General features: G+C 55.1%; 224 protein-coding genes, 2 tRNA genes, 1 other RNA gene, 5 pseudogenes and 1 other annotated feature (1 of these 233 running past the window's edge). Of the genes and pseudogenes, 109 read left to right on the top strand and 123 right to left on the bottom strand.

The genetic code is table 11. The features are described from left to right. Positions 1-308 carry the 3' end of a CDP-alcohol phosphatidyltransferase family protein gene (locus ACOTX4_RS10510; RefSeq protein ID WP_045330570.1) on the top strand. The gene continues 310 nt to the left of window position 1, outside the view, so only the last 308 of its 618 coding nucleotides appear in the window; the start codon falls outside the window, past its left edge; the stop codon is at positions 306-308. Here the strand turns inward: ACOTX4_RS10510 and ACOTX4_RS10505 are convergent. From ACOTX4_RS10505 to xthA, 6 genes are all read right to left on the bottom strand, one after another. Further along, on the bottom strand, positions 305-1,612 hold the full coding sequence (locus ACOTX4_RS10505) for a sulfurtransferase (RefSeq protein ID WP_045330593.1): 1,308 nt from the start codon (positions 1,610-1,612) through the stop codon (positions 305-307). The genes ACOTX4_RS10510 and ACOTX4_RS10505 overlap by 4 nt on opposite strands. A 73-nt stretch (positions 1,613-1,685) precedes the next feature. Then, on the bottom strand, positions 1,686-2,306 hold the full coding sequence (locus ACOTX4_RS10500) for an ATP-binding cassette domain-containing protein (RefSeq protein ID WP_022650881.1): 621 nt from the start codon (positions 2,304-2,306) through the stop codon (positions 1,686-1,688). After that, positions 2,306-3,835, bottom strand: coding sequence for an ABC transporter permease subunit (locus tag ACOTX4_RS10495; protein WP_063937808.1), 1,530 nt, complete (start codon positions 3,833-3,835; stop codon positions 2,306-2,308). Before ACOTX4_RS10495 ends, ACOTX4_RS10500 begins: the two co-directional genes overlap by 1 nt. Next, positions 3,808-4,977, bottom strand: a complete 1,170-nt coding sequence (locus ACOTX4_RS10490) for an ABC transporter substrate-binding protein (protein ID WP_074167769.1) — start codon at positions 4,975-4,977, stop codon at positions 3,808-3,810. Before ACOTX4_RS10490 ends, ACOTX4_RS10495 begins: the two co-directional genes overlap by 28 nt. 6 nt (positions 4,978-4,983) lie before the next feature. Beyond that, positions 4,984-5,667 (bottom strand): TVP38/TMEM64 family protein, encoded by a 684-nt coding sequence (locus ACOTX4_RS10485; protein ID WP_032645828.1) that lies wholly within the window; start codon positions 5,665-5,667, stop codon positions 4,984-4,986. A gap of 6 nt (positions 5,668-5,673) precedes the next feature. Then, positions 5,674-6,480, bottom strand: coding sequence for an exodeoxyribonuclease III (xthA, locus tag ACOTX4_RS10480; protein ID WP_022650885.1), 807 nt, complete (start codon positions 6,478-6,480; stop codon positions 5,674-5,676). Between the two features lie 432 nt (positions 6,481-6,912). Here xthA and astC point away from each other — a divergent pair, with 432 nt between their 5' ends. The 7 genes from astC (at position 6,913) to ves (ending at position 14,492) form a co-directional block, all read left to right on the top strand. Beyond that, positions 6,913-8,133: a succinylornithine/acetylornithine transaminase gene (gene astC / locus ACOTX4_RS10475; protein WP_023324489.1), complete on the top strand. Its 1,221-nt coding sequence runs from the start codon at positions 6,913-6,915 to the stop codon at positions 8,131-8,133. After that, complete coding sequence (gene astA / locus ACOTX4_RS10470; protein WP_022650887.1) at positions 8,130-9,164, top strand: arginine N-succinyltransferase; 1,035 nt, start codon at positions 8,130-8,132, stop codon at positions 9,162-9,164. Before astC ends, astA begins: the two co-directional genes overlap by 4 nt. Next, positions 9,161-10,648 carry a succinylglutamate-semialdehyde dehydrogenase gene (gene astD / locus ACOTX4_RS10465; RefSeq protein ID WP_023324490.1) on the top strand — a complete coding sequence of 496 codons (1,488 nt, stop codon included), beginning with the start codon at positions 9,161-9,163 and terminating at the stop codon, positions 10,646-10,648. The genes astA and astD overlap by 4 nt, the downstream gene beginning before the upstream one ends. Beyond that, entirely contained in the window at positions 10,635-11,960 is a 1,326-nt protein-coding gene (astB, locus tag ACOTX4_RS10460; RefSeq protein WP_022650889.1) for an N-succinylarginine dihydrolase, read from the top strand. The genes astD and astB overlap by 14 nt, the downstream gene beginning before the upstream one ends. Positions 11,961-11,969: 9 nt before the next feature. Further along, positions 11,970-12,935 carry a succinylglutamate desuccinylase gene (gene astE, locus ACOTX4_RS10455; RefSeq protein ID WP_022650890.1) on the top strand — a complete coding sequence of 322 codons (966 nt, stop codon included), beginning with the start codon at positions 11,970-11,972 and terminating at the stop codon, positions 12,933-12,935. Between the two features lie 337 nt (positions 12,936-13,272). Next, a complete protein-coding gene (gene spy / locus ACOTX4_RS10450; RefSeq protein ID WP_063937806.1) occupies positions 13,273-13,767 on the top strand; it encodes an ATP-independent periplasmic protein-refolding chaperone Spy in 495 nt (164 codons plus the stop codon). Positions 13,768-13,934: 167 nt separating this feature from the next. Further along, positions 13,935-14,492: an environmental stress-induced protein Ves gene (gene ves / locus ACOTX4_RS10445; RefSeq protein ID WP_022650891.1), complete on the top strand. Its 558-nt coding sequence runs from the start codon at positions 13,935-13,937 to the stop codon at positions 14,490-14,492. On the opposite strand, the gene cho is transcribed toward ves, so the two are convergent. Next, positions 14,470-15,360, bottom strand: coding sequence for an excinuclease Cho (cho, locus tag ACOTX4_RS10440; protein ID WP_196238871.1), 891 nt, complete (start codon positions 15,358-15,360; stop codon positions 14,470-14,472). The genes ves and cho overlap by 23 nt on opposite strands. 103 nt (positions 15,361-15,463) lie before the next feature. Then, the gene (nadE, locus tag ACOTX4_RS10435) at positions 15,464-16,291 is read right to left on the bottom strand and encodes an ammonia-dependent NAD(+) synthetase (RefSeq protein ID WP_003857837.1); all 828 of its coding nucleotides are present in this window, start codon (positions 16,289-16,291) and stop codon (positions 15,464-15,466) included. A 231-nt stretch (positions 16,292-16,522) separates the two neighbouring features. Here nadE and osmE point away from each other — a divergent pair, with 231 nt between their 5' ends. From osmE to chbG, 7 genes are all read left to right on the top strand, one after another. After that, positions 16,523-16,867, top strand: a complete 345-nt coding sequence (gene osmE / locus ACOTX4_RS10430; RefSeq protein WP_003857836.1) for an osmotically-inducible lipoprotein OsmE — start codon at positions 16,523-16,525, stop codon at positions 16,865-16,867. Positions 16,868-17,148: 281 nt separating this feature from the next. Beyond that, the gene (chbB, locus tag ACOTX4_RS10425; protein WP_015570750.1) at positions 17,149-17,466 is read left to right on the top strand and encodes a PTS N,N'-diacetylchitobiose transporter subunit IIB; all 318 of its coding nucleotides are present in this window, start codon (positions 17,149-17,151) and stop codon (positions 17,464-17,466) included. Positions 17,467-17,546: 80 nt separating this feature from the next. Then, positions 17,547-18,905 carry a PTS N,N'-diacetylchitobiose transporter subunit IIC gene (gene chbC, locus ACOTX4_RS10420; RefSeq protein ID WP_045330573.1) on the top strand — a complete coding sequence of 453 codons (1,359 nt, stop codon included), beginning with the start codon at positions 17,547-17,549 and terminating at the stop codon, positions 18,903-18,905. Between the two features lie 48 nt (positions 18,906-18,953). Then, positions 18,954-19,301 carry a PTS N,N'-diacetylchitobiose transporter subunit IIA gene (chbA, locus tag ACOTX4_RS10415; RefSeq protein ID WP_003857835.1) on the top strand — a complete coding sequence of 116 codons (348 nt, stop codon included), beginning with the start codon at positions 18,954-18,956 and terminating at the stop codon, positions 19,299-19,301. A gap of 30 nt (positions 19,302-19,331) precedes the next feature. Beyond that, on the top strand, positions 19,332-20,150 hold the full coding sequence (chbR, locus tag ACOTX4_RS10410) for a transcriptional regulator ChbR (protein WP_045330574.1): 819 nt from the start codon (positions 19,332-19,334) through the stop codon (positions 20,148-20,150). A gap of 109 nt (positions 20,151-20,259) precedes the next feature. After that, positions 20,260-21,615 carry a 6-phospho-beta-glucosidase gene (locus ACOTX4_RS10405; RefSeq protein ID WP_022650894.1) on the top strand — a complete coding sequence of 452 codons (1,356 nt, stop codon included), beginning with the start codon at positions 20,260-20,262 and terminating at the stop codon, positions 21,613-21,615. Between the two features lie 11 nt (positions 21,616-21,626). Continuing rightward, positions 21,627-22,376 (top strand): chitin disaccharide deacetylase, encoded by a 750-nt coding sequence (gene chbG / locus ACOTX4_RS10400; protein ID WP_022650895.1) that lies wholly within the window; start codon positions 21,627-21,629, stop codon positions 22,374-22,376. A 109-nt stretch (positions 22,377-22,485) separates the two neighbouring features. On the opposite strand, the gene katE is transcribed toward chbG, so the two are convergent. After that, a complete protein-coding gene (gene katE / locus ACOTX4_RS10395; protein ID WP_045330576.1) occupies positions 22,486-24,735 on the bottom strand; it encodes a catalase HPII in 2,250 nt (749 codons plus the stop codon). 188 nt (positions 24,736-24,923) lie between these two features. On the opposite strand from katE, the gene cedA reads away from it, so the two are divergent. Further along, on the top strand, positions 24,924-25,178 hold the full coding sequence (cedA, locus tag ACOTX4_RS10390; protein ID WP_071785203.1) for a cell division activator CedA: 255 nt from the start codon (positions 24,924-24,926) through the stop codon (positions 25,176-25,178). Between the two features lie 48 nt (positions 25,179-25,226). Here cedA and tcyP read toward each other — a convergent pair whose 3' ends face one another. From tcyP to hxpB, 4 genes are all read right to left on the bottom strand, one after another. Further along, positions 25,227-26,618, bottom strand: a complete 1,392-nt coding sequence (tcyP, locus tag ACOTX4_RS10385) for a cystine/sulfocysteine:cation symporter (protein WP_022647826.1) — start codon at positions 26,616-26,618, stop codon at positions 25,227-25,229. A gap of 127 nt (positions 26,619-26,745) precedes the next feature. Next, on the bottom strand, positions 26,746-27,336 hold the full coding sequence (locus ACOTX4_RS10380) for a metal-dependent hydrolase (RefSeq protein ID WP_015570742.1): 591 nt from the start codon (positions 27,334-27,336) through the stop codon (positions 26,746-26,748). 95 nt (positions 27,337-27,431) lie between these two features. Then, the gene (gene kduD / locus ACOTX4_RS10375) at positions 27,432-28,193 is read right to left on the bottom strand and encodes a 2-dehydro-3-deoxy-D-gluconate 5-dehydrogenase KduD (protein ID WP_032658160.1); all 762 of its coding nucleotides are present in this window, start codon (positions 28,191-28,193) and stop codon (positions 27,432-27,434) included. Between the two features lie 128 nt (positions 28,194-28,321). Next, positions 28,322-28,993 carry a hexitol phosphatase HxpB gene (hxpB, locus tag ACOTX4_RS10370; RefSeq protein ID WP_032658162.1) on the bottom strand — a complete coding sequence of 224 codons (672 nt, stop codon included), beginning with the start codon at positions 28,991-28,993 and terminating at the stop codon, positions 28,322-28,324. A gap of 140 nt (positions 28,994-29,133) precedes the next feature. Between hxpB and ACOTX4_RS10365 the strand changes: the two genes are divergently transcribed. Then, on the top strand, positions 29,134-29,670 hold the full coding sequence (locus tag ACOTX4_RS10365) for a YniB family protein (protein ID WP_003857823.1): 537 nt from the start codon (positions 29,134-29,136) through the stop codon (positions 29,668-29,670). Positions 29,671-29,706: 36 nt separating this feature from the next. Here the strand turns inward: ACOTX4_RS10365 and ACOTX4_RS10360 are convergent, their stop codons facing one another. From ACOTX4_RS10360 to pfkB, 3 genes are all read right to left on the bottom strand, one after another. Continuing rightward, positions 29,707-30,567, bottom strand: coding sequence for a fructosamine kinase family protein (locus tag ACOTX4_RS10360; RefSeq protein ID WP_022650899.1), 861 nt, complete (start codon positions 30,565-30,567; stop codon positions 29,707-29,709). Positions 30,568-30,672: 105 nt separating this feature from the next. Beyond that, positions 30,673-30,963, bottom strand: coding sequence for a type V toxin-antitoxin system endoribonuclease antitoxin GhoS (gene ghoS / locus ACOTX4_RS10355; RefSeq protein WP_003857822.1), 291 nt, complete (start codon positions 30,961-30,963; stop codon positions 30,673-30,675). Positions 30,964-31,054: 91 nt separating this feature from the next. Continuing rightward, positions 31,055-31,987, bottom strand: a complete 933-nt coding sequence (pfkB, locus tag ACOTX4_RS10350) for a 6-phosphofructokinase II (protein ID WP_063937804.1) — start codon at positions 31,985-31,987, stop codon at positions 31,055-31,057. A 296-nt stretch (positions 31,988-32,283) separates the two neighbouring features. Here pfkB and ACOTX4_RS10345 point away from each other — a divergent pair, with 296 nt between their 5' ends. Both ACOTX4_RS10345 and ACOTX4_RS10340 read left to right on the top strand, forming a co-directional pair. Continuing rightward, positions 32,284-33,042, top strand: coding sequence for a DUF481 domain-containing protein (locus tag ACOTX4_RS10345; protein ID WP_026080717.1), 759 nt, complete (start codon positions 32,284-32,286; stop codon positions 33,040-33,042). A 263-nt stretch (positions 33,043-33,305) separates the two neighbouring features. Further along, positions 33,306-33,536 (top strand): hypothetical protein, encoded by a 231-nt coding sequence (locus ACOTX4_RS10340; protein WP_022650901.1) that lies wholly within the window; start codon positions 33,306-33,308, stop codon positions 33,534-33,536. Positions 33,537-33,685: 149 nt separating this feature from the next. Here ACOTX4_RS10340 and yniD read toward each other — a convergent pair whose 3' ends face one another. Continuing rightward, positions 33,686-33,793 carry a small membrane protein YniD gene (gene yniD / locus ACOTX4_RS10335; RefSeq protein ID WP_003857815.1) on the bottom strand — a complete coding sequence of 36 codons (108 nt, stop codon included), beginning with the start codon at positions 33,791-33,793 and terminating at the stop codon, positions 33,686-33,688. A gap of 98 nt (positions 33,794-33,891) precedes the next feature. Beyond that, on the bottom strand, positions 33,892-33,984 hold the full coding sequence (yncL, locus tag ACOTX4_RS10330) for a stress response membrane protein YncL (RefSeq protein WP_071785204.1): 93 nt from the start codon (positions 33,982-33,984) through the stop codon (positions 33,892-33,894). A 324-nt stretch (positions 33,985-34,308) separates the two neighbouring features. On the opposite strand from yncL, the gene thrS reads away from it, so the two are divergent. The 14 genes from thrS to selO all read left to right on the top strand — a co-directional run bounded on the left by thrS (position 34,309) and on the right by selO (position 46,952). Next, complete coding sequence (thrS, locus tag ACOTX4_RS10325) at positions 34,309-36,237, top strand: threonine--tRNA ligase (protein ID WP_003857814.1); 1,929 nt, start codon at positions 34,309-34,311, stop codon at positions 36,235-36,237. Between the two features lie 3 nt (positions 36,238-36,240). After that, positions 36,241-36,783, top strand: a complete 543-nt coding sequence (gene infC / locus ACOTX4_RS10320; protein WP_023616141.1) for a translation initiation factor IF-3 — start codon at positions 36,241-36,243, stop codon at positions 36,781-36,783. A gap of 97 nt (positions 36,784-36,880) precedes the next feature. Then, positions 36,881-37,078, top strand: a complete 198-nt coding sequence (rpmI, locus tag ACOTX4_RS10315; protein WP_001124225.1) for a 50S ribosomal protein L35 — start codon at positions 36,881-36,883, stop codon at positions 37,076-37,078. Positions 37,079-37,128: 50 nt separating this feature from the next. Beyond that, on the top strand, positions 37,129-37,485 hold the full coding sequence (rplT, locus tag ACOTX4_RS10310; protein ID WP_000124850.1) for a 50S ribosomal protein L20: 357 nt from the start codon (positions 37,129-37,131) through the stop codon (positions 37,483-37,485). A gap of 117 nt (positions 37,486-37,602) precedes the next feature. Further along, positions 37,603-37,727, top strand: a sequence feature (Phe leader region). Continuing rightward, positions 37,608-37,652 (top strand): pheST operon leader peptide PheM, encoded by a 45-nt coding sequence (pheM, locus tag ACOTX4_RS10305; RefSeq protein ID WP_001386830.1) that lies wholly within the window; start codon positions 37,608-37,610, stop codon positions 37,650-37,652. Its footprint overlaps the feature before it by 45 nt. A 62-nt stretch (positions 37,728-37,789) precedes the next feature. Continuing rightward, positions 37,790-38,773 carry a phenylalanine--tRNA ligase subunit alpha gene (gene pheS / locus ACOTX4_RS10300; RefSeq protein WP_063937802.1) on the top strand — a complete coding sequence of 328 codons (984 nt, stop codon included), beginning with the start codon at positions 37,790-37,792 and terminating at the stop codon, positions 38,771-38,773. Between the two features lie 15 nt (positions 38,774-38,788). Then, positions 38,789-41,176, top strand: a complete 2,388-nt coding sequence (gene pheT, locus ACOTX4_RS10295) for a phenylalanine--tRNA ligase subunit beta (protein ID WP_063937800.1) — start codon at positions 38,789-38,791, stop codon at positions 41,174-41,176. Positions 41,177-41,180: 4 nt separating this feature from the next. After that, positions 41,181-41,480: an integration host factor subunit alpha gene (ihfA, locus tag ACOTX4_RS10290; RefSeq protein ID WP_003857805.1), complete on the top strand. Its 300-nt coding sequence runs from the start codon at positions 41,181-41,183 to the stop codon at positions 41,478-41,480. 103 nt (positions 41,481-41,583) lie between these two features. Further along, positions 41,584-42,564: a vitamin B12 ABC transporter permease BtuC gene (gene btuC, locus ACOTX4_RS10285; RefSeq protein WP_003857801.1), complete on the top strand. Its 981-nt coding sequence runs from the start codon at positions 41,584-41,586 to the stop codon at positions 42,562-42,564. A gap of 33 nt (positions 42,565-42,597) precedes the next feature. Beyond that, on the top strand, positions 42,598-43,149 hold the full coding sequence (locus tag ACOTX4_RS10280; RefSeq protein ID WP_003857800.1) for a glutathione peroxidase: 552 nt from the start codon (positions 42,598-42,600) through the stop codon (positions 43,147-43,149). Beyond that, complete coding sequence (gene btuD, locus ACOTX4_RS10275; protein ID WP_421635372.1) at positions 43,149-43,904, top strand: vitamin B12 ABC transporter ATP-binding protein BtuD; 756 nt, start codon at positions 43,149-43,151, stop codon at positions 43,902-43,904. Before ACOTX4_RS10280 ends, btuD begins: the two co-directional genes overlap by 1 nt. Before the next feature lie 72 nt (positions 43,905-43,976). Next, a complete protein-coding gene (locus ACOTX4_RS10270; protein WP_015570730.1) occupies positions 43,977-44,441 on the top strand; it encodes an NlpC/P60 family protein in 465 nt (154 codons plus the stop codon). 293 nt (positions 44,442-44,734) lie between these two features. Continuing rightward, positions 44,735-45,448, top strand: coding sequence for an EAL domain-containing protein (locus ACOTX4_RS10265; RefSeq protein WP_003857794.1), 714 nt, complete (start codon positions 44,735-44,737; stop codon positions 45,446-45,448). Between the two features lie 61 nt (positions 45,449-45,509). Beyond that, positions 45,510-46,952, top strand: a complete 1,443-nt coding sequence (gene selO, locus ACOTX4_RS10260) for a protein adenylyltransferase SelO (protein ID WP_045332104.1) — start codon at positions 45,510-45,512, stop codon at positions 46,950-46,952. Here the strand turns inward: selO and ACOTX4_RS10255 are convergent. From ACOTX4_RS10255 to ppsR, 8 genes are all read right to left on the bottom strand, one after another. After that, a complete protein-coding gene (locus tag ACOTX4_RS10255) occupies positions 46,949-47,728 on the bottom strand; it encodes a heme ABC transporter ATP-binding protein (protein ID WP_023324502.1) in 780 nt (259 codons plus the stop codon). The two genes, selO and ACOTX4_RS10255, sit on opposite strands and share 4 nt — an antisense overlap. Further along, positions 47,721-48,713, bottom strand: coding sequence for a FecCD family ABC transporter permease (locus tag ACOTX4_RS10250; protein WP_045332103.1), 993 nt, complete (start codon positions 48,711-48,713; stop codon positions 47,721-47,723). The genes ACOTX4_RS10255 and ACOTX4_RS10250 overlap by 8 nt, the downstream gene beginning before the upstream one ends. Next, positions 48,713-49,531 carry a heme/hemin ABC transporter substrate-binding protein gene (locus ACOTX4_RS10245; RefSeq protein ID WP_045332102.1) on the bottom strand — a complete coding sequence of 273 codons (819 nt, stop codon included), beginning with the start codon at positions 49,529-49,531 and terminating at the stop codon, positions 48,713-48,715. The genes ACOTX4_RS10250 and ACOTX4_RS10245 overlap by 1 nt, the downstream gene beginning before the upstream one ends. Continuing rightward, on the bottom strand, positions 49,528-50,556 hold the full coding sequence (gene chuS, locus ACOTX4_RS10240; protein ID WP_032661763.1) for a hematinate-forming heme oxygenase ChuS: 1,029 nt from the start codon (positions 50,554-50,556) through the stop codon (positions 49,528-49,530). Before chuS ends, ACOTX4_RS10245 begins: the two co-directional genes overlap by 4 nt. A gap of 35 nt (positions 50,557-50,591) precedes the next feature. Further along, positions 50,592-52,574, bottom strand: a complete 1,983-nt coding sequence (locus ACOTX4_RS10235) for a TonB-dependent hemoglobin/transferrin/lactoferrin family receptor (RefSeq protein ID WP_032609038.1) — start codon at positions 52,572-52,574, stop codon at positions 50,592-50,594. Positions 52,575-52,650: 76 nt separating this feature from the next. Beyond that, positions 52,651-52,839, bottom strand: coding sequence for a hemin uptake protein HemP (gene hemP, locus ACOTX4_RS10230; RefSeq protein WP_045332101.1), 189 nt, complete (start codon positions 52,837-52,839; stop codon positions 52,651-52,653). Positions 52,840-53,050: 211 nt separating this feature from the next. Further along, entirely contained in the window at positions 53,051-54,097 is a 1,047-nt protein-coding gene (gene aroH, locus ACOTX4_RS10225; protein WP_023315935.1) for a 3-deoxy-7-phosphoheptulonate synthase AroH, read from the bottom strand. A 150-nt stretch (positions 54,098-54,247) separates the two neighbouring features. Further along, the gene (gene ppsR / locus ACOTX4_RS10220) at positions 54,248-55,081 is read right to left on the bottom strand and encodes a posphoenolpyruvate synthetase regulatory kinase/phosphorylase PpsR (protein ID WP_017384644.1); all 834 of its coding nucleotides are present in this window, start codon (positions 55,079-55,081) and stop codon (positions 54,248-54,250) included. Between the two features lie 335 nt (positions 55,082-55,416). On the opposite strand from ppsR, the gene ppsA reads away from it, so the two are divergent. The 3 genes from ppsA to ACOTX4_RS10205 all read left to right on the top strand — a co-directional run bounded on the left by ppsA (position 55,417) and on the right by ACOTX4_RS10205 (position 61,809). Then, the gene (ppsA, locus tag ACOTX4_RS10215; RefSeq protein ID WP_023305974.1) at positions 55,417-57,795 is read left to right on the top strand and encodes a phosphoenolpyruvate synthase; all 2,379 of its coding nucleotides are present in this window, start codon (positions 55,417-55,419) and stop codon (positions 57,793-57,795) included. A 234-nt stretch (positions 57,796-58,029) separates the two neighbouring features. Beyond that, positions 58,030-59,430, top strand: coding sequence for an MFS transporter (locus ACOTX4_RS10210; RefSeq protein WP_045332096.1), 1,401 nt, complete (start codon positions 58,030-58,032; stop codon positions 59,428-59,430). 3 nt (positions 59,431-59,433) lie between these two features. Continuing rightward, positions 59,434-61,809, top strand: a complete 2,376-nt coding sequence (locus tag ACOTX4_RS10205) for a glycoside hydrolase family 3 N-terminal domain-containing protein (protein ID WP_045332095.1) — start codon at positions 59,434-59,436, stop codon at positions 61,807-61,809. Between the two features lie 5 nt (positions 61,810-61,814). On the opposite strand, the gene rprA is transcribed toward ACOTX4_RS10205, so the two are convergent. Further along, positions 61,815-61,922, bottom strand: an RNA gene (rprA, locus tag ACOTX4_RS10200) — antisense sRNA RprA. A 209-nt stretch (positions 61,923-62,131) separates the two neighbouring features. Then, positions 62,132-63,247 carry an AI-2E family transporter YdiK gene (ydiK, locus tag ACOTX4_RS10195; protein WP_015570721.1) on the bottom strand — a complete coding sequence of 372 codons (1,116 nt, stop codon included), beginning with the start codon at positions 63,245-63,247 and terminating at the stop codon, positions 62,132-62,134. A gap of 199 nt (positions 63,248-63,446) precedes the next feature. Here ydiK and ydiJ point away from each other — a divergent pair, with 199 nt between their 5' ends. The 3 genes from ydiJ to ACOTX4_RS10180 all read left to right on the top strand — a co-directional run bounded on the left by ydiJ (position 63,447) and on the right by ACOTX4_RS10180 (position 67,190). Further along, positions 63,447-66,503 carry a D-2-hydroxyglutarate dehydrogenase YdiJ gene (ydiJ, locus tag ACOTX4_RS10190; RefSeq protein ID WP_045332094.1) on the top strand — a complete coding sequence of 1,019 codons (3,057 nt, stop codon included), beginning with the start codon at positions 63,447-63,449 and terminating at the stop codon, positions 66,501-66,503. Further along, positions 66,500-66,910: a 1,4-dihydroxy-2-naphthoyl-CoA hydrolase gene (gene menI / locus ACOTX4_RS10185; protein ID WP_003857767.1), complete on the top strand. Its 411-nt coding sequence runs from the start codon at positions 66,500-66,502 to the stop codon at positions 66,908-66,910. Before ydiJ ends, menI begins: the two co-directional genes overlap by 4 nt. 85 nt (positions 66,911-66,995) lie before the next feature. Beyond that, positions 66,996-67,190 carry a YdiH family protein gene (locus tag ACOTX4_RS10180; RefSeq protein WP_045332092.1) on the top strand — a complete coding sequence of 65 codons (195 nt, stop codon included), beginning with the start codon at positions 66,996-66,998 and terminating at the stop codon, positions 67,188-67,190. A gap of 46 nt (positions 67,191-67,236) precedes the next feature. On the opposite strand, the gene ACOTX4_RS10175 is transcribed toward ACOTX4_RS10180, so the two are convergent. Together ACOTX4_RS10175 and ACOTX4_RS10170 are read right to left on the bottom strand one after the other, a co-directional pair. Beyond that, positions 67,237-67,866, bottom strand: coding sequence for a helix-turn-helix domain-containing protein (locus ACOTX4_RS10175; protein WP_023324519.1), 630 nt, complete (start codon positions 67,864-67,866; stop codon positions 67,237-67,239). 77 nt (positions 67,867-67,943) lie between these two features. Continuing rightward, entirely contained in the window at positions 67,944-68,603 is a 660-nt protein-coding gene (locus ACOTX4_RS10170; protein WP_003857763.1) for a winged helix-turn-helix transcriptional regulator, read from the bottom strand. Positions 68,604-68,957: 354 nt separating this feature from the next. Between ACOTX4_RS10170 and ACOTX4_RS10165 the strand changes: the two genes are divergently transcribed. Genes ACOTX4_RS10165 through ACOTX4_RS10140 form a run of 6 tightly spaced genes read left to right on the top strand, consistent with a single transcriptional unit; the run spans position 68,958 to position 74,960 of the window. Continuing rightward, positions 68,958-69,488: a fimbrial protein gene (locus tag ACOTX4_RS10165; RefSeq protein ID WP_022650915.1), complete on the top strand. Its 531-nt coding sequence runs from the start codon at positions 68,958-68,960 to the stop codon at positions 69,486-69,488. 57 nt (positions 69,489-69,545) lie between these two features. Continuing rightward, positions 69,546-70,223 (top strand): fimbrial biogenesis chaperone, encoded by a 678-nt coding sequence (locus tag ACOTX4_RS10160; protein ID WP_045332088.1) that lies wholly within the window; start codon positions 69,546-69,548, stop codon positions 70,221-70,223. Positions 70,224-70,250: 27 nt separating this feature from the next. Then, on the top strand, positions 70,251-72,794 hold the full coding sequence (locus tag ACOTX4_RS10155) for a fimbria/pilus outer membrane usher protein (RefSeq protein WP_063937793.1): 2,544 nt from the start codon (positions 70,251-70,253) through the stop codon (positions 72,792-72,794). Position 72,795: 1 nt separating this feature from the next. Beyond that, the gene (locus tag ACOTX4_RS10150; protein WP_045332084.1) at positions 72,796-73,743 is read left to right on the top strand and encodes a fimbrial protein; all 948 of its coding nucleotides are present in this window, start codon (positions 72,796-72,798) and stop codon (positions 73,741-73,743) included. A gap of 11 nt (positions 73,744-73,754) precedes the next feature. Next, on the top strand, positions 73,755-74,267 hold the full coding sequence (locus ACOTX4_RS10145) for a fimbrial protein (RefSeq protein WP_023315942.1): 513 nt from the start codon (positions 73,755-73,757) through the stop codon (positions 74,265-74,267). A 39-nt stretch (positions 74,268-74,306) separates the two neighbouring features. Beyond that, positions 74,307-74,960, top strand: coding sequence for a helix-turn-helix transcriptional regulator (locus tag ACOTX4_RS10140; protein ID WP_023324523.1), 654 nt, complete (start codon positions 74,307-74,309; stop codon positions 74,958-74,960). 51 nt (positions 74,961-75,011) lie between these two features. Here the strand turns inward: ACOTX4_RS10140 and fdhF are convergent, their stop codons facing one another. The 4 genes from fdhF to ycgZ form a co-directional block, all read right to left on the bottom strand. After that, positions 75,012-77,162 carry a formate dehydrogenase subunit alpha gene (fdhF, locus tag ACOTX4_RS10135; protein ID WP_023315944.1) on the bottom strand — a complete coding sequence of 717 codons (2,151 nt, stop codon included), beginning with the start codon at positions 77,160-77,162 and terminating at the stop codon, positions 75,012-75,014. 193 nt (positions 77,163-77,355) lie between these two features. Further along, positions 77,356-77,634 (bottom strand): biofilm/acid-resistance regulator YmgB/AriR, encoded by a 279-nt coding sequence (locus ACOTX4_RS10130; protein WP_003857748.1) that lies wholly within the window; start codon positions 77,632-77,634, stop codon positions 77,356-77,358. A 29-nt stretch (positions 77,635-77,663) separates the two neighbouring features. Further along, positions 77,664-77,984 carry a hypothetical protein gene (locus ACOTX4_RS10125; protein ID WP_032658210.1) on the bottom strand — a complete coding sequence of 107 codons (321 nt, stop codon included), beginning with the start codon at positions 77,982-77,984 and terminating at the stop codon, positions 77,664-77,666. 4 nt (positions 77,985-77,988) lie between these two features. Next, the gene (gene ycgZ / locus ACOTX4_RS10120) at positions 77,989-78,228 is read right to left on the bottom strand and encodes a regulatory protein YcgZ (RefSeq protein WP_003857747.1); all 240 of its coding nucleotides are present in this window, start codon (positions 78,226-78,228) and stop codon (positions 77,989-77,991) included. Between the two features lie 339 nt (positions 78,229-78,567). Between ycgZ and ACOTX4_RS10115 the strand changes: the two genes are divergently transcribed. Beyond that, complete coding sequence (locus ACOTX4_RS10115) at positions 78,568-79,788, top strand: diguanylate phosphodiesterase (RefSeq protein ID WP_003857746.1); 1,221 nt, start codon at positions 78,568-78,570, stop codon at positions 79,786-79,788. A gap of 189 nt (positions 79,789-79,977) precedes the next feature. Continuing rightward, positions 79,978-80,706 carry a MerR family transcriptional regulator gene (locus ACOTX4_RS10110; RefSeq protein WP_003857744.1) on the top strand — a complete coding sequence of 243 codons (729 nt, stop codon included), beginning with the start codon at positions 79,978-79,980 and terminating at the stop codon, positions 80,704-80,706. A gap of 109 nt (positions 80,707-80,815) precedes the next feature. On the opposite strand, the gene ACOTX4_RS10105 is transcribed toward ACOTX4_RS10110, so the two are convergent. Continuing rightward, positions 80,816-81,268, bottom strand: a complete 453-nt coding sequence (locus ACOTX4_RS10105) for a DUF3828 domain-containing protein (protein WP_017384630.1) — start codon at positions 81,266-81,268, stop codon at positions 80,816-80,818. Position 81,269: 1 nt separating this feature from the next. After that, positions 81,270-81,629, bottom strand: coding sequence for a hypothetical protein (locus ACOTX4_RS10100; RefSeq protein WP_032653321.1), 360 nt, complete (start codon positions 81,627-81,629; stop codon positions 81,270-81,272). 496 nt (positions 81,630-82,125) lie between these two features. Between ACOTX4_RS10100 and sufA the strand changes: the two genes are divergently transcribed. From sufA to ldtE, 7 genes are all read left to right on the top strand, one after another. After that, positions 82,126-82,494 carry a Fe-S cluster assembly scaffold SufA gene (sufA, locus tag ACOTX4_RS10095; protein WP_003857741.1) on the top strand — a complete coding sequence of 123 codons (369 nt, stop codon included), beginning with the start codon at positions 82,126-82,128 and terminating at the stop codon, positions 82,492-82,494. A gap of 8 nt (positions 82,495-82,502) precedes the next feature. Next, positions 82,503-83,993 carry a Fe-S cluster assembly protein SufB gene (gene sufB / locus ACOTX4_RS10090; protein ID WP_003857739.1) on the top strand — a complete coding sequence of 497 codons (1,491 nt, stop codon included), beginning with the start codon at positions 82,503-82,505 and terminating at the stop codon, positions 83,991-83,993. Between the two features lie 9 nt (positions 83,994-84,002). Next, positions 84,003-84,749, top strand: a complete 747-nt coding sequence (sufC, locus tag ACOTX4_RS10085) for a Fe-S cluster assembly ATPase SufC (protein WP_003857736.1) — start codon at positions 84,003-84,005, stop codon at positions 84,747-84,749. After that, a complete protein-coding gene (gene sufD, locus ACOTX4_RS10080) occupies positions 84,724-85,995 on the top strand; it encodes a Fe-S cluster assembly protein SufD (protein ID WP_022650922.1) in 1,272 nt (423 codons plus the stop codon). The genes sufC and sufD overlap by 26 nt, the downstream gene beginning before the upstream one ends. Further along, the gene (sufS, locus tag ACOTX4_RS10075) at positions 85,992-87,212 is read left to right on the top strand and encodes a cysteine desulfurase SufS (RefSeq protein ID WP_003857731.1); all 1,221 of its coding nucleotides are present in this window, start codon (positions 85,992-85,994) and stop codon (positions 87,210-87,212) included. The genes sufD and sufS overlap by 4 nt, the downstream gene beginning before the upstream one ends. A gap of 14 nt (positions 87,213-87,226) precedes the next feature. Continuing rightward, positions 87,227-87,643 carry a cysteine desulfuration protein SufE gene (gene sufE, locus ACOTX4_RS10070; RefSeq protein ID WP_003857730.1) on the top strand — a complete coding sequence of 139 codons (417 nt, stop codon included), beginning with the start codon at positions 87,227-87,229 and terminating at the stop codon, positions 87,641-87,643. A 97-nt stretch (positions 87,644-87,740) separates the two neighbouring features. Further along, on the top strand, positions 87,741-88,754 hold the full coding sequence (gene ldtE / locus ACOTX4_RS10065; RefSeq protein WP_022650923.1) for a L,D-transpeptidase LdtE: 1,014 nt from the start codon (positions 87,741-87,743) through the stop codon (positions 88,752-88,754). A 60-nt stretch (positions 88,755-88,814) separates the two neighbouring features. On the opposite strand, the gene lpp is transcribed toward ldtE, so the two are convergent. From lpp to ACOTX4_RS10040, 5 genes are all read right to left on the bottom strand, one after another. Next, positions 88,815-89,051, bottom strand: a complete 237-nt coding sequence (gene lpp / locus ACOTX4_RS10060; RefSeq protein ID WP_001082307.1) for a murein lipoprotein Lpp — start codon at positions 89,049-89,051, stop codon at positions 88,815-88,817. A 312-nt stretch (positions 89,052-89,363) separates the two neighbouring features. Beyond that, positions 89,364-90,785, bottom strand: coding sequence for a pyruvate kinase PykF (gene pykF, locus ACOTX4_RS10055; RefSeq protein WP_003857687.1), 1,422 nt, complete (start codon positions 90,783-90,785; stop codon positions 89,364-89,366). Between the two features lie 7 nt (positions 90,786-90,792). Further along, positions 90,793-91,089 (bottom strand): hypothetical protein, encoded by a 297-nt coding sequence (locus tag ACOTX4_RS10050; RefSeq protein ID WP_418249985.1) that lies wholly within the window; start codon positions 91,087-91,089, stop codon positions 90,793-90,795. A gap of 73 nt (positions 91,090-91,162) precedes the next feature. Beyond that, positions 91,163-92,308, bottom strand: coding sequence for a trans-sulfuration enzyme family protein (locus ACOTX4_RS10045; protein ID WP_045332079.1), 1,146 nt, complete (start codon positions 92,306-92,308; stop codon positions 91,163-91,165). Between the two features lie 12 nt (positions 92,309-92,320). Continuing rightward, on the bottom strand, positions 92,321-93,691 hold the full coding sequence (locus tag ACOTX4_RS10040) for a pyridoxal-phosphate dependent enzyme (protein WP_045332077.1): 1,371 nt from the start codon (positions 93,689-93,691) through the stop codon (positions 92,321-92,323). A 399-nt stretch (positions 93,692-94,090) separates the two neighbouring features. Here ACOTX4_RS10040 and ACOTX4_RS10035 point away from each other — a divergent pair, with 399 nt between their 5' ends. The 4 genes from ACOTX4_RS10035 (at position 94,091) to fumD (ending at position 96,928) form a co-directional block, all read left to right on the top strand. Then, a complete protein-coding gene (locus ACOTX4_RS10035) occupies positions 94,091-95,113 on the top strand; it encodes a methionine ABC transporter ATP-binding protein (protein WP_022650926.1) in 1,023 nt (340 codons plus the stop codon). After that, positions 95,106-95,774, top strand: a complete 669-nt coding sequence (locus tag ACOTX4_RS10030; protein ID WP_045332075.1) for a methionine ABC transporter permease — start codon at positions 95,106-95,108, stop codon at positions 95,772-95,774. The genes ACOTX4_RS10035 and ACOTX4_RS10030 overlap by 8 nt, the downstream gene beginning before the upstream one ends. A gap of 23 nt (positions 95,775-95,797) precedes the next feature. Continuing rightward, entirely contained in the window at positions 95,798-96,610 is an 813-nt protein-coding gene (locus ACOTX4_RS10025) for a MetQ/NlpA family ABC transporter substrate-binding protein (protein ID WP_003857677.1), read from the top strand. 108 nt (positions 96,611-96,718) lie between these two features. Then, complete coding sequence (gene fumD / locus ACOTX4_RS10020) at positions 96,719-96,928, top strand: fumarate hydratase FumD (RefSeq protein ID WP_003857676.1); 210 nt, start codon at positions 96,719-96,721, stop codon at positions 96,926-96,928. Here the strand turns inward: fumD and ACOTX4_RS10015 are convergent. From ACOTX4_RS10015 to ACOTX4_RS10000, 4 genes are read right to left on the bottom strand one after another with little or no spacing between them, the layout of a single operon-like run. Beyond that, the gene (locus ACOTX4_RS10015) at positions 96,909-97,595 is read right to left on the bottom strand and encodes an amino acid ABC transporter permease (protein ID WP_045332073.1); all 687 of its coding nucleotides are present in this window, start codon (positions 97,593-97,595) and stop codon (positions 96,909-96,911) included. The genes fumD and ACOTX4_RS10015 overlap by 20 nt on opposite strands. Beyond that, on the bottom strand, positions 97,579-98,325 hold the full coding sequence (locus ACOTX4_RS10010) for an amino acid ABC transporter permease (protein WP_023315951.1): 747 nt from the start codon (positions 98,323-98,325) through the stop codon (positions 97,579-97,581). The genes ACOTX4_RS10015 and ACOTX4_RS10010 overlap by 17 nt, the downstream gene beginning before the upstream one ends. Beyond that, entirely contained in the window at positions 98,325-99,140 is an 816-nt protein-coding gene (locus ACOTX4_RS10005) for an amino acid ABC transporter ATP-binding protein (protein ID WP_023324533.1), read from the bottom strand. The genes ACOTX4_RS10010 and ACOTX4_RS10005 overlap by 1 nt, the downstream gene beginning before the upstream one ends. 1 nt (position 99,141) lies before the next feature. Beyond that, positions 99,142-99,969, bottom strand: coding sequence for an ABC transporter substrate-binding protein (locus ACOTX4_RS10000; protein WP_063937788.1), 828 nt, complete (start codon positions 99,967-99,969; stop codon positions 99,142-99,144). 245 nt (positions 99,970-100,214) lie between these two features. On the opposite strand from ACOTX4_RS10000, the gene ACOTX4_RS09995 reads away from it, so the two are divergent. Together ACOTX4_RS09995 and ACOTX4_RS09990 are read left to right on the top strand one after the other, a co-directional pair. Next, positions 100,215-100,382 carry a hypothetical protein gene (locus ACOTX4_RS09995; protein WP_032609053.1) on the top strand — a complete coding sequence of 56 codons (168 nt, stop codon included), beginning with the start codon at positions 100,215-100,217 and terminating at the stop codon, positions 100,380-100,382. A gap of 144 nt (positions 100,383-100,526) precedes the next feature. After that, positions 100,527-101,933: a DUF1996 domain-containing protein gene (locus ACOTX4_RS09990; RefSeq protein WP_045332068.1), complete on the top strand. Its 1,407-nt coding sequence runs from the start codon at positions 100,527-100,529 to the stop codon at positions 101,931-101,933. 57 nt (positions 101,934-101,990) lie between these two features. Here the strand turns inward: ACOTX4_RS09990 and ACOTX4_RS09985 are convergent, their stop codons facing one another. Further along, positions 101,991-102,131: a hypothetical protein gene (locus ACOTX4_RS09985; protein WP_003857665.1), complete on the bottom strand. Its 141-nt coding sequence runs from the start codon at positions 102,129-102,131 to the stop codon at positions 101,991-101,993. Between the two features lie 125 nt (positions 102,132-102,256). On the opposite strand from ACOTX4_RS09985, the gene ACOTX4_RS09980 reads away from it, so the two are divergent. Beyond that, positions 102,257-103,039, top strand: a complete 783-nt coding sequence (locus ACOTX4_RS09980) for an MBL fold metallo-hydrolase (RefSeq protein ID WP_421635371.1) — start codon at positions 102,257-102,259, stop codon at positions 103,037-103,039. A 72-nt stretch (positions 103,040-103,111) separates the two neighbouring features. Beyond that, entirely contained in the window at positions 103,112-103,747 is a 636-nt protein-coding gene (locus tag ACOTX4_RS09975; protein ID WP_045332064.1) for a carbonic anhydrase, read from the top strand. Between the two features lie 28 nt (positions 103,748-103,775). Here the strand turns inward: ACOTX4_RS09975 and ACOTX4_RS09970 are convergent, their stop codons facing one another. Continuing rightward, positions 103,776-105,371: an FAD-NAD(P)-binding protein gene (locus ACOTX4_RS09970; protein WP_023324536.1), complete on the bottom strand. Its 1,596-nt coding sequence runs from the start codon at positions 105,369-105,371 to the stop codon at positions 103,776-103,778. 509 nt (positions 105,372-105,880) lie between these two features. On the opposite strand from ACOTX4_RS09970, the pseudogene ACOTX4_RS09965 reads away from it, so the two are divergent. The 6 genes and pseudogenes from ACOTX4_RS09965 to ACOTX4_RS09940 form a co-directional block, all read left to right on the top strand. After that, positions 105,881-106,282, top strand: a pseudogene (locus ACOTX4_RS09965) (type VI secretion system baseplate subunit TssG); the annotation flags it as partial. Then, the gene (gene tssJ, locus ACOTX4_RS09960) at positions 106,263-106,787 is read left to right on the top strand and encodes a type VI secretion system lipoprotein TssJ (protein WP_003857655.1); all 525 of its coding nucleotides are present in this window, start codon (positions 106,263-106,265) and stop codon (positions 106,785-106,787) included. The pseudogene ACOTX4_RS09965 and the gene tssJ, both read left to right, overlap by 20 nt. Then, complete coding sequence (tssE, locus tag ACOTX4_RS09955; protein WP_003857652.1) at positions 106,787-107,230, top strand: type VI secretion system baseplate subunit TssE; 444 nt, start codon at positions 106,787-106,789, stop codon at positions 107,228-107,230. Before tssJ ends, tssE begins: the two co-directional genes overlap by 1 nt. 331 nt (positions 107,231-107,561) lie before the next feature. Further along, the gene (locus ACOTX4_RS09950) at positions 107,562-107,957 is read left to right on the top strand and encodes a hypothetical protein (RefSeq protein ID WP_072034766.1); all 396 of its coding nucleotides are present in this window, start codon (positions 107,562-107,564) and stop codon (positions 107,955-107,957) included. Positions 107,958-108,313: 356 nt separating this feature from the next. Further along, entirely contained in the window at positions 108,314-108,514 is a 201-nt protein-coding gene (gene glgS, locus ACOTX4_RS09945) for a cell surface composition regulator GlgS (RefSeq protein ID WP_045332105.1), read from the top strand. A gap of 172 nt (positions 108,515-108,686) precedes the next feature. Beyond that, a pseudogene (locus ACOTX4_RS09940) lies at positions 108,687-109,156 on the top strand (Hsp20 family protein). A gap of 178 nt (positions 109,157-109,334) precedes the next feature. On the opposite strand, the gene ACOTX4_RS09935 reads toward ACOTX4_RS09940, so the two are convergent. The 3 genes from ACOTX4_RS09935 to mdtK all read right to left on the bottom strand — a co-directional run bounded on the left by ACOTX4_RS09935 (position 109,335) and on the right by mdtK (position 111,019). After that, positions 109,335-109,411 (bottom strand) — tRNA-Val (locus ACOTX4_RS09935). 4 nt (positions 109,412-109,415) lie between these two features. Next, positions 109,416-109,492 (bottom strand) — tRNA-Val (locus ACOTX4_RS09930). A gap of 153 nt (positions 109,493-109,645) precedes the next feature. Beyond that, positions 109,646-111,019: an MdtK family multidrug efflux MATE transporter gene (gene mdtK / locus ACOTX4_RS09925; RefSeq protein ID WP_032609058.1), complete on the bottom strand. Its 1,374-nt coding sequence runs from the start codon at positions 111,017-111,019 to the stop codon at positions 109,646-109,648. Positions 111,020-111,244: 225 nt separating this feature from the next. Here mdtK and ACOTX4_RS09920 point away from each other — a divergent pair, with 225 nt between their 5' ends. Then, on the top strand, positions 111,245-111,886 hold the full coding sequence (locus ACOTX4_RS09920; RefSeq protein WP_003857643.1) for a riboflavin synthase: 642 nt from the start codon (positions 111,245-111,247) through the stop codon (positions 111,884-111,886). 31 nt (positions 111,887-111,917) lie between these two features. Here the strand turns inward: ACOTX4_RS09920 and cfa are convergent, their stop codons facing one another. Together cfa and punC are read right to left on the bottom strand one after the other, a co-directional pair. Continuing rightward, entirely contained in the window at positions 111,918-113,066 is a 1,149-nt protein-coding gene (cfa, locus tag ACOTX4_RS09915) for a cyclopropane fatty acyl phospholipid synthase (protein ID WP_045332192.1), read from the bottom strand. Between the two features lie 298 nt (positions 113,067-113,364). Further along, the gene (punC, locus tag ACOTX4_RS09910) at positions 113,365-114,564 is read right to left on the bottom strand and encodes a purine nucleoside transporter PunC (RefSeq protein WP_003857639.1); all 1,200 of its coding nucleotides are present in this window, start codon (positions 114,562-114,564) and stop codon (positions 113,365-113,367) included. Between the two features lie 111 nt (positions 114,565-114,675). On the opposite strand from punC, the gene punR reads away from it, so the two are divergent. Next, the gene (punR, locus tag ACOTX4_RS09905; protein WP_003857638.1) at positions 114,676-115,587 is read left to right on the top strand and encodes a DNA-binding transcriptional activator PunR; all 912 of its coding nucleotides are present in this window, start codon (positions 114,676-114,678) and stop codon (positions 115,585-115,587) included. 17 nt (positions 115,588-115,604) lie between these two features. Here the strand turns inward: punR and purR are convergent, their stop codons facing one another. Continuing rightward, positions 115,605-116,630, bottom strand: coding sequence for an HTH-type transcriptional repressor PurR (purR, locus tag ACOTX4_RS09900; protein ID WP_003857634.1), 1,026 nt, complete (start codon positions 116,628-116,630; stop codon positions 115,605-115,607). 297 nt (positions 116,631-116,927) lie between these two features. On the opposite strand from purR, the gene ACOTX4_RS09895 reads away from it, so the two are divergent. Further along, on the top strand, positions 116,928-117,017 hold the full coding sequence (locus ACOTX4_RS09895) for a YnhF family membrane protein (protein ID WP_003857632.1): 90 nt from the start codon (positions 116,928-116,930) through the stop codon (positions 117,015-117,017). 161 nt (positions 117,018-117,178) lie between these two features. Then, a complete protein-coding gene (locus ACOTX4_RS09890; protein ID WP_003857631.1) occupies positions 117,179-118,345 on the top strand; it encodes an MFS transporter in 1,167 nt (388 codons plus the stop codon). A gap of 37 nt (positions 118,346-118,382) precedes the next feature. Here the strand turns inward: ACOTX4_RS09890 and sodB are convergent, their stop codons facing one another. Together sodB and ACOTX4_RS09880 are read right to left on the bottom strand one after the other, a co-directional pair. Then, a complete protein-coding gene (gene sodB / locus ACOTX4_RS09885; protein ID WP_003857629.1) occupies positions 118,383-118,964 on the bottom strand; it encodes a superoxide dismutase [Fe] in 582 nt (193 codons plus the stop codon). Between the two features lie 122 nt (positions 118,965-119,086). After that, the gene (locus ACOTX4_RS09880; protein ID WP_023313959.1) at positions 119,087-119,845 is read right to left on the bottom strand and encodes a C40 family peptidase; all 759 of its coding nucleotides are present in this window, start codon (positions 119,843-119,845) and stop codon (positions 119,087-119,089) included. 338 nt (positions 119,846-120,183) lie between these two features. On the opposite strand from ACOTX4_RS09880, the gene grxD reads away from it, so the two are divergent. Then, positions 120,184-120,531: a monothiol glutaredoxin 4 gene (gene grxD / locus ACOTX4_RS09875; protein ID WP_003832760.1), complete on the top strand. Its 348-nt coding sequence runs from the start codon at positions 120,184-120,186 to the stop codon at positions 120,529-120,531. 78 nt (positions 120,532-120,609) lie between these two features. On the opposite strand, the gene rnt is transcribed toward grxD, so the two are convergent. The 5 genes from rnt to eptA all read right to left on the bottom strand — a co-directional run bounded on the left by rnt (position 120,610) and on the right by eptA (position 125,289). After that, positions 120,610-121,269, bottom strand: coding sequence for a ribonuclease T (gene rnt / locus ACOTX4_RS09870; protein ID WP_003857625.1), 660 nt, complete (start codon positions 121,267-121,269; stop codon positions 120,610-120,612). A gap of 95 nt (positions 121,270-121,364) precedes the next feature. Continuing rightward, positions 121,365-121,772: a lactoylglutathione lyase gene (gene gloA / locus ACOTX4_RS09865; RefSeq protein WP_003857623.1), complete on the bottom strand. Its 408-nt coding sequence runs from the start codon at positions 121,770-121,772 to the stop codon at positions 121,365-121,367. Positions 121,773-121,871: 99 nt separating this feature from the next. Next, on the bottom strand, positions 121,872-122,969 hold the full coding sequence (locus tag ACOTX4_RS09860) for an alkene reductase (protein WP_015570682.1): 1,098 nt from the start codon (positions 122,967-122,969) through the stop codon (positions 121,872-121,874). Between the two features lie 53 nt (positions 122,970-123,022). Continuing rightward, positions 123,023-123,622: a TetR/AcrR family transcriptional regulator gene (locus tag ACOTX4_RS09855; RefSeq protein WP_045332188.1), complete on the bottom strand. Its 600-nt coding sequence runs from the start codon at positions 123,620-123,622 to the stop codon at positions 123,023-123,025. Between the two features lie 41 nt (positions 123,623-123,663). After that, positions 123,664-125,289, bottom strand: a complete 1,626-nt coding sequence (gene eptA / locus ACOTX4_RS09850) for a phosphoethanolamine transferase EptA (protein WP_045332185.1) — start codon at positions 125,287-125,289, stop codon at positions 123,664-123,666. A gap of 147 nt (positions 125,290-125,436) precedes the next feature. Between eptA and ACOTX4_RS09845 the strand changes: the two genes are divergently transcribed. The 3 genes from ACOTX4_RS09845 (at position 125,437) to sodC (ending at position 127,221) form a co-directional block, all read left to right on the top strand. Further along, entirely contained in the window at positions 125,437-125,676 is a 240-nt protein-coding gene (locus ACOTX4_RS09845) for a DUF1289 domain-containing protein (RefSeq protein WP_003857614.1), read from the top strand. A 48-nt stretch (positions 125,677-125,724) separates the two neighbouring features. Further along, positions 125,725-126,621 (top strand): aldo/keto reductase, encoded by an 897-nt coding sequence (locus ACOTX4_RS09840; protein ID WP_023313962.1) that lies wholly within the window; start codon positions 125,725-125,727, stop codon positions 126,619-126,621. Positions 126,622-126,702: 81 nt separating this feature from the next. Then, entirely contained in the window at positions 126,703-127,221 is a 519-nt protein-coding gene (gene sodC, locus ACOTX4_RS09835; RefSeq protein WP_045332183.1) for a superoxide dismutase [Cu-Zn] SodC, read from the top strand. On the opposite strand, the gene ACOTX4_RS09830 is transcribed toward sodC, so the two are convergent. Genes ACOTX4_RS09830 through ACOTX4_RS09820 form a run of 3 tightly spaced genes read right to left on the bottom strand, consistent with a single transcriptional unit; the run spans position 127,200 to position 130,332 of the window. Continuing rightward, entirely contained in the window at positions 127,200-129,233 is a 2,034-nt protein-coding gene (locus ACOTX4_RS09830) for an FUSC family protein (RefSeq protein WP_421635381.1), read from the bottom strand. The genes sodC and ACOTX4_RS09830 overlap by 22 nt on opposite strands. Then, positions 129,233-130,093: an HlyD family secretion protein gene (locus ACOTX4_RS09825; RefSeq protein WP_032610212.1), complete on the bottom strand. Its 861-nt coding sequence runs from the start codon at positions 130,091-130,093 to the stop codon at positions 129,233-129,235. Before ACOTX4_RS09825 ends, ACOTX4_RS09830 begins: the two co-directional genes overlap by 1 nt. A 2-nt stretch (positions 130,094-130,095) precedes the next feature. Then, a complete protein-coding gene (locus tag ACOTX4_RS09820) occupies positions 130,096-130,332 on the bottom strand; it encodes a DUF1656 domain-containing protein (RefSeq protein WP_003857607.1) in 237 nt (78 codons plus the stop codon). 187 nt (positions 130,333-130,519) lie between these two features. Here ACOTX4_RS09820 and slyA point away from each other — a divergent pair, with 187 nt between their 5' ends. Further along, positions 130,520-130,960, top strand: a complete 441-nt coding sequence (gene slyA / locus ACOTX4_RS09815; protein ID WP_006808997.1) for a transcriptional regulator SlyA — start codon at positions 130,520-130,522, stop codon at positions 130,958-130,960. A 35-nt stretch (positions 130,961-130,995) separates the two neighbouring features. On the opposite strand, the gene ACOTX4_RS09810 is transcribed toward slyA, so the two are convergent. Together ACOTX4_RS09810 and slyB are read right to left on the bottom strand one after the other, a co-directional pair. After that, the gene (locus ACOTX4_RS09810; RefSeq protein WP_023313968.1) at positions 130,996-132,360 is read right to left on the bottom strand and encodes a GGDEF domain-containing protein; all 1,365 of its coding nucleotides are present in this window, start codon (positions 132,358-132,360) and stop codon (positions 130,996-130,998) included. A 193-nt stretch (positions 132,361-132,553) separates the two neighbouring features. Then, positions 132,554-133,021 carry an outer membrane lipoprotein SlyB gene (gene slyB, locus ACOTX4_RS09805; RefSeq protein ID WP_003857604.1) on the bottom strand — a complete coding sequence of 156 codons (468 nt, stop codon included), beginning with the start codon at positions 133,019-133,021 and terminating at the stop codon, positions 132,554-132,556. Positions 133,022-133,276: 255 nt separating this feature from the next. On the opposite strand from slyB, the gene anmK reads away from it, so the two are divergent. From anmK to pdxY, 5 genes are all read left to right on the top strand, one after another. Beyond that, positions 133,277-134,401 (top strand): anhydro-N-acetylmuramic acid kinase, encoded by a 1,125-nt coding sequence (gene anmK / locus ACOTX4_RS09800; RefSeq protein WP_022650944.1) that lies wholly within the window; start codon positions 133,277-133,279, stop codon positions 134,399-134,401. Between the two features lie 93 nt (positions 134,402-134,494). Further along, the gene (gene mliC / locus ACOTX4_RS09795) at positions 134,495-134,818 is read left to right on the top strand and encodes a C-type lysozyme inhibitor (RefSeq protein ID WP_003857602.1); all 324 of its coding nucleotides are present in this window, start codon (positions 134,495-134,497) and stop codon (positions 134,816-134,818) included. A gap of 57 nt (positions 134,819-134,875) precedes the next feature. Next, positions 134,876-135,532 (top strand): pyridoxamine 5'-phosphate oxidase, encoded by a 657-nt coding sequence (pdxH, locus tag ACOTX4_RS09790; protein ID WP_003857601.1) that lies wholly within the window; start codon positions 134,876-134,878, stop codon positions 135,530-135,532. 125 nt (positions 135,533-135,657) lie between these two features. Beyond that, entirely contained in the window at positions 135,658-136,932 is a 1,275-nt protein-coding gene (gene tyrS / locus ACOTX4_RS09785; RefSeq protein WP_022650945.1) for a tyrosine--tRNA ligase, read from the top strand. A gap of 66 nt (positions 136,933-136,998) precedes the next feature. Continuing rightward, positions 136,999-137,859 carry a pyridoxal kinase PdxY gene (gene pdxY, locus ACOTX4_RS09780; protein WP_023313972.1) on the top strand — a complete coding sequence of 287 codons (861 nt, stop codon included), beginning with the start codon at positions 136,999-137,001 and terminating at the stop codon, positions 137,857-137,859. Between the two features lie 90 nt (positions 137,860-137,949). Here pdxY and gstA read toward each other — a convergent pair whose 3' ends face one another. The 12 genes from gstA to blr form a co-directional block, all read right to left on the bottom strand. Beyond that, a complete protein-coding gene (gene gstA / locus ACOTX4_RS09775) occupies positions 137,950-138,555 on the bottom strand; it encodes a glutathione transferase GstA (RefSeq protein ID WP_003857598.1) in 606 nt (201 codons plus the stop codon). 105 nt (positions 138,556-138,660) lie between these two features. Continuing rightward, positions 138,661-140,169, bottom strand: coding sequence for a dipeptide/tripeptide permease DtpA (dtpA, locus tag ACOTX4_RS09770; protein ID WP_003857596.1), 1,509 nt, complete (start codon positions 140,167-140,169; stop codon positions 138,661-138,663). A gap of 613 nt (positions 140,170-140,782) precedes the next feature. Next, positions 140,783-141,418, bottom strand: coding sequence for an endonuclease III (nth, locus tag ACOTX4_RS09765; RefSeq protein ID WP_003857594.1), 636 nt, complete (start codon positions 141,416-141,418; stop codon positions 140,783-140,785). Beyond that, a complete protein-coding gene (locus tag ACOTX4_RS09760; protein ID WP_003857592.1) occupies positions 141,415-142,101 on the bottom strand; it encodes an electron transport complex subunit E in 687 nt (228 codons plus the stop codon). The genes nth and ACOTX4_RS09760 overlap by 4 nt, the downstream gene beginning before the upstream one ends. Before the next feature lie 2 nt (positions 142,102-142,103). Then, positions 142,104-142,724, bottom strand: coding sequence for an electron transport complex subunit RsxG (rsxG, locus tag ACOTX4_RS09755; RefSeq protein WP_048229493.1), 621 nt, complete (start codon positions 142,722-142,724; stop codon positions 142,104-142,106). A gap of 10 nt (positions 142,725-142,734) precedes the next feature. Beyond that, complete coding sequence (gene rsxD, locus ACOTX4_RS09750) at positions 142,735-143,787, bottom strand: electron transport complex subunit RsxD (protein ID WP_063937786.1); 1,053 nt, start codon at positions 143,785-143,787, stop codon at positions 142,735-142,737. Beyond that, complete coding sequence (gene rsxC, locus ACOTX4_RS09745; RefSeq protein WP_063937784.1) at positions 143,788-145,809, bottom strand: electron transport complex subunit RsxC; 2,022 nt, start codon at positions 145,807-145,809, stop codon at positions 143,788-143,790. Further along, positions 145,802-146,380, bottom strand: a complete 579-nt coding sequence (rsxB, locus tag ACOTX4_RS09740; RefSeq protein ID WP_003857583.1) for an electron transport complex subunit RsxB — start codon at positions 146,378-146,380, stop codon at positions 145,802-145,804. Before rsxB ends, rsxC begins: the two co-directional genes overlap by 8 nt. Next, positions 146,380-146,961 carry an electron transport complex subunit RsxA gene (gene rsxA, locus ACOTX4_RS09735; protein ID WP_003857582.1) on the bottom strand — a complete coding sequence of 194 codons (582 nt, stop codon included), beginning with the start codon at positions 146,959-146,961 and terminating at the stop codon, positions 146,380-146,382. Before rsxA ends, rsxB begins: the two co-directional genes overlap by 1 nt. Positions 146,962-147,037: 76 nt before the next feature. Further along, a complete protein-coding gene (locus ACOTX4_RS09730; RefSeq protein WP_015570663.1) occupies positions 147,038-147,478 on the bottom strand; it encodes a DUF2569 domain-containing protein in 441 nt (146 codons plus the stop codon). Positions 147,479-147,563: 85 nt separating this feature from the next. Continuing rightward, positions 147,564-147,779 carry a transcription modulator YdgT gene (gene ydgT, locus ACOTX4_RS09725; protein ID WP_000217941.1) on the bottom strand — a complete coding sequence of 72 codons (216 nt, stop codon included), beginning with the start codon at positions 147,777-147,779 and terminating at the stop codon, positions 147,564-147,566. Positions 147,780-148,008: 229 nt separating this feature from the next. Next, positions 148,009-148,134 carry a division septum protein Blr gene (gene blr, locus ACOTX4_RS09720; RefSeq protein ID WP_151884424.1) on the bottom strand — a complete coding sequence of 42 codons (126 nt, stop codon included), beginning with the start codon at positions 148,132-148,134 and terminating at the stop codon, positions 148,009-148,011. A 239-nt stretch (positions 148,135-148,373) separates the two neighbouring features. Here blr and ACOTX4_RS09715 point away from each other — a divergent pair, with 239 nt between their 5' ends. Beyond that, positions 148,374-149,414: an oxidoreductase gene (locus ACOTX4_RS09715; protein WP_003857576.1), complete on the top strand. Its 1,041-nt coding sequence runs from the start codon at positions 148,374-148,376 to the stop codon at positions 149,412-149,414. Positions 149,415-149,470: 56 nt separating this feature from the next. On the opposite strand, the gene add is transcribed toward ACOTX4_RS09715, so the two are convergent. From add to malX, 3 genes are all read right to left on the bottom strand, one after another. Next, a complete protein-coding gene (add, locus tag ACOTX4_RS09710) occupies positions 149,471-150,469 on the bottom strand; it encodes an adenosine deaminase (protein WP_015570661.1) in 999 nt (332 codons plus the stop codon). A 96-nt stretch (positions 150,470-150,565) separates the two neighbouring features. Further along, complete coding sequence (locus ACOTX4_RS09705) at positions 150,566-151,738, bottom strand: MalY/PatB family protein (protein ID WP_063937782.1); 1,173 nt, start codon at positions 151,736-151,738, stop codon at positions 150,566-150,568. A 51-nt stretch (positions 151,739-151,789) separates the two neighbouring features. Beyond that, entirely contained in the window at positions 151,790-153,382 is a 1,593-nt protein-coding gene (malX, locus tag ACOTX4_RS09700; protein ID WP_003857569.1) for a maltose/glucose-specific PTS transporter subunit IIBC, read from the bottom strand. A gap of 179 nt (positions 153,383-153,561) precedes the next feature. Here malX and ACOTX4_RS09695 point away from each other — a divergent pair, with 179 nt between their 5' ends. Next, positions 153,562-154,590: a Mal regulon transcriptional regulator MalI gene (locus ACOTX4_RS09695; protein ID WP_003857568.1), complete on the top strand. Its 1,029-nt coding sequence runs from the start codon at positions 153,562-153,564 to the stop codon at positions 154,588-154,590. 101 nt (positions 154,591-154,691) lie between these two features. Here ACOTX4_RS09695 and ACOTX4_RS09690 read toward each other — a convergent pair whose 3' ends face one another. Beyond that, a complete protein-coding gene (locus tag ACOTX4_RS09690) occupies positions 154,692-156,218 on the bottom strand; it encodes a YdgA family protein (RefSeq protein ID WP_045336538.1) in 1,527 nt (508 codons plus the stop codon). 99 nt (positions 156,219-156,317) lie between these two features. After that, positions 156,318-157,493, bottom strand: a complete 1,176-nt coding sequence (gene manA, locus ACOTX4_RS09685) for a mannose-6-phosphate isomerase (protein ID WP_003857564.1) — start codon at positions 157,491-157,493, stop codon at positions 156,318-156,320. Positions 157,494-157,692: 199 nt separating this feature from the next. On the opposite strand from manA, the gene fumA reads away from it, so the two are divergent. Both fumA and fumC read left to right on the top strand, forming a co-directional pair. Then, complete coding sequence (gene fumA / locus ACOTX4_RS09680) at positions 157,693-159,339, top strand: class I fumarate hydratase FumA (protein ID WP_032609072.1); 1,647 nt, start codon at positions 157,693-157,695, stop codon at positions 159,337-159,339. 182 nt (positions 159,340-159,521) lie between these two features. Next, entirely contained in the window at positions 159,522-160,916 is a 1,395-nt protein-coding gene (gene fumC / locus ACOTX4_RS09675) for a class II fumarate hydratase (protein ID WP_045332164.1), read from the top strand. Here fumC and tus read toward each other — a convergent pair whose 3' ends face one another. The 4 genes from tus to rstA all read right to left on the bottom strand — a co-directional run bounded on the left by tus (position 160,917) and on the right by rstA (position 165,075). After that, a complete protein-coding gene (gene tus, locus ACOTX4_RS09670; RefSeq protein WP_023314048.1) occupies positions 160,917-161,846 on the bottom strand; it encodes a DNA replication terminus site-binding protein in 930 nt (309 codons plus the stop codon). It abuts the gene before it with no gap. A gap of 74 nt (positions 161,847-161,920) precedes the next feature. Beyond that, positions 161,921-163,219, bottom strand: coding sequence for a two-component system sensor histidine kinase RstB (rstB, locus tag ACOTX4_RS09665; protein WP_045332162.1), 1,299 nt, complete (start codon positions 163,217-163,219; stop codon positions 161,921-161,923). A 324-nt stretch (positions 163,220-163,543) separates the two neighbouring features. Then, the gene (gene iraM / locus ACOTX4_RS09660) at positions 163,544-163,915 is read right to left on the bottom strand and encodes an anti-adapter protein IraM (RefSeq protein WP_071957450.1); all 372 of its coding nucleotides are present in this window, start codon (positions 163,913-163,915) and stop codon (positions 163,544-163,546) included. A 440-nt stretch (positions 163,916-164,355) separates the two neighbouring features. After that, positions 164,356-165,075: a two-component system response regulator RstA gene (rstA, locus tag ACOTX4_RS09655; RefSeq protein ID WP_003857553.1), complete on the bottom strand. Its 720-nt coding sequence runs from the start codon at positions 165,073-165,075 to the stop codon at positions 164,356-164,358. Between the two features lie 127 nt (positions 165,076-165,202). On the opposite strand from rstA, the gene ACOTX4_RS09650 reads away from it, so the two are divergent. Further along, entirely contained in the window at positions 165,203-165,538 is a 336-nt protein-coding gene (locus ACOTX4_RS09650; RefSeq protein ID WP_003857551.1) for a GlpM family protein, read from the top strand. Here ACOTX4_RS09650 and folM read toward each other — a convergent pair. The 3 genes from folM to ydgH all read right to left on the bottom strand — a co-directional run bounded on the left by folM (position 165,535) and on the right by ydgH (position 168,809). Beyond that, on the bottom strand, positions 165,535-166,257 hold the full coding sequence (gene folM / locus ACOTX4_RS09645) for a dihydromonapterin reductase (protein WP_003857550.1): 723 nt from the start codon (positions 166,255-166,257) through the stop codon (positions 165,535-165,537). The genes ACOTX4_RS09650 and folM overlap by 4 nt on opposite strands. 39 nt (positions 166,258-166,296) lie before the next feature. Further along, on the bottom strand, positions 166,297-167,679 hold the full coding sequence (locus tag ACOTX4_RS09640) for an amino acid permease (RefSeq protein ID WP_003857548.1): 1,383 nt from the start codon (positions 167,677-167,679) through the stop codon (positions 166,297-166,299). Positions 167,680-167,864: 185 nt separating this feature from the next. Continuing rightward, the gene (ydgH, locus tag ACOTX4_RS09635) at positions 167,865-168,809 is read right to left on the bottom strand and encodes a DUF1471 family protein YdgH (protein WP_045332161.1); all 945 of its coding nucleotides are present in this window, start codon (positions 168,807-168,809) and stop codon (positions 167,865-167,867) included. 535 nt (positions 168,810-169,344) lie between these two features. On the opposite strand from ydgH, the gene pntA reads away from it, so the two are divergent. The 3 genes from pntA (at position 169,345) to ACOTX4_RS09620 (ending at position 173,493) form a co-directional block, all read left to right on the top strand. Further along, positions 169,345-170,874 (top strand): Re/Si-specific NAD(P)(+) transhydrogenase subunit alpha, encoded by a 1,530-nt coding sequence (gene pntA / locus ACOTX4_RS09630; protein WP_045332160.1) that lies wholly within the window; start codon positions 169,345-169,347, stop codon positions 170,872-170,874. A gap of 10 nt (positions 170,875-170,884) precedes the next feature. Beyond that, positions 170,885-172,273 (top strand): Re/Si-specific NAD(P)(+) transhydrogenase subunit beta, encoded by a 1,389-nt coding sequence (gene pntB, locus ACOTX4_RS09625; RefSeq protein ID WP_003857541.1) that lies wholly within the window; start codon positions 170,885-170,887, stop codon positions 172,271-172,273. Between the two features lie 107 nt (positions 172,274-172,380). Then, complete coding sequence (locus tag ACOTX4_RS09620; protein ID WP_003857538.1) at positions 172,381-173,493, top strand: mechanosensitive ion channel family protein; 1,113 nt, start codon at positions 172,381-172,383, stop codon at positions 173,491-173,493. A gap of 38 nt (positions 173,494-173,531) precedes the next feature. On the opposite strand, the gene uspE is transcribed toward ACOTX4_RS09620, so the two are convergent. The 6 genes from uspE to ACOTX4_RS09590 form a co-directional block, all read right to left on the bottom strand. After that, entirely contained in the window at positions 173,532-174,482 is a 951-nt protein-coding gene (gene uspE, locus ACOTX4_RS09615; RefSeq protein ID WP_003857535.1) for a universal stress protein UspE, read from the bottom strand. A gap of 137 nt (positions 174,483-174,619) precedes the next feature. Continuing rightward, positions 174,620-175,372 carry a fumarate/nitrate reduction transcriptional regulator Fnr gene (fnr, locus tag ACOTX4_RS09610; protein WP_000611906.1) on the bottom strand — a complete coding sequence of 251 codons (753 nt, stop codon included), beginning with the start codon at positions 175,370-175,372 and terminating at the stop codon, positions 174,620-174,622. A 183-nt stretch (positions 175,373-175,555) separates the two neighbouring features. Next, positions 175,556-176,071 carry a methylated-DNA--[protein]-cysteine S-methyltransferase gene (gene ogt / locus ACOTX4_RS09605; RefSeq protein ID WP_003857532.1) on the bottom strand — a complete coding sequence of 172 codons (516 nt, stop codon included), beginning with the start codon at positions 176,069-176,071 and terminating at the stop codon, positions 175,556-175,558. Positions 176,072-176,080: 9 nt separating this feature from the next. Continuing rightward, positions 176,081-177,607: a p-aminobenzoyl-glutamate transporter gene (gene abgT, locus ACOTX4_RS09600; RefSeq protein ID WP_022651040.1), complete on the bottom strand. Its 1,527-nt coding sequence runs from the start codon at positions 177,605-177,607 to the stop codon at positions 176,081-176,083. A 44-nt stretch (positions 177,608-177,651) separates the two neighbouring features. Continuing rightward, positions 177,652-179,097 (bottom strand): M20 family metallopeptidase, encoded by a 1,446-nt coding sequence (locus ACOTX4_RS09595; RefSeq protein WP_003857528.1) that lies wholly within the window; start codon positions 179,095-179,097, stop codon positions 177,652-177,654. Then, entirely contained in the window at positions 179,097-180,407 is a 1,311-nt protein-coding gene (locus ACOTX4_RS09590) for a M20 family metallo-hydrolase (protein ID WP_032658257.1), read from the bottom strand. Before ACOTX4_RS09590 ends, ACOTX4_RS09595 begins: the two co-directional genes overlap by 1 nt. Positions 180,408-180,582: 175 nt before the next feature. Here ACOTX4_RS09590 and ACOTX4_RS09585 point away from each other — a divergent pair, with 175 nt between their 5' ends. Beyond that, positions 180,583-181,488: a LysR family transcriptional regulator gene (locus tag ACOTX4_RS09585; protein ID WP_003857524.1), complete on the top strand. Its 906-nt coding sequence runs from the start codon at positions 180,583-180,585 to the stop codon at positions 181,486-181,488. A 348-nt stretch (positions 181,489-181,836) separates the two neighbouring features. Further along, positions 181,837-182,400, top strand: coding sequence for a DNA endonuclease SmrA (gene smrA / locus ACOTX4_RS09580; RefSeq protein WP_045332204.1), 564 nt, complete (start codon positions 181,837-181,839; stop codon positions 182,398-182,400). Positions 182,401-182,432: 32 nt separating this feature from the next. Here the strand turns inward: smrA and tcp are convergent, their stop codons facing one another. After that, positions 182,433-184,094 carry a methyl-accepting chemotaxis citrate transducer gene (gene tcp, locus ACOTX4_RS09575; RefSeq protein ID WP_003857520.1) on the bottom strand — a complete coding sequence of 554 codons (1,662 nt, stop codon included), beginning with the start codon at positions 184,092-184,094 and terminating at the stop codon, positions 182,433-182,435. A 145-nt stretch (positions 184,095-184,239) separates the two neighbouring features. Between tcp and ACOTX4_RS09570 the strand changes: the two genes are divergently transcribed. Beyond that, complete coding sequence (locus ACOTX4_RS09570; protein ID WP_003857518.1) at positions 184,240-185,106, top strand: aldo/keto reductase family oxidoreductase; 867 nt, start codon at positions 184,240-184,242, stop codon at positions 185,104-185,106. Between the two features lie 46 nt (positions 185,107-185,152). Here the strand turns inward: ACOTX4_RS09570 and ACOTX4_RS09565 are convergent, their stop codons facing one another. After that, positions 185,153-185,353 carry a hypothetical protein gene (locus tag ACOTX4_RS09565; RefSeq protein ID WP_063938296.1) on the bottom strand — a complete coding sequence of 67 codons (201 nt, stop codon included), beginning with the start codon at positions 185,351-185,353 and terminating at the stop codon, positions 185,153-185,155. Positions 185,354-185,673: 320 nt separating this feature from the next. On the opposite strand from ACOTX4_RS09565, the gene ACOTX4_RS09560 reads away from it, so the two are divergent. Further along, positions 185,674-186,093, top strand: coding sequence for a translesion error-prone DNA polymerase V autoproteolytic subunit (locus tag ACOTX4_RS09560; RefSeq protein WP_003857514.1), 420 nt, complete (start codon positions 185,674-185,676; stop codon positions 186,091-186,093). A gap of 347 nt (positions 186,094-186,440) precedes the next feature. After that, positions 186,441-188,870 carry a glucose/quinate/shikimate family membrane-bound PQQ-dependent dehydrogenase gene (locus ACOTX4_RS09555; protein WP_003857512.1) on the top strand — a complete coding sequence of 810 codons (2,430 nt, stop codon included), beginning with the start codon at positions 186,441-186,443 and terminating at the stop codon, positions 188,868-188,870. Positions 188,871-188,956: 86 nt separating this feature from the next. Here ACOTX4_RS09555 and pqqF read toward each other — a convergent pair whose 3' ends face one another. From pqqF to yajD, 9 genes are all read right to left on the bottom strand, one after another. Then, entirely contained in the window at positions 188,957-191,233 is a 2,277-nt protein-coding gene (gene pqqF, locus ACOTX4_RS09550; protein WP_063938298.1) for a pyrroloquinoline quinone biosynthesis protein PqqF, read from the bottom strand. 5 nt (positions 191,234-191,238) lie between these two features. Continuing rightward, positions 191,239-192,381: a pyrroloquinoline quinone biosynthesis protein PqqE gene (gene pqqE / locus ACOTX4_RS09545; RefSeq protein ID WP_023324563.1), complete on the bottom strand. Its 1,143-nt coding sequence runs from the start codon at positions 192,379-192,381 to the stop codon at positions 191,239-191,241. Next, on the bottom strand, positions 192,368-192,646 hold the full coding sequence (gene pqqD / locus ACOTX4_RS09540; RefSeq protein WP_022651047.1) for a pyrroloquinoline quinone biosynthesis peptide chaperone PqqD: 279 nt from the start codon (positions 192,644-192,646) through the stop codon (positions 192,368-192,370). The genes pqqE and pqqD overlap by 14 nt, the downstream gene beginning before the upstream one ends. Before the next feature lie 2 nt (positions 192,647-192,648). Next, positions 192,649-193,404: a pyrroloquinoline-quinone synthase PqqC gene (gene pqqC, locus ACOTX4_RS09535; RefSeq protein WP_063938300.1), complete on the bottom strand. Its 756-nt coding sequence runs from the start codon at positions 193,402-193,404 to the stop codon at positions 192,649-192,651. Between the two features lie 2 nt (positions 193,405-193,406). Further along, a complete protein-coding gene (gene pqqB, locus ACOTX4_RS09530) occupies positions 193,407-194,324 on the bottom strand; it encodes a pyrroloquinoline quinone biosynthesis protein PqqB (RefSeq protein ID WP_003857504.1) in 918 nt (305 codons plus the stop codon). 55 nt (positions 194,325-194,379) lie between these two features. Then, on the bottom strand, positions 194,380-194,451 hold the full coding sequence (gene pqqA / locus ACOTX4_RS09525) for a pyrroloquinoline quinone precursor peptide PqqA (protein WP_002905689.1): 72 nt from the start codon (positions 194,449-194,451) through the stop codon (positions 194,380-194,382). A gap of 138 nt (positions 194,452-194,589) precedes the next feature. Further along, positions 194,590-195,609, bottom strand: coding sequence for a dipeptidase (locus ACOTX4_RS09520; RefSeq protein ID WP_045332214.1), 1,020 nt, complete (start codon positions 195,607-195,609; stop codon positions 194,590-194,592). A gap of 104 nt (positions 195,610-195,713) precedes the next feature. Beyond that, complete coding sequence (locus ACOTX4_RS09515; RefSeq protein WP_023314054.1) at positions 195,714-196,979, bottom strand: Y-family DNA polymerase; 1,266 nt, start codon at positions 196,977-196,979, stop codon at positions 195,714-195,716. A gap of 259 nt (positions 196,980-197,238) precedes the next feature. Then, complete coding sequence (gene yajD, locus ACOTX4_RS09510) at positions 197,239-197,586, bottom strand: HNH nuclease YajD (protein WP_003857471.1); 348 nt, start codon at positions 197,584-197,586, stop codon at positions 197,239-197,241. A gap of 207 nt (positions 197,587-197,793) precedes the next feature. Between yajD and ACOTX4_RS09505 the strand changes: the two genes are divergently transcribed. After that, positions 197,794-198,828 (top strand): LLM class flavin-dependent oxidoreductase, encoded by a 1,035-nt coding sequence (locus ACOTX4_RS09505; protein ID WP_003857470.1) that lies wholly within the window; start codon positions 197,794-197,796, stop codon positions 198,826-198,828. After that, entirely contained in the window at positions 198,821-199,768 is a 948-nt protein-coding gene (locus ACOTX4_RS09500; protein ID WP_023314055.1) for a zinc-dependent alcohol dehydrogenase family protein, read from the top strand. The genes ACOTX4_RS09505 and ACOTX4_RS09500 overlap by 8 nt, the downstream gene beginning before the upstream one ends. Here ACOTX4_RS09500 and ACOTX4_RS09495 read toward each other — a convergent pair. Beyond that, a complete protein-coding gene (locus ACOTX4_RS09495) occupies positions 199,765-200,805 on the bottom strand; it encodes an AI-2E family transporter (RefSeq protein ID WP_003857467.1) in 1,041 nt (346 codons plus the stop codon). The genes ACOTX4_RS09500 and ACOTX4_RS09495 overlap by 4 nt on opposite strands. 132 nt (positions 200,806-200,937) lie before the next feature. Here ACOTX4_RS09495 and ACOTX4_RS09490 point away from each other — a divergent pair, with 132 nt between their 5' ends. From ACOTX4_RS09490 to mdtI, 3 genes are all read left to right on the top strand, one after another. After that, positions 200,938-201,108, top strand: a complete 171-nt coding sequence (locus tag ACOTX4_RS09490; RefSeq protein WP_006808891.1) for a hypothetical protein — start codon at positions 200,938-200,940, stop codon at positions 201,106-201,108. Between the two features lie 118 nt (positions 201,109-201,226). Continuing rightward, positions 201,227-201,589 carry a multidrug/spermidine efflux SMR transporter subunit MdtJ gene (mdtJ, locus tag ACOTX4_RS09485; RefSeq protein ID WP_003857465.1) on the top strand — a complete coding sequence of 121 codons (363 nt, stop codon included), beginning with the start codon at positions 201,227-201,229 and terminating at the stop codon, positions 201,587-201,589. Then, positions 201,576-201,905 (top strand): multidrug/spermidine efflux SMR transporter subunit MdtI, encoded by a 330-nt coding sequence (gene mdtI, locus ACOTX4_RS09480; protein ID WP_003857463.1) that lies wholly within the window; start codon positions 201,576-201,578, stop codon positions 201,903-201,905. Before mdtJ ends, mdtI begins: the two co-directional genes overlap by 14 nt. A 5-nt stretch (positions 201,906-201,910) precedes the next feature. Here the strand turns inward: mdtI and ACOTX4_RS09475 are convergent, their stop codons facing one another. The 4 genes from ACOTX4_RS09475 to ACOTX4_RS09460 form a co-directional block, all read right to left on the bottom strand. Continuing rightward, positions 201,911-202,732, bottom strand: a complete 822-nt coding sequence (locus ACOTX4_RS09475; protein ID WP_003857461.1) for a trypsin-like serine peptidase — start codon at positions 202,730-202,732, stop codon at positions 201,911-201,913. 103 nt (positions 202,733-202,835) lie between these two features. Beyond that, on the bottom strand, positions 202,836-202,919 hold the full coding sequence (locus ACOTX4_RS09470; protein WP_057979992.1) for a hypothetical protein: 84 nt from the start codon (positions 202,917-202,919) through the stop codon (positions 202,836-202,838). A gap of 92 nt (positions 202,920-203,011) precedes the next feature. Continuing rightward, positions 203,012-203,317 carry an acid resistance repetitive basic protein Asr gene (gene asr / locus ACOTX4_RS09465; protein ID WP_003857459.1) on the bottom strand — a complete coding sequence of 102 codons (306 nt, stop codon included), beginning with the start codon at positions 203,315-203,317 and terminating at the stop codon, positions 203,012-203,014. 149 nt (positions 203,318-203,466) lie between these two features. Then, a complete protein-coding gene (locus tag ACOTX4_RS09460) occupies positions 203,467-204,954 on the bottom strand; it encodes a carboxypeptidase M32 (RefSeq protein WP_032609092.1) in 1,488 nt (495 codons plus the stop codon). A gap of 264 nt (positions 204,955-205,218) precedes the next feature. On the opposite strand from ACOTX4_RS09460, the gene ACOTX4_RS09455 reads away from it, so the two are divergent. Continuing rightward, positions 205,219-205,809 (top strand): hypothetical protein, encoded by a 591-nt coding sequence (locus ACOTX4_RS09455; protein ID WP_123922060.1) that lies wholly within the window; start codon positions 205,219-205,221, stop codon positions 205,807-205,809. A 73-nt stretch (positions 205,810-205,882) separates the two neighbouring features. Here the strand turns inward: ACOTX4_RS09455 and ACOTX4_RS09450 are convergent, their stop codons facing one another. Continuing rightward, entirely contained in the window at positions 205,883-207,136 is a 1,254-nt protein-coding gene (locus ACOTX4_RS09450; protein WP_045332223.1) for an MFS transporter, read from the bottom strand. 121 nt (positions 207,137-207,257) lie between these two features. Here ACOTX4_RS09450 and ACOTX4_RS09445 point away from each other — a divergent pair, with 121 nt between their 5' ends. The 3 genes from ACOTX4_RS09445 (at position 207,258) to bioD (ending at position 210,330) form a co-directional block, all read left to right on the top strand. Further along, entirely contained in the window at positions 207,258-208,163 is a 906-nt protein-coding gene (locus ACOTX4_RS09445; protein WP_017694088.1) for a LysR family transcriptional regulator, read from the top strand. 121 nt (positions 208,164-208,284) lie between these two features. Beyond that, entirely contained in the window at positions 208,285-209,505 is a 1,221-nt protein-coding gene (gene mlc / locus ACOTX4_RS09440; protein ID WP_003857451.1) for a sugar metabolism global transcriptional regulator Mlc, read from the top strand. A gap of 129 nt (positions 209,506-209,634) precedes the next feature. Further along, complete coding sequence (gene bioD, locus ACOTX4_RS09435; protein WP_022651051.1) at positions 209,635-210,330, top strand: dethiobiotin synthase; 696 nt, start codon at positions 209,635-209,637, stop codon at positions 210,328-210,330. Here the strand turns inward: bioD and clcB are convergent. Further along, a complete protein-coding gene (clcB, locus tag ACOTX4_RS09430; protein ID WP_022651052.1) occupies positions 210,265-211,575 on the bottom strand; it encodes a voltage-gated ClC-type chloride channel ClcB in 1,311 nt (436 codons plus the stop codon). The two genes, bioD and clcB, sit on opposite strands and share 66 nt — an antisense overlap. Before the next feature lie 231 nt (positions 211,576-211,806). Between clcB and ACOTX4_RS09425 the strand changes: the two genes are divergently transcribed. The 3 genes from ACOTX4_RS09425 to ACOTX4_RS09415 all read left to right on the top strand — a co-directional run bounded on the left by ACOTX4_RS09425 (position 211,807) and on the right by ACOTX4_RS09415 (position 214,266). Further along, entirely contained in the window at positions 211,807-213,483 is a 1,677-nt protein-coding gene (locus tag ACOTX4_RS09425; RefSeq protein WP_074167807.1) for an S-type pyocin domain-containing protein, read from the top strand. Then, positions 213,480-213,947 (top strand): DUF6392 family protein, encoded by a 468-nt coding sequence (locus tag ACOTX4_RS09420; protein WP_045332231.1) that lies wholly within the window; start codon positions 213,480-213,482, stop codon positions 213,945-213,947. Before ACOTX4_RS09425 ends, ACOTX4_RS09420 begins: the two co-directional genes overlap by 4 nt. Before the next feature lie 64 nt (positions 213,948-214,011). Continuing rightward, positions 214,012-214,266 carry a DUF7683 domain-containing protein gene (locus tag ACOTX4_RS09415; protein ID WP_045332233.1) on the top strand — a complete coding sequence of 85 codons (255 nt, stop codon included), beginning with the start codon at positions 214,012-214,014 and terminating at the stop codon, positions 214,264-214,266. Positions 214,267-214,350: 84 nt separating this feature from the next. Here ACOTX4_RS09415 and osmV read toward each other — a convergent pair whose 3' ends face one another. The 6 genes and pseudogenes from osmV to ACOTX4_RS09385 all read right to left on the bottom strand — a co-directional run. After that, positions 214,351-215,499 carry an osmoprotectant ABC transporter ATP-binding protein OsmV gene (gene osmV, locus ACOTX4_RS09410; protein ID WP_062932622.1) on the bottom strand — a complete coding sequence of 383 codons (1,149 nt, stop codon included), beginning with the start codon at positions 215,497-215,499 and terminating at the stop codon, positions 214,351-214,353. Further along, on the bottom strand, positions 215,499-216,146 hold the full coding sequence (gene osmW, locus ACOTX4_RS09405) for an osmoprotectant ABC transporter permease OsmW (RefSeq protein WP_006808875.1): 648 nt from the start codon (positions 216,144-216,146) through the stop codon (positions 215,499-215,501). Before osmW ends, osmV begins: the two co-directional genes overlap by 1 nt. Positions 216,147-216,154: 8 nt before the next feature. Then, positions 216,155-217,054, bottom strand: a complete 900-nt coding sequence (gene osmX / locus ACOTX4_RS09400; protein WP_003857443.1) for an osmoprotectant ABC transporter substrate-binding protein OsmX — start codon at positions 217,052-217,054, stop codon at positions 216,155-216,157. 18 nt (positions 217,055-217,072) lie between these two features. Beyond that, positions 217,073-217,783, bottom strand: a complete 711-nt coding sequence (osmY, locus tag ACOTX4_RS09395) for an osmoprotectant ABC transporter permease OsmY (RefSeq protein ID WP_003857442.1) — start codon at positions 217,781-217,783, stop codon at positions 217,073-217,075. A gap of 250 nt (positions 217,784-218,033) precedes the next feature. Next, complete coding sequence (locus ACOTX4_RS09390) at positions 218,034-218,783, bottom strand: YoaK family protein (protein WP_063938305.1); 750 nt, start codon at positions 218,781-218,783, stop codon at positions 218,034-218,036. Positions 218,784-219,075: 292 nt separating this feature from the next. Next, positions 219,076-219,190, bottom strand: a pseudogene (locus tag ACOTX4_RS09385) (alpha/beta hydrolase); the annotation flags it as partial. A 105-nt stretch (positions 219,191-219,295) separates the two neighbouring features. Here ACOTX4_RS09385 and ACOTX4_RS09380 point away from each other — a divergent pair. Further along, a pseudogene (locus ACOTX4_RS09380) lies at positions 219,296-219,742 on the top strand (LysR substrate-binding domain-containing protein); the annotation flags it as partial. Between the two features lie 85 nt (positions 219,743-219,827). After that, entirely contained in the window at positions 219,828-220,505 is a 678-nt protein-coding gene (catA, locus tag ACOTX4_RS09375) for a type A chloramphenicol O-acetyltransferase (RefSeq protein WP_063938307.1), read from the top strand. 175 nt (positions 220,506-220,680) lie between these two features. Here the strand turns inward: catA and ACOTX4_RS09370 are convergent, their stop codons facing one another. From ACOTX4_RS09370 to ACOTX4_RS09355, 4 genes and pseudogenes are all read right to left on the bottom strand, one after another. Continuing rightward, positions 220,681-220,992 carry a YebG family protein gene (locus ACOTX4_RS09370; protein WP_063938309.1) on the bottom strand — a complete coding sequence of 104 codons (312 nt, stop codon included), beginning with the start codon at positions 220,990-220,992 and terminating at the stop codon, positions 220,681-220,683. A gap of 109 nt (positions 220,993-221,101) precedes the next feature. After that, positions 221,102-221,716 carry a Tat proofreading chaperone DmsD gene (dmsD, locus tag ACOTX4_RS09365; RefSeq protein WP_063938311.1) on the bottom strand — a complete coding sequence of 205 codons (615 nt, stop codon included), beginning with the start codon at positions 221,714-221,716 and terminating at the stop codon, positions 221,102-221,104. 44 nt (positions 221,717-221,760) lie between these two features. Then, entirely contained in the window at positions 221,761-222,615 is an 855-nt protein-coding gene (locus ACOTX4_RS09360; RefSeq protein ID WP_063938313.1) for a dimethyl sulfoxide reductase anchor subunit family protein, read from the bottom strand. Between the two features lies 1 nt (position 222,616). Continuing rightward, positions 222,617-222,680 (bottom strand): annotated as a pseudogene (locus ACOTX4_RS09355) (dimethyl sulfoxide reductase subunit B); the annotation flags it as partial.

The following is a 222,680-nucleotide window of genomic DNA, read 5'->3' as shown; positions in this document are numbered from 1 at the left end:
CTCCGGCTGACAATGCGATTGCCGCCGCCTGGCTGCTGTTCGCGTTTATGGGGACGGGCAGCAGCTTCCTGGCCTTTGCCGCGCTGGCGGGGAAGCATGATATCGACAACCCCGGCTACGCGCACAAGTCGCTTTTTTACATTGGAGGATTAACGGAAGGAACGGAGACCATCGCGCTGTTTGCGCTGTGCTGCCTGTTTCCGGCGCATTTCGCGCTCTTTGCCTGGGCGTTTGGCGCGTTGTGCTGGCTGACCACCACAACGCGCATCTGGAGCGGTTATATCACGCTGAAGTCACTTACCCGCTAGCGAGCGCTCTCCGGTCCGCGCTCGCCGGTGGAGACCGGGTTCTGCGGATGGCTGCTCCATTCGTACCAGCCGCCGTCGTAGACGGCAACGTTCTGCCAGCCCATGGCGCGGGCGTACATAAAGGCTTCAGACGCGCGCCAGCCGGTACCACAGTAAAACGCAACGTGCTGCTCCGGCAGGATATTCCACGTTTTCCACATGGTGGCAATATCATCGGCGCTGCGCATGGTGCCATCCGGATTGTGGAAATCTTCCATGTGGGTCGCGTCGCTGCCCGCATGGCCCCAACGCGCACCGGCAATTTCACCTTTTGGCTTGATATAGCTGTAGCCGCTGGTTTCACCGATAAACTCTGGCCAGGAACGAATGCTCACCAGCGACGCGTCCTGACGGTGCAGCATTCCCCGGGCCTGCTCCATATCCACCATCAGCTGCGGCTGGCCCGGGATCGGCGCGCCAAAATCAGGGGCTGGCTTCACGTTTGCAGGCGTTCCGCGCTCAACGGGCAGGCTGGCGTCGGACCACGCCTTCCAGCCGCCATCCAGAATCCGTACATCCTTCACGCCCGCGTAGAGCATGATCTGCGCCACGCGCGCGGCGGCATACACGTCGCGACCGTACAGAATGACGGTGGTATCGTGACGGATCCCGTGCTTCGCCAGCATCGCTTTCAGCTTTTCGTCAGAGACCTTATTCCACAGCGGTTCGCTTTCCACTTCATTGGTGTCGATATAGCCCGCGTCGGGAATGTGGCTCAGGAGATAAAGCTTCGGCGCACCCCAGCCAGCCTCGATCACCTTCCACTCTCCGGCTGGTGCGGCGATAACGGGTTTGCCCTGCTGCAACTGGTGGATCCACTGCGGATAAACCAGCTGTTCGAAATGCGCCAGACGTTGCAGACGGTCGGATTGTTGCAGGGCATCGCTCAGGGTGGAGACGTGGGTAAAGCCCGCTTTCTCCAGCCGTGTTTTGACGGTCTGGTTGTCATTATCGTTGCCATAGAGCGCAACCGGCATGTCTGGCGTAAGCCGATGCTGTTTTGCCCAGCCGCTGAGCTGTTCATCGCTCATTGCCCCAAGCCAGCTGGCAGAGAGATTAAGTGCGGCGGGCTCGTGCCCGGACGTTCCGCTCAGGGTCTGCGGCCAGCCGTTATAGAACGCACTGATGCGCGTATCAATTACCGCGCCGTTTTGCGTCTGAAGCTGAGCCAGCGTGAGGGAGTGGGGCATATCAGCCGCCGTGGAGGAGAGTGAGGCGAGGCCGCAGATCAGGGCCAGCGCGGTCAGTTGAGAAACACGTTTCATCGAAAAACCTGACGTCATTAAAAGAGGGGGGCATTGTCGTCTCTCCTGAAGCCAAAAACATTGCGTTAGCACATTATTGCCAGCGAGAAATCTCAATCACCTCGCCGCCGGGCGGAATATCGTCCTCATCATGCGTGACCAGCACCACCGGGATCCTGCGCTGGCGAGTGACCTCGAATACCCACGCCCGGAATGAGGCGCGCAGCGTTTTATCCAGTCGACTGAACGGCTCGTCGAGCAGCAATGCTTGCGGCTGGGCGAGAAGGGCGCGCAACAGGCTGACCCTGGCGCGCTCGCCGCCGGAAAGGGTCGCCGGATCGCTGGTGTAGTGGTTTGCCAGCCCGGCAGTCTCCAGGGCCTGCTCGACCGCGTTGCGGCGGGCGCGCCCGACGATGTGCGCCGGCAGCGCCAGCATCAGGTTTTGCCCCACGCTGAAGGCGTCAAACAGCAGGGCATCCTGAAACAGAATGCCGATCCCGCGCGTTTCCACGGGGAGCATATCGCAGCGACGATCGTTCAGCCACAGCTCGCCGTGCGCCTTAAAATCAGCGGATAACGCCCCCACCATCCAGGCGAAAAGGGTCGATTTCCCACTCCCGGAGGGCCCCATCAGCGTGACGATCTCCCCTGCCGGGACGCGGAAGTTGACCTCATGTAAGAGCGGCGCAATGGTGAGATTTTTCACGGTCAGCATTAACGTAATCCTTGTCTGTGACGGCCCACGAGCCGGGAGAGCAGCGCGGCAAGGGCAAATACGCTGCTGGTCAACAACAACAGACCCAGCGCCCGGCTGGCGAGGATCGGAATGCTGCCGCCGCTGCTGAGGGCGACCGCCTCCGTCGTCAGGGTGGTGAAACGTCCCGCCCCCAGCCAGAGGGTAGGCATGTACTGGGCCATGCTCACGGAAAAGCCGGTGGCAAAGGCCAGCAGGGCCGGACGAACCATCAATGGGCATTTCACTAGCCAGAAAATTTTCGCCCGCCGCCAGCCCAGCGTTCTGGCGGTGAGGATAAGCCGGGGATCGAGCCGGCGCCAGGCCGGTTGCAGCACCAGGAGCATCCACGGGAGGACCCAGAGCATATGGCTCCAGAGCACCGCAGCGTACTGGCCGTCGATGCCCAGCCACAGCGCCACGGCATACTGCCCGGACACGAGGGGCAGCGCCGGGAGGGCAAGCGGCAGCCAGATCCACACCGCGCCGCGCTGGGGTCCCCACTCAAGCCAGATCATGAGGATGGCCAGCGCTGTCAGGCTGGACAGCAGTCCCAGTGAAAGGCTGTCGCTGACGGGGCCGATGTCGTCCCGGCGTGCCAGCATCAGCAGAACCAGCGCACAGAGCACGCCGCACAGCGGCAGTAACCCGCCCAGCGTCCGTGCGGGCAGCGCGCTATGCGAAGCGCGACGTACCCCGGAGGGGGCAGGCTGGGCGCGCCGCCATGCCGTCCAGAAGCCGTATCCCACCGCGGCAAGCGCCGCCAGCAGCAGGAGCAACACCAGACACAGCAGCGTTCCCTTGGTTTGCTGCTGCGCATCGCCCTGGGTGAGCCACTGCCAGGCCAGCACCGCCAGCGTAGGCGGGTTGCCCGGCCCGAGCACGATCGCCACATCCACCACGGAAAGGGACCAGGCGAGCACCGCCAGCATCACGGCGCCCAGCGCGGGGGCGATTGCCGGGAGGACGAGCCAGTAGAGCGCCTGCATTCGTCCGTAGCCGAAGGTATGCAGGACAATTTTCTGCTGTGCGAGGCGCTTTTCAGGCAGCGCGGCGTAGATTGCCCACAGAACGAACGCGCTCTCTTTGACCGCAAGCGTCAGGCCAAGCCCGATACCGTAGCGGTCAAGCTGCGGCGAACAGACTGTACAGATCCGGTAAAACTGCCCCCCTTCCGCAAACAGCAGCAGCGCGCTGGTGGCGAAGGCGACGTGCGGCACGGCTAACAGCCACGGCAAACGGGTGCTCAGGCGCTGCCAGCCTTCACCCGGCCAGAGAAGCGCAAGCAGGGTCAGGGCGATAAACAGTGAGCCCAGCGTCGCGATAAGCGCTGACACCAGCGTGGCGGCCAGCGCCTGCGGCAGCTGCGGGTCGGCAAACAGCGTCGCCCAGTTGCCGGGAGAAAACGCCGGGGCCAGCAGCATGCCGCTGGCGGGAAGCAGGGGCAGATAGATGACCGCCATTGCCGCCCAGACCAGCCCGCTTAGCGGGTTCCGTAGCGGCGAAGCCATTCCTGCTCCAGGGCGTTAACCCAGGCGGCGTGCGGTTCGGGAAGCACATCAGGCGTGCTTGATGGGGTAAAGGCGCGAAGCTGTTTTGCCGCTTTCGCAGGCAGTTTTTCGCCATCCAGCACGCTCGGGTCACCCCAGACGGCAGGATTAGCTTTGCGGATCTGCGCCTGTGGTGACAGCAGGAAATTCGCCACCACTTTCGCACCTGCGCTCGCGCTGGCGTTTGCCGGGATGGCGACAAAATGGACGTTGCCGATCATGCCTTTGAGAAAGCCGAAACTGTAGCTGTCGGCAGGCAGTTCACCGCTCGCCACCTTTTGCATCGCATGGGCGGGGTTAAAGGTGAGCGACAGGTTCAGACTGCCGCTGGCCAGCAGCGTATCCATGCGCGCAGGCGACGGAGGAAAATCGTTTCCTTCGCGCCACAGCAGGGGGTGCAGCGTATCAAGGTAATCCCACAGCGGCGCGGTGACCTGCGCAAAGGTACTGTCTGGCGCGTTTTTTAACGCCTCCGGATGGGCGGTCAGCGCCAGCAGTAGCTGCTCAAGAAACGCCGTGCCGGTAAAATCCGGCGGTCGCGGATAGCTCACCTTGCCAGGGTGCTGTCGGGCGTATACCAGCAGCGCGTGGGGATCTGCCGGTGGTGTCGGCGTACTCGCTTTACGGGCGATAAAGGTTAATTGCGCGCCGCCCCACGGGGATTCTGCCCCATCGGTCGGGATGGCAAAATCTTCCGTTACCGGTTTACGGGTATCGACGTAGCGCCAGTTGGGCAGGGTTTGCGCCCAGCCGGTGAGCAGCAGGTTTGCCGCTTTCAGGTTGCGGAAGTTTTCCCCGTTTACCCAGAGCAGATCCACCGACCCGTTACTGCTACGTCCTGCGGCATGTTCCGTCTGGATCCGCTTCACCGCGTCGGCGGCATAGGCCAGATGAACGATCTTCAGGTTGATGGCGTAGTGCGTTTTCATCTCGCCGCTCACCCAGTCGAGGTAGCGGTTAACGGCCTCATCACCGCCCCAGGCGTTAAACCAGACGGTCTGCCCGGTGGCCTGTTGCTGAATGGATTGCCAGCTCTCTGCGGCGAAGGCAGAGGTTGCCAGCAGCAGACTCGTCAGAAACGCGCAAAAACGCACCCGGCGCATAATGCCTCACTTTTTAATCGAAGGGATGTAACGGGAAAACAGCCAGCGAGTGACCAGCGGTAATAACCCTAACAGTGTAAAGGCGAACAGCAGTCCCGGCGACAGAATATCGCGCAGCGAGGTAAGTTTTCCCAGCTCGCGTCCGGCGTTCAGATAAATGACGGTGGCAGGTAGCATCGCAAGCTGGCTGACCCACCAGTAGTGACGCACCCTGAGACGGGTTAGCCCCATCAGCAAATTGACCAGAAAGAACGGGAACAACGGCATCAGGCGCAGGGCAAAAAGGTAGCGTGCGCCGTCGCGATCCATCCCCGCATCGATCGTATTCATCTGTGCGGCAAAGCGCCGCTGCACCCAGTCTCGAAGCAGATAACGGCTGACGAGCATGGCAAGCGTGGCGCCGAGCGTCGAGGCAAATGACACCAACAGCGTCGCCTCCCACAGGCTGAAAAGCGCCCCGCCGAGCAGCGTCAGAAGCGCGGCTCCGGGGATCGATAGCGCGGAGAGCAGAACGTAAACCGCAAAATAGAACAGCGCGCTCTGAAGGGGCGCTTGCTCCACACGAGCGAGCAACGTTTGCTGGTGTATTTTTAGCGTGTCGAGGGAGAGCATGCCCGGTGGAAGCAAAACAACAATTAAAACAAATGCGCCCAGAAGGGCGCACAGGAGACTGATTTTTTTAATATTCACTGAAGTTTACAGCTTGAACGTTGCCCATACCGGCGCATGGTCGGACGGCTTTTCCATGCTGCGGATGTCATAGTCGATACCGGTTTCGATGCAGCGTTCGGCCAGGGGGGCGCTCGCCAGCAGCAGATCAATACGCAGGCCCCGGTTGTCATCGAAGCCTTTAGAGCGGTAGTCAAACCACGAGAAACGGTCCTGCGTTTCCGGGTTAGCCGTGCGGAAAGTATCCACCAGCCCCCAACCCAGCAGGCGCTCCATCCACTCGCGCTCCTCCGGCAGGAAAGAGCATTTGCCGGTGCGCAGCCAGCGCTTACGGTTCTCTTCGCCAATACCGATATCCAGATCCGTCGGGCTGATATTCATGTCGCCCATGATAAGCACCGGGTTTTCTTTTTTGAGTTCGGTTGTCAGGTAGTTTTGCAGATCCTGATAAAACTTCGCTTTGGCCGGGAATTTGGTTTCATGATCGCGGCTTTCACCCTGCGGGAAATAGCCGTTGATGACGGTCACATTGCCGAGTGCGGAAGGAATTTCCGCCATGATGATGCGGCGCTGCGCCTCTTCACCGTCACCCGGGAAGCCACGGCGCACCGACACCGGCGTATCTTTGGTCAGCAGCGCAACGCCGTAGTGGCCTTTCTGACCGTGGTAAAAAACGTTATAGCCCAGCTTCGCTACCTCTTCGAGCGGGAACATATCGTCGTGAACTTTTGTCTCCTGCAAGCCGATCACATCTGGCTGATGTTGCTCAACAATCGCTTCAAGCTGGTGAGGGCGGGCACGCAGGCCGTTGATATTAAAAGAGACAAATTTCATAGTCGCTGCCAATGCAAGGTGAATAGTGCAAGGATGGTAGCAGAATTTACGTCGTCTGTTATCCGCTTCGCCCAATTACTGCGACAGATAATGCCAACGGTGCAATATTTGCACCATTTCGGCGCGTTTTGCCCTCGAACAGGGCGTAAACGACCGATAAATTTCGCGAGCGATCACAATTCCAGAATTATATTTGGCCTCTGCATACTCTTTCTTGTTTTCATGCGGCAAAGCGCCGCTTGTCGTAAAAATATTCACTATTTATGCATTATAAGTGAATATCTCCATATTGTAACTCATTGATATTCTGTTACCCAAACCCATTTATGCATTTTATCGCTGGCTGGCACGAACGCTGCAATCTACATTCACAGTGCAAACACTCAATTATTTAACATTTAAACAACCTTTTATTTACCGGATGAGGTCGCTATGTCTCTGTCAGTTACGCGTGAAAATTTCGATGAATGGATGATGCCGGTATACGCTCCGGCGGCTTTTATTCCGGTACGTGGGGAAGGCTCTCGCCTGTGGGATCAGCAGGGCAAAGAGTATATCGACTTTGCAGGTGGGATTGCGGTGAATGCGCTGGGGCATGCAAACCCGGCGTTGCGGCAGGCGCTGAATGACCAGGCGGCGAAATTCTGGCATACCGGCAACGGTTATACCAACGAACCGGCATTGCGTCTGGCGAAGAAGCTGATCGACGCCACCTTCGCAGAAAAAGTCTTTTTCTGTAACTCCGGCGCGGAAGCGAACGAAGCGGCGCTGAAGCTGGCGCGCAAATATGCGCACGATAAATTCGGCGCGCATAAGAGCGGCATCGTAGCCTTTAAAAATGCTTTCCATGGCCGCACGCTGTTTACCGTCAGTGCGGGCGGTCAGCCCTCATATTCTCAGGATTTTGCGCCGCTGCCGCCGGATATCCGTCATGCGGCGTATAACGATTTACACTCTGCCAGCGAGCTGATTGACGACACCACCTGTGCGGTGATTGTCGAGCCCATGCAGGGGGAAGGCGGCGTCATGCCCGCCCAGAAAGCGTTCCTGCAAGGGCTGCGCGAGCTGTGCGATCGGCATAACGCGGTCCTGATTTTTGACGAAGTCCAGACCGGCGTGGGCCGCACGGGTGAGCTGTATGCCTACATGCACTATGGCGTGACCCCGGATGTGCTCTCAACAGCCAAAGCGCTCGGCGGCGGTTTCCCGGTGGGGGCGATGCTGACCACCGATAAATTCGCCAGCGTGATGACCGTGGGCACTCATGGCACCACATACGGCGGCAACCCGCTGGCAACCGCTGTCGCCGGACAGGTGCTGGATATCATCAACACCCCTGAGGTGCTGAACGGCGTGAAGCAGCGTCACCAGTGGTTTGTTGAGCGACTCACGGCCATTAACAGCAAAACTGGCCTGTTCAAAGAGATCCGCGGTCTGGGGCTGTTAATAGGCTGTGAGCTTGCCCCTGAGTTTGCCGGCAAAGCGAAGCTGATTTCACAGGAAGCGGCAAAGCAGGGCGTAATGGTGCTGATTGCCGGTGCTAACGTGGTGCGCTTTGCCCCTGCGCTGATCGTCAGCGAGGAAGAGGTCAGAACTGGCTTAGATCGTTTTGCGCTGGCCTGCGAACAGGTGAAGTCCGGGGTGTCATCATGATGGTCATCCGTCCCGTTGCGCACGGCGATCTCGCCGGGCTTATGCAGCTTGCCGGTAAGACAGGGGGCGGGCTGACCTCGCTGCCTGCCGATGAAAAAACGCTGTCGGCGCGCATTGAGCGCGCCCTGCAAACCTGGCAGGGGACGTTGCCAAAAAGCGAACAGGGCTATGTGTTCGTGCTGGAAGACACCGACACGGGGACCGTGGCCGGGATTTGCGCTATCGAGGTGGCCGTCGGGCTTAATGATCCGTGGTACAACTACCGCGTCGGCACGATGGTCCACGCCTCGAAAGAGCTGAACGTTTACAACGCGCTGCCGACGCTCTTTCTCTGTAATGACCATACCGGCGCCAGCGAACTCTGCACCCTGTTTCTCGATCCGGACTGGCGCAAAGAGGGCAACGGTTATCTGCTCTCCAAATCGCGCTTTATGTTTATGGCCGCCTTTCGCGACCGCTTCAACGAAAAAGTGGTCGCGGAGATGCGGGGCGTGATTGATGAGACGGGCTACTCGCCGTTCTGGGAGAGTCTGGGCGAACGCTTCTTCTCCATGGAATTTAGCCGGGCGGATTACCTGTGCGGCACCGGTCAGAAGGCGTTTATCGCCGAGTTGATGCCGAAGCATCCTATTTATACCCATTTCCTAACGCCAGAAGCGCAGGCGGTGATCGGCGAAGTTCACCCGCAAACCGCCCCGGCCCGCGCGGTGCTGGAGAAAGAGGGATTTCGCTACCGTAACTACGTCGACATCTTCGACGGCGGCCCGACGCTGGAATGCGACATTGACCGCGTTCGCGCCATCCGTAAAAGCCGCCTGGTTGAGGTTTCAGAAGGCCAGCCCGCGCCGGGCGAGTGGCCAGCCTGCCTGGTCTCGAACGAGAATTACACCAACTTCCGCGCCATGCTGGTGCGAACCAACCCATCATGCGAGCGTCTGGTACTGACGGCTGCGCAACTGGATGCCCTGAAATGTAACGCTGGCGACACGGTTCGCCTGGTGCGGCTCTGCCCTGAGGAGAAAACAGCATGACTCTATGGATTAACGGTGACTGGGTTACGGGCGAAGGTGACGCGCGGACAAAAACTAACCCGGTCGGCCAGGAGGTGCTCTGGTCTGGGAACGACGCAAGCGCCGGGCAGGTTGAGCAGGCCTGTCAGGCTGCACGCCGCGCGTTTCCGGCGTGGGCGAAACGGCCATTCTCCGAGCGCCAGGCGCTGGTTGAGAAATTTGCTGCGCTGCTGGAGGCCAATAAAGCCGAGCTGACCCGCATCATTGCCTGCGAAACCAGTAAGCCGCGCTGGGAGGCAACAACCGAAGTCACGGCGATGATCAACAAAATTGCGATATCGGTGAAGGCGTACCATACCCGCACCGGCGAGCAGCATACCGAGATGCCAGACGGCGCGGCCACGCTGCGCCACCGTCCGCACGGGGTACTGGCGGTGTTTGGCCCGTATAACTTCCCCGGGCATCTGCCGAACGGGCACATTGTGCCTGCGCTGCTGGCGGGGAATACCGTCATCTTCAAGCCGAGTGAGTTAACCCCCTTAACCGGAGAAGCAGTGGTAAAACTCTGGGAGCAGGCGGGGCTGCCGCCGGGGGTGCTGAATCTGGTGCAGGGCGGGCGTGAAACCGGTCAGGCGCTGAGTGCGCTGAGTGACATTGACGGTCTGCTGTTTACCGGCAGTGCCGGAACGGGCTATCAGCTGCATCGTCAGCTGGCGGGGCAACCGGAAAAAATTCTGGCGCTGGAGATGGGCGGCAACAACCCACTGATTGTGGAAGATCCGGAGGATATCGATGCCGCGGTCCACTTGACCATTCAGTCGGCGTTCATTACCGCCGGACAGCGCTGCACATGCGCCCGCCGCCTGCTGGTTAAGCGCGGCGCGCAGGGGGATGCGTTCCTGAAGCGTCTGGTGGAGGTGAGCGCGCGTCTGGTTCCCGCGAAATGGGATGCCGACCCGCAGCCGTTTATCGGCGGGCTGATCTCCGGGCAGGCGGCGCTGAACGTACTGAAAGCGTGGCAGGAGCACGTGGCGCGCGGGGCGAAAACCCTGCTGGAGCCGAAGCTGGTTCAGCCCGGCACGTCGCTGCTGACGCCGGGGATTATTGACATGAGTGCGACAAGCAACGTGCCGGATGAAGAGGTCTTTGGCCCGCTGCTGTGCGTCTGGCGCTATGACGATTTTGAGTCGGCGATCGAGATGGCCAACAATACCCGCTACGGCCTGTCGAGCGGCCTGATATCGCCGCATCGCGAGAAATTCGACCAGCTGCTGCTGGAAGCGCGCGCCGGGATCGTGAACTGGAACAAACCGCTGACCGGTGCGGCGAGCACTGCGCCGTTTGGTGGCGTAGGGGCGTCGGGCAACCATCGCGCCAGCGCCTGGTATGCCGCCGATTACTGCGCGTGGCCGATGGCAAGCCTCGAAACCCCGGCGCTGACGCTGCCGGAGACGTTGAATCCGGGGCTGGATTTTACAGAGGGTGACGCCCATGAAAGCGCGTGAGGTTAACTTTGACGGCCTCGTGGGGCTGACGCACCACTATGCCGGGCTGTCGTTCGGTAATGAAGCCTCGACGAAGCACCGTTTCCAGGTCTCGAACCCGAAGCTGGCGGCGAAGCAGGGGCTATTGAAAATGAAGGCGCTGTCCGATGCCGGTTTCCCGCAGGCGGTGATCCCACCGCAGGAGCGCCCAAACGTGGCCGTGCTGCGCCAGCTGGGGTTCAGCGGTACGGATGAACAGGTGGTGGAAAAAGCAGGCACGCAGACGCCACACCTGCTTTCCGCAGCCAGTTCAGCCTCCTCGATGTGGGTGGCGAATGCCGCCACCGTTGCGCCGTCGGCGGATACGCTGGACGGCAAAGTGCATCTGACCGTTGCTAACCTGAACAACAAATTCCACCGCGCCAGCGAAGCGGAGACCACCGGGCGCGTGCTGCGCGCCATTTTTAATCATGATGCGCATTTCGAGGTACATTCGGCGCTGCCGCAGGTCGCGATGTTTGGCGATGAAGGGGCGGCAAACCACAACCGTCTGGGCGGCGACTATGGCGAGCCGGGTTTGCAGCTGTTTATCTATGGACGGGAAGAGGGCGGCCACGCCGCGCCGGTTCGTTATCCGGCGAGACAAACCTTAGCCGCAAGCCAGGCGGTTGCGCGGCTGAACCAGGTTAATCCTTCTCAGGTGATTTTTGCCCAGCAAAATCCGCAGGTGATCGACCAGGGCGTGTTTCATAACGACGTCATTGCCGTTTCCAACCGTCAGGTACTGTTCTGCCACGAGCAGGCGTTTGCCCATCAGGAAAAGTTGCTGGCCACGCTGCGCGAACGCGTGCCGGGATTTATGCCGATTCAGGTGCCCACGCAGGCGGTAAGCGTGCAGGACGCGGTCGAAACGTATCTGTTCAACAGCCAGCTGCTGAGCCGGGATGACGGCAGCATGATGCTGGTGCTGCCGCAGGAGTCCCACAACCATCAGGGCGTCTGGCGCTATCTCAGCGAACTGGTGCAGGCGGATAACCCGATTGATGAACTGCGCGTGTTTGATCTTCGGGAAAGTATGGCCAACGGCGGGGGACCGGCGTGCCTGCGACTACGCGTGGTGTTAACGCCGGAGGAATTGCAGGCCGTGAATCCGGCGGTGATGATGAACGACACGCTGTTCAATACTCTCAATGACTGGGTGGACCGCTATTATCGTGACCGTCTGGTTCAGGCCGATCTGGTTGATCCGCAGCTGCTGCGCGAAGGCCGCGAAGCGCTGGATGCATTATCAACCATCCTGCAACTGGGATCGGTTTATCCGTTCCAGCGCTAAGGAGACGATATGGAAAACTTACTGGCGCTGACGCTGGCCGAAGAGACACCGGAGCGGCAAGAGGGGGCAGGCCCTTCGTTCCACTGGCGATGGCTGGGGCCGGGCGTGCTTGAACTCACGCCGACGGGGAAATATAACCTGTCGCTGCTGCTTTCTACCGGCATTCACGGAAACGAAACCGCGCCCGTGGAGATTGTCGAACTATTGCTGCGCGCGCTGTATCGCGCAGAGATCACGCTGCACTGCCGTCTGCTGGTGGTACTGGGAAATCCGCCTGCGCTGGCGCAAAATAAACGGTATCTCGTGAGCGACATCAACCGCATGTTTGGTGGTCGCTGGGCGCAGTTTCCACAGAGTGATGAGACGACTCGCGCGCAATGGCTGGAGAAGGTGGTCACGGCGTTTTTTGCCGGGGCGGGGGAAACGCGCTGGCACCTTGATCTGCATACGGCCATTCGCGCCTCGTACCATGTGCGTTTTGGCGTGTTACCGCAGCGTCATCAGCCGTGGGATGAGGCGTTTCTGACCTGGCTTGGCGATGCGGGGCTGGAGGCACTGGTCTTCCACCAGACACCAGGCGGCACGTTTACCCACTTCACCTGCGAGAATGTTGGCGCGTTATCCTGCACCCTGGAGCTGGGAAAAGCGCTGCCGTTCGGGCAAAACGACCTGACGCGTTTTACCCCTACGCATCAGGCGCTCCGGGCGTTGCTAGCCGGGGTTGCGCCGGAACCCACCCGGGAACCCGTCGTGCGCTATCGGGTCGTGCAGCAGATCACGCGTCAAAGCGAGGCTTTCCAGCTTCATATGGCACCCCATACGCTGAACTTTACGCCGTTTCGCCAGGGCGTCCTGCTGGCGGAAGATGGTGAGACGCGCTATGCGGTACAGAAATCCACGGAATATGTTTTATTTCCTAATCCGTCGGTCGCGTTTGGTTTGCGAGCAGGTCTGATGCTGGAAAAAATGCCCTGAACGTCTCCCCTCGCGCAGACCGGAGGGGAAATGAAGAATAAATTTCTTAGCGTTAAAAGCGCTCTGGTATTGTTTGCGGAATATTCCTGGAGAATTGCTTTATTATTAAACGGCACTTCGCTATACTTCTCCATAATCTCTTTAAAATCATCCTGTTGAATATTTTTGTTTCATCTCTCCACGCTTTTTCCTTAATTTCTCCACAATTGGCGAAAAGTTGTTTTTTACACTTTCATTGTTTTACCGTTGCTCTGACTAATTGACGATAAACGCCGTAAAGTTAATCTCGTCAACACGGCATAGCGCCGAAGAATAACTGAAAGTAAGGAAAGACATTATGCGTAAATTAACTGCACTGTTTGTTGCCTCTACCATGGCTCTGGGCGCTACCAGCATGGCGTTCGCCGCCGATACCGCGACCACTACCGCCGCGCCGACGGAAGGCAAAATGATGATGCATCATAAAGGCAAGCCGGGTATGCACCATGAGATGATGATGTTTAAAGATCTGAACCTCACCGATGCGCAGAAGCAGCAGATCCGCGACATCATGAAAAGCCAGCGTGACCAGATGAAACGTCCTCCGCTGGAAGAGCGCCGCGCAATGCATGACATCATTGCCAGCGACAGCTTCGATAAAGCAAAAGCGGAAGCGCAGATCGACAAAATGGCCGAGCAGCATAAAGCACGCATGCTGGCCCACATGGAAACCCAGAACAAGATTTACAACATTCTGACGCCGGAACAGAAAAAGCAATTTAATGCCAATTTTGAGAAGCGTCTGACAGAACGTGCAGCGCCGGAAGGTAAAATGCCTGCACCAACCGAATAATCGGTTCACTCTCTTAAGACCGCCGGGCTCCTGTCTACAAAAGCGAAAACGCTGTGGACAGGACCGGCGGTTTTTCTTTTATCCCATGCCTAAGGTCTGGCCTGACTGCTGCCGATAATACGTCTGTGAAAATGCCCTGGCGCACGGTGCGTCCTTCAGGAGTGGTCATGGAATTCTTTGATATCCGTAAAATGCCGGTCAGTCTCTGGCGTAATGGTGCGGGTGAGACGCGTGAGATTTGCTGTTTTCCTCCCGCGACGCGGGATTTTTTCTGGCGGGCCAGTATTGCCTCCATCGCCAGTAACGGCGAATTCTCCGCGTTCCCGGGCGTTGACCGGGTGATTACGCTGCTGGAAGGCGGCGAGGTGACCCTGGATGCAGGCAGGGCGTTTTGTCATACTCTGAAGCATCACCAGCCTTACCGATTTGCGGGCGATCTGGCGGTGAAAGCCGTGCTCACAGAGGGGCAGATGTCGATGGACTTCAACATCATGACCCGACGGGATTGCTGCCAGGCAAAGGTGCGCGTTGCTACCCGAACGTTCACTACCTTCGCGTCACGCGGTGGGGTGGTCTTTGTCTTAAGTGGCGCCTGGCAACTGGGCGACAAATTACTGACCGCCGATCAGGGTGCCAGCTGGGAAGCGGGCAGTCATACCCTACGTTTACTGGAAACGAAGGGGTCGCTGCTGTTCAGTGAAATTACCTGGCTGCCGGGTCACTGAGGACGATGATCTCATATTTTCCGGTTAATAATGGCTTACAGAGAATTTTGTAACCATCCTGATCGAACCCGGCAGGGGTGCGCAGCAGGGCGGTAGCGTCATCCAGGCTTTCAACGGCGCCAAGCCAGAGCCAGTTGCGGATGATGTGATAATGCGTCATCGCATCGCGGGTTTCTTTCAGCGCCACCGCGCCTTCCCACGGCCAGCAGTTAACGCTGATAGAGGCCAGGCCCGCCATAAACCGGGCATGATGTTCTTCAACGCTCTCTTTTCCACAACACGCCCCGGCGCAGCGTTTCAGCGCGGAGCGGAAACAGGCGCGACCGCGGGTGGTGGCTTCCAGTCCTAACAGGCCGTAACAAAGCTGTAATTCATCAGCCAGGGATTGCAGGGTTTGCAGTGCGGCACGTTTGTTGGCAAACAGACCGTAAAGATTGGGTTCATGCGAAAAATCCACTTCCCGGGCATAAACAACCTGCGGTTTTCCTGCGTTAACCTGCAAGGAACACAGCTGGCGGTTGCGGCGCAGGCGTTTGTTAAACAGCGGCTGCTGTTCCTTGATGAGCCGGGCTTCGAGCAGAAGCGCGCCCAGTTCGCCTGCCGTCTCGATCCAGGTGATCCGCCGGGACTGCCTGAGCATCGATGCTTCATCCGGCGTACGCAGGTGCGACATCACCCGGCTGCGGATATTCACGCTTTTGCCGATATAGAGCGGCATGGTATCGCTGTCGCCGTGGAAGAAATAGACGCCAGGCTGTTTAGGCAGAGCCTCAAGCCAGGGGCGAAGATGCTCGGGATATTCGTAGATAGCCGCCGCTTCAAACTCAAGACGCGGGGCGGATTGACGCCTGCTCACATACTGCTCCATATACTGTTCAGGCATACAGTGTAGCAGGTGTTCGGTGGTTAAAAAAGAGCCGGGTGGCGGTTACGCCTTACCCGGCCTGTAAAACTGAGTTACCGTTTTGCTTTTACTTTTTCCAGAAATCATCAAACACCGTAATCGGCGGACGGCGCTTGTGCTCGGTTTTCAGATACCAGCCTTCGATAATTTTGGCGGTACCTTCGTCGAGCGTTTTGCCTTCCAGATAATCATCGATGTTGTCATATGTGACGCCCAGCGCGGCTTCATCCGGCAGGGAAGGGCGATCGTCCTCCAGGTCCGCCGTTGGCGCCTTCTTATACAGGTGCTCCGGGCAGCCCAGCGCCGCCAGCAGCTGCTTGCCCTGACGCTTGTTCAGGCGGAAGAGGGGGTTGATATCCGTGCCGCCATCGCCGTATTTGGTGAAGAAGCCGGTGATGGCTTCCGCGGCGTGGTCGGTGCCGACGACAACCCCTTTGGTCATCCCTGCGATACTGTACTGCGCTTTCATGCGCTCACGGGCTTTCTCGTTGCCGCGAACAAAATCGCTCAGTTCAATACCGGCTTCACGCAAGGCCTGCTCGCTTGCCAGTACCGAACCTTTGATGTTTACGGTAAGAACACGGTCCGGCTGAATAAACGCGATCGCATCCTGACAGTCCTGCTCGTCGGCCTGCACGCCATACGGCAGACGTACGGCAATAAATTGCAGCGCGGTGTCACCGGTCTCGTCACGCAGCTCGGAGATGGCCATCTGGCTCAGCTTGCCGGCCAGAGTGGAATCCTGACCGCCGCTGATACCCAGCACCAGCGTCTTCAGGAAAGGGTGTGCAGACAGGTAAGCTTTCAAAAAATCAACGCTACGACGGATCTCTTCATTGGCATCAATCGCAGGTTTCGCGCCCAGCGCCTGAATAATTTCTTGTTGCAGAGCCATTACGCCCTCCCTATGCAGAACCAAACAGAAAGTGTGATCTGTTAAAACTAACCCTTTGTCGGGGAAACGACAAGGATCACAGTTTTGAGTGTACTGTTTTACAGCGATTTAGCAGCTTACCGTTGTTTTATTAGAATTTTCCGAAATTCGTCTGGCGTAACTCGCAAAGTTGAACAATAGTAATTTTTATCCCATGCTTAGTTAACACGCTGATAAACAAGAGGACGGAATATGAACAAGAACGTAGCAGGAATTTTAAGCGCAGCGGCGGTACTGACTATGCTGGCAGGGTGTACAGCTTACGATCGCACCAAAGATCAGTTCACACAGCCAGTGGTAAAAGACGTCAAAAAAGGCATGACGCGTTCCCAGGTTGCAGCCATTGCCGGTAAACCTTCTTCAGAAGTTACTATGATCCACGCGCGTGGTACCTGCCAGACCTATATTCTGGGTCAACGTGATGGTAAGGCAGAGACCTACTTTGTCGCCCTGGATGATACGGGTCACGTGATCAATTCTGGTTACCAGACCTGTGCCGAATACGACACCGACCCACAGGCACCTAAGGCACAGTAAGCCTGTTTGCCTGAGAGCGTTAACAAACCGGCCTGAAGGCCGGTTTTTTTATGCATACGTGAATCTTATTTCTTGGCGCGAATTATTTGCCTGAAATGTGAAGGTAGTCAACAAGCCAGGTCAATGAGAGACAATTTCAGTCTATCCAGAATTATCCCCTCCCTGTACCATTGCGTATACTCACTTCAACGATAAACAATGTTCAGCACACTGCCCGTCAGCCAGGATAGCGAGTCGAGTGATAGCGAGACGGCGGGTAGCCAAACAAGAGGGAAGTTATCATGGAAAAGAAACATATCTATCTGTTTTGCTCTGCGGGCATGTCCACTTCGCTGCTGGTTTCTAAAATGCGCGCGCAGGCCGAAAAATATGAAGTCCCTGTGGTGATTGAGGCGTTTCCGGAAACGCTGGCGGGCGAGAAGGGCCAGACAGCAGACGTTATTTTACTCGGGCCGCAAATCGCTTATATGCTGCCAGAAATTCAACGTCTGCTACCCAATAAGCCGGTCGAAGTGATCGATTCCGTTTTATACGGCAAGATTGATGGTTTAGGTGTATTAAAAGCTGCCGTTGCGGCGATTAAAAAAGCTGCTAATTAATTTTTTATTTTTCCCGTCAAAGAGTTATTTCACACACAATACGCCGTAACGGTCGTTGCGGCCTTTAAGGGTATTTTCCTATGAGTAAAGTCATCGCTTCACTTGAAAAGGTACTCCTTCCTTTTGCTGTTAAAATAGGAAAGCAGCCTCACGTTAATGCCATTAAGAACGGCTTTATTAAATTAATGCCGTTGACATTAGCCGGGGCAATGTTCGTTTTAATTAACAACGTTTTTCTGAGCTTTGGAGAAGGTTCCTTTTTTTATTCATTAGGAATTAGGTTAGATGCTTCAACTATTGAAACCCTTAATGGTTTAAAAGCCATTGGCGGCAACGTATACAACGGTACGTTGGGTATTATGTCGCTAATGGCGCCTTTCTTTATTGGAATGGCGCTGGCGGAAGAGCGTAAAGTGGATCCGCTGGCGGCAGGCTTACTGTCCATTGCCGCGTTCATGACCGTCACACCGTACAGCGTGGGCGACGCTTATGCCGTTGGCGCCAACTGGCTGGGTGGGGCAAACATCATTTCCGGTATTGTTATCGGGCTGGTGGTGGCCGAAATGTTCACCTTCATTATTCGCCGTAACTGGGTTATCCGCTTGCCGGATAGCGTTCCGGCCTCTGTTTCTCGTTCATTTTCCGCGTTGATTCCGGGCTTCATTATTCTCTCCATCATGGGGATTATTGCCTGGGCGCTCTCTCACTGGGGAACTAACTTCCACCAGATCATTATGGACTCTATCTCAACGCCGCTGGCGTCGATGGGTAGCGTGGTCGGTTGGGCGTATGTCATCTTTACCTCCCTGCTGTGGTTCTTCGGCGTGCATGGTTCACTGGCACTGGCGGCGCTGGACAGCGGTATTATGACCCCATGGGCACTGGAAAACGTCGCGCTTTACCAGCAGTACGGCTCCGTCGATGCGGCGCTGGCGGCCGGTAAAACCTTCCATGTGTGGGCGAAGCCGATGCTTGACTCCTATATCTTCCTGGGCGGTACCGGGGCGACGTTGGGTCTGATCATCGCGGTCTTTATTGTCTCTCGCCGCGCTGACCATCGTCAGGTTGCGAAGCTGGCCCTGCCGTCAGGCATCTTCCAGATTAACGAGCCGATCCTGTTTGGTCTGCCAATTATCATGAACCCGGTGATGTTCATTCCCTTCATCCTGGTTCAGCCGCTGCTGGCCGCGATTACGCTGACGGCGTACTACCTGGGCATTATCCCGCCGGTGACCAACATTGCGCCGTGGACGATGCCGGCTGGTCTGGGCGCGTTCTTCAACACCAATGGTAGCGTGGCCGCCTTCCTGCTGGCGATATTCAACCTCGGGATTGCAACCCTGCTCTACATGCCGTTCGTGGCGATTGCGAACAAGGCCGCAACGGTTATCGATGAAGAAGAGAGCGAAGAGGATATCGCCCTCGCACTGAAATTCTAAAATTGCACGGCGCGGGGCAACCCGCGCCAGCGGAAAGGAGCTTAAAAAATGTTAGATTTAGAGAGTATCGTTGCCGAAGAAACCGCAGAGAACGATCTGGAAGAGGTGGTGATGGGCCTCATCATCAACTCCGGGCAGGCACGCAGCCTGGCGTATGCGGCGCTTAAGCAGGCTAAGCAGGGCGACTTCGTTGCCGCGAAAACCATGATGGAGCAGTCCCGTACGGCGTTAAACGAAGCGCATCTGGTGCAGACGAAGCTTATCGAAAGCGACCAGGGCGAAGGGAAGATGAAAGTGAGTCTGGTGCTGGTACATGCGCAGGATCATCTGATGACCTCCATGCTGGCGCGCGAGCTGGTAGCGGAGCTCATCGAGCTTCACGAGAAGATGCAATAAGTCAGGATGAAGTAGCAGGAGGTCAGCACGATGGAAATCAAAACCGCACATGAGCAGCAGCTGTTTAATGGCAAGAATTTTCACGTGGTGATTTACAACAAAACGGAGAGCGCCAGCGGTCTGCACCAGCATGACTACTACGAGTTCACGATTGTTCTGACCGGCCGCTACTATCAGGAGATCAACGGTAAGCGCGTCCTGCTTGAGCGTGGCGATTTCGTCTTCCTGCCGATGGGATCTTATCACCAGAGCTTTTATGAGTTTGGTGCGACGCGCATTCTGAACGTAGGCGTGAGCAGGCGTTTCTTCGACAAGCACTATCTGCCGCTGGTGCCGTTCTGCTTTGTGGCGTCACAGGTGTATCGCGTTAAAAATGAGTTTATGACCTGGATTGAAACGGTTATCGCCTCGCTGAATTTCCGCGACAATGAATTTGATGAATTTATTGAAACCGTGACGTTCTACGTCATGAATCGCCTCCGCCATCACCGTGAAGAACAGCAGGTGGTGGATGATATTCCTCAGTGGCTGCGTAGTACCGTGGAGCTGATGCACGACAAAGGACAGTTCAGCGATAACGCCTTGGAGAATATGGTGGCGCTGTCGGGTAAATCGCAGGAATATTTGACGCGCGCCACGCAGCGTTATTACCGTAAAACGCCTGTGCAAATTATTAATGAAATCCGCATTAACTTTGCCAAAAAACAGCTGGAAATTACTAATTACTCTGTCACCGATATCGCTTACGAATCGGGTTACAGCAGTCCCAGTCTGTTTATTAAAACCTTTAAAAAATTGACTTCATTTACACCGAACAGTTACCGCAAAAATTTAACGGTAATTAATTAACTTTCGGCGGTTTATCCGCCAGGAATAGTGACGTAATGGCTTGCCCAAATAGCGGGAAGAGCACGCTATACCTTGCAGGCGATTAACCTGATACGCTAAGGGAGATATTATGCAACAGAAATTAAAAGTCGTAACCATTGGTGGCGGCAGCAGCTATACCCCGGAATTACTTGAAGGTTTCCTGAAACGGTATCATGAATTACCGGTCAGCGAATTATGGCTGGTGGATGTTGAAGAAGGTCAGGAGAAGCTGAATATTATTTTTGAACTGTGCAAACGCATGGTTGAAAAAGCGGGCGTGCCCTTAACCGTGCATAAAACGCTGGATCGTCGCCTGGCACTGAAAGATGCTGACTTCGTGACCACGCAGCTGCGCGTCGGCCAGCTGAAGGCGCGTGAGCTGGACGAGCGCATTCCGCTGAGCCACGGTTATCTGGGCCAGGAAACCAACGGGGCAGGTGGCCTGTTTAAAGGCCTGCGTACTATTCCAGTCATTTTTGACATCATTAAAGACGTGGAGGAGATCTGCCCGAACGCCTGGGTGATTAACTTTACCAACCCGGCCGGGATGGTCACCGAGGCAGTCTATCGCCATACCGGTTTCAAACGCTTTATCGGCGTCTGCAATATTCCGATTGGCATGAAGATGTTCATCCGCGATGTACTGGAACTGACCGAGCACGATGATCTGTCCATTGACCTGTTCGGCCTGAATCACATGGTCTTTATCAAAGATGTGATTGTGAACGGGCAATCGCGCTTTGCGGAACTGCTCGACGGCGTCGCCTCTGGTCGCCTGACTGCGGCCTCGGTGAAAAACATCTTCGATCTGCCGTTCAGCGAAGGGCTGATCCGCTCCCTGAATCTGCTGCCGTGCTCGTATCTGCTTTACTACTTCAAGCAGAAAGAGATGCTGGCCATTGAAATGGGCGAATACTACAAAGGTGGCGCACGCGCTCAGGTTGTGCAGAAAGTAGAGAAGCAGCTGTTTGATTTGTATAAAGATCCGAACCTGAACGTCAAACCGAAAGAGCTGGAGCAGCGCGGCGGGGCATACTATTCGGATGCGGCGTGTGAAGTGATTAACGCCATTTACAATGACAAGCAGGCCGAGCACTATGTGAACGTTCCCCATCACGGGCACATCGACAATATCCCGGCAGACTGGGCCGTTGAGATGACCTGCATCCTTGGACGCGAGGGTGCAAAACCGCATCCCCGCATTACCCACTTCGACGATAAGGTGATGGGGCTGATTCACACCATCAAAGGCTTTGAAGTGGCGGCGAGCAATGCTGCCCTGAGCGGCGAACTGAATGACGTGCTGCTGGCGCTGAATCTCAGCCCGCTGGTGCATTCTGACCGTGACGCTGAAAAACTCGCGAGTGAGATGATCCTGGCGCATGAAAAATGGCTGCCAAACTTTGCTGCAACGGTTGAGAAACTGAAACTCACACACCGTTAAGAGGAGGCGCGATGGAAAACCTGCTGATCGTCAATGCCGATGATTTTGGCCTGTCAAAAGGGCAGAACTACGGCATTATTGAAGCCTGTCGCCGGGGCGTCGTGACCTCTACAACAGCGCTCATCAACGGTGAGGCGGTGGAACATGCGGCGCAGTTAAGCCGTGAGCTGCCCGAGCTGGGCGTGGGCATGCATTTTGTGCTGACGCTTGGGTTGCCCCTTTCACCGATGCCGGGTCTGACGCGCGAGGGAAAACTGGGGAAATGGATTTGGGAAATGGCGGAGCAGGACGCTCTGCCGCTCGATGAGATTGCCCGCGAGCTGGAGTGCCAGTTTAACCGCTTTGTGGATGTGTTTGGCCGCGAACCTACCCATATTGACAGCCATCATCATGTGCATATGATCCCGGCGATTTTCCCGCTTGTGGCAGAGTTTGCGCAACGTAAAGGCGTGGCGATGCGCGTGGATCGTGAGGTGCGCGGGTTGCCGGACGTCGCGGTGACGTCAACGGAGGGGTTCAGCAGCGCATTTTATGGCGACGAGATCGATGAAGCGCTGTTCCTGAAGGTGCTGGATGACTCCGCCGCAAAAGGGGAGCGCTCGCTTGAGGTAATGGCGCACCCGGCGTTTGTCGATGAGATAGTACGTAAGAGCGCCTACTGCTGGCCGCGTCTGGCAGAACTGGATGTGCTGACATCGGCGTCGTTAAAGTATGCGATTGCCGAGCGTGGGTATCGTCTGGGGACGTTCAGGGATCTTTGAGGCAAAGCCCGGTGGCGAGGTAAAAGCAAAACGGTAACCTTTTGGTTACCGTTTTTATTGTTTTCTCCCTCTCCCAGGGGAGAGGGCCGGGGTGAGGGCTTCAGGTTTTTTACGCCGGTATCTGGTCAATCTTACTGCTGCGCGACCACACGCGGTGCGCGGCGAGCAGGTCAAACAATCGGGTCATAAACGCATCATCGACGTTATCACCTTCGACAATGCCTTCTTCCCCTTGATCCGGTACCTTCAGCAGAGTTTTAAACTTCCGCGCATCGCCTGCCAGAGCGATTGGCTTCAGGTGCTTATAGGCTTCCAGCAGATAATAGGCGGCATCACCGTTACCGAGCAGGCTCTCAACGTCGCCGCACGGCATAATCACCGCATCAACCGTCAGCGACGGTGCTCCGGCGAAGGTCGCGGCAATCGGCAGGACGGAGCCATCATCGGCCGTCACTTCACCCATGCGAGAGTAAAGCAGTTTGGCATGTACGCCCTGGGTTTTGAGCGCCCGCATGATCCCCAGTACGTCGCTGGCGCGCGGTTTATCGTTCAGCAGAATAGCCACTACGCGGCCTTTAATTGACCCGCCAGGTACCGCGTACAGGCTCAGGGACGGATCCTTCTTCAGCCCGTTCACGTCGTTTGGCGGTGCGGCATGGCATTGCTCATCGGTGAGCGTGATGCCGAGATTATTCGCCACGCCCTGAGCAAGCTGGATATCAATATGCGCCAGATGGTCGACCACGCGCTCGCGAATGTAGGTACGCACCACTTTGCTCAGCTCAAAGCTGAAACCGCCGATAATGTGCTGCTGTTCAATCGGGGTCTGGCTGTTCCAGAACAGGCGAGGCTGAGCGTAATATTCGCCGAATGACGGGCTGCGCTCGCGAATTTTTGTTCCGTCCACGCGCTCCTGATACGACTCGAATCCGCCACGTTTTGGCCCCGGCGGGGTTTCACGCGGCCAGTTATCGTTAATGGAGTTTGGCTCGTAGTTCGCCGGGTTGGTATCGATATCCTGGCGATGCATCCCGTCACGCTGGAAGTTATGGTACGGGCAGGTCGGACGGTTGATAGGAATTTCGTGGAAGTTCGGTCCGCCGAGACGGCTGATCTGCGTATCGGTATAAGAGAACAGACGGCCCTGGAGCAGCGGATCGTTGGTGAAATCCAGCCCCGGCACAATATGGCCCGGGTGGAACGCAGCCTGCTCATTCTCCGCGAAGAAGTTATCCGGGTTGCGATTAAGCACCATTTTGCCCACCAGCTGAACCGGCACCAGCTCTTCGGGAATAAGCTTGGTCGGGTCGAGCAGGTCGAAGTCGAATTTGAACTCGTCCTCTTCCGGGATCAGCTGTAACCCCAGCTCGTATTCCGGGAAATCACCGGCTTCAATGGATTCCCACAGTTCGCGACGGTGGAAGTCCGGATCGCGCCCGGTCAGCTTCTGTGCTTCATCCCACACCAGGGACGCTTTCCCCGCGACCGGTTTCCAGTGGAAACGCACAAACGTCGCTTTACCTTCAGCGTTAATCAGACGGAAGGTATGAATACCAAAGCCTTCCATGGTGCGATAGCTGCGTGGGATCCCCCGGTCAGACATCGCCCACATCACGTTGTGAAGGGTTTCCGGTTGCAGGGAGACGTAGTCCCAGAAGGTGTCATGCGCACTTTGTCCCTGCGGTATGGCCCAGTGTGGCTCTGGTTTTACCGCATGGACAAAGTCAGGGAATTTATGCGCATCCTGAATGAAGAAAACCGGGGTGTTATTCCCGACGAGGTCGAAAATGCCCTCTTCGGTATAGAATTTGGTGGCGAAGCCGCGAATATCACGCACCGTGTCGGCCGAACCCGCGCCGCCCTGTACGGTAGAGAAGCGCACAAATACCGGTGTAATTTTGTTCGGATCGGAAAGGAAATCCGCCTTCGTGATCTCCTTCAGGCTCTTGTACGGCTGGAAATAGCCGTGCGCCGCAGAGCCGCGAGCGTGAACGATACGTTCAGGAATACGCTCATGGTCGAAATGGGTGATTTTTTCCCGCAGGATGAAATCTTCCAGCAGCGTCGGGCCGCGTGTTCCGGCGCGCAAGGAGTTCTGATCATCGGCGATGCGCACGCCCTGATTGGTGGTCAGCGCATAGCCTTCACCCCCTTTGCGGTGCGGGTCGAGAGATTTTAACTTTTCGTTGTCCGCATCGGGTGACTTCATGCTTCCCGGTGCAGTAGGTTGCTCGCCCGGCGCGGAGAGGCCCGGCGACGGTTTATGAGAGCCATCCGCAGGGGCGAGTGAGTCCATTCCCGGTTGAGATTCTTCGGTGCCATGAATAGGGGATTGATGGGGTTTATCATTGTTCGACATTGCACGATTCTCCTTTGTTCGTTCCTGAAAACCCTATTAAGGATAGAACAATGTGATGAATTAGCAGGCGAACTAAGCGTTTTCAGAGGAAGTGATTAGCGAAAGGAGCCATCTGCCACATGTCAGGCGCGACGGGTGGGGGGAGAATCGGCTATGATAGAAATTTCCTGCTTTAAGAATTTGCTTTAGTGAACCCGTCGCTTATGAAACCTCTTCGTCAACAAAACCGCCAGGTTATTAGCTATGTGCCCCGCGTTGAACCCGCGCCGCCTGACCATGCCCTGAAAGTGGATGGTTTTCGCGATGTCTGGATGTTACGGGGTAAATACGTTGCCTTCGTGCTGATTGGCGAGCACTTCCGTCGCTCCCCTGCGTTTACGGTACCAGAATCGGCGCAGCGATGGGCTATGCAGACCCGCCAGGATGAAGAGGTTGAAGAATAACAGCCATAAAAAAACCGCCCTCAGGCGGTTTTTTTATTTCGGCAGTGATTAACGATGGGCCAGTTCGGCATCATCTTCACTGTCGAGAATTGTTTTGTCGGTCTGCTTCAGCCACTGGCTGGTCAGGGTACCGGCGGTCATTGAGCCACTCACGTTCAGGGCGGTACGACCCATGTCGATCAGCGGTTCAACAGAGATCAGCAGGGCAACCAGCGTCACCGGCAGTCCAAGCGCAGGCAGAACGATCAGCGCAGCGAAGGTCGCGCCGCCGCCCACGCCCGCAACACCGGCGGAGCTAATGGTCACGATACCGACCAGCGTCGCAATCCAGACCGGATCCAGCGGATTAATCCCCACGGTTGGGGCAACCATCACGGCCAGCATCGCCGGGTAGAGACCCGCACAGCCGTTCTGCCCGATGGTGGCGCCAAAGGAGGCCGAGAAGCTGGCGATAGACTCCGGTACGCCCAGACGACGGGTCTGTGCTTCGACGTTCAGCGGGATAGATGCCGCGCTGGAACGGCTGGTAAAGGCGAAGGTCAGCACCGGCCAGACTTTACGGAAGTATTTCAGCGGGCCAACGCCGTTCACCGCCAGCAGAATGCCGTGCACAACAAACATGATGCCCAGACCGAGGTACGAGGCAATCACAAAGCTGCCAAGCTTAATGATGTCTTGCAGGTTAGAACCTGCAACGACTTTGGTCATCAGCGCCAGGACACCGTACGGCGTCAGCTGCATGACCAGACGCACCAGCTTCATCACCCAGCTTTGCAGGGTATCGATGGCCGTCAGAACGCGCTCGCCTTTCGGCGCATCGTCCTTCAGCAGCTTCAGCGCAGCCACGCCCAGGAATGCCGCGAAGATCACCACGCTGATTATGGAGGTTGGGCTTGCGCCGGTCAGGTCAGCAAACGGGTTCTTCGGAATGAAGGAGAGCACCATCTGCGGAACGGTCAGATCGGCCACTTTACCCACGTAGTTGGTCTCAATCGCCGTCAGACGCGCGGTTTCAGCGCTACCCTGCACCAGACCTTCAGCAGTCAGGCCAAACAGATTGGTTACCAGCACACCCACCAGCGCCGCAATCAGCGTGGTGAAGAGCAGGGTACCAATGGTCAGGAAGCTGATTTTACCCAGTTGAGAGGCATTGTGCAGGCGGGCTACGGCGCTCAGAATAGAGGCGAATACCAGCGGCATAACGATCATTTGCAGCAGCTGTACATAGCCGTTACCGACAATGTTGAACCACTGAATGGAGTCTTTCAGTACCGGGCTGTCGGAACCGTAAATAGCGTGTAAGGCCAGGCCAAACACCACGCCCATGACCAGACCGACCAGTACCTTTTTCGCCAGGCTCCACTGTTTGTGGCGAGCCTGGGCGAGAAGCAATAGCAATACGACGAACACAACAATGTTCGCGATGAGTGGAAAATTCATCCCCGTTCTCCTGATTTATTATACGGTCGGTTTTTACCGAACCTGTTGGCGCAAGGTTATCAGAAGTGTGATGTCACGCTTATATCCATATGGAATGGTTTATGACAAAAGTGATTATATTGTCGGTTTAATGTTCAATCTGGTGATTAATAAAACGATTGAACTGAAATTGCAGCGAGTTGATCATCTGCGATGACCAGCGCACTGCACCATTTTCGGGCAATGTCTGCGGCATCCAGACGGCATACGCAAACAGCGCCATGCACAGAACGCGCTCCAGCTGGTTGCCTTTTTGCGGCACGAGGATTGGCAGGCGGAAACGCCAGCGGCAGGGCCAGAGCAGCGGTACGCCCGCTGGCGTCAGCATATCGGCGAGGATATGGCTTAAGTAGCCAAGCACCATGCCCTGAATGGCATCCGCCGGGACGATCCAGCTCTCCGGAACCTTTAAATAGAAGAGTGTAAGCAGGCCAAATACGGCCAGCAGGCTGTGGGTAAACCCGCGATGACCAAAGGCTCTGGCGATGGGCTTTGAAATCCACTTTAGCCGCTGGCCAAGAAATGACTTTGGATGATCTATGTCCGGCAGCAGGCAGGTAAGTACGGCGGAAGGGACAATATGCCACCAGTCCCCCTGTGCCAGCACAGGGGTCAGTTCAGCGTTTTTAGCAAACACTGCACAGGCAAGTGAAAAAAGCAGGTGGCCTTCCGCCGTCATGATAAAACCCGGTAAACTGTCAATCCATACAGTATAGGGTTTTTATACAGTGTGTGAAAGAGGTGACGGTGTAACTCTTTGTCACAAACCGGCGGTTAGCGCGCCAGCCAGCCACCGTCTACGGCGAGAGTATGACCGTTAACGTAATCAGATGCTCTTGAAGCCAGAAACACCACCGGACCCTGTAAATCCTCCGGGAGACCCCAGCGGCCCGCCGGAATCCGGTCGAGGATCGCCTGGCTGCGCTGCTCATCATCCCGAAGTTGCCGGGTGTTATTTGTCACCATATAACCCGGCGCAATAGCATTCACATTAATGCCCAGCGTTGCCCATTCGTTCGCCAGCAGGCGGGTGAGGCCCAGCACGCCGCTTTTGGACGCCGTATAGGAGGGCACCCGGATGCCGCCCTGGAAGGAGAGCATGGAAGCAATGTTAATGATCTTGCCGCCCTGACCCTGCGCGATAAACTGTTTCGCCACTGCCTGAGAGAGGAAAAAGACTGATTTCAGATTGAGATCGATGACCTCGTCCCAGTCCTTCTCGCTAAATTCCAGCGCATCGGCACGGCGGATGGTGCCGGCATTGTTAACCAGAATATCGATGCGGCCCATCTCAGCGACTGCGGTATCCACCACGCTCTGAATACTCTCCTGCTTGCCAAGATCGGCGCGAATCGCGATAAAGCGTCGTCCCAGCGCCGTAACGCGCGCTGCCGTTTCGTCAGGAACCTTGCGGTTAACCCCCACGATATCGCATCCTGCTTCGGCGAGGGCAATGGCCATGCCTTGCCCCAGACCGGTATCGCACCCGGTCACCATCGCCACTTTTCCTGCCAGAGTAAAAGCATCCAGTATCATACGCGCCTCAGAAGTCAGGTTATTGTCATTCTGCACGTAAGAATAGGAGTCTGGAATGAGAAAAGCAAATAAAGTAAAACGTTGTTTTGATTTTGCGGGGCAGGCAGCCGAAGCTGCCTGAAAGAGCGTTACTCCCCACGCAGATGGCGGGCAGTCAATTCTTCAAGAGACGTCAGCCTGACATCCGCCAGGGCAAAACGGGGATCGTGTCGGCCTTCTTCAGCCGGCACAACGATGGAGCGCATACGTGCGGCTTTGGACGCCACCATGCCGTTAACCGAATCTTCCAGCGCCACACAGGTAAGCGGATCCAGCCCCAGTTTCGCGGCGCAGTCCATATACACCTGCGGATGTGGCTTGCTGTACGGAAGCTTTTCGGCCGAGGCCAGCGCGTCGAAGCTGTCGCGCAGCCCGAACATCGTCAGCACTTTTTCCAGCATATGCAGCGGTGAGGCGGAGGCCAGCCCCACTTTCAGCCCTTGCGCCTTGCACAGGGCGATAGCGTCGCGTACGCCCGGTAACAGAGGCTTATACTCTTCTACGAGGGAGATGGCGCGGTTGATAATGCGCGCCGTAACTTCGTCGCGATCCGGGCCAACCCATGGCTGGTGGGCATACCAAAGGTCAACCACCATATCGATGCGCAGCCCCAGGGTATCGGGAAGCTCGTTACGACGACTGATATCGACGCCGAGGCTGGCCATCACGTCCAGTTCAGCCCGATCCCACAGGGGTTCGGAATCAATCAGCAATCCATCCATGTCAAAAATAGCGGCAAGTATCTTGCGCGGTGTCGACATTACAACATCTCCTTATCTTGGGGTAAGACGAACGGTGCTAAGCACAAGCAATTTAGCATATTGCATGCAAAGAGCGGGCGAAATTGACCGACAGCAGGTAGACTTAGGCACAAATAACGCGTCTTTATGAAGAGGAACTAATGACGTATCAACAAGCTGGACGCATCGCGGTCTTAAAACGTGTTGCTGGTTGGGTTATTTTTATTCCCGCCCTGATTTCAACGCTGATCTCCGTACTCAAATTTATGTACGATCACAGCGAAAAACAGCCGGGCATCAATGCCGTTATGCTTGATTTTGCCCACGTCATGATTGAGATGATGCGGTTTAACACCCCGTTCCTGAACGTCTTCTGGTTCAACTCGCCCACGCCGGATTTTCACCACCAGCTGAATGTCGGTTTCTGGATAATCTATGCGTTGATATTTATCGCGATGGCGTTGCAGGCCTCCGGCGCGCGCATGAGTCGCCAGACCCGCTTTTTACGCGAAGGGGTGGAAGATCAGCTGATACTTGAGAAGGCGAAAGGCCCTGACGGGATGAGCCGCGAGCAGATCGAATCGCGCATTGTCGTTCCGCGTCATACCATTTTTGTGCAGTTTTTCCCGCTCTACATCCTGCCGGTCATCATCATTGTGGCCGGGTATTTCTTCTTTACGCTGCTTGGCTTCCTGTAAATCCTAAGGGAAGGGGCGTGATGCCGCCCCCTCCCGCTATGCCGCCAGAATACGGTCCAGCGCCCGCTGGGCATTTACCAGATGACTCCCGCCAAACAAAATAGCCCGGTTTAGCAAGGTGTACAGCTGATAAACCGGCTGACGATCAAGGAAACCCGCAGGTAACGGCGAGACAGACTGATAGCCATCATAAATTTGCGGCGGCTGTTCAGGGTGCAACGGCAGCATCGCGAGGTCACACTCTCTGTCGCCCCAGTAGCAGGCCGGGTCATATATATAGGGACCATCAGGCCCAAGCGCGCAGTTGTTTGACCATAAATCACCGTGCAGAAGGGAAGCCTGAGGCTGATGCGAAGCCAGACGCTGCTGAATATGTTCAACAATCGCGTCGATGTTGCCGAACGCTAATCCCTTTTCAGCGGCCAGCTCCAGCTGCCAGCCGATGCGCTGTTCGGCGAAAAAAGTCGACCAGCGGCGCTGCCATGCGTTTGGCTGTGGGGTGGTGGAGAGGTCGTTATCGAAATCGAGCCCAAACTGAGGTTGATCGCTCCACTGGTGCAAACGGGCGATCTGTTGCCCGAGAATAAAGGCGTTATGCGCATCCAGAGGACGCGCGGGAAGATAGTTCATCACCAGAAAGCTATAGTCACGATCGCTGCCGACGGCTAAAACCTGCGGAACGGTGACTGTTTTACTGCGCGATAACAGCTCAAGCTGATCGGCTTCGGCAGTAAAAATGGGGAGCAATTCGCGCTCATCACATTTAACGAAAAGATCGCGCCCGGCGTAACGTAAATGCCATGCGGCATGGATCTCTCCGCCTGGCAGTTCGTTACGCAGTTCAATTTCACCTTCACCCAGCTGCTCACTTAAAAGATGACTGATAGCCTGCCACATGATGTCTCTCCCATGTTGTCTGCCAGATCATAAAGTTAGCGCAAAACGGCTATAAAAAAACAGGAACTAACGCACAACTGAGCGGTTTAATTTTATACAGGGCACTTATTGTTCTTTTTTATGCCAGTTTTCCCAGCTATCCACATCAATTTCCGTGGCTTTGTCAGTCACGCTTTCCACCAGGCTACTGGCCAGCGCCTTCACCTCTTCCTGACTCAGCGGGCTTATCAGGCCAAATGCCAGTGAGCCGAGATCGTGAATATTGCCCTCATCGTCCGTCAGCGTAAGCAGAAAATTGGCGCGCGTGAACGCGTTGTTGAGTTCATTCAGTTCGGTCAGCGACGCCTCATGAATATTCACGGTTACGACGTAGCGGGTGATATCACCACTGCTCATAATTCACCTCGTTGTTATCCTGAAAGTTTTCTTAGCATAGTCGATAAGCTCTGTTTAGCGACTTCCCCCTCCATGGGAAGGGGAATTAGGTTCAGCTTCTCTCGAGGTAATCGACAATTTTCTGGGTATCCGCAAGCGAACACAGACGCGTTCCCTGATTGATGGTGGCTGCACTCCCTGCCGCGACGCCATAGCGAGCCATCTCCAGAAGCGAAGCCCCCTGCGCCAGCTTCAGCACCATCGCGCCAACCATACTGTCACCGGCACCCACGGTGCTCTGGCTTTTCATCGGCGGTGGCACAACCTGCACAAAGCCCGTCTTATCGACGGCCAGCGCCCCCTGAGGACCGAGAGAAACAACAACGCGATGTGCTTTGCCCGTACGTACCAGCTCTTCTGCGGCAGTACGAACGTCATCAGGCTGGCTGAGTTCTCGATTAACCAGGGCACTGAGCTCTTTCTGGTTAGGTTTAACGAGTTCAAGTTGTCCGGGTTCTAACGCCGCCTTCAGGGCTTCGCCCGAGCTATCGACAATGCAGCGGATGCCGCGCTGGAGCGCCGCCTGAACCAGCGCCGTCAGTTTCTCTGTTTTGACGCCCGGCGGCAGGCTACCGCTGATCACCAGTAATGAGCCGCTTTCAATGGTCAGCACTTTCTCTTCCAGTTGACGAAACTCATCATCGGTCAATTTCGCCCCCGGCATCACAAAACGATATTGCTCGCCGCTGGATTCAACATGGACATGCAGGTTCTGCCGGGTCCAGTCTTTAGCGTCGACGGTGTCTACGGCAACCTGTTCATCTGCCAGCAACGCCACCAGATGTTCTCCCGTGGCGCCGCCAGCGGGGAAGATGGCGGTGGCTTTTCCGCCGAGATGGGTAATAGCGCGCGCCACGTTAATGCCGCCGCCGCCCGGCTCAAACACCGGCGCGCTACAGCGCAGCTTACCTTCCGGGTAGATTTGCGGCGTTATGGTCGCGGAGTCGAGGGAAGGGGAGAGTGTCAGCGTATAAATCGAAGCCATCATGACCTCCTTTTATCATGGGTTCTTTTAAGCCTGGCACCGTTTGGCAGGAAGGCAACGTAAATAACAGTATGATTTTAAATATGAATGCTGACAAATAACCCGCGCCGGGCATATAAAATAAAACGCGTTTTGGGATCGTTCTTATTCAAAAAATGAAAGAAGAAAATATTGCTATGTTATTTGCGGCTTTTTATAATTTGTTACCTTTCTATGGTCGCCTTGTCATTGATCCGCAAGAAAGTTTCCGAGACCGTGACGGTCTCTTTTTATGTTGTACGGACTCCTTAAATAAAATGAAGCTTTTGAAGACAGTACCCGCAGCACTGATGCTGGCGGGTGGCGTATTTGCGTCACTGAATGCAACCGCCGATGATACCGTTTTTACTGTCATGGACGATCCCTCCACTGCCAAAAAACCCTTTGAAGGTAACGTGAATGCCGGGTATCTGGCGCAATCCGGTAACACGAAAAGCTCCTCCCTGACAGCAGACAGCACCCTGACCTGGTACGGCAACACCACGGCCTGGTCGCTGTGGGGAAATGCCAGCAACACCTCTGCTAACGATCAACGCTCATCGGAGAAATACGCGGTAGGCGGACGTAGCCGATACAACATGACCGATTATGACTACCTGTTCGGGCAGGCGAGTTGGCTGACTGACCGCTACAACGGCTATCGCCAGCGTGATGTCGTAACTGCGGGTTATGGTCGTCAGTTCCTCAATGGGCCGGTGCACAGCCTGCGTTTTGAATTCGGTCCGGGTGTCCGTTACGACGAGTACACCAACGGCGAAGATGAAACCCAGCCGCTGGGTTATGCATCGGGCACCTATGCATGGCAGATGACCGACAACGCAAAATTCACCCAGGGTGTGTCGGTGTTTGGTGCTGAAGATACAACGCTGAACTCAGAAAGTGCGTTGAACGTGGCGATCAATGAACACTTTGGACTCAAGGTGGCGTACAACGTAACCTGGAACTCATCCCCACCTGATTCTGCACCGGAACATACCGATCGCCGAACCACGATTTCATTAGGTTATAAAATGTAATATCGTCGGGCCGAGAATAATCCCGGCCCGTTTTTTATTTTCTGAAACTGTGCTTATTTATATTAAACGGCGTTTTAAAATAATGTGTCTGGTTTCATCTTCATAATTTCTCCATAATTAGCTGGCCAGGGCTTATTCAGTTTATTTGACACGAATTGATAAATAATTTGACTAGGCAAGAATGTGATCCAGATCTACACTTACGGCACAGGCGAAAAACTTGCCTCAGGCATATCGCATTAAATAAGTATGAGAATAAAATTATGAAAAAAATCAAAACCGCTACAGCAGCGATGGTGCTTTCCGCACTTTCATTTGGCGTATTTGCTGCTGATAATACGCAACCTGCCAATGACGTTAACAGCCCAATCGGGATCGCTAAAGCCTCTGATGTAGAAGCAGGCTCCAACATTGCCCCTGGCTCTCAGTCTACCGGCCAGTCAATGAATGATGCATTTGATGTACATAAGCTGGTGGCGGGTGAGTGGTCCTGATATTTCAACTGCCACGTGTGACGGAATATATACGCTGCCACAGCCTGTCGAAAACCGGCTTATGACGTACCGGTTTTGGACCATAAATTATCGTAAAGATAGTTAAGATTTATTCAGTAAATTCACGGCAGGTTTTCGCTGACAAAATATCAGCCCCAGATCATAGCGGCCCAGCGCAGCAGCAACATCGCGCCGCAAATAGCAATTAACACCACGACCATTTTCCAGTGCTTCACGGCAAATCTTTTTGTTGGCATAACCTAATCCTTATCTGTTGATACCCTTAGTCTACCAAAGTCTGCGCCAGAAAGCGCTCAACAAGGGAGAAGAGGTTATGCCGGAACACCGGTTCGGCTTAAAACCAATGGAATCTGTCAGCCAGAATCAATACCAGGCCAGCAGCGGAAAGTAGATTTAATATCACAACGGTTCTACTCGATACGTTCATGTGATACCCCTTCGATGTTTAAGGACCAGATCAAGAATAGCTCAGCACTTACGGATTGCGAGCACCCGTCAACAAAAGTTCATTAATGCAGACAACAGGATGTGCGGTTCAAAACGGTCGCAGGAAGGTGCATTCGCCCTGTCAATAGTGTTACCATTATGTCGCCTGTCGTAAACCCGCATTATTCTGAAATCGGCCGGTGAATGATGACGAACCAATTTGACGATTGTTGGTCAGATGGTTTCGTAATCTACTGTTTAATCACGATTATTTTCTTTGTATATGCTCTTATGTGTGGGGCATCACTGCAAATAAGGATATAAAATGCCTGTAATTACTCTTCCTGATGGCAGCCAACGCCATTTCGACCACGCTGTTAGCCCAATGGATGTTGCCCTGGATATCGGTCCTGGACTTGCAAAAGCAACCATTGCAGGCCGCGTAAACGGCGAGCTGGTAGACGCGTCCGATCTGATTGAAAGCGATGCAACGCTTGCGATCATCACCGCGAAAGACGAAGAAGGTCTGGAGATCATTCGTCACTCCTGCGCGCACCTGTTAGGCCATGCTATCAAGCAGCTGTGGCCAAACACCAAAATGGCGATCGGCCCGGTTATCGACAACGGTTTCTACTACGACGTTGACCTTGACCACACCCTGACCCAGGAAGATATCGACGCGCTCGAAAAACGTATGCACGAGCTCGCCGAAACCAACTATGACGTCATTAAGAAGAAAGTCAGCTGGCACGAAGCGCGTGAAACCTTCGTGAAGCGCGGCGAGAGCTACAAAGTCTCGATTCTTGATGAAAACATCGCTCATGATGACAAGCCAGGCTTGTACCATCACCAGGAATACGTCGACATGTGCCGTGGTCCGCACGTGCCGAATATGCGCTTCTGTCATCACTTCAAACTGATGAAAATCGCAGGCGCTTACTGGCGTGGCGATAGCAACAACAAGATGTTGCAGCGTATCTATGGTACCGCGTGGGCCGATAAGAAAGCCCTGAACGCATACCTGCAACGCCTGGAAGAGGCGGCTAAGCGTGACCACCGTAAAATCGGTAAGCAGCTTGACCTGTATCATATGCAGGAAGAAGCGCCGGGGATGGTGTTCTGGCATAACGACGGCTGGACTATCTTCCGTGAACTGGAAACGTTCGTGCGCTCCAAGCTGAAAGAGTACCAGTATCAGGAAGTGAAGGGCCCGTTCATGATGGACCGTGTGCTGTGGGAAAAAACCGGCCACTGGGACAACTACAAAGATGCGATGTTCACCACTTCGTCTGAGAACCGTGAATACTGCATCAAGCCAATGAACTGCCCGGGCCACGTTCAGATCTTCAACCAGGGTCTGAAATCCTACCGCGATCTGCCGCTGCGTATGGCGGAGTTCGGTAGCTGCCACCGTAACGAGCCATCAGGTGCGCTGCACGGTCTGATGCGTGTTCGTGGCTTTACTCAGGATGATGCGCATATCTTCTGTACTGAAGATCAGGTCCGTGAAGAAGTTAACGCCTGTATTCGTATGGTCTACGATATGTACAGCACCTTTGGCTTCGAGAAGATCGTGGTCAAACTCTCAACGCGTCCGGAAAAACGTATCGGCAGCGATGAGACATGGGATCGCGCAGAGGCGGATCTCGCCGTAGCGCTGGAAGAGAACGGTATTCCGTTCGAATACCAGCTGGGCGAGGGCGCATTCTACGGTCCGAAAATTGAATTTACCCTGTATGACTGCCTCGATCGCGCATGGCAGTGCGGAACGGTACAGCTGGACTTCTCCCTGCCGCAGCGTTTAAGCGCCTCTTATGTTGGCGAAGACAACGAGCGTCAGGTGCCGGTTATGATTCACCGTGCGATTCTCGGTTCACTGGAGCGCTTCATCGGCATCCTGACCGAAGAGTTCGCAGGCTTCTTCCCAACCTGGCTTGCGCCAGTGCAGGTCGTGGTGATGAACATTACCGATTCTCAGGCGGATTACGTTAAAGAATTGACGCAGAAACTACAAAATGCGGGCATTCGCGTAAAAGCAGACTTGAGAAATGAGAAGATTGGCTTTAAAATCCGCGAGCACACTTTACGTCGTGTCCCGTATATGTTGGTCTGTGGTGATAAAGAGGTGGAAGCAGGCAAAGTTGCCGTTCGCACCCGCCGTGGTAAAGACCTGGGGAGCCTGGACGTAAGTGAAGTGATTGAGAAGCTGCAACAAGAGATTCGCAGCCGCAGTCTTCAACAACTGGAGGAATAAGGTATTAAAGGCGGAAAACGAGTTCAAACGGCACGTCCGAATCGTATCAATGGCGAGATTCGCGCCCAGGAAGTTCGCTTAACAGGTCTGGAAGGCGAGCAGCTGGGGATTGTGAGTCTGAGAGAAGCGATCGAAAAGGCTGAAGAAGCTGGAGTAGATTTAGTTGAAATCAGCCCTAACGCCGAACCGCCAGTTTGTCGTATCATGGACTACGGCAAGTTCCTTTATGAAAAGAGTAAGTCTTCTAAGGAACAGAAGAAGAAGCAAAAAGTTATCCAGGTTAAGGAAATCAAATTCCGTCCTGGTACCGACGATGGCGATTATCAGGTAAAACTCCGCAGCCTGATTCGCTTTCTGGAAGATGGCGATAAGGCCAAGATCACGCTGCGTTTCCGCGGTCGTGAGATGGCCCACCAACAGATTGGTATGGAAGTGCTTAACCGCGTCCGTGACGATCTGAGTGAACTGGCAGTAGTCGAATCCTTCCCTACGAAGATCGAAGGCCGCCAGATGATCATGGTGCTCGCTCCTAAGAAGAAACAGTAAGGCCTTCAAGCAGCAAAATCTGTGGAGCCTTCGGGTTTCATAGGTTTTGTTCGCCTATGTTTCGTTTATTTAACAATGCGAAGTGGAAGTTATTAAAATGCCAAAAATTAAGACCGTACGCGGTGCTGCTAAGCGCTTCAAAAAAACCGGTAAAGGTGGTTTTAAGCACAAGCACGCTAACCTGCGTCACATTCTGACTAAGAAAGCTACCAAGCGTAAACGTCACCTGCGTCCAAAAGCCATGGTTTCTAAAGGCGATCTGGGCCTGGTCATCGCGTGCCTGCCGTACGCATAAGTCGTTAACGTTTAACTTTTTTAACTTAGAATAGATACAGGAGAGCACACATGGCTCGCGTAAAACGTGGTGTAATTGCACGTGCACGTCACAAGAAAATTTTGAAACAAGCTAAAGGCTACTACGGTGCGCGTTCACGCGTATACCGCGTTGCCTTCCAGGCTGTTATCAAAGCAGGTCAGTACGCTTACCGTGACCGTCGTCAGCGTAAGCGTCAGTTCCGTCAACTGTGGATTGCGCGTATCAACGCAGCAGCACGTCAGAACGGTATTTCTTACAGCAAATTCATCAACGGCCTGAAAAAAGCCTCTGTTGAAATCGACCGTAAGATCCTGGCTGACATCGCAGTATTCGACAAAGTAGCGTTCACCGCTCTGGTCGAAAAAGCGAAAGCAGCACTGGCATAAGCCAGTTGAGAGAGGGGGCTTTGCCTCCTCTTTTCATTTAACACCATCAGAAGATTGACATTTATCCGTGCAGGCTTTTCAATAAGGTCTTAACGGTTTTTACCCTACAAGGTAACGCAAGCATGAATGCTGCTATTTTCCGCTTCTTCTTTTACTTTAGCACCTGACTTCAGGAGGCTAGCGCGTGAAAGATGAAACGAAAAACAGCGCCAGATAAGCCTCCCGATGGAGGCTTTTTTTGTGCCTGAAGTTAAGAGAATACGTCCAACAATTCGGTGTCTGCACCGACATAATGAGGAAAACCATGTCACATCTCGCAGAGCTGGTTGCCAGTGCAACGGCCGCCATTAACCAGGCCTCAGATGTTGCCGCGTTAGACAATGTCCGCGTCGAATATCTGGGCAAGAAAGGGCATTTGACCCTTCAGATGACTACCCTGCGTGAACTGCCAGCAGAGGAGCGCCCGGCAGCCGGTGCAGTGATTAACGAAGCCAAAGAGCAGGTACAGCAAGCGCTGAACGCGCGTAAAGCCGAGCTGGAAAGCGCAGTACTGAATGCGCGTCTGGCGGCAGAAACGATTGACGTTTCTCTGCCGGGTCGTCGTATTGAAAACGGCGGTCTGCATCCGGTTACCCGTACTATCGATCGTATTGAAAGTTTCTTCGGTGAGCTCGGCTTTACCGTGGCGACTGGCCCGGAAATTGAAGATGATTACCATAACTTCGATGCCCTCAACATTCCTGGCCATCATCCGGCACGTGCTGACCACGACACTTTCTGGTTTGACGCTACCCGTCTGCTGCGTACCCAGACTTCCGGCGTTCAGATCCGTACCATGAAGGAACAGGAACCGCCTATCCGCATCATCGCGCCGGGTCGCGTATACCGTAACGACTACGATCAGACCCACACCCCAATGTTCCACCAGATGGAAGGTCTGATTGTTGATAAAAACATCAGCTTCACCAACCTGAAAGGCACGCTGCACGATTTCCTGAACAACTTTTTTGAGGAAGATTTGCAGGTTCGCTTCCGTCCGTCCTACTTCCCGTTCACCGAACCGTCTGCGGAAGTTGACGTGATGGGTAAAAACGGTAAATGGCTGGAAGTGCTGGGCTGCGGCATGGTGCATCCAAACGTGCTGCGCAACGTGGGTATCGATCCAGCAGTGTATTCCGGCTTTGCGTTCGGTATGGGCATGGAGCGTCTGACCATGCTGCGCTACGGCGTAACCGATTTACGTGCGTTCTTCGAAAACGATCTGCGTTTCCTCAAACAGTTTAAATAAGGGCAGGACAGAACAATGAAATTCAGTGAACTGTGGTTACGCGAATGGGTGAACACCACGCTGGACAGCGACGCGCTTTCCAACCAGATCACCATGGCGGGTCTGGAAGTTGACGGTGTAGAGCCGGTTTCTGGCGCCTTCACCGGCGTGGTCGTGGGCGAAGTGGTTGAATGCGGTCAGCACCCTAACGCTGACAAACTGCGCGTAACAAAAGTCAATGTGGGCGGTGATCGTCTGCTGGATATCGTCTGCGGTGCGCCAAACTGCCGTCAGGGCCTGAAAGTGGCCGTGGCGACCGTCGGTGCGGTACTGCCGGGCGATTTCAAAATCAAAGCGGCTAAGCTGCGCGGTGAGCCGTCTGAAGGTATGCTGTGCTCCTTCTCCGAATTGGGTATTTCCGACGATCACTCCGGCATTATTGAACTGCCGCAGGATGCGCCAGTCGGTACCGATATCCGCGAATACCTGAAGCTTGATGACAACACCATCGAAATCAGCGTAACGCCAAACCGTGCCGACTGCTTAGGCATCATCGGTGTGGCCCGCGACGTGGCCGTGCTAAACCAGACCGAACTGAACGTGCCGGAGATCGCGCCGGTTGAGGCAACCATCAGTGACGTGCTGCCGATTCAGGTAGACGCGCCTGAGGCCTGCCCACGCTACCTCGGTCGTGTGGTGAAAGGTATTAACGTTAAAGCGCCAACCCCGCTGTGGATGAAAGAGAAACTGCGTCGCTGCGGTATCCGTTCTATCGACGCCGTGGTTGACGTCACCAACTATGTTCTGCTGGAGCTGGGCCAGCCAATGCACGCCTTTGATAAAGATCGTATCGAAGGTGGGATCGTCGTGCGCATGGCGAAAGAGGGCGAAACCCTGGTTCTGCTGGACGGCAGCGAAGCGAAACTGAACGCCGACACCCTGGTGATTGCCGATCACAACAAAGCGCTGGCGATGGGCGGTATCTTCGGCGGCGAGCACTCTGGCGTTAACGACGAGACGCAAAACGTCCTGCTGGAATGCGCGTTCTTCAGCCCGCTCTCCATCACCGGCCGCGCACGTCGTCACGGTCTGCACACTGATGCTTCTCATCGCTACGAGCGTGGAGTGGATCCTGCGCTGCAATACAAAGCGATGGAGCGTGCGACTCGCCTGCTGATCGATATCTGCGGCGGTGAAGCGGGTCCGGTAATTGATGTGACCAACGAAGCGACACTGCCGAAGCGTGCGACCATTACCCTGCGCCGCAGCAAGCTGGATCGCCTGATTGGTCACCACGTTGCCGATGCGCAGGTGACCGACATTCTGACGCGTCTGGGCTGCGAAGTCACTGAAGGTCAGGACGAGTGGAAAGCCGTTGCGCCATCCTGGCGTTTCGACATGGAGATCGAAGAAGATCTGGTGGAAGAAGTGGCCCGCGTTTACGGCTACAACAACATCCCTGACGAGCCGGTGCAGGCGGGTCTGGTGATGGGCAGCCATCGCGAAGCCGGTCTGTCTCTGAAGCGTGTGAAAACCATGCTGAACGACAAAGGCTACCAGGAAGTGATCACCTACAGCTTCGTTGATCCTAAGCTGCAACAGCTGATCCACCCGGGTCAGGAAGCGCTGATCCTGCCAAGCCCGATTTCCAGCGAGATGTCAGCGATGCGTCTGTCCCTGTGGACGGGACTGCTGGGCACTATCGTTTATAACCAGAACCGTCAGCAAAACCGTGTACGTATTTTCGAAAGCGGTTTGCGCTTTGTACCGGATACTCAGGCGAATTTAGGCATCCGTCAGGATCTCATGCTGGCCGGCGCCATCAGCGGTAACCGCTATGAAGAGCACTGGGACCTGGCAAAAGGGACGGTTGATTTCTACGATATGAAGGGCGATCTGGAAGCAATTCTCGATCTGACCGGTAAATTATCCGAAATTGAATTCCGCGCAGAAGCGATTCCAGCCCTGCATCCGGGTCAGAGTGCGGCGATCTATTTAGACGGCAAACGTGTTGGTTTCATTGGGGTTGTTCACCCGGAACTGGAACGTAAGCTGGATCTGAATGGCCGTACCATCGTATTCGAACTGGAGTGGAACCCGGTTGCAGACCGCGTCATTCCTCAGGCGCAGGACGTCTCACGCTTCCCGGCAAACCGCCGTGATATCGCGGTTGTGGTCGCTGAAAATGTGCCCGCAGCAGATATTTTGGCCGAATGTAAGAAAGTTGGCGTAAATCAGGTAGTTGGCGTAAACTTATTTGACGTGTACCGCGGCAAGGGCGTAGCAGAAGGTTTCAAGAGCCTCGCTATTAGCCTTATCCTTCAGGATACCAGCCGTACACTCGAAGAAGAGGAGATTGCCGCTACCGTCGCCAAATGTGTAGAGGCATTAAAAGAGCGATTCCAGGCATCATTGAGGGATTGAACCTATGGCGCTTACAAAAGCTGAAATGTCAGAATATCTGTTTGATAAGCTTGGGCTTAGCAAACGGGATGCCAAAGAGCTGGTAGAGCTGTTTTTCGAAGAGATCCGTCGTGCTCTGGAAAATGGTGAGCAGGTTAAACTCTCCGGCTTTGGCAATTTTGATTTGCGAGACAAAAACCAACGTCCGGGCCGTAACCCGAAGACGGGGGAAGATATTCCCATTACAGCCCGCCGCGTGGTGACCTTCAGACCCGGACAGAAGTTAAAAAGCCGTGTCGAAAACGCAACGCCCAAAGCAGAGTAATATGAACTAACTAAAAAGGCCGCTCACGCGGCCTTTTTTCTTTGCGCTATTTGCTAAACCCGCCGTAAAATCAATGATATCTCAACCGGATAACCTATCGTCTATGCTTGATCTTGCCCGTCTTCAGCACCGCTCCGATCTCCGCCGCCTGTGTCTGCTCGGGGTGCTGTTGATTGTCTCCACCACCGTCAGCCTGTGCGCGGGCGATCGGTGGCTGGGGCCGGAAAGCTGGTTTACGCCTGAAGGGCAGCTCTTTGTCTGGCAGATCCGCCTGCCGCGGACGCTGGCTGTCCTTTTAGTCGGCGCTGCGCTGGCGCTGTGCGGTACGATCATGCAGGCATTATTTGAAAACCCTCTGGCGGAACCCGGGCTTCTCGGGGTCTCGAATGGTGCAGGCGTCGGGCTTATCGCCGCCGTGATGTTGGGGGGAGGCGAGCTCTCCGGCTGGGGGATTAGCCTCAGCGCCATCCTTGGCGCGCTGTTGATAACCCTTATCCTTCTGCGCTTTGCTCGTCGCCATTTATCCACCAGCCGGCTGCTACTTGCCGGGGTAGCGTTGGGGATCATCTGTAGTGCGCTGATGACCTGGGCCGTCTACTTTTCTACCTCCTTCGATCTGCGCCAGTTAATGTACTGGATGATGGGGGGATTTGGGGGTGTTGACTGGCGTCAGGGGTGGCTGATGGTGCTCCTGATCCCGGTTATCCTGTGGATGGTGTTCCAGGCGCAGCCGCTGAATATTCTCGCGCTGGGCGAAACGTCTGCTCGCCAGCTCGGGATGCCGATTGGATTCTGGCGCAACGTGCTGGTTATCGCCATCGGCTGGATGGTGGGCGTAAGCGTGGCGCTTGCGGGGGCGATTGGCTTTATTGGGCTGGTGATCCCGCATATGCTGCGTCTGTGCGGCATTACGGACCACCGAACCCTGCTCCCGGCCTCGGCGGTTGCCGGGGCGGCAACGCTGCTGGTTGCCGATATCATCGCCCGACTCGCCCTGACGGCCGCTGAGTTGCCCATAGGCGTGGTGACCGCAACGCTGGGCGCGCCGGTCTTTATCTGGCTACTATTAAAAGCTGGACGTTAAAACACAACCTGTAAGTCAACCTGAGGGAATGCTATGCAGTCTGATATTCTGAATACCGAAGTGACGACCATTGACGGCGAGAAAACCACGCTGGTAGGCTACAAGGGCAAGGTGCTGCTCATCGTGAACGTGGCGTCGAAATGTGGCCTTACGCCGCAGTATGAACAGCTGGAAAACATTCATAAAGCCTGGGAAAAAGACGGCTTTACCGTACTCGGCTTCCCGTGCAACCAGTTCCTGGGCCAGGAGCCGGGCAGCGAAGAGGAAATTAAGACCTTTTGCAGCACAACCTATGGCGTGACGTTCCCGATGTTCAGCAAAATTGACGTGAACGGGGAAAATCGTCATCCGCTGTATGCCAAACTGGTGGCCGCGGCGCCGACCGCCGTTGCGCCTGAAGAGAGTGGTTTCTATGAGCGTATGGCGAGTAAAGGCCGCGCGCCGCTCTATCCGGACGATATTCTGTGGAACTTCGAAAAATTCCTGATTGGACGTGACGGTCAGGTCGTGCAGCGTTTTTCGCCTGACATGACGCCTGAAGATCCTATCGTGATGGAATCAATCAAGCTGGCGCTGGCGAAATAATGACGCTGGTGATGCAGCTCACGGACGTTGCCGGGAAGGGACGTCTTGAGCCTGTGACTGCCGCAGTCAACGCAGGTGAAATCCTTCACCTGGTTGGGCCAAACGGCGCCGGAAAAAGCACGCTGCTGGCTCGCATGGCGGGGCTGACCACCGGGGAAGGAGAGATAACCTTTCTCGGGCAATCGCTCGTCGACTGGCTACCCGCTACACTTGCCTCCCGTCGAAGCTACCTGGTTCAGCAGCAGGTTCCGCCCTTTGCGATGCCCGTCTGGCACTACCTGACGCTGCATCTGCCTGATAAAAATCAGGTGGGCTTGCTCAACGAGGTTGCTGCGGCGCTCGGGTTAGACGATAAGCTCACCCGGCAGGCAAATCAGCTTTCCGGCGGCGAGTGGCAGCGCGTGCGTCTGGCCGCCGTTATCCTTCAGATCCATCCGGCGGGAAATCCTCACGGGCGGATGCTGCTGCTGGACGAGCCGATGAGCGGGCTGGACGTTGCCCAACAGGCAGCGCTGGATGCCCTGCTCAGCGCGCTATGTCGCAAGGGGATCGCCATTGTGATGAGCAGCCATGATTTAAACCATACGTTGCGCCACGCGCATCGGGTGTGGTTGCTGGCGCGTGGCAAACTGATTGCCAGCGGAACGCGCGACAACGTGCTGACGGCCGCCAATCTTGCGAGCGCTTACCACATGTCGTTCCGGAGGCTGGATATTGAAGGCCACAAGATGCTCATTTCCACGGCGCAGGAATAACCTTTCTTGCACAGTCGCATAGATGCACGCTAAATTACCGAAAGAACAAAAAAAGCAGAGGATTCGTCTGAAATGCGATTCTGGTTTCTCCTTGTTGCGGCGCTATTTCTTGCAGGATGCAGCAGCCATCGTGCACCTCCGCCCAACCCACGGCTTTCCGATTCCATTACGGTCATTGCCAGCCTGAACGATCAGCTCAGCAACTGGCGCGGCACCCCTTATCGCTACGGCGGCATGAGCCGGGGCGGGGTGGATTGCTCAGGATTCGTGCTGATGACCTTCCGCGATAAATTTGACCTCCAGCTTCCGCGAGAAACGCGTATGCAGGCGAAAATCGGCACTGAAATTGATAAAGACGAACTCCTGCCCGGCGATCTGGTCTTTTTTAAAACGGGCTCCGGTGAAAGCGGCCTTCATGTCGGCATTTATGACACCGATAATCAGTTCATTCATGCCTCGACCAGCCGTGGCGTGATGCGCTCCTCTCTGGATAATGTTTACTGGCGTAAAAACTTCTGGCAGGCCAGACGTATTTAACCGCTGCATAAAAATGCAGTGCGGAGGGCCTGGCGGTGAAAATAGACGTCAGGCTTTTCTTGCGGGTTGATTAAAGTTAAATTTTTTGCCCAATTATTTATGTCCGCATGTGCCTGTTTTATCTAAAACTGGCTATTATTCAATAACCAGGATAAAATTAATTAAGATTCAGGGAAAAATCTGAAAATTAATACGGAAAGAATGAAATTAACCTTATTAAAATCAAGACAGTGGAATTGTGCCTGCAATTGCTCCAGGATGTTCTCTCTCATCTTTAATGCAGGACAAGCGCGATGATTATTACGCTAGATAATGCTTACCAGTCTGAACTTTTACTCCTTCCGGCGCGTGATAGTGCAGGTTTGCTTAAAGGTTTAGAGATTTTGGTTAACTTTACTGGCGTGGGTGCGGACGTACGGATCCCGACTGAACTGGTTATCCCCCATCTTTCTCAGGAAGATGAATTAGCGCTGTTTCAGGAGAAACTACAATTACTCGATACCTGTAAGCTATTTTTTATTCAGCATCAGTTAATTGCATGGATCAATATTACACCTGCAATTGTTGAGTTTTTATTAACTAATGAGAACGCTGTTTCAATCCTTGAACGATATCCGTTTCTTGAGTTTACTGTTAATGAGAACTATCCAGGTTTAAATAACGGGAAAGACGATCCCTGTCTGGCAAGAATGGCGATCCATTTCCCCTTAGTGCTGGCTAACTTCGGTGCAGGGGCTGCGTCCCTTAAGCCGGTTTATGATGGTCTGTTCAAACGGGTGGTTCTGGATAAAAACTTTATCCAGCAGCGTGTCTCGGCACTCTCGTTTGAGCCTTTTATGCGCGCTATTCTCTGGCAGATCGCGCCGCACTGTCAGTCGGTCATGGTCTCGGGAATTGACGATCACGGCATCTTACAACGCGTGCTGCCATTCAATTTTGGTGCAATGCAGGGAAGCCTGTGGCCTGCCGTCCCGGCAGAGCGGGTCACGACTCTCGTACAGCAATAACCCCTTTCTTCGCCCGTGTTTACGTCCAGGGAAACCCTCTACACTTAAAGCAGGAGGACTTATGACCCTGTCTTTTACTGCTCACTGGCACGATGAATTACCCAGCTTTTACACCGCGCTTAAGCCAACGCCTTTACAAAACGCGCGTCTTATCTGGCATAACGATGCATTAGCGGATTCGCTTGGCATCCCTTCGACGCTTTTTCAGCCAGAAAAAGGCGCCGGCGTCTGGGGCGGCGAAACGCTGCTTCCGGGCATGAAGCCGCTGGCTCAGGTCTACAGCGGACATCAGTTTGGCGTCTGGGCGGGACAGCTCGGCGATGGCCGCGGTATCCTGCTGGGTGAACAAGTTCTGCCGAATGGCGAAACGCTCGACTGGCACCTGAAAGGGGCAGGGCTAACCCCATACTCACGCATGGGAGATGGCCGCGCGGTGCTGCGTTCAACCATACGTGAAGGTCTGGCTTCCGAGGCGATGCACGCTCTGGGGATCCCTACCTCACGTGCGCTGTCCATTGTCACCAGCGACACGCCGGTGGCCCGCGAAACGATGGAGCAGGGAGCGATGCTGGTCCGCGTGGCGGAAAGCCATCTGCGTTTCGGTCATTTTGAACACTTCTACTATCGCCGCGAGCCGGATAAAGTCCGCCAGCTTGCCGATTACGCTCTTCGTCGTCACTGGCCGCACCTGCAAAACGAGCCGGACCGCTATGTTCTCTGGTTCCGTGATATTGTTGCGCGCACCGCCGCAATGATTGCCCGCTGGCAGGCCGTCGGCTTTGCCCACGGGGTGATGAACACCGACAACATGTCCCTGTTAGGGCTGACGTTTGACTACGGTCCGTACGGCTTCCTTGATGACTATCAGCCGGGTTACATCTGTAACCATTCGGACTATCAGGGGCGTTACCGTTTCGACAACCAGCCTGCGGTGGGGCTGTGGAACCTTCAGCGGCTTGCACAAAGCCTGTCGCCGTTTATCGACGTTGATGCCCTGAACGATGCGCTGGACAGCTATCAGGAGGTCCTGCTGCGGGAATACGGTGTGTTAATGCGCACCAGGCTGGGGCTGATGACGCAGGAAAAAGGCGATAACGCGCTGCTGAATGGGCTGTTTGCCATCATGGCGCGTGAAGGCAGCGACTATACCCGAACCTTCCGTATGCTGAGTCAGACCGCGCAGCAGAGCGCTGCGTCACCGCTGCGCGACGAGTTCGTCGATCGACAGGCGTTTAATGACTGGTTTGCCGCTTACCGGGCGCGTTTACAGCAGGAACAAATTGATGACGATACCCGCCAGGCGCGGATGAAGGCGGTTAACCCGGCGATGGTATTGCGCAACTGGCTGGCGCAGCGGGCCATTGAGCAGGCAGAGCAGGGGGACTATACCGAGTTGCATCGGCTACATATCGCCCTGCGCACGCCGTTTGCCGACCGGGAGGATGACTATGTCAGCCGCCCGCCGGACTGGGGCAAGCGGCTGGAAGTGAGCTGCTCAAGCTAAGGGGCGAGAAAAACCTGCGGCGCGGCGTGCGCCGGATGTCTGCCGACGTGCACCTGCGCACCGTACCAGCGTGCCAGCGCGTCGGCCTGCAAAACCGTCTCCGGTATGCCCTGAGAAACAATCCTGCCGTTGTGTAACAGTAGGATCCGGTCCGACCATAATGCGGCAAGATTGAGATCGTGCAGCACCACGCAGGCGTGAAGATGGCCCTGACGGGTCAGCGATTTCAACAGGCGCAGCAGATGCTGCTGGTGGTAGAGATCCAGCGCGGAAGTGGGTTCGTCGAGAAACAGCCAGCCGCGTGGCGTTCCGTCACGCCACAGCTGCGCCAGCGCGCGGGCGAGCTGGACGCGCTGCTGCTCGCCCCCCGAGAGGGCATGATAGCGCCTGCCGGCCAGCGGCAGGCAACCGGTCAGCTGCAACACCTCACGCACAATTGACGGTTCCGGGTGACGCGTCCAGGGCGCACGCCCCATTCCAACGATCTCCTCCACCTGCCAGTCAAATCCAGGCTGAGATTGCTGGCGCATCACCGCCCGATAGCGCGACAGCACCTGCGGATGCCATTCATCCAGCGCTTTTCCCGCCAGCGAACAGCCTCCGCTGTCGGGTTTCAGATAGCCGGTCAGCAGCCGCAGCAGCGTGGATTTCCCCGCGCCGTTGGGGCCGATCAATGTAACCAGCTCTCCCTGCGACAGTGACAGCGAAACGTTATCTGTCAGCGTGCGGCCAGACCGGGTAAAAGTCAGATTTTCAGCCGTATAACGTTCAGCCATGCTGTTCTCCACGACGAAAAATGAGCCATAAGAACCAGGGAGCGCCAAGGATACTGGTGAGCAGGCCGACCGGCATTTCTGCCGGGGCGACCAGGGTGCGCGCGACCGTATCCGCCACCAGCAGCAGTAAAGCGCCCGCGAGAACCGTTCCGGGGAGGGTTGCCCGGTGATCGGCGCCCAACCACATGCGCATCAGGTGCGGCACCACGAGTCCGACAAAGCCAATCACGCCGCTGACGGCGACAGCCGCAGCGACCAGCAGGGCGCTGCATAACAGTAATATTCGCTGTACAAGGGCAACGTCCACGCCAAGGTAATGCGCTTCCTCTTCACCCAGTTGCAGTAAATTTAACGCACTGGCACAGCGCCAGATCGCCAGAGCGGCAGGCACCATCAGCGAGGTCACGGCGAGCAGCGTGGACCACTGTGCCTGACCAAGACTTCCCATTCCCCAGAGTGAAAGCTGACGCAGCTGGGCGTCATTGCTGACCCACGAAAGCATACCCACTGCCGCACCGCACAGGGCATTGATGGCGATACCCACCAGCAACAGACGTGACAGAGAGGTGTCATGCTGCTTGCTGAGCAGGAAGATCACGCCTGTGGCTGCCAGCGCCCCAAGAAATGCCGCCAGCATAGGGGCGTAGAGCATCACCAGCGCGGGCAGCGCGAGCGGGAGCACCACCCACAGGGCGACGGCCAGCGCCGCACCGCTGCTGATCCCGAGCAGGCCCGGGTCGGCAAGCGGATTGCGGAATAGCCCCTGCATGACGCAGCCGGCGAGCGCCAGCGACCCGCCAATCACCAGCGCCAGCAGCACGCGGGGCAGACGGATGGTGAGCCAGATCTGGCGTAGCGTCCCATCGCTGCCGCTCCAGAGCACGTTCACCGGCAGGCGTAACGCCCCAAAACCGGTAGCCATGATCGTCATGACGGTAAGCGACCCCGCCAGAAGCCATAACGATAATGTGATGCGCCGGGACATCAGGGCAGTTGCTCCGCTCTGGCACGCAGCTGTTGTATGGCTTTCGGCGTGCGGACGCTGAAGCCCAGCAGGGCCATGTCATCAATAGCCAGCACCTGCTTGCTTCGTCCCGCTGGCGTTTGCGCCAGACCGGGCAGTTTCCACAGATTTTCTTCGCCGCCCAGCGCGTTAAGGCCCTCCTGCGAAATCACCACCAGATCCGGCTGGCTGGCTATCACCCCCTCCTGGGAAAGCGGCTGATAGCGGGTAAAGCCCTGCATGGCGTTCTGCAACCCGGCGGCGCGTATTGCCGCATCCGCACCGGTCTGTTGCCCGGCCGCCATTGCGGTCATTCCGCCGTGGCTGAGGATAAACAGCACCCGCTTGTTGAGCGGTGTTGAGGGCAGTGCCGCCAGCGCCTGACGCAGCGAGTTGCGCAGGGTTTCCCCTTGCGCCTCATGATGCGTCGCCTGAGCTATCACCCGTACTTTTTCGTCAATCGCGCGCAGGTCAGGCGTGCCGGGAACGGTAACCACCCGGACGTGGCTCTGTTCAACCTGCTTCAGCGCCAGAGAGGGCTGCGCCTGGTCGCTTGCCAGCACCAGCGTCGGGCGTACGGACAAAATCCCCTCCGCATTCAGCTGGCGAAGATACCCCACGTCAGGCAGCGCGTTTGTCGCCTGCGGCCACTGGCTGGTACTGTCGCGCGCAACCAGAGAAGACTCCGCGCCGAGGGCGTAGACGATCTCCGTCACATCGCCGCCGAGGGCGACAATTCTCTCCGGCGCGGCGACGGCGACCAGCGGCAGGGCGCAGAGCAGGGCAAACCAGTTTTTCATGCGGCCAGCCCTTCTGGCGTCAGGGCGTCAATCTGGCGACGCCACTGGCTCTGCTCAGGCTCGCCTTCGGTACGCTGCCCATAGAGCTGGGCGATCTGAGTGCCATCCGCAGCAAACAGCTCCAGGCTGGTGACGTGACCGTCCGCCGTCGGCTTGCGCGTTACCCACGTCTCCGCGACGGCCTCCTCCAGCAGGTGCAGGGTAAAGGTTGGGTTGAAGATGTTCAGCCAGCCTTTCATGGGCGTCAGTTTTTCCACCACACCGGTGAAAATCTGCACGCAGCCGCGGTTGCCGACGAAGATCATGATTTCGTTTCTGTCCTGTCGCGCCGTCTCCAGCAGCTGTGCCAGCGCGCTGTTATCCACCTTACAGGCCAGATCGTCACTCACCAGACGAAACGCCTGCTGGCGGCTCAGGTTATGGCGCTTCAGTAAGCTAAAGAACTGATGCACGTCGGTCATGGCGCGCCACTCTTTCTCCACCGAGCCTGCATCAGCACCGTCGGAATGCGCAGGGGACTCGACAGCCTTTAGCGCCAGAGCGGGGTTATCGGCAATGATAAAACGGGTCAGCACGTCGCCCCAGGCGGCAACGTCGGTGTGATCCGTGGTGTAGACCTTAAGTAAAGCGTCGCCCTGATGATCGAAGAACTGAATGCTCTGACGTTCGCCGCGGGAGGTCGTTTCACTTATGTGAAACGCGCTCGCCCACTGGTTGAGGAACAAACGCAGATCCAGCGCACGCGGATTTAGCACCAGCCCGGCGTGGCCGCCGAGGTGCTGGTTAGTAAACGCTCCGATCTGTTCATGAACGGCGTATTCGTTACGGCAGATGCATTTGGTTTCCCCCACCGACTCCAGCGCCGCCAGAATCTCACGGATTTCACCGCGCAGCCGCCAGGCGTCGTGTCCAACGCGCGCAAATGCCAGCTCTGCTTCGCTGATGTGCATTAATCCGGCGATATCACGGGCGTACTTACCCGGATGTTCTTCTTTAAGCTCAAGCCAGCGTGTGTAGTGACCCATAATCTTATCCTTCTGAATCGTTGCCCCGAAGGGAATTACCATTGATAACTGACGAAGATCTTGCCGTTGCGGCCATCCTGCGGGATGCCCTGCGGTGACCAGTAGGCTTTGTCGAAGGCGTTCCCCAGCACGAGGGTGGTGGTGATGCCTTTGAACTGCTGCTGACCTTTATAGCTGACGTAGAAATCATTCACTGCGTAGCCAGGCTGCTCGCTGTAGCTGCTGCTGATATGCGTTGAACGTTCGACGAAGGTGCCGATCCAGCCCACGGAGAATCCGCTTTGCGCCACCGGGATATCCAGCTTGCTGGTGACGGTGTCCGGGTTGATGCTGGAGATGTATTCGCCCGTGTCGGTATCTTTCCCGCGCGTGCGGTTGTAGGCCACGTCCAGGTTGAACAGGCTGGTCGCGTAGGTTGCCATCATGTCCCAGCCCCAGATTTTGGCATTTGGTACGTTATAGGACATGGTGGTGGCCGCCGCAAAATCGACGGTAGTGGAGATGTAATCTTTCGCTTTGGTGTCGAAGTAGCTGGCTTTGAACTCCAGCGCGTCGTTGGCGAGCAGCAGATCGTCAAAACGCAGCCCAAAACCGAACTCCTGGGTTTCGTTAGTTTCCGGACGCAGGTTCGGGTTCGGCACCCAGTAGTTGGTGTAGAAGCTGCCGATAGAGAAGTGCTTCGAGTCGTTATACATCTCGCCCATCGTTGGCGCGCGGAAGGCCTGGGCGTAAGAGCCGAACAGCATCAGCCAGTCGGCTGGACTCACGGTTAACCCGGCGCGTGATGACCACTTATCCGCATCCACGTCATCGTAACCGCTGCTGCTGCCGCGGTAGTTGTCGTAACGCGTCCCGCCGAGAAGCGTTACCGGCAGGTCGCGCAGGGTAATCTCATCCTGCAACCAGCCGGAGCTGAAGTCGATTTTAGCGTCCGGGAAGCCGGTGGTCGCGCCGCCAGGGTGTTGCTCCTGACGATAGTATTCCCCGCCGTAGGTCAGCAGGTGCGAGGCGAAGGAGTCGCTGAACAGGCGGGTGCGGTTTTCGACTTTGCCGCCTTTGGTGGTCTGCTTACGGAACTCACCGCTGGCGTCGATGTTCTGGGCGTTAATCCGCGCTTCGGACCAGTAAATTTTCGCATCGGCGTTCAGCCAGTTGTTTCCGGCTGGCGCAATGCGGTAGCCAAGCTGGGCATCGCGCTGAATGGTGGAACGATCGGTCATCGGGTTACTGCTGCTGGCATCCGTGGTCTGCGGATTTTTCGGCTCCTGCGCGTCGTTGTTGTAGTAGCGCAGGGAGCCGCTCAGCGTCTGCGCCGGATCGATTTTCCAGCTGCCTTTCGCCAGCATATTGTTGATGGATTCGTCGTTTGGCGCCCTCGCGCCGTCACTCTGGCGGATGTCGCCGCGATCGCGGCTGGACCATGAGACCAGGCCGTCCAGGGTATCGGTGCGGCCATAGGCGCTGGCGCCCATCCCGATGCTGTGATCGCCTGTTGCACCGGTAGCAAATACGCGATAGCCGCTGTTTTTACCTGCATCCAATAGATCGCTGGCGTCGACGGTGTCATACGAAATTACGCCGCCCAGCGCGCCGCTGCCGTACAGCAAGGCGGAAGGGCCACGTACCACTTCGATACGTTTGATCAGTGCCGGATCGAGGAACGTGCTGTTCAGGTGTCCGGTATCGGTGCCCTGGCGCACGCCATCCACCAGCACCAGCACGCCACGGCGGTCATAGCCACGGAGGTTAACGTCCTGACCGTTGGTGCGCCCGGTGCCGTCCAGCGTCAGACCGGGCACCTTGCGCAGCAGGTCGGCAGCGGAGCTGGCGGTCTGGTTTTCCGGCGCGGTGGCGTCAATCACGCTCACCATCATGGGGGCTTCAAAGGCGCTGCGGGCATTGCCGGTGGCGGTGACGGTGATCTCGTCTGCGGCAGCAAACGTAACGCCCGGCAGGGTGCTGACAATCGCCAGCGCCAGAAGAGACGGGCGTAAAGACGCGGATTGCAGGTGTGGCATAGCAACTCTCCATAAGAATTGAAAAGCGCTGGCTGCCTGGGGATCACCTGGGTGGCTGGCGAATGTGTTGTCTGGTTTATTTAGTCAGGATCAGTTTTCCGGCATTGGTCTGGCGCAGCAGGTAGTGCTGGCCGTCATGCTCGATAATGACCCGTCCCTCCTCACCCAACAGGCTTTTACTGTCGATTCGGCGATCGGTGGGAGCAGGGGACGGCGCTGTGTGTGTTTTTGAAGGCGTTGCCGCGCTGTTATCGGTCGGTGACATAATGTTTATAAATAACAATCAATGTAACAATGATAATCATTATCAATAAACTGCAAATTCACAGCAAGCGTTTTTGTGAAAATTGTGTGACGGGATCAAATTTGGGGGAGAGATGCGGTCTGACGCCCTCACCCCGACCCTCTCCCACGGGGAGAGGGAGAAGGGCACGAATCGTAGGCCGGGTAAGGCAAAGCCGCCACCCGGCAAGGGGTTAGAAGCGCGAATCTACCGCAGACGCCAGCATCTCCAGCAGCCGTTCGCTGTCTTCCCAGCTCAGGCACGGGTCGGTGATTGACTGGCCGTAGACCATTTGCTGTCCGGCAACGATCTTCTGCGTGCCTTCTTTGATAAAGCTCTCCGCCATAATTCCTGCAATGGCGGTCGAGCCGCTGCGGATCTGCTGGCAAACTTCCTCGCAGACGTCCAGCTGGCGGCGGTGCTGTTTCTGACAATTGCCGTGGCTGAAATCCACCACCAGATGCTCGGGCAGGTCAAATTCCGCCAGCGTTTCGCAAGCGGCGGCAATATCTTCTGCATGGTAATTCGGTTTTTTACCGCCACGCATAATGATATGTCCGAACGGGTTGCCGCTGGTCTGGTAGATGGTCATCTGGCCGTTTTTATCCGGGGAGAGGAACATATGGCTGGCGCGTGAGGCGCGGATGGCATCTACGGCAATTCGGGTATTGCCGTCCGTTCCGTTTTTGAAGCCCACCGGACAGGAGAGCGCCGACGCCATTTCACGGTGGATCTGACTTTCGGTGGTACGCGCGCCAATCGCGCCCCAGCTTATGAGGTCGGCAATAAACTGTCCGGTCACCATATCCAGAAATTCGGTGGCAGTCGGCACGCCCAGCTCGTTAACCTGTAACAGCAGCTTGCGCGCCAGCGCAATACCGTGATTCACCCGGTAGCTACCGTTCAGATCCGGATCGGAAATCAATCCTTTCCAGCCCACGACGGTACGCGGCTTTTCAAAGTAGGTACGCATCACGATCTCCAGGCGATCCTGATACGTGCCGCGCAGCGTCTGAAGGCGTTGTGCATAATCCATTGCCGCGTCCAGGTCGTGGATGGAGCAGGGGCCAATCACCACCAGAAGACGTTTGTCTTCACCATTGAGAATTTTTTCGATGCGGCGACGGGAGGCCGTCACATGGTCCGCCACCTCGGCGGAAACGGGATGCAGCCTGGCCAGTTCAGCCGGTGTGACCAGGCTATCAATGCGCGCGGTGCGCAGTTCGTCGGTTTTGTTCATGGAATGTCTCAGAAATTTTTTGCTTCATCGGCAGACTACCGGGAAGTGATGGGCATCACCTTAAACCAATCCCTGCTGATTTCAAGTTCGGGGCACGTCGCCCCGAGGATGGCATGATAATAACTGAAACTGAATTAATGTACTAGCGTATTAGTACATGCGGCGATTTAGCCCCATGATATCGAGGATCTTGGTGGCAATTTCTTCTACTGAATAGTTGGTACTGTTCAGCCAGGGAATTTGATTTTTCCGGTACAGCGCTTCGACTTCAGAGACTTCCATTCGGCACTGGCGCATCGAGGCGTAGCGGCTGTTCTCGCGACGTTCTTCGCGGATCGCCGCCAGTCGTTCCGGGTTGATGGTCAGCCCAAACAGCTTATGCTGGAGCGGCTTGAGCGCGGCGGGCAGCACCAGGTTATCCATATCATCGGCAATAAAGGGGTAGTTGGCGGCGCGAATGCCAAACTGCATTGCCAGGTATAGGCTGGTGGGAGTTTTACCGCAGCGCGACACGCCGAGCAAAATCACCTGCGCCTGGTCGAGATTGCGCAGCGAGATCCCGTCGTCGTGCGCCAGGGTGTAGTCAATAGCGGCAATACGCGCATCGTATTTGGTCAGGTTACCGGGGTTCAGCCCGTGGGTACGGTGGGCGATCGGCGTCGGATCGAGCTTCAGCTCGCTTTGCAAGGGGGCAACCAGCGCCTGCACGATGTCCTGACAGAAGCCCTCGCTTTGCAGAATGATATTGCGGATCTCAGGGATCACAATGGAATAGAACACCAGCGGACGAACGCCGGTCTGCTGGTAAATGGCGTCGATCTGATCCTTGACCGCTTTGGCCCGGCTCTCATTTTCCACGAACGGCAGCGTGATGCTGTTTATCGATACCGGAAACTGCGACATCACCGCGTGTCCCAGCACCTCGGCGGTAATCGCCGTCCCATCAGAAATATAAAAAACGTGGCGATCGACAGCATTATCCATTTTATCCACCCTGAATAGCGTACGTAATTGCCTGAAAGCATAAATTAAAAAAGTTAATTTCACAGCAAAGAACTTATCTGAATTTAAAATGAAATGGTGTTTTTGATTTTCCTGAAAAGTGGATTTCATTTTTCGATTAGCGGCTTTATTTCTAAGGTTTTTGCCGGAATCTATAGGAATCATCGGGTTAGCGAATGGCGGGAAACTGTCCGAAAAGTTGAAAATTTAAATTGCTTACACGATTCACCGTTTTTTTAGCGGAAATAAATATGCCAGTATAAATACGTAGTCAGGTGTTTCTTACTCCGATCAAATATCACAAAAGGATTGTTTCGATGTCCAACAATGGCTCGTCACCGCTGGTGCTTTGGTATAACCAACTCGGCATGAATGATGTAGACAGAGTTGGGGGCAAAAATGCCTCCCTGGGTGAAATGATTACAAATCTGTCCGGTATGGGTGTCTCCGTACCTAACGGGTTTGCCACAACCGCCGATGCGTTTAACCTGTTTTTAGACCAGAGCGGTGTAAACCAGCGCATTTACGACCTGCTGGATAAAACGGATATTGATGATGTCACCGAGCTTGCCAAAGCCGGCGCGCAAATCCGCCAGTGGATTATCGACACACCTTTCCAGCCGGAACTGGAAAAAGCCATCCATGACGCCTACAACCAGCTCTCCGCTGACGACGCGCAGGCCTCCTTTGCCGTGCGCTCTTCCGCTACCGCAGAAGATATGCCGGATGCCTCTTTCGCCGGGCAGCAGGAAACCTTCCTCAACGTCCAGGGTTACGAGGCGGTACTGGTGGCGGTGAAGCATGTGTTTGCTTCCCTGTTCAACGACCGCGCCATCTCCTATCGCGTCCATCAGGGCTATGACCACCGCGGCGTCGCGCTCTCCGCAGGCGTACAGCGCATGGTGCGCTCCGACGTGGGCTCTTCCGGCGTGATGTTCTCTATCGACACTGAATCCGGCTTCGACCAGGTGGTGTTTATCACCTCCGCATGGGGTCTGGGCGAGATGGTGGTGCAGGGGGCGGTGAACCCTGACGAATTCTATGTGCACAAGCCTACGCTGGCGGCTAACCGTCCGGCAGTGGTACGCCGCACCATGGGCTCGAAAAAAATCCGCATGATCTATGCCCCGACGCAAGAACATGGCAAGCAGGTCACCATTGAAGATGTGCCGCAGGAGCAGCGGGATCGCTTCTCCCTGACCGACGCCGAAGTGGAAGAGCTGGCGAAGCAGGCGGTGCAGATTGAAAAACACTATGGCCGTCCGATGGACATCGAGTGGGCCAAAGACGGACACACCGGCAAGCTGTTTATCGTGCAGGCGCGTCCGGAAACCGTCCGTTCACGCGGTCAGGTCATGGAGCGCTACACCCTGCACGCGCAGGGCAAAATTGTCGCGGAAGGCCGCGCAATCGGCCACCGCATCGGTGCCGGTCCGGTGAAAGTGATCCACGACATTAGCGAGATGAACCGCATTCAGCCAGGCGACGTGCTGGTGACCGACATGACCGACCCGGACTGGGAACCGATCATGAAAAAAGCGGCTGCCATCGTCACCAACCGCGGTGGCCGTACCTGTCACGCGGCAATCATTGCCCGTGAGCTGGGGATCCCGGCGGTAGTCGGCTGTGGTGACGCGACCGAACGCATGAAGGACGACCAGAACGTGACGGTCTCCTGTGCCGAAGGCGATACCGGTTACGTGTATGCTGATATCCTCGACTTCAGCGTGAAAAGCTCCAGCGTGGATACCATGCCGGATCTGCCGCTGAAGATCATGATGAACGTCGGCAACCCGGACCGCGCGTTTGACTTCGCCTGCCTGCCGAACGAAGGCGTGGGCCTGGCGCGTCTGGAATTTATTATTAACCGTATGATCGGGGTGCACCCGCGTGCGCTGCTGGAGTTCGACGACCAGGACGCAAAACTGCAAAACGAAATCCGCGAGATGATGAAGGGTTACGACTCGCCGAGAGAGTTCTATGTTGGTCGTCTGACGGAAGGGATCGCCACGCTCGGCGCGGCCTTCTACCCGAAACGCGTGATCGTGCGTCTGTCGGACTTTAAGTCCAACGAATACGCCAACCTGGTGGGCGGCGAACGCTACGAGCCGGAAGAAGAGAACCCGATGCTGGGCTTCCGCGGCGCCGGACGCTACGTGTCGGAAAGCTTCCGCGACTGCTTCGCGCTGGAGTGCGAGGCGGTAAAACGCGTGCGCAACGACATGGGGCTGACCAACGTGGAAATCATGATCCCGTTCGTCCGTACCGTGGATCAGGCGAAGGCGGTGGTAGATGAGCTGGCGCGTCAGGGGCTGAAGCGCGGCGAGAACGGGCTGAAGATCATCATGATGTGTGAAATTCCGTCTAACGCCCTGCTGGCAGAGCAGTTCCTGGAGCACTTCGACGGCTTCTCCATTGGCTCGAATGACATGACGCAGCTGGCGCTCGGCCTGGACCGCGACTCCGGCGTTGTCTCTGAGCTGTTCGATGAGCGTAACGAGGCGGTGAAAGCGCTGCTCTCCATGGCCATCCGCGCGGCGAAGAAACAGGGTAAATATGTCGGGATTTGCGGCCAGGGTCCTTCTGACCATGAAGACTTTGCGGCCTGGCTGATGGACGAGGGAATTGATAGCCTCTCCCTGAACCCGGACACCGTGGTGCAGACCTGGCTGAGCCTGGCAGAGCTGAACAAGTAAAACCTGCATAATCTGAAAAAGGCGAGGATATCTGTCCTCGCCTTTTATATTTTCCTGCGAATATGCTCACCATCACAAATAAAGCAAAAAACCAAATATCATAATTTATCTGTTAATTTAGACAATTGTTAGCGGGCAGGGCGTTGCTAATACTTGAGCCTTACCGCGTACATCCGTCGGGATGATGCGCGACTGGTTGAAATACGTTTTAACCTGATAAAAAGGCAAATAACAATGACAATCTCCTCTGTATTACGTACCAAAGATAAAATAGGTTATGGCCTCGGCGATATGGCCAGCGCGCTGGTCTGGCAAACGGCAACGTTATTTCTCGCTTATTTCTATACGGACGTATTCGGTTTGCCTGCCGCCATTATGGGCACCATGTTTTTAGTGGTGCGCGTGGTCGATGCGTTTGTCGACCCGTGCATTGGCGCGCTGGTGGACCGCACTCAGACCCGCCACGGTCGTTTTCGTCCCTGGCTGCTCTGGTTTGCCATTCCGTTTGGCGTGAGCTGCCTGATTACCTTCTACGTACCGGATGCCGGGCAGACGGCAAAAATTGTCTATGCCTGCGTAACCTATGCCATCCTGAGTCTGATCTATTCTGCGATTAACGTCCCTTACTGTGCCATGCCCGGCGCGCTGACGCTCGATCCGCGTGAACGTCACTCGCTGCAATCCTGGCGCTTTGGCCTGTCGTTTATCGGCGGGTTGATTGTAACGGTCATCGCGCTGCCGCTGGTCTCATTATTAGGCCAGGGGAATGTGCAAAAAGGCTATTTCTATGCCATGAGCCTGATGGGGCTGCTGGGCATTGTTTTATTCTTCTGCTGCTTCTTTATGACCCGGGAGCGTTACTCGCCGCGCAATGACACCTCCGGTTCGATGCTGACGGATTTAAAACTGCTGGCCGCCAATAGCCAGTGGCGAATAGTTTTCCTGTTTAATATTTTACTGTTAACCGCCGTCGTGACGCGTGGCTCTGCGACCATGTATTACGTTAACTATGTTCTGTTACGTCCGGAACTGGTTTTTGCCTTTATTGTTTCCGGCATGATGGCCTCCTTAAGCGGCGCATTATTATCTGAACGCCTGCTGGGGAAATTTGACCGGGTGCGTGCCTATCAGTGGACCATTATTTCTTTCGTTATTTTTGGCGCGCTGATTTTCTTCATTCCGCCTTCGCAGGTGTGGCTGATATTCAGTCTGAATATTGTGTTTAGCTTTATTCAGAACCTGACCACGCCGCTGCAATGGACCATGTTCTCCGATGTGGTGGACTACGAAGAACACCGTAGCGGCCGCCGCCTGGACGGGCTGGTCTTTTCAACCGCCCTGTTTGCCATCAAGTTTGGGCTGGCGCTGGGTGGGGCGGTGGTCGGTTGGGTGCTTGGCATGGTGGATTACGCTCCGGGTCAGGCAAACCAGGCGCCTCATGTTCTTGCAACCATCAATGCCCTGTTCACCCTGATCCCCTGCGCGCTGTTCCTCTGCATGGTGGCGCTCCTAGCTATCTACAAACTTAACAGCCGGCTGGTGGACAGCATCGCCCGCGAGCTGGCCAGCAAACGCGATAGTCGAAACGATGCGGGGCAGCTCAGCCCGGCAACCCAATCCGCACTACAGGAGTAAACCATGACTGCGATCTACAAGGACGCGGGACGTCCCGTACACGAGCGTGTCGCTGATTTACTGGCGCGTATGACGCCGGAAGAGAAATTTGCCCAGATGCACGCGTACTGGCTGATCCTCGATGAACACGGCAACCACCGCGAGCGCAGCGATCTGAGCGATGAATTCGCTGGCGTGAGCGAACAGGCGTCCCTCAACGAAAGGCTGAAGCTCGGCGTCGGGCAGATCACCCGTCCGCTCGGCACGCACATTGTTAATGCAAAAACCGGCGTGCGTGCCGCCAACCGCCTGCAACGCATGATGATGGAGGAGACCCGGCTCGGCATTCCGGCGCTGTTTCATGAGGAGTGTCTGGTGGGGCTGCTGTGCAAAGATGCAACCTTGTTCCCGTCGTCGCTGAACTACGGTTCCACCTGGGACCCGGCGCTGGTGCAGCGCGCGGCGGAGCAGATTGGTAAAGAGGCCCGATCCGTCGGTTGCCAGCAGGGGCTGGCCCCGGTGCTGGATGTCTCGCGCGATGTGTGCTGGGGACGGACGGAAGAGACATTTGGGGAAGATCCGTGGCTGGTAGGGGTGATGGCGACGGCGTACGTGAAGGGGTTGCAGGGCGATAAGCGCGATCTGCTGGCGACCCTGAAACATTACGTCGGCCACTCCTTCAGCGAAGGGGCGCGCAACCATGCGCCGGTCCATCTCGGTTTCAGCGAGCTAAACGATACCTTCCTGCTGCCGTTTGAGATGGCGGTGAAGCTGGCCAACGCCGGTTCGGTGATGCCAGCCTATCACGACATTGATAATCAGCCAGGGCACAGCGACCATTTCCTGCTCACTACCGTGCTGCGTGAACAGTGGGGCTTCGACGGCATTATCGTGGCGGATTACGGCGGCGTCAGCCTGCTGCACCAGCACCACGGAATTTCTCACGATCCAGCGGAATCGGCGGCGCTGGCGTTTAACGCCGGGCTGGACGTGGAATTGCCGAAGGATGACTGCGCGCGTCATCTGGCGGAAGCGGTAGAGCGTGGGCTTATCTCAATGGCGAAAGTGGATGAGATTGTGGCGCGCGTGCTAAGTGAAAAATTCCGTCTCGGGCTGTTTGAAAAACCGTACGCCGACGAAGACGGCATCGATTTGCAGAGTGAGGCGACCCGGCAGGTGGCGCGCGAGGTGGCAACAAAATCGATCACGCTGCTGGAAAACAACGGCATATTACCTCTCGGCGGAAAACCCCGTGTAGCGGTGGTGGGGCCGACGGCTGACGATCCGCTGGCGCTGCTGAGCGGCTACAGCTTCCCGGTTCACCTGATCATCAGCGATATGGTTGAAGAGACCTCACAGGTAACGACGCCGCGCGCGGCGCTGGAACAGTACCTTGGCGCATCGCTGATACGTTACGCCAAAGGGTGTCACATTATCGAAAAACGGATGGCGGGCGCGCCGGTGTTCCCGGGCGACAGCGGCGGTAAACCGATGCAGCAATCGCCGGTTTCACAACGTATGGATCTGATCCCCGACGCCGTAAGCGCGGCAAAAGAGAGTGACGTGGTGATAGCCTGCGTCGGCGATCTCGCCGGGCTATTCCAGAGCGGCACCGTGGGGGAAGGCTCGGATACGGATTCGCTAAACCTGCCGGGCGTGCAGCAACAGCTGCTGGAGGCGCTGGTGGCAACCGGTAAGCCGGTGATTGTCGTCATGACGGGCGGGCGTCCTTATAACCTTCAGGGGCTGGAAGAGAAGGTGGCCGCGCTGATGATGGCCTGGGCGCCGGGGCAGGAAGGGGGCTGGGCGATTGCCGATGTCTTAACCGGCCGCGCGGAGCCGCAGGGCAGGCTGGTAGTGAGCGTGCCGAAAAACGCCGGGGCGATGCCGTACTACTATAACCACAAGCTGAAAAGCGGCGGCACGCCGTTTGCGTTCCATTTCGGCGCACTTTACCCGTTCGGTTACGGTCTCGGCTGGACGCAGTTTCGCTGGGGCGCGGCCCGCCTGGCTGAAAGCCGCGTCCCGATCGACGGAGAGGTGGCGTTAAGCGTCGATATCACCAACACCGGCGAGCGCAGCGGCAGCGAAGTGGTACAGGTGTACGTACGCGATAAGGTCGCCACGCAGGTGCGTCCGCTTCAGGAGCTGAAAGCGTTCCAGCGCGTTACGCTTTCACCGGGAGAAACCGCCACGCTGACCTTTACCCTGCCGGTGGAGATGTTTAATTTCACCCGCCGGGACGGAAAGCGAATTGTCGAGCCAGGGGAGTTTGAGCTACAGGTTGGCGCGTCCTCGGCGGATATTCGCGCGGTGGTGAACGTGCAGGTAAGCGGAAAGACGCGGGTACTGGCGGGGGATTGGCGGATGCTTAGTCGCTGTGACATTACACTGGCGTAAAAAGGATAAAAAAAAGCCCATCGTGGGAGATGGGCAAAGACTACACACAGCAATTCGTTGTTTCACTCAGGGGATTTCCATGCTTATAAATCAAGGTGTTGATTTATAACCGTGTCTTAATAGTAGGCATGCCAGGATTTTGAGTCGATCGGATTCGTCTCAATAGTTAAAGGCAGGTAAAGATTTCTTGAAGAGAATGACGGTTTTAGGCAGGAAAAGGCGGGTCTGACCAGTGTGCAGAGAATAAATAGTTTAGCAACGTTTAAGTATTGCTGTGGAGAGTGTAGGCCGGGTAAGCGTTAGCGCCACCCGGCATCCGTTCTTACTGCGCGTTCTTATCTTCCAGCTCTTCAAGTTCGCTTAAGATGACGTCTGGATCGGTTCCCGGCGGCGGTACTTCATGCACCCAGGCGGAGAAGAGACGCCAGGTCACCGCTAGCAGAACCGGACCGATGAACAGGCCAATCATGCCGAAGGCAATTAACCCCCCGATTACCCCGGACAGGATCAGAATCAGCGGCAGGTCAGCGCCCATGCGGATGAGGAGGGGACGGATCACGTTATCCATGGTGCCCACCACGCAACTCCAGACCAGCAGCACCGTGCCCCAGGTCGTATCCCCCGTCCAGTAAAGCCAGATAATGCAGGGAACCAGCACCAGCAGCGGACCGAGCTGCGCCAGACAGGTCATCAGCATGACGACGGTGAAAATGGTGGCATAAGGTACGCCGGAAATCGCCAGCCCGATTCCGCCAAGTACAGCCTGCACCAGCGCTGTGACCACCACACCGAGCGCCACCGCGCGGACGGCCTGGGCTGCCAGCAGCACGGCCGCATCGCCGCGTTTCCCTGCCAGTCGGGTGGCGAAATGACGTACCCCCAGCGCAACCTGCTCGCCGCGCCAGTACAGCAGGGCGCTGAAGACCAGCATCAACGTACAGTGCATCATGAAGCGACCGATGTGCGCAGCCTGCCCCACAAACCAGGTGGTGGTTGTGCCGATGTACGGACGCACTTTGGCCATCAGGGCGCTACCGCCCATCTCCAGCAGGCTGTGCCAGCCGCTGTACAGTTTTGCGCCCACAACAGGAATACTGTTCAGCCACGCGAGATCCGGCAGCGTCATATCACCGCTGGTGACCGCGCGAATAACCGGGCCGCTACTGTCAACCAGGCTGTTAACCAGTAGTGCAATGGGAATAATAAACAGCAGGAACAACAGCAACGTCATCACCAGCACGGCCAGGCCGCGGCGACCAAACAGCAGTTTCTGCAAACGCAAGAGTAAAGGCCAGGTGGCGACGACGACGGTCGCGGCCCAGGCAAATCCGAGCACGAAAGGACGAACAATCCACAGACACGCAATAATCATAATGGCTAAGAACAGCACCGACAGCAGTATCTGCGCGACATCCCTGGGCTGACGAAGATTGACCATAAACGAAACTTTCCTTAAATGAACACCAGCAAGGCTGATGGGAATATAAACCGCATCTCTCTAATCATTAGTGATTTCAGCGATTTTTGACAGGCGGATTTTGCCCGTAATTCTACGAAGCACATAAGAAAAAAATGTGATAAAACTTTCCAGACACAACGCAAACGATTTCACACTATTCTCATTAGGGTCGACAGCAATGATCCCACAGATTTCTCAGGCACCGGGCGTCGTTCAGCTGGTGCTTAATTTTTTGCAGGCACTGGAGCAACAGGGTTTTACAGGTGACACCGCTACCGATTATGCCGACAGGCTGACGATGGCGACCGATAACAGTATTTACCAGCTTCTTCCCGATGCCGTCGTTTTCCCGCGCTCTACCGCCGATGTGGCGCTCATCGCCCGTCTGGCGTCGCAGGAGCGTTTCAGCTCCCTGGTCTTTACCCCGCGTGGCGGCGGGACGGGTACTAATGGGCAGGCGCTGAACCAGGGCATCATCATTGATATGTCCCGCTATATGAACCGCATCATTGAGATCAACCCGGAAGAGGGGTGGGTGCGTGTGGAAGCGGGGGTGATCAAAGATCAGCTGAATCAGTTTTTGAAACCTTACGGCTATTTTTTTGCGCCGGAGCTTTCCACCAGTAACCGCGCGACCATTGGCGGGATGATCAACACCGATGCCTCGGGGCAGGGCTCACTGGTCTACGGCAAAACCTCCGACCACGTTATGGGTGTGCGGGCGGTGCTGCTGGGGGGCGATATCCTCGATACCCAACCGATGCCGATCGAGCTGGCCGAAACGCTGGCAAAAGAGAGCACCACCAGCGGACGGATTTATCGCACCGTGCTGGAGCGCTGCCGCGAAAATCGCGAGCTGATCCTTGACAAATTCCCGAAGCTAAACCGCTTCCTGACGGGCTACGATCTGCGACATGTCTTCAATGACGATATGAGCCAGTTTGATCTTACCCGCGTACTGACCGGGTCAGAAGGGACGCTGGCCTTCATCACCGAAGCGCGTCTGGATATCACCCGGTTGCCAAAGGTGCGCCGTCTGGTGAACGTCAAATACAACTCCTTTGACTCCGCGCTGCGTAATGCACCGTTTATGGTGGAGGCGCGGGCGCTGTCGGTGGAAACCGTCGATTCAAAAGTCCTGAACCTGGCCCGGGAGGATATCGTCTGGCATTCGGTGAGCGAACTGATTACCGACGTGCCGGATAAAGAGATGCTCGGCCTGAACATCGTCGAGTTCGCCGGGGATGACGCAGAGCTGATTGAGAGCCAGGTAAACACGCTCTGCCAGCGTCTGGACGAGCTGATTGCGCAGGGGGAAGGCGGCGTCATTGGCTGGCAGCTGTGTAACGATCTCTCCGGCATCGAGCGAATCTACGCGATGCGTAAAAAGGCGGTGGGGCTGCTCGGCAACGCGAAAGGGGCGGCGAAGCCGATTCCGTTTGCGGAAGATACCTGCGTGCCACCGGAACATCTGGCGGATTATATCGTGGAGTTTCGCGCGCTGCTCGACAGCCATGGTCTGAGCTATGGCATGTTCGGGCACGTTGACGCGGGCGTGCTGCACGTGCGCCCGGCGCTGGATATGTGCGATCCGCAGCAGGAGATCCTGATGAAGGCGATCTCCGACGAGGTTGTGGCCCTGACGGCCAAATACGGCGGTTTACTGTGGGGCGAGCACGGTAAGGGGTTCCGCGCCGAGTACAGCCCGGCCTTTTTTGGCGAACAGCTCTACGCCGAGCTGCGTAAGGTGAAGGCCGCGTTCGATCCTGATAACCGCCTCAATCCGGGAAAAATCTGCCCGCCAGAGGGCGTTGATGCGCCGATGTTGCAGGTGGATGCCGTTAAGCGCGGCACCTATGACCGCCAAATTCCGATTGCGGTACGCGCTTCCTGGCGCGGCGCGATGGAGTGTAACGGCAACGGGCTGTGCTTTAACTTCGATGTGAAAAGCCCGATGTGTCCGTCGATGAAAATCACCAGCAACCGCATCCACTCCCCAAAAGGGCGTGCCACGCTGGTGCGCGAATGGCTGCGCCTGCTGGCCGACCGCGGCGTTGACCCGCTCAAGCTGGAACAGGAGCTGCCGGAAAAACGCGCCAGCCTGCGCGGGCTTATCGAACGCACCCGCAACAGCTGGCATGCGAACAAAGGCGAATACGATTTCTCGCATGAGGTGAAAGAGGCGATGTCCGGCTGCCTGGCGTGTAAGGCGTGTTCAACCCAGTGCCCAATTAAAATTGACGTACCGGAATTCCGTTCCCGCTTCCTCCAGCTGTACCACACGCGTTATCTGCGCCCGATGCGCGATCATCTGGTAGCGACGGTGGAGAGTTACGCGCCGCTGATGGCCCGTGCGCCAAAAACCTTTAACTTCTTTATCAACCAGCCACTGGTGCGAAAACTGTCTGAAAAACATATCGGCATGGTGGATCTGCCGCTGCTGTCGGTGCCATCGCTCCAGCGTCGGCTGGTGGGGCACCGCTCGGCGAATATGACCCTGGAACAACTGGAAGCATTAAGCCCTGAGCAGAAAGCGAAGGTGGTGCTGGTGGTGCAGGATCCGTTTACCAGCTATTACGATGCGCAGGTGGTGGCCGATTTTGTCCGACTGGCCGAGAAAATCGGTTACCAGCCGGTGGTGCTGCCGTTCTCGCCGAACGGTAAGGCGCAGCACATTAAAGGCTTCCTCACCCGCTTTGCGAAAACCGCGCAGAAAACTTCAGATTTTCTGAATCGCGTGGCGCAGCTCGGCATGCCGATGGTGGGCGTCGATCCGGCGCTGGTGCTCTGTTACCGGGACGAATATAAGCAGACGCTCGGCGATAAGCGCGGTGATTTTCAGGTCTTACTGGTACACGAATGGCTGCCTGCGGTGCTGACGCAAACGCCCCCTCAGGAGGTGAGTGGAGAATCCTGGTACCTGTTTGGACACTGCACCGAAGTGACGGCGCTGCCGACGGCGCCTGCCCAGTGGGCTTCTATCTTCTCCCGGTTTGGCGCGAAGCTGGAAAGCGTCAACGTGGGCTGCTGCGGTATGGCCGGAACCTACGGCCATGAAGTCAAAAACCACGCTAATTCGCTCGGCATTTACGAGCTGTCATGGCATCAGGCGATGCAGCGCCTGCCACGCAACCGCTGTCTGGCGACGGGCTACTCCTGCCGCAGCCAGGTGAAACGGGTAGAAGGTAACGGCGTCCGCCATCCATTGCAGGCTTTACTGGAGATTATCGGATGATCTGGAAACGTGCGGTCACGCTGGAGGCCTTAAATGCCATGGGCGCGGAGAACATGGTCGGTTTGCTGGACATCCAGTTCACGCGCATTGGCGACAACGAACTGGAAGCGACGATGCCGGTAGACTGCCGTACTCATCAACCGTTTGGCCTGTTACACGGCGGCGCGTCCGTCGTGCTGGCCGAAACGCTGGGATCGGTGGCGGGCTACCTGTGTACGGAAGGAGAGCAGAAGGTGGTGGGTCTGGAGGTCAATGCCAACCACATCCGCTCCGTTCGCAGCGGGCGCGTGCGCGGCGTCTGCCGGGCGCTGCATGCCGGAAGCCGCCATCAGGTGTGGCAGATTGATATCCTGGACGAGCAGGATCGCCTGTGTTGTTCATCAAGGCTGACGACGGCCGTTGTGTAAAGTTTCCGGATGTCTTGCTTTTGGTCAAAAATTAGCCGCCTGATTGTGATATACTGGTCACGTTTTGAACATAAGCGAGGACATCATGGATACTGAAATAACCCCAACACAGTTGGCAATTGAATATTTAAGTCGCGATAAAAGCAATCTGTCTCCCGCGCAGTACCTGAAAAAGCTGAAACAGCTTGAGCTGGAATTTACGGATTTGCTGGCGCTCTCTTCAAACGAACTGAAAGAAGAGATCTACTTTGCCTGGCGGTTGGGCGTTCACGTCCATTAAGCAGTGAAGAAAAGGCCGCAAGCGCGGCCTTTTTTGTGTCTGACAGTCAGTATCTGGCAGGCAGTTTATTAATTTTAATCAGCCGGCCTTCTTCCATTTCGATGAACCCGCCCGTTTTCAGGTCAGCCAGGATCCGCATTACGCCGCTGCGGGAAAGCTGGGTTTTATCCCTGATATACCTTTCCGCCGTCACGCTACGTCGGTAGCTGTCATCTTCCTGCATCAGCAGCACGAGCTGCTGGCGAATCATCTCGTACGCGGTTGGCGCGCCTTTCGGCATGACGTTGTGATAAAGCCGGTTATAGACAAACATCAGATGATTAGAAAGCAGCCCCCACAGCGCCTTCTCTTTGATAATTTCAGCCACCCGCTCGGTCGTGAGCACACCAATCAGGCAAGGCGTTACCGTTCGAAGGTAGTCGGTAAAATAGATGTCCGTCAGGTTAGCGAGGCCAAACAGGGCGGGACTGCGCGCCGTCGAAAGCATCATGTCGTCGCTTCTTCTGTATATGGCGACCGTGCCGTCAAGAATTAAATAACACATGCTCTGCCCGTTTACCTGGAGATCAAGTTGCTCGCAGGGATCGGTTTTATGCGTGGTGCAGTGCGGCTGTAAATGAGAAATCAGTTCCTGAGCATAGGGAGATCCGCGATGCGATGGTTTGTCAGAAGACATAGCGTTAACCTGGAAAGAGACTGTACTCTCTATAGTGTCGCTCTTCTTTTCCACCTTCTCCAGAGATAAATACAGCCTCAGTATTTACGGGGTAAGTGATGGATCTCTACTAGAACGCCACGCTCCATGGTGATGTATTTCCCCGTCCGCAACTCCGCGAGGATCCGCATAATGCCACTGCGTGAAAGATAGGTGCGGCTTTTGATATAGGCTGCGGCGGTAATGTTTTGTCTAATGGCTTCCGGCTCCTGCATCAACTCAACCAGCTGAAAGCGGATAATGTCATAAGCCGACATTTGCGATATCTGGGCGCAATGTTCGTAAACGCGCGATGCGGTATAGATCAGCAGGTTTGAGAAGTGCTCCCATAAATTCTGTTGTGCGACAACATGATTGAAACGCGCCAGCGAAACGCTGGCCACCTCTGAGGTTTCCAGCGCTCTGACGTACAGGTGCTCAGAAGATAATTGGCTGCTCACGCCGAGTATAAATGGCGCAGATTCAGAATTTAAGACGATACCGTCCCCGCGACGGTGCAACGCCACGCTGCCATGCAACAGTAAAAAGCATTGACGGGTATCGCCGGAGCAATAATGGATAATTTCTCCTCTGGCAATAATGCCTCTCTCCGCATGCGGCAAAACATTATCGATTATTTTTTCAATGTGCTTAAAAGGCTTAGCGCCGAGCACTGTTGATTTATCAATTTCTGACTCAGGCGCGAATCGGGTATTCATTTGAGACCTCACTGACTGATGCGATCATTTTTTGATCGGCATAAAGAATTATCTTAAAAAACAGCAGGTCAGGGAATGTTAGCAGCGAGTCTAATTATAGACTTATCTTTTTTTAAGTGTTAATTAATTGAAATTGCAACTTTTTTTGTTCAGGTCTAAAAGTAGACTGTGGACATTATTCTTAAGCTATTCCCGAGTGAATATGTTTTTTATTTGTTAAAAGAGGGTCTACAGCTAGACCTCAAAATTGATTGTATGCGGAAAAGGAGTTGTATAAATTTTGACTCGTCGGAAGGGGTTTAATTTCTGCAACTGAATGTCGGTAATAAATAGAGTAATACGGGATATAAAATTATGAATAAAAAATTGATGATGGCAATGTTAGCGGCAGGTTCTGTACTCACTATGACCAATGCATTGGCAGCGGCCGGTACCGTTAATTTTAACGGAAATATTCTGGATTCTGCCTGCGACGTTGATGTGGCATCCCAGAATCAGGTGGTGGTATTGGGCGATTATTATAAAACGGAATTCCCGACAACCGGGGCGAGAACGGCTGCGACGCAGTTTAATATTATTTTGAAAAACTGTCCGGTAACGGTCACCAATGCAAAAGTCCGTTTTGATGGCACGCCGGATTTAACCAACGCCAGCCTGCTGGCGATTGATACGTCCGTGGCGGGAGCGGCTACCGGGGTGGCGATTAACCTGATGACGGCAGATAAAGCCGATCTGCCGCTGCACGGCAGCAACAGCTATACCTACGCACTCAGCAGTACGGCTGATAATACGTTGAGCTTCTACGCGCAGTATATTTCCACCGCGGCATCCGTTACCGCGGGCCCGGCTAACTCGGTCGCGAACTTCTCTGTGGTGTACAACTAAGTTAATGGCAGTAATTAGCAGGGGGCCGCCTGGCCCCTTGTTTTATGAGGTAAAAAAATGCGTTTTATCACCACAACGGGCCTGGTTATGGCGCTGTTACCGCTGACGTTAACATCCGCCAGTGCAGGAGTAATTATTGGCGGCACCCGTGTTATTTTTGATGGAGCTAAAAAAGAAGCGTCAATAAATATTACGAATCCTGATAACGGTCCTTATTTAATTCAGTCGTGGATAGATGTTCAGGATGAACAATCGGGTAAAGCGCCTTTTATTATTACTCCTCCGCTGTATCGGCTGAACGGCGGACAAAAAAACCTCGAGCGTATTGTCATGACAGGCTCTCTGCCTCAAGAGCAGGAGAGTTTATTCTGGCTGAACATCAAAGCTATTCCGTCAGCCTCTAAGCAGATGAACTCGCTGCAAATTGCCGTCAAAACGCGCATCAAATTAATTTATCGACCAGAGGCTCTTCGTGCGTCTACCCCCGAGGAGCAGGCCAATAAATTAACCTGGCGTCGTGCGGGAAATACCCTTCTGGTTAATAACCCAACGCCGTACGTTATCAATTTCAATGAAATTACGTTGGGTAATAAGAAACTTGACGATGTCACGTATGTGATGCCTTCGGGCACAGCCCGTTTCCCGTTACCGAATGGAACCAGTGGCAATACGCTGACGTTTAAAGTCATTAACGATTATGGCAGCCCTGGTGAATTACACCGGGCCAGTTTGTGATCCTTACGCGTTAATCAGGTGCTCGTCATGACAACGGCATTGAATACAATGCAGCCTGCGCGCCTGGCAATATTTATTGCCCTCGCGCTTGCTGGTGTCTCTCCCACACTGTATGCCAGTGAGACGTTTAATACGGAACTGGTTGAGCTGGATAATCCCGGAATGGGGAAAGCGGATTTATCTGCCTTTGAATCCGGCTCGCAGGCGCCCGGGACATACCATGTTGATATTATTCTTGACGATCGGCTGCTGGAAACGCGGGATATTCGTTTCATGGCAGTGAAGGATGCTAACGGCAGTGAAACGTTGCAGCCGTGCCTGAGTATCGGGCAGTTAAAAGCGTGGGGCGTGAAAACGGCGCTTTTCCCGCAGCTCGACGCCGCGGAAGGAGAATGCGCCGATCTCAGGGCGATTCCACAGGCCAGCGCGGATTTCCAGTTTGGCGCCCAGCGCCTGGCGATCAGCATCCCACAGGCGGCCATAGACCTGCCAGCGAGAGGTTACGTTCCGCCGGATATGTGGGATGAAGGCATTACCGCGGCCATGCTCAACTACAGCCTGAGCGGGGCAAACAGCCGGGCAAGAAGCGGGGCAGGCACCCGCAGCGACAGCCAGTATGCAAACCTGCGGCCGGGGATCAACGTCGGTCCCTGGCGGTTACGCAACTACACCACCTGGTCCCGCGATGCGTCCGGCCAGGATAAGTGGGACAACGTCTACACCTTGATGCAGCGCGCGATTATTCCCCTGCAAGCCCAGCTTACGCTCGGAGACAGTTCCGCGCCTGCCGATGTCTTTGACAGCATGCCGTTTCGCGGCGTCCAGCTGGCGTCCGACGACGATATGCTGCCGGATTCCCTGAAAGGCTATGCGCCGGTGGTGCGCGGTATTGCGCGAACTAACGCGCAGGTCGTGGTGCGTCAGAATGGCTATCAAATCTACCAAAGCTACGTGGCGCCGGGCGCGTTTGAGATCGCGGATATGTATCCCACCGGCGGCGCGGGCGATCTTGATGTCACGATCGTCGAAGCCGATGGCAGTGAGCAACATTTCACCCTGCCGTACGCTTCGCTGCCGGTCCTGCAACGGGAGGGGCGCCTGAAATATGCCCTTACCGCCGGGCAGTATCGCTCGTATAACCGTAGCGTGGAGAAAACCCCCTTCGGGCAACTGACCGGAATTTACGGCCTCCCTCACGGCATCACGCTCTATGGCGGCGTCCAGGGGGCAGATAAGTACCAGTCGGCGGCTCTGGGGATGGGCAAGAACATGGGCGATCTCGGGGCAGTATCCGCAGACGTCACCCTGGGCTGGTCAACGCCGGAGCATACCGCGAAAACAAACGGTCAGTCGTGGCGGGCCAGATACAGCAAGAATTTTATCACTACCGGAACCAACTTTTCGATTGCCGGGTATCGCTACTCGACCCGCGGCTATTACGGGATGCAGGACGTCCTCGGTTCGTACGGAGACAGCAGCGCGCTTCAGGACAGGCGACGTAACCGTGCCGAGCTGACGATGAGCCAGACGCTGGGGGACAACCTGGGCGCGCTTACCCTCAGTGCGGCGCGGGAAGATTACTGGAATGACGGTAAGTCGATGGCTTCGTGGAGCGTCGGCTATAGCAACTACTGGCACAACATCAGCTATGGCCTGACATGGACCTACAGCAAAAATGTCCGCTCAGCGTCAGAAAACCGCAAAAGCCAAAAAAACGCTGACCACGACCAGCTTCTGTCGTTCAACGTCAGCATTCCGCTGGATAAATTTTTGCCGCAGACATGGGCTAACTATGGCATGAACGCCAGCAGCAATAACGGGACGACGCATAACGTCGGCCTGAACGGGGTGGCACTCGAGAACCGTGCCCTGAGCTGGAACGTTCAGCAGGGATATGGCACAGAGGGCGTGGGGAATATCGGCAACGTGAACGCGGACTATAAAGGCACCTATGGCGAAGTCACGGCAGGTTATGGTTATGATAAAAACAGTGAACGCCTGAATTACGGGCTGCAAGGCGGCATTCTCGCCCATGCTGACGGCATCACGCTTTCCCAGCCGCTGGGGGAGACCAGCGTCTTAATCAAAGCCCCAGGCGCCCACGACGTGGATATCCGCAATCAGCCCGGTGTACGGACAGATTTTCGCGGATATACGGTCGTGAGCAACCTTTCTGTCTACCGGAAAAACGATCTCACCCTCGACCCGGAAACGATGCCGGACGATGTCGAGCTGGAGATCAACACCCGCACGGTGACGCCGACGCGGGGAGCGGTGGTGAGAGCCGATTATCTGCCGAAGTCAGGTCGCCGGGTGCTGATGACCTTGACCGACAACGACCGCGCCGTTCCGTTTGGGGCGGTGGTCACCCTTGTGGGAGATGAAAGCGGCAGTTTTATTGTCGGCGATCGCGGTCAGGTCTATTTAACCGGGATGCGCGAGCAGGGAACGTTAGTCGCCACATGGGGAAGTCAATCCAGCCAGCAATGCCGCGCTGATTTCACGCTGCCGAATCACTCAATGTACGGTGGGATCGCTGATATGCGCGCCACCTGCCGTCAGGAACGCTAACATGAAATGTCTTAACACGATGCTGCTGCTCTGTTTGCTCGCGGCGGGAAGTATCGCTCGTGCCGGTACCTGCACCACCATCACCCCGCAGCTTTCCACCCTGTCCGTGGGGACGATCAACGTGCAGCGCGATGCGCCTGTCGGCACGGTGGTATTTTCCGGCGCGGCGTCAGCCACAGGCTCCTATCTTACCGGGTGTACGAATCCGCTGATGCTGGGATTCAGCATGCGCTACAACAGCGCCACGTTGAGCAGCTACGGCAACCATGTTTACAACACGAACGTCAGCGGGATAGGGATACGCTTTTCCTCCAACGGCTATTTTGAAAACCCGAGCAATACGTTCTCGTACAATGCGCAGACCTCCTATGTGGACTGGTACGGCGGGAGGATTGAGCTGGTGGTGACCGGCCCGGTCTCATCGGGGGCATTAACCCCGGGGGTGATTGGCGTCGTGACGCTTCAGGGAAGCGACAGCCTCTACCGTGACGGTCTGACCACGCAGCTCACCTCCGGCAACATCAATGCCCTGGCGTGCACGGTGAATACGGCCCAGCTTACGTTTCCGATAGGGGATATTCCCGCTTCGGCGTTCGGCACCGTGGTGGGCACCACGCCAGCGGGAGCACAGAACACGCAAAACCTGGGCTTAACCTGCGCCGCCGGAACCAATATTACGGTCTCGCTCAGTGGAATACAGAATCCGGACAGCGCCAATACCAGCGTGATGGCCTTAACCGGGCAGGGAAATGCCGGCACTGCGAAAGGGGTGGGGGTGCAGCTTATCTATAACGGTGCACCGCTGGTGATGAACAGCCGACTGTTTTTGCGACAGTCTGCCGGGGGGCAAGAGACGTTGCCATTAACGGCCCGATATTACCAGACGTTAACCCGCGTGGAGTCAGGTTCAGCGAATGCCTCCGCTACCCTTAATTTGACCTATCAGTAGCAGGTAAGAAGATGAAAATAAGATGCAGGACACTGCTGTTACTTGCCTTACTCAGCGGGAAGGTATGCTCCGCTGATAGCGTCAATATCGGTGTGACGGGAAATATCGTGGCGTCGCCGTGCATATTTAATGGCGGCAATAACAGCCTCGATGTCAATCTGGGCAATATTCAGGCAACCAATATGGCGACGCCGGGCTCAACATCGGATCCGGTGCCTTTCAGTCTGCTGTTTACCCAGTGCCCAACGGGAACGCAGAGTGTGACCGTCGCTTTCACCGGCAGCCCCGATCCCGAGGCGGGCGCGGACTATTTTATGAACAGCGGTTCGGCCACGCATGTGGCGATAGCCATGCGCGATGCCCAAACCGGTGCGCTTAAAGGAACAGGCTCCAGCATGACCCAGACCATTGCCGCGGACAGAACCGCGACATTGGCTATGCTGGCCTCGGTAAAATCCATGGCAGGGGGCGCCACGCCGGGAAGCATCAGTGCGGTTGTGGTGATGACGATGCAGTACAACTGAATGCCGGTAATAAGCCTTTTAAAGACGTTGGTGTGAACTATGTTAAATATTCTGATTCAGGAAACGGATCTGTTTTTTCAGGCTGGGCTACAGAGCTTTTTCGAAGATTTTTTTAAGCATAACTTTCATCGCTCCATCACTTTTCACCTGGCGCTGACCAATGAAAACGTCAGCCAGGCCGATATTATTGTTCTTTCATTATGTCAGGGGGAAACGCTGACCTGTTTTCCGGAGTTACTGGCCCGGCAAAAAGGCATTGTGATAGGTCTCGTCGACGATGAGCTGCGCTTTTCGGCGCTGCCTTCCTGCTTTCAGGACATTATTTTTCTTCCTCGCCGGGCATCGCTTGATCGTATTAGCGGCGTTCTGTTTATTGCGTGGTTCACGACGCAATTACCGGGTTACACCTGGAATAAAAAGACCTGTTTCGACTGCCAGCATAAAGGGTTATCCCGGCAACAAATTCGTATTCTGGTCAATTTTTACCGAGGGCTGTCGGTAGTGCAGACCGCTCAGGCGCTGGAGATGAGCGAAAAAACGGTCTTTACCCATAAATATATGATGATGCAAAAATTTAATCTGCGAAGCGATTACGAGCTGATCGTACTGTTGAGAAGGCTGATGGAGAAAAAGAGCCGGCCGAACCTGCTTCGCGATTACCTGGAAAATAATTATGCACAACAAATAGCCTGAAACGGCAGCGGATAGCTGGCCGGGCAGCGATAGCCGCCACCCGGCAAGCATTTAAACGTTAACCGCAGCGATCAACCGCGTCTTCATGGTCTGGTACGCGGAAGCCGCAAAATCCTCCGCCCAGCGCTGGTCCTCGATTGCCTCAAGCTGCACGGCGCAATACTTCGTTTCCGGCGTTCTGGAGATCGGGTCGAGATTATCCTGCGTCAGCTCATTACAGGCGCCAATCCACCACTGGTAGGTCATATAGATTGCTCCCGCATTGATGCGCTCGCTGATGCTGGCGCGGGTGATCACTTTACCCCGGCGTGAACGTACCCAGACCAGCTGGCCTTCGGCAATCCCCCGTTCATCCGCGTCGGCCGGGTTAATTTGCACCCGGCCCGGCTCGTCGGCCAGGCTTTGCAGCGCCGCGCAGTTCCCGGTCATGGAGCGGCAGGAGTAGTGGCCCACCTCGCGGACCGTACAGAGCACCAGCGGGAAATCCGCATCCGGGATTTCCGCTGGCGCGCGCCACGGTGCGGCAAAGAGCTGCCCTTTACCGCTCGGGGTATCGAACTGATTATCTTTGTACAGGTACGGCGTACCGGGATGATCCAGCGTCGGGCACGGCCATTGAACGTGACCCATCTCGCCCATTTTTTCGTAGGTCACGCCGTAGAAGAGGGGGCACAGCTCGCGCATTTCGTCCCAGATCTGCTGGTTATCCTCGTAATGCATGGGATAGCCCATTTCCGTGGCCAGCAGGCTGATGATCTCCCAGTCGCGCCTGACATTGCCGCTGGACTCAATGGCTTTGCCGAAACGCTGAAAGCCGCGATCGGCACAGGTGAACACACCGGCGTGTTCTCCCCATGAGGTGGCAGGGAGCAGCACGTCAGCCAGCTCTGCCGTTTTGGTCATAAAGATGTCCTGAACCACCACAAAATCGAGCGCCTCAAAGCCGCGGCGGACCAGACCCAGATCGGCTTCTGTCTGAAGCGGATCTTCCCCCATGATGTAATACGCTTTGATCTTACCTTCCAGCGCGAGATGCGGCACTTCGGTGATGCGCGTTCCGACGCGATCGTCCATCCGGTTGACATTGATTTTCCACGCATCAGCAAATTTCAGTCTGACCGCCGGATCAGTGACGTCCTGGTAGCCGGGAAACATATTGGGCAGAACACCCATATCGCAGGCGCCCTGAACGTTATTTTGCCCGCGAACCGGCCCCACGCCGACGGCAGGGCGGCCCAGATTGCCGGTCAGCAGTGCCAGGCTGGAGAGACCTTTCACCACATCGACCGCCTGACCAAACTGCGTGACGCCCATTCCCCACATCACCGTTGCTGAAGGCGCCGCTGCGAACATGCGCATTGCCTGACGAACATCCCGCGCGGGGATCCCCGTCAGATGTTCAACCTGCTCGGGTGCGTAATCTTTTACCGTCAGTCGGTACGCCTCAAGCCCTTCTGTAAAGCGAGCAACGTAGTTTTTGTCGTACAATTCCTCTTCAAGCAGGACATAGCCAAAGGCATTGACCAGCGCCATGTTACTGCCATTTTTTAACTGAAGATGAAGATCGGCAATGCGTGCCGTTTCAATATGACGCGGATCGCAGACAATGATTTTAGCGCCATTTTCACGTGCTTTAAGCACGCGTCGGGCGACGATGGGGTGAGAGTCGGCGCAGTTATAGCCGAATACCAGCAGGCATTTTGAGTTTTCAATATCGTTAATGGAATTGCTCATGGCGCCGTTGCCGAGGGTCTCCTGTAAACCGGCAACGGACGGACCGTGACAGACGCGGGCGCAGCAGTCGACGTTGTTAGTATTCAGCACCGCACGGGCAAATTTTTGCATCACATAGTTGGTCTCATTGCCCGTTCCCCGCGAGGAACCCGTGGTCATAATGGACCGAGGGCCGTACTGTTCTTTAATGCTTTTAAGCCTGTAAGCGGTATAGCGAATGGCCTCTTCCCAGGTAACAGGGGTAAAGGCCTCGCCTTTGCTGTAGCGGATCATGGGCTGCGTCAGGCGGGGGGTAAGCAGCTGAGTATCATTAAGAAAGTCCCAGCCGTAGAACCCTTTCAGGCAAAGCGTGCCCTGATTAGTTACGCCATCAGCGGCTTCGGCACGGATAATCCGATTATTTTTAACGACGAGGTTAAGTTTGCAGCCTGCACCGCAGTACGGGCAGACGCTGGCGATTTTTTTCATCAATAACAGACCTGTTAAGAAATGAAGCAATGTTTACTGGAAAGCCCAGTCCCTTAGCGGACTAAGCAGGATCCATGCCACATTCGGCGTGCTTGATTAACAGGGCGTTAGAGGAGAGAGGGCGTGTCATCGTCAGTCCGTTCGTCAGAATTGACGATGACACGCTATCCGAAGAGATGGGAAGAGAGAGGCGTTAAAGATCGTCCATGGTGTAACCGACGACAATTTCCAGCGTCTTGCGGATCACATCCGCCTTAACGACATCGTCGGTGGATTCCAGCGTCTGGATCAGCCAGAGAATGATCGCTTTGTTGGTCAGATGACCTTCGGAAGCAAGAACACAACGAACCGCAGTCGAAAAAATGGCAGACTCTTCAGCAAAGCGATCGCCTGCGTGACGGAAATACTCCGACAACGCGCTATCTAAAAAGGCGGAGTGGTATTCGGGTTGAAGCTGAATATTTTGTCTCATTTGTTCTCACCGTAGCTGTAAAGTTGTAGTCAATGTATCTTTTTGGGATCGGACGGTTTTCCATTTCCAAATAACGGCACTACATTGTCTCGGTTATTTTTGAGAGATCCCTCTCTCTGAATTCGTCCTTGTGCGGTTCTGCGACCTTTAAAAGCGACCGTGCCAGAGCTGATTTCAGCTATCACCCTCGCTAATGTCTCCCGCCGCTGGGGATCCGTCTCACAGGCTTGCATGTTACGCAGACGCTGAACCAATCCCTCGGTCGTTACAGGACCGCGCTCCTTCAAAAGTGAAAGAGCGGCTTCTCCAATAAGCTGGTCGATCAGTCTGTCCGCATCACTGCTGTTCATAACATTAACGTTCGAAGAGCAGGCCAAGAAGCATGTGATAATGATGCTCCTCTTCCGGGCCATTGGCCTTTTCAAGGCGACTTAACAGTTTTGTGCAGAGCGATTTGCGATTCAGATTCCGCCCGTCGCTAAGGATTTCAACAACAACCTGACCCAATGTTTCCTGTTGGGTTGGAAGCGCGGCTTTTTCGAAGTACTGCGCAATTGCTGTTGCTGTGTCTGCGAGGTGTCCGTTCTGCTGCATGTTTCGCTCCTGTAAATTTTCGTAATCAGTAACGTTACATTTAAGGTATACATAATTTTAAAATCTGTACATTAAAAATGTACAATTTTTTAAATATTTTATAATATATTTGATAAAGTATATATTTATCATATGGTTATATGTATACAGCTTACTGCTAAATTCACAAAATATATTGTACAATTCGAAGTGGCGTTGCAGAGTTGTACAAGCCCGGAAAAGGCGCAAAGAAGACATGTAAATTGTTGAGATGTAAATTATTTATTGGGTAATTAATGTGCTATAACAGAGTTCTCCCCACGTGTTTTCGTGGTCACCCCCTCAATCTTCAGGATTAGCATGCTCACAACCATTATTTACCGCAGTCATATCTGCGAGGACGTTCCAGTGAAAGCGCTGGAAGACATGGTCGCTGCTGCAAATTGTAGAAATCGCCAGTTCGATGTGACGGGGATTTTGCTGTTTAACGGCACACACTTCTTTCAGTTACTTGAAGGGCCCGCTGATAACGTTAAGGAGATCTATCAGCTCATCTGCCGTGACCCACGGCATCACAACGTGGTCGAATTATTAAGCGATCACGGGCCTTCAAGACGTTTTGGCAACGTAGGTATGGAGCTCTTTGACCTTCGTCAGTACGACACCGACGAAGTGCTACAAAAGGTACTCGATAAAGGCACAACCCGCTATCAGCTGACCTATAACGATCGCGCCCTACAATTTTTCCGCACCTTCGTTGAGGCCACTGAAAAAGCCAACTACTTTGAGCTGCCTCCGGCTGACGCCTGGGAGTTTGTCACCGAAAACACGCCATTATCCTCCCAGCCAACGGTAGTGGCAAAGGGCGCGGACTGTAGTTTCGCATTTCAACCTATCGTCGATCCGTTTATGCAGCAGGTGGTTTCCTGGGAAGCCCTGATCCGCACGCCGTCCGGTGAGTCCCCGGAAAGCTACTTTGCCAACCTGTCGCGTGAGGCGCTGTACGAATCGGATCTGAAGAGTAAGCAGGTGGCTTTGTCGATGGCCAGCGCGCTGGGCCTACAGACTCAAACGTTGTCCATTAATCTGTTGCCGATGACGCTGGTCAATGTTCCTGGCGCCGTCGATTTTTTACTGACGGCAATTGAGGCGAACGGTTTTGTGCCGGAGCAAATTGTGGTCGAGTTCACCGAGAGCGAGGCGATCTCGCGCTTCGAAGAGTTCACCAGCGCGGTCAGACAGCTTAAAAGCGCCGGGATCAGCGTGGCCATCGATCACTTTGGCGCGGGATTCGCCGGTCTGCAACTGCTGGCCCAGTTCCAGCCGGACAGAATCAAGATCAACCGTGATTTGATTGCTAACGTGCACAAGAGCGGCCCGCGTCAGGCAATCATTCAGTCAATCATTAAATGCTGCGCCTCCCTGGAAATTCTGTTCTGTGCGGTAGGCGTAGAGCTAGCTGAAGAGTGGATGTGGCTGGAATCTGCCGGGATTTCTCAGTTCCAGGGTCACCTTTTCGCCAGCCCGCGTCTGGGGGGCATTCCGGCGATTGCCTGGCCCGAGAAAAAGTACGATTTATAAAAAACCTGTACGTAACTGTTAAAAGTGACCTGTACGTACGGCTAAATTTATACAACAATATATTAACGAGTGAGTGGTTCTTTGAGCCATTCACTTGTCTCAGAACGAGGAGTTAGTTATACAAATGATTTGTACAATCTGATAAGGTTGGTTTGGTTAGGTATGGAAGTATTGTGCGTGAGGGAGTTAATGGCCTATTACAGTATCGGCGAAGTGGCCGAACGATGCGGTATCAACCCCGTTACGTTGCGTGCCTGGCAGCGCCGTTATGGATTGTTGAAGCCGCAGCGAAGCGAAGGGGGCCATCGTCAGTTTGACGATGAAGATATCCTGCGTATCGAAGAGATCAAACGCCTGATGAAAACGGGTGTTTCGGTCGGTAAAGTAAAAGCGCTTCTTGAAAATACAGAAGTGATGACTCAGGGGAACTGGGCATCGTTTCAGGAAGAGATGTTAACCGTTCTGCGCTATGCCAGCCCGGCAAAACTGCGCGCCAAAATCGGCGAGTTCCGCCGTGACCATGCGATGGATGTTCTGATAGATAACATCATCACCCCTGTGCGGCAGCGAATGAACCAGGACCAGAATACGGTGCGTCACATGGCGAGCCTGCTGGACGGTGTCCTGATTGAGTTTGCCGTTGCAAGCCTGGGTGAGTCGCGAAAAAAAGCAGGTAAGGATGCGCTGCTGATTGGGTGGGAGTGCGACGACCGTACGCATTTGTGGCTGGAAGCGGCCCGTCTTGCCTACAAAGGCTGGCATATCGACGTGCTGGCTGAGCCGATTGATTCTCCACGTCCTGAACTCTTCCCCGGGCAAAAAATCTTCGTCTGGACCGGTAAAGCGCCTACGCCTCGTCAACAGGAGCAGCTCGACCACTGGCGTGAACAGGGTTTCGCCGTTTCGATCCATCACTGATGTTAAGGGGGCCAACGGTAAACCGCCAGTGCGGGATTTTGCCTTCTGGCGATACGACAGGGGTATCCGCGAAGATGCATAGCATCAGTACCCCTGTCATATCGTCGGTTTATTCCATCATCAGGTTGTCTGAAATATTCATACTGGCCACGGATTCAACTTTCCACACGCCATCTTCCTTGACCATGCAGTCAATCACGGTGTGATCCCGCTTTTTGCCGAATGAGATATAAACCTGCATACAGGCGGCATCGTAATCCAGCGCCCGCGCACTGACGATGCCCCAGTCATCTTCATATCCCTGAGCCTTGATGAACATATCGACGTCAGGCACGTCATATTCATCTGGATCCAGCTTATCCATGGCTTTGAGTTTGCTGATAGTTTCGCGGGTTACATATGGCCTCAGCGCTTCATAGTTTTTCAGGGGCTCTTTCCCGATAATAATTTGCGAGATGTACCACTTATTAAACTGAAGGGCAGCGGATACCTCAGGGGGGAACTTCTGTGCAGCGGATGCGAGAGTGGGCAGAAGCAGGATCGCCAGAATTATTTTTTTCATGTCAGTCATGCCTGTAAATTGCATATGCTGGCTTTAATTCCCGGTATTCCTTTCCCGGATACATTGTTCGCTGAACAAAATCAGAGTACCAGACGCCGTTCCCACCATAGATGCAAGCGTGGCCATATGGGTGGTGCGCAGTGGGCTGGATCACCGCCACATCGCCCTCAACAGGCTCACCGTAAACCTGGTGGAAACCCGCCAGAATTAAATTGCTTTTCATATCCTTAGCATAATGCGTGTTCTGTAGATTAGCACCGCCGGCGCGAATGGATTTCGAAACAAATTCTGCACATCTTTTCTGGCTATACTGACCTGCATGCTGGCGAGCATGAACTGCGGCTTTATGGGCATTCCACATAATTTAATCCCTTATTGAATAAATGGTTAACAAGGGAAACATTACGCCGAAAAGGGATGAGTTTATGTAATTAATCATGATCGGAATTTAACCACTATCAGACTGATAAATAATGGTTAACTTATCCATCAAACGTCTTTATGCGCGCCCAGGTAAGGCAAAAAAGGATTAAAAAGAACCTGTCTTAAGGGGGAGGCATACGTAAAAAATGTATATGGCGCCTGGGTGTACTTTAGCTATCTTAAAAATAGGTATTTCCAATACAATTTTTATCATTGCCCGCCACCTTACCGCCTTTCTTATGAAATGCATTATTTATCAATGCATTGAACAAATCTAACCATCCCATCCGCATCCCGTCACAGGGTCTATGCTTAATGAAAGTAGCCAAAAAGGGCGGTTTAGCCCAAAGCCCCTGCTCGCAGGGGGTTGAAGTGATAATCGTTATCACTAACATGGTGTTATGCCCTGGTGGCTTATCAGATGAGGTGGACCTATGGAACTGCATTCAGAAACCTTCAATCCGGCCGATTTTGCCTGGCGTGGCTTAACGCTGACGCCCGCGGCGGCGGCGCATATTCATGAGCTGGTGGCAAAAAATCCCGACATCCTCGGCGTACGCTTAGGCGTTAAGCAGACTGGCTGCGCGGGATTTGGCTACGTGCTGGATACCGTAACCGAACCTGAAAAGGACGATCTGGTCTTTGAAACCGACGGTGCAAAGTTATACGTCGCACTACAGGCGATGCCGTTTATCGATGGAACCGAAGTCGACTACGTTCGGGAAGGTTTAAACCAGTTATTCAAATTTCATAACCCGAAAGCCCAGAACGAATGCGGCTGCGGCGAAAGCTTTGGGGTATAGGCGGTACTATGTCTCGTAATACTGAAGCAACGAGTGATGTAAACACCTGGAGCGGCGGACACCTCAACTATAAAGAGGGTTTCTTCACGCAGCTGCAAACCGATGAACTGGCGAAAGGCATCAACGAAGAGGTCGTGCGCGCCATTTCGGCGAAACGTAACGAGCCAGAGTGGATGCTGGAGTTTCGCCTGAGCGCATTCCGCGCGTGGCTGGAGATGGAAGAACCCCACTGGCTGAAAGCGCATTACGATAAGCTGAACTATCAGGATTATAGCTATTACTCTGCGCCCTCCTGCGGCAGCTGTGATGATACCTGCGCCTCGCAACCCGGTGCGGTACAGCAAACCGGTGCCGAGAACAGCTTCCTGAGTAAAGAGGTGGAAGAGGCGTTCAATCAGCTCGGCGTGCCCGTGCGCGAAGGCAAAGAGGTGGCGGTAGATGCCATTTTTGACTCCGTCTCGGTGGCAACCACCTACCGTGAAAAACTGGCGGAGCAGGGGATTATTTTCTGCTCCTTCGGGGAAGCCATTCACGATCACCCGGAGCTGGTGAAAAAGTACATTGGCACCGTGGTACCCAGTAACGATAACTTCTTCGCGGCACTGAATGCGGCGGTGGCGTCAGACGGTACCTTTATCTACGTGCCGAAAGGCGTGCGCTGCCCGATGGAGCTCTCGACCTATTTCCGCATCAACGCGGAAAAAACCGGCCAGTTTGAACGCACCATCCTGGTGGCCGATGAAGGCAGCTACGTTAGCTACATCGAAGGGTGCTCCGCTCCTGTGCGCGACAGCTACCAGCTGCACGCGGCGGTGGTGGAGGTCATCATCCATAAAGATGCGGAAGTGAAGTACTCTACGGTACAGAACTGGTTCCCGGGCGACGGTAACACCGGCGGTATTCTGAACTTCGTCACCAAGCGTGCGCTGTGCGAAGGCGAAAACAGCAAAATGTCCTGGACGCAGTCAGAAACCGGCTCCGCCATTACCTGGAAATACCCGAGCTGTATTCTGCGCGGCGACAACTCCATCGGTGAGTTTTACTCCGTGGCGCTGACCAGCGGTCATCAGCAGGCCGATACCGGCACCAAGATGATCCACATCGGTAAAAACACCAAATCGACCATCATCTCCAAAGGGATCTCTGCCGGTCACAGCCAGAACAGCTATCGCGGTCTGGTGAAAATCATGCCGACGGCAACCAACGCGCGTAACTTCACCCAATGTGACTCCATGCTGATTGGCGCGGACTGCGGGGCGCATACCTTCCCGTATGTCGAATGCCGCAATAACAGCGCCCAGCTTGAGCATGAGGCAACTACGTCACGTATTGGTGAAGATCAGCTTTTCTACTGCCTGCAACGCGGGATCAGTGAAGAAGATGCGATTTCAATGATCGTTAACGGCTTCTGTAAGGACGTGTTCTCTGAACTGCCGCTGGAATTTGCCGTTGAAGCCCAGAAACTCCTCGCCATTAGTCTTGAACACAGCGTCGGTTAAGGAAAGCACATGTTAAGCATTAAAGATTTACAGGTTAGCGTGGAAGAGAAAGAGATCCTGCGTGGCCTCAATTTTGACGTCAAACCGGGTGAAGTTCACGCCATCATGGGGCCAAACGGCTCCGGGAAAAGTACGCTTTCAGCGACGCTGGCAGGACGCGAAGATTATGAAGTTACCAGCGGCTCCGTTGAGTTTAACGGCAAAGATCTGCTGGAGATGTCGCCGGAAGAGCGTGCCGGCGAGGGCATCTTTATGGCCTTCCAGTATCCGGTGGAAATTCCGGGCGTCAGCAACCAGTTCTTTCTGCAAACCGCGCTGAACGCGGTGCGCAAGTATCGCGGCCTTGAGGCGCTGGATCGCTTTGACTTCCAGGATCTGATGGAAGAGAAGATCAAGCTGCTGAAAATGCCGGAAGATCTGCTGACCCGCTCGGTAAACGTGGGTTTCTCCGGCGGTGAGAAGAAACGTAACGATATTCTGCAAATGGCGGTTCTGGAGCCAGCGCTGTGCATTCTTGATGAGACCGATTCAGGGCTGGATATCGATGCCCTGAAGATCGTTGCCGACGGGGTGAACTCCCTGCGTGATGGCAACCGCTCATTTATCATCGTGACACATTACCAGCGAATTCTGGACTACATCAAGCCGGACTATGTCCACGTGCTTTACCAGGGACGCATTGTGAAATCCGGTGACTTTACGCTGGTTAAACAACTGGAGGAGCAGGGTTATGGCTGGCTTACCGAACAGCAGTAATGCACTTCAGCAGTGGCACCGGCTGTTTGAAGCGCAGGCTGGAGCGCGCTCTGAACAGGCTCAGCACCATCTCCAGCAGATGCTGCGTCTCGGTTTACCGACGCGTAAACATGAGAACTGGAAATATACCCCGCTGGATGGCCTGCTGAACGGCGAGTTTGTCACCCGTCTGGCGCAGGTCAGCCCCGATCAGCGCGACATGCTGGCGCTGAGCGTGGATGCCGTGCGTCTGGTGTTTGTCGACGGTCTGTTCCGTGCGGAGCTGAGCGACAGCGTGCAGGAGAGCGGGTTCGATATCGTCATTAACGATGAACGTCAGTCGCTGAACGCGCCTGTTCAGCCTGAAGTCTTCCTGCACCTGACAGAGAGCCTGTCACAATCTGTCACCCATATTCGCGTTAAGCGTAACCAGCGCCCGGCGAAACCGCTGCTGCTGATGCATATCACCCAGGGCGTTGCGGGTGATGAGATTAACACCGCCCACTATCGCCACCATCTTGAGCTGGCAGAAGGGGCGGAGGCGACGGTGATCGAGCATTACGTCAGCCTTAACGACACCCGTCATTTTACCGGTTCGCGTCTGACGATGAACGTGGCGGCCAATGCCCAACTGCACCACATCAAGCTGGCGTTTGAGAATCCGCTCAGTCACCACTTCGCCCACAACGATATTCTGCTGGGCCAGGATGCCGCGGCGTACAGCCACAGTTTTCTGCTTGGCGGCGCGGTGCTGCGCCACAATACCAGCACCCAGCTGAACGGTGAAAACACTACGTTGCGTATTAACAGCCTGGCGATGCCGGTGAAGTCAGAAGTGTGCGACACGCGCACCTGGCTTGAGCATAACAAAGGCTACTGCAACAGCCGTCAGCTGCACAAAACCATCGTCAGCGACAAAGGACGTGCGGTGTTCAACGGCCTGATCAACGTGGCGCAGCACGCCATCAAAACTGACGGGCAGATGACCAACAACAACCTCTTGCTGGGACGTCTGGCAGAGGTGGACACCAAACCACAGCTGGAAATCTATGCGGACGACGTGAAATGCAGTCACGGCGCGACGGTCGGGCGTATTGACGATGAGCAGATGTTCTACTTGCGCTCGCGCGGGATAGACCAGCAGGCCGCGCAAAAGATGATTATTTACGCCTTTGCGGCTGAGCTGACGGAAGCGCTGCCCGATGGCGGACTTAAACAGCAGGTGCTGGCCCGTATCGGTCAGCGACTGCCTGGAGGCGAAGCATGACATTTCCCGTAGAGAAAGTCCGGGCAGATTTTCCGGTACTGACCCGTGAAGTGAACGGTCTGCCGCTGGCCTATCTCGACAGTGCGGCCAGCGCGCAAAAACCAAATCAGGTGGTGGATGCGGAAGCCGAGTTTTACCGCCACGGTTATGCGGCGGTACATCGCGGGATCCACACCCTGAGCGCCGAGGCGACCCAGCGCATGGAAAACGTGCGCACGCAGGTTGCGGCCTTCCTCAACGCGCGTTCGCCGGAAGAGCTGGTGTTTGTGCGTGGCACCACCGAAGGGATCAACCTGGTGGCTAACAGCTGGGGTAATGCGCAGGTGCACGCGGGGGATAACATCATCATCACCCAGATGGAGCACCACGCCAACATCGTGCCCTGGCAGATGCTCTGTGAGCGTGTGGGGGCGCAACTGCGGGTGATCCCCCTGAATGAAGACGGCACGCTCCAGCTGGAAAAGCTGGACGCTCTGCTGGACGACAGAACGCGGCTGGTGGCGGTGACCCACGTTTCAAACGTGCTGGGCACGGAAAATCCGGTGGCGCTGATCGTCGACAAAGCCCATCAGGCCGGTGCGAAAGTGTTGATTGATGGTGCCCAGGCGGTGATGCACCATGCGGTTGACGTTCAGGCCCTGGACTGCGATTTCTACGTCTTCTCCGGGCACAAGCTGTATGGCCCGACGGGCATCGGCGTGTTGTATGTGAAAGAGGACATTCTCCAGGCCATGCCGCCGTGGGAAGGGGGCGGGTCAATGATCGCCACCGTCAGCCTGACGGACGGCACAACATACGCCCGTGCGCCCTGGCGCTTCGAGGCGGGTACGCCCAACACGGGCGGGATCATCGGGCTGGGCGCGGCCATTAGCTATGTCTCTGAAACGGGGCTGGCGGCGATTCAGGAGTACGAACAGCTGCTGATGCATTACGCCTTGCAGGAGCTGGTCAGCGTCCCGGACCTGACCTTATATGGTCCTGCTGACCGTCTGGGTGTGATAGCCTTCAACCTCGGCAAGCATCACGCCTATGATGTGGGCAGTTTCCTTGATAATTACGGCGTCGCTGTGCGTACCGGGCATCACTGCGCGATGCCGCTGATGGCGTATTATGAGGTACCGGCCATGTGCCGCGCATCGCTGGTGATGTACAACACAACGGAAGAGGTCGACAGACTGGTGGCGGGATTAAAACGTATTCATCAGCTGCTTGGCTAACGGAGAGGCGAGAGATGGCAGATTTGCCGGACAGAGATAAATTGCTGCGCAACTTTGGGCGTTGCGCGAACTGGGAAGAGAAATACCTTTATATCATCGAACTGGGTCAGCGCCTGCCGCCGCTCAGCGAAGAGGCGCATAACCCGGACAACATCATTCAGGGCTGCCAGAGCCAGGTCTGGATCCAGATGCAGCAGACGGATGATGGCGTAATCGATTTACAGGGTGACAGCGATGCCGCCATTGTGAAGGGGCTTATTGCCGTCGTATTTATTCTTTATCACCAGATGTCGGCGCAGGATATTGTCGCCTTTGACGTTCGCCCGTGGTTTGAAAAAATGGCCTTAACCCAACACCTCACCCCGTCCCGATCCCAGGGACTGGAAGCGATGATCCGCGCCATACGCGCCAAAGCCGCAATCCTTAGCTAAACTGACAGAACAGCATTCATTCTGTTTCGCGGGGTGGTTTCCACCTCGCTGGTTTTTCAGCTTTCTGACGTTTGGTCAGTGAATAAGGAATCTCAGCATGAAGCGCGCGTCTCTAATAACTCTATTACTCCTTGGTTCGCTCAGTGCTGTTAATTCAGCCAGGGCGGTTGATTATCCTTTACCGCCCGCAGGCAGCCGCCTGATTGGGCAAAACCAGACATACACCATTCAGGAAGGGGACAATAAACTTCAGTCTATCGCTCGTCGGTTTAATACCGCCGCACAGCTCATCCTTGAAACCAATAATACCATTGCACCGGTGAATCCTGCGCCAGGAACGGTCATTACGATCCCTTCCCAGATGCTACTGCCGGACACCGAGCGTGAGGGCATTGTGGTGAATCTGGCGGAGCTGCGTCTTTACTTCTATCCGCCTGGCGAAAATATCGTGCAGGTCTATCCGCTGGGTATTGGTCAGCTTGGGCTGGAAACACCGGTCAGCACCACCCGTGTGAGTCAGAAAATCCCTAACCCTACCTGGACCCCCACAGCGGGCATCAGAGCGCGCTCACTGGCCCAGGGAATTAAACTGCCGCCTGTGGTACCCGCAGGGCCAAATAACCCGCTGGGGCGCTTTGCGCTTCGTCTGGGTATCGGGAATGGGGAATATCTTATTCATGGCACCAGCGCGCCGGACAGCGTAGGGCTGCGGGTCAGCTCGGGCTGTATGCGGATGAACGCGCCGGATATCAAAGCGTTGTTTGAGCAAGTGCGCGTCGGCACGCGGGTGCAGATTATCAATGAGCCGGTGAAGTTCTCCGTCGAGCCGGACGGCAAACGTTATATCGAAGTGCACAGGCCGCTGGCGCAGGCAGAGGGCGAAAACCCACAGACGGTGCCGTTCACGCACTCGGCGGCGTTTACCGCTTTTGCAGCGGAGTCAGGTAGCGATAAAACGCTTATCGATAAAGCCCTGGCGCGCAGAGCCGGGATCCCGGTTGCCGTTTCAACAGGCAATGGTTCGTCAGCCAGCAATTCTGTCCTGTCGGTTCAGAATAGTCGTGTCTCAGCGGCGGTGGCGGAAGACGAGGGAGAGAAAGCGCTTCAGTAGAGGTTTGACTAAGGCAAAAAAAATGGCGCACAATGTGCGCCATTTTATTAACAGGTACTATTACTTACGGTATTTAGTAGCCTGGTTGTCCAGACGCTGGTTAGCGCGAGCTGCGTCGTCTTTAGCAGCCTGAACGTCGGAACGCATTGCGTTCACGTCGTTGCTCAGCTGGTCAACTTTAGCGTTCAGAGTCTGAACGTCAGAAGACAGCTGATCGATTTTAGCGTTGCTGGAGCAACCTGCCAGCAGAGTAGAACCCAGGATTACCGCGCCCAGTACCAGTTTAGTACGATTCATTATTAATACCCTCTAGATTGAGTTAATCTCCATGTAGCGTTACAAGTATTACACAAAGTTTTTTGGGTTGAGAATATTTTTTTGATGGGATTACGCCTATTTTTGATCGTTCGCTCAAAGAAGCAACGAAATCGGCAATTTTGACGAAAAAGCTATGTTAAAAAAGGCATTTTTCATCGGATTCATCTTAGATAAATCGCGATTAAATAGAAAAACCCGATTTGCTTTTTGAATAGTTCTGGTTAAAGGCGGGAATAAAAAAAGCGCCCCGAAGGACGCTTTTTAACAAAACAATAATTTGTTCGTGAAATATTACAGCACGTGGACAGATGCCGTGTTGGTGGTGCCGCTTGGAACCAGCGCGCCAGAAACCATAACCACCACGTCGCCTTTCTGAGCCAGGCCACAATCAACCAGTTCCAGAGCCACTTCTTTACCCAGACGATAGAAATCATCGGTAGAGGCAATCTCTTTCACCAGGTGTGGGATCACGCCTTTGCTCAGCACCAGCTGACGCGCGGTGGTTTCGTTGGTGGTCAGCGCCAGAATGGTCGCATCCGGGAAGTATTTACGCACGGCACGCGCAGATTTACCGCCCTGGGTCGCCACGACAATCAGCGGGGCTTCCAGTTTCTCGGCGGTTTCTACCGCACCACGGCACACGGCTTCGGTGATGCGCAGTTTACGGCTGTCGTTGTTGTAATCCAGACGGCTTTTCATCACGCGGTCGGTACGCTCACAGATGGTCGCCATGATGCTGACCGCTTCCAGAGGGTATTTCCCTTTTGCAGATTCGCCAGACAGCATAACGGCATCGGTACCGTCGAGGATGGCGTTCGCAACGTCGCCTGCTTCAGCGCGGGTAGGGCGTGGGTTTTTGATCATGGAGTCCAGCATCTGCGTTGCGGTGATAACCACTTTACGCGCGCGAACACATTTCTCGATCATCATCTTCTGCGCGAAGATCACTTCTTCAACCGGGATTTCAACGCCCAGGTCGCCACGCGCTACCATGATACCGTCAGACGCTTCGAGGATTTCGTCGAAGTTGTTCAGGCCTTCCTGGTTTTCGATCTTGGAGATGATCTGGATGTTCTCGCCGCCGTGCGCTTTCAGGTGCTCACGGATCTCAACCACGTCAGAACGTTTACGGATAAAGGAGGCAGCAACGAAGTCCACGCCTTGTTCGCAGCCGAAGATCAGGTCTTGTTTGTCTTTTTCAGCCAGCGCTGGCAGAGCAATGGACACACCCGGCAGGTTGACGCCTTTGTTTTCGCCCAGATCGCCGTTGTTCAGCACTTTACAGATAACTTTGTTACCTTCGATAGCGGTCACTTCCATGCCGATCAGGCCGTCATCTACCAGCACGGTGTTGCCAACAGACAGGTCGCTGGTGAAGCCTTCGTAGGTCACGGCAACGATTTCGTTATTACCCACAACGGATTTGTCGGTGGTGAAGGTGAAGGTCTGGCCCGCTTTCAGGGAAACGTCGTTACCGCCTTCCAGTTTGATAGTGCGGATTTCAGGACCTTTGGTGTCGAGCAGGATTGCCGCTTTTTTCCCGGTCTTGCTCATCACGTTGCGCAAGTTCTGGATACGCTGGCCGTGTTCAGCATAGTCGCCGTGGGAGAAGTTCAGACGCATCACGTTCATGCCGGCATCCAGCATTTTGCTCAGCATCTCTTCGGATTCGGTTTTCGGGCCGATAGTACAAACAATTTTCGTCTTTTTCATGACAGTCTTAGTCTTTAAGTTGGGAAGGATATGGAAATCTCGCTCCGGGGGCGCACCGCCGCGGAGTCAAACCTGTGTTGCGAAAGAGTATATGACACGCACTAAGAATAGGTGACATCAAATGAGCGTGCAGAAGAAAGTGTGCCTGAGTGCCAGCCCAACGAAGGAGAGGAGAAGTTGTACGTTGTTTTTTGTATTCCAAGCGCTGAAACCATTCACCAGGGATTTGGCGCGCATTATACGCTGATTTACAGTAAAAAGGAAAATGGAAACAGCGTTTCAAAAACAATCTGTGCAGATTCACATAAGTTTGTTATCAAGGCGTTAAGGCCTAATGTCATCTTATGACGGCAGGCGCAACGCCCGCCGTTTTTTGCTCACTTTTTCAGCGCTTGTTTAAGGTCGGCGATCAGATCCTTCGCATCTTCAATCCCCACCGACAGGCGGATAAGCTGCGGCACAATGCCGTTTGCAAGACGCTGCGCCAGTGGAATGGAGGCGTGGGTCATGCTGTAGGGCTGGCTCACCAGACTCTCCACACCGCCAAGGCTTTCCGCCAGGGTAAAGAGCGTAAGATGACGGATCACCTCTGTCGCGCGCTGCGCATCGCCTTTAATCACAACGGAGATCATGCCGCCCGGCAGCGCCATTTGTCTGCGGGCCAGCGCATACTGGGGATGTGACGCCAGCCCGGGATAGAACACGCTGTCTACCTGCGGATGCTGCTCCAGCCATTGCGCAATCGCCAGCGCATTGGCGCTGTGCTTCTCAACGCGCAGTGAGAGGGTGCGAATGCCCCGCAGCGTCAGGAAGCTGCTGAACGGATCCAGAACGCCGCCAATCGCGTTTTGCAGATAGCCCAGACGCTCCGCCAGATCCTTATTCGCCCCCACAACAGCCAGCCCGGCAACCACGTCTGAATGACCGTTGAGATATTTGGTGGCGGAGTGGACCACTATGTCGAACCCCGCCTCCAGCGGCCGGTGAATGACCGGGGAGGCGAAGGTATTATCCGCCACGCTGATCGCATTATGGCGCCGGGCAATGTCCGCGATGGTCTCCAGGTCGGCCAGTTTCAGCAGCGGGTTCGTTGGCGTTTCCACCCAGATCATGCGCGTGTCCGGGCGAATGGCGGCCTCAAGTCCGGCTACATCGTCCGGCTTAACCCAGCTCACCTGTAACCCGGTGCTGCGCTTGCGCACGTTTTCGATCAGGCGATACGTACCGCCATACACGTCGTCAATGGCGACGATATGGCTGTCTTTATCCAGCAGTTCGAGCACGGTGGAAATGGCCGCCAGCCCTGAAGCGAAGGCGTACCCGCGCGTGCCGCCTTCCAGTTCGGCGATGGCGGTCTCCAGCGCATGGCGGGTTGGGTTGCCGCTCCGGGAGTATTCGTAGCCGGTATGTTCACCCGGTGCCGGTTGCGCAAACGTCGACGTGGCGTAAATTGGCGGCATCACGGCGCCGTGCGGGTCGTGATACTCACCACTGTGAACGCTGAGGGTGGCCAGGTTTTTCATCTTTTGCTCCTTTTATTTTGTCAGGCGGTTACGCCAGGCGGTGAGTACGTCACTGCGTGTGATCAAACCCAGAAAGCGGTTTTCGTCATAAATAATCGCCACCAGGCCACGGTCAAAGATGGCGTACAGGGCGCTCTCCGGGGCCTGCTTATCCAGATATTCGACCTGACGCGTCATGGCCGCCGTCACGGGGAGAGAGAAGCGATCGGCATCTCCCCCGATGTGTCGCAGCAGGTCCCACTCGTCGATGATGCCGACGACCTTGTCGTTATCGAGCACCGGCAGCTGGGAGATGTCGTACAGGCGCATGCGGGCCAGCACGGTGGAAAGCGTGTCGTCCGGGGCGGCAGTCACCGTCGCGCCTTCATCGTGGCGCAGGGCAATATAGTCCGAGAGATCGCCTGCCTGCGGACGCGAAATCAGCCCCTGCTGGCGCATCCAGTCGTCATTGAACATCTTAGAGAGGTATTTATTGCCGCTGTCGCAGGCGAAGGTGACCACACGTTTTGGCGTAGTCTGCGCCTGGCAATATTTCAGCGCTGCCGCCAGCAGCGTGCCGGTGGAGGAGCCTGCCAGGATCCCTTCCGTTTTTAGCAGATCGCGGGCGGTGGTGAACGCCTCGCGATCGGTAATGCGCCAGGCGCGGTTAACCCCCTCGATGTGCGCCAGCGGAGGAATAAAGTCTTCGCCAATCCCCTCAACCAGCCACGAGCCGGTATCGTGATGGCGTCCGGTCTCAACCTGGTCCGCCAGTACCGACCCGGCCGGATCGGCAAGCACAAATTCCGTCTGCGGCGAATGTTCTGCAAACCACGCCTGTAAGCCGCCCAGCGTACCGCCGGACCCCACGCCGACGACGATGGCATCGATCTGGCCGTCAAGCTGTTCAAACAGTTCCGGTGCGGTAGTGGTGCGATGCGCCAGCGGATTGGCCGCGTTACTGAACTGGTCGATATAAAACGCGCCTGGCAGTTCGTTCGCCAGCCGCCGGGCATAATCCTGATAATAGGCCGGATGCCCTTTGTTCACATCCGAGCGGGTCAGCACGACCTGCGCCCCTAACGCGCGCAGGTGGAAAATCTTCTCGCGGCTCATTTTGTCCGGCACCACCAGGATCAGCGAGTAGCCCTTCTGCGCCGCAATCAACGCCAGCCCCAGGCCGGTGTTCCCCGCCGTAGCTTCAATAATGGTGCCGCCGGGCCTTAGCTGGCCCGTACGCTCGGCTTCGTTAATCATCGACAGCGCGACGCGGTCTTTAATCGAGCCGCCGGGATTCTGGTTTTCCAGCTTCAGAAACAGCGAGCAGGGGCCGGTGTCCAGCTTGTGCAGCTGGATGAGCGGCGTACGGCCAATCAGTTCGGTGACGGAGTGGTAAAGCGTCATGGTCATGTCCTGTGAAGAGGTGATGACCGGATGATAGAACCATGAAATTTTCTCAATAAAGAACGTTTCACCAGGTTTAAGAACAGAAAGGAATAATCCTTGTGTTTTCAGATGGAAAGACAGCAAGACGTAAAGTTGTCCGGATGTGAGGATGGCTAAATCCGCATAAAGTGCTGCAAAATTAACCGATTTCGCCGGGTGAGTGTGACCTGATATGCAAATGGCAGATAATTATTGCTGATATTCATCTAAATGCTTTTCACCCGCCAGTTCGCTGCTTATTCCGCAGAATTATAAGAAATTCTTTTTTGGTCATTTAAAAGCTGATAACGGCTGTTTACTATCTTTTGGACATCCATACTGCTAAACCGCTATATGCGTAACGGATAACGAATAAGAATGATCGTACTCAGCAATATTTCGAAGGTCTTTGACAACGGAAAGCTGGCGCTGACAGCCGTTGATAACGTCAACTTGACGATAGAGCAGGGACAGATTTACGGGATCATCGGTTACAGCGGGGCCGGGAAAAGTACGCTGATCCGTCTGCTGAACGGTCTGGAAAAGCCCAGCGCCGGCAGCGTCACCATTAACGGTCAGGATATCTCCGCCGCGAAGGGAGAAGCGCTGCGTCAGGCACGCCTGAAAATCAGCATGGTGTTCCAGCACTTTAATTTGCTCTGGTCGCGCACGGTGAAGGAAAACATCGCCTTTTCAATGCAAATTGCCGGTGTGCCAAAAGCGCAAATTCAGGCTCGCGTTGCCGAGCTGGTGGAGCTGGTCGGCCTGAAGGGACGCGAGAATGCTTACCCGTCACAGCTGAGCGGCGGGCAAAAACAGCGTGTGGGCATTGCCCGCGCGCTGGCCAATCATCCGGACGTACTGCTGTGTGATGAAGCCACCTCGGCGCTGGATCCACAAACCACCGATCAGATCCTCGATCTGCTCCTGGACATTAACCGTCGCTTCAACCTGACCATCGTACTCATTACGCATGAGATGCACGTGGTGCGCAAAATCTGCGACCGCGTGGCGGTTATGGAGAACGGTAAGGTGGTGGAAGAGGGGGACGTACTGAGCGTGTTTACGCATCCGCAGCAGCCGATCACCCGGCAGTTTGTCCGCCAGGTGAGCCAGTACGCGGAGGAAGAGACCTTCAATACCGAACTGGCAAACGATCTGGAAGGCACGGTAATCAGGCTGACCTTCACCGGGCACAGCACGCACAGGCCGATCGTCGGTGAACTAACCCTGCGCTACGGCCTGCCGTTTAACATTCTGCACGGCAAAATGACGCAAACCGCCCACGGTGTTTTCGGCCAGCTCTGGGTGCACGTGGTGGCATCGGATGAACAACTGAACAATATCCTCGCCGACCTGAAGCAAAGCGATATTGAAGGCGAGGTAATCAAGCATGGCTGAACAACTCTTTCCGCACCTGAAGTGGGATCAACTTTGGGCTGCAACCCAGGAGACGCTCTACATGACTGCGCTTTCCGGCGTGGCGACGTTTGTCCTGGGGATCGCGCTCGGTCTGGCGCTGTTTTTAACCGCCCGCGGCGGGTTATTCCACAACCGCACGGTCTACAGCGTGATGTCGATTGTGGTGAACGTGTTCCGCTCGATTCCGTTCATCATTCTCATCGTTCTGCTGATCCCGTTCACCAAGACCGTTGTGGGGACCATTCTCGGCGCTAACGCTGCGCTGCCCGCCCTGATTGTGGGCGCGGCGCCGTTCTACGCCCGTCTGGTCGAGATTGCCCTGCGAGAAGTGGACAAAGGGGTCATTGAGGCCACGCGTTCGATGGGCGCGCGGCTGAGCACGTTAGTGTTTCGGGTTTTACTGCCGGAATCCTCACCCGCACTGGTTTCAGGTATGACGGTGACGCTGATTGCGCTGGTGAGCTACAGCGCAATGGCAGGGGTGATAGGTGCCGGCGGTTTGGGAAATCTGGCTTATCTGGAAGGATTCCAGCGCAACCATGGTGACGTCACGCTGGTGGCAACGGTGACCATTCTGATCATCGTGTTCATTATCCAGTTCTGCGGCGATGCCATTACTTCACTGTTAGATAAACGCTAATAAATACACACAGGAACCACATCATGAAAAAGACACTGACACTGATCGCCGCCGCAACCCTGAGCGCCCTGAGCTTTGCCTCCTGGGCGGATACGCTCACCGTGGGGGCGTCCAACACCCCGCACGCGGAAATTCTGGAGCAGGCTAAGCCGATTCTGGCGAAGCAGGGGATCGATCTGGAGATTAAACCCTTCCAGGACTACATACTGCCAAACACGGCGCTGGCGGGGCATGACATTGACGCCAACTATTTCCAGCACATCCCTTACCTGAACAGCGTGCTGAAAGATCACGCGGGCGATAAGGATTATGATTTTGTCAGTGCGGGCGCAATCCACATTGAGCCGATCGGTATCTATTCAAAAAAATACAAATCGCTGAAGGATCTGCCGGAGGGCGGCAAAATCATCATGCGTGATGCGGTTTCCGAGGAAGGGCGTATTCTCTCCATCTTCGAAAAAGAGGGCGTGATCAAGCTGAAGCCGGGCATCGATAAAGTGACCGCGCGCATCAGCGATATCGTGGAGAACCCGAAAAAGCTGCAATTTACCCCTAACGTCGAAGCGTCTCTGCTGCCGCAGATGTACAACAACGACGAAGGTGCTGCGGTGGTGATCAACGCCAACTACGCGATTGATGCTGGCCTGGATCCGGTCCACGATCCAATTGCGGTTGAAAGCGGTGAGAATAACCCGTACGCCAACATCATTACCGTTCATCGCGGTGACGAGAAGAAGAAGGATATCGTCGCGCTGGTGAACGTGCTGCACTCCAAAGAGATTCAGGACTGGATCCGCACCAAATACAAAGGCGCAGTCATCCCGGTTAACAACTAATCGACTGATTTTCCAGACGAAGCCCGGCGAACAACACGCCGGGCTTCTTTTTTGTATCCAGCCGACGAATGATTTAAGCTGACGGTTTAGGGCAACGGAGTGATGGCAATGGGCAATGTGACCAAAGACGAAGCGCTGTACCAGGAGATGTGTCGGGTGGTAGGCAAGGTCGTTCTCGAAATGCGTGATTTAGGGCAGGAGCCGAAACATATTGTCATTGCGGGCGTACTGCGTACCGCGCTGGCGAACCAGCGCGTTAAGCGCAGTGAGTTGACCACCAAAGCGATGGAAACGGTGGTTAAAGCGCTGGCCGGCTAACGCGCCAGCGCTTCGCGAGCAGCTCAAGCGAGCAGCAGAGCAGGTAATAGATCACACCCGTAAAGATAAAAACGGCCGCCGGGTAAATTTGCACCCGGTTGTTGACCTGTCCCGCCACCGTGGTCAGTTCAGGAACGTTCACGATAAACGCCAACGACGTATCCTTCAGCAGGCTGATAAAAATCCCCACCAGCGACGGCAGAATATTTCTCAGCGCCTGCGGCAGCAGCACGCGCCACAGCGTTTGCTGCGTACTGAACCCTTGAGAAAGCGCGGCCTCATTCTGGCCCGACGGTAGGGCTCTCAGTCCGGCTAATACCGAATGCATCACCGCAGCCGCGGTAAACCAGGCCAGCGCCAGCGTGACGGTCGTCGCGCCAGGGAGATCCCTGCCGGTTATCAGCGGCAGCAGATACCACATCCAGAATATTACGAAGATCAGGGGGATCCCGCGAATCAACTCTGCCCACGCAAACAGCGCACTGCGCACCACGCCGGGATAGCGCCAGGCGACGCATGCCAGCACAATCCCGCCGGGCAGGGCAAGCGCGGCGGCGCCAGCGGCCATCAGCAGTGAGAGCAGTACGCCGCCGGGTTCTCCCGCAGTCGCACGTCCCCAAAGCAGATAATCCAGGTTTTCGACAATAACGTTAAATCCGGGGATCATGATTTTTCCTCCCTGAATGGGGGCCGAGGCGCACCAGCACGCTCCCCGTCACCATCCCGGTAAGTAAGTAGAGCACCGTACCGACGGTAAAGGCTTCCAGGGCATGGGCGTTGTAACTTTCTATCTGGCGAACCTGGTAGGTCAGTTCGGCGAAGCCAATTCCGCTCGCGAGCGAGGAGAGCTTCATCAGGTTAAGGTACTGGCCAACGACGGGTTGCCAGGCGTTAGCGAGTCCCTGTGGCAGAAGAATGTAGCGAAACAGACGCCATGAGGAAAATCCCTGGGCGAGCGCCGCCTCCCGTTGCCCGGCAGGTACGGAACGCAGCCCCGATTCGACTTCTTCAATTAAAAACGCTGAGGTAAATACGCCTAACCCCCAGGCAGAGCATAAAAACTCGGGCGTAAACCACCAGACGTCACCGGGCAAAATGGACCAGCTGTGGTCTGCGTTCACCGCGTCACGCAGCCCCTGCGGCAACCCGTTCCAGGCGGCGAAATACCAGAACAGCAGCTGCACCAGCAGCGGCGTATTGCGAAACAGCGATACCCAGCCGCTGACGAACGACGTCCCGAGACGTCCCCCGGAAAGCCGCAAAAGCATAAAGAACAAGGCGAGCAGGCTTGCCAGCATAATCCCCGCCAGCGTCACCCACAGAGTGGTGAGAAATCCGGAGAGGATCCAGTGCAGGGGCTGTCCGGCCAGCACCCCCTGCCAGTCCAGAGCGGGCATTACAGTTGCTCCTGACGCAGCGGATCCAGCACTTTTTGCAGGAACCGCCTCGCACGCGGATGCGACGGTTGGTTGAAAAATTGCGCCGGGGACGCGGTTTCCAGAATGTGTCCACCGTCGATAAAGACGATTCGATCGGCAATTTCCCGGGCGAACTGCATCTCATGGGTGACGACAATCATGGTGATCCCGCTGTGGGCAAGGGCTTTCATCACCAACAGCACTTCGCCAATCATCTCCGGGTCGAGTGCCGACGTTGGCTCGTCAAAGAGAATGATTTGCGGCGACGAGGCCAGAGCGCGGGCAATCGCCACGCGCTGCTGTTGTCCGCCGGAAAGTTCAGCAGGGTAGCGGTGCGCCTTCTCCAGCATGCCGACCTTCTCCAGCAGCGCCAGCGCGCGCTCCTGGGCGGGCAGGGGTTTCCAGCCGTGAACGTGCTCCAGTGCCAGGGTGATGTTCTGGCTGGCGGTAAGGTGGGCATAGAGATTGAACTGCTGGAATACAAACCCGACGCGGCTGCGTAACTGACGTAGCCTGCTGCCGGAAAGCTGTCCGGTCGGCTTGTGGTCGACCAGAATCTCCCCGCCGCTCAGGCTTTCAAGCTGGTTGATAAGCCGAATCAGGGTCGATTTTCCGGAACCCGAAGGGCCGAGAATGGCAACCACTTCACCCGGCATGATGGTGAGATTAATGTCGGTTAAAACCGGATGGTCGCCGTAGCGTTTGTCCACATGGCGAAACTCAACGCTGGCCTGTTCCAGACGTGAAAAATCCGCGGCATTGGCCGCGGAGTGCGAAAATAAACCTGAGAGCATATTACCGGGCTTCTATTTTAAAGTTACGAGGCTGTGGAGAAGGGCTGCCTGGACCGAACCAGACGTCATAGATTTTTGCCGCCTGGCCGTTTTTCTCCAGGTTAACCAGCTCATCGTTAACGGCTTTCAGCAGCGCCGTTTCACCCTTTTTCACCCCCACGCCAATCTCTTCTTTACTGAGCAGGTCGGGCAGGATTTTGAAGTCGGCTTTATCCGGCGCCTGCGCCAGCAGACCAGCCAGAATGGTGCTGTCCTGGGTAATGGCCTGCACGTTGCCATTGCGCAGTGCCGTCAGCGCCAGCGGGATGTCATCGTAAGAGAGGACGCGGGACTGCGGAAAACGCTGGTGCAGCGCCTGTTCACCCGTCGTACCTTTTACGGCGCCAATGCGTGCCCGGCTATAGTCATCAAGCTTGTCCGGTGATTTTGCCGGGACCAGGAACTGCTGGCCGGTGACGAAGTAAGGCGTCGAGAAATCAATGACCTGTGCGCGTTCCGGGGTGATGGTGATATCCGCTACGATGAGATCCGCTTTTCCGGACTGTAGCAGCGGAATGCGGTTAGCCGGATTGGTGGCGACCAGTTCAAGCTTGACGCCGAGCGATTTCGCCAGCGCTTTGGCGAAGTCCACATCGTAACCCACGATCTCATGCGTTTTGGCATCAATCGAGCCAAAGGGTGGATTAGCATCAAACGTGGCCACTTTCACCACGCCTGCTGCCTTGATATCCGCCAGCCGATCGGCCTGCGCCTGCGCTGAAACCAGGCCCCAAGCCACTAATCCCAGAACCTGCGCCCGTTTTTTAAACCCTTTCATTTTTGCAGCCATAGTCATACGCCATCCCGTTGTTTTTGTTTTACCCCGTTACGCTCCCATAAGGGAAAGCTATCGCCAAATAAGAAATCGTTCTTTGCTATGAGGAAAAAAGCATGAGTGAACAAGGTGTTAAAGAAGAGAGCAGACGGCGGGGCGCTATTTGCAGATCCTGCACATCGACAGTGGATTTTGATATTTCCCCCCGGCGCAATTTGGGTGTTTAACTGAGGACAGGTTAAGCGAGAAGGGTAATGACGATGAAAAAATGGATAAGCACGTTACGGCGGTTTTTTGCGCCCAGACCAGCGAATGCGGAGAACAGCGCGCAACGTGTTCTTGAGTCAATACTGCCTGTCGCCAGCCTGTATGGCGTGGACGTAGCCAACATCGACCCGGAGTGGTTCCATGATAAAACGTCACGCTGAACTGCGCCGGACGCGCGAAATGTACTGGAATGAGCTGTGCGTGGTGTCTGTAAAGGGAGGATGAGGGGAAAAATACCCAGGCTAATCCTCTGTAAATGATGGCCGTTTTGTTACCACTATCTCCTTTCACAGATGGAGATGATAATGAAACGGACAGTATTAACCCCCGCGCTTTCTGCCACCGCACTTCTGCTTACCATGCAGGCGGCACACGCTGGTCCACAGGCACATGTTGTATGCAGTTATTCCCACACCCTCGGCGATGATGCCATTATGATGTTCGGCATGCCCAACGAGGCTATGCTGCACGATTTTTTTGGTAACGTGCATACGGATGCTTACTCCAGCCGTGAATCGCTGCGTACCCAGGAAAAGACCACCTGCGATAACAAAGCAGACAGCTCGGCCTACTGGGCTCCGTCGCTAAAATTGCCGGACGGAACGGTGGTCAAACCCGCCTATCAAAAAACCTATTATCAAGCATCGAACGTTGACGCCTGGCCGCTGCACCCGTTCCCGGCGGGGCTGTCGCTGCTGGCGGGCGATCACCACGGCACCGCGCCAAATCTGCATATCACCTTTTTATGCGCCAATGGCAAGGGTTACACCACCAGAACGGGTGAAGTCTGCGGCTTACGCAAGGCGAAGGATGCCGTGCAGTTTAATATCGGCATTCAGTTCCCGAACTGCTGGGACGGGGTCAACCTGAAGCCCGCCCACGGCCTGGCTAACGCCACCTACGATACGAAAGGACAGTGTCCGTCCGCCTTCCCGGTGAAGATCCCGACGGTGAACATGAATATTGCGTACGTGCTCCCGACAATTAGCTCTCTGGATACCAGTAAAGTCCAGCTTTCCCTCGACCCCATCATGCATGGCAGTGAGCGTGAAGAGCGGTGGGGTAGCCTGTATACGGCACATGCTGACTTCATGAACGGCTGGACGGAAGATGCCGCGCGCTTTATGACCGACCTGTGCATGAACCGCGGAATGGATTGCGGCACCACCGTGCCGTATGGTTATTCAAAAGCGAAGGCCAACGTCTGGCTCAGCAGCATGGAACCCGCACTTTCACAGCCCGATCCCCAGGTCTTACTGGTGCAGGATAACTGGAAGAACGGTGGACGCACGAAAAACAGCGAAACATTGTCGCTGGTGAAGTTCCACATTCCACCGCTGCCTGCCGGACAGGATCCTGCCCAGTTTAAATACCGCGTAAGAATTTTTGGCGGGAAAGTGGAAACCAACGGCGCGGATCAAATTTTCTTCTATCCGGCGAGTAACGACTGGGATCCGGCCACCGTAAGCTGGCATTCACGACCGTCCTGCAACTACCGCTCGGATGCGGTGCTTTACCTGAACCACTCCCGCGAATACCGGATGGTGGACGTGGATAAAGCGGTGCGTAAGGCGCTGGCAGAAGGGAAGACCGAAATTTCGTGGTATATCGGTGGCGATCGTCAGGGAAATCACTATCAGTTTGAGACGGGCTCATCTCCCCAAAGCTTGATCCTGATGCTGACCGGGTTTAGCAAAACGCCGGAGATCTGATATCAGGTAGCAAAAGGCATTCATAAAAAAAGCACCGGGGAGCCCGGTGCTTTTTCTTCAGATCTTGCAGGCATCGCCGCAGTCGTCATCGGCGACAATCGCCTGGGCTTTTTTATCCGCATCGTCGAGACGTTCCGCGTTGCGCTCTTCTGCTTCATCCAGCCCGTTAAAGACTAAGTTATCGAGATCAATTTCCATGTGCCACCTGCGTTATTCAGTTTTTGATACTGGCACAGTATAAGTCAAAAAAAGCGGGCCAGGCACCCTTCAGCACATATGGATAATCCCTGCCATACTCAGAGCTTTATTGCTGAGGAAAGCCGATGATTACACTCTGTAAAACCTGCGGTACCGCTTACGATGAACAGCCCAAAAACTGCCCGATTTGCGACGATGAGCGCCAGTATGTCCCGGTGACGGGCCAGGCATGGACGGACTTCGACAGCTTTACGACCACGCACACCAACAAATGGCAACAGCTGGAGCCGCAGCTGTTCAGCATCAAAACCGTTCCCGCTTTTGCCATCAACCAGCGCGCGCTTCTGCTGCGTACGCCACAGGGCAATGTTCTGTGGGACTGCATCGCCAATCTTGACCCGGCGACCAGAGCGTTAGTTGACGCGCTCGGGGGCATCAGCGCGATCGCGATTTCGCACCCGCATTACTACACCACCATGCAGGAGTGGGCCGCCGCGTTTAACGCGCCGATCTACCTGCACGCCAGCGATCGGCAGTGGGTGATGCGTGACAGCCCGGCGATACGCTTCTGGGAGGAGGACGCCCTGGAGATTATGCCTTTGGTGACTCTGCTAAGGCTTGGCGGGCATTTTGCAGGCGGCACGGTGCTGCACTGGCAGTCAGGCGACGGCGTGCTGCTGGCCGGTGATATTTTGCAGGTTACACCCGGGAAAGACGCCGTGTCGTTTATGTGGAGTTATCCGAATATGCTGCCGCTGCCTGCCCGCACCGTTGAGTCGGTGATCGGCCGACTGACCGGGAAAACGTACCAGCGCCTGTACGGGGCCTTTGAAGGACAGAACATCCCGGTGAACGCAGATGAGATCGTGCAGCGGTCGGGCCAGAAATATATTGCTTGTCTCCGCTAAGACGCGGTGGTTAAATTTTATGAGTGTGATCGCGATCATACCTAAACTAAAACAGATAAAAGAGAAATGGCTATGCAACATATCATTGAAGGTTTTCTCAGCTTTCAAAAAGAGATTTTCCCGCAACGTAAAGAGCTTTTTCGTAGTTTAGCGTCCAGTCAGAATCCCAAAGCGCTGTTTATCTCCTGCTCCGACAGCCGTCTGGTTCCGGAACTGGTTACGCAACAGGAGCCAGGACAGCTCTTTGTCATTCGAAACGCGGGCAACATTGTGCCTCCGTTCGGGCCGGAGCCTGGCGGTGTCTCTGCGACCATCGAATATGCGGTCGTGGCCCTGGGCGTGACCGATATCGTTATTTGCGGCCACTCCAACTGCGGCGCGATGAAGGCGATTGCTGACAACGCCGATCTGGAGCCGATGCCGGCCGTTTCCCACTGGCTGCGCTATTCTGATGCGGCAAAAGCGGTGGTGGAGAAGAAAACCTGGGATAAGCCAATCGATAAAGTGAATGCGATGGTGCAGGAAAACGTCTTTGCGCAGCTGAGCAACATCAAGACCCATCCGTCGGTGGCGGTAGGCCTGCGCAACAATGCCATTCGCCTGCACGGCTGGGTATATGACATCGAAAGCGGCAAAATCCTTGCCCTGGACAAGAACACTAAATCGTTCGTGTCGTTGTCGGATAACCCGGAAGTCTTCTTCGAGTAATCCGACACCGCAGGGCAGGGAAGCCCTGTTAAAACTCCATGTAAGGTAACTTCCTTCGCACGCCCGACGCAGGTTTTCCAGCCGCTTTCGCCATCGCTTTACCAATTTCAGCGCACTCAGACAAACCCTGAACAAACGGATGATCGTGCATCAGCCAGGGGATCGCCCCAAAAGCGATACGCCCCCGCAGTGATGCCGGCGCCAGCAACGTATAGTCTTCCCCCACGTCCGGAACGTCATCGCCGGTTCCCGCAAGCTGTTTACGCAGGGTGGGGAAGGGAATGTCCTTGTTTCTGAGCGGCTTTTGTCCGCGCGCGTCGATAAACACGTCGAAGCGGTAACTTTTTTTTGCCGTGGTGATGACGGTCTGATCGCTGCCGATATCCAGATCGTAATCATCACCGAGTGCGACCACGCTAATGATCCCTGCCTCGCGCAGCGCCAGTAACCGGCGGATAGACTGCGGTGGAATGGCGGCATAATTATCGATAAACACACGCTCCAGCCCGGATTTAAACCGCTCTCTGTCATGCTCATTGAGTGAAGGGACGATGGCCTGTACCACTTCATGCAGACGAAGCACGGTATAGCGCCAGGCAACGGTGCGTTTTTCGCGCTTGTTGCGCTCCACTTCTTTCAGATTCGCTTCGGCCCAGGTGAAAGGACCGTGCTTTTTACGATCCTCAAACCAGGCATCACGGAGCGTGTCGGCATTCAGCGTGCCGAGCGCTATCGCCTGACACCATCGCGGATCGGCCAGCTCAAGCTCTTTCACCATCAGCGCAAAGATGCGGTCAAGCAGCCCATCCGGGCCTTTGTCGATTTCGCTTGCCACCACACAATCCGTTAACACCGACAGTGGTTCATAAGGGATAGGGCAGTAAAAATCGGCCTCCGGCAGAACGCCCGTGCGGGACATCAGCATGATTTTTAGCCCTTCGCTGCCTTTATTGACAACGAACTGCTTCCCGCTAAACCGACCATGCTGCATCACAACCGCCATTGCAGCGTCCAGCCCGCTGAGGGAGGTACCCATGATCCCCACCTCACAGGCTCGGACCTCCGCGTCCATCAGCCCTGACCATGGGCTTGGGAAATATGCGCGGGTGGTTTCATTTTCATCAGGCCAGACGTGGCCGGTGGCAACAACCGCAAGATCAAACCGCCTTGAGAAAGGGGCATCGTTCACTGAAAGGGCCACGCCGTCTGCATCAGCCTTAATATCAGTGACTTCTGCGTTGGGGTGAACCTCGATATGAAACCCAGCCTTTTTCGCCTCGGCAGCGACAGCGAGAAACCGGTCGTGGAAATATTCACCCAGCAGAATACGGGGCAGAAATTGCCGGTCGTGCAGCTTCTCACTGTCGACGTTATAGCGGGCAAGGCGGGCCGCATTCTGCTGTTTGAGCCAGTCCAGGTAAGTGATGAAAATGGGCGGTATTTCAATACTGGCGATGTTCGCCAGCATCAGCCGGGAATTATCCTCGTCGCTGTAGGGCATTCCGACACCGGGTTGGTCTGCCTTTTCGAAAACGGTGATCGAAAGCGGCGCTGCGTTGTTAAGAAGTGAGTAAAAGGTGTAAATCCCTGTTGGGCCTGAGCCGATAATGGCGATTTTTTTCATCGAAAGCGTTCCTGCGTTTCTGAACCATACAACAAGCGTAGCAGGAGAAAGGCTAAGTCATTCAATGAAGGGAGAAATTAAGACGTTTAGAAGAGGGGATGTTGCGCCCCTTCCTGAATTTATGGGAAAGTCAATTCAATTGACCCTGCTGATTAGATATAATTCTGCCTGATTTTCTGAAAGGAATAACTGTTTGGTCCCAGGTTTATCGATTATCTGTATGTGATAGGGGTTAAAAAAAGAGATAGGATATTTAAATATATAGTGGGGCCAATATTATCCTTATTTTTTATAACTGTGAGTGATGGAATAGTCCGTGGCTGGACTATTCCATCACTTCGATAAAGTAACAAAATAATCTGGTAGCCAACCTTTGAGCAACTTTTTGTCAGGCTCACAAAAAGCGCGCAAGGGCATTTCGGCAGGCCGCTACGCGGCGTTCTTTTTTATTCTTGTTGGTGGAATATTCTTAAGAAAAGTCTAATTGTAGATCTTTGATCTGAAAAGTTCAGCCGGTCAGCCTGAAGCACCGGCCGGTGATGGGCACGCATGCCACGGATGTGAACGGCCAGGTGCTGTTGCGCCTGAGCACGGACAACCCGGAAGAGATCCGGGGCTGGCTGCCGGGCGGTGACCTGCACGCTGACCTGATGGCGCTGCTGCACGTGTGGCTGGGCGCGCACCTGGATGTACGTATGCAGTTATGCGTTGCCCGGCATTTGCTGCCGGATGCGCGGCTGTCCTGCAATGCGGAACAGATCGCGCAGGTCGGGCGCACGGCAGTGCTGCGTCCCCTTAATCCGCAACAGAACAGAAACGACATTATCACCATTCACCCTGGTCGCTTTCAGCGCGTCCGGGAAAACATTCAGCGAAGGAAAAACGATGAAGATGGCGATTACCGCTGGTAAAGCGCTGGCAATCACTCTGGCGACCCTGTTAACCGGCTGCGGTCTGACGCAGAAAGTGACGGATGGCACCGTCGCCGTCACGAAGTCCATTTTTTACAGACAGGTGAAAACCCTTCACCTGGATATTCAGGCGCGCGAAGGGGTGAACAACAACGCGAAGGGGGCATCGCTGGCAACGGTGGTGCGAATTTACCAGCTTAAAGAGCGTAAGGCGTTTGACAGTACTGATTATCCGTCGCTGTTCGCCAGTGACACTCAGGCCATTAAAGCCGATCTTGTGGCGGAAAAGGATATCCGCCTGCGCCCTGGCGAATCGGTGACGCTGGATATGCCGATGGAAGAGAGCGCGCAGGTTGTGGCGGTGGCGGGGATGTTTATGGCACCGGACCAGGTAAATGATACCTGGCGTATTACCCTGACCCGTGACGACCTTGACCCGGATAAGGCGCGGGTTATCGAAGTCAGTAATAATCGTCTGACGCTGAAACCGCTGGAGGGGGAATGATGCCGCGTCCGTCTCTGTATGACATGCTGTACGGTAACTTCGCCGGCGGGCTTGACCTGCACAGTGTCAGTGAGGAGAACCAGCTGATTTTATCAGTACTCGATAACATGCAGCGCATCCTCAACTGCCGCGCCGGTACGCTGGCTCACCTGCCGGACTACGGTCTGCCGGATATGACAAAAATCCTCCAGGGAATGCCCGGGACCGCCCACCAGCTGATTACCACACTGTCGGCTGTGTTGCTGAAATACGAGCCGCGCCTGAGCCGGATTAATGTGGTGATGCAGGAACAGATTCAGCCCGGTGAACTCCGCTACGCCATTGATGCGGAGCTGAAGGGGGTGGGGCTGGTGCGCTACGGCACGGAGTTTATGCCCGAGGGCAGGGTATTAATCCGTCATCTGAAACAACAGCAGTATCTGGATAATACAGCCCGATTGTGAGCCAATTTTGAAATTCAGCACGTAAAACCACCCCACATCTTTTACCGACATCGCGAGGATGCATATTGCAGAGTTTCGCCTGCGAAAATAACCACTTCATGAAAATTGGGCGAGCAGGCAACATGAACGACCAGATATTTATTTTACCCTGGTCAGAAAAAATACATTAAAGAGTTACTTTTCAATGAGTTATTGTAGAGCTTGTGCTGTAGCGGGTACTGAAATATTAATAATTGATTTCTTCGCCATGAGTCATTGCATTTTATCTGGCGAAAAGGTCAATGGCTGAGGGGATACCCTGAGTATGATGACGTCAATCATGGATACAGATATGAAAATGAGAATTCTCCTTCTTACGGTCAGTGTACTTTTTAACATGCAGGCTGGTGCCGCCCGTGGAAGACAGCCCTGCTCTGGCTCAAAAGGTGGCATAGCACACTGTACATCGGATGGTCGTTTTGTCTGCAATGACGGAAGTCTGAGCCAGTCGAAGCGATTCTGTTCAGGTTATGGTGCCTCCGAACTGCCCCGGCAGGTAAAACCCTCCCCCTCCGCCAGGAAAGCGCAGACGAAAAAGAGAATAGCCGTGAAAGGCCAGGAGCAGCGTGTTGTAGAAAACAATGCGCAGTTCGATACACAACCGCGGCAACCTACATGCGCCCCTCTCTATTTGGCCAACAAGCCCGGATTCACCCATTTACCCATTTGTTCAGGTAATCAGTATTAATCCGCCAGTGTAAACGTTCTTTGTCTGTTATTCGAACTGATAAGACGCTTGCAGGTGGAAACCCACCTGAACGCGCTGGGCGACCTGTTACAGCGTATGGCATTAAAGCACGCCGTTCGCACCTTCCGGATACGTGGCGAACTTACTGCATGGCTGGCGTTTATGTTTTCTGCATGAGTGATAAAAGGGAGGGAAAATCATGACCAGGGCTGAAGAGTTTTGTCGTTCCTGAAATGTGAACACTGGCAGATGGATGCGCACACATCGCTCAAAAATCGATCTTTTTCAGGCGGATACTGAGATCAGAAAAGCATATGACCTTGAACAGTAACCACAGCGACTGGAGGGATATGCTAATGAAGCGACAAGATATAAACGCATTAAAGAATTTTGATTTTCTGGAACGCAGTTTTGCCCGTATGTACGCCCTGGGCCAGCCAGTTGATATCGATGCCGTGACCGGCAATATGAGTAATAAACAGCAGGCATGGTTCCGGGAGCGATATGACCACTACCGAAAGCAGGCTGAGCGGGCGAGAGTAATAGAACTGCGATGATGTAACGAACAACGGGCTTAACGGCCCGTTGCTTTTTTAGGTTCCAGCTACATTTTTGCAGGCTCCTGAGGTTGAAATATTTTGCGGTAACCTCATATAGAAAGCGGGTAAGGAACACCTGCCCATAAGACATGAACTTTTTGAATATTCTTTTTTACTGTTCAGGAGGTACATGATGACTCTCAGAACCTTTCCCGTGTTGAACGATCTCTCCGACTCTCTGTTTGCGGACCGTTTTAACCGTATCGATCGCCTTTTTAGCCAGCTAACCGGCAGTACGCCGTTGCCCTCCACGCCTTCTTACAATATCCGGCGGCTGGGCGATACCGCTATGAACTGACGCTCAGCGTGCCGGGCTGGAAAGAGAGCGAACTGGAAATTGAAACCGTTGGCGGTCAGCTGAATATCAGCGGTAAACGTGAAGAGGAGAAAACCGAAAACGGCGAAGAAGGGTGGATCCATCGGGGTATCAGCCGCAGCGACTTCCGGGCCAGCTATAGTCTGCCGGAGCATGTGAAAGTGACCGGCGCTTCGCTGGAAAACGGCTTACTGGCAATTGAATTACACCAGGATATCCCGGAAGAAGAGAAACCGCAGCGAATCGCCATCAACAACAACCCAGCGATTGAACATAAGCCGTAATCGTTGACTGACGTTGTTTTCACGCCCGGCAAACGCCGGGCGTTTTGCTAACCTGATGGGGCTTATGCCATTCCGCTTTTCCCGGTACGCGCGGGCTGGAGGTCACTTTCGATGTGCTTAAAAGGTTTGCTGCCTCTGCATGAGGCTGAACGGGAATGAAATGTGAGAGAAAACAGATTGGTGCGTCTGAATGGACTCGAACCATCGACCCCCACCATGTCAAGGTGGTGCTCTAACCAACTGAGCTACAGACGCAAGATGGTGCGTTCAATTGGACTCGAACCAACGACCCCCACCATGTCAAGGTGGTGCTCTAACCAACTGAGCTATGAACGCATTGTGTTGTCGGTGACAACGGGGACGAATATTAGCGGCACAGCACCAAGGTGGCAAGAGGGAAAATGCATTTTTCTCTCTGATTTCACGCGATTGCTTCATTACCGCGCAAAGTGAAGAGAAAGTAGCCGCCAGCCGGCGGCTACAGGGTCATTAACGTGCAGCGCGCTGCAAAATAACCGTAGAGGGCTGACGTTGCAGGAAACGCATGCGCAGCATCATCATAATGGCCGCAGACGTTAAGCCGATGATAAAGCCCATCCAGAATCCGGCTGGCCCCATGCGATCCACCACCAGATCCGTGAGCGCCAGAATGTACCCGCACGGCAGACCCAGCACCCAGTAAGCGATAAAGGTGATAAAGAAGATGGAACGCGTATCTTTATACCCACGCAGCACGCCGCTGCCAATGACCTGGATGGAGTCAGAGATCTGATAAATGGCCGCCAGCAGCATCAGGTGCGAGGCCAGAGTCACTACCTCCGGGTTGTCGTTATAGAGCAGGGCAATTTGCTCACGCAACAGCACGGTAAAGAGGGCGGTACAGACCGCCATGCAGACGCCGACGCCCAGCCCGGTGCGGGCAGCCGTTTGCGCATCCAGCGTAGAACCTTGCCCCAGACGGAAGCCCACGCGAATCGTCACCGCAGCCGCCAGCGACATCGGCAGAACAAACATCAAAGAGCTGAAGTTCAGCGCGATCTGGTGGCCTGCCACATCAATAATCCCTAACGGCGAGACCAGCAGGGCGACGACGGCAAACAGCGTCACTTCAAAGAACAGCGCCAGCGCTATGGGCAGACCCAGCTGTGTCAGGCGGGTCAACATCGACCAGTCAGGCGTGCTAAAGGCGGTGTCGTTGCGAATGTCGCGCATGGATCGCGCATGCTTAATGTAGGTGAGCATGCTTCCGAACATCACCCAGTACACCGCTGCCGTCGCCACGCCGCAGCCCACGCCGCCGAGTTCCGGCATGCCAAAATGACCGTAAATGAAGATATAGTTCACGGGAATGTTCACCAGCAAGCCGATAAAGCCCATCACCATGCCCGGCTTGGTTTTTGCCAGCCCTTCACACTGGTTACGTGCCACCTGGAAGAACAGATAGCCGGGCGCGCCCCAGAGCAGGGCGCGCAGATAACCGACCGCCTTATCCGCCAGCGCCGGGTCGATATTATGCATGGCGCGAATAATATACCCGGCGTTCCACAGGACGATCATAATCAGGACGGAGACGAACCCGGCCAGCCAGAAGCCCTGGCGCACCTGATGGGCCACGCGGTCACGTCGACCGGAGCCGTTAAGCTGTGCGATGACGGGCGTTAGCGCCAGCAGCAGGCCGTGACCAAACAGAATGGCCGGGAGCCAGATTGAGGTTCCGATCGCCACGGCGGCCATATCGGTGGCGCTGTAACCACCGGCCATTACCGTATCCACAAATCCCATTGCGGTTTGGGCTACCTGCGCGACGATCACCGGTATTGCCAGTGCCAATAACTGACGCGCTTCGATCATATACTTCTGCACGTGAACACCTTTGTATTGTAGTTATTTGAGAGACTAAAAAGGCCGCCGTTACTGGCAGCAAGAAGAAAAAACAGAGGGATGCCAGCTATTGTAGCGGGGTTTAACTAATTATCTAGTGAAAAAATCGCCAGAAATTGCGCATCACTGGCAACCTGTTTTTTCAACTGTTATTGTGGTGGGATTATACGGTGTCATCGCCGTTCGGAATGAACAGGAGCTGTAAGCATGTTTACTGGTATTGTGCAGGGCACTGCCAAAGTGGTGTCCATTGATGAAAAACCGAATTTCCGCACTCACGTGGTTGAGCTGCCTGAATATATGCTCGACGGCATTGAAACCGGGGCGTCGATAGCGCATAACGGCTGCTGCCTGACGGTGACCGAAATTAACGGTAATCAGATTAGCTTTGATTTAATGAAAGAGACGCTGCGCATCACTAACCTGGGTGAGCTGGTGGTGGGAGATATCATCAACGTTGAACGCGCGGCGAAATTCAGCGATGAGATTGGTGGGCATCTGATGTCGGGCCATATTATGACCACCGCAGAAGTGGCGAAAATCGTGACCTCGGAAAATAACCGTCAAATCTGGTTCAAGGTGCAGGATCCGTCATTAATGAAATACATCCTTTATAAAGGATTTATTGGCATCGATGGGATTAGTCTGACCGTCGGTGAAGTGACGCCTACGCGTTTTTGCGTGCATTTAATTCCTGAAACGCTGCAACGTACTACGCTTGGCGCAAAAAAATTGGGGCAGCGTGTAAATATCGAAATTGATCCCCAGACCCAGGCGGTCGTGGATACCGTTGAGCGCGTGCTGGCGGCGAAAGAGGCGGCGATAATAAAGACCGTGGAAGAAGAATAAAAATTAACCCCGGGAAACCGGGGTTATTTTTTCAGCGAGCCACCCGCAAGCCGTGCTCAATCCCACGACTAAACACCACCTGCCACAGCTGTATATCCCGCGCACGGAACGCGCCCGCACAGGCATTCAGATAATAGCTAAACATCCGTTTGAATCGTTCCGAATAGTTGTCGGCGATTTCAGGCCATGCAGCCTGGAAACGTTCATGCCAGGCCATCAGGGTCGTGTCGTAATCTGCGCCGAAGTTATGCCAGTCTTCCACAATAAAATGCGGTTCGCTGGCGTTCGCAATCTGGCGAACAGAGGGTAAACAGCCATTCGGGAAGATATATTTGTTGATCCAGGGGTCCACATTGTTATCGGTGCGCTTAGAGCCGATGGTGTGTAGCAGGAAAATTCCGTCAGGCTTCAGGTTATGATCGGCGACCTCAAAGTAGGTCTTGTAGTTCTTCGGCCCCACGTGCTCGAACATACCTACGGAAACAATACGATCGAACTGCTCATTCAGGTCGCGGTAGTCCTGAAGCCGAATATCAACATCCAGTCCCAGACAGCGTTCCTGCGCCATCTTCTGCTGTTCAGCCGAAATCGTGACGCCGACTACGCTGACGCCGTAATTTTTCGCCATAAACCAGGCAAGACCACCCCAGCCACAGCCGATGTCCAGCACACGCATACCGGGCTGTAACTGCAATTTATCGCAGATCAGTTGCAGCTTATCCTGCTGCGCCTCTTCCAGGGTCGTCGCTTTTTTCCAGTATCCGCAGGAGTACTGCATTAAAGGATCGAGCATACGGCTGAACAAATCGTTGCCAAGGTCGTAATGCTCTTTACCGACGATCCATGCCCGTTTTTTACTTTGCAGATTGAACAGGCGGGCGGAGGCGATACGTAAGGTATCTTTGAAATGACGAGGGAGCTGTTTTTCAAGACCGGCGCGTAATACGCTGGAGAAGAACATATCCAGCCGCTCACACTCCCACCAGCCGTCCATATAGCTTTCACCCAGCCCTAACGATCCCTCCTGTAACACGCGTTTGAAAAAATCGGGATGCTTTATCTGGGGATCGGAGGGGGATGAGCCATTAATCGTAATGCCCGCACGTCCCAACAGTTCACTGACGATCCGGGACCAGTTATCGTCCGGAACGCTGACTTCTTCTATACACGATGAACTCATAGCTTCTCCATCACCTTGCTGTGATCAGAACCTTAAAACAGCGTAGACGCTTTTTTGGTTTGTGAGAAATCTCACGGTAAATGCCCGCGAGGCTAATATCCGACGTAGAACAGAGGAAGGGAGATAACCCTTGCCGAAATGCCTTCCATGGTAAAACGGGAGCGCTCCGGCTCCCGTTAACACTTAATATTTATCGTATTTAATCGAACCAAATTCAGTATAGGCCGCAAAATTTGGTGATTCAACAGAAAATTGTTAGCTACCTAATCACTGGTTTTTAACATAGTTTCCCGCGCAATCAGGCGTGCGACGTTTCGGTTTGTGCATTGTCATTCTGCTCGCGAAGCGCGGAGGACTGCATGCGATAACCCAATCCCGCCAGCGCAACGGTGATCAGCATCACGCTGGTAGTGGTGAGCAGCGGGGTTGCAATCAACGCAGAGACCACGAGACTTGCCAGGAAGCACAGGCCAAGTTGCAGGGTATTTTGCAGCGCGGCAGCGCGGCCTGTCGCCTGCGGAAATGGACGCAACGCCTGGGCTACAACGATAGGGTAGATGGCCCCGTTAGCGATCGCCATGACGCAGAACGGAATCAAAATTTCTGCAAGCCCGGCGCCGGGAATAAAGCCGACAGCCCAGGTCGCAATCACGCTTAGCGCATACAGCACCAGCAGCCAGGGCAGCATCTGTTGGCCTTCCCATTTTTGCAGCGCGGCGCGACAGCCATAGCCACCCACCAGGAAGGCGATGGTCTGTGGTACATAGCTCAGGCCGATAGCCGCCGGGCTGTAGCCCATGTCATGCAGAATGAACGGCGAACCGGTCAGCCAGGCAAAGAAGCTGGCAGAGCAGGCGGCATAAATCAGCACGTTACCGCGATAGGCTTTCGACCGCAGTAAAGAGGTAAAGGTGATGGGCTTCGCGTCCGGATGCGTCTCTTTTTTATGCGCCGGTTTAAGCCCGAACGCGGGCAGCATCAGGACCAGCGTAATAGCAAAGAGCGTGGCGAAAATGGCCTGCCAGTCGAAATGCGCCAGGATCCAGCTTCCCAGTAACGGGGCAAGCGCCGGCGACAGGCCGACCAGGGGCATAATGGTGGCGAATATGCGGTTAGTGCGCGAGGCGGGGTAGTAATCGGTTACCAGCGCCTGCCAGGTCACCGCAGCGGCACAGACACCGACCGCCTGAATAAAGCGCAGCGCCAGCAGCCAGGCGGCATCGCGGACCCACAGCATGCCCAGACAGCCTGCGGCAAAAATCGCCAGCCCCAACAACAGGACGGGTTTACGGCCAAAACGATCCGAGAGCGGCCCCCACAGCAATTGCGCAAAAGCAAAACCGGCGAGGAACAAACTCAAACTGGCGCTGATGGCGGCGGCAGGGGTTTGCAAATCTTCCTGCATCGCGGCGAACGCGGGCAGATACATATCGGTCGCCAAAAAGCCCAGCACGCTTAAGCCGCCGAGCCAGACTAAAAATCCTTTCCTGGGTTGCACTTTTTTCTCCTGAGGAGGCAGGTGTACGTTGGCGCAGAGTGTAGGGAGTGCAAAGCGGCTTGTGAAACGCTAATATTTGGCGGGTGCATTCAAAAAATTTGCAGGCTAAAGATGTGGTCAGATTATTCCCTTGAAGTGGTTGATGCCGTGGCGCGTAACGGCAGCTTTACCGGCGCCGCCCAGGAGCTGCATCGCGTTCCCTCGGCGATCAGTTACACGGTGCGTCAGCTGGAAGCGTGGCTGGCGGTGCCGCTGTTCGAGCGGCGTCATCGCGACGTGGAGCTCACGCCTGCCGGAGCGTGGTTTTTGAAGGAAGGGCGGTCTGTCATCAAAAAAATGCAGATCACCCGTGAGCAGTGCCAGCAGATCGCCAACGGCTGGCGCGGGCATCTCGCTATCGCGGTGGATAACATTGTTAAGCCGGAGCGGACCCGGCAGATGATCGTCGATTTCTATCGTCATTTTTCCGACGTCGAACTGCGTGTTTCGCAGGAAGTGTTCAACGGCGTCTGGGATGCGCTGGCGGACGGCAGGGCGGAGATGGCGATTGGTGCAACCCAGGCGATCCCGGTTGGTGGGCGCTACGCGTTTCGCGACATGGGCATGCTGAGCTGGACCTGCGTGGTCGCGCGCGATCACCCGCTGGCAGCGCTGGAAGGGCCGCTGAGCGATGACACATTACGCAACTGGCCCTCGCTGGTGCTGGAAGATACCTCCCGCTCGCTGCCCAAGCGCATTACCTGGTTGCTGGATAATCAGCGCCGCGTGGTCGCGCCGGACTGGGAGTCGTCAGCCACCTGTCTGAGCGCGGGGCTGTGCGTTGGCATGGTGCCGGTGCATTTTGCGCGCCCGCGCATCGACGCGGGAGAGTGGGTGGCTCTGACGCTGGAAAACCCCTTCCCGGATGCCGCATGCTGTCTGACGTGGCAGCAAAACGACGTCTCGCCCGCCATGGCCTGGCTGCTGGATTATCTGGGAGACAGCGAAACGCTGAACCGGGAGTGGTTGCGGGAACCAGCATAGCTGGCCCCGGAAAGTGATTAACGACGGTAGTCGCGGAACGGACCGTCCGCAACGGAACGGCGTTCTATCAGGCGCGGGTGAACTTCAATGGACTGGGACTGTTCACGCTTGTTGACGATCCTGTCCAGCAGCATGTTGAAGGCCGTTTCACCCAGCGAATCTTTCGGCTGGTGAATGGTGGTCAGCGCCGGGGTAAAGAAGCGGGCGTTGCGCACGTTGTCATAGCCGATCACCGAGATATCCTGGGGGACGCGCAGGCCGAGTTCATCTGCCGCGCATAGCGCGCCCATCGCCATGATGTCGCCGCCGCAGAACACCGCGGTAGGGCGATGCGGCTGGGAGACGATCTGCTGCATGGCGCGATAGCCTGACTCCGGCTCGAAGTCGCCCTGAACAATCCAGTTTTCCGGCACGGTGATCAGCGCCTCTTCCATCGCTTTCATGAAACCGGCCAGACGGCCAGCACCGGTGTTACGCTCCAGAGGACCCGGGATCACGCCAATTTCACGATGACCGCGTTCTACCAGATAACGCCCCGCCATGTAGCCGCCTTCAAAGGCGTTATCAATAACGGAGTCGGTGAAGTCTGCGCGCGCCTCGCCCCAGTCCATGACTACCATCGGAATGTGGCGATACTCTTCCAGCATGGAAAGGACCGACTCAGGGTATTCAGAACACATTACCAGCAGGCCGTCGACGCGCTTTTGCGCCATCATTGACAGGTAAGCGCGCTGTTTTTCAATGTTGTTCCACGCATTGCCCAGAATCAGGGTATAGCCTTTCTGGAAGCAGTTTTTTTCAACGGCTTCGATGATTTCAGCAAAATAGGCCGCTTCACTGCTGGTGGCCAGCAGGCCAATCGATTTGGTGTGATTAACCTTCAGGCTGCGGGCGACGGCACTTGGCGAGTAGTGCAGTTCTTTGATTGCCGCCCAGACGGCATTACGCGTCTCTTCAGCGACGAAACGCGTTTTGTTAATAACATGTGATACGGTTGTAGTGGAAACGTTTGCGCGTTTTGCTACGTCTTTAATTGTTGCCATTAAATGTCACTCCAGACCATATCCTAAGCTCCTGAAAAAATTGAAGGTAAACGTTTGCCTTCTCTCACCCTTATTACGCAAACATGAGTTGCGACACGCCGGGAAAACGACACAGGACGTCAGGAGGGGGTCAGTGGCCGGTACGCTAATAAATTTAGCGTGGAATTTTGTCCTATCTTGATGAAAAGGGGAAGAGGTAAAGTGGATATCCGTTTAAATCCTGGAAGATTTTTGACCTGAACTGTGTAAAAATGAGCAAGCTCACTTTTCGTAGGGTGAATAAAAGGAGAAAAATTGATGAGTACCGATCTGAAGTTTTCGCTGTTTACCACCATTGTTGTTCTTGCTCTGATTGTTGCCGGTGGTTTAACCGCTGCACTGCACTGATTCAGGCGGAGGGAGAACCTTCTCCCTCTCTTGCCGCTATTGTTACCTCTCCGGCAAAAATCTTTTGCCAAAATGTTAACTTCTCATTTTTTGTGATTGATGTCATGCTTTTGACTTCTTAGTTCTGTGCCGGGTTATGGCACGGTATCCGGAGTCTCTTCATGAAAATCAATTTTCCCCTGCTGGCCCTGGCGATTGGCGCCTTTGGGATTGGCACCACTGAATTCTCCCCGATGGGGTTATTGCCTGTTATCGCCCGGGGGGTGGACGTCTCTATCCCTGCGGCCGGTATGTTAATTAGCGCCTACGCGATCGGCGTGATGGTGGGCGCGCCGCTGATGACGCTGCTGCTTTCGCACCGTGCGCGCCGCAACGCGCTGATTTTCCTGATGGCGATTTTCACTCTCGGCAATGTGTTTTCCGCGATTTCGCCCGATTACACCACTCTGATGCTTTCGCGCATTCTTACCAGCCTCAACCATGGCGCCTTCTTCGGACTGGGCTCGGTTGTTGCTGCCAGCGTGGTGCCAAAACATAAGCAGGCCAGCGCGGTAGCCACTATGTTTATGGGCCTCACCATCGCTAATATCGGCGGCGTTCCCGCCGCCACCTGGCTGGGAGAAGCCATCGGCTGGCGTATGTCTTTCCTCGCAACCGCCGGACTGGGCGTGGTCGCGATGGTTGCGCTGTTTTTCTCACTGCCGAAAGGAAGTGCTGGAGAACGTCCGGAAGTACGTAAAGAGCTGGCGGTGCTGATGCGTCCTCAGGTGTTGTCCGCGCTGCTCACCACGGTGCTGGGGGCCGGGGCGATGTTTACGCTCTACACCTATATCTCCCCGGTGCTGCACGACATAACCCACGCAACGCCACTCTTTGTTACCGCGATGCTGGTGCTGATTGGTGTCGGGTTCTCGATTGGCAACTATCTCGGCGGGAAATTTGCCGACCGCTCCGTCAGCGGGACGCTGAAAGGTTTTTTAACGCTGCTGATTGTCATCATGGTGGCGATTCCGTGGCTGGCGCGTAACGAAGTGGGTGCCGCGATTGCCATGGTGGTATGGGGCGCCGCAACCTTTGCCGTGGTGCCACCGTTGCAGATGCGTGTAATGCGCGTTGCACACGAAGCGCCGGGGCTCTCTTCATCGGTGAATATCGGTGCGTTTAACCTGGGCAATGCGCTGGGGGCCGCAGCGGGCGGGGCGGTGATCTCCGGTGGTTTGGGTTACAGCTTTGTGCCGGTGATGGGGGCGATCATTGCCGCACTCGGCCTGCTGCTGGTGATAATGTCTGGTCGTAAACAGCCTCAAGCGGTGTGTACGGCGGAATAAACAAAAACGCAGAAGGGCTGCCCCTTCTGCGTGTCTCTTACGCGGCGAAGTTCTTCGCAACAAATTCCCAGTTAACCAGTGCCCAGAAGTGTTCCAGGTAGTTCGGGCGCGCATTACGGTAATCAATGTAATAGGCGTGTTCCCATACGTCCACGGTCATCAGCGGCGTGGCGCTGGTGGTCAGAGGGGTACCCGCATTAGAAGTGGAAACGATAGCCAGTTTGCCATCAGCCTCTTTTACCAGCCAGGTCCAGCCGGAGCCAAAGTTTTTAACGGCTGCGTCAGTAAACTTCGCTTTAAAATCCGCGAAACTGCCGAACGCGGCGTTAATCGCTGCCGCCAGCTCACCGTCAGGTTCTCCGCCTGCATTCGGGGCCAGGCAGTGCCAGTAGAAGGTGTGGTTCCACACCTGTGCGGCGTTGTTGAATACGCCGCCGTCTGAACTGCGCACGATCTCTTCCAGCGTTTTGCCTTCAAAATCGGTGCCCTTGATCAGGTTATTCAGGTTGGTGACATAGGTCTGGTGATGCTTGCCGTAATGGTACTCCAGGGTTTCCGCGGAAATATGCGGGGCCAGGGCGTCTTTTGCATACGGTAGTGCAGGTAATTCGAACGACATTGCTTCTCTCCTTATAGTTTTATACGTTGCCAATAACCCTACAGACAACAAGGATAGGATAGCAAATTGAAAGGGTATGCAAAAGAGGAACTTACCCTGCCACAGAGGCGGCAGGGCAGGGGCTAGCGGATGGTTTTTGGCGTCATCACGCGGCGCGCACCCACATAGTGGCGCACCCAATAATCTTCGCTGAGAGAGGTGATCTGAATGTCCTGACCGCTGCGCGGTGACTGGATAAATTTACCGTTACCCACATACACCCCAACGTGATCGGCCGTACCGCGTCCCTGGGTGCGGAAGAACACCAGGTCGCCATTTTGCAGTTCGCCACGGTTTACAGGGGCGGCGTCGCGCAGATGGTACATCTCATTGGCGGTGCGTGGAATGCGAAACTTCACCAGATCTTTATAGGCATAATAAACCAGCCCACTACAGTCAAAACCGGTGCGCGGAGAGGTGCCACCCCAGCGATACGGCTTACCTATTTGCCCCATCAGTTTGTTCATCGCCGTTTTTTGCGCTTTCTGCATGCGCGCTTTATGCACGTCAGCCAGCTTCGTCACTTTTGCGCATTTCGTTTTATGGCCTTTGCGCACGGTGCATTTTTCATTCACCAGGCTGGCGGTTGTGCGGGTGGTTTTGTGCGTGCCGGAGCGGAGAGTTTTGGTTTTACTGGAGGCGGTCTTTTTGGTCTGAGCGGTGATTTTCTTCTTAACTGTTTTGCTGGTGGTTTTTTTCTTACGTTCTGTGGATTTTGCCAGATGCGTTTTTTGTACAGCAGAATGCCGCGCCTGTTCAGAGGCGTTCGCCGCTGGCGTAAATGAGAGTGTGGTAAACAGTAAAGCACAGAGCGTCATCGAGATTTTAGTTATCCGCGCCACTGGGCAGTCCCCTGATAAATGCAGGCCACAATGCATACCCGCGTGAGATTTACAAAACCTGTCGATTCTAATCCATAAAATCAGAAGAAGTTAATAGCATTTTTCATTCAAAAATTATGTTTCGTTAGCAAGTGCAAAAAAATTCACCATTCTGACGCACTCCTGTTCGCTCCTTAAGCAAAACCGCACCCCGTCTGGCGATAAACGACATTAGCAATGCAACTTTATGCGATAAGCGATAAAATAATTAGACGTGACAAAAATGTTATTTTCCGATGTCGGCCTGACCCGCTACAATGTCAGACTGATGCCGTAACAGAAGTTAAAGGAAGCAAGACATGAGCACCACTATTGAAAAAATTCAGCGCCAGATCGCTGAAAACCCGATTCTCCTGTACATGAAAGGTTCTCCGAAGCTGCCAAGCTGCGGCTTCTCCGCGCAAGCGGTTCAGGCGCTGTCCGCCTGTGGTGAGCGTTTTGCTTACGTTGATATCCTGCAAAACCCGGACATTCGCGCTGAATTGCCAAAATACGCAAACTGGCCGACCTTCCCACAGCTGTGGGTTGATGGTGAACTGGTTGGCGGATGCGATATCCTGATTGAAATGTATCAGCGCGGCGAACTGCAACAGCTGATCAAAGAGACTGCGGCGAAGTATAAAACCGAAGAGCCGGACGCAGAATAAGTTTTCTGCGGCTATAAAAAAGCGACCACATTATGTTGGTCGCTTTTTTTTGTCCTGTGGGGCTGTTGATAACCCAACCTACGATTGAAGATCGGCCTCGTCGCCCATCGGCAGCGGCCAGCCGCCCAGACGTTTCCAGCGGTTGACGATCTCACAGAACAGCTCCGCCGTACGCTCGGTGTCGTATAACGCGGAATGCGCCTGGGTACCGTCAAACGCAATACCCGCCGTGATGCAGGCTTTCGAGAGCACGGTTTGCCCCAGCGCCAGGCCGCTCAGCGCGGCGGTGTCGAAGGTCACAAACGGATGAAATGGATTACGCTTTAGCGAGGCGCGCTCGGCGGCAGCCATGGTGAAGCTGTGATCGAACGTAGCGTTGTGGGCTACCATGATGGCGCGGCTACAGTCATTCTCTTTCATGCCTTTGCGCACCATTTTGAAAATGGCGTGCAGCGCCTCGTATTCGCTTACCGCCCCGCGCAGCGGGTTTGTCGGATCGATACCGTTAAAGGCCAGCGCCTCTGGCTGTAAGTTTGCCCCTTCAAAGGGTTCAACGTGGAAATGCAGCGTGGTGTCCGGTACAAGCCAGCCCTGTTCATCCATCTTCAGCGTGATGGCGGCAATCTCAAGCAGCGCATCGGTTTTAGCGTTAAATCCGGCTGTTTCAACATCAATGACAACGGGATAAAAACCACGAAAACGGTCGCACAGACCGGTAAATTGAGCGTTATCGGACATCAGGGTCTCTTACAAGGGGAAAAAGCAGTGCGCATTATGGCAAATTTTGAGTGGGGATGCAGCAAAACAACGGGCGCATAGTGCGCCCAGCGGGATCAATTGCCCAGACCGCGACCAGCGTCTTTGGCTTCAATCAGTTCGATTTTATAACCGTCCGGATCTTCCACAAACGCAATGACGGTGGTGCCGCCTTTAACCGGACCGGCTTCACGGGTGACGTTACCGCCATTGCTGCGGATACGTTCGCAGGCTTCGGCGGCGTTATCCACTTCCAGCGCGATGTGGCCGTAAGCCGTACCCAGCTCATAGCTGTCCACGCCCCAGTTGTAGGTCAGCTCGATGACCGCTTCATCAGATTCCGGGCCGTAACCGACAAACGCCAGAGAGTATTTATATTCCGGATTTTCGCTGGTGCGCAGCAGCTTCATGCCCAGAACGTTAGTGTAGAAATCGATGGAACGTTGCAGGTCGCCAACGCGCAGCATGGTGTGAAGTAGGCGCATAATTTCCTCATTAACCAGTGGAATGGATTATCTTTTTGAACAGAAACGATGTTTTAGTATAGCGGCGAAAGGTCGCCGCTATCAATGTACAAAGCGGGATTACAGTGAAGGGTAGTCGGTATAACCTTCCGCGCCGCCGCCATAGAAACTTTCAGGGCGCTGCGGGTTCAGTTCGGCTTTCTTCTGCAAACGGGCAACCAGATCCGGGTTAGCAATGTAGTCACGGCCAAAGGCCACGGCGTCGATCAGGCCTTTCCCGATCAGATCTTCAGCTTTCTCTGCCGTATACGCGCCCGCCCCGATAATCACGCCGTGGAAGCGCTCGCGCACTTTCTGGCGGAAGGCTTCACTATAAGGCTTGCCGCCTGCCCAGTCCGGCTCGGACATGTGCAGATAGGCGATACCGCGTTTCGCCAGCTCTTCAATCAGATACAGCGCGTCTGCTTCTTCGTTCGGACCGTTGTCGACGTTCTGGAAAGTACCGATCGGGGAGACACGAATACCAATGCGGTCTGCGCTCCACTCATTACAGACAGCATCCACCACTTCAAGCACCAGACGCGCGCGGTTTTCAACGCTGCCGCCGTACTGGTCGGTACGCTGGTTGGAAGAAGGGGACAGGAACTGATGCAGCAGGTAACCGTGCGCAGAGTGCAGCTCAACCAGGTCGAAGCCCGCTTCACGAGCGTTGGCGACGGCCTGACGGAAATCATTCACAATACCCGGGATCTCGTCCAGCTCCAGCGCGCGTGGCGTGGTGGTGTCAACGCGGATCGCATTACCGTTTTCATCGCGCAGGGAAGTGCGGGTATTGGCGTTCAGGGCAGAAGCAGAAACCGGCGCCTGACCGCCAGGCTGGATGCTGCTGTGTGAGATACGACCGGTGTGCCACAGCTGAACCGCAATACGGCCATCTTCAGCATGAACACCTGCGGTGATTTTTTTCCACGCGGCGATCTGTTCCGGGCTGTGCAGACCCGGCGCACCGGCGTAGCCTTTTGCCTGGGCAGAAATCTGCGTGGCTTCGGAAATAATCAGGCCCGCGCTGGCGCGCTGACGATAATACTCACCCATCAATGGCGTTGGGATATCGCCCGGCTCGATGCTGCGCAGACGGGTGAGTGGGGCCATAAACACGCGGTTTGGGGCAGTAACGGCACCCACTTTCAGTGGGGTAAACAGCTTTTCAGCGGACATAATGGCTCCTGAGTAGACCAGTCGACTAGTAAAAGGGTAAATAAAAACGCCGGCTACACGCCTGGCGCGGTTATACAGTTTTTCACGTGCGCCAGCGCGCTTTCGAGCGGCACGGCGCTGCGAGACATTTTTGCTTGCAGGTTGGCGCCTAACCAGAGGGAATAGAGCACCTGTGCCTGCTTGAGCGGATCGCCGGAGAAGGAGAGCGTTTTTTCATTGCGCCCGCTCTCCAGCGCCTGAGCCAGCAGTGCAATCACGCCGCTGGCCCCTTTATCCATGGCGGTGCGCATATCTTCGGAGAGATCGCACACTTCGGCAGACAATTTTACCGTCAGGCAGCCGCTGATGATGCCCTGCTGACAGAACTGCGTCAGCGTTTCCTGATAGTAGTTCAGAACACGATCCCGGTAGTCACCTTCACCGCTGGCGAAGTGGGCTGCCAGGCGCTGATGGTAGCTGGCGTAGTGCCGCTCCAGCATGGCAACGCCGAACGCCTCTTTGGAACGAAAATAGTGATAAAACGATCCCTTAGGTACTTCAGCGGTTTTTAACAACTCGCTAAGCCCCATCCCGGTAAACCCGCGATGCATGCAAAGGCGCTCGCCGGTAGCCAGCAAATGTTCTCGTGTATCGTGTTCAGTGTGTCTGCTCATGCCCTTACTCTAATAGACCGTTCGGTCTAATGCAAGCCCGCTTAGCGACGACACTGCGACAGAATATCCAGCTGCGGCTGATAAACCGCTGATTTCACGTCCATCATGCCCAGAACGGTGGCGAATAAATTGTCCTGTGAAACCGCCTCTTTTGCGGCATGGTCACGCAGGCAATCCGTGTTTAAGCCGAAGTTTTTCGCATAATCCGGGGAGAGCCAGAACATAAAAGGAATATGCGTTTGCTGCTCCGGGGCCAGCATATACGGCGTACCGTGCAGGTAAATTCCGCTTTCGCCCAGCGATTCACCGTGATCGGAGAGGTAAATGAGCGCCGTGTTCATGTTGGCCTGCCGGGCTTTCAGTGCGTCGATGGTTCGGCTGACGACGCTGTCGGTATACAGAATCGTGTTGTCATAGGTATTGATCAGCGACTGATGATCGCAATCCTGAATTTCATTGGTATCGCAGGTTGGGGTGAACTTGCGGAAGCTATCAGGGTAGCGTTTGTAATAGGCCGGACCGTGGCTGCCCATCAGGTGAATAACCAGAACCGTATCCTGCTTTATTCCATCCAGCACGTTGTCCAGGCGGTACAGGTTAACGTCGTCGATACAGGATTTGTTCTTACAGAACTGATCCAGTTTCCACTGGGTCATGTCCGTGTGCGGCACGCGGTCGCAGGCGCCTTTACATCCGCCGTCGTTGTCGCGCCACATCAGGTTGAACCCGGCGTGGTTAAGCACATCAAGCAGACCTTCCTGATGATGGGCGAGGTCCGCGTCATATTTTTTCCGCGTCATGCCGGAGAACATGCAGGGGACGGAAACAGCGGTTTCCGTGCCACAGGAGGAGGCCCGCGGGAAGTTGATGACATCCTGCTTTTTCAGCTCGGGGTTGGTTTCACGCGGGTAACCATTTAACGAGTAGTTTGCGGCGCGGGAGGCTTCGCCCACCACCACAACCAGCACGGTTTTCTTGCGTTGGCTGGCAATCAGCGCGCCTTTATGAGCATCTTCGCCAATGCGGACCAGCGTCTGGTCGCCGGCAAACCAGCGCATTTTGCTGTATTTCACCACGGCGCTCACGTAATTCGCCGGGGTGACCATTTTTACGATGCTTTTGTTATTGCGGAACAGCGAAGCATAGTCTTTATAGAACACTGACGCGACCAGGATGATCACCAGCAGCGCACCCAGCATAGCGGCGAAGCGCGTCAGGAGGGCATACCACCATTTTCCGGTGCGAATGCGCGTCAGGGCTAACACAACAGATGGAACCAGACCCGCTACGACCAGCCACAGGATCATCTGCGGCGTCACCAGGGCTGTCGCTTCCTGAGAATTAGTCTCGAACACGTTCACAATCATGTTCTGATCGATAACCGCGCCATAGGTATACATAAACCAGGTCGCGGCGGCACATCCCAGGGTCAGGACAATCAGGAGCGGCTTACGAATATAGGGGATATTTAACAGGCTGAAGACAATCACCCAGCCGCAGAACAGTACCAGCGGCACGCTGGCAGCAAACAGGACATCGTGCAGATGCGCAGGCGCAATAATTGACCAGCTGCGCTGGATAAACAGTGCATTCAGTACGGTAAAGAAAAGTGCACAGCCCAGAGTAAATTTTATATCGTTACAGTGTAACTTTTTTGCGAACCACATGATGAGCAGACCATTCGTTATATCAATGCGGCGAGTATAAGAAGGGAAGATTAGCGAAACCTTAATGTCCTGTTTGTGGCAGACATCCTTGCATGCAAGCCATTTAGGGTCTTCACTGTAGGGAATAATGACGTTCTGGAGGTAGGTGTGGCAGAGCAACTGGAATTTTTCCCTGTCCAGAGCCCGTGCCGGGGTATTTGCCAGGTTGATGAACGAGGATACTGTCGTGGCTGCATGCGCACGCGCGATGAACGTTTTAACTGGCAAAATTTCAGCGACGCGCAAAAGCAGGAGGTCTTACGGCTTTGCCGACAGCGTCTGCTGCGTAAAATTCGTGCAAACAAAGCGGTTGAACCCGAAGAACCTCAGCAACCTTCACTGTTTTAGCAGGGTAATTGCGTATACTGGTGACATGACTTCCTTGAGGAAAATGTTATGGTTCAGCGTATTACCCTTGCCCCACAGGGCCCGGAATTCTCCCGATTCGTTATGGGCTACTGGCGCCTCATGGACTGGAATATGTCTCCGGTCCAGCTGGCGGACTTTATAGAAGAGCATCTCGATCTCGGGATCACCACCGTCGATCACGCTGATATTTATGGCGGCTATCAGTGCGAGGCCGCCTTTGGCGAAGCGCTGAAGCGTGCGCCGGGGCTGCGTGAAAGAATGGAGATTGTGACCAAATGCGGTATTGCCACCACAGCAAAACCGGAGCATGCGCTTGGACATTACATCACTGACAGCGCGCATATCGTTAAAAGCGCCGAGCAGTCACTGGTCAACCTGGCCACAGATCGTATCGACCTGCTGCTGATCCACCGTCCCGACCCGTTGATGGATGCGGATGAGGTCGCGGAAGCCTTCCTGACGCTGCACCAGAGCGGCAAAGTGCGCCATTTTGGCGTGTCTAACTTCACCCCGGCACAGTTTGCGCTATTGCAGTCTCGCCTGCCGTTTACGCTGGCGACGAATCAGGTGGAGATCTCGCCTGTTCATCAGCCGCTGCTGCTGGATGGCACGCTCGACCAACTGCAACAGCTGCGCATCCGTCCAATGGCATGGTCTTGCCTGGGAGGCGGCCGTCTGTTTAACGATGAGGCATTCCAGCCGCTGCGTAACGAGCTTGAAACGGTGGCGCGCGAACTGAATGCGGAGAGTATCGAGCAGGTGGTTTACGCCTGGATCCTGCGCCTGCCGTCTAAACCGCTGCCAATTATTGGCTCCGGCAAAATTGAGCGTGTCCGCGCTGCGCTTGTTGCTGAGGAGCTGGATATGACGCGTCAGCAGTGGTTCCGCATTCGTAAGGCGGCGCTGGGCTACGACGTACCCTGAGCACGCCTGAACCTGACTTTCCGGTGAAATCTGCGCCTCTGGTATAGACTTAAGGTGCAAAAAATAACCCGTGGAGGTCATATGAAGCGTTTTGCTCTGGCAATGGTCACGCTGGTTGTTTGCGCAGGGGCGCAGGCAGCCAGCGAGGACGTTGAAATGAATCTCGTCACTTCTCAGGGGGTAGGTCAGTCCATCGGGACGGTGAAAATCACCGAAACCGATAAAGGGCTGGAATTTGCTCCCGATCTCAAGGCTCTTCCACCCGGCGAACATGGTTTTCACGTTCATGCTAAAGGCAGCTGTCAACCCGCGATGAAAGAGGGGAAACCAACAGCTGCGGAAGCCGCAGGGGGGCATCTCGACCCGCAGAACTCCGGTAAGCATGAAGGCCCGGAAGGGATGGGGCACCTCGGCGATCTGCCGGTGCTGGTGGTAAATAACGATGGTAAAGCCACCGATCCGGTTGTGGCGGCACGACTCAAAAAGCTTGACGAGGTCAAAGGCAAGGCGCTGATGATCCACGTGGGCGGCGATAACATGTCCGATCAACCTAAACCGCTTGGCGGCGGCGGGGCGCGCTATGCCTGCGGGGTGATCTGATCGCCAATCGTTCCGGGTGGCGGCGCCTGTTCAAGCTGTGACAGGGAGCAGTGCAGCCGCCAGATAATGGATGCCAGATCGCGGGCCGCAGGCTGATGATGGTGCGCCAGCGTGTCGCAAATACGCTGAAGCTCGGCGAGCGTGACGCTCAGGGGGCGCTGCTGCACCCCGCGCTCGCTCATAACATCGCGGAGCATAGAAATACAGTTATCACGGACCTGCGACAGCGGATCGGAACGCGTCTCCCAGGCGCGCAACTGCCACACCACGTGCGAACAGTTTAGCAGCACCACGCCCCAGCGCAGTAGCCAGCGACGGGAGAGTGAATCCTGGCTGTTATTCAGCTGGCTGACATGATGGTAAACCAGCGATTCATACTCGCTTTCGCGCAGATGCGGCCTGCGGCTCAGCTGATCGACAAAACCCCTGCGCAACTCCCGAATATGCCTGCGGCTTTTACGCGCGTCCGAGCCCGGGCGTAGCACGGCGAAAGCCAGCCACGCCAGCCCCACGCCGAGGATCTTCGCCAGGTTGTCGTTGAGAAAATCAGCGTAATCGTAAACCGGTGGATTCGTTACAGAGATAAATGAGCCCATAAAAACAATTAACTGACCCCACAGACCGGCCAGTTTAGGCATTTGCAGTTTGAGCAACTGCATGGTGGTTAATAGCGGGAAGAGAAATAGCAGAAATTGCCAGAGGTCGGTTATCTGCACCATCAAACCAAATTTCACCACGAAGCTGAACAGCGACAGCAGCACCAGCGTACGCAGAAGAAGCGTCAGGGAGTTAAAGGGGGAAGCGGCGACGGAATAGAGCACGCAGCTTATTGCCGCAAGCGTCAGGGCCGCACTGCCCGCATCCCATTGCGTGGTGATGGCCCATGCGCCCACGGCCGTCAACGCGCAAAACGTACGAAAACCGCTCCACAGCGCCTCCATTGCGTCGGTATGCCGCGCCAGAGCAGGACTACCGGGAACGGAAAATTCGGTGACGGGCGTGGCATTCTCGACGGCTTTTAACCAGCGGCTGCTGCGCAGATACAGGCGGCAGAAATAGTTCAGACGCTGCCAGAAGGCGCGATGCCGGTAGTCATATTCATCCGCTGGGGCGAGAGGCGCGATAATGCGGGCCACGGTATAAATATCGGCATCCGAACGCGCAAGGGCTGCGAGCAGCGCCTCGATAATCTCCCGGGTATGGGCTGGGGGTGCAGGCCAGTTCAGCAACATCCGACGAAGGCTCGAGATCGCGCTCGTCATCCGCAATTGCTGGTGCAGTAAATAGTTCAGAAGCGTGTTCTGGCGACGAAAACGGTAGTGGCTCCAGAAAGCCTGGATGCGCAACAGGTTCATGGTCAGGATCTGGCCGATGACCTTTTCGTGCGCGAGGCGGATGTCATCGCTGCTGTCAGGCTGCCAGAGCAGGCTGGCATGTTCCAGCAAACGTGCGTGCATCGTTTTAAGGGCGGTGATAAGCGTAGTGCCATCTGAGGTACTGGGCAGGATCATCATCATGACGCCCCCGCACAGAATGCCGACCATCACTTCACACACGCGTGCCTGGGCGATATCCCACAGCTCGGTGGTATCCAGCACGTTGACGACCGGAAAGGCGATAATGGCCGCGGTGTAACCCGCCAGTTGAAACGCATAGGCAACGTTATTGGTAAAATGAGCGCAGGCCCAGGTACACAGCCCCAGCCATGCCGACATGCTTAACAAAAAGAGCCAGGGATCGTTCAGAGTATGGCCGGCAAGAAGCAGTGCGGCGGTTGCCCCAAGCAGGCTACCTGCCACGTGCCCGAGGCTTTTACTGATAACGCCCCCGACGGTAGGGAAGCTGACGACCGCCGCAGAGGTCATCGCCCAGTAAGGCTCATCCAGATTTAGATAATAGGCAACCGTAAGCGCAAGGCACATGGCGATGCCGTTACGCAGCGCGTAACGCCACTGCGGCCGTGTCGCTTTTATCCACGGCGTATTGCGCCAGGAGAGAGCTCCCAGGTTCATCATCGCGATCCGATGGCGACGGTGCAGGTTGTGCCAGAGACCAGGGTAATGTCTTTCGGCAGTTGATCAAACTCGACGCGAACAGGCACCCGCTGAGCCAGACGCACCCACGGTACGTTGGGTTTGATGTCGGGCACCAGGCCAGAATCGGTTTCCACGCTCTGATCGTAAATTGCCCGACCTATGCTGCTAACGTGACCCTGTAACGTTTCTGCGCCGCTGTAAAGCGTGATTCGGGCAGGCGCTCCCTCGCGGATATGGCGCAGCTTGGTCTCTTCAAAATAACCTACAACATAGAAAGAGCGGCTGTCGACCAGGGCAAAGACCGGCTGGCCTGTGGTGGCGTAATCCCCCACACGGGTCGACAGGCTCGTGATCCATCCATCCACCGGAGCTTTGACAACGGTCTGGGTCAGTTGCCACTCGGCCTGTTTCAGCGTTGCCTCTGCAACCTTCAGGCTGGCCTGCATGGCTTTTACATTGATATTGGCGGTATCGAGATCTTCCGCAGAGATGTAATTCCTCGACAGATGTCGGCGACGTTCGGCTTCGTTATTGGCTTTTGCCAGATCGGATTGAGCTTTTGCGAGCTGCGCCTGGGCATTGAGCACCGCAATGTGAAAAGGGGTCTCGTCGATGCGGAATAACACATCACCCGCATGAACGAACTGGTTGTCCTTCACCAGCAGCGCGCTGATACTGCCGGACACCTGTGGCGTGATGCTGACCTGTTCTGCGCGGATCTTGCCGTCACGCGTCCAGGGCGACTGCATGTAATAATTCCAGAGCCACCAGCCGGCGATAAGCGCCAGCGCTAAGACGAAAAGAGTGGAAAAATATTTTAACGTTTTCAATGCTATTCTCACCACACGGTTAACACGGCAAGGCCAAGACAGACGGAGAGGGTAAACAGGGAGAGATCCATTAACATCGGGTGCCAGATTTCACCGGAATACATCCAGTCGCGCAGCAGACGATGCGCAATGAGCCAGATCACAAAACCGACCATCACGGCTTTAAACAGTGGCGGAAAGTAGACCGATGCGCCAACAATCAGATCCTGGAGGGGCAACCCTGCGGAGAAGGAAAACAACGTCACAAGCAGCGATCCTTTGCGGTGGAATGAGGGCCACAATGGCAGATTTCAATGCGATGGCGCATTACCGTTCAGTGTAAATCATCCTTTGAGGAATGATGAATACCGTGATTGCATTTGTTTTGGCAATACAAATACTGCAAACTATTCTAAAATCACTATAATCACTTAGCAAGCTAATTATAAGGAGATGAAATTGGAATCGCCATTAGGTTCTGATCTGGCAAGGTTGGTACGCATCTGGCGTGCTCTGATTGACCATCGCCTGAAACCTCTGGAACTCACACAGACGCACTGGGTTACGCTGCACAACATCCATCAGCTTCCGCCCGATCAGTCACAGATCCAACTGGCAAAAGCGATTGGTATTGAACAGCCTTCCCTGGTGCGTACCCTTGACCAGCTGGAAGAGAAGGGACTCATCTCCCGACAAACCTGCGCCAGCGACCGTCGCGCCAAGCGGATCAAATTGACGGAAAAAGCGGCCCCGATTATTACTGAGATGGAAACCGTCATCAGTAAAACGCGAGGGGAGATCCTGGCCGGTATTTCACCCGCTGAGCTGGAGATGCTGATCGGACTCATCGCCCGTCTTGAGCAAAACATCCACGATTTACAGTCGCGCGACTGACGTTGTTCACTGGCCTTGCTCGTGCAAGGCCTTTGTCATGTTCTGAACACCACCACCCGGTTGCGGCCCGTCTCTTTTGCCTCGTACATGGCTTTATCCGCGCTTTCCACACAGGTTTCAGCGCTGGTTTCCGGCGAGGTAGCGGTGAATACTCCCATACTAATGGTAATCGGTTCCGGAAGCTGCCCACCGCTGCTGGCCTTGTCAAACCCGCTCAACTTGAGGCGAATACGTTCGGCAACCTGATGCGCGACATCGGACGGTGTATTTGTCAGCATGAGCACAAACTCTTCGCCGCCGATCCGCGCCGCGATATCCTGCGGTCGCACCGAATCGGTCAACAGGTTTGAGACAAACTGTAAAACCCTATCCCCCTGCAAATGACCGTAGCAGTCGTTAATGCGTTTAAAACGGTCAAGATCGCTCACGACCACCGACACCGGATGTGTCACCGTGGCCGTGTTTAGCGCGTGATTTAATGAATCATAGAAATAGCTGCGATTATAAAGACGGGTGAGGGGGTCGCGGATGGAATTTTGATAAGACTGCTGATATTTTACATGCGAGTCACGATACAAATTAAATACGTCGGAAAGTAAGATGAAAATAATCATTAACGTAGCGACAGTTTCGAATAACCGTGCCCGGTACCATGAAATATCTTCAGCGTGTCCGCCTAACAATAGCATGAGCAGAGTGACGATATAACAGACACATAAAAAATTGCCGCCGACCCAAAACAAATTCCTCACGCGGGTAATGGCCAACAGGGTGATTAACGTTACTACCCACAGGACGATCAAAATGATATTGATCGCCTGGCTCCAGAGAACCATAAACTGTCGGGTTTCATTATCCACCAGGTCCAGTGTGAGCAGGGTTGAATGGCTGGAATAGAACAATGCCAGCCCAAGCATACAGCCCGTAAAGAGCGAGGCGCCGACAACGATACCAACATGGGCGCTTCGTGAGAGCGCAGAATTGCGCAGGGTATACAGTAATGCTGCGACGATCATCAGCACCGCCATTAAAAAGTGGCGGAACATGTAGAAAATCATGGCGTCGTTATAGTTCGCTTCGTTGAACTGATAGAGATCAAGCCAGGCCGGGAAGCTGGCCAGTGTCCCCACCATCAGTAACGCCGAACCGGCAAAGGCCAGGGCAATGGGAACAAGATATAATCGCCTTTTGTCGCACCAGTATTTCATTGCCATAAAACAGGCAATAAACAGATGGAACACCAGAAGAAATATCGTCAGCGTAGGGAAAAACAAAGGTGAAAACGAAGGAACCCATTCAACAAGTTTTATAAAAAAACCTTGTAATACGGCAATGATAACAATGCACCCAAGCGCGAAGGCCACAAAGCGGTTCTTTACAAATCGACAGATCGCAAGCATAGAGAATTTAAAAATTAAAAAAGGAAAAAGAGATTGCGAAGAGTCTAAGCGAGGGAAATAAAAAATACTTTGCGCACGGACAAGAACGGGTGAAATGAATAATTCACCATGTGAATATATTGTGCCAATATATTATTGGAAATGATGATTTTGGTAAATGGATGCGGTCTGAAAGACCACATCCATCAGGATATTAACGCGGGGAGACGGTGACCTGGCTGCCGTTGCTTGCAAGAACAACACGCTGGCCAGCAGAGAAGCGGGTGTTACCCTGTTTCTGCACAACCATAATAGTGCTGCCATCGTCTTTGCGGATTTCCAGCTCAACGCCCTGAGTTTTGTTCATCGCACCCTGAACGCCCTGACCCGCTACGCCGCCTGCAACTGCGCCCGCTGCGGTCGCCAGAGAACGTCCGGTGCCGCCGCCAATGGTATTACCCAGGAAACCACCCAGCACAGCACCGCCGATTGCGCCCACCACGTTCGTGTCATCGCCACCCTGAATCTGAACAGGACGGGCATTAACGATAGTACCGTATGTCACGTTCTGTACCTGTTTAGCTTCAGAAGCACTATATACGTCGCCGGAGAGTGAACTGTCATTCACACAACCCGCCAGTGTTAAACCAATCAGCGAAACGCCCAGTACACGTAAAATCATTTGACTCTCCTGTTCACCAAAAAACGCCCGGTTGGGGCATCCGTTATGGCTAAATTATATGGCATTCCTGACCACAGTTCATATCTTTGCATGCCGAATAAATAAATTTTACCTGAACAGGGCTTAACGGGACATAAACAAACATCGCCTGTGCTACAGGTCTGAGATTGTTAAAAATTATTATCACCGCATAGCAAAGCCGCGTTATTTATGATGGAGTGTTTGCACTTAGCCCATGTAACGTAAGGAAAGCGCATGAAATCGGGTCGCTATATCGGTGTGATGTCTGGTACCAGTCTTGACGGTGTGGATGTCGTTCTGGCCGCCATTGATGAAAACATGGTGGCGCAGCAGGCAAGCCTGACCTGGCCAATTCCGGTCTCGTTAAAAGAAGAGATCCTGAACATCTGCCAGGGGCAACAGCTGACGCTTTCCCAACTGGGCCAACTGGATGTGCGTCTGGGGGCGCTGTTTGCTGATGCGGTACTGGCCCTGATGCAGCAGGAAAGACTCCACCCGCAGGACATCGTGGCAATAGGCTGCCATGGGCAGACCGTCTGGCATGAACCTGTCGGCGAGGCGCCGCACACGATGCAAATTGGCGATAACAACCAGATTGTGGCAAAAACCGGCGTAACGGTGGTGGGTGATTTCCGTCGTCGCGATATGGCCCTCGGCGGGCAGGGGGCGCCGCTGGTTCCGGCATTTCATCAGGCGCTGCTGGCGCACCCGGTAGAGCGCAGGATGGTCCTGAACATCGGCGGGATCGCCAACCTGTCGATGCTTATTCCCGGGCAGCCCGTGCGGGGGTACGATACCGGACCCGGTAATATGCTGATGGATGCCTGGATTTGGCGTCAGAGCGGTAAAGCCTATGACAAAGACGCGCAGTGGGCCAGCCAGGGGAAAGTGATCCTTCCCTTGCTGCAAACCCTGTTAAGCGATCCTTTCTTTGCTCTGCCTGCGCCAAAAAGCACGGGGCGGGAATATTTCAACTACGGCTGGCTTGAACGTCAGCTGGCGCGCTTCCCCGGCCTTGCGCCTCAGGATGTTCAGGCTACGCTGACGGAGCTCACCGCGGTGTCGATCTCTGAACAGGTGTTGCTGAGCGGCGGGTGTGAGCGCTTGCTGGTATGCGGAGGCGGAAGCCGAAACCCGCTGGTGATGGCACGCCTCGCCGCCTTGCTGCCGGGCACCGAAGTCACGACCACTGATGAAGCCGGGATCAGCGGAGACGATATGGAAGCGCTGGCCTTCGCCTGGCTTGCCTGGCGTACGGTTGCCGGTCTGCCGGGTAATTTACCCTCCGTAACCGGTGCGCGGGAGGCGAGTGTCCTCGGGGCCATTTTCCCCGCAAACCCGCGCCATAATCAGAGTTAACTGAAATTCAGCGGGAGGCGTAACCCGTAAAATAGGGAAAAACAGGAGGGCGGTTAGGCCCTCCAGGACCAGGATAGTCTTCGGAATCTGCCCATGAAAAAACTTCTTCTCATTGCTGTACCTTTTCTTATGACCGGATGCAGCGTCTATAACCAGTTCGTTGAGCGTATGCAAACCGATACGCTGGAATATCGTTGTGATGAAAAACCGCTGACGGTGAAGCTGAACAACCCGCGTCAGGAAGCCAGCTTTGTTTATGACAATAAGTTGTTGACGCTGAAGCAGGGAATGTCGGCCTCCGGTGCGCGCTACTCAGACGGGATCTACGTCTTCTGGTCGAAAGGCGACAGCGCCACCGTCTACAAGCGTGACCGCATTGTGCTGAACAATTGTCAGCTTCAAAATCCGAAGCGTTGAGATTTTTGAAGGGGGCGCGCACAATAGCGCCACCCAATCTCACTTTCAGCTAACGCCATGTCAGATAACGACGAACTACAGCAAATTGCGCATCTGCGCCGTGAATACACCAAAGGCGGTCTGCGACGCCAGGATCTTCCCGCCGAACCGCTGGTGCTTTTTGAACGCTGGCTGAAGCAGGCCTGCGAAGCGAAACTGGCTGACCCGACGGCAATGGTCGTTGCCACGGTTGATGAAAATGGTCAGCCGTATCAACGCATCGTTCTTCTCAAGCATTATGACGAGAAAGGGCTGGTGTTCTACACCAACCTGGGCAGTCGTAAAGCGCATCACCTTGAAAATAATCCGCGTATTAGCCTGCTCTTCCCGTGGCATATGCTTGAGCGCCAGGTGATGGTTACCGGCAAGGCGGAGCGCCTCTCTACGCTTGAAGTGGTGAAATATTTCCACAGCCGCCCGCGCGACAGTCAGATCGGTGCCTGGGTCTCTAAACAGTCCAGCCGAATCTCAGCCCGCGGCGTGCTGGAGAGTAAATTCCTCGAACTCAAACAGAAGTTCCAGCAGGGTGAAGTACCGCTGCCGAGTTTCTGGGGCGGGTTCCGCATCCCCATTGAGCAGATGGAATTCTGGCAGGGCGGTGAACACCGTCTCCACGACCGCTTTTTATACCAGCGCGACAACGGTGGCTGGAAAATCGACAGACTGGCACCGTAATCCCCAAAATTTGTTGATTTAAGCGCTAGCGCACACCGCGCTGGCGCTTTATTCTATGGTCCTTTCGCATCAGGCGAAAAGTCGTGTACCGGCAAAGGTGCAGTCGTTTATACATGGAGAATTTGATGGCAAGCAGTAACTTGATTAAACAATTGCAAGAGCGGGGCCTCGTGGCCCAGGTGACGGACGAGGAAGCGTTAGCAGAGCGACTGGCGCAAGGCCCGATCGCGCTCTATTGCGGCTTCGATCCCACCGCTGACAGCTTGCATTTGGGGCATCTTGTTCCATTGTTATGCCTGAAACGCTTCCAGATGGCCGGCCATAAGCCTGTCGCTCTGGTTGGCGGCGCGACCGGTCTGATTGGCGACCCAAGTTTCAAAGCCGCTGAGCGTAAGCTGAATACCGAAGATACCGTGCAGGAGTGGGTGGATAAGATCCGTAAACAGGTTGCACCGTTCCTGGATTTCGACTGCGGTGAGAACTCTGCGATTGCGGCGAACAACTACGACTGGTTTGGTGGCATGAACGTGCTGACGTTCCTGCGTGACATCGGCAAACACTTCTCTGTTAACCAGATGATTAACAAAGAAGCAGTGAAGCAGCGTCTTAACCGTGACGACCAAGGTATCTCTTTCACCGAGTTCTCCTACAACCTGTTGCAGGGGTATGACTTCGCCTGCCTGAACAAGCTGCACGGCGTATCTCTGCAAATTGGCGGTTCCGACCAGTGGGGTAACATCACCTCCGGTATCGATCTGACCCGTCGCCTCCACCAGAATCAGGTGTTTGGTCTGACCGTGCCGTTGATCACCAAAGCAGACGGTACCAAGTTCGGTAAGACCGAAGGCGGCGCGGTATGGCTGGATCCGAAGAAAACCAGCCCGTATAAATTCTACCAGTTCTGGATCAACACGGCGGATGCCGACGTTTATCGCTTCCTGAAGTTCTTCACCTTTATGAATATCGAAGAAATCAATGCGCTGGAAGAAGAAGACAAGAACAGCGGTAAAGCACCACGCGCCCAGTACGTGCTGGCGGACGAAGTAACCAAACTGGTTCACGGCGAAGAAGGTCTGGCGGCAGCGAAACGCATTACGGCGAGCCTGTTCAACGGGACCCTGAGCGATTTAAGCGAAGCGGATTTCGAACAGCTGGCGCAGGATGGCGTACCGATGGTGGAGATGGAAAAAGGCGCCGATCTGATGCAGGCGCTGGTGGACTCCGAGCTCCAGCCGTCTCGCGGTCAGGCGCGTAAAACCATCGCCTCTAACGCGATCACCATTAATGGCGAAAAACAGGCCGATCCGGAATATACCTTTACCGAGAACGACCGTCTCTATGGTCGCTACACGCTGCTGCGTCGCGGTAAGAAAAATTACTGCCTGGTCTGCTGGAAGTAATTAAAAGTATGCAGGGGCGTGGGAAACCACGCCCCTTTTGTTTTGACAGGGTTTGGTAAGTACAACATGAAGAACATCCTCGCCATTCAGTCCCACGTTGTGTTTGGACATGCTGGCAACAGCGCTGCGGAATTCCCGATGCGCCGCCTCGGCGTTAACGTCTGGCCCCTTAATACCGTCCAGTTTTCGAATCACACCCAGTACGGTAAATGGACCGGCTGCGTAATGCCGCCGTCGCATCTGACGGAAATCGTTCAGGGGATTGCGGATATCGACCAGCTTAAACGCTGCGATGCCGTACTGAGCGGCTATCTGGGTTCGGCGGAGCAGGGGGAACATATCCTCGGCATTGTGCGCCAGGTGAAAGCGGCAAACCCCGCGGCGAAATATTTCTGCGATCCGGTGATGGGTCATCCTGAAAAAGGCTGCATCGTAGCGCCGGGCGTTGCGGAGTTTCATGTCCGTCATGCATTGCCCGCCAGCGATATTATTGCCCCCAACCTGATTGAACTGGAGATCCTGTGCGAGCATCCGGTCAACAGCGTAGAAGAGGCTGTAAGCGCCTCTCGCGAGCTGATCGCCCAGGGGCCAGAGATTGTGCTGGTGAAACACCTGGCACGCGCAGGGTTGAGCCAGGACCGTTTTGAGATGCTGCTGGTTACGAAGGATGAAGCCTGGCATATCAGTCGACCGCTGGTGGATTTCGGTACACGTCAGCCTGTCGGGGTCGGGGATGTGACCAGCGGTTTGCTGCTGGTGAAGCTATTGCAGGGTGCGAGCCTGCGCGATGCGCTGGAGCACGTCACCGCAGCCGTTTATGAAATCATGATTGCGACGAAGACGATGCAGGAATATGAGCTCCAGGTCGTCGCGGCACAGGATCGCATCGCGAAGCCGGAGCACTATTTTAGCGCAACGCAGCTATAGACACTGCCCGGCGGCGCTGCGCTTGCGCGGGCCTACGGAATTTGTAGGCCGGGTAAGCGTCAGCGCCACCCGGCTCCTCAGGCCGCTCCGTTAATTCAACCCTTCCGCTTTCAGCGCCGCCGCCACCGCAGGACGCTCCGCCACGCGCGTCATATACGATGCGACATGGTCTAATCCTTCCATGTTCAACTTAACCGCGCGCGCCCAGCGCAGAACGGTAAACAGATAGGCATCGGCGATAGTGAAACGCGAGCCACAGATCCACTGGTCGTCTTTCAGCGCGTCGTTAACGTACTGCAACTTTTTCTCCAGCAGCGCGCGCACGGTAGGTTTGTACTCTTCTGGCGTGTCCGGGCGGAACAGGGGCGTAAAGCCTTTGTGCAGTTCGGTGGCAATATAGTTCAGCCACTCCAGCGTTTTATAACGCGCAATGCTGCCGGTGGGGGCAAGGAGCTGACGATCCGGTACGTTGTCCGCCAGGAATTGCATAATCGCCACCCCTTCGGTCAGCAGGGTGCCATCATCCAGCAGCAGGGCCGGAACCTGCCCTTTTGGGTTAATCGCAAAAAAGTCATCCCCGTTTTCCAGGCGCTTTTTCATCAGGTCAACGCCGTCCAGCGTGAAATCTTTACCGCTCTCGCGAAGCGTAATATGGGAAGCAAGAGAGCAGGCGCCCGGTTTATAGAACAGTTTCATCGGTAACTCCTTTTTGCTGAGGTTCCAGCTATGTTAGTGCGCGTTCGGATAAAAAAAAAGCCGCTAATCAAATAGCGGCTTCTGTTCAGTCGTTTCCCGATGACATTACGCGTTCGCGGTTTTAATCGCTTTAGCGGATTTGTCGTCGTCCTGCGTCATACGATTCAGTTTAGGTGCGGTCAGCAGCATCAGTACGGCAATCACGGCGGTCGCGATACCAATTTGCATGAACACGGTGCCGTAGACATTCAGGGAAACCAGCGGGTCGGTAACGTTGTCTGGTACCGCCATCAGGTTCGCAATCTTACCTGCGATGATGGCCGCGCCAGCGGTAGTCAGGAACCAGCTACCCATGATGAAGCCCATCAGACGCTGAGGGACCAGCTGCGCAACCATCGCCAGGCCCAGACCGGAGATCATCAGTTCACCGATGGATTGCAGCGCATAGCTCAGGATCAGCCAGTTAACAGAAACGATACCCGCGTCGGTCGCGAATTTCGTCCCCAGCGGCAGCACCAGGAATGCGCCAGAGCACAGCACCATACCGATAGCGAACTTGTGCGGCATTGGCAGACGGTCGCCCATCTTGTTATAGATAGCGGCCAGAATCGGGCTACCAATCATGATCCAGAACGGGTTCAGTGCCTGATACTGCTCCGGCTCGAACGCGATACCGAGGATGGAGTGCTCAACGTTGCGGATAGCGAAGAAGTTCAGAGACGTTGGCATCTGGCTGTACAGAACGAAGAAGATGATCGCTTCCAGCATCAGAATGAACGCCACAATCATCTTACGACGTGCCGCACCCTGCATCGCGAAGGCTTCTTTCGCGAAGATAATCACGATACCCAGCGCAACCACGCCCAGTACGGCACGTGCAACGCCCTGGTTATGCAGCAGCCAGGTGGCGACAGCGGCCAGGATCACGATGCCGACGATGGTTGCCAGCAGTTTGCCCATGTGCACGGGTTCGAAGTCTGGTTTTGAACCATAGTCTTTAACCCAGCTACGGCAGAACAGGAAGTTCACAACGGTGATCAGCATACCCACGAAGCTCAGCGCAAACGCTACGCTCCAGCCGAATTTTGCGGCCAGCCATGGGGTTGCCAGCATAGAGAAGAAGGAGCCGATGTTGATGGACATGTAGTACATGGTAAATGCACCGTCCAGACGTGGGTCATCTTTGCTGTAGCAGGTAGAGAGCAGGGAAGATGGGTTCGCCTTGAAGAGGCCGTTACCTACCGCGATGGTAGCCATGCCCATGTAAACCACACCTGCATCGTGCCCGGACCAGGCAACCAGCCCATAGCCAATCGCCAGAACAACGGCGCCCAGCATAATGACTCGTTTAGTACCGAGGACTTTATCGCCTAACCAGCCGCCGATAGCGACGAGGCCATACACCAGGGCGCTGAAGGAAGAGAATAGCGTGATGGAATCGGCTTCAGACATACCCAGCTGTTTAACCAGGTAAACCGCCATGATCCCTTGCAGGCCGTAGTAGCCAAAACGTTCCCATAATTCGATAGAGAAAATGAGATAGAACGCTTTAGGCTGTTTGAAAGCGTTAAGACTTACGCTCTCATCTGTTGGTTTATTGTTTGCAGTAGACACATATACCTCTTTTTTTACATCCCATATTAACGGGGGTGTTCATAGCGTGATGACCGTAGTCCATCCGCTTTATAGTTATATTGGGAGGGGAAACGGCGGGTAATGTTCACTATCCAGCCCCATCTGGCAATACGTTTGTAATAATCTGTTACATATAACTCTGACGGTATAATCATCGGTTCACGCAAATGTTATGCAGCTTTAAATTTCATTGGTTGAAAATTAGTGGTTTTTTTGACTGTGAGCGACCCTGTTTGATGGCTGTGTGGCGATATGTTCTGCTATTTCGGGTAATTGGCAGTGATATAGCCCATGTTCTGAAAAATGACTGGTCTTATGTGCGGTGTGGAATAGACGAAATCTTGTCTGATAAAGGGGTTGGGCGGGTTTTAACAACAAAAATCCAACATCAGGTTATCAGAGTGATCGCGATCACAGATGTATAGAAATTTTTGGTGATGAAAAAACTATTAACCTGTTTGAGTGTTAAATGACCGAAGAATCGACAATGCGTAAAGGAGAAAGAGAGGGCAATTTATGGTCAAATGAGAAGATATCAGAGCCCTTGTTAATTCTAAGGGCTTGAACAGGTAAGAAGTAAGGTGGTTTACGCTCAGGGATAGACTTTTTCTTTGTATTCGCAGAGATCTTCGATAATGCAGGAACCGCAGCGTGGCTTACGGGCAATACAGGTATACCGTCCGTGCAGGATCAGCCAGTGGTGGCAGTCCACCTTAAATTCCGCAGGAACGACTTTTAACAGCTTCTCTTCAACCTCTTCCACGTTTTTACCCGGCGCGAAACGGGTGCGATTTGAGACGCGGAAGATATGGGTATCCACGGCGATGGTCGGCCAGCCAAACGCCGTGTTCAGCACCACATTTGCCGTTTTACGCCCGACGCCCGGCAACGCTTCCAGCGCGGCGCGATCTTCCGGGACTTCACCGCCGTGCTTCTCCAGCAGGATCCGGCAGGTCTTAATGACGTTTTCGGCCTTGCTGTTAAACAGGCCAATGGTCTTGATATAGGATTTCACACCTTCAACGCCCAGCTCCAGCATGGCCTGCGGCGTATTGGCGACAGGGTAGAGCAGGGCCGTGGCTTTATTGACGCTCACGTCCGTCGCCTGTGCAGAGAGCAGCACCGCGATCAACAGTTCAAACGGCGAGTTAAAGTTCAGCTCTGTCGTTGGATGAGGATTCTCATCGCGCAGGCGCGTCAGGATCGCAATGCGTTTCTCTTTATTCATACTGCTTTCTCGGGGATCCCTTCCTGTACGCTGCGTTCAGCGGCGCGGCGTTTACGTTTTTCATCAATCAGGTATTTTAACGCCAGCATCATCCCAAGGCCAATGAAGGCGCCAGGAGGTAGCATGGCCAGCAGGAACGGGGTGTCCGTATGGAACACCTCAATACGCAGCGACTTCGCCCAGCCGCCAAGCAGCGCGTCCGCACCGTCGAAGAGCGTACCGTTGCCCAAAATTTCACGCAGAGAGCCGAGGACGAACATGGCGGCAGTCGCGCCCATGCCGATGGAAAACCCATCCAGCGCGGATATGGCCGGATTGTTTTTCACGGCGAAGGCTTCAGCGCGGCCTACGACAATACAGTTAGTCACGATAAGCGGAATGAAGATCCCGAGCGACTGGTACAGGCCAAATGCGTAGGCGTTAATCAGCATTTGCACGACGCTGACCACCGACGCAATGATCATGACATAAATCGGAATACGGATTTCTGACGGCGTCCAGCGGCGCAAAACAGAAATGGAAAAGTTAGTCAGGGTCAGCACCAGCGTGGTCGCCAGCCCCAGCCCGAGCGCGTTGGTGGCGGTAGACGTCACCGCCAGCAGCGGACATAGCCCAAGCAGCTGCACCAGCGCGGAGTTGTTCTTCCAGAGACCCTGGACGATAACCTCTTTAACCTGGCTCATGGTCACTCCTCACAGGTGGAAAGATGATTGATCTGCGCGGGCAGCGTTTCGGCATACAGCCCGGCGCGCTTTACGGCGTTGACCACCGCGCGCGGGGTAATCGTGGCGCCCGTAAACTGGTCAAATTCGCCGCCATCTTTTTTCACCGCGAAAGCAGGATCGTCCTCGCCATGAATCATCTTTCCGGCGAAGTGTAAGATCCAGTCGCTTAAGCGTGTTTCAATTTTGTCGCCAAGGCCCGGCGTTTCGTGATGCTCCGTCACGCGCGTACCCAGTACGGTGCCGGAAAAATCGCTGCCCACCAGCAGCTGAATCGCACCGGAGTAACCGTCCGGCGCGGTGGCTTCCATGACGGCGCCCACGGGGTTATCGCCCTTGCGGGCAATATAAACGCGATGGGGTCCTTTACCAAGCTGCGGAGCCTGCACTACAAAGCAGCTTTTTTGCAGGTCATTATCGTAGAGATCGGATGGGATCACCTGATCGAACAGCGCTTTTTGCTGCTTTATTGCCTGCTCTGCAATGGTGGTTTTCGTCAGTTCATTTACCAGCGCGGTCAGCCCGGTGAGGGCGGCGGCGAAGATCGCCAGCGTGACGCCGTGTTTTTGCATTGTCTTGAGCATGGCGCGACCCTTAGCGATGACCGTACACGCGTGGACGCGTGTAGTAGTCGATGAGCGGAACGGTGATGTTAGCCAGCAGCACGGCAAATGCCACGCCGTCCGGATAGCCGCCAAAGCTGCGAATAAGCCAGACCAGCAAGCCTGCCAGCGCGCCGAAAATCAGTCGACCACGGTTGGTGGTAGAGGCGGTGACCGGATCGGTCAGAATAAAGAATGCCCCGAGCATGGTCGCGCCGGAGAGCAGATGGAGCTGCGGGCTGGCCAGTGACTCAGGTGAGATAACCCAGCCGAGCGTCGAGCAGACGGCCAGCGTCACCAGGAAGCTCACCGGAATATGCCAGCGGATCGCCTTCTGTTGCAGCAGGAACGCGCCACCCAACAGGTAGGCCAGATTGACCCACTGCCAGCCAGCACCTGCCAGTACGCCGCTGTAAATAGACGATTTCATCACCTGCTCCACGCTCTGTCCGGCACGCAGGGAGGTTTTGAAGGTATCGAGCGGAGTGGCCTGACTGATGCCGTCCACGCCCATGCGAAGCGCGTTCATTTCTGCGCCCAGCGCGGTGTGGCCGGTAAAGATAACGTGCAGGGCATCCATAAAGCCGGGCACCGTGGCGGCGATCTCATGCGGCGGCAGCCAGCTGGTCATCTGTACCGGGAAGGAGATCAGCAGTACTACGTAGCCAATCATCGCCGGGTTAAACGGGTTATGGCCCAGCCCGCCGTACAGCTGCTTGGCGATGATCACCGCAAACACCGTTCCCAATACCACCATCCACCACGGGGCTAACGGGGGAATGCTGATGGCCAGCAACAGGCCGGTCAACAGGGCGGAGTTATCGCTCAGGATGCGAGTCACCTCCATTTTGCGCAGCTTCAGGATCGCGGCTTCCGCTGCGACGGCACTGGCGCAACCCAGAACTAACTGGAAAAGCGTACCCCAGCCGAAAAACCAACACTGTACGGCAATACCTGGCAGCGCGGCCAGGCACACCAGCATCATAATACGCGATGTCTGGCGCTGGTTATGGGTATAAGGGGAACTTGCAATTCTGAAAACCATTTAATCCTCGTTAACGGCTTGCTGCACGGCTTTCTTTGCCTGAACGCGCGCAATCGCGGCGGCGACTGCGGCTTTGCGTGGATCGTCATTAGCGGCCGCAGGCAGTTCGTCCTGCTGTGCCGCTTTTCGTGCTTTGGCACGGGCGATGGCCGCTTCAACGGCGGCTTTACGCGGATCGACAGGGGCTTCACTCTCTTCGGCAGGTTGTAGCTGTGCCGCTTTACGTGCTTTGGCGCGGGCGATAGCGGCTTCAACGGCCGCCTTGCGCGGATCCGTCGCTTCCTGTTCAACCACCACTGTCTGCTGACCGGCTTTGCGGGCTTTTGCCCTGGCAATAGCCGCTTCCACCGCCGCTTTACGCGGGTCGATGTCGGCTTCCGGTTTGGCGTTTTGCGCTTTCTCCGCCTGACGCGCGCGTGCTTCGGCTTTCCGCGCTTCGCGGGCTGCAATCGCTTCGCTGTTGTCCGGTTTTTCTCCCGGAGCGATCACAACCGTCTGGGCGGCGGTGGCTTTCTTCTCGCGTACGCGGGCCAGGGCTGCGTTAATGGCATCCTGATCTTTCGCCGCAGGCTGCACGGCAGCCTGCTTATGGCGTTCCTGACGGGCTTGTTTCTCGCGCTCCAGTCGCGCCTGGCGCGCTTCAAAGCGGGCCTTCGCTTCAGCGGCACGTTTTTCTTCCATGGAGATGGCGTAGATTTCAGCTTTCTCCTGACGGAAATACTGCACCAGCGGAATATTGCTTGGGCAGACCCAGGCGCAGGCACCGCATTCAATACAGTCAGCCAGGTTATGCGCCTGGGCTTTATCGTGCAGCTGGCCTTTGCTGTACCAATACAACTGCTGCGGCAGTAAATCTGCCGGGCATGCGTCCGCACAGGCGCTACAGCGTATGCAACCTTTCTCTTCCTGCGTTTCGCCCATCTCCGTCAGGGAAGGGGCGAGCAGGCAGTTGGTAATCTTCACCACCGGCACATCAAGCCACGGCAGGGTAAAGCCCATCAGCGGGCCGCCCATAATGACCAGTTGATCGCTACCCGGGCAGAAGCCAGCCTGTTCCAGCAGATGACGCACCGGCGTACCCAGACGCGCCCAGATGTTGCCGGGACGGGAGACGGACTCGCCGGTCAGCGTGACGACGCGCTCGGTCAATGGCTCGCCGTCAATCACCGCACGTTTCACCGCGTAGGCGGTCCCCACGTTTTGCATCAGCACGCCGATGTCGGACGAACGGCCCCCGTGGGGGACCTGTTTGCCGGTCAGGATCTGCGTCAGCTGTTTTGCCCCGCCGGACGGATATTTGGTCGGGATCACGCGCAGGGCGATATCATGGCTGTCCGCCAGTACCGCACGCAGCATCGAAATGGCCTGCGGTTTATTGTCCTCAATACCGATCAGCACTTCGCGGGGTTGCAGGATATGCGCAAGAATGCGAATACCTTCCACCACCTGCGCGGCACAGTCCTGCATCAGACGGTCATCGGCGGTGATGTACGGTTCGCACTCGGCGGCGTTGATGATCAGCGTTTCGATTTTATCGCCGCCGCCGTGAAGCTTAGCGCCGGTCGGGAAGCCTGCGCCCCCCAGACCCGCCACGCCGAACTGATGAATGCGTTCAATCAGCGCTTCACGGCTGTGGGAACGGTAGTCGCTCCAGCCGTCACGCTCGATCCAGCGGTCTTCACCATCGGCTTCAATGATCACGCTCAGCTCAGACAACGCCGACGGATGGGCAACGGTATGGAGGGCAACAGCCACCACCTTACCGGAAGTCGGGGCATGTATCGGTAACATCCGTCCGCGACCAAAGGTCAGCGGCTGGCCGCGAAGAACGCTATCGCCTTCTTTCACGCACAATTCGCCTTCCGCGCCGATATGCTGTTTCAGGGGCATAACGTAACGGGTCGCCAGCGGGATCTGGCGCAGCGGCGTGCCGTTAGACTGCGATTTCATCTCAGGCGGATGAATGCCGCCGTCGAAATCCCAGATCTTCTCTTTTCTGAAGGCAGAAAATAACTTAAGCATGTTGTTCCACAGGAATATTGCGAACCGGAATGGTCTGAAGGTCCCACTTCCAGTTTTCGGTAGTCGTTTCAACCGGGCGCAGTTCTATACACTGCGTCGGGCAGGGCGCCACGCAGAGATTACAGCCGGTGCACAGATCCGCCACAACGGTATGCATCGCGCGCGTTGCGCCCACAATGGCGTCAACAGGACACGCCTGAATACATTTTGTGCAGCCAATGCAGTTGGCTTCGTCGATAACAGCAAGGGCACGAACAGGCTCCTGGGCCTGTTCATCGCCGTCGACAGGCTGGGGATCGACGTTCAGCAGGGCAGCTATTTTAAGCATGACCGCTTCGCCACCCGGCGCGCAGCGGTTGATCTTTTCTCCCTGCACGCCCACCGCCTCAGCGTAAGGGCGGCAGCCAGGGTAGCCGCACTGCCCGCACTGGCTCTGGGGTAAAAGTTCATCAATTTTTTCAACCACCGGATCGTCCTCCACCGCAAACCGGCGGGAGGCGTAACCCAGAATGATGCCAAAGACGAGTCCCAGCACGCTGATGGACGCGATGGCAATCCAGATAGCACTCATTACAACTTCACCAGACCACTAAAGCCCATAAAGGCCAGAGACATTAAACCTGCGGTCACCAGAGCGATGGCGTTACCGCGAAACGGCGCGGGAATATCCGCCGCGGCCAGACGCTCGCGAATCGAGGCGAACAGGACCATAACAAAAGAAAAACCGACCGCGGCGGAAAAACCATACAGCGCCGATTGCAGGAAATTATGCCCAAGGTTGATATTCAGTAGCGCCACGCCCAGCACCGCACAGTTAGTGGTGATGAGGGGCAGAAAAATACCCAACAGGCGATACAGGGCAGGGCTGGTTTTCCGCACCACCATTTCGGTAAATTGCACCACGACCGCAATGACCAGAATAAAGGCCAAAGTGCGCAGGTAGAGCATGTCGAGCGGGATCAGGATCCAGGTATCAATCAGCCATGCGCAAATGGAGGCCATCGTCATCACGAAGGTGGTTGCCAGCCCCATGCCCATTGCCGTCTCCAGCTTTTTGGAGACGCCCATAAACGGGCACAGGCCAAGGAACTTCACCAGTACGAAGTTATTCACCAGCACAGTTCCGACAAAGAGCAGTAAGTAATCGGTCATTATTTAGCCTGAAATAAAATAGCCGCCTATTATCGGATAAACGACAACAGGCCACAACAGGTTAACTGTAAGGTTATTACGGGTTGACAAAGGTCTTCTTAACGCGCGTCGAACGCTTGAAATAAGGGACCAGAAGCGCCGTCGCCAGTAGCGGAAACAGTAACTGGCGAACCGCCAGCGCGTCAGACACAGGCGAGAAAGCGAACGCTTTGACAGCCAGCAGCACGGAGACCAGCAGCCAGATAATGTAATGCTTTGGCACGCTTTTGCGGCGTTTGAAGAAGGCGATAGTCAGCCACAGCGTGTAGTACCACATCGCGATCGCGAAAACGAACGACACAAACCACGTCGCAATATTGAGCGCACTCTGGGACATCAGTGTCTGGATAGCATGAGGCGTAACCAGTGCGGTGGTGTAAAGCAACAGCGCCAGTGAAGCGCTTAATAATGCCACCAGCAGCCATGCCAGCGGGGCGATTAACCAGCCCCCAATTCTCTCTCCAGGCAATGCGGTCATACGCTCTCCCATAGTCTGCGCGAAATGTTATACAGAAATTTGCAGGGCGGAGAGTATATAACATTTCACGCCGAAGGCTACTTTCTTATACAACGTAACGCCATACGGATTTAGGCACTTCCCCCACATTGAACAGACGACCGCCAGAGACCAGTTCGGCGCGACGATGGTCAGCAGCGCGGTACATATTGATGATGTCCTGATTATCCGACAGCGTGTAGTTCAGATGGTCAAACAGTTTTTCCAGGCTTTCAAGGGAATTGATCTTGCGAAATTTTAATAAATAGTCCTGAACTGTCATATTAATAAGTTTCCATATAAAAGGGTAATACCCATAAAGGTAATGCGTTCGAATAATAAACGGATTAATAAAGACGTAAACTGTCCACTCGGGTAACGCGACGAAATTAGGAGTTTTCTTTGCGAAGAATCAGGCATCAGGAGATGCCTGAAAGAGAAGGGTAACCCCGTTCATTACGGCTGGCAATATGTTCCATGACGTAATGTGTCACGCTTTATGACGACACGGCTTACTTTTGTTGTGCGACAGTCACAGGCTCCGGCGGCTGGTAGTTATCGATATGGCTGGCAATGCCGAGCAACACGACTGAAACCCCAAGGACAATCCATCCCGCTAATTCAATGATTCGATTAATTATTGACGTCATAATTTGTGTTTGTAATTTATCCATAAATACAGATTACAAATGTTACAGCGCCCTTTTCTTCAGAGCAAGCGCTTTGGGAACGATTCCCCGGCCCCCTATGCGCACTTTAATGCGAGGTAACAAAAAACGCTGTCGTGAGATGCTATTTTAACTCACAGGGCACATTATTAATGTGTGCGTTAAGCACAAGGCCAGTGATAAATAAGCGCACAGCGAGGGGGCAAACGATGAGTGAAAACATCCGCGTCGGTCTTATTGGCTACGGGTACGCAAGCAAAACCTTTCATGCACCGCTGGTTGCCGGCACGCCGGGAATGGAACTGGCGGCCATCACAAGCAGCGATGAGACTAAGGTCCGCGCCGACTGGCCAGCTGTGCCGGTGGTAACGGAGCCTAAGCATCTGTTTAACGATCCTAATATTGACCTTATTGTCATTCCTACCCCTAACGACACTCATTTCCCCCTGGCGAAAGCGGCGCTGGAGGCAGGCAAACATGTTGTTGTCGATAAGCCCTTCACCGTGACGTTGTCACAGGCGCGCGAGCTGGATGCGCTGGCGCGAAGTCTGGGTCGGTTATTATCGGTCTTTCACAACCGGCGCTGGGACAGCGATTTCCTGACGGTCAAAGCGCTGCTCAACGAAGGCACGCTCGGCGAAATTGCCTTTTTTGAGTCGCACTTCGATCGTTATCGTCCGCAGGTGCGAGATCGCTGGCGCGAGCAGGCGGGACCGGGCAGCGGCATCTGGTATGACTTAGCGCCGCATCTTCTCGATCAGGCCGTTCATCTGTTTGGTCTGCCCGTAAGCATGACGGTCGATTTAGCGCAGCTCAGGCCGGGGGCGCAGACCACCGACTATTTCCATGCCATTTTGAGTTATCCGCAGCGGCGCATTGTGCTGCACGGGACAATGCTTGCGGCGGCGGAATCGGCCCGCTATATCATTCATGGGGCGCGCGGCAGCTATGTGAAGTTCGGCCTGGATCCGCAGGAAGAGCGCCTCAAAAATGGCGAACGCTTACCGCAGGAGGACTGGGGCTACGACATGCGCGACGGGGTGGTGACGCGTGCGGAGGGTGAGGCGCTGGTTGAAGAGACGGTATTGACCCTGCCGGGGAACTATCCGGCGTATTACGCCGCCATTCGTGACGCGCTGAACGGTTCAGGTGAAAATCCGGTTCCCGCAAGCCAGGCAATCCAGATTATGGAGCTCATTGAGCTGGGGATTGAATCTGCCAAACATCGCGCAACGCTCTGTCTGGCATAAGTGCCAAACGCTTTCGTAGGCCGGGTAAGCGCAGCGCCACCCGGCAGTAAAGAGGACTACTGAGCAACTTTATCGCGCAGCGCCTGTTTCTCTTCAGGCGTCAGGAAGGCGATCTCCAGCCCGTTGATTTGCGCCTGACGGATCTGCTCGCGGCTCAGCCCGGCCTGCGGCGCGGCGATGTTGTATTCGTGAATAATATCCACGCCCTGAACCGCCGGATCGTCCGTGTTCAGTGAAGCCAGCACCCCGTGTTCAAGGAAGGTTTTCAGCGGGTGTTGCGCCAGCGATGCCACTGTACTGGTCTGAATATTGGAGGTCAGGCAGGATTCGATTCCAATACGTTGTTCGGCGAGGAAATCCATCAGCGCGCGATCTTCAATGGCTTTCACGCCGTGACCAATACGTTCCGCACCCAGTTCACGAATGGCCTGCCAGATGCTTTCCGGCCCCGCGGCTTCGCCTGCATGAACGGTAATATGCCATCCTGCATCACGTGCGCGGTTGAAATGAGACAGGAACAGGCTGCCCGGGAAGCCCAGCTCGTCACCGGCGAGGTCGATGGCGGTGATCTGGTCGCGATGCGCCAGTAATGCTTCCAGCTCCTGAAGACAGGCCGCTTCACCGAAGGTACGGCTCATAATGCCGATCAAACGCGCCTGAACGTCAAAGGTTTTACAGCCTTCACGCACGCCTTCAATGACCGCTTCAACCACGCCCGCTACGGGGAGATTGTGGGTCATCGCCATATAGCCCGGGGAGAAACGCAGTTCGACATAGTGCAGGCCGTTGCGCGCGGCATCTTCGATGTTTTCAAAGGCGACACGGCGACAGGCATCGACCGAGGCCAGCATCTTCACGCCCCAGTCGAGCTTGCTCAGAAAGCTCACCAGATCCGGTTCGTTCGACGTGACCTGAACATGGGGGATCAGGGTTTCAAGCGTTTCGGCAGGGAGGGTTAAATTGAACTGGCGACCAAGATCGAGAATGGTTTGGGCACGAATGTTTCCGTCGAGGTGGCGGTGAATATCAGTTAAAGGCAGGCGTGTATCAATCATGGTCGCACTCTTTGCTGGTTAAAGTGCGCCATATTATAAAAACAAAACGGGGTAAAAAGCTATTTGCGCAAGGGAATATTCCGTTGCGCAAATGATTTACAGCAGAGTGTTGATGCCAGCGATAAGGCGCTGAACGCCCTGTTCAAGCTTACTACGCGGACAGCCAGCGTTCAGTCGCACATAGCCTTTACCTTCATCCCCATAGGTATATCCCGGCATGATGGCCACTTTTTGCTGTTCAATCAGCACGTTTTGCAGCGTCTTGTCATCAATGCCAAGCGGGCTGAGATCGACCCAGGCCAGATAGGTTGCCTCTGGCGGTTGCCAGTTGAGTGTCGGAAATGCACTGTTTAGTTCGCGAGCAACATACCGCAGATTCTCTTCGAGATAGGTCCGCAGCGCGTCCAGCCACGGTTCGCCCTGCCGGTAAGCAGCAATGTGCGCGGTCAGCGCCAGCACGGAAGGGGAAGAGAGTCCGTCCCGACCTTTTAATGCGTTCAGATAGGCGTTACGGCTGGCATCATCGGCGATAAGCCCCCAGGCGCCCGTCAGCGCCGGAATGTTGAAGCTTTTGGAACCCGAGGTCAGCAGCGCCCATTTACCGCGCGCAACCTCATTCCACGGGGTGTGACGATGCATGCCCCATACCATATCCATATGAATTTCGTCGCTGATCACCGCTACGTCATAACGTTCACACAGGGCCGCCATTGTGGTCAGCGCCTCCCGAGTCCAGACTTTTCCGGTCGGGTTTTGCGGGCTACACAGCAGCAACACCTTGTTTTCCGGTTTTGATAGCGCCGCTTCCAGCGAGGCCATATCCCCCTCCCAGCCATGCGCTGTTTTCTGCATCGGCACGGAAACAACGGTACGCTGGTTGCCTTCGATGGCTTTATAAAAGGCATCGTAAGCCGGAGTATGGACCACCACGCCGTCGCCAGGCGAGGACCAGAGGCGGATCAGTTCCGAGACCATATAAATGACCGACGGCCCATACACCACGGTTTCGGTATCAATCTGACTGTTAAAGCGTTGCCGGAACCAGTGCGCCACGGCGGCCAGAAATTCTTCATTTTTCCAGCGACTGTAACCAAACACCCCGTGGTTTATTCGCTGGTGCAGCGCATCGGTAATGCAGGGGGCGGTGGCGAAATCCATATCAGAGATGGTGAAGGGCAGCAGGTCGGCTGCGCCAAAACGGTCAGCGACATAATCCCACTGGGTACACCAGGTGCCGTGTCGATCCACGACGGTTGAAAAATCAAACATGACGGTGCTCCGTAAAGTAAAACCCCCTCATGACGAGGGGGGGGCGAGGCATCAGGCTTCGACGGTTCGCATCAGGGTTGCCAGCTCATCCTTCACTGACTGTACCTGCGGGCCAATGACGACCTGCAAATTGTGCTGATTTAACTGTACTACGCCAATAGCCCGGTTAGCTTTAAGTGCGTTGGTATCCACTTTGGACATGTCCGCCACCGACAAACGCAGGCGGGTGATGCAGTTATCCAGAGAGGTAATATTATCCGCACCGCCCAGCGCCGCCAGAATAGCCGGCGTGTTATATCCGGATTTCCCAACGGTACCGGCCACCGCCTGTTCAACGCTGGTGGCCGTATCGGTATCGCGGCCAGGCGTTTTCAGGTTGAAGCGGGTGATGGCGAAGCGGAAGATCCCGTAGTAAACCGCGAACCAGATGGCGGCCACAACCGGCACCAGATACCACTTGGTGGACAGGCCGTGCAGGATACCGAATACCACGAAGTCAATCACGTTACCGTCGGTGTTACCGATGGTCACACCGAGCACAGCCATCACGGTAAAGCCCAGGCCCGTCAGTACGGCGTGGATGAGGTACAGTACCGGTGCCACGAACAGGAACAGGAACTCGATAGGTTCTGTCGTACCGCCCACCACGCAGGCAATAACGCCGGAGATCAGCAGACCTTTAATTTTATGACGATTTTCCGGACGGGCACAGTGGTACATCGCCAGCGCAGCACCCGGCAGGCCGCCGAGGAAGGCAGGCATTTTACCCTGAGAAAGGAAACGCGTCGCACTTTCAGAGAAGCCGTGAGTGGCCGGGCAGCTCAGCTGGGCCTGGAAGATGGTCAGCGCGCCGCTAACGGAATGACCGCAAACGTCCATGGTGCCGCCTGCTTCCGTAAAGCGGATCAGGGCAACCAGGATGTGCTGTAAACCAAACGGTAGCAGCAGACGTTCACCCGTACCGAAAATCATCGGGCCGAAATCACCCGCGCCGTTGATAATGCGGCCAATCCCGGTGATCCCCATGGCAAAAATCGGCCAAATCAGAGGGATGATCAGACCAAACAGACCCATCACAACCAGCGTAATGATTGGCACAAAGCGGGTCCCGCCGAAGAAGGCCAGCGCATCGGGCAGGCGGATGTTGTGGAAGCGCTCGTGCAGCATCCAGATAATCACCCCCGCGATCACGGCTCCAAGGATCCCGGTATCGATGGACTGAATACCAATCACGCTCTGAATGTTATTGGCTTTCAGTACCGCCGCGTCGGTCGTCGGCAGGATCCCTTTGGCGGTCAGCCAGAAGTTAACCGCAAGGTTCATGACCGCATAGCCAACGAAGCCCGCAAACGCCGCCACGCCTTTGTTTTCGCGCGCCAGACCCAGAGGAATGGCGATACAGAACATTACCGGCAGGAAGCTAAAGGCAAACGATCCGACTTTGCTCATCCAGATGAAGATCGCCTGAAGTACCGGATTTCCCAGGAAAGGGATCAGGGTAATGACGTCATGACTGCTTAACGAGCTGCCGATCCCCAGCATAATCCCGCAAAAAGAGAGAAGCGCCACGGGCAGCATAAAGGTTTTACCCAGTTGCTGGAAAAACTCCCACAGCGATATTTTTTGTGCTGCTTTCGTCGTCATAAAACGACTCCTTAAATGGTAGAAAGAGATTTAACGACCTCGATGGGGCGAGAAGATAAAACGTTTTATCAAACTTTAGTGCGCGCTAAATCACATTCTCAGGCTTTTACTGGTAGTATAAAGATAACGTATTGATAAAACGTTTTAGCGATCTCATTATCAAGGAGTCACGCCACCACATGGCTGTAGCGAAAAAGATCACCATCAACGATGTCGCGCTGGCGGCGGGGGTTTCCGTCAGCACCGTTTCGCTGGTATTAAGCGGGAAGGGGCGCATCTCTCCTGCAACGGGTCAGCGCGTCAACGAGGCCGTTGAGCAGTTGGGCTTTGTGCGTAATCGCCAGGCGTCGGCGCTGCGCGGTGGGCAAAGCGGGGTGATAGGGCTGATCGTTCGCGACCTCGCGTCGCCGTTTTATGCAGAACTGACCGCCGGGCTTACCGAGGCGCTTGAAGCGCAGGGGCGAATGGTTTTCCTGCTCCACGGTGGGCGCGAACCGGAGCAACTGCTCTCCAGGCTGGATTTGCTGCTGACACAAGGGGTGGATGGGGTAATCGTGGCCGGCGCGTCCGGCGTGGGCAGTGAATTGTGTGAGCGCGCGGCGCAGAAAGGCGTACCGCTGGTGTTTGCGTCGCGCGCCAGCTATCTCGACGAAGCCGATACCCTTCGACCGGATAACATGCAGGCCGCGCAAATGCTGACCGAGCATCTTATTCATCGCGGCCATCAGCGCATCGCCTGGCTCGGCGGTAAAAGCTCGTCCCTGACGCGTGCCGAGCGGGTGGGCGGTTACTGCTCCACGCTCATCAAATACGGCCTGCCGTTTCACAGCGAATGGGTGGTGGAGTGTGAATCCAGCCAGAAAAAAGCCGCGGAAGCCATCGGCACGCTGCTTCGCAACAGCCCGACGATCAGCGCGGTGATTTGCTATAACGACGTTATTGCGATGGGGGCGTGGTTCGGTTTGATCCGCGCCGGACGCCAGAGCGGTGAGGGCGGGGTAGAAACGTTCTTCGGCCATCAGGTGGCGCTGGGGGCGTTTGCAGATGTCGGTGAAAATGCGTTAGACGATCTCCCCATCGTCTGGGCGACGACGCCGGCTCGTGAAATGGGGTACACCCTGGCAGAACGAATTATGCAGCGCATTGAAAATACGGACGTGCAGGCCGGGCATCAGATTGTGGCTGCGCGCTTAGTGACGGTGAAGTAAACGCTTTGCTTTCACGGGCCTACAACGGCTCAGGATCGGAGGCCGGGTAAGCGTCAGCGCCACCCGGCAATAAAAAACCCCTCATGCGAGGGGTTTTTCGTTTACTGCTGCGGTACTGCCGGCGGCGCAGCCGGTTCGGCCGGTTCAGGCATGCCCAGCGTCGGCATACCAAACATACCGACAAACTCTTCCAGCGGCATTTTGTCGCCGTTGAGCGTCACCTGGCCATTAGCATATTGCAGGCTGGTGGAAATGGTGTTTTCTTCCACCTTCGTGATGCGGAACATCTGGCCCATCGCCGCCAGGCCTTTCACCTGTTGGTTTGCCAGTTTACCTGCATCTTCTTCACCATACCCTTCGAGTTTCGCAATCTGCGTCATGAACTCGGTTGCCATATCCATCGGGATGGTCAGCTTGCTGTCGAGCGATTTCACGCTGCGGTCAACTTCCTGCGCCAGGGTCTGCGGCTCGCCGGTCGTGGCTGCCGGATCCTTCAGGAACAGCGACAGGTTGAAGTTGGTTTCGCCTTTGCCGTTTTTCCAGCTCAGGGGCGCAACGGTAATCACCGGCTCGCCCTTCAGCAGGATCGGCAGGTTATTAAACAGCACCGTCATCGCCTGCTGCTGGTAAGCCTGTGGGTTCTGTTGCAGGGCGGCATCGGTCAGCAGAGCCTGGCTCTCTTTACTGTATTTCTGACTGAATTCGTGCCACGCCTGGCCGTCAATGTTGCCGATTTTCAGGGACAACTTACCGGTACCCAGATCCTGATTCTGTACTTTCAGGCTTTTCAAGCTGTAATCCAGCTGGGTGTTGATGCTTTTACCGTCTTTGGACACGTCAGACTTACCGTCCAGATCCATGCCTTCAAGCACCGCCATCTCTTTGCCTTCGATCGCAATGGCGATCTTATCGAGGCTCAGTTTCTGGTCGCCGATACGCTCATCAAAATCAGTCATACGGCTATTGCCGCTGGCTTTCAGGTTGTTGAAGGTAAGCTGCACCTTCTGGTTATATTCATTGACTGAATTCACCAGGCCGCTGGCGGCATCGCCGGTCAGGGAGACATTCTTGCCGTCGCGATCGGCATCAAGCTGGAAATTACCGCCGCTGAAGGCGACTTTATCAGTGCCTTGTTCGTAATTCAGGGCTTTCAGGTCGATGTCGGAATGCGTATCACCGGCATAGCTGATGCGGGTATTGATCTCAAACGGCGACTCATTTTTCGCCATATCGAAAATCGGCTTCGTCACCTCGTTATTCACCAGTACGGTTCTGGCGGATGCCATAGAGGGGATCAGGTTAAACTTTTTCAACTGCGCCAGCGGGAACGGACCGTGGCTGACCACTTCATCCAGCACCACGCTCTGGCCCGGTTTCAGCCAGGCGTTCTGATTACCCGCAACCGGCTTCACCACCACCTGCATATGGCTGGTAAACACGCCACGCTGGTAGTTCTGATAGCTCAGCTCCAGACCTGCTTCAGGCGCGCTGCGCTTAATCTCGCTGTTTGCCTGCGTCATCATCTCTGCCAGACGGCTTTCCAGCTGTTTCCCGGTATACCAGGAAGCACCCGTCCAGATCACGCCTAAAGCAACAATCACTCCTACCGCTACGACCGATTTTTTCATTGCGATTATCCCTAAAATGAAACCAGGCGGTTAAAACCGCCTGGTGTTACAACGCCTGTTACTAGCTTAGCAAGAGTTGTTAAAAAATTCAGTAAGTCCCTAAAGCTTATTAAAAACACGCGCCAGGCGACCGGTGCCGCTCACCCGGACAGGCGACTCGTTTGCTGCGACAAAGGCGGATTCACCCGGTTTGAGCACCAGACGCTCGCTATCTTTGTGCAACGTCGCTTCGCCTTCCACACAGAACAGGATCGCGGCGCTCTCCTGTGCAATGGCGGTTTCGTCTGCGCTGAGGTCGTGCAGGGAGAAGGCAAAATCGTCAACCGGAATCGGGAAGTCCAGCTCTGCGCCGTTTTTCACCGGCTGAGTAAGCAGCTCCGCAGCAGGTTTCGCCACAAACTTCACGTTGGCAACCAGCTCAGGGATGTCGATGTATTTTGGCGTCAGGCCCGCGCGCAGTACGTTATCGGAGTTAGCCATCACCTCCAGTGCCACGCCGTTGAGGTAGGCGTGCGGGGTTTCAGCGAACAGGAACATCGCTTCGCCCGGGTTGAGCTTCACCACGTTCAGCAGAAGCGGAGAGAAGAGACCGCTGTCGTCCGGATAAAACGCGGAAATTACGCGAATGGTGTCCCATGGCTCACCCTGCTGGCTGTTCAGCGCGGCTTTCAGCACCGCCAGCGCGTGTGATTTTTCCTCGCCCTGCATATTCAGCAGGCTGGCAAACAGCTCGCTCAAGGCTTCTGCGTTCGGGTTTTCCAGGAAGTGGGCGATCGCGTTGTGAGCCCCGGCGACCGGTTGCAGCAGGGAGATGATCTCGGAAAACTCGCGGAAGGCATTCATCGCCAGAAAAGGGGTGAGGGCGAAAACCAGTTCCGGCTTGTGGTTAGGATCTTTGTAGTTACGCTCTGCGGCGTCTAACGGAATACCGGCGGCATTTTCTTTGGCAAAGCCCAGCTCAGAGGCTTTTTTGTTCGGGTGAACCTGAATGGAGAGCGGCTGGTCGGCGCACAATACCTTGAACAGAAACGGCAGCTCACCAAACCGATTCGCCACTTTATCGCCGAGCAGTGCGGCTTTGTCGGCGTCGATGACGTCACGCAGGCTGCGAACCTGACCGCTGGCATCTTCAATTTTTGAGCTGCTCTTCGGGTGCGCGCCCATCCACAGCTCTGCCATCGGCAGGTTGTCCGGGTTGGCGATACCGTAGAGATCCGTTAACGCAGTTTTACTTCCCCAGGCGTAGTTTTGCACTGAGTTGATGAGTTTTTGCATTATCAAGCCCTGATTCATATGTGGAATTAACTCCGCGTATTAAAGCAATAAACCGAATGGAAGTAACCTGCGGATGTAAAAAGTCGTACTAGTCTCAGTTTTTGTTAAAAAATTGTGTAGGATAAGCTGACTCGCTTTTAAGCCGGGCAGCGGAACATCTGCCCTGAATAAACAGACCGAAGCAGTAAGTGAGAGAACAATGTCGAATAAACCCTTCCATTATCAGGATCCTTTCCCCCTCAGTCAGGATCAGACCGAGTATTATCTGTTAACCCGCGATTACGTTACTGTCTCTGAGTTTGAAGGGCAGGAGATCCTCAAAGTTGACCCGCAGGGGCTGACGTTGCTGGCGCAGCAAGCCTTCCATGATGCTTCCTTTATGCTCCGTCCGGCGCATCAGCAGCAGGTTGCTGATATCCTGAGCGACCCGGAAGCCAGCGAGAACGATAAGTACGTTGCCCTGCAATTCCTGCGTAACTCTGATATCGCGGCGAAAGGCATTCTGCCGACCTGCCAGGACACCGGCACGGCGATTATCACCGGTAAAAAAGGCCAGCGCGTCTGGACCGGCGGCGGTGACGAAGCGGCGCTGGCGCGCGGCGTTTACAATACCTACACCGAAGACAACCTGCGCTATTCGCAAAACGCGGCGCTGGATATGTACAAAGAGGTGAACACCGGCACTAACCTGCCTGCGCAGATTGACCTCTACAGCGTCGACGGTGACGAGTACAAATTCCTCTGCATCGCCAAAGGCGGCGGTTCAGCCAACAAAACCTATCTTTACCAGGAAACCAAAGCGCTGCTTACCCCGGGCAAGCTGAAAAACTACCTGGTCGAGAAGATGCGTACCCTCGGCACCGCGGCCTGCCCGCCGTACCATATCGCATTTGTGATTGGCGGTACGTCTGCCGAAAGCACCCTGAAAACCGTTAAGCTGGCCTCAACCAAATACTACGATGGCCTGCCAACGGAAGGTAACGAACATGGTCAGGCGTTCCGCGACGTGCAGCTTGAGCAGGAACTGCTGGCCGAAGCGCAGAACCTGGGGCTGGGCGCGCAGTTTGGCGGCAAATACTTCGCGCATGACATTCGCGTGATCCGCCTGCCGCGCCACGGTGCTTCTTGTCCGGTGGGGATGGGTGTTTCCTGTTCAGCGGACCGTAACATCAAAGCGAAGATCAACCGCGACGGCATCTGGATCGAGAAGCTGGAGAACAACCCGGGCAAATACATCCCTGAAGAACTGCGTAAAGCGGGCGAGGGGGAAGCGGTTCGCGTGGACCTGAATCGTCCGATGAAAGAGATTCTGGCGCAGCTTTCGCAGTATCCGGTCTCGACGCGCCTTTCCCTGAACGGGACGATTATCGTGGGCCGCGACATCGCCCATGCGAAGCTGAAAGAGCGCCTGGACAACGGCGAAGGGCTGCCGCAGTACATTAAAGATCACCCGATCTACTACGCAGGTCCGGCAAAAACGCCTGATGGATATGCTTCCGGCTCGTTAGGCCCAACCACGGCGGGCCGTATGGACTCCTACGTCGACCAGTTACAGGCCAACGGCGGCAGCATGATCATGCTGGCGAAAGGCAACCGCAGCCAGCAGGTGACGGACGCGTGCCACAAGCACGGCGGCTTCTACCTCGGTAGCATCGGTGGCCCGGCGGCGGTGCTGGCGCAGGGCAGTATCAAGAGCCTTGAGTGCGTGGAGTACCCGGAACTGGGTATGGAAGCGATCTGGAAAATTGAAGTGGAAGACTTCCCGGCGTTCATCCTCGTGGATGACAAAGGTAACGACTTCTTCAAACAGATCCAGTCTTCCCAGTGTTCGGCGTGTGTGAAGTAATTCTGTAAATTGCCGGGTGGCGCTGACGCTTACCCGGCCAACATTCTCGTAGGTCGGGTAAGGCGCAGCCACCACCCGACATCAAAAAGAGCGCACAAAGCGCCATAACGTTTCTCAGAAGTCATCAATACTTATCTCTTAAGCATGTGAGCAATCCCATCTTTGTTATCAAGGAGTAAGTAATGACAATGCATCGCCGCGAGAAAGACTCCATGGGCGCCATCGACGTCCCGGCCGACAAGCTATGGGGCGCACAAACCCAGCGTTCGCTGGAGCATTTCCGCATTTCGACAGAGAAAATGCCCGTCTCGCTAATCCAGGCGCTGGCGTTGACCAAACGCGCTGCCGCAAAAGTCAATCAGGATCTGGGCCTGCTGGATGCCGATAAAGCCACCGCCATCATCAATGCCGCCGACGAAGTGCTGGCGGGCAAACATCCCGACGAATTCCCCCTTGCCATCTGGCAGACCGGCTCAGGCACCCAGAGCAACATGAACATGAACGAGGTGCTGGCGAACCGCGCAAGCGAGTTGCTTGGCGGCGTACGCGGCATGGAGCGCAAGATCCACCCGAACGATGACGTGAACAAAAGCCAGAGTTCCAACGACGTGTTTCCGACGGCCATGCACGTGGCGGCCGTCATCGCAATCCGCGAGCAGCTTATCCCGCAGCTCAACGTGCTTAAATCTACGCTTAACGAGAAAGCGCAGGCCTTCCGCGACATTGTTAAAATTGGTCGTACGCACCTTCAGGACGCCACGCCGCTGACGCTCGGCCAGGAGATCTCCGGCTGGGTGGCGATGCTGGAGCACAACCTTAAGCATATCGACAACAGCCTGCCGCATCTGGCGGAGCTGGCGCTCGGCGGAACGGCGGTGGGCACTGGGTTAAACACCCATCCCGAGTACGCGGTGCGCGTGGCCGAAGAGCTGGCGAAGATTACCGGGCAGCCGTTTGTTACCGCTCCGAATAAATTCGAAGCGCTGGCGACCTGTGATGCCCTGGTGCATACCCATGGCGCGCTGAAAGGGCTGGCGGCCTCGCTGATGAAAATCGCCAACGACGTGCGCTGGCTGGCCTCCGGCCCGCGCTGCGGCATCGGCGAAATCAGCATTCCGGAAAACGAGCCGGGCAGCTCCATTATGCCGGGCAAAGTGAACCCGACCCAGTGCGAAGCCATGACCATGCTGTGCTGTCAGGTGATGGGTAATGACGTGGCGGTTAACATGGGCGGCGCGTCGGGTAACTTCGAGCTTAACGTCTATCGACCGATGGTGATCCACAACGTACTGCAATCGATTCGTCTGCTGGCCGATGGCATGGAGAGCTTTAACGAGCACTGCGCGGTGGGCATTGAGCCTAATCGCGAGCGAATCAGCCAGCTGCTGAATGAGTCTCTGATGCTGGTAACGGCGCTGAACACCCATATTGGTTATGACAAAGCGGCCGAAATCGCTAAAAAAGCGCACAAAGAGGGGCTTACCCTGAAAGCCTCTGCGCTGGCGCTGGGCTACCTGACGGACGCCGAGTTTGATGCCTGGGTCCGACCGGAAGCGATGGTGGGCAGCCTCAGATAATCACTGCGCCACATACAGGTGCAGCCGCGGAATAATCAGCTGTAGCGGCTGCGCCTGGGGTTTATATCGATGCTGAACGTTTTCAGCATCGTAGTTCAGCAGTTCCCCGATATCCGGCACCACCGCACCCTGATCGGCATCATAGAGCGCAATCAGCGGCGTCGGGCAGGCGTATTGCACCTGCTTTTGTTGACCGGCATACCAGACACGGGCGATAGGCTGCACCTTCACCGGACGCTTTATTTTAAGACGGGTATCAGCTGGCAGGGAGGCAATGCTGTGGTACTCCTGCTCCAGCCGTTCAATCCACTGTTCCCGCGACCACGGGGCGACCGTTCGCGGCGATTTCAGGCTTTTTTCCAGCTGCGCCAGGATCTCGTCCCGCGCGAAATTTTTAATGATGTGCTTGTTGGCCCAGCCGAAGCGCAGCGTGGCGGGATGGCGCAGTACCGTCAGCGTGCGGTAGGCATTCAGGGTGATCAGCCCCGGAAGCTGGCGATGCACCCATTCAAAACGGGCAGCCGGTGCCAGCCCGGACTCAACGGTTACAATCTTCTCAAAGGCGGCTTTTAGCGTATTGATATGCGTAATCTGCGCCTCAATTCCTTCACGCGTTGCGGCATCCGTTTGCAAGCAGATGACGCCGGGCAGGCGAACGGCGGCCTTACTGCTGCGATTTTCGGACTGCTGCTGGATGAAAAGGCGACGATAGTGCTGCAACGTCATTTCCAGCGCCGCCTTGCCAACATGCTGCGTCACCTCAATGGTGTTCAGCGGGTCGTGCTCTGCGCCTTTTGCCACCTCGGGCAGGGAAAAGACGCGGGCGGCCAGCAGGCGGCAGTCCTGAAGTTGCCCCGTGAGGGTCAGTAACGCCTGCTCTATTTCCCGAAACGTGGTGTTAAGCCTTTCGATGAGATCGTAAGTTGTCATGGCAGCCCTTAATTAGTTACAACATACTATTGATATAGCACAACACGCCGGGTCAGGCCAGCGTGCGGTTTAGGTCAGGCAGGTACGGGAAGGGGCATGTTGTGATAGATCGGCCAGCTAAAGACGAACCGGGCCCCACCCAGCTCGCTCGCTTCGCAGCGAACCGAACCGCCCATCGCCTGGGCAATAGAACGGACAATAGCCAGCCCCAGACCACAGCCGCCGGTAGCCCGGTCGCGGCTGGGATCGAGGCGCACAAACGGCTCAAAAACTTTTTCACGCTCCGCCGGCTCAATGCCGGGGCCATCGTCTTCCACACACAGAATCGCCTGGCTTCCCTGCAAATCTAAACCTATGCGCAGCGTCGTTTCGCTGTAGCGCATGGCGTTGTTCATCAGATTATCCAGCACGCGTTCCATCAGGCGCATGTCCAGTGCGCCGTACGCGCCGGGGGTAATGGCTGTCAGCAGTTTTCGCTGAGGGTTAACGCTCTGCACATCGTTAATATGCGTCTGTAGCCAGACGGGGAGATCCGGTGTACTGAGGTGCAACTCCGTCTGAGGCCGATCGAGGCGGGCATAGGTCAGCAGCTCTTCAATTAGCGCTTCAAGCTGGCCAATATCCCGATTGAGCGCCTGCGATTCCGCCCCGGTGAGGTTCTCGCTCATCTCCAGGCGATAACGCAGGCGTACCAGCGGAGTGCGCAGTTCATGCGCAATGCCATCGATCAGCTGCTTCTTGCTGGCAATCAGGGCGTTGATGTTATCGGCCATCTGGTTAAAGGCAATACCGAGCCGGTCAAAACTGGAACCACTGTCGAAATGTATGCGTTCAGTTAAATGACCCTCCCCAAAACGCTGTGCGGCGGATTCCAGTTTCAGCATGTCCTGCCAGTGCGGTCGCATCCAGATGAATACAGGGAAAGCGAGCGAGATGGCAATAAAGCCCAGCAGGGCGAGATCCAGCAGGCGCATCTGGTGCAGGTAATAGAGATAGGGCACCGGCCCGACGGCCAGGACATAATGGCTGCGCGGAATACGCTGAATGAAGGTATATTTCTCGTCCAGCGCGACGATGTCTCCATCGCGCAGACGCTGCATCGCAGGCGGCGCTAAGTCAAAATCCTTCATGGGTTCGATACGCAGATCAAACGACAGATTCAGATCCAGCTCTTTTAACGTGCGCGCCCAGTCATGAGGTGGTATTTCTCGCAACTCGCTACGCATCAGGTAGAGCGAGCTTTTCATCAGATCGTCGAGGGATTGTCTGCCCGCGCGCTCTGCGGTGAATTTGTAGACCAGCCCGACCAGCATGGTCATCACCAGAAAGCAGACAAACAGCAGAAGGTAAAACTGCACAAACAGCTTTTTCATTAATCTCACCGAAACAGGGGCTTCACTACACGTCTTTTACCAGCAGGGTCGCCATGGGCGCAAGTCAGGCATGATGAGTTGAAAAGGGTAATTGTCGAGAGGTATTTCAGCGCGGCATCGCTTTATTCCATCAATGCCCGGAAAATCCGTTTACGTTTCAGTTAAACGCGTTTATTTACGATTGCGTATTATTGATCCGTAATAACAATGACAAAGGCCACCTGCGGGTGGCTTTATTTAATGGCGTTAACCAGCGAGAGGGATCCGGCACAAACGGTGTGACAGAAATAATTAGCGTTGTAACCTGAGCATTATCGAACTTCGTTAATGTCTGGATTTAGCTGTGCTGACAATCAGTGGATTCGTGGTAAACCCATGCGGGCATTTCCGCGTGTTGCAATGCACCGCGTATGTGCATATCTCTTCTTGCTGGTTTCGGTTGTATGGGCATGCCATCTTGTTTTTAATTTCACTCCACAACATCTCGTTATAAGGTGATATGTTATATATCGATATAGGCTTGAACACACCATTAATGAAGACGCCATTTTTTGTCGGATATATTCTGTCACCGGGGTACAAATAGACATCGCTTTCATACCAAATAATGAGTTTCAAGAACTTGAGTCCCAAGATGCTTGAATAAACGATTCCCGTATTAGGACAAATTACCGAGCTAATGACTCTCCATGACATTGCTATACCTCTTTCATTAAATAATTGAGAGAGTATAAGGTTTAGCATGAGAATTAGATATCTGCAAACACGTAAGCCATTGAAAAAGATCGATATTATTTATATGCTTTCCACTATCCCCTTTGTTTTCAAAAGGATAAGATAATGATTAAAGCAATTGTAAAGATTATTTTTAGCCCAATGTGCTTTTAAGTGACGGATTTTTGATCGATGATGGCGCCTGCACTGCTGAATATATATTGTACTACAGCACTGAAATACATTAGGAATACTTTTGTTTAGGCGAAAAATGCCCAACGAAATAGCATACAAGGAAGGAATGTGAACAAGGGATATTTTATAACTGACGATGCATATAATCGATAACTTTCGACGGGTACTGATAATAATTCCGATGCATCGTGAGTTATTTTTCGAATATTCCTGTTTTGTTCCTTTTTTCAGGTTTCCCAGGCGTGCGGTGCAAACAGATAGCCCTTATTGCGTACGGTTTTAATGCGGTAAGGTTCCGTGGCGTTATCCAGCAGTTTTTTACGCAGACGCGAAATCGCCACATCAACGCTACGATCCATTCCGTCGTAACTTACGCCGCGCAGATTTTTCAGTAATGCATCCCGGTCCATAATTTGACCGGCATGGGTTGCCAGCTCCCACAGCAGGTCAAAATCTGCGGTTGAGAGCGCAATCAGCTCCCCGGAAAGCATAACCTGTCGGTTGACCGGGTCGATAGAAAGCGTGCCGAAGCGCATCGCTTTGTGCGGCGTTAAAGAGGGGGCAGACGCTTCACGCTCCGCGCCGCTGGCACGCTGACGCAGATGGAGGCGCAAACGGGCAAGCAGGACTGCCGGCGGCGTGGTTTTCAGGATGTAGTCATTCGCGCCCATCTCAAGCGACAGAATATGATTCATATCGCTGTCGAGAGAGGTCAGCAGCACGATCGGACCGTCCCACTTCGTGCGCAGATCCCGGCATAGCGTCATACCATCTTTTCCGGGCAGCATGATGTCCAGCAACACCAGGTCCGGATTTTCGCGGGTCACGACGTCTTCAGCGCGATCGCCACGAGGCTCGACAACCACTTCCATATCATGTTTACCCAGATAAGCGGCGATCAGTTGCCCCACCTCGGGTTCATCTTCAACATAAACAATCTTATTCATACAACGTCTGTCATCGCAAAAAACGTCAACATACACCGCGCAATCTTAACCTTCCATTAATCTTTCAAAATTAGCCGGACTTCCGTTATCCTGCACGGGAATGTTATTTGATTGTTAAGGGAAAAGAATGGGGCTGGTGATAAAAGCCACGCTGGGTGCGCTGGTCGTGCTGCTGATTGGGGTGCTGGCTAAAACGAAGAACTACTACATTGCCGGGCTGATCCCGCTGTTTCCCACCTTTGCGTTAATCGCGCACTATATTGTGGCCTCTGAGCGGGGTATTGAGGCGCTGCGCGCCACCATTGTGTTCGGGATGTGGTCGATCATCCCGTATTTTATCTATCTGCTGTCGCTGTGGTACTTCACCGGTTTTCTGCGTCTGCCCCTGGCGCTGGGCGGGGCGGTGGTCTGTTGGAGCCTCAGCGCCTGGGTGCTTATCTTCTTCTGGAGCCGCTTTCACTAGCGCAGCGGGCGGCCACCGTCCACGGCAAACGTTCGGCCCGTGACGTAACAGCTGGTCAGCAGATAATCGATCAGGTCGATCACCTCTTTCTCACCGGGCGCAATTTTCATTAACGACTTGTTGAGCGCCTGCTGACGATACTCGGCATCATCGCCTTCGTTAAATAAAATCATCGCCGGAGCAATCGCGTTGACCTTTACCTCGGGCGCCAGCTTGCGTGCGAAAGAGCGGGTCATATTATCCAGGGCGGCTTTGCTGGCCGCATAGGCGATGTGTTTGTCGCTTCCTCGCTCTACCACGTAATCGGTGAAATGGATAATGTCGCCTGCGGCATGACCGTGTCCGCGCAGCAGATCCTGTAGGGCATGGTTGAGCAGATAAGGCGCATTAACGTGGATCTGCATCATGCAGGCGAGCGTTTCGCTGAGCGAATGTCCTGCTTTTTCGGGAAGCCAGGTACTGGCGTTGTGAATAACCGCCCGCAGCCCGTGGGTGGTCGATTTCACTTTGTCCGCGAAGGCGAGTATACCTTCATCCGTGGAGAAATCCGCCTGAATGCAGACTGCTCCGGCATTTCGTAGACCTTCAATGGAGGGATATTCCGTGCGGTAACTGACGATAACCGGATGGCGAAGGTTGAGAAAGTGATGGGCGAGGGCGAGGCCGATGCGACGGCCTGCGCCAGTGATCAATATTGGGCGTTGCTGCGTGTGTCCCATCGTAATCTCCTTTTCAGTTCAACAATGGGACAGGCGACGCTATCCCATTAACATCCACGTTGCCGGTACGGCAGCGACTAACAGCAAACCTATCAACGCCATTTCGCGGCGCTTAAGGGCATTATCAAGCTGATGCGTACGGCGAGCGTAGATAAACACCAGCAGGCCCGGTGCGTAGAGCACCACGGACAGCAGCAGATGCATCGGTCCGGAAGCATACAACAACCATAGACCGTAAATACAGGCGCCGACACCTACCGCATAGTGTGCCGGGCGGGTCGCAATTTTTAACAGATATGCGCCCACTAAGAAATAGGGTACCAGAATCATCTCGGAGGCGATGGTCAGCAGCGTGTTATAGTCCGATCCTGTGAGCCAGATCAGCACCAGACAGACCTGCACGCTGATGTTGGTGAGCCACAAAGAGGCCGATGGCGCACTGTTTTTGTTCTGACGGGCAAACAGGCGCGGGAACGCTTTATGCGTGGCGGCCAGGAACGGCACTTCCGCTGCCATAATGGTCCAGCTCAGATAGGCGCCGCAAACGGAGACAATCAGACCCGCCGCGATAATCACGTCTCCCCAGGGACCCAACATTTTCACCATCAGCCCGGCCATGGACGGGTTACGCATTTCCGCCAGTTCAGGGCGTGCCACCACGCCGAGCGACAACAGCGTCACCAGCAGATAAACGCCCAGCGCCGCCAGTACGGCCAGCAGCGTGGCGCGTCCCACGTCGCGCTTGTTACGCGCGCGGGCAGAGACTACGACGGCACCTTCAACGCCGATGAACACCCACAGGGTGATCAGCATGGTATTTTTCACCTGTTCCCAGACGGGAACGCCCAGCGCAATGCCGCTGAAATCGAGCGTAAAGACATCGAGACGGAAGGCGAGGAAGGCCAGCACGACGAACAGGCCAAGCGGCACAAGCTTGGCCAGCGTTGCCACGAGGTTAATGCTGGCCGCGGTCTGGACGCCGCGCAAAATCAGCCAGTGAACAATCCACAGCAGTACCGAGGCGCCGACGATGGACTGCCAGGTATTACCGTCGCCAAACAGGCGCAGTTCGGGCGTATCGGTAAAGAAGCTGAGCGCCGAGAAGACGATAACCAGATAGGAGACGTTGGCGATCACCGCGCACAGCCAGTAACCCCAGGCGGAGCAGAAGCCGATCAGCTCGCCGAAACCTTCCCGGGCGTAAGTGAATATTCCGCCGTCCAGATCCGGTCGGATACGGGTCAGCAGCAGCATGGCGAATGCCAGCAGCAAAATCCCAACACCGGTAATGCCCCAGCCAATCAGTAATGCGGCCGGGCTGGCGACGGCCGCCATGTTCTGCGGCAAACTGAATACGCCCGCGCCCAGCATTGAGCTCAATACAAGTGCAGTTAACGCACTCAGGCCAAGTTTCTTTTCCATTGGCTTCCTGTTATGAAAAGTCCAAATCCAGAATAATTATTTCGCTAAGGCGCATAAAAATGGTGGATCACGCTAAGGCGCGGGATTTTACGGAGTGTGAAGGATGCATGCAATGACGTGTGGCAGAAATCAGAAAAAAAGTAACAAAAAAGGCGGCACTGCGCCGCCTTTATGAAACCGTTTTGTTACTTGTACAGATCGGCGCTGATGGTCAGGTTGTTACCACGTTCCTGCCACTGACGGGTGATGTGGTAATACTTCGCGCCTTTCTTCGCAGCACGCTTCGCCACCTGATAGGAGATTTCCGTCATGTTGCCATAGTTGCCCGTAAACTTGATGCTGTCGAACGGCACCATCTGCGCGGCAGTGGCTTTGTTCAGCTCTTCAATTTTCGTGCCGTCTGGTAACGTAACGGTATAACGACCGCCTCTGGTGGATTGGGTTTCAAAGAAACGACCCACTTCAGCGCTTGGTGCCGCAGACGTTGCTACGCCCGGAATTTCCACTTTCTTCGCTTCTTCACCGCCTTTCGCCAACGCGGCACGTCCCGCATCTGAATCCGCTGGAATGGCATCCGGGCTTTGCACTACGCGTTTTTTCGCATCTTGCTTATAGATGAAAGCGGTGATGCGCTGGTTTCCGCCCTGGTTAGCATCAACCTGACGCACGATATAGAACGCGTAAGCGCCTTTTTCTCTCGCGGCTTTGGTGATGGCATCGTTAACTTCAGGCTGGCTGCGGTAGAAGCCCTGAACGGTCACGGTGTCATACGGTTCCAGCTGAACAGCCTGATCTTTCGGCAGTTCAACAATGCCGTTAATCACGCGGTTTTTCTGTTCATCTGCTTTTGGGGCATTCTCTTTGTACAGCGCAATCGTCACGCGCTGGTTGCCGCTGTTGCCCTGATCGGACTGGTCAACAACATAAAACGAGGCAGCGCCGTTTTTATCGGCGGCTTTTGATGCGGCGGCGACGGCATCGCCAATAGAGTTATAGCGACCCACAATGACCGTATGGTCAAAAGGTTTTAACGCTGCCGCTTGCTCCGGCGTCAACTCTGTCGCGGCATTCGCAGACAGGGCGGTCGCGGAAAGAAGTGCGGACGCCAGGAGTGTGTTCTTAAGCTTCATAAAAATAATCCTTCGCCTTGCGCAAACCATGTACTGGTGTTGTTGTTAATTTGAGACGGTCCCGATTATGGCATTTAACACCCATCGCTGTCTGCGGCATTTTTCACAGCCTGTGCTCACCAAAGGACCTGATTCGATAACATTTTGTGATATGTGGAAAAAACAGGCGTTTCACAAGAAAAACTGATTAAGCATATGACTTTTACAAGTTAATTTAATGTTAATGAGTTGTTCTATTATGGCGCTATATCATGTTTTTACCGCTTCGCTTGCGCGATTTATCGGTCCTGAAGGCGAATTTAAGGTAAGTATCTCTGTCAGTAACCCCGATCGCTTATTTTTCACAGATAAAGTAAGAAATAGTGTTTTCTGGCGGTAGATCACGGGCGCTATTTTCAGTAGGTTATAGAAAGTTTGTTACTGTTTTATTTTCCGGGGTTAATCATTCTCCGTCGTTATCTCGATGGTGAAAATTGATACAAACTGCGGGCAATTATCGACAAACCATCATCAAAAACCGATGGAAGGGAAAACTATGCGTATTGGGGTACCAAAAGAACGGTTAGCCAATGAAACCCGCGTAGCGGCAACACCAAAAACGGTGGAGCAACTGCTTAAACTGGGTTTTACCGTCGCGATTGAAAGCGGCGCGGGCACACTGGCGAGTTTCGATGACGAGGCCTTTACTCAGGCTGGCGCGGACGTCGTGGACGGTGCTGAGGTCTGGCAATCACCCATCATTCTGAAGGTAAACGCACCGGAAGAGAGTGAAATTGAACTGCTGAACGCGGGCACTACGCTGGTGAGCTTTGTCTGGCCAGCCCAAAACCCGGAGTTGATGGAGAAGCTGGCGGCACGCGGTGTCACCGTGATGGCGATGGACTCCGTGCCGCGTATTTCGCGCGCGCAGTCTCTGGATGCGCTGAGCTCCATGGCGAACATTGCCGGCTATCGCGCCATTGTCGAAGCTGCGCATGAGTTTGGTCGCTTCTTTACCGGTCAGATTACGGCGGCAGGTAAAGTTCCACCCGCGAAGGTGATGGTGATTGGTGCCGGTGTGGCAGGTCTTGCCGCTATCGGGGCCGCAAACAGCCTGGGCGCTATTGTTCGCGCGTTTGATACCCGGCCGGAAGTGAAGGAGCAGGTGCAGAGTATGGGCGCCGAATTCCTTGAGCTGGACTTCAAGGAAGAATCGGGCAGCGGTGATGGTTACGCGAAGGTCATGTCTGAAGCCTTTATCAAGGCGGAAATGGCGCTCTTTGCGGCGCAGGCAAAAGAGGTAGACATCATTGTCACCACCGCGCTTATTCCGGGTAAACCGGCGCCGAAGCTGATCACCCGTGAGATGGTGGATTCCATGCAGCCGGGCAGCGTTATAGTCGATCTGGCGGCGCAAAACGGCGGTAACTGTGAGTATACCGTGCCAAATCAGGTCACGACGACCGCGAACGGCGTGAAGGTGATCGGTTATACCGACCTGCCAGGGCGTCTACCAACCCAGTCCTCTCAGCTGTACGGCACGAACCTCGTTAACCTGCTGAAGCTGCTCTGCAAAGAGAAAGACGGCAACATTACCGTTGATTTTGATGATGTGGTGGTGCGTGGCGTTACCGTGGTGCGTGAAGGGGAAATCACCTGGCCTGCACCGCCGATTCAGGTTTCCGCTCAACCTCAGGCTGCGCCGAAAGCGGCCCCAGAGCCCGCGGAGCCAGCAAAACCTGCGTCGCCGTGGCGCAAATACGCCATCATGGCGCTGGTCATAATCCTGTTTGGCTGGCTGGCGGACGTCGCGCCAAAAGAGTTCCTTGGCCACTTCACCGTCTTCGCGCTCTCCTGCGTGGTGGGTTACTACGTCGTGTGGAACGTTTCCCATGCGCTGCATACCCCGCTGATGTCGGTCACCAATGCCATCTCCGGGATTATCGTGGTCGGGGCATTGCTGCAAATTGGTCATGGCGGCTGGATCAGCTTCCTGAGCTTCATTGCGGTGCTGATCGCCAGTATCAATATTTTCGGTGGTTTCACCGTGACTCAGCGCATGCTGAAAATGTTTCGTAAAGGCTAAGGGGTAGCATATGTCTGGAGGATTAGTTACAGCCGCATACATTGTTGCTGCAATCCTGTTTATTTTCAGTCTGGCGGGGCTTTCCAAACACGAAACGTCTCAGCAGGGAAATAACTTTGGTATCGCCGGTATGGCGATTGCGCTGATTGCCACCATCTTTGGGCCGGACACCGGCAACGTGGCGTGGATCCTGGTGGCGATGATCATCGGCGGCGCGATTGGTATTCGTCTGGCGAAACGCGTTGAAATGACCGAGATGCCGGAGCTGGTTGCTATTCTGCACAGCTTCGTGGGTCTGGCGGCGGTGCTGGTGGGCTTCAACAGCTACCTGTACCACGAACCGGGCCTGGAGCCGATTCTGGTGAACATCCATCTGACCGAAGTGTTCCTCGGCATCTTCATCGGTGCGGTGACCTTCACCGGGTCGATTGTGGCGTTCGGCAAGCTGCGCGGGAAGATCTCTTCCAAACCGCTGATGCTGCCTAACCGCCACAAGCTGAATCTGGCGGCGCTGGTCGTTTCCTTTGTGCTGCTGGTGGTCTTCGTGCGTACCGAAAGCGTAGGCTTGCAGGTGCTGGCGTTACTGGTGATGACCATCATCGCGCTGGCGTTCGGCTGGCATCTGGTGGCGTCTATCGGCGGAGCAGATATGCCGGTAGTCGTTTCCATGCTGAACTCCTACTCCGGTTGGGCGGCGGCGGCGGCAGGCTTTATGCTGAGCAACGACCTGCTGATTGTCACCGGTGCGCTGGTCGGTTCTTCCGGTGCGATCCTGTCTTACATCATGTGTAAGGCGATGAACCGTTCGTTTATCAGCGTCATCGCGGGTGGCTTCGGTTCTGACGGCTCATCAACCGGTTCTGATGAGGAAGTGGGTGAACACCGTGAAATCAGCGCGGAAGACACCGCAGAGATGCTGAAAAACTCGCATTCCGTCATCATCACCCCAGGCTATGGCATGGCGGTGGCGCAGGCGCAGTATCCGGTGGCGGAAATCACCGAGAAACTCCGCGCGCGCGGTATCAAGGTTCGCTTTGGTATTCACCCGGTGGCGGGGCGTCTGCCAGGCCACATGAACGTGCTGCTGGCGGAAGCGAAGGTGCCTTACGACATCGTGCTGGAAATGGACGAGATCAACGATGATTTCGCCGACACCGACACCGTGCTGGTGATTGGCGCCAACGACACCGTTAACCCGGCGGCGCAGGACGATCCGCGTAGTCCGATTGCGGGTATGCCTGTTCTCGAAGTGTGGAAGGCGCAGAACGTTATTGTCTTCAAACGCTCTATGAACACCGGCTATGCTGGCGTGCAGAACCCGCTGTTCTTTAAAGATAACACCCACATGCTGTTTGGCGACGCCAAGGCCAGCGTGGATGCGATCCTGAAAGCGCTGTAATTTCGCTTCATCCTGACAAACCGCCCCCTGGGGCGGTTTTCTTATTTCTGCGGCCAGCTTTTCTCCTCTGTCTATACTTTACCCTTTGTGTAATACGAGGAGGTGTAATGCGATTTTTGTCCCGCTTCGACATCATCGAGCTGATGATGACGCCGTCTTTCTGGATCGGCGTCGCCACGGTGGTCTTTGTGACTCTGCTGGTGTACTGGCTGCTGACGCGCCTGATCGCCTTCGTTAAGAAAGGGATCACCACCTGGGGCGACAAGCACCCCAGCACCAACCGGATGCGCTTTATCCTGACGGATATGCTTAACCGCACCAGCCGCGTCCTGCTTTTTGTCGTGGCGCTGTTGTTCAGCCTGCGTTTCGTCGACTTACCGGATCATCTCTTTGGTACCGTGAGCCACGCCTGGTTCCTGGTCTTCGCTATCCAGGTGGCGCTGTGGATGGATCAGGGGGTGGTGTCGTGGCTTCGTCACGTCATGCTGGCGCCGGGAAGCCATAAAAACCCGGTGACGCTGGTGATCACGGGGCTTATCCTCCGTGCCATTGTCTGGTCAGTGATGCTGCTGTCTATTCTTGCTAACGCGGGCGTCAACATCACTGCTCTGGTTGCCAGCCTTGGGGTAGGGGGTATTGCTATCGCCCTCGCGGTGCAAACGATCCTGAGCGACGTGTTTGCATCGCTCTCCATCGGTTTTGATAAGCCGTTCGAAATCGGCGATTTTGTGGTGTTTAACGATGTCGCCGGGACGGTAGAGCACATTGGTCTGAAAACCACCCGTATCCGCAGCCTGAGCGGGGAGCAGATTGTCTGCGGGAACGCCATCCTGCTGCAACAGACGCTGCATAACTACAAGCGGATGCAAACGCGGCGGATTGTTTTTACCTTCGGGGTCGCCAGCGACACGGCGCCGGAAAAACTGCGTTCAGTGGGTGAGATGGTCAAACAGATCATTACCGACGTCGGGGAAACGAAGTTTGACCGCGCCCATTTCCTGGGCTTCGATCGCGATCGCCTGACCTTCGAGGTGGTTCATATTGTTAATACGGCGGATTACAACAAGTACATGGATATTCAGCAGGAGATCAATATTCGTATCCTGGAGGGGCTGAACCAGCAGGAGATCAAGCTCGCGCTACCGAGCATGGTTCTGCACGCGCCCTGGATGAATGCCGGCGACGAGGCATCTGCGCAACGGTTGAGCGAAGCGCAATAAAAAAAGCCCGCCGTTACCGGCGGGCTTTCATTTTGGGGTCAATCGTCTTCCTCATCGTCCAGCTCAACCGGCGTCTGATATTGATCCGGTTTGATGACCAGAAGGTCGCAGCGCAGATGGTCGATCACCTGCTCGGCGGTATTTCCCAGGAACGCGGCAGAAATACCGGTCCGGCCGATGGTGCCCAGCACCACAATCCCGGCCTGCAAATGCTCCGCCAGATCCGGAATAACCTCTTCCGGTAACCCTTTTTCTACGTGGGTCATGTTCTCATCGATACTGAATTTCTGGCGCAGCGCTTTCATGGCCAGCAGATGCTGACCGCGAATCGCGTCGTTATACACGCTCGGGTCAAATTCAGGCAGCTCGATGGCGATATTGATTGGCGTAACCGGATAGGCGCCCACCAGATGGACTTCAGTATGGTTAACCTGGTCGGCAAGCTGAAGCGTCTCCTTCACCAGTTTCTCGTTCAGCGAATTGTGATAATCCTCTTCGCTGGCCAGATTGACCGCCACGACGGCTTTCCCGCCCTCAGGCCACGGCTGATCTTTCACCATCCATACCGGACAAGGGCATTTGCGCAGCAGGTGCCAGTCTGTTGGAGTGAAAATCACGGATTCCAGTTTGTCATGCTGGTGCGCCATTTTCAGCAGCAGGTCATGCCCACCGGCCACCACTTCCTGAATAATGGCTTCGAAGGGGCGGTTGTGCCAGACTACTTTAATATCAATCGGTACGCCCGCTTCCAGGTAATACTTCGCCTGCTCGCGGATCCACGCGGTACGCTGGCTGATCACTCCCTGACGCATAGCGGTGCGCTCGTCAGGCGACAGAAGGGTGGTCATCTCGTATGAGAAGTCATAAATCGGCAAAAAGGCTTTAATTTTGCCACCAATCCGTTGATGTAAATACACAGCACGTCGTAATGCCGGCTGATCGTCCTGATTAGGATCGATAGCCACCAGCATGTTTTGATACTTTGCCATACAGGTCTCCTTACTACTGTCACCACAGTCTGTAAGTAAAAGAGTAACCTATATATCTTGAATGAAACAGGGGGGAAGTTTTTGCCAGATCAATAATCATGAAAATTTATCGACCTGGCATAAGATATCCGGGAGAGTTATGCCACGTTACGTGAGTGACCCGCCAGAATGGCCAGAGCTTCACCGTTTTCGATGGTGATATACTTACCTTTAACCGCCAGCATTCCGCTCTTCTGGAAGCGACCCAGCAGACGGCTGATGGTTTCCACGGTCAGGCCCAGATAGTTACCAATATCACCGCGCGTCATGGTCAGACGGAATTCACGCGGGGAGAAGCCACGTTCCGCGAAACGGCGGGAGAGGTTATAGATAAAGGCGGCCAGACGCTCTTCGGCATTCTTCTTAGAAAGCAGTAGGATCATATCCTGATCGCCTTTGATCTCACCGCTCATCAGACGCATCATCTGCTGACGCAGGTTCGGCATCTTACCGGACAGATCGTCCAGCGTCTCAAACGGAATTTCGCAGACCATAGAGGTTTCCAGCGCCTGAGCAAAGCTCGGGTGATGGCCACTGCCGATGGCGTCAAAGCCGACTAAATCGCCTGCCAGATGGAAGCCGGTGATCTGCTCGTCGCCCTGTTCGGTAATGGTGTAGCTTTTGATGGTGCCAGAACGGATAGCATAGAGCGACTTCAGTTCGTCTCCCGCCTTAAACAGCGTCTGCCCTTTCTGAATAGGCTTTTTGCGCTCGATGATATTGTCAAGCTGATCGAGTTCGTGCTCATTCAGAGTAAACGGGATACAGAGCTGGCTGATGCTGCAATCCTGGCAATGGATAGCACAACCGCCAGACTGAATGCGTCGTATAATTCGCTTTTCCGGGATCATAGGTTTGCTCAAGCCTTAATTGATATTGGTCAATTTTAACATCTTTTTGGTAAGGACGTAAGTCTGGCAAACCCCCAATAAAGACAAGAGACGGCAGCGTGTTGCCATCTCCTTGAAATTCCACAGAATGATTAAGGATTATGAACCTAACAGGAAGAAAATTAAGCACAAAAAGCCTGGGAATTACAGCAGAAAATACCCTTCGTGACGCAGCAGCCACTCTTTGCGCTGTACGCCCCCGGCATAGCCGGTGAGGGTGCCGTTGCGCCCAATCACGCGATGGCAAGGCACCACAATGCTGACGGGGTTAGAGCCATTTGCCGCACCGACCGCGCGCGCCGCGCCGGCACGACCAAGCTGTTCTGCCAGCTGACCGTAGTGCATCACCTGCCCGCAGGGAATATTACGCAGCGCCTGCCACACCTCGCGCTGGAAAGGGGTGCCCGCCGTGGCGGTTGGCAGGGTATTAATAATGCTGAGATCGCCCTCGAAGTAGGCCGTCAGTTTATCGCTCAGCCCGCCAGGATTACGGGCAGTAACACGCTCGTATCCCTCGGCGCGATAATGGATGTTGAGCAGCTCAACCATCCGGTCGCTGTGCTCTTCCCATTCAACCGCGCGCAGATTGAACGCTTCATCCGCGATAACCCACAGCGGCCCCAGCGGCGTCGCAATCTTATCTTCGAGTAATCTCAGCATCAGTACTCCTTAGTTCAGCCTCGGGTAAACACCCGGTCCAATCGGCAGGCCGACAAGATACCACGCCACCAGCATCACCAGCCATACCCCTAAGAAGATAAGCGGATAGGGCAGAACCAGCGAATAGTAGGTACCCAGCTTAGCCTCCGGTCTGTAGCGTTGCAGGAAGCCTAAAAACAGCGGAACGAAGGGTGACACGGGCGCCAGCGGGATCACCGAGGAATCGGCGACACGGAACAGGATCTGGGCGAACGCCGGATGGAAGCCGAGCATCATAAACATGGGGACAAAGATGGGCGCCAGAATCGACCAGATGGCCGACCCGCTGGCAATAAACATGCACAGCAGGGACGACAGCAGCGCCAGGCCGACAAACGCCGGAACACCGCTCAACCCCGCCGCCTCCAGCGCGTCCGTCAGGCTCACGGCCATAAACTTGCCCATGTTGCTCCAGTTAAACATGGCGACAAACTGCGCCAGCGGGAACACCATCACGATAAAACCCGCCATCTCCTTCATCGGCTCGATCATCAGGTGCGGCAGATCTCCCTGACGGCGGATTTTGCCGGTGGCGATGCCGTACGCGAGCGAAACGACGAAGAAGAAGAGAATTATCAGCGGCACAATGCCCTGAATAAACGGCGAGGGCAGTACGGTGTGTTTGATCGGATCGCGCAGCACGCCATTTTCCGGTACCACCATCAGCGCCACCACCGCAATGAACGCCAGCGAGACGATCCCGGCTACGCGCAGGCCGAACTGCTGCTCTTTGCTCAGCGTCTCCAGCTTTTCATCGCTCCGGCCTTCCCATTTACCCAGGCGCGGCTCAATGATTTTATCGGTAATCAGACCCCCGACAATCGTCAGGACAATCACTGAACTGGCCATAAAGTACCAGTTGTCGATCACGCTGACGTGCATGGTCGCATCGATGGTGCTGGCTGCCTCTGTGCTGATGCCGGAGAGCAGCACATCGGTGGTCACGATAAGCAGGTTAGCGGTAAACCCACAGCCGACGCCCGCAATCGCCGACAGCAGGCCCGCAACAGGATGACGACCAACGGCGAGGAAAATCAGCGCCCCCATCGGCGGCATGATCACCAGTGCCGCGTCGGACGAGATATGGCTGAAGAAGGCAATAAACAGCACCATATAGCTGGCATAACGCGCGCTGACGTGCGAGGCCATTTTGACCATCAGCGCGGGCAGGAGACCCACGCGCTCGGCCAGTCCCGCGCCTAACACCAGCGCCAGGATGGCGCCCAGCGGCGCAAAACCGCTGAAGTTTTTAATCACGTTCGGCAAAAACCAGTGCAACCCTTCAACGCTGAGCAGGTTTTTCACTGCCACCATGCTGCCGTCGGCCGGGCTGCGCACGCTCACCTCAAAGGCGGACAGCACTGCCGTCGCGACCATCAGGATGACAATTAAATAGATAAAAAGCAGGAAAGGGTGCGGCACTTTATTGCCGATCCTTTCAACCCAGCCATAGAGCTTACCGGATGGGGAATGCGAAGGTATGGAAGACATACTCATGGGCGTTCCTCGGGACTGTTGTTGTGTTGTTGTGTTGTGTTTTTTTATTTTAAAGGTGACGGTGTCACGCCCTGCGGGATCGGACACTCGTACGGTTTTTCTGTTATGTGTTGTTCGAACTCTTCCCGGCATTTTCGCAACAGGTCGGCATCCTGAAGCAGATGCAGCGCGGTCGCGCCCATCACTTTTCCGGCCAGCAACATGCCTTTATGGGCAATAGAGGTACGCCCCTGCGCCACTAATTGCCAGGTATGCAGCGGGGTGCCCACGGTAAAACAGGGGCTAAAGCACTGTGCGACAGGCATCTTCCAGCTGACATCCCCCACATCGGTGGAGCCTGCCAGCACGTTATCGGTGATGGCATAAGGGGCAACTTCATCCACCAGCAACGTCTCCTGATGGCGTCGGGCAAACGCTTTTCCCTCTTCGGCCCCCGTTGCGGCAATGTTTTTCAGGCTGTTTTGCAGGTCGTTTGCCGTGAGCGTAGCGCGGATTTTACGGGCAAATTCGCGTTCCTCTTCCGTCCAGGCCGGCGTGCCGTAATGCTGCAATGCGCGGTACATCGCCGCTTCGAGCGTTCGGTTCGGCAGATAGCTGGAGCAGGCTTTATCAAAGCGGCACTCGACGGTGGTTTCGGTCATCATCGCCGCGCCCTGGGCGATTTTCTCGATGCGCGCGTAGATCTGCTGCGCATCGGCCATCTCCGGGGCGCGGATCAGGTACAGCACCTCGGCCTGGGCCTGCACCACGTTAGGCGAAATTCCGCCGGTATCGGTGATGGCGTAATGAACGCGCGCTTTTTCAATGATGTGTTCGTTGAGGAAGTTTGTGCCGGTGGTCATCAACGTCACGGCATCCAGCGCGCTGCGTCCCAGATGTGGGGAGTTAGCGGCATGGGCGGCGATCCCCTTAAACCGCCAGGCGGCCTGAATATTGGCCAGCGTGCTGACGTTAAACATCCCGGCAAAGGCTTCCGGGTGCCATGTCACGGCAGCGTCCACGTCGTCAAATAATCCTTCACGCACCATAAAGGTTTTACCGGAGCCGCCTTCCTCGCCGGGACAGCCGTAAAAACGCACCGTTCCGCTGCCGCCGTGCTGTTCCAGCCAGCTTTTCACCGCCACCGCCCCGGCAAAGGCAGCCGTGCCTAAGAGGTTATGCCCGCAGCCGTGGCCGTTCGCCCCCGGGGTGGCGGATTGCGCCGTCGCGCAGTGTGCCTGCTGGCTTAGCCCGGCCAGGGCATCGTATTCGCCCAGAAGGGCGATAACGGGCTTGCCGCTGCCGTAGCTGGCAATAAAGGCGTTGGGAATGCCTCCGGCTTCCCGCGTCAGGGTAAAGCCCTCGGCTTCCAGCGCGCTGGCGAGGCGTTCGGCGGACCAGAACTCTTCAAAGCGCGTTTCGGGATGATCCCAGATGTCATCGGCAATATCGGTAAACGTCTGACATCGCGTGTCGATGGCATCAGCGATAAAAGCGTAGTTCTCCTGCATTACACACCTCGCGTCCACGGGAAATTAAGCGCAGTTCGCGCCAGCGTTTCGATGGCAACGTTCATCACCTGCTCATCAAAATCGAATTTTTCGTTGTGATGTCCGGCGCTCAGCTGGGTGCCGAAAACCATATACGAGGCCATGCCGCCGTTCTGCTGCACGCGGGCCATCATTAGCGTGGCGTCTTCGGAGCCCGCAGGCGCTTTGACCTTATTAATGGCATGAGTCACACCGGGCACCTGGCTTGCCTGCTCGCGCAGATAATCGACCCAGGCCGGGGAAGGGACGCTGGAGGTCGCCGCCCCCATCAGGTTTATCCCGGCTGTTACGCCATAGAGCGCCGCCGCGCCGGTAATTACCGCCTGCGCGCGCTCAAAGACATACTGATTAATGGCCTCGCTTTCGCCGCGGGTTTCAACCTTAAGTAACGCATCAGCCGGAACCACGTTGCGTCCGCTGCCCGCCTGCATGACCCCGACGTTAACCCGGGACGCGCCTTCGCTGTGTGGCGCGATGCCATGCAGCGCGATAGCGGCCTGGGCAGCAGCAAGCAGGGCGTTACGGCCCTCTTCCGGTTTACCGCCAGCGTGTGCGGCGACTCCGGTAAAGCGCACGTCAAATTTGGTGGTCGCCATGAAGTTATCGCTGCCGCAGATCACCGTCCCTTCCGGAACGCCGGTTCCGATATGAATGGCGGTAAAGTAGTCTACGCCGTCCAGCGCGCCTGCGGCGACCATAGCGCGCGCGCCGCGCGTACCCTCTTCGGCAGGCTGGAAGATCAGTTTGATGGTGCCGTTGAGCTGCGCTTCATACTGCTTAAGCACCTGCGCGAGCCCCAGACCAATGGTGGTATGCCCGTCGTGGCCACAGGCGTGCATCATTCCCGGATTGCAGGAGGCAAACCCGTCGCGGAACGGGCGATGGCTGTCGTCGAGCGCTTCGCTTAAATCAAGGGCGTCCATGTCCACGCGAAATGCCAGGGTTGGGCCCGGGCGGCCGGTATTCAGGGTCGCGACAATGCCGGTGAACCCGCCCTCAAACGGCGCCAGCCATTTCTCCGGCGCGCCCTGCGCCCGGGCGCGGGCAAACTCTCGCGAAAGGGTGGCGTCATCGGGCAGTCCCATACGGCTTTCGGCGTCGACAACGTCGCGACCCATCGCCAGCTCGTAACCCAGTGAGGCGAGGATCTCCGCCACTTTTGCCGCAGTGCGAAACTCCACCCAACCGGATTCCGCGAAATGGTGGAAATCGCGACGCCATGCGCTCAGTTGTGGGGCTAATGTCTGGATGTACTGCGCCAGTGCGTTCATATCTTTTCCTGTCATCATTAAAATATGTGAACTGCTTCACGCTGTGATAGTTTTTACTTATCACTAATCGTTTTTTCACAGTTTTAACCGTTCAGGAATTACCCTCGCACATCCGTTTCCATTAAAGTAGATGACAGTTTCTTTACTCTGATAAACAACGGTTATCGGTCTCGTTATGTCATTTCAGATTAAATTTCATCAAATCAGGGCGTTTGTCGAGGTGGCGCGTCAGGGCAGCATTCGCGGCGCCAGCCGGACGCTTAATCTTTCGCAGCCCGCGCTGACCAAATCCATTAAAGAGCTGGAGGAGGGTATGGCGGCCCAGCTATTTGTGCGCCGGAGTAAAGGCGTCGCGCTGACCGAGTGCGGGGAAGGGTTTTATCACCGCGCTAATTTGATTCTGGAAGAGCTGCGTGCAGCGCAGGATGACATCCGCCAGCGACAGGGCGAGCTTGCCGGACAGATCAATATTGGGATGGGAGCCAGCATTTCACGCAGCCTGATGCCAGCCGTCATTACGCGTTTTCATGCGCAGCATCCTCAGGTCAACGTCCGGATTATGGAAGGCCAGCTGGTGTCGATGATTAATGAATTACGTCAGGGTGAGCTGGACTTTACCATCAATACCTATTATCAGGGGCCGTACGATCACGAATTTACGTTTGAAAAGCTGTTCGAAAAGCCTTTTGCCGTATTTTGTCGGGCAGGACATCCGGCGACAGGGGCGACCTCAATTAATGAGCTTCTGCAATATAACTGGACGATGCCTACGCCCCGGGGAAGTTATTATAAGCAGTTACAGGATACTTTTAACCATCGCTCTCAAATACCGCGAATTGGCGTTGTCTGTGAGACCTTTTCCTCCTGTATTAGCCTCGTCGCACAAAGCGATTTCATCAGCATTTTACCGCAAGAGCTGGGCTGCGATCCGCTTCTGGCGCACCGTCTGATAATGCTGCCGGTTGTCGAAACCCTGCCTAAAGCGGCATATTATTTAATTCAGCGTCGTGATTCTCGCCAGACACCGCTTGCCGAATCATTAATCACGCAGTTTCGAAGAGAGGCCAGGAAATTAATTTAATAAAAATAACAACAATAAAAAATAGAGTCTGCCCGACATCAGACAGACTCCACAGAACACACAGTCGTGCATCCTTTCGCGGATCCTACATGCATTATCCATTGGGCAGGTTTATTAAGTTATAACAGCTTTTTCTTAAAAGAGAAGGACGTTGAGTGATTGATTTCACGATTTTTTAACGTATTTATTTAATTAATTACGGCTGAAATTTAAGTTAAGGTTAGATTAAATTTATTGCGTCTGCGATTATCTGTTCCTTAAGCCATTATTTGTACCCGTGCCCGGGTGATTGAGACCCGCAACGGGCGCAGGTATAGTACATCACTCAGATGTAGCCGGAGGATTTCCATGAACCCTGACGACAAATCACTTTTTCTTGACGCCATGGAGGATGTCCAGCCGCTCAAACGCTGCGCGGATATTCACTGGCAGCAGAGCCGCAACACGCGGGCGCGTCAGGAAATAGATACTGAGCAGCTCGATAACTTTCTGACGCTGGGGTTTCTGGAACTGTTGCCCCTTGACGAGCCGCTGATGTTCCAGCGTGAAGGGGTACAGCAGGGGGTATTTGATAAGCTGCGTTCCGGCAAATATTCCCGTCAGGCCAGCTTAACGCTGTTACGCCAGCCTGTGGAGCAATGCCGCCAGCTGGTCTATTCCTTTATTCGCCAGGCCGGACGTGACGGGCTACGCAACCTGATCATCGTGCATGGTAAAGGGCGTGAACAGCAGTCGCACCCTAACGTAGTGCGCAGCTATCTTGCGCGCTGGTTGACCGAGTTCGACGAAGTACAGGCCTTTTGCGAAGCGCAGCCGCATCACGGCGGCAGCGGAGCATGCTATGTCTCGTTGCGTAAATCAGAGGATGCGAAGCGAGATAACTGGGAACGCCACGCCAAGCGCAGCCGCTAATCAGGCAGGCGGGCGATATGCCCGCCTGTCACTCAGAAGGTTTCCCAGTTCGCGTCAGCTGTATTCGCGCCTGCCGCTGACGGGCGCAGCAGTACGGGCGTTTTCACGTTTTTAGGGCGAGCCGCCGGCGATGCCTGAGCGTTCAGCCGAAATGCCGCCACGGCCTGACGCAGCTGTTCAGACTGATCTTCCAGCGCCGCCGCCGCCGTTGCCGACTCCTGTACCAGCGCGGCGTTTTGCTGCGTGACGCTGTCCATCTGCGAGACTGCCAGGCTGACCTGCTCTATACCGCGGCTCTGCTCGTCAGACGCCGAGGAAATCTCAGCCATAATATCGGTTACGCGCGTCACGGCCGCGACGATCTCTTTCATGGTCGCACCCGCCTCGCTCACCTGTTCCGAGCCGGTATTCACCCGGCTGACAGAGTTCTCGATAAGCCCTTTGATCTCTTTTGCCGCCTGCGCGCTGCGGCTGGCCAGCGTCCGTACTTCACCTGCCACGACCGCAAAGCCGCGACCTTGTTCCCCGGCACGGGCGGCTTCAACCGCCGCGTTGAGCGCGAGAATATTGGTCTGGAAGGCAATGCTATCGATAACGCCGGTGATATGCGCAATTTGCTGAGAACTGTCGGCAATGTCATTCATGGTACGCACCACGTTATCCACCACCTGACCGCCGCGTGCGGCGGTTTCAGACGCATTCTTCGCCAGCAGCGTCGCCTGGCGGGCGTTATCCGAGTTCTGTTTCACCGTGGCAGTCAGCTCTTCCATGCTGGCGGCGGTCTCTTCCAGCGAGGCTGCCTGCTGCTCGGTTCGGGCGGAAAGGTCGTTACTTCCGGCGGCAATTTCTCCTGCGCCCGTGTAGATAGAATCTGTGCTGCCGCGCACGGCGCTGACGGTGCTCACCAGCGACTGCTGCATCTCGTGCAGACCAGCAGCCAGCTGGCCCATCTCGTTGCGCCCGGCAATCGCGACATTTTGCGTCAGATCGCCGCTCGCGATGGTGCGAATATGGTTCATGATGGCGTTGAGCGGTTTCAGGAGCAGGTGCTGTAAACCCTGCCAGATCACCACCAGCACGGCGATCACGGTCAGGAAGATCGCCGCCAGCGTCCACTGCATCTGGGTAAAGCTGCTCTGGTTCTCTTCGGCGGCGGCTTTCAGCAGAACGTTGTTTTCAGCGCGCCAGCGGGTATAGACCGCCTCCATCTCATCCTGCGCCTGCTGGGCGTCCAGGTCGCCATAGGCCTGATAGTTATCGGCGCGCAGATACTCAATGGACAAGCGCATCACCTCGTGCATTTGCTTCCAGGCTTTCTGCATCTCTTCGGTGAGCGCGGCATGCTGGCCCTTCACCTGCGGAATAGCCTGCCAGTTTTTGTAATAGTCTTCGGCTTTGGCCAGCGAACCGTTGGCGGTGCCCAGCAGCGTGTTGATCGCCGCGAGAGAGGCCGGATCGCGCTGGTTTTTCAGGTAGCGGATCGCCACGCGGGTAACGGTAACGCGCGTTTTCACCAGCGTGTTAACGCTGTCGCTCAGGCTTTCCTGTTGGGCATTGAGTAACCCGGAGTTCTGAAAGTTGTGACGATCGTTGTTAACGGCAGAGTAGAACAACCCTCCCGTGACAACTTGCAGCAGACAGAATATGGTGAGGGCAAAGATAATACCGGTAATCACGTGCAGATTTTTCAGCATGGCGGTCATCCGTAAGAGAAGAGGCAGGGTTACATCAATACTATCGTCGTAGCGAATTTAAACTTTAATTTTACTATTGCTTAACTAATGGTTTCGTTGCGGAACCTGTTGTAAATCCGGATCATTTTTTATGAGGAAGGTCAGCATGAGCAGCATAGATAAAAGCGGAACGTTCACGCTCGGAACGCGTACGGTTAAACGATTTGGCTATGGCGCGATGCAGCTTGCCGGGCCTGGCGTTTTTGGTCCGCCAAAAGATAAAAATGCGGCGCTGGCGGTGCTGCGTGAAGCGGTGGCGTTGGGTGTGAATCACATTGATACCAGCGATTTTTACGGACCTCATGTGACCAACCAGCTTATCTGCGAGGCGCTTCATCCGTACCGGGACGACCTTACGATTGTGACCAAGATCGGAGCCCGACGCGGCGAGGATGCCTCCTGGCTGCCGGCGTTTTCCGCGCAGGAGCTGACGCAGGCGGTGCATGATAACCTGCGTAACCTGAAGCGGGATGTGCTGGACGTGGTTAACCTGCGGATCATGTTTAGCGCCCACGGACCGGCGGAAGGCTCGATTGCCGCGCCGCTGAGCACCCTTGCGGAGCTGCAACAGCAGGGGCTGGTTCGTCATATTGGGCTGAGCAACGTCACCGCTTCGCAGGTTGCTGAAGCGCAGAAGATGGTTTCCGTGGTGTGCGTACAGAACATGTACAACGTTGTGAATCGCGGTGACGATGCGCTGGTTGATTCGCTGGCGCAGCAGGGGATTGCCTGGGTGCCGTTCTTCCCGCTGGGTGGTTTCACGCCACTGCAATCTTCCGGACTACAGGCGGTGGCGGATTCACTGGGCGCGACGCCGATGCAGGTGGCGCTGGCATGGCTGCTGCAACGCTCGCCAAATATCCTCTTGATCCCGGGAACCTCATCGGTGGCGCATCTGCGTGAAAACCTGGCGGCAGCCGATCTGGTATTGCCGCCTGAGGCGCTGGAGACGTTAAATTCTCTGGTGGGGTAATCCCGATACCAGCAAAAGCCCGGAGGATTTTTCGGGCTTTTGCTGTTTATGATCCAATCTGACTTCTTTGGCGGTGAAGCGCTAACGCTTCTGCCACGATTTCCTGCTTACTTTTCCGTGTTTCATACGCAGTAATGCGGATGTACTCCATCAGCGCAGGAGCGATGCGCGCACTTAACATCCTGAGTTCGGCCTCCTTTGCGACACCGCGAGCAACACGCTTATTGGGATAATCACGGGCGGGCATAGAAAACGTCCTCCAAAAATTGTCTTGTTAATTTGTGCTGTAAAATATGCGCTAGTCTAAATAGAAAGTCAACGTACAGTGTAGGTGGAGTGACTTGTTGTTACTTTGTTTTTATAGTCATTTGAAAGTCATTGCGTAGTGATGTTTTATGACGCGTTACACTTGTCTGTGCGTAAAAATTTACAAAACAAATAATCTTCATTGCTATAGGGGGTTATAAGCGAAGCGGTTAAGGCGTAGCCAGCCGCTTACGCTGACATGGCTTGATCGATACCTCAGTTAAAACTACTGTATATAAAAACAGTATGGAGGTGTTTATCATGATCTTTTTCAGACCCGCAGAGTTGCGTGAAATCGTTGCTATTCCACTTTTCAGCGACTTAGTACAGTGCGGCTTCCCCAGCCCGGCAGCGGATTATGTAGAGCGGCGTATCGATTTAAACGAGTTATTAGTCGCCCATCCCAGCTCCACTTACTTTGTCAAAGCCGCCGGTGACTCGATGATAGAAGGGGGGATCAATAACGGTGATTTGCTGGTGGTGGACAGTTCCCGCAAGCCTGAGCATGGCGATATCGTGATTGCGGCGGTAGAGGGCGAATTTACCGTGAAGCGCCTCCAGCTGCGTCCCAATATTCAACTCAACCCCATGAACAGCGCCTATTCACCGATTATTGTCGGCAGCGACGATACGCTCGATATCTTTGGTGTAGTGACGTATATCGTGAAATCCGCGAGCTGATCGTGTTTGTGAAGCTTAATTAATAGGCAATAAGTTAATTCTCATCATGCAAAAATCTTACGTCACCTGGGCTGTCTTGTCGGCAAACCTGATATTCATCGCATAAGCCGGAACTTACTGGTCAAATATTCTGGTATTGGCGAATTACAGAGTGATATCCCATTTTTTTTATTTTGTTATGTTCCTGCACTTTAGTGAGTTTTCTTTTCTTCCGACAGAATACATTTTGTCTACATTATAATTTTAATTTATGATTCGCACACGAACAATTGATGTTACGCAGGGTTTTAGCATCGTGGCAGTCAATAAAACCCTGCTGTTATAAAGTAATCAGGAGATTCATTTTTATGTCAGACAATAATCCCCGCTCATCCGGCTGGTTAGGCCCGTGGTGCCTGCTGGTGGGTGTGATACTTCTTGTAACGGGGCTCTTTTTCGCTATCGGCGGTTTTAAACTGGTTTCCCTGGGGGGGAGTTGGTATTTTCTCATCGCCGGGGTTATCACTCTGCTCTCTGCGATTCAGTTCTTCCGCCGCAAGTCCTCTGCCGTGGGGCTGTTTGCCCTGGTGTTTCTTGGCACCCTGATTTGGGCATTTTTCGATGCCGGGCTCGACTTCTGGCCGCTGGTTTCCCGTTTAATGGTACCCGCCGGGCTGATGGTGCTGGCAGCTGCCACCTGGCCTGCATTGCGTAAACGTGAAGGAAAACCGTCCTGCGCAAAAGGGGCCCTGGGGGTCTGCGCGGTCCTTATTATCGCCATGGGCGTCACCTTTGTTCAGATGTTTCAACCCCATCCGACCGTGCCGTTTAGCGGTGAAAAACGTCCGCTGGTACCGGTAAAAGATGATGCGAAACAGCAGAACTGGGATCACTACGGTAATACGGCCGGCGGTAGTCGCTTTGTGGCGCTGGACCAGATAACCCGTGACAACGTGAAAAACCTGAAACCGGTCTGGACCTACCATACCGGTGACGTACCGGAAAGTCCGGACGGCAATGGCGCAGAAGATCAGCAAACGCCGCTACAGGTTGGCGATCGTGTCTTCCTCTGTACGCCGCATAACAACGTCATCGCCGTGGATGCCGATAGTGGGAAAGAGATCTGGAAAGCGGAAATCAACGCCAAATCTGCAATCTGGATGCGCTGCCGTGGCCTGGCATACTTTGATGCCACCAAACCGCTGGCACAGCCAACGGTAGCGGGCTCCACGCCGGTTCTGCCAGCGCAGGTCGCACCGGGCGCTGCATGCCAGCGCCGTATCCTGATGAATACTATTGACGGTAAGCTGATCGCGTTAGACGCCGATAACGGCAAATTCTGTCCGGACTTCGGTACTAACGGCAGCGTTAACCTGCATGAAGGGATGGGCGACGCGTCAGATCCCACCTATGTGCTGACGTCGGCCCCGACGCTGGCGGGTACGACGGTTGTCGTTGGTGGCCGCGTTGCGGATAACGTCAGCACCGATATGCCGGGAGGCGTTATACGTGGTTATGACGTGATCACCGGCCAGCTGCGCTGGGCGTTCGACCCGCGTAATCCGGATCCGAACTATGTTCTGAAGCCGGGCGAACACTACAAACGTAGCTCTGCAAACTCCTGGGCCCCTATGTCCTGGGATGCGTCGATGAATACCGTGTTTATCCCGATGGGGAGTTCCTCCGTCGACCTGTGGGGCGCTGACCGTATTCCGGAAGATCATAAATACGCCACCTCAATCCTCGCGCTGGATGCGACTACCGGGAAAGAGAAGTGGGTATACCAGACCGTGCATAACGACCTCTGGGATTTCGATATCCCGATGCAGCCGAGCCTGGTTGATTTCCCGACAAAAGAGGGCAACAAGCCCGCGGTGGTGGTGGGCACCAAAGCGGGGCAAATTTATGTTCTTGATCGCCTGACGGGTAAACCGCTCACTGAAGTGAAAGAGGTTCCGGTAAAACCAGCGGATATTCCACGTGAACAGTACCCGGCAACGCAGCCGCGCTCTGTGGGGATGCCGCAGATTGGCGCGGAAACCCTGAAAGAATCGGATATGTGGGGGGCGACGCCGTTTGACCAGCTGGCCTGTCGTATCAGCTTCAAATCAATGCGTTATGACGGTCTGTACACGATGCCGGGAACCGATATTTCCCTGAGCTTCCCGGGCTCGCTGGGGGGAATGAACTGGGGTAGTCTGTCCACGGATCCGAACAACCAGTACATCTTCGTCAACGACATGCGTCTGGGTCTGTGGGTCCAGCTGATTAAACAAGATCCGCAAAGCGCAGTGGCAAACACGGGCGGTGAAGCCGTGAACGCCGGTATGGGCGCTGTTCCGATGAAAGGAACGCCGTATTCGGTCAACAAAAACCGTTTCATGTCACCGCTGGGTATTCCGTGCCAGAAACCACCGTTTGGCTCTCTCTCTGCGATTGACCTGAAAACACAGAAAATCGTCTGGCAGGTGCCGGTCGGTACCGTTCAGGATACCGGTCCGTTTGGGGTAAAAATGCGTATGCAGATGCCTGTCGGTATGCCGACGCTGGGCGGTACGCTGGCCACGCAGGGCGGTCTGGTCTTCATTGCGGGAACCCAGGATTACTACCTGCGCGCCTTTGATTCCTCTACGGGGGAAGAAGTGTGGAAAGCGCGTCTCCCGGTGGGTAGCCAGGGCGGACCTATCAGCTATGTATCACCGAAAACCGGCAAACAGTACATTCTGATCTCTGCCGGCGGTGCACGCCAGTCGCCGGATCGTGGTGACTACGTGATTGCCTACGCGCTGGATAAATAACAGCGAAATAAGCAGCCTGGCCCCGTCGTAGTACGGGGCTTTTTTTTGACTAAAAACCACGCACAGGAAGAAAGCTGCGGTTCCGGTCAGCCCGTGAAAAGCACCCGCCAGCGTCGGCGACGGCGAGTCATCTCGCGCCATAGCGCGACTATCTCGTCAGGTTGCAGGGCATCAATAGCCTGCGGCGTTAACACCGGCAAACCATAGCGCTGGCGCAGGGCGGCCACTGCCGTGGCGCTGGCATCCATCGGTGAGCGGATCTGCGTCGCCAGCTGCTGTCGCAATAGGCTGAACTCGGATTCATCGCACAGCGTCAGCTCTCGCAAAAATCGTTTGCAGCAACCCAACAGGTTCACGGGAGAACGATCAGGCGACTGTAACGCCAGCAGCAGGCCATCGCGATCGGCAATACGCTGATAACGACAGCTGACCACGTAGCCAATCTGCTGTTCCACGCGCAGGCGCTGGAAAAATCGCGGTTCGCAGCATAACGCCAGCAGCCGCAGCGCGGCGAGCGACGCACCCGGCGGCAGGGGAATAAACACCAGCAGCGCCGAATCCTCGCTGGCGTGCGGAATGTGTTCGACCCCGCCGGGACAATCGCTTAACGGCAACGGCTTAGCGTTAACCGGCGCCCGGAGCAGGCCAAGCTGCCGGGCTAACCCGTGCGCGTGTCCGGCGCTGCCGCCAGCTAACGCCGCCAGCCAGCCATTCCGTGACGGTTCCGATGCCAGTCGTTCAGGCAATTGCTTAAGCAACTGACGGATCGCAATGCCATCTGGCGCAGGCGTAATAGCCGGTGTGGGGCGGGAGAGGCGATCGATTATCGCCCCGATGATGGGTTCCGCCATCACCACGGCGTCAGGAAGCCGCAGGGTTAGCTGCCAGCTACCGTCAACCGTTTGCCACTCGCCGCTGCCGCCGATATGGCGCATTTCAGCCAGAAGAGGGCGTAATTGTTTGCCGATCGCCACCCCCTGTGACTCGCTTACGCGCGAATAAAAAGGCTTGCGGAGGATCAACGTCGGCGGTTGTGCCTGCGCCGGTAAATGCAGCAGCGGAACGGCTTCTGGCGTCAGGGCTGGGGCAGAATATTGGGCAGCCTGCGGGTAGAAGGAAAACGCGATGGGGCTCTCATCCGCAACCGGCTGGCGACGCCAGTGGCTAAGCGGCAGGGCAAATCCCTGGCTGGAAATTGTCCCGGCGGCTTCCATTTTTTTGCAGGCCAGATATGAGGTGGGCGCCGCCAGTAAGTCGGCACAGAAGGCGGAAAAATCAACCGGCGCCGCGCCGGGCGCAAAACCAAACGCCCGCTGGCGAAGCTGGTCAAGGGCCGACAGGGCGCTAAAGCGCTGCTGTGCCAGCCGATAATAATGCCGCTGTTGCTCTTGCGTCGTTTGCTGTAGGGCCCGCAGCCAGCGCGTGATTTGCGCGTCTATGGCCTCGGGCCGTTCGCCGTCAAGCGTTAGCGCCAGCCAGCCGTAATCGTCATCCTGATAAAGCCAGTCCAGCGATACCTCTTCTGCCAGCCCGCGCGCCCGCAGCCCGTCAATCAGGCTTCCGGGGGCCTCATCCAGCAAAAATTCCCGAAGCAAGGTGACGTTGTCACTTTTTCGGATCAACGGACAGCGCCACAGCGCGGGTCGCTCCGTCACTGCCAGCTGATAATATGCTTCAGCGCTAAGGCGTAACGGGGGGGCGGCTTCAGGCACGCCACCTGAAGCAAAACCTGTCGAAAACGTATGGGCAAGCTCGGCTAACGCATCCAGCGTTTGCGGTCCCTGTAGCCACAATTGCAGGTGTCCGGCCACATAATAGCGGCGATGAAAGTCGCGCAACGCGGCGTGCAGCGATCCCGTGTCTTGCCCCAGAGAATCATGGCTACCCACCTGAAAACGGCGAAAAACCTCCGGTTGTTCCATCGCGTGGCGCGCCGCGGCTTCGCGCCGGGCGGCATCATGCTGCTGGATAAGCCGGTTTTCCGCATCAATGACCGCCACTTCGCGCTGGATGTCCTGCCGGGAAAGCAGCGGCGCCTGCAACATATCCCGCAGTCGCGCGACGCCGTCGGACAGGTTATCGGCGGCAACGTCGAAGAAAAAAGCGCTGTGGCGAGCCAGCGTGGTGGCATTGACGTTGCCGCCCTGGCGCTGGACCCAGGCCATGAGTCGATCATCGCCCTGATAGCGCTGGCTACCGCGGAACAGCAGGTGCTCAAGCAAATGCGCGAGACCGGCGAATCGCGGTGGCTCGTGATGGCTTCCGGCACTCACGCGCGCCAGCGCCGCCGCGCGTGTCGCCTGCGGCTGATGCACCAGCGTTGCGCGTAAACCGCCTGCCAGTTCCACGATGCGGATGGTCATTATCGTTACAGTTCCCGGGTTTTATAGATAAGCTGAGAACGGGTTCGGTTGCGAAACTGAAGCTGACCGATCTTCATATCACTACAGGCTGCTTCGCGTCGCGCCTCGAGGATTTTATGATGATGCGGCGATTTGCTGCACACCGGATCGGCGTTATCCGCATTCCCGGTGAGCATAAAGGCCTGGCAGCGGCAGCCGCCGAAGTCTTTCTCTTTTTCATCGCAGGAGCGGCACGGCTCCGGCATCCAGTCAAATCCGCGATAGCGGTTGAAGCCGAAAGAGTCATACCAGATGGATTCCAGGCTCTGCTCAAGCACCGAGGGGAATTCCACCGGCAGCTGGCGCGCGCTGTGGCAGGGCAGCGCCGTGCCTTCCGGGGTCACGCTGAGGAAAATCGACCCCCAGCCGCCCATGCAGCCTTTGGGCCGCTCCTCGTAATAATCGGGAGTGACAAACAGCAGGTTGGTCAGATTGCCGCTGGCGGCCATTTTTTGCCGATATTCGGCAACCACGCGTTCCGCGTGGGCAATCTGTTCCCGCGTCGGCAGAAGCCCCTGACGATTAAGGAACGCCCAACCGTAGAACTGGCAGGTGGCAAGTTCGACGTCGTCGGCGTCCAGCTCGATGCACAGTTCGATGATTTTATCGATCTGATCGATATTATGCCGGTGCAGGACGAAATTCAGCACCATCGGGTAATCGCGCGCTTTAACCGCTTTGGCCATCGCCAGCTTCTGCTGGAAGGCTTTTTTATTCCCCGCCAGCGCAGCGTTGAGCACTTCATCGCTGGCCTGGAAGCTAATCTGGATATGGTCCAGACCGGCCTCGCTGAATGCGTCGAGCTTGCTTTCCGTCAGGCCAATTCCCGAGGTGATCAGGTTGGTATAAAAACCGAGATCGCGGGCGGCGCGGATCAGCTCCGGCAGATCTTTACGCGTCAACGGTTCGCCGCCGGAAAAACCTATCTGCACGCTGCCCATCGCCCGCGCCTGGCGGAAAACCTCAATCCACTGTTCGGTGGTCAGCTCCTGATCCTGCCGGGCGAAGTCCAGCGGGTTAGAGCAGTAAGGACACTGTAGCGGACAGCGATAGGTCAGCTCCGCCAGCAGCCACAGCGGTGGATTGACGGCAGGTTTATTCTGGCTCACGGAAAATAACCCACTTCTGTTGATAAGCGATTTGCAGGAATTCTACGACGTCGTCATCCACGCCGCCGGCTTCCGGGAACCGTTCGTTGAGTATGGCAATGATGGCCGCCGCGTCGCGTTGGCCATCGACCAGTTCGAGGATCGCGGCGGCGGTCTCATTGAGTTTAGCCATGCCTTCCGGATAGAGGATGACATGGCTGTCCTGAGCGGCTTCCCATTGCAGGCGATAGCCGCGACGAAAGGCGACGATGGAGTTTTTTTGCATGCTTATACCAGTCGGGTTGTGTGCCAGGCCGCTTTGTCGGTGACCGTGTGATAAGGCGGACGCTGTAGCGCGTAGGCCATGGTCATCGCGTCGAGCATCGACCACAGGATATCGAGTTTGAACTGAAGGATCTCCAACATCCGATTCTGCTTTTCCGCGCTATCGCAATAACGCTTCGCCAGCTCCAGACCATGTTCAACGTCGCGGCTGGCCTGGCTGAGGCGGCTGCGGAAATAAAAATAGCCTTCCTCTTTGATCCACGGGTAGTGCTGTGGCCAGCTGTCGAGACGCGACTGATGGATTTGCGGGGCGAACAGTTCGGTGAGCGAACTGCATGCAGCCTCCTGCCAGTTGGCGCGGCGGGCGAAGTTAACGTAAGCGTCGACGGCGAAACGGACGCCGGGCAGCACGTGGCGTTCGCTGATTAAGTCCTCGCGGCTGAGCCCCACGGCTTCGCCCAGCTGTAGCCAGGCTTCGATACCGCCGTCATGACCGTTGCTGCCGTCGTGATCGAGGATCCGCTGCACCCATTTGCGACGCGTGTGCGGATCCTGGCAGTTCGCCATAATTGCCGCGTCTTTCAGTGGGATCGTCGTCTGGTAGTAAAACCGGTTCGCCACCCAGCCCTGGATCTGCTCGCGGCTGGCCTCGCCGTTATGCATCGCGATATGGTACGGATGGTGAATATGATAGTAGGCGCCTTTCGCCCGAAGGGCGTGCTCAAACTCTTGCGGCGAGAGCGTTTCGCGAATGTGCATAGTTAGTCCTGAAGCGTGATGTTCATCCCGTCCCAGCTCACTTCTATTCCCTGCTGCGCGAGGGCGTGACGCTGCGGCGACTGCTCGTTAAGGATCGGGTTGGTGTTATTAATGTGGATCAGAATCTTGCGCTTTGCCGGCAGCGAGGCCAGCAGCGCCATCATGCCGTGTTCATCGCCGAGCGCCAGATGGCCCATGTCGCGGCCGGTATTGCGCCCGACGCCGGTGGCCTGGAGTTCATCGTCCTGCCAGACGGTGCCGTCAATCAGCAGACAGTCCGCTTTTTTAAGCCACGGCAGGATGGCGTCATCGGGTTCACCGAGACCCGGTGCGTAGAACAGCGTCTGACCGTTGCGGCGGTTTTCGATAAACAGCGCCACGTTATGCCCCGGCAGCGGGCGGTCGCGCCACGGCGAATAGGGCGGCGCGTTACTGGCGATGGGGACAGCGGTAAACTGCAAATCAGGGCAGGCTTCCACGCTAAAGGCGGTGAGCGGCGCGATCGGGTGATGAATCAGGCCGCCGTTCCAGTGCCGGAGCATGGTAAAAATCGGGAATCCGCTGGAAAGATCTTCATGCACCTCCGGCGTACACCATACCTGATGCGGGCACCCCTCGCGCAGGCTGAGCAGCCCGGTGGTGTGGTCAATCTGGCTATCGGTGAGAATAATGCCGCCAATATGCGTGCCGCGCAGAACCTCTTTCTTATTCAGTTCTGGCGTATGGGCAATCTGCTGGCTGATATCGGGGGAGGCGTTACACAGCACCCACTCTTTGCCGTTATCGCTGACGATGATCGACGACTGGGTGCGAGGGGTCGCCTGAAGGGTACCGTCGCGCAAACCCTGACAGTTGGCGCAGTTACAGTTCCACTGGGGGAAACCACCGCCAGCGGCGGAACCGAGGACTTTAATAAACATGAAGATGGGCCAGGTAGTCAAACAAAAATGCCCGCACGGATGGCGGGCAGAGCGATTAGCGGTTGGAAATGTACAGGGTCACTTCCAGGCCAAGACGTAAATCAATAAAAGCAGGTTTCTTCCACATCGTTTTTTCCTCTTTAAAAATGCAGCACCAACGCCATTGTTTGTGCCAGTTTTGTGATGGTCATCAAATAATGCGTCACAGGAGGGCAAAGCTCAACCCGAAAGATGTAAGGAATTAACTTAATGTTTACAACGTAACCTATTGTTGCCAAACATTTTGCAATACCTTTTGCCAGTTACCCCACAGCAGCTTATTCAGCACAAATTGATCATAGCCGCTGTCACGCAACGCGCTGATTAGCCGCGGTAAACCACTCACATCGTGTAAGTCATCAGGCAACGTAATGCCGTCAAAATCGGACCCCAGCGCGACATGATCGTCACCCATGATGTTAATAAGATAGTCGATATGGCGAACAATCGTACTCAGCGGGGTATCGCTATCGCGTTTACCGTCGGCGCGCAGAAACGCGTTGCCGAAATTGACGCCAGCCACGCCGCCGCTGTCGCGGATAGCCAGCAGCTGCCGATCGGTCAGATTGCGCGGTTGCGGGCACAGCGTATGGGCGTTGGAGTGGGTGGCGACCAGCGGTGATGAGGAATGACGAGCGGTATCCCAGAACGCCTTTTCATTCATATGCGAAACGTCAATCAGCATGTTCAGGGCGTTAGCGTGCTTAATGAGGGCGATACCCTCTGCGGTAAGCCCTGGGCCGCTGTCCGGGCTGCCGGGAAACGCCCCGTTAACGCCGGTGCCAAAACGGTTAGCAATGTTCCAGAAAGGCCCAATGCTACGCACCCCGGCGGCATAGAAAGCCTGTAGATCGCCTCCCTCGCCGTCAAAACCGCCCGCGCCCTCAATATGCGCTACCATCGCCAGCACCTTATCCTGACGGCAGCGTTCGATATCCGCCGCGCTCAGGCACAATCGCGCCCGGCCGTCGGAGTGGGCGACAAGCTGCTTAAGGATCGTCAGCTGCTGCCAGAGAATGTCGACCGGCTGCCACGGCTCGCAGGCGTATTGTGGCGCCATGCGGGCGATATACTCCTGCGGCGGCACGAACAGCGCGAACAGCCCGCCGGAAAATCCGCCTTGCTGCATGCGCGGATAATCGAGGTGTCCGTTTTCAATGCCGGAGAAGAAGGCCGTTACCGGATCCTGGCGATGGTGAAGCCATAAATTAAGCAACAGGTCATTGTGACCATCAAAAACCGCCATAGCGCATCCCACTGTCTTTTATTGCTGTGAAAGTTGCCTGGCACGATAACCGATTTGTCCGGTCCGGCAAGGAGAAATTTACAACTTAGCAGCAATTGTTAATATCACTTAACAGTGAGGAGATCCGCAAAGCGGGTTGTGTAGCGGGGTGAAAGCATTTCCCGTTTCATCTGCCACGGCTGCTGAATACCCTGTCCCGCGAAGTAAAGCGTGCCACGGCCATTTTCAGCATTCAGATGGTCTAATACATCCATTAACTTTTGGCTGTTTTTCCTGGGTGCGTTGTCGTCAAACAGATTAAGTTGCGCGACGCCCTGGCTATAAAAATCTCCCAGCATCACGCCGGCTTTCTGGTACCGATGGCCGTTCTTCCAGACCGCATCCAGACAACGAACTGATGCGCCGATAATATCCCGGCTATCCTGGGTTGGGGTAAGCAGTTTTACCGACGCGCTATTGCCATAATATGACTCGTTAAGCGCGAAGGGCGAGGTTTTAACAAATACGGAGATAAAGCGGCAATGCTGATGCTCATTGCGAAGTTTTTCTGCTGCCCGGGCGGCATAACTACAGATGGCCTGGCGTACATCGTCATATTCGGTGATGCGTTCGCCAAACGAGCGCGAACAGACGATTTCTTGCTTTACCGGGGCAAACTCTTCCAGTTCAAGACACGGTTCGCCCCGTAATTCACGCACCGTTCTCTCCAGCACGACATTGAAATGTTTTCTTATGAACCGGATATCGGTGTCTGCCAGTTGCAGGACGGTCTTAATCCCCATCATCTCAAGCTTCTTCGCTATGCGACGTCCTACCCCCCAAACGTCTTCGACGGGTAGCGCCGCCATCAGCTTTCTCTGACGATCCACATTGGATAAATCAACAACGCCTCCCGTCTGGCGCTGCCAGCGTTTTGCCGCGTGATTTGCCAGTTTCGCCAGCGTCTTTGTGGGTGCGATGCCCACCCCGACGGTCAGATGGGTGCGTTGCAGTACGGTCGCTCTCATTTCATGCCCAAAATCGGAAAGATCGCGACAATTACGTACCCCGGTAAGATCGCAAAAGATCTCATCAATGGAGTATATTTCGCTACGAGGCGACATCTCTTCAAGCGTGTTCATTACCCGGTTGGACATATCCGCGTAAAGTTCATAATTACTGCTGAAACAAACCACGCCATGATGCCTGAAGCGATCTTTCTGTTTGAAGTACGGTTCACCCATTTTCACAAAGGGTTTGGCTTCAGCGGAGCGAGAGATGACGCACCCATCGTTATTGGACAACACGACCACCGGTCGTCCCTTCAGGTCCGGGCGAAAAACCGTTTCACAGGAAGCATAGAAAGCGTTCACATCACACAGTGCAAACATGGTCAGCTCGCTCTGGTATCGCCAGGTGGGGTGAAAAACTGCATTATGATCACCGTTAATAAATACTGTATTTATATACAGTATTGTATATTGATAGCAAAGATCAAGGGGGAACGAGGAGTGACGTCGTACGGGTGCAGGAGGGCGAGGGTTATGTCCAGAATGGCGGCGAGGCAAATCTGGCGGAAAGGGTATTTAATGAAATGTTTAAGGAATATAAGTGCCCATACGGCAGGTATGGGCAGTGAAGCCGTCGATATTACTTCTTCTTGTCCATCATCGCCTTGAGATCGGCAAAGGGGTTAAACGTGGCGACACCCACGTCTTTTTGCGCATCCTCACCCGCGACAACGGTGGTGCCATACTGATCCGCTTCGGTGTACTTTGAGTGTTCGTGATCGTGACAAAACAGGCACAACAGCTCCCAGTTACTGCCATCTTCCGGGTTATTGGTGTGATCGTGGTCGATATGGTGAACCGTGAGTTCACGAAGATTTGAATAAACAAACTCACGCGAGCAGCGTCCACAAACCCAGGGGTAGATTTTTAGCGCTTTTTCACGGTAGCCGCTTTCCAGCCGTGCGTAGTTTTTGGGGATCAGAGCCATTGCTGATGTTACCTGTTAAAAAGAGAATAGTTCACACTATATCCCATTATGAGATGTCAGGAGAATGCCTCCTCTGCGGGAAGGCAGCCTGCGATTTGCGTATTTCTGTCAGTTTATTTGAAGCATTCCGTTAAATAATCACCATTTATTCTCATTCGTTAATGCGTAGAGTAGGGATAACGCAATGCTTTATCAGGATACTCCACTATGAAAAAGATTGGATTTTTGTCGTTTGGTCACTGGACGCCGTCACCCCAGTCCGGCACGCGAACCGCGGCTGACACGCTGCTACAGTCCATCGATCTGGCGGTCGCAGCCGAAGAGCTGGGCGCGGACGGGGCTTATTTCCGTGTGCACCACTTTGCCCGCCAGCTCAGTTCGCCATTCCCCTTGCTGGCGGCAATAGGCGCGAAAACCAAACGTATCGAAATCGGGACGGGCGTGATCGACATGCGGTATGAAAATCCGCTGTATATGGCGGAAGATGCTGGCGCGGCAGATCTCATCTCCGGCGGGCGATTACAGCTTGGTATCAGCCGGGGTTCCCCGGAGCAGGTGATTGATGGCTGGCGTTATTTTGGTTACGTGCCGCAGGAAGGGGAAACCGAATCTGATATGGCGCGCCGCCACACTGAGGTACTGCTTGATGTATTACGCGGTGAAGGGTTTGCGAAGCCTAACCCACAGCCGATGTTCCCAAACCCGCCGGGATTGTTGCGTCTGGAGCCGCATTCAGAAGGCTTACGCGATCGTATCTGGTGGGGGGCTGGCTCTAATGCAACGGCAGTATGGGCGGCAAAACTGGGGATGAACCTGCAAAGCTCAACGCTGAAAGATGATGAAACCGGCGAGCCGTTCCATATTCAGCAGGCAAAACAGATCCGTGCCTACCGACAGGCCTGGGCTGAGGCAGGGCATACCCGTCAGCCACGCGTTTCGGTCAGCCGCAGTATTTTTGCCCTGATGGACGAACGCGACCGGATGTATTTCGGTTCAAGCCGCAATGAGAGCGACAGCGTGGGCTATCTGGATGAGAAAACGCGGGCCATTTTCGGACGCAGCTATGCCGCAGAGCCAGACAAGCTGATTGAACAGTTGAAAAAGGATGAAGCGATCGCGGAAGCGGATACGCTGTTGCTTACCGTGCCGAATCAGCTGGGCGTGGAATACAACGCACATGTGATCGAGTCCATCCTGAAACATGTCGCACCGGAAATGGGGTGGCGCGATCGCAATGCGTAATCTGGCCCTCTGGTATCGCCGGTTTGGTGAGCCTGAATCGGTACTGCAAGCGGAAACCACACCATTGTCCCCGCGACAGCCGGGAGAGATACGTGTGCGCATGCTTTTTTCTCCGGTGAACGCCTCCGATCTCATTCCCATCACCGGGGCATATCGCCATCGCACGTCGCTGCCTGCGATAGCCGGTTATGAAGGGGTCGGAATAGTGACCGAAACGCCCGCCGCTTATCCGGCGCTGCTGGGCAAGCGGGTCCTGCCGTTACGGGGGCAGGGAACCTGGCAGCGCTATGTCGACTGCCCGGCGGCGTATGCGGTTCCCGTCCCGGACGACGTCGACTCGCTACTTGCCGCGCGGGCGTATATCAACCCGCTTGCCGCACAGATGATGCTGGACCGCTATCCTCCGGTCAGGAAAACGGTGCTGCTAACCGCTGCCGGTTCTGACTGCGCCGTTCTGCTCGGGCAATGGGCACGCCAGGCGGGTGCAGAGGCGGTTTACGGGATCCATCGCTCGCCCGTGCACGCTCAACGTCTGGCTGAAAAGGGGATCGTCCCGATTGCGCAACACGATATGGCCGCCGTCAACGCTGCCGCCGCGCGCGCAGACGTGGTGTACGACGCCACGGGCGGCAGCCTGGCGGAGACGATCCTGAGCGTGATGCCCGAAACCGGCACCTTTGTCTGCTACGGGCTGCTCTCCGGGCAGACCTTCCGGCAGCAGCGGCCGTTGCCGCGCGTGGCGTGGTTTCACATTCGTAACTATCTGGACGCGCTGAGCGCTGAGGCGTGGCAGGCGGAGTTTCGGCGCATCTGGCCTAAACTGCGCGCCAGTCAGTGCAGCGATGTCACCCTCTACCCGCTGTCGGAATGGCAGCGGGCAGTAGGCAACTATCGCGAAGCGGGAAGAACGGGCAAGCCCATGCTGTCGATGGACAATTAATCGGCCTTATGGCTCATGTCGCTCAGCAGTACAGCGATACTTTGTCCACCGGCGGTCTGCTCGAGGCCAATTTTGACAATAATTGTCAGCGGAACGGAGAGCAGCATGCCGACAGGCCCGAGCAGCCAGCCCCAGAAAATCAGGGACAGGAACACTACAAGGGTTGAAAGCCCCAGCCCGCGTCCCATTATCCGTGGTTCAAGAATGTTCCCGAAGACAAGGTTAATCACCAGATAGCCTGCCAGCAGAATCAGGGCATCATACAAACCGCTGAAAACCAGCACCTGAAGGATAGGGGGGATCGCCGCCAGCACGGAGCCGATGTTAGGAATATAGTTGAGCGCAAAGGCCAGCAGCCCCCAGACGAAGGCAAAACGCACATCCAGCGCGGCGAGCATCCCCCAGACCACTAATCCCGTCACCAGGCTGATGGCCGTTTTCAGCACCAGATAGCGTGAAACGCTGTCGAGCGCGCGCTGAATGGCGCCCATTCCCTCTACCGGACGCACCATGATGTGCTGGAGCTTTGCAGGCAGCTGTGGAACTTCCAGCAGCATAAACACAACCGTCAGGAACAGCAGGAAAATTGAGGTCATGGCGTTGGAGAGTTGTGCCAGCAGGCTGGTGACAATCGTCATGGCGGCATTCGGATCGATGTATTTAAGCAGTTCCTCAACCGAGACTTCGATACCCGCGCGTTGCAGCCAAGGTTCAATTTGCAGCAGCGGGGTCGCCAGGGAAGAGCGGTATGTCGGTAGCGTCCGCGCCAGCTCGTTCAGGGAGGTTCCCAGATAGGCGACTAACAGCACCATCGCAACGATAATAATACTGATAAGCAGGCTTATCGCCAGCACACGCGGGATGCGCAGACGCACCATTCGCTGCACCAGTGGATTGAGGATCACCGCGATAAAAAGCGCCAGGATAAAAGGCACGATGATATCGGCCGCAAAACGAACGCCGGTCAGAATGATCACCAGCATGCCCAGCATGATGACGATCTTAAGCCCGTTGAGGGTGATAATAGGTTTGGCCATGGACTTTCCTGAACAGTTTTTTATTTATAATAGAGGGGAAAGCGGATTAAAAAAACTAACCAAAATCAAACAGACTGGGTAAAGAAATGAAAAGGCTTTGAGTAAATTCCTGGCTTATGATACAAATCAGGCGTGTTCAACTACCGAGGACAATTTTCATCCGCAAAGACGAGAAGCAACACCGCGGATAATTGTAATTTTATGGACAATTTGTTCAGGACGTATTTTTCAAACAACTCTGCTCTGTTTTCAACCTCCCTCTGCCTGCTTTCTGGTGAGCAACACTGGCGTTCCGCCCTATAGTCACGTCTTCTGCCTGAGCTGGCGCTATGCGCTTAGCTAACTGATTTAATTCCCAATTTTTTGGTTTGCTGTCCGCAGTGAGCCTCGATGGATTATATTCTTAAGCAGGAGAAAAAACATGTTTTACTGGATTTTATTAGCTCTGGCGATCGTCGCTGAAATTACCGGCACCTTGTCGATGAAATGGGCGAGCGTGAGTGATGGCAGCACCGGTTTTATTTTGATGCTGGTCATGATTACGCTTTCCTATATTTTCCTCTCTTTCGCGGTTAAAAAAATCGCGCTGGGCGTGGCATACGCATTGTGGGAAGGTGTTGGTATTTTATTGATTACGCTGTTTAGCGTCATGTTATTTGATGAAACCCTGACGACAATGAAAATTGCCGGGCTGACGACCCTGGTCGCGGGTATCGTGCTGATTAAATCGGGTACACGCAAACCGGCAAAACAGCAGAAGGAGCAGACCCATGCAGCAGTTTGAATGGATCCACGCGGCCTGGCTGGCTTTCGCCATCGTTCTGGAAATTATTGCGAACGTCTTTCTGAAGTTCTCCGACGGTTTTCGTCGCAAAGCCTACGGCCTGTTATCGATTGCCGCGGTTCTGGGGGCGTTTAGCGCCCTGTCGCAGGCGGTGAAAGGCATCGATCTGTCCGTGGCCTATGCGCTGTGGGGTGGCTTCGGTATTGCCGCCACCCTGGCGGCAGGCTGGATTATGTTCGGGCAGCGTTTAAACAATAAAGGCTGGATAGGGCTGGTATTACTGCTCGCCGGCATGATCATGATTAAACTGGCCTGAGTGACCTACTGCTGCGCCAGGGCTTCCAGCCGGTCGCGAAAACCGGTCACCGACAACGCCCGGTTATCGGCGCGCCAGCGGTCTTTCGCCGCTGGCGCAGAACTTTGAACGCCAATCAGCTGCCAGCCGTTATCGGTTTTTAACATCAGCGGCGATCCGCTATCACCCGGTAGCGTATCGCACTGATGCGACAGCACGCTGTTTTGCGCCCAACCCGTCACCACGCAGTCCGTATGGGTGTACAGCGAATCGAGGTGATCAACAGGGTAGCCTGACTGCGTTACTTTTCGATCGGCGGCTTTCAGGGCGGCGGTGAGCGCGGCTTTATCGCCATCAAAGAGCGGCAGCGGGGTGATCCCGGACGGCGGATAACGTAAAACGATCAGCCCGAAATCCCAGGAGGCCGCCCCGGGCGGCACAATCCAGCCATCACCATCCGGTTTCAGGCGTTTGCCAAGCGACGGATCCACCCGCCCCTCAATACCGTGAATTTCGTAGCGCCATATTCCTTTTTGCGACACAAAGCGCAGGGCGATCGCTTTATCCGGTTTGCCTTCAGGCGGCATTAACAGGCAATGACCCGCCGTCAGCGCAAGGCGTGGCGTAATGAGGGTTGCAGTACATAAATTGCCGCTGGCGGTTTCCAGTTGCCCGATGGCATCCCAGGGCGATTCGGTAGGATCGGTGACACGCGTACGATCGTCATGACCAAAAAACAGCGTCTTTACCTCTTTGGCGCTAATGGCGTCATCGTCGCCATCATCCGCATGTGAAAAGCCAGCAAAAAGGCTAAACGTTCCCAGTAACAACACAACAGATTTACGCATATCACACTCTGGTGGGGGGTAATTATGATTATTAAAAGTGATCCCTATAAAAATACTATAGACGCGACGGCGAGAAAGTGGGAGTAAAATCAGCGTGCTACATTCAGGAAAGATAAAAGTGGCTGGCGATGAGCGCGCATAAAATTAGCAGGATAAGAATGAACTCAAACCGATAGCGCCGCAGCATACGCCCTCCGGATAAAAAAACGGCGCTGACCGCAAACCCGTTCAGCGCCGGTTTACCAACGTGCCCCGAAGGGCACGGTTAAGCTTGTACTCTTACGCTGCTGGCTGTGCAGCAGGTTTAGCCGCTTCGTGTTTTGCTGCTTTTTTGTGATGCTTTTTAGCCGCCTGTGCTTTCTGCTCTACCGCTGGTTTTGCCGCTTTTTTGTGGTGCTTTTTAGCGGCCTGCGCTTTCTGTTCTGCCGCTGGTTTAGCCGCTTTGTGATGTTTTTTATGGTGAACCGTTTTGGCCGGAGCAGCGGTGGAAGCCGCAGGCGCTGCGGTGGCGGTAGTTTCAGCCGCGAATGCAGCGGAAGACAGACCCATAGCAGCGGCAACAACCAGAGCTAATACTTTTTTCATTTTCATACCCTCGAATTTGGTTTTTCATTTAACCCCACTGCGGGGCCGTTGAAATAACTATATCCCTGTAAATTCGGGGTTTCCGTGAGTGATTGGTATCGGCGTGTAACCGTATGTACAACGCCGGGGTGGACCCCCGGCGCGTTCGGTTACAGATAGCGGGACGTCAGGTGTTCGCGGAAGTAGCGGATATTCAGGTCTTCGCCCGTGGCCTGGGTGATGAGCTGCGATGTGCTGAAACGGCTGCCGTGCTGCCAGATATTCTGACGCAGCCAGTCAAACAGCGCCGAGAAATCGCCCCCGGCGATGGATGCCTGCAACCCGGGCAGCGCAGTTTTGGCGGCATGGAACAGCTGTGCCGCATACATTGCTCCCAGCGTGTAAGACGGGAAGTAGCCAAAACCGCCGTCGGTCCAGTGGATATCCTGCATACAGCCGTTGCGGTAGTTATCTTTGGTGGATAACCCAAGCCAGGCCTGCATTTTCTCATCCCATAACGCGGGAATATCATCGACTTCAATTTCGCCATTGATCAGCGCACGCTCGATCTCATAGCGCAGCACCACATGCGCCGGATAGCTCACTTCATCCGCATCAACGCGGATGTAGCCCGGCTTCACGCGCTGGTTCCAGGCAATAAAATTCTCTTCGCTGAATGCCGCCTGGCTACCGAAACGGGCATGAACCGCCGGAAGCAGATGCTTCAGGAAAGCGTCGCTGCGGCCTAGCTGCATTTCAAAGAACAAGCTCTGGGATTCATGGATCGCCGTAGAGCGCGCCAGCGCAACGGGCTGACCGGCCCATGCTCGCGGAAGGTTTTGCTCGTAGCGGGCATGTCCGGTTTCGTGGATCACGCCGAAAAGCGCGCTGAGCAGTTCATCTTCATCGTAACGCGTGGTGATACGCACATCTTCCGGCACGCCGCCGCAGAACGGGTGGGCGCTAACGTCCAGACGACCGCCGTTAAAATCGAAGCCAAGCATTTTCATCGCTTCCAGGCCCAGCTCGCGCTGCGTGGCGGTCGGGAAGGGACCCTGTGGCGGAACGAACGATCGTTGAGCCTGTTTTTCCACAACCTTTGCCAGCAACTCCGGTAGCCAGGACTTCAGATCGCCGAACAGCACATCCAGGCGAGCGCTGGTCATGTCGGGTTCAAAGATATCCAGCAGCGCGTCGTAAGGCGTGCAGCCTTTAGCCTCAGCGCGCAGGCGGGCTTCTTCACGACTGAGTTTCACCACCTCTTTCAGGTTGGCTGAAAAGCCCTGCCAGTCGTTGGCCGGACGCTGAGTGCGCCACGCGTGTTCACACCTGCTGCCCGCCAGCGATTTGGCCTCTACCAGCGATTCCGGCAGTAAAGTTGCCTGCTGGTAGTGGCGCGTCATTTCACGCAGGTTGGCCAGCTCAACGTCGTTCAGATCTTCGTCTGCCGCCGCCGCCAGCCATTCACCCACTTTTTTATCGGTCAGGATCTGATGTTGCAGGACGCTCATCTCCGCCAGCGCTTCACCGCGCGCGGCGCTGCCGCCTGGCGGCATCATGGTGAACATGTCCCAGCTGGCGATGGAGGAGAGGTGAGAGAAGCGGGAGAGGCGCTGGAAGGTTTTTGTAAGAGATTGATAAAAATGGTTATTTTTCATTCTGTGCTCTCGTTGTGTTTGAATGTCATAACGAGCATACAGAGGTTCATATCTGATTAAAACATATGTTACTTATTTAAATGACGTTGATATTCTATGTTATCGAATAATCTGCGCAAATAAATATTGTTGTTTATATTGATTGGGTGAATTATTTGAATGTTGAAAATAGCTCTCATAGTCAAATATAGAAGAGTGTATAGGAATATTCTTACCTGGCGCGATATTCAATGCGTCAAAGTCAATTAATAGGCAACTCTTATAATGAATAAATTTATTTTCTGCGCGATTGCAGCGCCTTTGCTAAGTGGCTGCGCGATGCAACCCGTTCCTTCTCAGTATAGAAATGCCACAATTACCCTTATTGGGCATAGTAAGGCAGAAGCAATGACTGATTTAGGGATACCAACACGTACAATGCCCATCAATGGCAGTCAGACGATGTATCAGTGGGATAGTAATCAGGGGACAACGTCTGTCGGTTCTTTTAGCACTGATACTAATGCTGTGACGGTGAGTGGTTCCAGTTATCAGGGATATGGTAACGGTTTTTCTGGGGGGGCGGTTGGAACATCTGACACCACTGGAAATTATGGCAGTGCTACGGCAACCCATATTTGTGCATTGTCATTATCAATAGATAATAAAACTGATAAAGTACTTTCGGGCACCTTCAATGGAACTGTTGATGAAGCTTGCATGAATCATTTTAGCAATGTTATTACATTGGACCCTAACGCGGTTAATGCTAATAAAGCAGCAATAATGCATAACCAGCATGTAAAAGAGGCTAAAGCAGTGGTGGGTGTATTGGCTATTGTTGGCGCAGGTATTGCCGCTTATAATACTCGTTGATTTAAGTCATTTAAAAAGAAAGGCCATCAAATTTGGCCTTTCGTAATATGCAATATCGTCAGTGCAATTAAATTTAATGCAATCGTTTATGCAGGCTCGCGCTCACCAGCAGTGCCGCGCACAGCATCAGCGCGATAAATCCGCCCACGCCGTTCCAGCCGTAGTTATGCCAGAACACCCCGCCGAGCGTACCGGCTATGCTGGAACCAAGATAGTAACTGAACAGATACAGTGACGAAGCCTGACCTTTAGCGCGGCGCGCGCGTGGGCCAATCCAGCTGCTGGCAACGGAATGCGCGGCAAAGAAGCCCGCAGAGAAGAGCAGCATTCCGGCAAAAATCAGCCACAGGGAAGAGAAAAGCGTCATCAGCAGTCCGAACAGCATCACGGCGGTGGATACCAGCATCACCGGACCACGGCCGAAGCGCGCGGTCATGGCGCCCGCTTTTGGCGAACTCCATGTCCCGGTGAGATATGCCACAGAGAGCAAACCCACTAATGCCTGGCTAAGATGCCACGGTGAAAGCATCAGACGATAGCCAATGTAGTTGAACAGCGTCACGAACGAGCCCATCAGTAGGAAACCGGTCAGGAACAAACGGGGCAGCCCTTGATCGCGCCAGTGCAGACGAAAGTTGATAAATAACGTTTTCGGACGCAGGGAGGTCGGGCGGAAATGGCGCGATTCCGGCAGGATTTTCCAGAACATCAGCGCCGAAGCGAGGGCGAAGCAGCCGATAACGGCCAGCGCAATGCGCCAGTTAAAGAAATCGGTAAACACACCGCTGAGCAGCCGTCCGCTCATCCCGCCGATAGAGTTCCCGCTAATGTACAGCCCCATGGAGAAGGCCACGAAGCTCGGGTGGATCTCCTCGCTGAGATAGGTCATCCCGACCGCCGCCACGCCGCTCAGGGATAACCCAATCAGCGCGCGCATGACCAGAATGCCGTGCCAGCTGGTCATCATGGTGGACAGCAAGGTACACACGGAGGCCAGCATTAACGCCGTTACCATAACCTGCTTACGCCCGATGGCATCCGAAAGTGGCCCGGTGAACAGCAGACCGATCGCCAGCATCCCGGTTGAAATGGAGAGCGAAATACTGCTGCTGGCTGGCGACACGCCAAATTCATGCGACAGGACCGGCAGGATCGGCTGAACGCAGTAGAGCAGGGCGAAAGTGGCGAGACCCGCTGAGAAGAGCGCCAGCGTGACGCGCATAAACTGGGGGGTACCACGTTTAATAAACTGAACCGGCTGCGGTGCTGCGGGTAAATCATCAATGTCGCTGGCCGGCGCGATATCAACGGTCGTTGTACGGCTCACACATAATCCTTGCTTAAACATCCCCGTGGTTTCTGGTGACGGGTATGACCACAAGATTAGGGTAGGAAAATGTAAATATTCTGTCTAATATATTAATAATCTCAAATGATACTTTAAAAATATGAATATCGAGCTGCGCCATCTACGCTATTTTGTCGCCGTCGCCGAAGAGCTGCATTTTGGTCGTGCGGCGGCAAGGCTGAATATCTCTCAGCCACCGCTAAGCCAGCAGATACAGATCCTGGAGCAGCAGGTCGGGGCGCGTCTGCTGGCGCGAACCAACCGCAGCGTGAGCCTGACGGCGGCGGGAAAACAGTTTCTTGCCGATAGCCGACAGATCCTGAGTATGGTGGAGGACGCCGCCGCCAGAGCGGAACGGCTTTATCTCGGGGAGACGGGAGAGCTGCGCATCGGGTTTACCTCATCGGCCCCCTTTATCAGCGCTGTTTCACAAACGCTATCCTCGTTTCGCCGTAACTTTCCGGATGTGCATATTCAGACGCGCGAAATAAATACCCGGGAGCAGATATCGCCGCTTAACGAAGGATCGCTCGACCTGGGGCTGATGCGTAACACGCAGTTGCCTGATACCCTGGCGTGGCAGGTGATCCTCCGCGAACCGCTGATGGCGATGATCCCCCGGGATCATCCGCTCGCCGCGCAGCACAGCGTCACGCTGGCTGAACTGGCGAAAGAGCCGTTTGTCTTTTTTGACCCACAGGTGGGTACCGGGTTGTATGACGATATTCTTGGTCTGATGCGGCGATATGGCCTTGTCCCGACTATCGCGCAGGAGGTGGGGGAAGCCATGACGATCATTGGTCTCGTTGCCGCAGGGCTTGGCGTATCGATTCTCCCGGCCTCATTTAAACGGGTACAACTGGCGGAAATGCGCTGGGTGAAGATAGCCGAGCAGGATGCAGTCTCAGAGATGTGGCTGGTGTGGTCTAAACATCATGAACAGAGCCATGCGGCACAGCGTTTCAAAGAACAATTAATTACCGCTTCTCGCGGGCATTATTTATAGGGAAAAGTGGGCGAAAATGTGCAGTAAATCACATGGCTAAGTAAAAATTTGACGTCAGCCATTGAAGTGCTTCACCATAGCCCTCAGTTTATTTCGAAGCTCGAAAATAAGGGAGTACGAGGTGGTTGCTGATAGTCAGCCAGGGCATATCGATCAGATCAAGCAGACCAACGCGGGTGCCGTTTATCGCCTGATTGATCAGCTTGGTCCGGTTTCGCGTATCGATCTTTCGCGCCTGGCACAACTGGCACCCGCCAGTATTACCAAGATTGTCCGCGAAATGCTGGAAGCCCATCTGGTTCAGGAGACAGAAATTCAGGAGCCGGGCAGTCGTGGCCGTCCGGCGGTAGGGCTGGTGGTGGAAACGGAAGCCTGGCACTACCTGTCGCTGCGGATTAGCCGCGGGGAAATCTTCCTCGCGCTGCGCGACCTCAGCAGCAAGCTGGTGGTGGAAGACCGGCTGGAACTCCCGCTTAATGCAGAGCAACCACTTCTCGATGCCATTCTGACCCACATCGACCAGTTCTTTATTCGTCACCAGCAGCGTCTTGAACGTTTAACGGCGATTGCGATCACCCTGCCGGGAATTATTGATACCGAAAATGGCATTGTGCACCGCATGCCGTTTTATGAAAACGTCAAAGAGATGCCGCTGGGCGACGTGCTGGAAAACCACACCGGTGTACCGGTCTACATTCAGCATGATATCAGCGCCTGGACGATGGCGGAGGCGTTGTTTGGCGCTTCCCGGGGCGCGCGCGACGTGATTCAGGTGGTGATTGATCATAACGTTGGCGCTGGTGTGATTACCGACGGGCGTCTGTTGCATGCTGGCAGCAGTAGCCTGGTGGAGATCGGCCATACGCAGGTCGATCCGTACGGAAAACGCTGCTACTGCGGTAACCATGGCTGTCTGGAGACGATTGCCAGCGTCGAAAGCGTGCTGGAGCTGGCGCAAGTGCGGCTCAGCCAGTCGATGAGCTCCACGCTGCACGGTCAACCGTTAAGCGTCGAGGCACTGTGCGCTGCGGCAAGGCAGGGCGATCTGCTGGCGAAGGACATTATTACCGGCGTGGGCAATAATGTCGGGCGCATTCTGGCCATTATGGTGAATCTGTTTAACCCGCAAAAAATACTGATCGGCTCCCCGCTCAGCCAGGCGGCGGATATCCTCTTTCCGGCGATTTCCGCCTGCATCAATCAGCAGGCGCTTCCCGCGTACAGTAAAAACATCGTGGTCGAAAGTACGCAATTTTCCAACCAGGGCACCATGGCCGGCGCCGCGCTGGTAAAAGATGCGATGTACAACGGCTCGTTACTGATTCGTTTGCTACAGGGCTAACTCTTTTCCAGAGATGTACGAAAAATTGCGCTATCTCAAGCCCGGTAGCGCACGCATCCCGTAGACTTTCCCCACTGAATTATTTACCTGGTTTATATTTTGAAGCATACCCAAGAGGTGGAATGAGTCATGCTTAAGCGTTTCTTTATTACTGGTACGGATACGTCTGTCGGGAAGACAGTCGTATCCCGCGCGTTACTCCAGGCCCTGGCGGCAAGCGGTAAACGCGTTGCAGGATACAAGCCGGTTGCAAAAGGCAGTAAAGAGACGCCAGAAGGGCTGCGCAATAAGGACGCCCTGGTTCTGCAAAGCGTCTCGTCTCTGGAACTGCCTTATGATGCCGTCAATCCTATCGCGTTAAGCGAAGAGGAAAGCAGCGTCGCTCACAGTGGGCTTATCAACTACAGCCTGCTTTCTGATGGCCTGGCAAATCTGAGTGAAAAGGTTGACCACGTTGTCGTTGAAGGGACCGGTGGCTGGCGCAGCCTGATGAACGATTTACGTCCCCTTTCCGAATGGGTGGTGCAGGAGCAATTGCCGGTGATTATGGTCGTGGGCATCCAGGAAGGGTGCATCAACCATGCCTTGCTGACGGCGCAGGCTATCGCTAATGACGGCCTGCCGCTGATTGGTTGGGTGGCGAATCGTATTAACCCGGGCCTTGCGCACTACGCTGAAATCATCGACGTGCTGAGCAAAAAGCTGCCTGGCCCGCTGGTAGGCGAACTGCCTTATCTGCCCCGCGCAGAGCAGCGCGAATTAGCGCACTATATCGATCTCTCGGCTTTCGGCGGTATGCTGGCCATAGATCGAGTCGTGGCGTAGCGTTCTCGACAATACCGATGCCACAACACAGGCAACCAGCAAACCGGGAAGTAAAAAATACTGCCCGGTCATCTCACAGACCATCAAGGCCGACATGATTGGCGCATGCGTTGTGGCGGCGAGCAGTGTCGCCATTCCCGCCAGCCCAAGCAGGATCGCCGTCTCAGAGCCAGGAAACCACAGCGCAAAGATCTGCGCAAACAGCATTCCCGTTGCCATACCAACGAACAAGGTTGGCGTGAACACGCCTCCCGGCGCGCCGGACCCGCTGCTTGCCAGTACCGCCAGCAGCTTGCAAATAAAGACGCCGGCAATCACCGACAGCAGCGGCGGCGACTGCAAAAACGCCTGAACCACGCTATAGCCATTCCCCCATACTTTCGGCGTCAGCAGCGACAGCAGCCCGACGATCAGACCACCCAGCGCCAGCTGCCACGGCGGTGAGAGTTTGAGACGCAGAAACAGCCTGTGGCTGGCCGCCATCAGCCACATCAGCAGCGGGCCGCAAACGCCAGCCAGCAGGCCCACGCCAACGATCAGGAAATAATCCACCGCCGTAAGCATCTCGCTGAGATGGACATCATATAGCGTATTCGCGCCGGGACTTAACAGGCGGGTGGTCAGCAGGGCCACTACAGCGGCAATCACCACCGGGCCGAGGGAGGCCAGCATCAGCGTGCCAAACAGGATCTCTGCGATAAACAGGCTGCCCGCCAGCGGCGCATGATAGGCGCTGGCCATCCCGGCGGCGGCACCGCAGGCGATCCACAGTTTCCATTCGGATTTTGGCGTACAACGTTGTGCAAAAAAGGAGGCGGCGAGGGCGGCGAGCAGGATCATGGCACCTTCACGGCCGATGGCGCTGCCGCTGGCGACCACCAGCAACGACGCGAGGGATTTCACCAGGCTGGCGCCGTAGTCAAACTGGCCGTCACCCGTCTCAAGCGCTTCCATATAATCGGTCGGGGCGTGGGGACGTTGTGCCGTCATGCGCTGCCATCCCCACAGCAGCATCCCCGCGGCCAGACCACCCAGCGCAGGCGTCAGCGCCCGCCGCCAGGGCGATAACGCGGCTGCGGCGTTCACCAGACTTCCGCTTTCGTTGCTGAGAAATAGCCACTCCAGCAGATACATGCTGTGGCGGAACACCGCAACGGCCAGCGCCGCCAGCACGCCGGTGACGGTAGCAATCAGGAGACGGCGAAACATCGCGCGGATGTCGGGGTAAGCGTGAAGACGTTGCATGGAGTCGTGATTTAACGGGGACGATACAATATTGTGGCGGGAAATCGGGAGGTTAGCAAAAGGTATGCGTGCGGATTCGGAAGGAAATAAATCGGAGTGTTACTACCTCAATAAATACAGATTAACCTTAAGGCTTTCTCAATGAGTAAGATATTGAAATATATTGTTTTTATACTGATGTGGAGGTGGTAGAATTGAATCTATTTTTCAAGGAATAGAGAATATATACCGATGGGATACCGTACCGATAATTATGGACGGGGGCAGGCGCTGGAAAATGACAAGACAACCACCGGCGCCAGATGTATTGCTTCCATCACGGACAGCACTGAATTTGGCCGCAGAATTCTCAGGGTAGGTGATAAAACGACCCCCTGTCCCAGATGCGGAATACGGGGAGTGATCGTCACAGGTGAGCCACGCGTAAGTTTTCACGGTGTACCCGTAGCCGTTCATGGGTCAGAAGTACATTGTGGTTGTCCACCGGGTTCGAACAGGGTGGTTGCCCCGGCCGATCAGTGGCTGGGACGTGGACGTGACCCGGTTGATGTTGCCAGGGAAGAACACGCCGCAAAGCTGGCAGATGAAAAGCTGGCCGAAGAAAAACGCAGGCAGGAGGAAAGGGAGCGTAGCCGGGTATTTGCAAAATCCTGTCTGCGCGGCGATGGCTGCAATGATGCCGGTGACCAGCGCGAACCCCACACTAATTTTGCCGATATGGCATTTTTTCAGGCCATGCCCGCCAGCGACTCCGCAACCGATTCAGATGCTCCGCAGCACGCACAGATTGCTATAAAGAAAAAGCCGGAAGAGATTTCCAGACCGAAGAAGCGCAGCGCTCTCTGGCGATGGTGGAACGGTAACCATGAGGAAATGGATTATCAGGCCATCGTTGCTGCTGCTGCATCAGCTGCACGGGCGCAGGCGGCCACGGCAGGCACAAGCCTGCTGGAGCTGGTAAGTGGCCGGGCACTGACCTACGGCACGTGGGCTGTGTGTGGCGCTGTTGCCGGACCGGGTGCACCCGTGGCAGGTCTACTGGTGGGGATGATGCCCGGCAGGCTGAATGACGGCGAACAGGACTTCATTGACCGTATGCGCCTGGAGCAGATGAACGAAGCCCCAAGCCGTGTTCGCTATACGTGGGAAAACGGCAGCAGGGGGAACCCGGTACCGCATGGCTGGCACACACCGCCTGGCCGGGATAGTGTGCGCGTCAGAAAAATGGAATATGACAGCAGGGTGCAGGCGTACACGTTTACCACCGAGGAAGACCCGCGCATCACCATCGTCTGGACGCCTGACCGGACAGATGAGAAAACGCCGTGGAATACCGGCAACCAGACACGGCCAGTGCTGCCGAAATCGGTGGTTGTTGACCCGCTGCCGGATAATACCGGTATAACGGCGACCACCAGCCCTACCCCTGAGGAAAAGAGTTTCGCAGATTACATACTGATCCTGCCGTTCCCTGACCTGCCGCCAATTTATATCTACCTGAGCAAACCGCCGGTGGAGTTTCTGGAGGTCGAGTTATACAGTGACTTTAAACGTCGTTCGCGGCAGGGGATTTATGAGGCGGATCATATGCCGTCAAGAGCTGCCGTTGATGCATATCTGAGAGCTAATTATCCGTTGTTAGACGATGATGAAATACTTGCGCTCACTGATAAAGTTGCTGCCATCGTGATCCCGAAAGAGATGCATCAAAAAATAAGCGAGACATATGGTGGACGTAATACGCCTACACAAATTGAGCTTGACTCGAGGAACCTCAGGGCAGCAGTTGACCGCAATCTGGATGCCATAAAACCGGCATTGAAAGAGCATGGAGCAACTGAAATCCAGATCGAAGAAGCAAGGGTAAAAATGCATAAAATAAACAGTGAAACGAGGTTGTACAAATGACGGTAAACGTTGAAGCGCTGATAAATAGTCTTGGTAAATCTTATCAATATATGCTTGATAAGGATTTAATTCCGTATAAATCTCCACCAAAAGGAGCTTCTGGTACGCCAACCATTAATCTCGAAATGGCTCAGGAAGGAATTTTTCTTTCTTTCTGGCGGGAGGGGCGGATATTGAAATCTGTCACACTCAGAATTCAGCACGAACCTGCGTCCAGTTGGACATTTCCTAATGAACTACCAGCACCTTTGCAGGTGTCTATGTCACGCAAATGGGTTAATGAAAATCTTGGTGAGCCTCTACGAAGTGCGCCGCCTTACGCTGTAATGAATAAGGATTATGGCTGGACAGACCTTTATGAGGTAAAGGATTACGATATTCCTACCAGTATGCAAATTAACTATGACGTAGCGGATAGCGTGAGGTCTATAACCTTCATGCCAACGTCAGAGCTTCGCTGGTAGGTGTATTCAGTAACGTAACAAGTGAACAGACGAAACCTGCCGATCCGTCCAGAAAGGTAGAAAAATGAAGAACATATATACCATTGATATTTACAGCAAACAGACGGAAGATTTACTTTTCGAAATAGAAGTCTCGTCTGAAAAAGCAGATGAAATGGTAGATATTTTAGGGTTAAAGGCTAAAGAGCGAGAGGAGTTTATGCGTGTTATTGGGGCTTATAATCTAAGCAAAAATCAGGCGCCTCGGTTCGAATTGTTAGTCGGAAAAAATTTTGTTTCAGATGATGCAACCTTGCAGATCTCTGGAGGAGGAATTTAAGTTCTTAACTATTTTTCCTTCCAGAATGTTTACGCGGCACGAAGGGCTATTATGTTTTAATAGCCCTTGATTCGGTCCTGATGGTTAAGTTTCGCTATGAATATTCAACGCCCGGCGCGTACGCCCTGAACTCAAATACTCCGCAATATAATCCTGGGATATCTCGCCGTTATAGCGTCCGTCCTCGTCCACAATCGGCATCCAGCTGGTGTTGCTCTCATACAGGCGAGAAAGCACCACGCGCAGGTTATCCTCGGCCTTACCGGTCATGCGGAACGGATGCAGAATATCCCCGCAGCTGCCGCTGGCGTTACGCGCTTCACGGCGCTTCACAAAGCCGAGCGGTTTGCCGTGCTCATCAACCACGGTAATGGCGCGAATATCGTTGTCATCCATGGTGGCGAAGGCCTCCGGCAGCGGCGTCGATTCGCGTACCGTAATGGTAGGCTGCTGGTCGGTGACGTCGCCCGCCGATACCAGCAGCAGGCGTTTCAACGTCCGGTCCTGACCAACAAACGAGCCAACAAACTCATTCGCGGGTTTCGCCAGCAGCTCGTCCGGGCTGGCGCACTGCACGATACGCCCCTGACGGAAGACGGCAATACGGTCGCCCAGCTTCAGCGCTTCGTCAATATCGTGGCTCACCAGCATCACGGTCTTTTTCAGCTTGCGCTGCATCTCAAGGAATTGGTTCTGGATCACCTCACGGTTGATCGGGTCGACTGCACCGAACGGTTCATCCATCAGCAGGACCGGAGGATCGGCTGCCAGCGCGCGGATGACGCCGATGCGCTGCTGCTGGCCGCCGGACATTTCACGCGGATAGCGGTGAAGGAATTTATGCGGATCCATTGCCACCATATCCATCAGCTCTTCGGCACGGGATTTACAGCGTGCCTTGTCCCAGCCCAGCATGCGCGGCACGACGGTAATGTTCTCTTCGATGGTCATGTTCGGGAACAGGCCAATCTGCTGGATCACGTAGCCAATGTTGCGGCGCAGGGTCACGGTGTCCATTCCGCTGGTGTCTTCGCCGTTAATCAGGATTGTCCCGCTACTTGGCGTAATGAGACGGTTGATCATCTTCAGTGTAGTGGTTTTCCCGCAGCCGGACGGGCCGAGCAGCACGCACATTTCCCCTTCAGGCACGTTCAGGTTGACGTTGTCGACGGCCTTAAACGTCTGGCCGTGTTTCTGTGAAAATTGTTTGGTGAGGTTTTCCAGTTTTATCATTATCGAATCCCCTTCGGAGTCAGTACCACCTGCAAACGGTGCAGCAACCAGTCGAGCACAATCGCTAAAAGACAAATCATCAGCGCGCCCGCAATCAACATACGAATATCACTCCCGCCAATACCGTTAAGCAGCAGCAGGCCCAGCCCGCCCGCACCGATCACGGCGGCAATCGCCATGACGCCAATGTTCATCACCACGGCGGTGCGGATACCGCCAAAAATCACCGGCAGCGCCATCGGGATCTCCACCCAGCGCAGACGCTGCCAGAAGGTCATGCCGATGCCGCGTCCCGCTTCTCGCAGGCCGGGGGGCAGGCTGTCGAGCGCCGTATGGGTGTTACGCACAATCGGCAGCAGCGAATAGAGGAACACCGCAGTAATCGCGGGCAGGGCGCCAATGCCCTGACCGATCAGCGAAAAGAGCGGGATCATCAGGCCGAAAAGCGCAATTGACGGGATGGTGAGCACAATGGTGGCAATCCCCAGCACCGGCGTTGCCAGCCATTTATGGCGGACAATTAAAATGCCCAGCGGCACGCCAATAATAATCGCCAGGCCGACGGCGAGTGCCACCAGCCACAGGTGTTGCAGCGTCAGGGTTAAGAGATAGTCCCAGTTGTCGAGAATATAGTGAATTGTCTCCATAGCGCCTCCTACAGCAACTGTTTGCTACGCAGGAAATCACGGGCGACCTGCTGCGGTGACTGATGGTCGATATCCACCTTCTTATTCAGGTCGGTGATAACGTCGTTATTGAGCTGGGCTGAGAGGGTGTTCAGCGCCTCCTCCAGCCCCGGGTTAGCCTCCAGCGTGTCTTTTCGAACAACTGGCGTCACGGCATAACTCGGGAAGAAGCCTTTATCGTCTTCCAGCACTTTAAGATCGAAGCCCTTTACGCGCCCGTCGGTGGTGTAGATCAGCCCCGCATCGACAAACCCGTCGCGCACCGCGTTATAGACCAGGCCCGGATCCATCTGGCGGATCTGCGGGCGGTCCAGCTCCATCTTGTAGGCCGCCTGCAACGGTTTCATCCCGTCGCTGCGTCCGGCAAATTCCAGGTCAAGGCCCAGCAGCCAGTTGTTATCCGGATCGGTTTTACGGATCTGCTCAATCTTTGCCACCATCTCAGACATGGTATTGATATGTTCAGCCTCGGCGCGCTTGCGCTGCATGGCAAAGGCATAGGTATTGTTCATATCGGCAGGTTTAAGCCACACCAGACCGTGCTTCGCGTCGAGGCGTTTCACCGTCTCGTATGACTCCTGCGGCGACATGCGTTTGTTGATGTGGTTGAAGATGATCAGCGACGTGCCGGTGTACTCCCAGGTCATATCAATCTGCTTGTTGATCATCGCGTTACGGGAAATCACCGTTGCAATATTGGTCTGCGGCTGCACCTGAAACCCTTTCTTTTGCAGATACTGCACGGTCATGGCCGAGAGAATGTGCTGCTCGGTAAAGCTCTTGGTTGCCAGGATCAGCGGCGCGGCGAGCGCCTGGCTGGTGAAGAGCGCGGCGGCGCATAGCGCCGTCAGGCCGGAAAACAGTCTCATAGAAGCTCCTTGTTATAATTATCGCGCGAGATGCGGGCTCAGTAGTCGACCCAGTGCCGCCAGCAGCGTATCCAGAATCAGGGCGAACAGGGCGGTGGCCGCCGCGCCCAGGATCAGCGTCGGGAAGTCATTCAGGTAGATCCCAGGGAAAATCAGCTCGCCGTAGCTGCTGGCGCCAATCAGGAATGCCAGCGGTGCGGTACCGACGTTAATCGCAGTGGCAATGCGAATACCAGAAAGCATCACCGGCCACGCGTTAGGGATCTCAACCTGACGCAGGCGCTGCCATTTGGTCATGCCGATACCGTTTGCCGCCTCCAGCAACGACGCGGGAACAGAGCACAGCCCGGCATAGGTGTTACGCACAATCGGCAGCAGAGAGGCCAGAAAGAGGGCGATAATGGCCGGTTTATCACCGATGCCAATCACCACCATCGCCAGCGCCAGAACGGCCAGCGGCGGCAGGGTGTTACCCACGTTAAAGATTTGCATCACATATTCGGCGATACCACGCGCGGCTGGACGGCTCAGCAAAATACCGCTTGGAATGCCCACCAGCAGGGCAAAGAACATTGATGAAAAGACCAGAATCAGGTGCTGTTGCCCGAGGTAGATCAGGTCAACCTGGCGCGCCTTAATCGTCTCCAGTCCAATTCCCCAGGTGAGGAGAGCGAGAACCACGATAATCGCGCCGACAAAAAGCAGCGAACGTTTAAGTAATGGGTGCATTGCGGTGTGTCTCCCTGTGCGCATGCGTTATAGCAACCACCGGTTGCCTGTTGTTATGCCATGTTTCGGCAGGGGTACTTCACCTATAGCAAGCGAAACGGAAGGGTTCCAGCGAAGGGGGTAAAACAGTAACCCTATGAAATTAGTGACAACCTGGGTGAAGCCTTATGGCATAAGGGCTGTCAGTGGGCAGGCAGAATAGTCTTAAAGAAGCACGCCTTACGTGACAATGTCACGTAAGGCGTGCTGATTAAACCTGTCGACTAAGCGCGGCGCGCACTTTTCGTACCCGCCACGAGATGCGGACGATAGAGAAGGCGGCGACGACTACCAGCAGCAGGCCCAGCGCCAGCATCGCGTGGAATCCAAACTCTCTGAACAGGATCAGCCCCGCGATACCTCCGCTGATAAAGGAGAAAAGGGTAGTTAAATGGGTTTTGAGCTGACTCTTTTGCGCGGCCGTATCTTTGGAATAATCCCGGCGCATCATGGCGACCATAACGGAGGCCAGCGAAATGCCCGCATCGGTCAGCGTGCCGGTGATGTGTGTGGATCTTACCCGTCCACCGGATAGCTGAGTGGAGGTGGAATTATGAATTCCCATCAACCCGCACAGGAAAATAATAATCTCCTGATTCGTGGCAAAGGAGTGAAAATACATTTCGTACAGGGATACCCCTGCCAGTAATAGCCCTTCAACAAACAGAACCTGGCTGAATACCAGCCTGATGTTATGGATAATCCCCCAGATAACAATAATCCGCGCAGCGATGGCACCTGAGACAAACGAAAGAATAATGGTGCCGAAGAAAAGAATATCGCTGAGATCGGTGGAGGAAACTTCGCTGGATAGCTGCGAGGTATTGCCCGTCATATGCGAGGGAAAAAAGCCGAACGCGCCCAGCGCAATGGCATTCAGCAGTCCCGCGGAGGTCGCCAGCCAGAAGGCAAGACGACGATCCTCCTGATGCGTTCGTTCTTTCTTTAATTTAATCAGCAAAGAATACCTCCGGTTTGAGCTTTGCCTGAACGCTCAAGCTAACAAAGCGATGTCGCTGGCTGACCAGGATATTGCTTAATTATTATTTCAACGGGAGGAGTGCGAGGTTTTGTAATTAAATAAAATAACCTTGTTAATATAATGCTTTATTGCTGATGACGCGAGCAGACTGGCGGGCATAAATACCGGCCCAGTATGCATGCTCGCTGGAGCGGGATGGGATTTGATTCAGTGTAGACATAGGTGTATTTCACAACGACGAGAAGAGAAGCCAGCATCTGGTCGCCGCTGTTCCTGGGAATGTACAGATCGCCAGCCAGGGTGATCCCGTATCGGCTCTCGAACGTCACCTTGCGGTGGTCGACTTTATCGCTCTCGGCGAAGGTCTTATCCCAGGTTGTCACCATCGAAACGCGGGCGTCAGGATTTCGTCTTTCTTACTAATCCATTGTTTTAACTAAACTTAATGATTCGCATAGCAGCACAGCGGACAGTTTGGGTGAATGTTTTCATTCGACGCTGGCGTCCGGCTGGGGCCGGATGATTGCCGTGTGCATCACGCCCGATATGGAGATGGCTGTGTTGACGCCCTGGCGCATTTTCGGCGCTATGGTTTCCCGCAGACGCCCGCCGATCTGGATGCTCATCCCTGCATTGCCTACCAGTTCGCCGACGGTAACCACTATCAATGGGAGCTTGTGCAGGATGGGAAGCGAGTGACTCACCGCCCGGAGGGGCAATGGGCCTTTTCCGACAGCTACATGGAGGCCGAAGCGGCCCGGCTGGGACTCGGGCTGGCCTATGTCCCGGTTGAGCTGGTGGCTGACGATCTGGAGCGTGGCACGCTTATACGCGTCTTACAGCGCTACAGCCTGCGGATGGACGGACTGTACCTCTATTATCCACACCGCAACGTATCCCCGGCGCTGAGAGCGGTGATTGATACGCTGAAAATTTAGGGTGCCTCTTCGCTACGGTCTATACAGCCCCTGCGTTTGTGATACGCTACTATTTTATATAGCGCAGCTCAACTAAGGCTCTGAAATGACAAAAATAACGCCAGAATATACGGTAGTTGACTTATCACGTTGGGCAAGAAAGGAACACTTTGAAGTATTTCAGGGCTTTGCTCAATCTACATTTAACCAAACGGTTCAGCTGGACATTACCGTGCTGCTAAAGCATATCAAAGAGGTTGGCTGGAAATTTTATCCTGCGATTATTTCCCTTATTTCTCACGTCGTAAACCGGCATCCGGAATTCCGTATGGCCATGAAGGATGATGAGCTTGTAATATGGAATGAGGTTCATCCAAGCTATACCCTTTTCCATAAAGAAACGGAGACGTTTTCATCGTTGTGGAGTCATTACGATGGAAATATTCACCATTTTCAGCGCGTTTATGCAGAAGATGTTGCCCGCTATGGCAATATCCTTGCTTACTGGCCTAAGGAAGAGTCCCGGGAGAATATATTTTTCATATCTGATATTCCGTGGGTCAGTTTTAGCAGTTTTAACGTCAACGTCGCTAACATGCGGAATTTTTTTGCGCCCATGTTCACGTTTGGAAAATACTATAACCAGGATGAAAAAGTCTTGTTGCCTTTCGCCGTTCAGGTCCATCATTCTGTTTGTGATGGCTTCCATGTAGCCAGGATGATCAACGAGTTGCAAGAGTTATGTGATAATTTACCACACCATTCAGGGGCGCCGAACGTGTGATTCACGTGTTTTTAACATACGTCTGACGAGAGGAAATGCTGTAACCAAATTTTACGCCAGAACAGATTAAAATATTCAATCGCATTGTTTTCGAGAAGATCGACATAATGCATGATTAAGCCGCGAGCCGTTTCCGGCCCGCGGCGGCATGACAGGTGATGAGTCGTTCTGACGATCAGGCGGCTTTGACGGCCAGGATTTTTTTGCTGCTATCCGCATCTGATGCTGTTTTATCCGTTGCAGCATTGCGCTCGGGAAGCTTGCTGGTACGCAGGATATGCTGCACGGACTCTTTCTGCTCGGCAAGATACAGACCAAGGTTTTCCGCCTGCGTTTCATCCATCTGCATTCCGCTTTGCAACAGCCAGTCGGTAAACGCTTCTGCCATATCGAGCAGTTTGTCGTGAGCGTCAGCCTCTTTCTTACTGGCAAATGTCATTTTTTCTTCACCTTTTCTTACGACAACAAATTTTGTTTCAACAGCCATTGCGCACCCCCGTATACTGTAATTATATACAGTATAACAGTTGTGACGTTGTGTTGCAGCAAAAATGTGCGAACCTGGCCTGCACAACGGGTGGACAAGCCAGGCGCTGTTATCGGTACAGCGTTTTTTCGGCAATCGGGATCAGCAAAGTGGACTGCCATTCCGCCAGCGTCAGCTGGGCAAGTTTACCCAGCGCGGTGTAGAACGGATGAGCCGCGTTTTCAACGAATACGGTCAGGAAACGCGTGCTCCATGGCAGCAGATGCCAGGCCAGAAGCTGGTCGCGTTCTGTTTCGCGACCGTTCTCGGCAAGCCATGCCGCCAGCATCAGCAACGTTCCGAAATGATCTTCAGGCTCATTCTGCTGCATCTCAAAGGCGATATGGTTTTCACGCATCCACTGACGCAACGCGAGGGTCGAATCGCCAAACAGCACTGACTCGCGATCAAGCCAGACCGAGCCCCACGGGGGGGCGGGCAGGGCATACGGGCCAATAAACAGACGCTGCCAGGCGTCTTTCAACGCTTCATCCGATGGGGTCTTAAACATACTGGCGACAGGCAGCAGGTTTTCCTCCGCCAGCGGCCAGTCCTGAACCCAGTCACCTGCGGTCAGGGCACTCACCAGCGGCGCGGTCTGCTCGCTGTCTGGGGCGAAATAAAACAGCGCGCCCAGTACCCGGGCGCTGAACGCGAACGATTCGCGGTGTGAGACATCATTCATTACAACTTTCCTTACTTGCGCGCGGGTAGCCCCGCGCACCTGTGTTAACCTGCAATTGCTAACCCTGCGGTCATATGCAGACCATAAAATAGCCCACGGCCAATCAGTTCACCCAGCACCACCAGAACGACACCTGCAAACAGGCCGAGCGTTTTTTTCTCCTGACGACGAATAAGCGGGCAGATCCAGCAGCCTAAACCCGCCGCCAGCAACGCGATGCGCCACACCTGAAGCGAGCCATAATCTGGCAGCAGGGCGCTGGCCTGCTGGATGGAACTCTGTATCGTCCCCAGCGTATTGCTTTGCAACACGACGACCGCCACGCAGACGATAATTGCCAGTACGCTGACAGACGCGGCAAGAGTACCTTTGAATGTCACGTTTGCGACGCGTAGCAGCAGCGCGGCCAGCAGAGGACCAGCAAGGACCATCGTCAGGAAGAAGCTCAGCGTGGTGTAACCCGTATACCAGGTCGGGACAGTCTCTATCTGATAGACCCGGGTCATCGCCCAGACAAAAACGATACCCAGAAGCTGGCTGACAACCAGCCAGATTTTGCCCAAAGCTGGGGGCATTTTACCGATAACCGACACCAGCCACCAGAAACCGCCCACGGCAAAGAAGATCGAACCTGCCGCGATCTCATTACTCAGCGCTGACGCGCCCACGCGGTTAAGCGAGTTGAAGGCACGCAGCGGGGAGCCAAGATGCAGCACCGAAGCCATAAACCCAATACCCATTACCAGCCAGAGAAAAAACAGGCTGCGCACGATGCGCATTCTGGCCTTGTCATCATTTTCCTTAAGCCAGACGAAGCCCATCACGATTAACGCGCCGGCCACGCACTGCCCGAAAACGGTGAAGATCACCAGCGGCCATTCATGCCATCCACTTCCCATCTCACACCTCCTTCGGGTTTGCCAGGTAGCCGGTGGTGTCCCCCGTCGGACGGCTGTTGGCGTTA

It is taken from the genome of Enterobacter cloacae complex sp. IR5459 (assembly GCF_049238005.1).
Taxonomy (GTDB): Bacteria; Pseudomonadota; Gammaproteobacteria; order Enterobacterales; family Enterobacteriaceae; genus Enterobacter; species Enterobacter hormaechei_C.
This window is presented reverse-complemented; position numbering and strand designations above follow the sequence as displayed.

What these genes read in the sequence shown, in the direction of transcription:
- ACOTX4_RS10505 (WP_045330593.1), bottom strand. Translation starts at nt 1,612, where the DNA reads ATGAAACGTGTTTCTCAACTGACCGCGCTGGCCCTGATCTGCGGCCTC.
- ACOTX4_RS10500 (WP_022650881.1), bottom strand. Translation starts at nt 2,306, where the DNA reads ATGCTGACCGTGAAAAATCTCACCATTGCGCCGCTCTTACATGAGGTC.
- ACOTX4_RS10495 (WP_063937808.1), bottom strand. Translation starts at nt 3,835, where the DNA reads ATGGCTTCGCCGCTACGGAACCCGCTAAGCGGGCTGGTCTGGGCGGCA.
- ACOTX4_RS10490 (WP_074167769.1), bottom strand. Translation starts at nt 4,977, where the DNA reads ATGCGCCGGGTGCGTTTTTGCGCGTTTCTGACGAGTCTGCTGCTGGCA.
- xthA (WP_022650885.1), bottom strand. Translation starts at nt 6,480, where the DNA reads ATGAAATTTGTCTCTTTTAATATCAACGGCCTGCGTGCCCGCCCTCAC.
- astC (WP_023324489.1), top strand. Translation starts at nt 6,913, where the DNA reads ATGTCTCTGTCAGTTACGCGTGAAAATTTCGATGAATGGATGATGCCG.
- astA (WP_022650887.1), top strand. Translation starts at nt 8,130, where the DNA reads ATGATGGTCATCCGTCCCGTTGCGCACGGCGATCTCGCCGGGCTTATG.
- astD (WP_023324490.1), top strand. Translation starts at nt 9,161, where the DNA reads ATGACTCTATGGATTAACGGTGACTGGGTTACGGGCGAAGGTGACGCG.
- astB (WP_022650889.1), top strand. Translation starts at nt 10,635, where the DNA reads ATGAAAGCGCGTGAGGTTAACTTTGACGGCCTCGTGGGGCTGACGCAC.
- astE (WP_022650890.1), top strand. Translation starts at nt 11,970, where the DNA reads ATGGAAAACTTACTGGCGCTGACGCTGGCCGAAGAGACACCGGAGCGG.
- spy (WP_063937806.1), top strand. Translation starts at nt 13,273, where the DNA reads ATGCGTAAATTAACTGCACTGTTTGTTGCCTCTACCATGGCTCTGGGC.
- ves (WP_022650891.1), top strand. Translation starts at nt 13,935, where the DNA reads ATGGAATTCTTTGATATCCGTAAAATGCCGGTCAGTCTCTGGCGTAAT.
- cho (WP_196238871.1), bottom strand. Translation starts at nt 15,360, where the DNA reads ATGGAGCAGTATGTGAGCAGGCGTCAATCCGCCCCGCGTCTTGAGTTT.
- nadE (WP_003857837.1), bottom strand. Translation starts at nt 16,291, where the DNA reads ATGGCTCTGCAACAAGAAATTATTCAGGCGCTGGGCGCGAAACCTGCG.
- osmE (WP_003857836.1), top strand. Translation starts at nt 16,523, where the DNA reads ATGAACAAGAACGTAGCAGGAATTTTAAGCGCAGCGGCGGTACTGACT.
- chbB (WP_015570750.1), top strand. Translation starts at nt 17,149, where the DNA reads ATGGAAAAGAAACATATCTATCTGTTTTGCTCTGCGGGCATGTCCACT.
- chbC (WP_045330573.1), top strand. Translation starts at nt 17,547, where the DNA reads ATGAGTAAAGTCATCGCTTCACTTGAAAAGGTACTCCTTCCTTTTGCT.
- chbA (WP_003857835.1), top strand. Translation starts at nt 18,954, where the DNA reads ATGTTAGATTTAGAGAGTATCGTTGCCGAAGAAACCGCAGAGAACGAT.
- chbR (WP_045330574.1), top strand. Translation starts at nt 19,332, where the DNA reads ATGGAAATCAAAACCGCACATGAGCAGCAGCTGTTTAATGGCAAGAAT.
- ACOTX4_RS10405 (WP_022650894.1), top strand. Translation starts at nt 20,260, where the DNA reads ATGCAACAGAAATTAAAAGTCGTAACCATTGGTGGCGGCAGCAGCTAT.
- chbG (WP_022650895.1), top strand. Translation starts at nt 21,627, where the DNA reads ATGGAAAACCTGCTGATCGTCAATGCCGATGATTTTGGCCTGTCAAAA.
- katE (WP_045330576.1), bottom strand. Translation starts at nt 24,735, where the DNA reads ATGTCGAACAATGATAAACCCCATCAATCCCCTATTCATGGCACCGAA.
- tcyP (WP_022647826.1), bottom strand. Translation starts at nt 26,618, where the DNA reads ATGAATTTTCCACTCATCGCGAACATTGTTGTGTTCGTCGTATTGCTA.
- ACOTX4_RS10380 (WP_015570742.1), bottom strand. Translation starts at nt 27,336, where the DNA reads ATGACGGCGGAAGGCCACCTGCTTTTTTCACTTGCCTGTGCAGTGTTT.
- kduD (WP_032658160.1), bottom strand. Translation starts at nt 28,193, where the DNA reads ATGATACTGGATGCTTTTACTCTGGCAGGAAAAGTGGCGATGGTGACC.
- hxpB (WP_032658162.1), bottom strand. Translation starts at nt 28,993, where the DNA reads ATGTCGACACCGCGCAAGATACTTGCCGCTATTTTTGACATGGATGGA.
- ACOTX4_RS10365 (WP_003857823.1), top strand. Translation starts at nt 29,134, where the DNA reads ATGACGTATCAACAAGCTGGACGCATCGCGGTCTTAAAACGTGTTGCT.
- ACOTX4_RS10360 (WP_022650899.1), bottom strand. Translation starts at nt 30,567, where the DNA reads ATGTGGCAGGCTATCAGTCATCTTTTAAGTGAGCAGCTGGGTGAAGGT.
- ghoS (WP_003857822.1), bottom strand. Translation starts at nt 30,963, where the DNA reads ATGAGCAGTGGTGATATCACCCGCTACGTCGTAACCGTGAATATTCAT.
- pfkB (WP_063937804.1), bottom strand. Translation starts at nt 31,987, where the DNA reads ATGGCTTCGATTTATACGCTGACACTCTCCCCTTCCCTCGACTCCGCG.
- ACOTX4_RS10345 (WP_026080717.1), top strand. Translation starts at nt 32,284, where the DNA reads ATGAAGCTTTTGAAGACAGTACCCGCAGCACTGATGCTGGCGGGTGGC.
- ACOTX4_RS10340 (WP_022650901.1), top strand. Translation starts at nt 33,306, where the DNA reads ATGAAAAAAATCAAAACCGCTACAGCAGCGATGGTGCTTTCCGCACTT.
- yniD (WP_003857815.1), bottom strand. Translation starts at nt 33,793, where the DNA reads ATGCCAACAAAAAGATTTGCCGTGAAGCACTGGAAAATGGTCGTGGTG.
- yncL (WP_071785204.1), bottom strand. Translation starts at nt 33,984, where the DNA reads ATGAACGTATCGAGTAGAACCGTTGTGATATTAAATCTACTTTCCGCT.
- thrS (WP_003857814.1), top strand. Translation starts at nt 34,309, where the DNA reads ATGCCTGTAATTACTCTTCCTGATGGCAGCCAACGCCATTTCGACCAC.
- rpmI (WP_001124225.1), top strand. Translation starts at nt 36,881, where the DNA reads ATGCCAAAAATTAAGACCGTACGCGGTGCTGCTAAGCGCTTCAAAAAA.
- rplT (WP_000124850.1), top strand. Translation starts at nt 37,129, where the DNA reads ATGGCTCGCGTAAAACGTGGTGTAATTGCACGTGCACGTCACAAGAAA.
- pheS (WP_063937802.1), top strand. Translation starts at nt 37,790, where the DNA reads ATGTCACATCTCGCAGAGCTGGTTGCCAGTGCAACGGCCGCCATTAAC.
- pheT (WP_063937800.1), top strand. Translation starts at nt 38,789, where the DNA reads ATGAAATTCAGTGAACTGTGGTTACGCGAATGGGTGAACACCACGCTG.
- ihfA (WP_003857805.1), top strand. Translation starts at nt 41,181, where the DNA reads ATGGCGCTTACAAAAGCTGAAATGTCAGAATATCTGTTTGATAAGCTT.
- btuC (WP_003857801.1), top strand. Translation starts at nt 41,584, where the DNA reads ATGCTTGATCTTGCCCGTCTTCAGCACCGCTCCGATCTCCGCCGCCTG.
- ACOTX4_RS10280 (WP_003857800.1), top strand. Translation starts at nt 42,598, where the DNA reads ATGCAGTCTGATATTCTGAATACCGAAGTGACGACCATTGACGGCGAG.
- btuD (WP_421635372.1), top strand. Translation starts at nt 43,149, where the DNA reads ATGACGCTGGTGATGCAGCTCACGGACGTTGCCGGGAAGGGACGTCTT.
- ACOTX4_RS10270 (WP_015570730.1), top strand. Translation starts at nt 43,977, where the DNA reads ATGCGATTCTGGTTTCTCCTTGTTGCGGCGCTATTTCTTGCAGGATGC.
- ACOTX4_RS10265 (WP_003857794.1), top strand. Translation starts at nt 44,735, where the DNA reads ATGATTATTACGCTAGATAATGCTTACCAGTCTGAACTTTTACTCCTT.
- selO (WP_045332104.1), top strand. Translation starts at nt 45,510, where the DNA reads ATGACCCTGTCTTTTACTGCTCACTGGCACGATGAATTACCCAGCTTT.
- ACOTX4_RS10255 (WP_023324502.1), bottom strand. Translation starts at nt 47,728, where the DNA reads ATGGCTGAACGTTATACGGCTGAAAATCTGACTTTTACCCGGTCTGGC.
- ACOTX4_RS10250 (WP_045332103.1), bottom strand. Translation starts at nt 48,713, where the DNA reads ATGTCCCGGCGCATCACATTATCGTTATGGCTTCTGGCGGGGTCGCTT.
- ACOTX4_RS10245 (WP_045332102.1), bottom strand. Translation starts at nt 49,531, where the DNA reads ATGAAAAACTGGTTTGCCCTGCTCTGCGCCCTGCCGCTGGTCGCCGTC.
- chuS (WP_032661763.1), bottom strand. Translation starts at nt 50,556, where the DNA reads ATGGGTCACTACACACGCTGGCTTGAGCTTAAAGAAGAACATCCGGGT.
- ACOTX4_RS10235 (WP_032609038.1), bottom strand. Translation starts at nt 52,574, where the DNA reads ATGCCACACCTGCAATCCGCGTCTTTACGCCCGTCTCTTCTGGCGCTG.
- hemP (WP_045332101.1), bottom strand. Translation starts at nt 52,839, where the DNA reads ATGTCACCGACCGATAACAGCGCGGCAACGCCTTCAAAAACACACACA.
- aroH (WP_023315935.1), bottom strand. Translation starts at nt 54,097, where the DNA reads ATGAACAAAACCGACGAACTGCGCACCGCGCGCATTGATAGCCTGGTC.
- ppsR (WP_017384644.1), bottom strand. Translation starts at nt 55,081, where the DNA reads ATGGATAATGCTGTCGATCGCCACGTTTTTTATATTTCTGATGGGACG.
- ppsA (WP_023305974.1), top strand. Translation starts at nt 55,417, where the DNA reads ATGTCCAACAATGGCTCGTCACCGCTGGTGCTTTGGTATAACCAACTC.
- ACOTX4_RS10210 (WP_045332096.1), top strand. Translation starts at nt 58,030, where the DNA reads ATGACAATCTCCTCTGTATTACGTACCAAAGATAAAATAGGTTATGGC.
- ACOTX4_RS10205 (WP_045332095.1), top strand. Translation starts at nt 59,434, where the DNA reads ATGACTGCGATCTACAAGGACGCGGGACGTCCCGTACACGAGCGTGTC.
- ydiK (WP_015570721.1), bottom strand. Translation starts at nt 63,247, where the DNA reads ATGGTCAATCTTCGTCAGCCCAGGGATGTCGCGCAGATACTGCTGTCG.
- ydiJ (WP_045332094.1), top strand. Translation starts at nt 63,447, where the DNA reads ATGATCCCACAGATTTCTCAGGCACCGGGCGTCGTTCAGCTGGTGCTT.
- menI (WP_003857767.1), top strand. Translation starts at nt 66,500, where the DNA reads ATGATCTGGAAACGTGCGGTCACGCTGGAGGCCTTAAATGCCATGGGC.
- ACOTX4_RS10180 (WP_045332092.1), top strand. Translation starts at nt 66,996, where the DNA reads ATGGATACTGAAATAACCCCAACACAGTTGGCAATTGAATATTTAAGT.
- ACOTX4_RS10175 (WP_023324519.1), bottom strand. Translation starts at nt 67,866, where the DNA reads ATGTCTTCTGACAAACCATCGCATCGCGGATCTCCCTATGCTCAGGAA.
- ACOTX4_RS10170 (WP_003857763.1), bottom strand. Translation starts at nt 68,603, where the DNA reads ATGAATACCCGATTCGCGCCTGAGTCAGAAATTGATAAATCAACAGTG.
- ACOTX4_RS10165 (WP_022650915.1), top strand. Translation starts at nt 68,958, where the DNA reads ATGAATAAAAAATTGATGATGGCAATGTTAGCGGCAGGTTCTGTACTC.
- ACOTX4_RS10160 (WP_045332088.1), top strand. Translation starts at nt 69,546, where the DNA reads ATGCGTTTTATCACCACAACGGGCCTGGTTATGGCGCTGTTACCGCTG.
- ACOTX4_RS10155 (WP_063937793.1), top strand. Translation starts at nt 70,251, where the DNA reads ATGACAACGGCATTGAATACAATGCAGCCTGCGCGCCTGGCAATATTT.
- ACOTX4_RS10150 (WP_045332084.1), top strand. Translation starts at nt 72,796, where the DNA reads ATGAAATGTCTTAACACGATGCTGCTGCTCTGTTTGCTCGCGGCGGGA.
- ACOTX4_RS10145 (WP_023315942.1), top strand. Translation starts at nt 73,755, where the DNA reads ATGAAAATAAGATGCAGGACACTGCTGTTACTTGCCTTACTCAGCGGG.
- ACOTX4_RS10140 (WP_023324523.1), top strand. Translation starts at nt 74,307, where the DNA reads ATGTTAAATATTCTGATTCAGGAAACGGATCTGTTTTTTCAGGCTGGG.
- fdhF (WP_023315944.1), bottom strand. Translation starts at nt 77,162, where the DNA reads ATGAAAAAAATCGCCAGCGTCTGCCCGTACTGCGGTGCAGGCTGCAAA.
- ACOTX4_RS10130 (WP_003857748.1), bottom strand. Translation starts at nt 77,634, where the DNA reads ATGAGACAAAATATTCAGCTTCAACCCGAATACCACTCCGCCTTTTTA.
- ACOTX4_RS10125 (WP_032658210.1), bottom strand. Translation starts at nt 77,984, where the DNA reads ATGAACAGCAGTGATGCGGACAGACTGATCGACCAGCTTATTGGAGAA.
- ycgZ (WP_003857747.1), bottom strand. Translation starts at nt 78,228, where the DNA reads ATGCAGCAGAACGGACACCTCGCAGACACAGCAACAGCAATTGCGCAG.
- ACOTX4_RS10115 (WP_003857746.1), top strand. Translation starts at nt 78,568, where the DNA reads ATGCTCACAACCATTATTTACCGCAGTCATATCTGCGAGGACGTTCCA.
- ACOTX4_RS10110 (WP_003857744.1), top strand. Translation starts at nt 79,978, where the DNA reads ATGGCCTATTACAGTATCGGCGAAGTGGCCGAACGATGCGGTATCAAC.
- ACOTX4_RS10105 (WP_017384630.1), bottom strand. Translation starts at nt 81,268, where the DNA reads ATGAAAAAAATAATTCTGGCGATCCTGCTTCTGCCCACTCTCGCATCC.
- ACOTX4_RS10100 (WP_032653321.1), bottom strand. Translation starts at nt 81,629, where the DNA reads ATGTGGAATGCCCATAAAGCCGCAGTTCATGCTCGCCAGCATGCAGGT.
- sufA (WP_003857741.1), top strand. Translation starts at nt 82,126, where the DNA reads ATGGAACTGCATTCAGAAACCTTCAATCCGGCCGATTTTGCCTGGCGT.
- sufB (WP_003857739.1), top strand. Translation starts at nt 82,503, where the DNA reads ATGTCTCGTAATACTGAAGCAACGAGTGATGTAAACACCTGGAGCGGC.
- sufC (WP_003857736.1), top strand. Translation starts at nt 84,003, where the DNA reads ATGTTAAGCATTAAAGATTTACAGGTTAGCGTGGAAGAGAAAGAGATC.
- sufD (WP_022650922.1), top strand. Translation starts at nt 84,724, where the DNA reads ATGGCTGGCTTACCGAACAGCAGTAATGCACTTCAGCAGTGGCACCGG.
- sufS (WP_003857731.1), top strand. Translation starts at nt 85,992, where the DNA reads ATGACATTTCCCGTAGAGAAAGTCCGGGCAGATTTTCCGGTACTGACC.
- sufE (WP_003857730.1), top strand. Translation starts at nt 87,227, where the DNA reads ATGGCAGATTTGCCGGACAGAGATAAATTGCTGCGCAACTTTGGGCGT.
- ldtE (WP_022650923.1), top strand. Translation starts at nt 87,741, where the DNA reads ATGAAGCGCGCGTCTCTAATAACTCTATTACTCCTTGGTTCGCTCAGT.
- lpp (WP_001082307.1), bottom strand. Translation starts at nt 89,051, where the DNA reads ATGAATCGTACTAAACTGGTACTGGGCGCGGTAATCCTGGGTTCTACT.
- pykF (WP_003857687.1), bottom strand. Translation starts at nt 90,785, where the DNA reads ATGAAAAAGACGAAAATTGTTTGTACTATCGGCCCGAAAACCGAATCC.
- ACOTX4_RS10045 (WP_045332079.1), bottom strand. Translation starts at nt 92,308, where the DNA reads ATGAAAAACCTGGCCACCCTCAGCGTTCACAGTGGTGAGTATCACGAC.
- ACOTX4_RS10040 (WP_045332077.1), bottom strand. Translation starts at nt 93,691, where the DNA reads ATGACGCTTTACCACTCCGTCACCGAACTGATTGGCCGTACGCCGCTC.
- ACOTX4_RS10035 (WP_022650926.1), top strand. Translation starts at nt 94,091, where the DNA reads ATGATCGTACTCAGCAATATTTCGAAGGTCTTTGACAACGGAAAGCTG.
- ACOTX4_RS10030 (WP_045332075.1), top strand. Translation starts at nt 95,106, where the DNA reads ATGGCTGAACAACTCTTTCCGCACCTGAAGTGGGATCAACTTTGGGCT.
- ACOTX4_RS10025 (WP_003857677.1), top strand. Translation starts at nt 95,798, where the DNA reads ATGAAAAAGACACTGACACTGATCGCCGCCGCAACCCTGAGCGCCCTG.
- fumD (WP_003857676.1), top strand. Translation starts at nt 96,719, where the DNA reads ATGGGCAATGTGACCAAAGACGAAGCGCTGTACCAGGAGATGTGTCGG.
- ACOTX4_RS10015 (WP_045332073.1), bottom strand. Translation starts at nt 97,595, where the DNA reads ATGATCCCCGGATTTAACGTTATTGTCGAAAACCTGGATTATCTGCTT.
- ACOTX4_RS10010 (WP_023315951.1), bottom strand. Translation starts at nt 98,325, where the DNA reads ATGCCCGCTCTGGACTGGCAGGGGGTGCTGGCCGGACAGCCCCTGCAC.
- ACOTX4_RS10005 (WP_023324533.1), bottom strand. Translation starts at nt 99,140, where the DNA reads ATGCTCTCAGGTTTATTTTCGCACTCCGCGGCCAATGCCGCGGATTTT.
- ACOTX4_RS10000 (WP_063937788.1), bottom strand. Translation starts at nt 99,969, where the DNA reads ATGGCTGCAAAAATGAAAGGGTTTAAAAAACGGGCGCAGGTTCTGGGA.
- ACOTX4_RS09995 (WP_032609053.1), top strand. Translation starts at nt 100,215, where the DNA reads ATGAAAAAATGGATAAGCACGTTACGGCGGTTTTTTGCGCCCAGACCA.
- ACOTX4_RS09990 (WP_045332068.1), top strand. Translation starts at nt 100,527, where the DNA reads ATGAAACGGACAGTATTAACCCCCGCGCTTTCTGCCACCGCACTTCTG.
- ACOTX4_RS09985 (WP_003857665.1), bottom strand. Translation starts at nt 102,131, where the DNA reads ATGGAAATTGATCTCGATAACTTAGTCTTTAACGGGCTGGATGAAGCA.
- ACOTX4_RS09980 (WP_421635371.1), top strand. Translation starts at nt 102,257, where the DNA reads ATGATTACACTCTGTAAAACCTGCGGTACCGCTTACGATGAACAGCCC.
- ACOTX4_RS09975 (WP_045332064.1), top strand. Translation starts at nt 103,112, where the DNA reads ATGCAACATATCATTGAAGGTTTTCTCAGCTTTCAAAAAGAGATTTTC.
- ACOTX4_RS09970 (WP_023324536.1), bottom strand. Translation starts at nt 105,371, where the DNA reads ATGAAAAAAATCGCCATTATCGGCTCAGGCCCAACAGGGATTTACACC.
- tssJ (WP_003857655.1), top strand. Translation starts at nt 106,263, where the DNA reads ATGGCGATTACCGCTGGTAAAGCGCTGGCAATCACTCTGGCGACCCTG.
- tssE (WP_003857652.1), top strand. Translation starts at nt 106,787, where the DNA reads ATGCCGCGTCCGTCTCTGTATGACATGCTGTACGGTAACTTCGCCGGC.
- ACOTX4_RS09950 (WP_072034766.1), top strand. Translation starts at nt 107,562, where the DNA reads ATGAAAATGAGAATTCTCCTTCTTACGGTCAGTGTACTTTTTAACATG.
- glgS (WP_045332105.1), top strand. Translation starts at nt 108,314, where the DNA reads ATGAAGCGACAAGATATAAACGCATTAAAGAATTTTGATTTTCTGGAA.
- ACOTX4_RS09920 (WP_003857643.1), top strand. Translation starts at nt 111,245, where the DNA reads ATGTTTACTGGTATTGTGCAGGGCACTGCCAAAGTGGTGTCCATTGAT.
- cfa (WP_045332192.1), bottom strand. Translation starts at nt 113,066, where the DNA reads ATGAGTTCATCGTGTATAGAAGAAGTCAGCGTTCCGGACGATAACTGG.
- punR (WP_003857638.1), top strand. Translation starts at nt 114,676, where the DNA reads ATGTGGTCAGATTATTCCCTTGAAGTGGTTGATGCCGTGGCGCGTAAC.
- purR (WP_003857634.1), bottom strand. Translation starts at nt 116,630, where the DNA reads ATGGCAACAATTAAAGACGTAGCAAAACGCGCAAACGTTTCCACTACA.
- ACOTX4_RS09895 (WP_003857632.1), top strand. Translation starts at nt 116,928, where the DNA reads ATGAGTACCGATCTGAAGTTTTCGCTGTTTACCACCATTGTTGTTCTT.
- ACOTX4_RS09890 (WP_003857631.1), top strand. Translation starts at nt 117,179, where the DNA reads ATGAAAATCAATTTTCCCCTGCTGGCCCTGGCGATTGGCGCCTTTGGG.
- sodB (WP_003857629.1), bottom strand. Translation starts at nt 118,964, where the DNA reads ATGTCGTTCGAATTACCTGCACTACCGTATGCAAAAGACGCCCTGGCC.
- grxD (WP_003832760.1), top strand. Translation starts at nt 120,184, where the DNA reads ATGAGCACCACTATTGAAAAAATTCAGCGCCAGATCGCTGAAAACCCG.
- rnt (WP_003857625.1), bottom strand. Translation starts at nt 121,269, where the DNA reads ATGTCCGATAACGCTCAATTTACCGGTCTGTGCGACCGTTTTCGTGGT.
- gloA (WP_003857623.1), bottom strand. Translation starts at nt 121,772, where the DNA reads ATGCGCCTACTTCACACCATGCTGCGCGTTGGCGACCTGCAACGTTCC.
- ACOTX4_RS09860 (WP_015570682.1), bottom strand. Translation starts at nt 122,969, where the DNA reads ATGTCCGCTGAAAAGCTGTTTACCCCACTGAAAGTGGGTGCCGTTACT.
- ACOTX4_RS09855 (WP_045332188.1), bottom strand. Translation starts at nt 123,622, where the DNA reads ATGAGCAGACACACTGAACACGATACACGAGAACATTTGCTGGCTACC.
- eptA (WP_045332185.1), bottom strand. Translation starts at nt 125,289, where the DNA reads ATGTGGTTCGCAAAAAAGTTACACTGTAACGATATAAAATTTACTCTG.
- ACOTX4_RS09840 (WP_023313962.1), top strand. Translation starts at nt 125,725, where the DNA reads ATGGTTCAGCGTATTACCCTTGCCCCACAGGGCCCGGAATTCTCCCGA.
- sodC (WP_045332183.1), top strand. Translation starts at nt 126,703, where the DNA reads ATGAAGCGTTTTGCTCTGGCAATGGTCACGCTGGTTGTTTGCGCAGGG.
- ACOTX4_RS09830 (WP_421635381.1), bottom strand. Translation starts at nt 129,233, where the DNA reads ATGAACCTGGGAGCTCTCTCCTGGCGCAATACGCCGTGGATAAAAGCG.
- slyA (WP_006808997.1), top strand. Translation starts at nt 130,520, where the DNA reads ATGAAATTGGAATCGCCATTAGGTTCTGATCTGGCAAGGTTGGTACGC.
- ACOTX4_RS09810 (WP_023313968.1), bottom strand. Translation starts at nt 132,360, where the DNA reads ATGCTTGCGATCTGTCGATTTGTAAAGAACCGCTTTGTGGCCTTCGCG.
- slyB (WP_003857604.1), bottom strand. Translation starts at nt 133,021, where the DNA reads ATGATTTTACGTGTACTGGGCGTTTCGCTGATTGGTTTAACACTGGCG.
- anmK (WP_022650944.1), top strand. Translation starts at nt 133,277, where the DNA reads ATGAAATCGGGTCGCTATATCGGTGTGATGTCTGGTACCAGTCTTGAC.
- mliC (WP_003857602.1), top strand. Translation starts at nt 134,495, where the DNA reads ATGAAAAAACTTCTTCTCATTGCTGTACCTTTTCTTATGACCGGATGC.
- pdxH (WP_003857601.1), top strand. Translation starts at nt 134,876, where the DNA reads ATGTCAGATAACGACGAACTACAGCAAATTGCGCATCTGCGCCGTGAA.
- tyrS (WP_022650945.1), top strand. Translation starts at nt 135,658, where the DNA reads ATGGCAAGCAGTAACTTGATTAAACAATTGCAAGAGCGGGGCCTCGTG.
- pdxY (WP_023313972.1), top strand. Translation starts at nt 136,999, where the DNA reads ATGAAGAACATCCTCGCCATTCAGTCCCACGTTGTGTTTGGACATGCT.
- gstA (WP_003857598.1), bottom strand. Translation starts at nt 138,555, where the DNA reads ATGAAACTGTTCTATAAACCGGGCGCCTGCTCTCTTGCTTCCCATATT.
- nth (WP_003857594.1), bottom strand. Translation starts at nt 141,418, where the DNA reads ATGAATAAAGAGAAACGCATTGCGATCCTGACGCGCCTGCGCGATGAG.
- ACOTX4_RS09760 (WP_003857592.1), bottom strand. Translation starts at nt 142,101, where the DNA reads ATGAGCCAGGTTAAAGAGGTTATCGTCCAGGGTCTCTGGAAGAACAAC.
- rsxG (WP_048229493.1), bottom strand. Translation starts at nt 142,724, where the DNA reads ATGCTCAAGACAATGCAAAAACACGGCGTCACGCTGGCGATCTTCGCC.
- rsxD (WP_063937786.1), bottom strand. Translation starts at nt 143,787, where the DNA reads ATGGTTTTCAGAATTGCAAGTTCCCCTTATACCCATAACCAGCGCCAG.
- rsxC (WP_063937784.1), bottom strand. Translation starts at nt 145,809, where the DNA reads ATGCTTAAGTTATTTTCTGCCTTCAGAAAAGAGAAGATCTGGGATTTC.
- rsxB (WP_003857583.1), bottom strand. Translation starts at nt 146,380, where the DNA reads ATGAGTGCTATCTGGATTGCCATCGCGTCCATCAGCGTGCTGGGACTC.
- rsxA (WP_003857582.1), bottom strand. Translation starts at nt 146,961, where the DNA reads ATGACCGATTACTTACTGCTCTTTGTCGGAACTGTGCTGGTGAATAAC.
- ACOTX4_RS09730 (WP_015570663.1), bottom strand. Translation starts at nt 147,478, where the DNA reads ATGACCGCATTGCCTGGAGAGAGAATTGGGGGCTGGTTAATCGCCCCG.
- ydgT (WP_000217941.1), bottom strand. Translation starts at nt 147,779, where the DNA reads ATGACAGTTCAGGACTATTTATTAAAATTTCGCAAGATCAATTCCCTT.
- ACOTX4_RS09715 (WP_003857576.1), top strand. Translation starts at nt 148,374, where the DNA reads ATGAGTGAAAACATCCGCGTCGGTCTTATTGGCTACGGGTACGCAAGC.
- add (WP_015570661.1), bottom strand. Translation starts at nt 150,469, where the DNA reads ATGATTGATACACGCCTGCCTTTAACTGATATTCACCGCCACCTCGAC.
- ACOTX4_RS09705 (WP_063937782.1), bottom strand. Translation starts at nt 151,738, where the DNA reads ATGTTTGATTTTTCAACCGTCGTGGATCGACACGGCACCTGGTGTACC.
- malX (WP_003857569.1), bottom strand. Translation starts at nt 153,382, where the DNA reads ATGACGACGAAAGCAGCACAAAAAATATCGCTGTGGGAGTTTTTCCAG.
- ACOTX4_RS09695 (WP_003857568.1), top strand. Translation starts at nt 153,562, where the DNA reads ATGGCTGTAGCGAAAAAGATCACCATCAACGATGTCGCGCTGGCGGCG.
- ACOTX4_RS09690 (WP_045336538.1), bottom strand. Translation starts at nt 156,218, where the DNA reads ATGAAAAAATCGGTCGTAGCGGTAGGAGTGATTGTTGCTTTAGGCGTG.
- manA (WP_003857564.1), bottom strand. Translation starts at nt 157,493, where the DNA reads ATGCAAAAACTCATCAACTCAGTGCAAAACTACGCCTGGGGAAGTAAA.
- fumA (WP_032609072.1), top strand. Translation starts at nt 157,693, where the DNA reads ATGTCGAATAAACCCTTCCATTATCAGGATCCTTTCCCCCTCAGTCAG.
- fumC (WP_045332164.1), top strand. Translation starts at nt 159,522, where the DNA reads ATGACAATGCATCGCCGCGAGAAAGACTCCATGGGCGCCATCGACGTC.
- tus (WP_023314048.1), bottom strand. Translation starts at nt 161,846, where the DNA reads ATGACAACTTACGATCTCATCGAAAGGCTTAACACCACGTTTCGGGAA.
- rstB (WP_045332162.1), bottom strand. Translation starts at nt 163,219, where the DNA reads ATGAAAAAGCTGTTTGTGCAGTTTTACCTTCTGCTGTTTGTCTGCTTT.
- iraM (WP_071957450.1), bottom strand. Translation starts at nt 163,915, where the DNA reads ATGTCATGGAGAGTCATTAGCTCGGTAATTTGTCCTAATACGGGAATC.
- rstA (WP_003857553.1), bottom strand. Translation starts at nt 165,075, where the DNA reads ATGAATAAGATTGTTTATGTTGAAGATGAACCCGAGGTGGGGCAACTG.
- ACOTX4_RS09650 (WP_003857551.1), top strand. Translation starts at nt 165,203, where the DNA reads ATGGGGCTGGTGATAAAAGCCACGCTGGGTGCGCTGGTCGTGCTGCTG.
- folM (WP_003857550.1), bottom strand. Translation starts at nt 166,257, where the DNA reads ATGGGACACACGCAGCAACGCCCAATATTGATCACTGGCGCAGGCCGT.
- ACOTX4_RS09640 (WP_003857548.1), bottom strand. Translation starts at nt 167,679, where the DNA reads ATGGAAAAGAAACTTGGCCTGAGTGCGTTAACTGCACTTGTATTGAGC.
- ydgH (WP_045332161.1), bottom strand. Translation starts at nt 168,809, where the DNA reads ATGAAGCTTAAGAACACACTCCTGGCGTCCGCACTTCTTTCCGCGACC.
- pntA (WP_045332160.1), top strand. Translation starts at nt 169,345, where the DNA reads ATGCGTATTGGGGTACCAAAAGAACGGTTAGCCAATGAAACCCGCGTA.
- pntB (WP_003857541.1), top strand. Translation starts at nt 170,885, where the DNA reads ATGTCTGGAGGATTAGTTACAGCCGCATACATTGTTGCTGCAATCCTG.
- ACOTX4_RS09620 (WP_003857538.1), top strand. Translation starts at nt 172,381, where the DNA reads ATGCGATTTTTGTCCCGCTTCGACATCATCGAGCTGATGATGACGCCG.
- uspE (WP_003857535.1), bottom strand. Translation starts at nt 174,482, where the DNA reads ATGGCAAAGTATCAAAACATGCTGGTGGCTATCGATCCTAATCAGGAC.
- fnr (WP_000611906.1), bottom strand. Translation starts at nt 175,372, where the DNA reads ATGATCCCGGAAAAGCGAATTATACGACGCATTCAGTCTGGCGGTTGT.
- ogt (WP_003857532.1), bottom strand. Translation starts at nt 176,071, where the DNA reads ATGCTGAGATTACTCGAAGATAAGATTGCGACGCCGCTGGGGCCGCTG.
- abgT (WP_022651040.1), bottom strand. Translation starts at nt 177,607, where the DNA reads ATGAGTATGTCTTCCATACCTTCGCATTCCCCATCCGGTAAGCTCTAT.
- ACOTX4_RS09595 (WP_003857528.1), bottom strand. Translation starts at nt 179,097, where the DNA reads ATGCAGGAGAACTACGCTTTTATCGCTGATGCCATCGACACGCGATGT.
- ACOTX4_RS09590 (WP_032658257.1), bottom strand. Translation starts at nt 180,407, where the DNA reads ATGAACGCACTGGCGCAGTACATCCAGACATTAGCCCCACAACTGAGC.
- ACOTX4_RS09585 (WP_003857524.1), top strand. Translation starts at nt 180,583, where the DNA reads ATGTCATTTCAGATTAAATTTCATCAAATCAGGGCGTTTGTCGAGGTG.
- smrA (WP_045332204.1), top strand. Translation starts at nt 181,837, where the DNA reads ATGAACCCTGACGACAAATCACTTTTTCTTGACGCCATGGAGGATGTC.
- tcp (WP_003857520.1), bottom strand. Translation starts at nt 184,094, where the DNA reads ATGCTGAAAAATCTGCACGTGATTACCGGTATTATCTTTGCCCTCACC.
- ACOTX4_RS09570 (WP_003857518.1), top strand. Translation starts at nt 184,240, where the DNA reads ATGAGCAGCATAGATAAAAGCGGAACGTTCACGCTCGGAACGCGTACG.
- ACOTX4_RS09565 (WP_063938296.1), bottom strand. Translation starts at nt 185,353, where the DNA reads ATGCCCGCCCGTGATTATCCCAATAAGCGTGTTGCTCGCGGTGTCGCA.
- ACOTX4_RS09560 (WP_003857514.1), top strand. Translation starts at nt 185,674, where the DNA reads ATGATCTTTTTCAGACCCGCAGAGTTGCGTGAAATCGTTGCTATTCCA.
- ACOTX4_RS09555 (WP_003857512.1), top strand. Translation starts at nt 186,441, where the DNA reads ATGTCAGACAATAATCCCCGCTCATCCGGCTGGTTAGGCCCGTGGTGC.
- pqqF (WP_063938298.1), bottom strand. Translation starts at nt 191,233, where the DNA reads ATGACCATCCGCATCGTGGAACTGGCAGGCGGTTTACGCGCAACGCTG.
- pqqD (WP_022651047.1), bottom strand. Translation starts at nt 192,646, where the DNA reads ATGCAAAAAAACTCCATCGTCGCCTTTCGTCGCGGCTATCGCCTGCAA.
- pqqC (WP_063938300.1), bottom strand. Translation starts at nt 193,404, where the DNA reads ATGCACATTCGCGAAACGCTCTCGCCGCAAGAGTTTGAGCACGCCCTT.
- pqqB (WP_003857504.1), bottom strand. Translation starts at nt 194,324, where the DNA reads ATGTTTATTAAAGTCCTCGGTTCCGCCGCTGGCGGTGGTTTCCCCCAG.
- ACOTX4_RS09520 (WP_045332214.1), bottom strand. Translation starts at nt 195,609, where the DNA reads ATGGCGGTTTTTGATGGTCACAATGACCTGTTGCTTAATTTATGGCTT.
- ACOTX4_RS09515 (WP_023314054.1), bottom strand. Translation starts at nt 196,979, where the DNA reads ATGTTTGCACTGTGTGATGTGAACGCTTTCTATGCTTCCTGTGAAACG.
- yajD (WP_003857471.1), bottom strand. Translation starts at nt 197,586, where the DNA reads ATGGCTCTGATCCCCAAAAACTACGCACGGCTGGAAAGCGGCTACCGT.
- ACOTX4_RS09505 (WP_003857470.1), top strand. Translation starts at nt 197,794, where the DNA reads ATGAAAAAGATTGGATTTTTGTCGTTTGGTCACTGGACGCCGTCACCC.
- ACOTX4_RS09500 (WP_023314055.1), top strand. Translation starts at nt 198,821, where the DNA reads ATGCGTAATCTGGCCCTCTGGTATCGCCGGTTTGGTGAGCCTGAATCG.
- ACOTX4_RS09495 (WP_003857467.1), bottom strand. Translation starts at nt 200,805, where the DNA reads ATGGCCAAACCTATTATCACCCTCAACGGGCTTAAGATCGTCATCATG.
- mdtJ (WP_003857465.1), top strand. Translation starts at nt 201,227, where the DNA reads ATGTTTTACTGGATTTTATTAGCTCTGGCGATCGTCGCTGAAATTACC.
- mdtI (WP_003857463.1), top strand. Translation starts at nt 201,576, where the DNA reads ATGCAGCAGTTTGAATGGATCCACGCGGCCTGGCTGGCTTTCGCCATC.
- ACOTX4_RS09475 (WP_003857461.1), bottom strand. Translation starts at nt 202,732, where the DNA reads ATGCGTAAATCTGTTGTGTTGTTACTGGGAACGTTTAGCCTTTTTGCT.
- ACOTX4_RS09470 (WP_057979992.1), bottom strand. Translation starts at nt 202,919, where the DNA reads ATGCTGCGGCGCTATCGGTTTGAGTTCATTCTTATCCTGCTAATTTTA.
- asr (WP_003857459.1), bottom strand. Translation starts at nt 203,317, where the DNA reads ATGAAAAAAGTATTAGCTCTGGTTGTTGCCGCTGCTATGGGTCTGTCT.
- ACOTX4_RS09460 (WP_032609092.1), bottom strand. Translation starts at nt 204,954, where the DNA reads ATGAAAAATAACCATTTTTATCAATCTCTTACAAAAACCTTCCAGCGC.
- ACOTX4_RS09455 (WP_123922060.1), top strand. Translation starts at nt 205,219, where the DNA reads ATGAATAAATTTATTTTCTGCGCGATTGCAGCGCCTTTGCTAAGTGGC.
- ACOTX4_RS09445 (WP_017694088.1), top strand. Translation starts at nt 207,258, where the DNA reads ATGAATATCGAGCTGCGCCATCTACGCTATTTTGTCGCCGTCGCCGAA.
- bioD (WP_022651051.1), top strand. Translation starts at nt 209,635, where the DNA reads ATGCTTAAGCGTTTCTTTATTACTGGTACGGATACGTCTGTCGGGAAG.
- clcB (WP_022651052.1), bottom strand. Translation starts at nt 211,575, where the DNA reads ATGCAACGTCTTCACGCTTACCCCGACATCCGCGCGATGTTTCGCCGT.
- ACOTX4_RS09425 (WP_074167807.1), top strand. Translation starts at nt 211,807, where the DNA reads ATGGGATACCGTACCGATAATTATGGACGGGGGCAGGCGCTGGAAAAT.
- ACOTX4_RS09420 (WP_045332231.1), top strand. Translation starts at nt 213,480, where the DNA reads ATGACGGTAAACGTTGAAGCGCTGATAAATAGTCTTGGTAAATCTTAT.
- ACOTX4_RS09415 (WP_045332233.1), top strand. Translation starts at nt 214,012, where the DNA reads ATGAAGAACATATATACCATTGATATTTACAGCAAACAGACGGAAGAT.
- osmV (WP_062932622.1), bottom strand. Translation starts at nt 215,499, where the DNA reads ATGATAAAACTGGAAAACCTCACCAAACAATTTTCACAGAAACACGGC.
- osmW (WP_006808875.1), bottom strand. Translation starts at nt 216,146, where the DNA reads ATGGAGACAATTCACTATATTCTCGACAACTGGGACTATCTCTTAACC.
- osmX (WP_003857443.1), bottom strand. Translation starts at nt 217,054, where the DNA reads ATGAGACTGTTTTCCGGCCTGACGGCGCTATGCGCCGCCGCGCTCTTC.
- osmY (WP_003857442.1), bottom strand. Translation starts at nt 217,783, where the DNA reads ATGCACCCATTACTTAAACGTTCGCTGCTTTTTGTCGGCGCGATTATC.
- catA (WP_063938307.1), top strand. Translation starts at nt 219,828, where the DNA reads ATGACAAAAATAACGCCAGAATATACGGTAGTTGACTTATCACGTTGG.
- ACOTX4_RS09370 (WP_063938309.1), bottom strand. Translation starts at nt 220,992, where the DNA reads ATGGCTGTTGAAACAAAATTTGTTGTCGTAAGAAAAGGTGAAGAAAAA.
- dmsD (WP_063938311.1), bottom strand. Translation starts at nt 221,716, where the DNA reads ATGAATGATGTCTCACACCGCGAATCGTTCGCGTTCAGCGCCCGGGTA.
- ACOTX4_RS09360 (WP_063938313.1), bottom strand. Translation starts at nt 222,615, where the DNA reads ATGGGAAGTGGATGGCATGAATGGCCGCTGGTGATCTTCACCGTTTTC.